Source organism: Massilia sp. Bi118 (assembly GCF_918697865.1).
In the GTDB taxonomy this organism is placed as follows: Bacteria; Pseudomonadota; Gammaproteobacteria; order Burkholderiales; family Burkholderiaceae_D; genus Telluria.
Genome location: NZ_CAKKMV010000004.1, coordinates 112,538 through 341,271 on the forward strand (window position 1 = coordinate 112,538; position 228,734 = coordinate 341,271).

A 228,734-nucleotide genomic window follows, 5' to 3' on the forward strand; every position below is an offset into this window, starting at 1 on the left:
GGGCGAGATCATCGTCGTTTCGGCAGCCGCCGACGAGCTGGCCGAGCACGATGCCGTGCTGGCCGCCCTCGACAAAGGCGTGAAAGGGGAATGTGTTTGGAGAAAATATTCTCCTCAGGGGTGACAAAACGCAAAACTCCCCCTATAATGCTCGTCATTGCAGCGACGCAATCGCAGCAAAAGCAGCAAGTAGAGTAGTAATAAGCAGGGAGGTTAGCTCAGGGGTAGAGCACTGCATTCACACTGCAGGGGTCGCAAGTTCGAAACTTGCACTTCCCACCAGGATTCATCGAAAAAGCCAGCAGATTTGCTGGCTTTTTTGTTTTTGCGCTCGCCGGTTGCGGCCCGGACTCTGCGTGTATGTGGGTGCGCTAACGTTGGACCGCCGGACGATCCGGTATCGTTCGAGCATCATGAAACCGAAAGCGCATCGGACGCAGGTCGCCGACTCCCAGCTCGAACTGCCGCTCGGCCGGTCCGGCGGGGCGCATGACCTGGCCTATTACATCGGCATCTGCAAGATCTATGCGGCCTACCACAAGCACTGGCCGACGCTGGACGCGAGCCGCGAGGAATTCCGCGCGGCGCGGGTGAAGGATGTCGATGGCCAGCGCATCCAGCGCGAGCTGCGCTATCCGGCGCCGGAACTCGAGGCCGATCCCGAATACCAGGCCCTGCGCGAGCGCTGCCTGCTGGACGGCATGCGCGAGGGCGTGAGCCTGGAAGCGCTGGATCCGCGCTATCGCACCGTCCTGTCCGAGAGCGGTATCGCCGGCCTGTTCGCGTCCATCGCGCTGCCGGTGAGGGCGGGACCGGATGCGGTGCGCTATGCGACCGGCCTGCCGGCGCATGCCCTTGAAGAGCTGACACTGCGTGTCGGGCAGGGCATCGCCATGCGCGCGCTCGCGGACGCCGGCGTCGATCCGCAGGACCCGCGTGTGCTCGCGCGCAGTTTCTCGGTGCGGGTACATGCCAACGACGAGCTGAAAAGCGTCATCGACCGCATCGGCATCCACCGTCCCTCGCTCGACGCGCGCCTGGCTGACCATTACCTGCTGGACGCCGGTGAGGATGGCCGCCTCACCGTCCGCTACCAGCTGCTGGCCGGCGGGCGCTACGCCGGCCGCTTCGAGGTCGGACAGCTGTGCGCGAAGCTCGCATCGGTCTACGCGCTCGACCCCGAACTGGCGCAGCTGCGCGGCGCCGAGGCCCTTGAGATGCCGGCCGTACCCGCCATCCCGGCCGCACCTGCCCCCGGCAGTATCGGGGAGCTGCGCGAGCAGCTGGCCATGCTTCGGGCGGACGGCCAGAGCCTGGTGCTGCCGATCCAGGCCCTGAGCCGCTCTGCCGACATCCGGCACCTGCTGGAGGAGGCTGGCGGCGATTACCGCGCGGCCGCACAGCGCTTCGACTTCGAGGCGGACATCGATCCCGCAGCCGTGGTCGCGCAACTGCTCAGGAACGGCGCGCTTTAGCCCGGCGCTTGCCCGGCGTGACGTCGGCGCCGCCAAAAAGGTCGGGCTGGACCGGCGCCGGCGCCGGTACGGGTGTCTGCACCGGCTCGGGCTCGGGCGGCGGCACGGTCCCGAAAGGATCGATCACCGCGGCCACGCCGTTCGTGTAGGCCAGCACATCGTCGAGCACCTGCTGCCTGGCCGGGTCGGCCGGCGTGCCTGGCGCTGCGAGCGTTTGCCGGCAGCGGGACACTGCCTCGCGCACCATGGCTACCGTGCGGCTGCCCCCGGCGCCTTCGATCAGCTTGCGGAAGCGATGTTCCTCCCACTTGTCTTCCTCGCGCTGCGTGAGGGTGCCCGGATAGTGGCGGGCCTTGTAGCGCAGGAACAGCTCGTCGAGCCTCGGATCGAGGAAGCCCGGCTTGAGTCCCGCAAAGGTGGCAGGGTCCATGCTCCGCAACTGGTCGAGCAGGCGCCGGTCGGCATTGCCGACGAAGCCGGCGTAGAGCGCTTCCTCGACGTCGGATTCGGCCGGCTCGCGGGCAAACACGACCTGCAGCAGCCGCGCGAGGTCGACGGTCTCCATGACGCCCCGCATGACCGGTACATTGGCCAGCGCCGCGCCAAGGTCGATCTCCAGTTCGGCGGCCCGTTCACGCGACAGTACGCCAGGGTTTTTGAAAACCACAGGCGATTTGTTCGCGGCGATGCAGCGGATCGGCATCGGCTCGAAATCGTCGGGCCGTTCCTCCGGCCTGGTGAAGAGCCGCCTGCGCATGGTTTCGGCATCGATGTCCAGCAGCTGGCGCGGATCCTTGGCCAGGTCCCAGGCGATGACTTCGTTGCGGTTGGTCGGGTGCGGGGCCAGCGGCATCATGATGCGGATGCCTGCCGCCTTCGCGCTGCCGCGGCCCACGTGGATAAAGGGGCTGTGCGAGGCCACGTCCATTTCCTGCAGCGCGAGGTTCTTGTCCAGCATCGAGAAGCAGTGCGCAAAGAGCTGGGGCTGGCGCTCGCGGATGCGCCGCGCCAAAGCCACCGTGGCCAGCACGTCGGACATGGCGTCGTGCGCCGTATCGTGGGGCAAGCCGTTCGCCGCACTGATGCGCTCCAGCGCGAACGAGACCTTGCCCCTTTCATCGCCTGGCCACTCCAGGGTTTCGGGGCGCAGCGTATAGGTGGCGCGCACGAGGCCGAGCAGATCCCAGCGCCCGCAGCCATCCTTCCATTCGCGGGCATACGGATCGATGAGGTTACGCCAGAACATGAAGCGTGTGACTTCCTCGTCGAAGGCGATCGAGTTGTAGCCGAAGGCAATCGTCCCCGGCGCAGCGAGCTCGCGATGGACCGCGTGGACAAACTGCAGCTCCGGCAATCCCAGCGCCTGGCAGCGCTGGGGCGTGATCCCGGTGACCAGGCAGGCCTGCGGATCGGGCAGGTGATCGGGCGCCGGCTGGCAATACAGCGTGGCCGGCCTGCCGATGACGTTCAGGTCCATGTCCAGGCGCAGGCACGCGAACTGGACGGGGCGGTCGCGGACCGGGTCCAGGCCGGTGGTCTCATAGTCGTAGGCCAGCAGACTGTTCATGGTGGCTTGGCAGGGCGAGGCACGCCGTCTCGATGATCTTGTCCGAAGAATAACGGTAACGGCGGCTGCGCGGCGCACATGAGCCCATCGATCGGGAACTAATCGGCAGGGCACGCTGCCTATGCTTTATGCATAGTCTGCAGGAGAGCTTGCGATGCCCAAAGTCAGCTTGCTGCACGAGTCCAGGCTACAGAGCGATCACTACGCTTCGACGATCATGTGGCTGCTGCGCGGCCTGGCCGGACTGGCGGTCGCGGCGGGGCATCTGCGGGCGCGGGTCTATCCCGGCTTCGGCAGCGTGGCGGAGCCGACCCCGGCCTTCCAGGTGTTCGCTTTCCTGACCGGCTTCGCCCACCTGGCGATCGTCGTGTTCTTCGTCCTCAGCGGCTGGCTGGCCGGCGGCGGCATGCTGGACCGCTACGGCCACCCGGGCGCGCTGCGGGAGTATGCGATCGAGCGCCTGACGCGGCTATGGATCGTGCTGATACCGGCTTTTGCCGCGATGCTGCTGTTCGCAGCGTACGCCGGCTGGGTCGATGCATCCTCGGCCGATTTTGGCGGCAGCGGCGAGTATTCCGCGGGCGCCTTCATCGGCAACCTGCTGGGCCTGCAGACCCTGGCCGTGCCCCGGTTTGGCGGCGACTACCCCTTGTGGACCCTGGCCAACGGGACCTGGTATTACCTGCTGTTCCCGCTGCTGCTGACGGTGTTCCGGGCGCGTGCAGTGCCGGCCCGCGTCGGCGCGGTGCTGGCGGTACTTGCCATCGCCCAGGTTCTGAACGAGGTCATGCTGCTGTACTTCCTGGTCTGGCTGCTCGGGGCGGCGTTCTCGCGCGTGCCGATGGACGCGGGCCCGCTGGCGCGCAGGCTGTTCCTGATGCTCTTCCTGGCGCTGGCGGTCTATTACCGTATGGCCGGCGGCAACAACCACATGAGCACCGGCACCATCGTCCAGGACCTCGCCTTCGGCACGTCGCTCGCCCTGTTCCTGTGCAGCATGCGCTACCGTCCCGCCAGGCCGTCGCCCATGCGCGAGCGCGCCGTGGCCGCCGGGCGCTTCTTCGCCGGCTTTTCCTTCACGCTCTACGTGATCCACGTGCCGCTGATCGACGCGATGCTGTATTTTTTCGGACTGCATCGTTTGTCGCCGGCGCAGCCTTTGCACTACCTGGTCTTCGCGGCGATGCTTGCCGGGATCGTGGCGCTGGCCTGGCTGTTTCATCTACCCTTCGAGGCGAACACGTATCGCCTGCGTGAATGGGTGAAAGGACGCCTGGCGGCGGACGGGGCGAGCCCCGTGCGCCGGACTGAGCCCTTGTAATTCTTTCTTGGCAGCCTTATATGCAGAGCGTGTTCGATTTCCATTCATCACGCTCGCCACCGCCATGACCCAGTCCAGCTTCGCCTCGCCCCTGCCAGCCTTCCCGCAATCGCCGCAGTTCCGCGATGCGAAGTTCCGCAACCCCGTCCCCATGCGCAAGCACAGCTTCGGGGAGACAGCGCGCCTGTGGTGGGCCTTCATGTTCAACAAGCCGGCCGGCACCGTGCCGCGCCAGCCGGTGCCGGTGCGTGTGCTCACGCGCGAAGCCCTGCTGGCGGCGCCGGACAACACCTTGTACCGGCTCGGCCATTCGACCATGCTGTTCAAGCTGGACGGCGAGTTCTACCTGACCGACCCGGTGTTTTCCGAACGCGCCTCGCCGGTGCAATGGGCCGGGCCGGCGCGCTTCCACCGGCCGCCGATCGGCATCGAGGACCTGCCGCCGATCAAGGCCGTGATCCTCTCGCACGACCACTACGACCACCTGGACCGTGCCGCCGTGCTGGCGCTGGCGCCGAAGACGGTGCTGTTCCTGACGCCGCTGGGCGTGGGCAACCGCCTGCTCGACTGGGGCATCGCCGCGGACAAGGTGCGCCAGTTCGACTGGTGGCAGGGGACGGAGGTGGACGGCGTGCGCTTCGTGGCGACGCCGGCCCAGCATTTTTCGGGCCGCAGCCTGAACGACGGCAATGCCACGCTGTGGGCATCGTGGGTGATCCTGCACCGCGAGCTGCGCCTGTTCTTCAGCGGCGACACCGGCTACTTTTCAGGCTTCAAGGAAATCGGCGCCAAGTACGGCCCCTTCGACCTCGCCTTGCTGGAGACCGGCGCCTACGACCAGCGCTGGCCGGACGTGCACATGCAGCCGGAACAGACCCTGCAGGCCTTCCTCGACCTGAAAGGAAAATGGCTGCTGCCCGTGCATAACGGTACCTTCGACCTCGGCCTGCACCGCTGGCAGGACCCGTTCGAACGGATCGCGGCGCTGGCGCAAGCGGAGGGCGTGGCGCTGGCGACGCCGGAAATGGGCGAGGCAATCGACCTGCTGCAGCCGCATACCGGGCGCGCCTGGTGGCGGGACCTGGCGTAGGCGCGCAGCTGAAGTCCGACAGGCGCCTGCGTCACCGCGGCGCCGCCTGGCCCGGTCCGAGCACCATGCGCCGGATTCGCTGCCAGTTGACCAGGAAGGCGTCCACCTCCGCGGCTTCGCTTTCGCGCCGCTGCAGCATGCCGGCCATGGCGCGCGTGGTGCCGCCGTTCAGGAACCAGCTCAGCGGCGGCTGCCTTCCCTCGGCGGTCCAGGGGTAGCGCAGCTCGATCACGCGGCCGGCGTTGCAGCCGCCCAGCAGGCGCGTGGTCTCCTCTTCGGCCGCCTGGGCGCGGGCGTTGCGGGTCTGGTAGAGGGCGAAGAAGGGCAGCGACAGCTCCGGTACCGGCGGCACGTACTTGTCGCCGGGGCGCAGGCGCGGCTGCCAGGGCAGGTGGATGCCGACCGTCAGCGGCGCGCGCGCCGGGCCGGCCACGGCATCGATCATCTGCGCGCGCGTCGGGCAGATCCACTGCGACTGCGAGGCCGGCTCGTTCTCGATCACCAGCACAACGATCTGCTCCGGCTTGACCACGCCGAGTTTCAGGATCTCGGCGATCATCGCATTGAGGGTGGCCGCGCCCGAGTTCTCGAAGTAGCCGCCGTCGACCAGGTAATCCCAGGGCTTGCCGTCCACGGTCGTGACCAGCGCGGCCGGGCTGATGTAGGGGAAGCGGGCGCTGTTATGGACCGCCTGCGCCAGGGTGATGCGGCTGGTGTCCAGCGGCGGGTCGCCGGGGCCGCCGGCGAACAGGTCGTAGGCTTGCGGCGGCAGGAAGGCCAGATTGGCCTGCACCACGCGCCGGCCCTCGCTGGCGGAGGTGGCGTTGAACAGCAGGCGCGGCAGGCCGGTTGCCTCGGGCCCCAGCGCCAGCAAGGGCCGCGCGAACCAGTCGGCGGCCTTCGAAGACCCGAAGCGCTGCGCCCAGCCGCGCCGCCAGGCGCCTTCCAGCGCCAGCGAGCGGTCGCAGCTGGGGCAGGGGAAGGGCGAGAAGCGCGCCAGCAGGTCCGGGTAGAGCAGGTAGCCGACCAGCGGCGCCAGGTAATCCTGGCCGAGGAAGGCGCCGACCTGCGCTGAAGTCGCCGCATAGTCCGGGCTGTCCACCGCCAGCGAGCCGGCGAAGGCGGCCAGGCCCAGGCTCCCGCCCGAGACGCCGCTCATCGCATAGATGTTCGGGGCGAAGCGCCGGCCCTGGCTGCGCGCCTGGCGTTCGAGTTCCAGCAGCAGGGTGCCGGCCCAGAACGCCGCCCTCGATGCGCCGCCGGCCGCCGCCACCAGGTAGACCGGCTCATCCCCATGCGCGCCGCGCGCCGCCTGCCAGGCGCGAAAATCCTCGGCGAGAAGCGGGCGCCGCACCGCCAGCGGCGGCCCCGCGTTGCGGGCCACGAAATGGTTTTCGTTCGAGATCGAGGCCAGCAGGGCCGCGAACAGCGGCAGCAGGGCCAGCGAGGGCCAGCCTGCATTCTTCGGCAGGTAGACCAGCACGATGCTGCCGAACACGGTCCAGGAACCGAAGGCGAATAGCAGCAGGGCAGGCGCGCCAAGCGCCCGGCTTGCCGCTTCCTGGCCGAACCAGACCGCCGCCAGCACCATCCCCGACACCGCGAACATCAGCAGCACCGCGGCGATGCTCACGCGCGACGTGCGGCGCGAGCGCGCCCAGGCCTGGGGCGCCACCGCCTGCTTCCCCAGCCAGCGATTGACCAGCCTGCGCCGCAGCACCGCCAGCAGCAGGAAGGCGCCGGTGTAGAGGGCCGGGGCCAGCCAGGCCCCGGGCGGGGCGCCGGGTAGCGCGAACCAGACCGTGATCGGCACGCAGGACAGCAGCCCCAGCGCGCGCGGCAGCCAGGTGTTGGTGGCGGCGGCGAAGCCGTGGTGGGCGCACATGCCGACGTTGTCGACCGCGAAGCGCCGGGCCAGCAGCAGGCGCGCGCAGTACCAGGCGGTCAGCGACCAGTAGCCCAGGGCCGCGATAAAGATCCAGTAGCTGGCATTGGCCCACAGGCTTTCCCTGGTCTCGGCAAAGTTGCGGAAGGCGCCCAGGGCTTCGCGCGCCTGGGGCACGCCGAGCAGGATGGCGTTGCCGGCGGCCACCGTCAGCACCGGGTAGAAGTTCAGCAGCAGGGTGCGGCGCAGGAAAGTGAACCGGGTGACCTGGCTGGTGTGCGACGGTTTACGTTGTGGGGGAGAGGAACGCGGAGGCTCCTCGGGTGGCCGCCCGTCCGCGGTTCCGCGCTCGTCGATCCCGGTTGGCTCCGGCATGCCCCGCTCCTTTCTCGCCCGTCCATCCGATCATAAAGGCAAGCCTGCCGCGGCGGAGCACGCCGCATGCAGTCTCTTGGGCGCGGATCAAGACACCGCAGCGTAAATGCTGTCAGGCGGAAATGCGGCGCCCGACTACTGGCGCGGCGCGTGCTCCGGCGCGACGAAGGCGAGCGCCTCTTCGAAGGAGCGCAGCACCATGTCGACCTGCTTCTCCACCAGCGAGGCGCTCGGCACCGGATCGATCAGCGGCAGCCGGATCGTCACCAGCATCGCTTCCGGCAGGCCGGCGCGCAGGTTGGCGACCGCGGTCAGCCACTGGTCCAGCATGGCCTCGGTCGGATAGTTGATGAAGACGGTCGAGACCAGGTCGGCCTTGTCCGGGCCCGGGTTTTCGCTGTCGCCGATGATCGAGAAGCTGCGCGCGTCGACCTGGTCCTCGCGCAGCGCGCGCACCAGCAGTTCGCTGAGCATGTCGTCGCGCATCGTGGCCAGGCCCACGCACAGCACCACCGAATGGGCCGGCACGTCGAGCGCGCCCTGCCAGCGGCCCAGGCGCGCCTCGCGCATCTGGCGCAGGTGGGCGCCGATGTTCGCATCGAGCAGGGACATGTTGCGGCGGCGGCTCTTCGGCGGCCCGCCCGATTCGGGCGTGAGGGTGGCGGCGACGTCGGCGATGGCGGTGCGGATCCGGTCTTCCTGCGGCTTTTCCATCTTGCCCGAGCGGGTGTCGTTGGCGGCCAGCACGATGCCCGGCAGCAGGATGTGGTCGCAATAGCGGGCGAAGCTGGAGCGTTCCAGGAAGTCCTGGGCGTCGTGGATGATGGCGGCGATGTCGCCGGCCAGGATGCGCTGGTAGAAGCGCTGGGCGCCCGACACGGCCGGGGCGTCGCCCAGCAGGATGGTGACGGGTTCCAGCGTGCGCACGTGGCGGCCGGCGACCACCAGGCACAGGGTCAGCGGGGTCGACAACAGCAGCCCGACCGGGCCCCACATCGCGCCCCAGAACAGGGCCGAGATGATCACCGCCAGCGGCGACAGCCCGGAACTGTGGCCGTACACCTTGGGTTCGACGATGTTGGCCACCAGCAGTTCGAGGGCAATAAATAAAACCATGCAGGACAGGGCCAGGGTCCAGCCCGGATCGATGGCGGCGACGAACATGGCGATCACGGCGCCGGCCGCCATGATGCCCAGGTAGGGCACGAAGCGCAGCAGCCCGCTCAGCGCGCCCCACAGGGCGGCGTGCGGCACGTCGGCCGCCCACAGCACCACGCCGATCAGGAGGCCGAAGGTCACGTTGACGACAAATTGCGAGAAGAAGAAGCGCGATACGCCCTGGGCAGCGTCGGCCAGGGCCTGGATTGTGCGGCTGACCTCGGTCTGCCCGCCCAGCCTGATCAAACGGTCGCGCAGGGATTCGTGCTCCAGCGACATGAATATCAGGAGCACCAGCACCAGGCCGGCCTCGCCGATCGGGCCCCAGGCCAGCGAGAACAGCCGGGTCAGGGCGCCGGTGGTGGTCAGGCGCGGGGCACGGATCTCGACCGGAATCGGCTGGGTCGGGCTGATGGTGATCGTGGTCATGCCGCGCCTGCCGGTGGCGGTGGTGCCGCTGCTCGGGGCCACCGCGCTCAGCTCGGCCTCGATGCGCTCGAAGGGACGCTCGGCGAGTTCGCGCACGGCCGCGACCTTGGTGCGCATCGCCGCGCGGTACTTCGGCAGGTCGCGCGTCACCGCGACCAGCTGGAAGGCCAGCACGATGCCGACGCCGACCAGGCAGGTGGTGGCCAGCAGCACCGACAGCATGGTGGCCGGCATCTGGGCCAGCCCGGCGCGGCGCATGCTGCGGATCAGAGGGGCGATGACCAGGCTCAGGATGGAGGCGAGGGCGATCGGCTCGAGGACATCGCGACCGAAATACAGGAGTCCCAGCCCGCAGGTCACGGTGACCAGCGAGCCGGCATTCAGGTGCTTGAACAGGGAAAGATCGCGCATTCGCGTGCTGCGGGCGGAATAGCAAGCTATCCCGTGGAAACGTAAAACCAGCAATGTAGCGCAAAAACGTGAATACGATCAATTTTATGCCGATTTCTTTCCGTTCGAGGTCTTTTGAGTAGGCCCAATGGTCCACAGGTAGATGGTTCGTCCGTTGACGTCGACCGTGCGCTCGGGCGGCCACTCGGGCCCCATGTCGAAGGCGTGCGAGACCACCCGCGATCCCGGCTTGAGCTGGAACCACAGGCGCGGCCGCAGCTTGACGTTGACGTCGGGCAGCAGGTAGAGACTGACCACCGAGGCCGGCGAGAGGTCGGTCTCGAACAGGTCGGCGACCTTGAAGCTGACCCGCTTCTCGACCCCGGCCTTTTTGGCGTTGGCCTCGGCTTCGACGATGCGCTCCGGATTCAGGTCGATGCCCACCCCGTGCGCGCCGAAGCGCCTGGCGGCCGTGACCACGATGCGGCCGTCGCCGCAGCCGAGGTCGTACAGGGTGTCGTTCTTGCCGACCCTGGCCAGGTCCAGCATGCGGTCGACCACCTCCTGGGGCGTCGGCACGAAAGGGACGTCCAGCCGGGGCGGCTCGGGCGCGTCCTGGGCCCAGGCCAGGCGCGGCGGCAGCAGGCCCAGTCCGGCGCCGGCAGCGGCCGACAGCAGCAGGGTGCGGCGGCGTGCTTGCGAATTCATCGTCGTGTCTCCTCGTCGTTGGCAGGGTCGTGGAAGGCTTCGTCCTGGTGCAGCAGGGCCAGCAGGAAGACGCCGGCAGCCAGCACCGCCACGCCTATCCAGGCGGCGTTCAGGCCGCCCAGGGTCTGGCTGCTCACATAGCTCAGGCTGGACCACAGCATGTAGGCGCAGCTGGCGCAGAACAGCAGGGGCAGCAGGGGGAATAGCGGCACGCGGTAGGGCCGCGCATGGCCGGGTTCGCGCCGTCGCAGCACGAACAGGGAGATGCCGCTCAGCAGGAAGAACAGCCAGAACACGGGCGCCGTGAATTCGACCATGGCGCGGAAGCCCCCGCCCAGCGCCGCGCCGAGGCCGACCAGCAGCAGGGCCGCGCCGCATTGCAGCAGCATGGCCAGGGTCGGCGTGGCGCGCTGCCCATCCCAGCGCGCGAGCCAGGCCAGCGGCCGCCAGTCGCGTCCCATCGCATAGCCGGTGCGGGCGCCGACGATCATGGTGGCGTTGATCGAGGTGAGCGCCGACACCGCCACCAGCAGGGCGATCAGCTGCTCGCCGCCGCGTCCGAAGGCGCGCAGCATCAGTTCGGCGGCGGGCGCCTGCGAGGAGGCCAGCGCGTGCATGCCGAGGCCGTGCCAGTAGCCCCAGGTGACCAGCAGGTAGAGGCCGGTGACGATCAGCACCGCCAGCACCAGCGAGCGGACCATGTTGACGGCGCCGTCGCGCACTTCGGCGCTGAGATAGGCGGCCTCGTTCCAGCCGCCGTAGGTGAGCAGGACGAAGACCATCGCCAGCCCGAAGGAACCGTGGACAGGCGCCGCCGCCGCGGCCGGGATGGCGGCGCCGGCCGGTAGCCGCAAAGCGGCCAGCGCCACCAGCAGCAGGCCGCCGACTTCCGCGACCGTCAGCCAGGTCTGGGCGGCGCTGCCCGCGCGCAGACCGTGCAGGTTGAGCAGGCCCAGCGCCAGCACGGCGGCGCCGGCGTACAGGGCGCCGCTGGCGGCCGGCGCCAGGCCCGGCAGCGGCGCCACCTGGGCCAGGTAGTCGCCGAAGACGAAGGCCAGCAGGGCGATGGAGCCGGTGGTGATCACGGCATAGCGGGCCCAGCCGAAAAGGAAGGCGACCGTGCGGCCGTAGGCGCGGTGCAGGAAGTGGTAATCGCCGCCCGCGTGGGCGTAGGCGGTGCTCAGCTCGGCATAGCACAGGGCCCCGGCCAAGGACACCGCGCCGCCCAGCACCCAGGCAAGGAACATGGCGCCGGCGCTGGCGCTCATGCCGGCCACCAGAGCGGGCGCCTTGAAGATGCCGGCGCCCACCACGATGCCGACGATCAGCGTGACAGCTTCGCGCAGCCCGAGCAGCGGGCGCGGCTGGGCATGGGTCTCATGGTCGGAGGTGGACGGGGTCGGCATGTCCAGTAGGACGAGCCGGCCGCCGTCAAGTTCCTCCGCAGGCGCCGCGTGTGAGCCGGATCAAGTCCGGCGCGGGTTCAGCTGCCTTGCTCGACTGCCGCCACCTGCAGCGGCGCCAGGGCCGGGCCCTCCAGTACCCGTCCGTCCGGGGCGAAGCGGCTGCCATGGCAATCGCAGTCCCAGCTGGTCTCGGCGCCGTTCCACTTGATCTCGCAACCCATGTGCGAGCATTTGCCCGCCACTGCCTGCAGCGCGCCGTCCTTGTCGCGGTAGACCGCCACCGGCTGGCCGCCGACATCGATCTTGCGGCTCTGGCAGGGCGGCAGATCGTCCAGGGCCCTGACTTCGTCGGCGCCCAGCATCACCGCCGGGTCCGGGCTGGCCGGGCCGCTGCGTTCCTTCCCGAAGCCGTCCGGGCGCTTGCCTTGCGCCAGGCGGTCGACCGCATACAGGTCGCGCCAGGGCGTGCCGCGCCCGAGGATCTCGTCGGCCAGCATCATCCCCGCCAGGGTGCCGTAGGTCAGGCCGTCGCCCGAGAAGCCGGTGGCGATATAGGTATTCTTTGCGTCGACGTTGCGGCCGATGCAGGGCAGCTTGTCCCTGGCGCGGTAGCGCTGGGCCGACCAGCGGTATTCGACCGGGCCGATCGGCCAGTGGTCGCGGGCGAAGCCTTCCAGGTTCTGGAAGCGCTCCTCGCCGACTTCCTTGTCGCCCAGCTTGTGGGCGCTGCCGATCACGGCCAGCCAGGTCCGGCCGTGCGCCGTATAAGTGCGCACCGAATGGCGCTCCTGGCCGATGCACCAGTAGACGCCCGGCTCGGGAAAGCTGTCGTGCAGCGGCGCGGCGATGCCGTATTCGCGCACCACCTCCAGCTGCGACTGCACCAGGTGGATGCCGACCGGCGTGTGGGTGGCGACGATGATGTGCTGGCATTGCACCCTGGCGTGTTCGGTGTGGACCACGGCCGGATCGTCGTCGATGGCGGTGACGCGGGTGTTCTCGAAGATCAGGCAGTCCTCGCCGCCGATGCGCTGGGCCAGCTGGCGCACGTATTCGAGCGGCTGGAACTGGGCCTGTTCCTCGACCCGCAGCGTCTTCAGGGCGTCGAGCGGCAGGGGGGCGTCGTCGCGCAGGTCGGTGTGCAGGCGCGCGCGCATCGCGGCCAGCGCTTCCTTCTCGACTTCGCCGACGTGGGCGGCGTCGAGGGCCAGCAGGTTCCAGGGCACGCGCTGGAAGGCGCAATCCAGGTTCAGGCGGCCGACCGTGGCCTCGATCAGGTCGATGGCGGCCGCGCGCGATTCGACCACGCGGCGCATGGTTTCGAGACCGTGCTGCTCCTCGAGCGTGTGCAGGCCGAGGTCGACGGTCGCGTACAGGTTGCCGGTGGAATTGCCGGTGCTGGCGTCGCCGGCCTTGTGGGCGTCGAGCACGGCGACGCGCTTGCCGGCCTGGACCAGCAGCATGGCGGCGGTGAGGCCCGTGATGCCGGCGCCGACGATGGCGACGTCGACCTGCAGGTCGGTTTGCAGGGTCGGCAGGCAGGCCGTCCTGGCCGCCGTGCCTTTCCAGAGAGATGAGGTATCCATGGGAGTGCCTTTCATACGGTGTCGGATAGATGCATGGCAGCCGGCGCTCGACGCTGGCCGCGTTCGCTCCGATCATCCCAAGATCCGTCCTGCCGCGGCGCAGCGTTGACGGAGGATAACTGCGACCTGAATCCGGATCAGCGCGCCACGATCAGGCGCAGGCCGAGCGCGATGAAAATCGTGCCGGCGATCCGGTCCAGCCACATGCCGGCGCGCGGGCGGCGCGAGAGCCAGCCGCCCACCGCGCCGGAAAAATAGCCCAGCAGGCCGAACAGCACGGCCGCCTGCGCCGTGAACGCCAGGCCGAGCAGGGCGATCTGCAGGTTGGCGTCGCCGCGCTGGGCGGCCACGAACTGCGGCAGGAAAGACAGGAAGAACAGCACCACCTTGGGATTGATGGCGTTCGCGAACACGCCGCGGAAGAACAGGGTGCGCGCCGATTCGACCACATCTTCGGCGCGGCTGGCCGAGGCGCCGCCGCGGCTGCGGATGGCGTTGAAGCCCATCCACGCCAGGTACAATCCGCCGCAAATCTTCAGCGCCGTGAAGGCCAGCGGCGAGGCGGCAATCAGCGCGCTCACCCCGAGCGCCGCCAGCAGCGTGTGGCTCAGGCAGCCCAGCGCGCAGCCCAGACCGAAAGCCATGCCGCGCAGCCGGCCCTTGGCCATGCCGATACCCAACACCATCATGTTGTCGGGACCCGGCGACAGGGTCAGCAGGATGGCGGCGGCCAGGAAGGCGAGCAATTGTTCCGGTGTCAGCATGGAAGAGGGCGGTGGTTCGAAAGCTGCCGATGGTGCCCTAGAGTGGCAATTTATGCAAGCTGCTGTATAGTCACGCCGTATGAAACCTGGAAAGCAGCAGCGGCCATTTCGCAATCTCACCGAGCGGATGTTGAACTTCCTGCTGATGAAGGGATGGGTCGCGAACCTCAGCTGGCGCCTGGGCGGGCATGGCAGGCTGGAAGTCGCCCGCCACGAGGTGCAACTGGATCCGGAGCGGCGCCTGCCGCGGGCGCTGGTCATCGCCTTCGCTTCGGATTTCCATGCCGGGCCGACCACCGATCCGGCCATCTTCGATGCGCTGCTTGAAAAATTGCAGCGCGAGCGCCCCGACGTGCTGTTGCTGGGCGGCGATTACATCTCCTTCGACGCCGCGAATATCGGCTATCTGCGCAGCTTCCTCGAGCAGGCCAGGGCGCCGCTCGGTGTTTACGCGGTGCTGGGCAACCACGACGTCTGGAACGGCCGCGAAGAAATTGAAGCTGCCCTGGCGGCGGCCGGCGTCGAGCTGCTGGTGAACCGCAACGTCGCGCTGCCGGCGCCCTTCGGCGAGGTCAGCATCTGCGGCATCGACGACCCCTGGACCGGCAAGCCCGCCCCCGAGGCCACCTTCGCCGGCGCGGGCCCGGTGCGCATCTACCTGATGCATTCGCCGGACGGCCTGTGGCGGCTTGGCGATCAGCGCTTCGACCTCGGCCTGGCCGGCCATACCCACGGCGGGCAAATTGTGCTCGGCAACGGCAAGCCGCTCAAGCATCCCAGCGGACCCTACTCGCGTCAATACTGGCACGGCCGCTTCGCGATTCCCGGGAACGGCCCGCTGTTCGTCGGCCGCGGCATCGGCTGCGCGGGCATTCCGCTGCGTCTGCGCGCCGATCCCGAGCTCCTGATCTGCACTTTGCGGTAATTCCCTTCCCGGTTTGACCGTTTTATAGGCAACGGCGTACTCTGATGATTGATTTTTGAGTATTTCCTTTGATTCCAGATAACAGAATGGAGATAATGACATGCCGCAAGAATCATGCAGGCCGGCCCATGCCCCGCAGAGGAGACATGCAAACTATAAAAGGCATGGGTTCTATCTACTATCGATTGGAGAAACGCAGTGAGTCTTTTTAGAACCAAGAATCTCGACACCATGGTCGCCCATGCCAGTGCGCCAAGCGGGCTGAAGAAGGTGCTCGGTCCCTTCGACCTGATCCTGATGGGCATCGGCGCCATCGTCGGCACCGGTATCTTCGTCCTCACCGGCACCGGCGCCCTGACCGCCGGTCCGGCACTGACGGTTTCCTTCATCGTCGCGGCGATCGCCTGCGGTTTCGCGGCCATGTGCTACGCCGAGTTCGCGTCGACCGTGCCCATCGCCGGTTCGATCTACACCTACAGCTACGCCGTGCTGGGCGAACTCGTGGCCTGGATGATCGGCTGGGACCTGCTGCTCGAATACGGCCTGGCGACTTCCACCGTCGCGGTCGGCTGGTCGGGCTATTTCCAGTCGCTGCTGCATGGCGTCGGTATCGACCTGCCGGCGGCATTGACCGCCGCACCGGGCGCGCGCCCGGGCGTCGACACAATCATGAACTTGCCGGCGCTGGTCATCATGCTGCTGCTGACCTGGATGCTGTCGCTGGGCGTGCGCGAATCGGCCCGTGTCAACAACGTCATGGTGGTCATCAAGATCTCGGTCGTCATTCTGTTCATCCTGTTCGGCTTCAGCCATATCAACACCGACAACTGGGCGCCGTACGCACCCTTCGGCGCTTCGGGCATCATGAGCGCCGCCGCACTGGTGTTCTTCGCCTTCATCGGCTTCGACGCCGTCACCTCGGCTGCCGAGGAAGTCAAGAACCCGAAGCGCGACCTGCCGATCGGCATCATCGGTTCCCTCGCCGTCTGCACCATCCTGTACGTGATCGTGTCGGCCATCATGACCGGTATCGTGCCCTTCCCGAAGTTCGAAGGCGTCGACCATCCGGTTTCGCTGGCCCTGCAGTATGCCGGTGTGAACTGGCTGTCCAAGCTGGTCGACCTCGGCGCCATCCTCGGCATGACCACCGTGATGCTGGTGATGGCCTACGGCCAGACCCGCATCCTGTTCGCCATGTCGCGCGACGGCCTGCTGCCGGCCAAGCTGTCCACCGTGCACCCGAAATACGGCACGCCTTACTTCGCCACCTGGATGGTCGGCATCGTGTTCGGCGTGATCGCCGCCTTCGTGCCGCTGAACGTGCTGGCTGAGCTGGTCAACATCGGCACCCTGGCCGCCTTCTGCCTGGTCTCGGTGGCCGTGGTGGTGCTGCGCAAGAAGCGTCCGGACCTGAAGCGCGCCTTCCGCTGCCCGGGCGTGCCGATCGTCCCGGCCATCGCCGTGATCTTCTGCCTGGCCCTGATGAGCTTCCTGAGCGCCATCACCTGGATCGCCTTCGTGATCTGGCTGGTCATCGGCTTGCTGGTCTACTTCGGCTACGCGCGCAGCCGTTCGCTGCTGCACGGCGTGACGCAGTCGTAATCCTCACGTTTTAGCTTCAAGCCCATCGGGGCGCCCCGGCTCAGGCCGCGGCGCCCCGATGTCTTTCCAGAAAACATTCCATTTTTGTAAGTCCTGTCCGACACTCAGGTGAGACAGGGGCCGCTTACGTGCGCCATACGCGGAACGGATAATCTCGGTAGAACATTTACTAAAAGATTGTCTATGACTACCACGTTCGCTATGGACACGCCTGAGCTGGAGACCGCGCCACAAGCGCAAGCGGGCCAGGCTGTTGCAAGCTCGAAAGCACTATATTTCCAACTGTTCGACAGGCCGCAGGAGGCCGCCGCGGCCTCGCGCGACTACCTGCTGGCGCAGATCGAAGCCGCGCGCCAGGAACCCTGCGAGCTGCCGGAATCCGTTTGGGAACTGCCCGGCTGGATCCAGGACCGCGCCGAGGCCGTCGGCATCGCCTACCGTGAATACCTGGGCGCCCGCAAGAACGGCGCCCCGCGCCGCTACTTCGGCAGCAAATCGCATGCCCTTTACTTCCTGAAGGGCGCCGCGCCGACCAAGCTGGCCGACGGCGCCTGGCTGTACGGCACCCTGGGACGCTGGGAAAACCCGGACTTCCATCCCCTCATCAAGACCTATCTCGAAGAGCTGGGCGACGGCGTGCCGGACAAGAACCACGTGACCCTGTACCGGCGCCTGCTGGCGGCCCACGGCTGCGAGCACTGGGAAAGCCTGTCGGAAGCGCACTTCGTGCAGGGCGCGATCCAGCTGGCGCTGGCATACAATGCCGACCAGTTCCTGCCCGAAGTGATCGGCTACAACCTCGGCTACGAGCAGCTGCCGCTGCACCTCCTGATCACGTCCTACGAGCTGAACGAACTGGGCATCGACCCGTATTACTTCACCCTGCACGTTACCGTCGACAATGCCGGCAGCGGCCACGCGCACAAGGCCGTGCAGGCGCTGCGCAACCTGATGGCGCAATCGGGCGACCCGGCCGCCTTCTTCCAGCGCGTACTGGACGGTTACCGCCTGAACGAGCTGGGCGCCTGCACCACTTCCATCATCGCCGCGTTCGACCTGGAGGCCGAACTGGTCGAGATCTTCACGGCCAAGGCCGCCGTCGGCCGCAACATGCACTCGGATTACTGCCGCGTGGCGGGCCGCTCGATCAACGACTGGCTGGGCGAGCCGAAGCAGATCCCGGGCTTCCTGGCGGCGATGGAAAACGCCGGCTGGATCCAGCGCGGCCAGGAAGTGGAGCACAGCCGCTTCTGGCGCCTGATCCAGGGCGAGCGCGCCGAGATGTTCGGCGTCTTCTCCAGCTACGAGCAGCAGGTGCTGCGCGACTGGATCCAGACCCCGCGCGATGCGGATTCGAGCCAGCGCAGCGCGCGGGTGCTGAGCCACCGCGCGCGCCAGCGCACCCTCGACACGCTGAACCAGCATGCGGGCCGCAGCGGCTACCCGGAGCGCGGCCTGATCCGCCGGCACGCGGCCGGCGCACTGCAGGGCGACGCCGAGCTGCGCGAGCTGGAAGAGAAGGTGGCCGGCGCGGCCGGCAAGACCGAAGCGATGGCGATGCTGGCGCGCCTGATGTCGCCGTCGGTGCACCATACGGCCATTGGCTTGATGGCGACGCGCCTGTATTCGCAGCTGCTCGACGCATAACGGTAACAGCGGCACATAACAAAATTTACGGCGCAATATTCACGGCGCGGACGGGTTCATTCCCCTCCGCGCCTTTCCACGACTGAGGACCATCCCGTGCAAATTCTCGAACAACGATTCCTGCGTGGCCCGAACATCCACGCGGATACGCCCTGCCTGCTGTCCGTGGTCGACCTCGGCGACCTGTACGGCGTCTCGACCCGCGAGCTCCCGCAATTCAACGAAGCCTTGCTGAACCTGCTGCCCTCGCTGGCGGACTACCTGGTGCCGACCGGGCAGCCGGGCGGCTTCGCCCAGCGCCTGCGTGAAGGCACCTACCTCGCGCGGGTGATCGAGCACGTCTGCTTGGCCCTGCAATGCCTGGCCGGCGCCCCGGCCAGCTTTGGCCGCACGCGTCCGGTGGCCGGCACGCCGGGCCAGTATCGCATCGTCTGCGCCTACCAGATCGAGAAGGTGGCGCAGCCGGCCTTCGAACTGGCGGTGGAGATCGTCGACGCGCTCGCGCATGGCGCGGCATCCTTCGACCTGGCGCCGCGCCTGCAGGAACTGCGCGAACTGGCCGAGCACTACGCCATCGGCACCAGCACGGCGGCGGTGCTGGCCGCGGCCCATGAGCGCGGTATCCCGGTGCAGCGCATTACCGAGGACGCGAACCTGTTCCAGCTCGGCTGGGGCGTGAAGCAGAAGCGCATCCAGGCCACCATCACCGGCGAGACCAGCAATATCGCGGTGCGTATCGCCAGCGACAAGCAGCTTACCAAGCAGCTGCTGCGCGAAGCCGGCGTGCCGGTGCCGGAAGGCGAAACCGTCACCACGATCGAAGATGCGCTGCGCGTGGCGCGCCGTCTTGCCGTACCGGTCACCGTCAAGCCACTCGACGCCAACCAGGGCAAGGGCGTGACGGTGGATTGCCGCACCCCGGAAGAAGTCGAGCAGGCCTATGCCTTCGCCCGCAAGCACGGGCGCAGGATCATCGTCGAACGCACCATCCAGGGGCGCGACTACCGCGTGTTCGTGGCCGCCGGCCGCGTTGCCGCGGCGTCCTGCCGGCGCCCGGCCCACATCCTGGGGGACGGCCGCCATTCGGTGCGCGAGCTGGTCGCGATCGAGAACCGCAACCCGGCGCGCGGCGCCGGCCACGCCAACATCCTGACCCAGATCGCGCTCGACGCCCACGCCGAGGACATCCTGCGCAAGCAGGGCTATGCGCCGGATTCGGTGCCGGCGGAAGGCGTGGTTGTGGAATTGCGCGGCAACGCCAACCTGTCGACCGGCGGCACCGCCGAAGACGTGACCGACCTGCTGCCTGAAAGCACGCGCCAGATCTGCGTGCGCGCGGCCGCCAAGATCGGCCTGGACGTGGCCGGCATCGACATCGTCTGCCGCGACATCGGCCTGCCGCTCGCAAGTCAGGGCGGCGCGATCATCGAAGTGAACGCGGCGCCCGGCATCCGCATGCACCAGTACCCGAGCAGCGGCGAGCCGCGCGACGCCGGCGATGCCATCGTCGAAGGCCTGATGGGCAACTCGGACGGCCGCATTCCCATCATCGCCTGCACCGGCACCAACGGCAAGACCACCACAACGCTGCTGATGGCGCACACGGTGCGGCTGGCCGGCCGCGTGACCGGTGCGACGACCACCCACGGCGTCTACGTCGACGGCAAGCAGATCACCAAGGGCGACTGCACCGGCTACTGGTCCGCGCGCACCGTGCTGGCATCGCCCGACGTCGAGATCGCGGTGCTGGAGACGGCGCGCGGCGGCATTCTCAAGCGCGGCCTGGCCTTCGACCGCTGCGACGTCGGCATCTGCCTGAACGTCTCGCCCGACCACCTGGGCCTGGACGGCATCGAGACCATCGAAGACCTGGCCCAGGTCAAGGCGGTGGTGCCGCTGTCCGCCAGCCGCGCCGCCGTGCTGAACGCGGAAGATCCGCTGTGCGTGGCGATGGCGCGCCGCGTGCGCCCGGACGTCGAACTGGTCTACTTCTCGATGAATCCGGACGAACCGGTGCTGCTGCGCCACCTGGAAGAGGGCGGCCGCGCCGCCTACCTGCAGGACAACGCGATCGTGCTCGCCGACGGCAATGTGCACCAGGAGCTGCTGCGCGTGGAAAGCATGCCGATCGCTATGGGCGGGCGGGCGCGCTACAACATCGCCAACGGCCTGGCCGCCAGCGCGGCCCTGATGGCAGCCGGCTTCTCGAACCTGCAGATCGCCACCGGCCTCTCGACTTTCGTCAGCGACGGCAAGACCAACCCGCTGCGCACGAATGTGTTCGAGGTGCGCGGCGTGACCGTGGTCGTCGACTACGCGCACAACCCGGCGGCGTATAAAGCGCTGGCCGAGATGGCGCGCTCGCTGCTGCCGGGCCAGCTGGTCGGCATCGTCACCGCGCCGGGGGACCGCCGCGACCAGGACCTGCTCGAGGTGGGGCGCGTTTGTGCTTCCCGTTTCGACGAGCTGGTGGTGTACGAGTCGTCGAGCCGCGGACGGACTTATGGCGGGGCGGTGGACCTGATCCTGCAGGGAGCGGAGGAGGTGGTCGGCAAGACCGATACGCTGCACCGCGAGCTGGAGGTGGGGGAGGCGATCCGCCTGGGCCTGTCCTTGTGCGCGCGTGGGGATGTGCTGGTGTTTGCCTGCGGGTCGTCGCTGGACGTGTTCGTGGAGGCGATCCGGGAGATGGATCCGGAGAGTGCGGAGCGGATTGCGGCGCAGGCGGGGTGAGTTTTTGTCTGCGCTGGAATGACAACGGGCCTGCGAGGCCCGTTTTCTTTTGTTGGCTTGTAAACGTCATTCCCGCGAAGGCGGGAATCCAAGGCTCGTATGCATAGTGAGGCTGAAGGCAGTACTATGAACTTGGATTCCCGCCTTCGCGGGAATGACGGCTTGTGCTTACGCCGCCTCAGTCTCGATCCGCCTCGCCACATCCGGCGAAGTCGGCCGGATCGCCTCCAGCAGCTCGCTGATATCCGACCCACAGCCGAACACCAGCAAGTCTCCCGGCACGCAACGCGCCAGACCCGCACGGATCGCCTTGTGCACATCCAGCTCGACCTGCAGGCGGTCTTCCTCGAACTTCGCCAAACGGATGCCTTCGACCAGCTGCGCAGCCACCGAACCCGCTGCACGCCCGCGGTTCTCGGTTTCGTACACGACCAGTTCATCGAAGCCCGAGGCGCAGGTGGCGCCGATGTCGACCAGGTCCGCATCGCGGCGGTCGCCCGGCGCGGCCACCACGCCGACCAGGCGGCCCGGCGTCATTGCGCGCGCGGTTTCGGCTAGGGCGGCGTAGGCGGCGCTGTTGTGGGCGTAGTCGACGATCACGGTCACGCCGTCGACGTCGAACAGGTTGGTACGCAGCGGGTTGCTCTTCCAGTCGGAGACGAAGCTGCGCAGGCCGTCCTCGATCTCGGCGTTGCTGAAGCCGCTGGCGACCAGCGCGGCCGCTGCGGCCAGGCTGTTGGCGATGTTATAGCGCGCGGCGCCCTTCAGTGTTACCGGCATCTGGCGCACGTCGGCGATCGCTTCGTGGCAGCTGGAGTCGGCCAGCACGATGGCGTTGTCTTCGAAATAGACCGCGCGGCCGCCTTTTTCCAGGTGGCGCAGCAGGACCGGGTTGTCGGCGTCCAGCGAGAAGTAGAGCACCTCGACCTTGTTTTCCACGTCAGCCGCCAGTTCGGACGCCATCGCCACGCAGTGGTCGTCCTCGGCGTTCAGCACGACGGCGCGCGAGGCGCGCCGGGCCACCACTGCCTTGACCTTCGCCAGCTCCTCGACGGTGTCGACGCCGTCCAGGCCCAGGTGGTCGCCCGCGACGTTCAGCACCACGGAGACGTCGCAGCGGTCGTAGGCCAGGCCGCGCTTGAGGATGCCGCCGCGCGCCGTTTCCAGCACTGCGAAGTCGACGTCCGGCGAGGTCAGCACGCTGCGCGCCGAGCGGTAGCCGGTGCAGTCGCCTTTGGCGATCTGCTGGCCGTCGATGAACACGCCCTCGGTGGTGGTGACGCCGGTGCGCATGCCCGTCATGCGGGCGGCATGGGCGATCAGCAGGGTGGTGGTGGTCTTGCCGTTGGTGCCGGTCACGCCGATCACCGGGATGCGGCCATTGTCTTCGCCGAACAGGGCGTCGACGATGGCGCCGCCGGCGTCGCGCGGGGTGCCGCGGCTCGGGTACTGGTGCATGCGGATGCCCGGCGCGGCATTCACTTCGATGATGCCGCCGCGCTGCTCGCGCAGCGGCTGCGAGATATCCTGGCACACGATGTCGATGCCGGCCACGTCCAGCCCGATGGTGCGGGCGGCGCGGATGCAGATCTCGCGGGTTTCCTCCGGCAGCAGGTCGGTCACGTCTTCCGCGGTGCCGCCGGTGGACAGGTTGGCGTTGCCGCGCAGGTCGACCGATTCGCCTTCGGGCGGCACGGAATCGAAGTCATAGCCGGCTTTCGCCAGCACCTGGGCCGCGATCTCGTCGAGCGGGATCTTCGTAAGGATGTTGGTATGGCCGTCGCCACGCGCCGGATTGCGGTTTTCGGTTTCGACCAGTTCGCGGATCGTGTGGATCCCGTCGCCGGTCACGTGCGGCGGACGGCGCCAGGAAGCGGCGGCGATCTTGCGGCCGGTGACCAGCACGCGGTAGTCGCGGCCGCGCAGGAATTCTTCGACGATCACGTGGCGGCCGTATTTGCGCGCGAATTCGAAGGCGCGCTCGACTTCGTCCGGCGTCGAGCAGGCGGTGGTCACGCCCTTGCCCTGGTTGGCGTCGAGCGGCTTGATGGTGACGGTGCCAATGCGGCGTGCGATGCGCTGGGCCGCGGCCAGGGTGGTGACGGTCTCGCCGGCCGGGACCGGACAGCCGGCCTGGTCGAGCAGAGTCTTGGTCAGCTGCTTGTCGCTGGCGATGCCGACTGCGATGTTGTTGGTGGCGCCGGTGATGGTGGCCTGCAGGCGCTTCTGCTTGCTGCCCCAGCCCAGCTGGAACAGGTTGGCGTGATCGGTCAGGCGCAGGCTCGGGATGCCGCGCTTGTGGGCGGCGTTGACCACCGCGCCCGTGCTGGTGCCGATCGCGTAATCCTGGGCGATCTCCTTCAGCTCAGCAAGCGCGGTGTCGAGATCGAAGTCCTCGTGCGCAGCAATGGCGCGGACCAGGTCCTGGGCGGTGCGCAGGGCGGCGCCGGCCGCCTGTTCGATCGCATAGCCGCAGACCACCCGCAGCAGCGCGGGATTGCCGCTTACGGCCAGGCTCTGGCTGAAGCTGCCGGCGGCGCCGGCGAGGCGCTGCAATTCCATCGTGACCGGCTCCAGCGCCTCGGCAGGGGAGCTGCAGTCGGACAGGCGCGCCGACGCTTCGGGCGGCATGCCGGGGAGTTTCTCGAGCAGCCGCGCGCCGAGGCCGGCCACGCTGATCTCTTCATTATCGATGACGGCCGTCAGGCAGGGCGTTGCGGCGTACAGGTTGGGGCCGCGCAGGAAGCGTTGTTCGGTGATTCTCATGAGAGCGGGTTCCGTTTCGTTACGTTTTCTAAAAATTCGAGCAGCGATTGCGGGATGCGGTGTTCGACGGCGACATCGTCGCCGTCCGGCAGGCGGTACTTGCTGCCTGCCGGCAGCAGGTGCAGGCGGACGTCGATCAGTTCCGGGGTCTCGCGGTCGGAGATCTCGGCGATATTGGTGCTCATATGGCGGCCGTCGACGATGGTGACGGCGCCTTCGCCCAGCACCTCGATGCCGACGCCGCGCTCGACGATCAGCGCGGTGTCCTCGTCGATGCCGATGCCCTGCAAATACGGGTTCTGTGCTACCACCGACAGCAGGCGCGAAAGCCGCTGGCGCTCCGAGAAGTGCTGGTCGATCACGACCTTGTGCAGGAAGCCGAGGCCGGCGCCCAGGCTGACCGAACCCTTTTCGGGATGCAGCTCGACGCGCCCGGTGGCCAGCATGTGGCCCGACATGGCCGAGGCGCCGGCGCTGGTGCCGCCGATGCAGGCGCCGCGCAGCTTGAGGGCGGTGTGCATCGCGCTGTCGAGGGCGGTGCCGCCGATGATGGCCAGCAGGCGCTTCTGGTCGCCGCCGGTCATGAAGATGCCGGTGGCATCGACGATGTCCTTGATGTGCTCCCGGTCGTTGGCGCACTGGCGGCTGGCCAGGTGCAGGTGGACGCGCTCGCGCACGCCCAATTCGCCGAAGGCCTTGTCGTACATCTCCCACATCTGGTCGGCGACCGAACTGGCGGCCGAGATCACGACGATCCTGGCGTCCTTGCCGCCAGAGAGTTCGACGAAGCGGCTGAGGATCTCCATGTCGTGCTTGCGGTCTTCATGGCCGCCGATGATCACCAGGTGGCCGTTGCTTTCGCGCACCCGGCGTTCCTGTTCCTGCTGTTCTTGCGTCTGTGCTCGTGCATTCATGGGATGTGCTGTCAGTCCTTGATGAGTTTTGCCAATGGCATGTCGCGGTTGCCCCAGGCGCCGGCCTCGGTGCGGCTGACCGCGACCAGGCCGACGTCGATGTCCTTGTCGAACAGGGCGATGCCGCGCTTGAGCGCCTGTTCGAGCGGCATGCCGTCCTCGATCCAGCTGTAGACGCGGTGGGCCAGCAGGTGGCGCACGATGTGTTCGCCGATGCCGGTGGCCGCCACCGCGCCGTGCGGGCCGGCGTAGAAGCCGCTGCCGATGATGGGCGTGTCGCCGACCCGGCCCATCAGGCAGGGCGCGGAGCCGCCGGTGGAGACGGCCACGCCGAAGTGGCCGTCCGGTGCGCGCACCACGGCGCCGACGGTGTCGCAGGCGGCGCTGGCCGGCAGCGTCAGCGGCGCCTGGTAATTCCAGAAACGCATGAAGGCCTTGTTGTCGACGCCGGGCATGGCCGGGGCCGAACCCGCGAGTTCCTTCAGGATCTTGCGGTGGTCTTCGCGCTGGTGTTCGGAGATCTTGTTCCAGGTCGGGTGGCGGATCGCAGCCGCGAAGCGGTTGGCGCCTTCGCCGGCCAGGAACCAGTGCGGCGTGTCGCACACCGCACGCGCCAGCAGCACCGGGTTCTCGATGCCCTGTACGCAGGCCACGGCGCCCAGACGGCCGCGCGTGTCCATCACCGAGGCGTCCATCTCGACCGTGGCGCCATCCAAGCCCAGCGCGGCGCCGCGGCCGGCGTTGAAGCGGCCGTCGTCTTCGAGGACGGTGACGGCGGCAATCGCCGCTTCCAGTGCGTCGCCGCTGATGCCGTATTCTTCGAACCCGCGGCGGGCCGCGAGCTCGCAGCCGTCCTTGTAATCGGTCGGGCTGCCGACGCCGCCGTGCACGACAATCGCAAAGTCCCCATGCGTATTGCTCATTCTTCTTCTCCAAAATGATGCATGCCGCGCCTAATTGCCGGCGCGGCATTGATAGTTCCACATTATGCAAATGATGCAGAAATTGAAACATCGGTACCCTGGCCGTGTGTATGTAAGACGGCGCTGACACGAGGCTTCAGTGCATCACGGAGATCTGGCGCAGGGCCAGTCTGAGTTCGCGCGCTACCTGGCGGCGCCGGGCGTCGTTGACGAAGCGGCCGATGTCGACCCGCACCCCGCGCGATTCCAGCGTGACCAGGGCCCGGCGCGGACGGCCAGGCGCCGCGGCGGCGTCGGTGAGCACCCGGGTCCAGAGCGGATCGAGGCGCGACTGGCTGCGGACATTCGCCTGCACGCATTCGACCAGCAGGCAGTCGCTTGACAAGGAGATGCGTTCGCGGTCGAGCGCGTGGCGGGCATACAGCAGCAGGGCCAGGCCGACGCAGCCAAGCTCCAGCAGCGAAAAGGCCAGCACCATCCAGAAGCCCTGCAGCAAAAAGGCGAGGGCGACCGACAGCGACAGGATGCACAGCACGGCATAGGCGCGCGCCACCTGGCGCGGCGTCATCGAGCAGTTGCGCTGCAATGTGCACTCGTAGAGCATCCTTGCCTTTCTGGTCAGTAGCAATAATATAAGCCCGTCACCTGCGCGCACGATTGCCGGCACGCGGGGCCGCGACATGGCCCGGGCTGGCGGGACAGGCCCGACTTCTGGTAACATCTCGCCCCTTTCCCTTTCCCTTCTTCTGGTCAGGCATCCATGGCGAACGCTTGCGGCGTCGATTTCGGCACTTCCAATTCCACCGTCGGCTGGGTTCGTCCCGGCCACACCAGCCTGCTCGCGCTCGAGGACGGCAAGGCGACCCTGCCGTCGGTCGTGTTCTTCAATGCCGACGACGAGCAGGTGCGCTACGGGCGCGCGGCCCTGGCGGACTACCTGGAGGGCTATGAAGGCCGCCTGATGCGCTCGCTGAAAAGCCTGCTCGGCACCAGCCTGATGGATGGCCAGACCGAAGTGGCCGGCCGCGCGCTGCCTTTCCGCCAGCTGCTGTCGCACTTCATCGGCGAACTGCGGCGCCGCGCCCAGCAGCAGGCCGGGCGCGAATTTTCAAGCGCCGTGTTCGGCCGCCCGGTGTATTTCGTCGACGACGATCCCGCCGCCGACCGCCTGGCCGAGGACACCCTGGCCGAGATCGCGCGCGCCGCCGGTTTCAAGGAGATCGGCTTCCAGTACGAACCGATCGCCGCGGCTTTCGACTACGAGTCGCGCATCGAAAAGGAAGAACTGGTCCTGATCGCCGACATCGGCGGCGGTACCTCGGACTTCTCGCTGGTGCGGCTGGGCCCGGACCGCGCCGGCCGCATCGAACGGCGCGAGGACATCCTCGCCACCGGCGGCGTGCACATCGGCGGCACCGACTTCGACAAGTATCTGAGCCTTGCATCGGTGATGCCGCTGCTGGGTTACGGCAGTGCGCTGGTCTCGGGCGCACCGGTGCCGTCCAGCTATTATTTCAACCTGGCGACCTGGCACACGATCAACCAGGCCTACACCCGCAAGAGCACCGCCCAGCTGGAAGATCTGGCGCGCGATGCCGCCGAACCGGCCAAGCTGGCGCGCCTGCGCAACTTGATCGACGAGCGCGCCGGCCACTGGCTGGCAATGCGGGTCGAGGAAGCCAAGATCGGCCTGTCCGGCACGCCGCTGGTCGAGCTCGACCTGGACCGGCTGTCGCAGCCAGAGCGCCTGCAGGTCGAACGCGCCGTGTTCGAAACGGCGATCGCGGGCCTGGTCGACCAGGTCGGCGCCACCGTGCAGCGCCTCCTGGGCGAGGCCGGGGTCGCGGCCGACAAGGTCGATACCGTGTTTTTCACCGGCGGCTCGAGCGGGGTCGCTTCCCTGCGCGAACGGATCGCCGCCATCGTGCCGCAGGCGCGCCGCGTCGAGGGCGACCTGTTCGGCAGCATCGGATCCGGTCTCGCCATCGACGCCGCGCGCAAGTTTGGATAATTGAAAGACTGCCATGTTTGAACGTCCCATCGTCATGCTCGACTTCGAGACCACCGGCCTCTCGCCGGAGTCCGGCGACCGCATCACCGAAGTCGCCGCGCTGCGCATCGCCGGCGGCGAGATCGTCGAGCGCTATGTCTCGCTGGTCAATTGCGGCGTGCGCATTCCGCCCTTCATCACTTCGCTGACCGGCATCACCCAGCAGATGGTCGATACGGCGCCGCTGGCCGAGGACGTGGTGCCGGAGCTGATCGAGTTCATCGGCGGCGACACTCTGGCCGCGCACAACGCCAGCTTCGACGAAAAGTTCCTGAAGGCCGAGGGCGCCCGTCTGGGCCATGCCTGCCGCCATGCCGGCCTGGTCTGTTCGGTCAAGCTGTCGCGCCGCGTGCTGCCTGGCCTGCCCAGCTACCGGCTCGGCGAACTGGCGCGCTCGCTCGGCATCGCCTTCCGCGGCACCGCCCACCGCGCCGAGGCCGACGCCGAGGTCGCCGCGCATCTGCTGTTGCATATCGGCCGCCATCTTGGCCAGTCCTATGGGCTGGGACCGGTGCCGCCGGACTTGCTGGTGGCGATCAACCGCGTGGCTGCCGCCAAGGTGTCGGGGTTCATGGACACCTACGTCACCAGGCACTGCCGCTAGCCTGTGCGCGAAGCCCACAGTTTGTGGGATCACAACGGCGGCTCCGGCTGCCACGCGAGATTTTCGCGACAGTTGCGCTGGCTCTGCATCGCCGCGAGTTTTCCGCGATTTTTTTCCGCGCTGAAGCTTTGCCTCTCTGTGACAGATCAAGCCCGTCGGATTCCTCCTAGTTAGACTTTTGACAATTCTTGCGGCGCCGCGATTAGGCGGTTCCGCCGTCAATTTGTCCGATTTTTCCTGGAGCGATCATGCAGCACTCTGACGTGTCACCGGAAAATTCCGTGCTGGTGTGGTTCGCCCGCGCGGCCGAGCGTGGCGACGCCTATGCGCAGTTCAACCTCGGCCTCATGTACAAGAACGGCGACGGCGTGGCCCGCGACGATGCCCGTGCCGCCGAATGGCTGCGCCGCGCGGCCGAGCGCGGCCTGGCCTTCGCCCAGAACCATTACGGCACCCTGGTCTACCAGGGGCGCGGCGTGGCGCAGTCGGACGCCCAGGCGGTGGGCTGGTTCGCGCTGGCCGCGGAGCAGGGCGATCCCTCGGCCCAGCAGAACCTGGGCGACATGCTGCGCGCCGGACGCGGGGTGGCGCGCAGTCCGGAGCAGGCGCTGGGCTGGTACCAGCGCGCGGCAAGCCAGAACCTGCCCAGCGCCCAGCACCTGCTCGGCGAATGCTATCTGCGCGGCGAGGGCGCCCCGGTCAACCATGCACTGGCGGCGGCCTGGCTGCGCAAGGCGGCGCTGGGCAAATACGCGCCGGCCGAAGTGGCGCTGGGCCTGATGCTGCGGCGCGGGCAGGGCATGGCCGCCAACGATCTCGAGGCCGCCTACTGGTTCCGGCGCGCGGCCGGCCGCGGCGATCCGGCCGCGCAGCGCCTGCTGGGCCTGTGCTATCTGGACGGCGTCGGCGTGCCGCGCGACGACAAGGCGGCGCTGCCCTGGCTCCACTGCGCCGCCGGCCAGGGCGATGCCGAAGCCCAGTTCAGCCTCGCGCTGCTGCTGGCAAGCGGCCGCGGCGGCCCGCGCGACGAAGCCGAAGCCCTGGCCCTGACGACCCGCGCCGCCAAGCAGGGCCACATGCTGGCCCAGTACAACCTGGGCAATATGTACGCGCACGGGCGCGGCGTGCCGGCCGACGTGCGCCAGGCCTTCTACTGGTACCGCCTGGCCGCCGCCCAGGGCGCCGCCAACGCCCAGTTCACCCTGGGCGTGATGTACGCGAACGGCCAGGGCGTGCACCGCGACGAGGCCACGGCCGTCGAATGGTACCGGCGCGCCGCCGAGCAGGGCGATGCCAGCGCCCAGAACAACCTTGGCGTCATGTACGCCACCGGGCAGGGCGTGGACCAGGACGACGCGGAAGCGGTGCGCTGGTACGTCCTGGCCGCCGAGCAGGGCCACGCGCTGGCCCAGTACAACCTGGGCGGCATGTACAACAGCGGCCGCGGCGTGCCGCGCGACAGTGTGCGTTCCTACATGTGGATGCTGCTGGCGGCCGACGCCGGCGACCCGGCCGCGAGCGCCAACAAGGCCATCGTCGCGCGCCGCCTGTCGGCCCGCGAGATCGAGGATGCCCGCGACCTCAGCCGCCAGTGGCGGGCCCGTGCCCCGGCACGCGAGGAGCGGCGCACGGCGTGAGCGCCGGTGTGGCATGTTGCTTGAAGAATACTTGTCGGTGGAGCAATTCGCACGCTATCATGCTTGAAGGCATGAGCCACTTCGTTTACCGACAGAGAGAACAATCACCATGCGCATGAGACACGCCACCCTCGCCGCCGCCGTCGCGGCCGCTTTCCTCAGCTTCGGCAGCACCGCTGCGGTCGCCCAGTCTTGCTCCGGCACGCCGCTGGCTTACCCGGTCGCGAAAAAGGTCGACCAGACCGACGATTACCATGGCACGAAGGTCGCCGATCCCTACCGCTGGCTGGAAGACGCCAACAGCGCCGAGACCAAGGAATGGGTCGACGCGGAAAACAAGGTGACCCAGTCCTGGCTGGCGCAGATCCCCGAGCGCGAAGCGATCCGCCAGCGCCTGACCCAGCTCTGGAACTACGAGCGCTACAGCGTGCCGTACAAGGAAGGCGGCCGCTACTTCTTCAGCCGCAACGACGGCCTGCAGAACCAGTCCGTGCTGTACACGATGAAAACCCTGTCCGACACGCCGCGCCTGCTGCTCGACCCGAACACCCTGGCTGCCGACGGTACCGTCGCCCTGGCCGGGCTGGCGGTGAGCCCGGACGGCAAGCTGCTGGCGTATTCGACCGCCGCCTCGGGTTCCGACTGGAACGAAATCCGCGTGCGCAACGTCGACACCGGCAAGGACCTCGAAGACCACATCCAGTGGGTGAAATTCTCCAGCACCGCCTGGACCCGCGACGGCAAGGGCTTCTTCTACAGCCGCTACGACGCGCCGAAGGAAGCGACCAAGCTGGCTGACGTCAACTACTTCCAGAAGCTGTACTACCACAAGCTGGGTACCCCGCAAGAAGCGGACGTGCTGGTCTACGACCGCCCGGACCAGAAAGAATGGGGCTTCGGCGGCAACACCACCGACGACGGCCGCTACCTCCTGATCACGGCGACCAAGGGCACGGCGCACAAGTACCGCGTGTTCTACAAGGACCTGTCCAAGCCGGATAGCAAGGTCCTCCCGCTGATCGACAACTTCGATGCAGGCTACGATTTCATCGACAACGTCGGCAGCGTGTTCTACTTCGCCACCGACCGCAATGCGCCGCGCAAGCGCATCGTCGCCATCGACGTCAACAAGCCCCAGGAAGCCAACTGGAAGACCGTGGTGCCGGAAAGCCAGCAGACGCTGGTCTCCAGCCACATGGTCAACAAGCAGCTGATCAACGAATACCTGGCCGACGCGCGCAGCGTGGTCAAGGTCACCGACCTCAAAGGCAAGCAGGTGCGCGAGATCGCGCTGCCGGGCATCGGCTCGGTGTCGGGCTTCGGCGGCAAGCAGGGCGACAGCGAGACCTTCTTCTCCTTCACCGGCTTCACCACCCCGACCACGATCTACCGCCTCGACATGAAGAGCGGCGCCACCTCGGTCTTCCGCAAGCCGGACGTGAAGTTCAACCCGGCCGACTACGAGACCCGCCAGCAGTTCTACACCAGCCGCGACTCTACCCGCGTCCCGATGTTCATCGTCTCGAAGAAAGGCCTGAAGCTGGACGGCTCGAACCCGACCTACCTGTACGGCTACGGCGGCTTCAACATCTCGATGACCCCGGGCTTCTCGCCGGCCAACCTGGCCTGGATGGAGATGGGCGGCGTCTACGTGGTCGCCAACCTGCGCGGCGGCGGCGAGTACGGCGAAGCCTGGCACGAAGCCGGCACCAAGCTGAAAAAGCAGAACGTCTTCGACGACTTCATCGGCGCGGCCGAGTGGCTGGTGAATAACAAGGTGACCTCGCCCTCGAAACTGGCGATCGGCGGCGGCTCCAACGGCGGCCTGCTGGTGGGCGCGGCCATGACGCAGCGTCCGGACCTGTTCGGCGCGGCGATCCCGATGGTGGGCGTGATGGACATGCTGCGCTTCCACAAGTTCACGATCGGCTGGGCCTGGACCTCGGACTACGGCTCGTCGGAGAACGCGGACGAGTTCAAGGCGCTGGTGAAGTATTCGCCGCTGCACAACCTGAAGCCGGGCACCTGCTATCCGGCCACCATGATCACCACCGCCGACCATGACGACCGTGTGGTGCCAGCGCACAGCTTCAAGTTCGCCGCCACCGCCCAGGCGGCGCAGGCCGGCGGCAATCCGGTGATCATCCGCATCGACACCAAGGCCGGCCATGGCGCCGGCAAGCCGACCGGCAAGCAGATCGAGGAAGTGGCGGACCGCTGGGGCTTCCTGAGCAAGGCGCTGAAGATGAACGAAGCGCCGCAGGCGATGGGCGGCGCGCAGTAATTCGCTGGAGTCGTCAGTAGAGAATGGCGCACCCGGGCGGTGCGCCATTTTTTATGCCCTGGCCTTATCCGTGCGGGCCGCCAGGCGCGCGATCAGCTGCTCGAGCGGCATCGGCCGGTGGAACAGATAGCCTTGCATATAGGGGCTGCCGTGGCCGGCCAGGAAGCGCGCCTGGTCGTCGGACTCGATCCCTTCCGCGACGACGCGCAGGCCGAGGTGGCCGGCCATCGCCAGGATCGATTGCACGATGGCGGTGCCGTTGGCGTCGTGCGGCGTGTCGCGCATGAAGCTCTTGTCGATCTTGAGCTCGTACAGCGGCATCTTCTTCAGGTAGGCCAGGTTCGAGTAGCCGGTGCCGAAATCGTCGATCGAGAAGCGGATCCCGAGCGCCGCCAGTTCGCGCATGCGGGCGATGGTCTTGCCGATGTCCTCGATCAGCAGGCCTTCGGTGACTTCGAAGATCAGTTGCTGCGGCGGCGCGCCGGTTTCCTGCAGTACCGCGCGTACCTGGGCCACGAAGTCCGGCTGGCGGAACTGCAGCGGGCTGACGTTGATCGACAGCGGCAGCGGGTGGCCGGCCGCGTCCAGCGCCAGCCAGGCCTGGCAGGCCTGGCGCAGCACCCAGCGCCCCAGCGGGACGATCAGGCCGCTGGCTTCGGCCAATGGAATGAACACATCCGGCGGCACGAAGCTGCCGTCGGCGCGGCGCCAGCGTGTCAAGAGTTCCGCGCCGGCAGGCAGCCCGTCCTGGCCGACCTGCAGCTGCAGGTGCATGGCCAGCTCGCCGTTCTCCAGCGCCAGCGCGAGGTCGCGTTCCAGCGACAGGCGGCGCTGGGCATCGGCCAGCATGTCCGTTTCGAACAGGGCGACGCCGTTGCGGCCGCCGGCCTTGGCGTGGTACATCGCGGTGTCGGCTTCGCGCAGCAGGTCGTGTGCGGTTTCGGCATGCAGCGGCAGGGCCACGCCGATGCTGGCCGAGGTATGGTGGGCCTGGCCGTCGATCTCGATCGGCTCGGCCAGCGCGGCGCGGATCTTGTCGGCCACCGCCAGCGCCGCGCGGGTCGCCTGCGCGGGGTCCGGCTCCAGGCCATCCAGCAGCACCACGAATTCGTCGCCGCCGAGGCGCGCCACGGTATCGCGCTGGCGCACCGCGCGGCCCAGGCGCTCCGCGGCCTGCACCAGCAGGGTATCGCCGGTGGCGTGGCCGCGGGCGTCGTTGATGTTCTTGAAGTTGTCGAGGTCGATGTACAGCAGCGCGCCCAGGCCGCGTCCATCGCGCGTGTGGCCGAGCAGGGCGTCCAGGCGGTCCATCAGCAGGCGTCGGTTCGGCAGGCCTGTCAGCACATCGTAGAAGGCCAGGCGGTGGATCGCGTCGGCGGCGTCGCGGCGCTCGGTGATGTCGCGGCCGACCACCACCCAGTGGGTCGCGTGTTCGCCGGCGCGGGCGAAGGGCATCATCTCCATCTCGACCCAATAGGGTTCGCCATCCTTCGTGTAGTTCACGATCTCGGCCCGCACCGGCTGGCTGCGCGCCATGCCGTCGAGGATGCGGCGGACTGTGGCCTTGTCGGTCTCGGGACCATGCAGCACGCGCATGCTCCGGCCGATGATCTCGCCGCGGGTGTAGCCGGTACGGCGCAGGAAGGCGTCGTTGGCGAACATGACCGGCTGCGAGACGTCCGGACCATCGACCGCGCGGGCGATCAGCACCATGTCGTTCAGGCGCGCCACCGCGGCCGAGGTCAGCTGCAGCTCGTCGTTCAGGGCCCGCACCCGCTCTTCGTCGCCGCGCACCTTGGCGAGCGTGTGCGAGAGGCCTTTCAGCAGGGTGCCGCTGGTCAGGACGATCATCGCGCCGACGCAGGTGAAATTCAGGGTCACTGCCAGCGCCGCGCTGAGGGCATTGCCTTCCATGCCGGGCACCGCCAGGGCGACGTGGCCGCCGCCGGCAAGCGCGACGATGCAGGCGGCGCTGAGCGCCAGCGCGCCCATCGCTGGCCGCAAGCCCAGCAGGATCACGGCCATGACCGGCGGTCCCAGCAGGTAGTTGAGGCTGGCCGGGCCGATGGCCAGCATCAGCGCAATCGCCACCGCATACAGAACTGCCAGGAAATTCAGGACGCGCAGGCGGTAGGGCAAGCGCTCCAGGCGCCAGATCGCGAAGATCCAGGCCAGGGCGACGGTATCCATGAGCGCTACCGGCCACAGGCCCTGGTGGATCAATAGTGGGATGCTGGGGGCGGCCGCAATCGCGCCCAGCGCGAGGACGACGGAGAGCAGGGAAGAGAAGATGCGGATACGCCACGCGGCGATATCGTTGACGCTGACCATGTGTACATACGATTATTGCATGGCAGCATTTTAAATTGCCGCAGGCCAAGTGTCACGATTGTTGGCGCCGGCCGTCTATATAAAACGACAGCCGCACCAGCCAGGCACTCAGCGGTGCACGACCACCATCAAGGCCTTGGACTCGAGCTTGCCGGTATTCCGGATGATGTGCGCCTGGTCGGCCGGGTAGCGCGCCGTGGCGCCGTGCTTGACGCGCTTCTTCTCGGCGCCGACTTCCAGCTCGACCGCGCCGGTCAGCACGGTAAGGTGCTCGCTGGTGCCCGGATCGTGGCCCTGCGACGCCAGCTCGCCGCCCGGCGCCAGGGTCAATTCGTACCATTCATACTTGCCGGCCAGGTCCATCGGGCCGAGGATGCGCAGCGAGTAGCCGGCATGGGCGCCGGGCAGGGTAGGGATCTCGTGGGCGTCGACCACGCGGATCACATCGCTGCTGCGGACCTCGGAGGACAGCAGTTCGCCGATCTGCACGCCGAGGGCGTTGGCCAGGCGCCAGGTGATGGCGATGGTCGGATTCGCCTTTTCGCGCTCTATCTGCGACAGCATCGACTTGGACACGCCGGCGATGCGCGATAGGTCCTCGAGCGTGAGGCCGCGCGCCAGGCGCAGGCGCTGCAGGGTGGCGCCGACTTCGGGCGGTGCGCCGGCGGGCGGGCTGGGGGCGAGGGCTGTTACTACTTTATTCATCTAAGCTTATTTGGCAATCGCTTGCCAAGTTCAATGGCCGGGGGTAATATTCAATATATTGAATTTCTGTTCGAGATAAAGAACTCGGTGCACTACATCGAACGGATCAACGGTACAACATCCGATAACCACCGGTCAAGCCGGAAAATACAAGGACGAGGAAGACATGAGCGACCAGGCATTCTATAGCGCCCTCCAGACCAAACTCGACACGCTCCAGACCGAGGGCCTGTTCAAGCCCGAACGCGTGCTCGCATCGCGCCAGGGCGCGGAAGTGGTCGCATCGGATGGCCGCACCCTGATCAATATGTGCGCCAACAACTACCTCGGCCTGTCCGGCGATCCGGAAACCCAGAAAGCGGCCGAAGCGGCGCTGCAGAAGTACGGCTACGGCCTGTCCTCGGTGCGCTTCATCTGCGGCACCCAGACCGTGCACAAGGAACTGGAGCAGAAGCTGTCCGACTTCCTCGGCACCGAAGACACCATCCTGTACGCGGCCGCCTTCGACGCCAACGGCGGCGTGTTCGAGCCGCTGTTCGACGAGAACGACGCGATCATCTCGGACGCCCTGAACCACGCTTCGATCATCGACGGCATCCGCCTGTGCAAGGCCGCGCGCTACCGCTACGCCAACAACGACATGGCCGACCTGGAAAAGCAGCTGATCGCCGCCACCGACGCCGGCAAGCGCCACAAGATCATCGTCACCGACGGCGCCTTCTCGATGGACGGCACCATCGCCCAGCTGGACAAGATCGTCGAGCTGGCCGAAAAGTACGGCGCCCTGACCATGATCGACGAATCGCACGCCTCCGGCTTCATGGGCAAGACGGGCCGCGGCACCCACGAGCACTTCAACATGATGGGCAAGATCGACATCATCACCGGCACCCTCGGCAAGGCCCTGGGCGGCGCGATGGGCGGCTTCACCTCGGGCCGCAAGGAAGTCATCGAGACCCTGCGCCAGAAATCGCGTCCCTACCTGTTCTCGAACACCCTGGCGCCGATGATCGCCGGCGCCTCGATCGCCGTGCTGGACCGCATCAGCAAGTCTACCTCCCTGCGCGACCGCCTGCACGAGAACACCGCCTACTTCCGCAAGGAGATCGAGCGCATCGGCTTCACCATCAAGCCGGGCACCCACCCGGTGGTGCCGGTGATGCTGTTCGACGCGCCGGTGGCGCAGAAATTCGCGGCCCGCATGTTCGAACTGGGCGTGCTGCTGTCGGGCTTCTTCTACCCGGTGGTGCCGATGGGCCAGGCGCGCGTGCGCGTCCAGCTGTCGGCGGCGCATACCCGCGAACAGCTCGACACCGTCTTGACAGCATTCGAGCAGGCCGGCCGCGAGCTGGGCATCATTAAAAGCAACTGAGAACAGGTAGGTAAAGCATGGAACGCATCCTCATCATCGGCGCCAACGGCCAGATCGGCAGCGAACTCGTGACCGCGCTCGCGCAGCAGCACGGCGCGCAAAACGTCATCGCGTCGGACATCGGCGAAACCAACGTCTACGGCGCCGAGCGCTACACCCGCCTCGACGTCATGGACCGTGACGCCGTGGCCCGCCTGATCCTCGAAGAAGGCGTGACCCAGGTCTACCAGCTGGCCGCGCTGCTGTCGGCCACCGGCGAAAAAGCCCCGCTGAAGGCCTGGAGCCTGAACATGGACGGCCTGCTGAACATCCTGGAAATCGCCCGCGAACGCGTTGAGGCCGGCAAGCCGCTGAAGGTGTTCTGGCCGTCGTCGATCGCCGCCTTCGGCCCGAACACGCCGGCCGAGAGCACCCCGCAGTACACGGTGATGGACCCGACCTCGATCTACGGCATCAGCAAGCTGGCCGGCGAGCGCCTGTGCGAGTACTACCACGCCAAGTACGGCGTCGACGTGCGCAGCATCCGCTATCCGGGCATCATCAGCTTCAAGTCGCCTCCGGGCGGCGGCACCACCGACTACGCGATTGCGATCTTCCACTCGGCGCTGAAGGGCGACACGTATGAATGCTTCCTCGGCCCGGAAACCACGCTGCCGATGATCTACATGCCGGACGCGATCCGCGCCACCATCGAGCTGATGGATGCGCCGGCCGAGAAGGTCGTGATCCGTTCCTCGTACAACGTGGCGGGCGTATCCTTCAACCCGCGCGAACTGGCGGCGGCGATCCAGGCGAAGCTGCCGGCCTTCGAGATCGCGTACAAGCCGGATAGCCGCCAGGCGATTGCGGATTCGTGGCCGAAGAGCCTGGACGATGCGCGTGCTACGTCCGATTGGGGCTGGAAGGCGAAGATTGGTGTCGAGGAGATGGTTGACTCGATGCTCGAGAACGTGGACGTTGGCCAGACTGCCTAAATAGCCACGTCATTCCCGCGCAGGCGGGAATCCAAGTTCGCGGCATATCGCCAAACTTGGGTTCCCGCCTTCGCGGGAACGACGTTTACACGGCCCTTGCCGTGGCATGCTTCGCCCACAAATAATAAAGAAGATTTTTCAGGAGACAGCTCATGGACATGAGCGTATTTGACTTATTCAAGATCGGCATCGGCCCCTCCAGCTCCCACACGGTCGGCCCGATGGTCGCGGCCCGCCGCTTCCTGCTCGAATGCGGGGACCTGTCGCAGGCGGTGGGCGTCGAAGCCCACCTCTATGGCTCGCTGGCCCTGACCGGCGTCGGCCACGCCACCGACAAGGCAGTGATCCTGGGCCTGATGGGCGAGACCCCGCAGGGCGTGGATCCGGACAGCGTCGAGGACAAGCTGGCCGAGGCCGAGCTGGACGGCGTCCTGAAGCTGCTGGGCGCCAGGGAAGTGCCTTTCCAGTACCGCACCGGCCTGGTGTGGCACAAGCAGTCCTCGCTGCCGGAACACCCGAACGGCATGAAGTTCGTGCTCCAGCTGGCCGACGGCAGCGTCATCGAACGCATCTACTATTCGGTGGGCGGCGGCTTCATCACCGCGGCGGGCGAGAGCCAGAGCCGCGCGCTGGACGCCGATGGCGCCGCCTCCACGGTGCCGTTCCCGTTCAGTACCATGAGCGACCTGCTGGCCCATGGCCGCGAGCACGGATTGTCGATCCCGCACATGCTGCGCGCGAACGAGCTGTCGCGCATCAGCGAGGCCGAGCTGGACGCAGGCCTGGACCGCATCTGGGACGTGATGCGCGACTGTATCGCCCACGGCCTGGTCACCGAAGGCCAGCTGCCCGGGGGCCTGAACGTCAAGCGCCGCGCGGCCAAGCTGTGGAAGCAGGCGCACTGCGACGCCGGCAACCGCCGCAACGAACTGCCGCACGATGCGACCCACCAGGTGACCCTGTACGCGATGGCCGTCAACGAAGAGAACGCGGCCGGCGGCCGGGTCGTGACGGCGCCGACCAATGGCGCGGCCGGCATCATCCCGGCGGTGCTGCGCTACTACGCCGAGGACTGCCGCCCCAGCGATCCGGCCAAGGGCATCCGCGACTTCCTGCTGACCTCCGCGGCGATCGGCATGCTGTGCAAGAAGAACGCCTCGATCTCGGGCGCGGAAATCGGCTGCCAGGGCGAGGTCGGCGTGGCCTGCGCGATGGCGGCGGCGGGCCTGGTGGCGGCGCTCGGCGGCTCCAACGAGCGTATCGAGAACGCGGCGGAAATCGGCATCGAGCACCACCTCGGCATGACCTGCGACCCGATCGGCGGCCTGGTGCAGATCCCCTGCATCGAACGCAACGGCATGGGCGCGATCAAGGCGATCACCGCGGCCTCGCTGGCCATGAAAGGCGATGGCACCCACTTCGTCAGTCTCGACAATGTGATCGAGACCATGCGGCAGACGGGGTACGACATGCAGGCGAAGTACAAGGAGACTTCCTTGGGTGGCCTCGCTATCCACGTGGTGACGGTGAATCACGCTGCTTGCTGATGTGCTGACGTGGACTCGCATTTCAGGCCACTGGCCTGAAATGCCCCACCCTACGAGTTGCGATAAACGTAGGGTGGGCTCCCCGAGCCCACGGGCCGAAACCTGAACAAAATTCGGTAAAAAGACAAGTTTGCTGCGCGCGCACTATAATTGAATAGTCAACGCCTTCCAACTTCGATCCCGCTTACCGTATGCACTATGTCTCCACCCGCGCGACCAGCGCGTCCGCAGCACGCAATCCCCAAGGTTTTTCCGACATCCTCCTGGGCGGCCTCGCGCCGGACGGCGGACTGTACCTGCCGGCCGAGTATCCGCAGGTAACGGGCGCCGAGCTCGATGCCTGGCGCAGCCTGTCGTATGCCGACCTGGCCTATGAAATCCTGCGCAAGTTCGCCACCGACATCCCCGACGCAGACCTGAAGGCGCTGACGAGCAAGACCTACACGCCCGAGGTCTACCGCAACGCCCGCGCCGACGAATCGAGCTTTGATATCACGCCGCTGCGCGTGCTGGAAGAGGGCGCGGACGGCAGGCTGATCCTGCAGGGCCTGTCGAACGGTCCGACCCTGGCCTTCAAGGACATGGCGATGCAGCTGCTGGGGAATCTGTTCGAGCATGCGCTGGCGAAGAACGGCGATGAGCTGAACATCTTCGGCGCCACCTCCGGCGACACCGGCAGCGCCGCCGAGTATGCGATGCGCGGCAAGCGCGGCATCCGCGTCTTCATGCTGTCCCCGCACGCCAAGATGAGCGCCTTCCAGACCGCGCAGATGTTCAGCCTGCAGGACCCGAACATCTTCAACATCGCGGTCGAAGGCGTGTTCGACGATTGCCAGGACATGGTGAAGGCGGTCTCGAACGACCTCGAATTCAAGGCCCGCCACAAGATCGGCACGGTCAACTCGATCAACTGGGCGCGCGTGGTGGCGCAGGTGGTCTACTACTTCCGCGGCTACCTGAAGGCCACGACTTCGAACGAGCAGAAGGTTTCGTTCACGGTCCCGTCGGGGAACTTCGGCAATATCTGCGCCGGCCACATCGCCCGCATGATGGGCCTGCCGATCGCCAAGCTGGTGGTCGCGACCAACGAGAACAATGTGCTGGACGAGTTCTTCCGCACCGGCGTCTACCGCGTGCGCAAGCCGGCCGAGACCTTCCACACCAGCAGCCCGTCGATGGACATCTCGAAGGCCTCGAACTTCGAGCGCTTCGTCTACGACCTGGTGGGCCGCGACGCCGAGCGCACGCACGCGCTGTTCCGCAAGGTCGAGACCCAAGGCGGCTTCGACCTGTCGGGCGCGCCGGGCAGCGACGGCGACGAATTCAGGCGCGTGGCCGAATACGGCTTCGTCTCGGGCTGCTCGACGCACGAGGACCGCCTGAACACGATCCGCGAAGTCGCCGACGACTACGGCATCACCATCGACACCCACACCGCCGACGGCATCAAGGTCGCGCGCGCCCACCGCGAGCCGGGCATCCCGATGATCGTGCTGGAGACCGCGCTGGCCGCCAAGTTCAACGAGACCATCCTCGAAGCCCTGGGTACGGATGCCGAGCGTCCGGCCGGCTTCGAGAACATCGAGACCCTGCCGCAGCGCTTCGTCGTGATGAAGGCGGACGTGGCGCAGATGAAGGCCTACATCGCCGAGAGGACCGGGCAATGAGCGCTCCAACGCCAGCCGCGGCGCCTGCGCGCAAGCCGCTGATGCCGGTGAAGGAGGCATTCGATTTCCTGCTGGCCGCGGCCCGTCCGGTGGCGGAGGTCGAACTGGTCGACACGCTCGAAGCCAACGGCCGCGTCCTGGCCGAGGACCAGGCCTCGAAACTGGACGTGCCCAGCGCCGACAATACCCAGATGGACGGTTACGCGGTGCGCGCCGCCGATTGCGCGAGCGGCGCGGCGCAGCTGAAGGTGGCCCAGCGCATCCCGGCCGGCCAGGTGGGCAGCTACCTGGAACCGGGCACCGCGGCGCGCATCTTCACCGGCGCATTGATTCCCGCAGGCGCGGACGCCGTGGTGATGCAGGAGCAGTGCGAACTGAATGGCGATGTGGTCACCGTGAAGCATGCGCCGCAATCGGGCGAATGGATCCGCCGTGCGGGCGAGGACGTGCGCGCAGGCGCGGTGATCCTCCCAGGCGGCACCCGCCTGCGCAGCCAGGAGCTGGGTCTGGCCGCTTCGGTCGGCCTGGCGCAGCTGCCGGTGCGCCGGCGCCTGCGCGTGGCGGTGTTCTTCACCGGCGACGAGCTGGCGATGCCGGGCGAAGCCCTGAAACCGGGCGCGATCTACAACTCGAACCGCTTCACCCTGCGCGGCCTGCTGGAAAACTTCGGCTGCGAATTCACCGACTACGGCATCGTGCCGGACTCGCTGCAGGCGACCCGCGACACCTTGCGCGAAGCGGCGCGCAATCACGACCTGATCATCACCTCCGGCGGCGTCTCGGTGGGCGAGGAAGACCACATCAAGCCGGCCGTGGAAGCGGAAGGCCGGCTGAACATGTGGCAGATCGCGGTCAAGCCGGGCAAGCCGCTGGCCTTCGGCGAGGTGGGCTCCGCGTTCTTTCTCGGCCTGCCGGGCAACCCGGTATCGAGCTTCGTCACCTTCCTGCTGTTCGTGCGGCCCTTCCTGCTGCGCCTGCAGGGCGTGAGCGGCGATGTCAGCCCGCGCGCGCTGCAGATGCGCGCCGATTTCGACTGGGCCAAGCCCGACCGCCGCAACGAATTCCTGCGCGCCCGCATCAACGAGCAGGGCGGTCTGGAGCTGTTCCCGAACCAGGGCTCGGGCGTGCTGACTTCGACTGTCTGGGCCGACGGCCTGATCGATTGCCCGCCGGGCCAGGCGATCGCGCGGGGCGACCTGGTGCGCTTCATTCCCTTCGCTTCACTTCAACACTGACATGAACATCAATCTGCGATTTTTTGCCAGCGTGCGCGAGGCTGTCGGTACGGCCGGGGAGGCGGTGACGCTGCCCGAGGGCGTGGCGACGGTGGGCGCGGTGCGCGACTTCCTGATCGCGCGCGGCGGCGCGTGGGCCGAGGCGCTGGGGTGCGACCGGGCGCTGCGCATGGCTTTCAACCATGTGATGTGCGAGCCGGAGACGGCGGTGCGTGAGGGTGGGGAGGTAGCGTTTTTCCCGCCGGTCACGGGCGGTTGAATCGGCCCGGAACGTTTGAATCGTCGTCCCCGCGGAGGCGGGGACCCAAGTTCGGCGAGTAGCCGACTACGACATGGCTAGTGGCTGACTGTAAAAATTGGATTCCCGCCTGCGCGGGAATGACGGCGCTAATTAAGCCAGCGTCTTCTCCGCCAGCGCCAGCAACTTCGCACAATTTTCGTTACGCGACCCGTAATCCTTCCACGCCGTCGCCCGCGCCAGTTCCTGCCACTTGCGCAGCGTCTCGCCGTTCAGGTCGACCGTCTTCCCGCCCTTGCCCTGGAACAGGGCCGCCACCGCGGCATCGTCGGTCTGCGCCGACTTGCGCGCGAAGGCTTCGAGTTCGGCGCCCACCGACATCAGAATGCCTTGCTGCTCCCTGCTAAGGCGGTCGAAAGCGGCCTTCGAGATCAGCAGCGGCTCCAGCATGAACCAGTAGGCGCCGCCACGCGCGGTGGTCACGTACTTCGAGACTTCGTCCAGGCGGAACGAGATCAGCGAAGACGAAGAGGTCATGGCCGCATCCAGCTGGCCCTTTTCCATGGCGGCGCGGATTTCGTTCGAAGGCATGCTGACGACGCTGGCGCCGGCTTCCTTGAGCATCAGGTCCATCTCGTGCGAGCCGCCGCGCACCTTCAGGCCGGCCGCATCCTCGGGGTTGACGACGGGCTTGCCGCGCGAGGCGACGCCACCCGCCTGCCAGATCCAGCTCAGGATGATGATGCCCTTGTCGGCCAGCATGCGGCTGAATTCCTTGCCGATCTCGGCGTCCTTCCAGGCGTAGCCCTGCTCGTAGGAGGTCACCAGGCCGGGCATCAGGCCGATGTTCACTTCCGGCAGTTCGGCGCCGGCATAGGTCAGCGGCACCAGCGCCATATCGAGCTGGCCTTTGGAGACGGCGGGAATCTGGTCTTCGCTCTTCATGAGCGAGGATTGCGGGTAGATCGAAAACTTCAGCCTGCCCTTGCTGCGGCGTTCGACCCCGGCCGCGAACATGCGGCACAGACGGTCGCGGAAATCGCCTTCGGCGACGCTGCCGCCGGGGAACTGATGGGAAATCTTGAGATTCGTGGGCTGGGCCCATGCAGCTTGAAGCCAGAGCGGGCTGGTCGCGATTGCGCCCAGCAATGTCCTACGGGTCATTGCCGACATTTACATCCTCCAAGAATGTGATACGGACTACCAGTCGATCTTCAAAGATCTTGTTGTACGCATAAGAATATGCTCAGCAGAATACAAGTCAAGATAATTGTTGTGCTTCTGCTCATCAATAAATGCTGCACTGCATAGGGAAAAAGCACGATGCGGCGTGAGTATTACCCATGTGTTTCGGCGATTCCTTGCGCTGGCGCTGGGGAGCGCGCGAAAAGCGGCGCGCCAAAAGAAAACGCCGCGGCATGCTGCGCCGCGGCGTAAGTTGTCGCAGGTTTTTCCCGCTCAGTGCTGGACGATCAGCGCATCGGCAGCGGATAGGTCGCCGGGCTGACGTTGCCGTCCTTGTCCACGGCCTGCACGCCGTACAGCACGTTATCCTTGGACATGTCGATGCGCGCGGTGGTCGCGTTGCCGACGAAGCGCGAGCCCTGCCACAGCGGCGAGGTCGTTTCGCGCCAGACCACGCGGTAGCCTGCCACGTCCGGTTCCGCATTTGCCTTCCAGACCAGGTCGGTGCCGTTGTCGAGGGCCGCGGTCTTCACCTTCACCTCCTGCGGTGCGGCCGGGGCCAGCGCCAGCGACGCCAGCGAGGCGGCGTTCACGCGCGTCACCTGGGCCACGTACTCGGGGTCGACGAATTCGGGGTAGTCGCCGATCTTCACGCCCTTTTCGACGCGCAGGTCCTGGTGCTGGTGATTGAAGTCCTCGTTCGGCTCCGTGAAGCGCACCGCGGCGTAGCCGGCGTCGAGGAAGGGGCTGTGGTCGCCGCCGCGCAGGTAGCGGTCGCGCCGGTAAATGATGTCGACCTTGAAGTTGGGAACGTAGCGCTCGCCGGTTTCCTTGACGTGGCGCGCCAGCTGGCGCGTGATCGAATCGTTTTCGCCGCCGGTCACCAGCAGGGTGCGCAGCTCGGGCGAGGGCGCTTCGCGCAGCGGTGGCACGCCTTCCGCGAACAGGCGCACGTGGCTGTTGTCCAGCTTGCCCTTTTCGTCGTGGGAGCTGCCGATGATGTCGTTGTTCAGCATGCCGGCGATGTTCATCTTGTTCGCCTTGGCCTTTTTGGCGAAGTCGCCGGAACCGTACAGACCCTGTTCCTCGGCCGCCACCGTCATGAAGACCAGGCTGGCGTCGAACTTGTGGCGCGCCATCACGCAGGCCATTTCGATCACGGCCGCGGTGCCGGAGGCGTCGTCGTTGGCGCCCGGCGCGTCGGCGGTGGCGTTCATCACGTCGGTGACGCGTGAGTCGTAGTGCCCGCTGACCACGTAGTAGCGGTCCTTCGAGGCTGCCTGGGTGCCGGGCAGGGTGGCGACCACGTTGACGATCTCGGTCGGCTTGTCGATGCGATTGTCGACCGGGTGCAGGTGGCCGTCGAAGCGCACCTCCAGGCGGCCGGCGCCGCAGCGCTCCATCTCCGACTTGATCCAGCGCCGCGCGGCGCCGATGCCGCGGGTTTCGGAGGTGGTGTCCGACATCGTGTGGCGGGTGCCGAAGCCGACCAGTTTATTCACGTAAGCCTGGATGCGCTGCGGCGAGATCTCCTTGACGATGGCGTCGATCTCGGCCTGGCGTGCAGGCAGGGGGCGGTCGGCTGCGGACTCCGCGGCTTGTGCGGACGCGGCGCCTGCGAGCAGCAGGGCCAGGGATAGCTTGGTAAGACGGGGCATTGAAACTCCTTGCGAATGAAACAAAAGCATATATCACTTCCAGGCGTAGGTCGCGCTCACATACACGTAGCGGCCGCGCGGATCGCCGTAGCTCACGTCGTAGCCGCCCAGGAAGTTCGAGGTCAGGTTGGTGTAGGGCGGATCGCGGTCCGTCAGGTTCTTCACGCCCAGCGCCAGGCGGGTCGACTTGATGCCGTTGTAGCCGAGCTGCAGGTCGAAGGTCTGGTAGGCGCCGACCTTGCGCACCGGGGTGCCGGCCGGGGCGCGGTTGGCGGCAACGTCGGTATAAGCCTTCTGGTAGTTCTGCGACAGCGTGGCCTCGAAGGATCCGGCTTGCCAGGTGGCGCTGGCGTTGTGCTTCCAGCGCAGCACCACGCCGCCGGATGCGTTCAGGGCCTGGTCGAGCGAGGAGGTGTAGCTGCCGTCCGGACCCTGGACGTCGTACTTGCCCAGATAGGTGCCGGACACGCGGAAGCTGAGGCGGTTGGCGCCGTTCAGCCGGAGCGCGTAGCGGCCGTCGAGGTCGACGCCGGCGACCTTGGTGCGGAACAGGTTGGCGTTGGTCTGGATGATGCCGGTGATCGGTCCCGCGCCGCTGGCGTTGCCGTCCGGTGCGCCGCGCACGATGAAGGCGGCGTACTGTTTCGCGCGGTCGGCGTTGGCCAGGAAGTAGGTCGACGACAGGCCCCCGACCACGATCGCATCCTTCAATTGCAGGCTGAAGGCGTCGAGGCTGAGCGAGAGGTCGCGGGTCGGCTCGAACATGACGCCGAAGGTGTAGGACACCGATTTCTCGGGCTTCAGGTTCGGATTGCCGCCGGTGATGGTGGTGAACTGGAAGTTGCAGTCGCCCGGCGCGCCGGTGGCGATGTTCGGGCAGCGGATCGGGTCGCGGGTGCCGTTCGCGGTCACGCTGGTGGCTTGCGGCGTGTACAGGTCCGTCAGCGAGGGCGCGCGGAAGCCGGTGCCGGCGGCGGTGCGCACCAGCCAGGAAGCGCTCGGCTGCCAGCGCAGCGAGGCCTTCGGATTCACGGTCGAGCCCACGCCCTGGTAACGGTCGTAGCGCACGGCGACGTCGCCATCCAGCGTCTTCACGATCGGGATGCTGGCCTCGGCATAGGCCGAGCTGACGTTGCGCTGGCCGAGCACCGGGAAGGCATTGCCGCCCAGGCCCGCGATGTCGCCGGTCTGGATCGCCACCGAGGGGTTGTACTCGAACTTCTCGCGGCGCAGCTCGGCGCCCACCGCCACCGCCAGCATGCCGGCCGGGAGCGCGAACAGTTCGCGCGAGGCCTTGGCGTCGATCGAGGTGGTCGAGGTTTTGGTGTCGTAGCTGGTGCCGCGGAATTCGGCGGCGCGCACGGCTTCCAGCGCGGCTTTGTCGGTTGTGTCGCCGAAGGGGTTGATCGCGCCGCTGTTCAGGATGGGCAGCACTTTCGAGTATTGCGCATAGCCGCCCAACAGGTTTTCCGTCACCCTGCTCTGGCTGAACAGGAAGGCCGAGTCCAGGTCCCAGCCCGCCACGCTGCCGCGCGCGCCCGCCAGGAAGCGCGAGTTCTGCGAAATGTCCTGGGTGCTGCGCACGCCGTTGGCGACGTCGCGGTAGTTCAGCAGCAGCGGCAGGCCGGTCAGGCCGTTGGCGGCAGCGAAGTCCTTCGGATAGTAGGGGCTCGACGGGATCAGCACGAAGCCGCCGATGCCGACGTTGTACCTGGCCGTGCCCGGGTACTGCGCCATCAGCGCCTTGTAGGCCGGGACGTAGGGATTGGTGGCGGTGGTGATGGCGTTCCAGGCCATCGGCACCGACTGCGTCTGCGAGGTTATTTCGTTGCGCGTGTAGCCGCCCTCGAAATACAGCTCGGCGTCGCCGTCCAGCTTCTTGCGGCCGTTGAGCATCAGGTTGGCGCGCCGCATGTCCGGCTGCAGCGAGACCGAGGGGCTGTTGTCGAAGCTGCAGCGGGTGGCCGCGAACGGCGATACCACCGACACCGGGCCGCAGTTCGGCAGCACCGGGTTCTTCAGCACGCCGGTGCCGTACATCGAGACGTTGGCCGGGAAGGCGATCGAGGACAGGTAGTCGTTGTTCTCCGCCACGTTCAGGCGGCTGGCGAAGGCGCGTTCGTAGCCGTAGATGGCGTCCGTGGTCTGCAGGTTCAGGCCGGCCGTGAGGTTGTAGCCGTCCACGGCGTAGTCGCCGATGCCGCCGAACAGGGTCGCCTTGGTGTCCTTGCCGGAGGCGCCCCTGGCCGGCTGGCCGTAAGTGCCCGATACTTCGAGGCCCTTGTAGTCGCGGCGCAGGATGAAGTTGACGACGCCGGCGATGGCGTCGCTGCCGTAGACCGCCGAGGCGCCGTCCTTCAGCACCTCGACCCGCTCGATCGCGGACAAGGGGATGCTGTTCACGTCCACCGAGGAGCCGGCCGAACCGGCCGAGCCGCCGCCATACACGGACACCCTGCGCCCGTTGACCAGCACCAGCGTGCGTCCGCCGCCCAGGCCGCGCAGCGAGACGGTGGCGATATTGCCGCCGCCGTAGCCGGTGGCATTGGCCACCGTGGTCGAGCTGCCGGCGCTGCTGAGGGAGCTCAGTTGCTTGACCAGTTCCTCGGTCGAGGTGGCGCCGATGCGCTCGATGTCGGCGCGCTTCAGCACCTGCACCGGCAGCGCGGTCTCGCCTTCGATGCGCTTGATCGAAGAGCCGGTGATGACGACGCGGTTCTTGACGGCGTCGGCGTCCTGCTCCTGGGCGTGAACGGGCGACCAGAAGGCAGGCGCCAGGGCGGCGCCGACGAGGAGGACGGAGGGTTTGAGACGCAGGGTGGAACGGATCATGGGGACTGCTCCTGTGCGATGGGGTTCTTGGGTTCTGTTGTAATTATGTGAAGGGCACAAAAAGTATAGAGCTTACAAATCGGCAAGATTTGCTATAGTTGACCCATGTCGCCCCCATTCGGCGCAATGAACGTTTCGCCTGGAGATCCATTTCGCAATGAACATGCCCCAACTCGACCGCATCGACCGCCGTATCCTGGAAGAACTGCAATGGAATGCGCGCCTGTCGAGCGCCGACCTGGCGGAGCGCGTGTCGCTCTCGACTTCGCCGTGCTGGCGGCGCGTCAAGCGGCTCGAGGAAGAAGGGATCATCCGCGCCTACCAGGCCAGGGTCGATCCGGCCAGGCTGGGCTACCAGGTGACGGCCTTCGTCCACATCTCGCTGGACAAGAAGGACACACGCCACCTGCAGGCTTTCGAGCGCGCGGCCCAGGCGATCCCGCAGGTGCTGTCCTGCCACCGGATTTCAGGACGCTACGATTACCAGTTGATGGCGGTGGCGGAGGATCTGCAGGCCTACGGCGTGTTTGCCGAGACCCGCATCAACGGGCTGCCGAGCGTGAAGGAGGTGTACACCTCGTTCGTGATGCGCGAGGTGAAAGCGCCCGGCACGGTGCCAATGCCGGGCTAGCCTTGACTTACAGGGTGCCGAGGAACTTCCGGATCGCCTCGTTGACCTGCTGCGGTTCGTCGATCATCGCGAAGTGGCGCGCCGGCGAAACCGTCACCACCTCGACCTTGGGCGCGCCCTGCAGCAGCGCGCGGTAGTAGTCGGCCTTGGCCTGGGCGGTCAGGCCCTGCTGGGCGCCGTCGGCGTCGAAGAAGGGCGAGAGCATCAGCACCGGCGCCTGGATGTTCTTCAGGCCCGGGCGCAGGTCGAGTTCGACCACGTCGGCCGCGTACTGGCCGGTCGACGCGGGATCGCTGCGGCCGGTCAGCAGGGCGAGGTCGTCGGCCTTGCCCATGTCCATGACGCCGATGGTGCGCATATAGCCCTGCTGCTGGGCGGCGAAGGCGGCCGGCTGCAGGCCGCCCATGCGTGCCTTCATCATCTGCGCGTAGCGGCCGCGCTCGGCCGGCGGCAGGCCTTCGGTGCCGGGCATGACCGGCAGGCCGTCGATGGCGACCACGCCGCCCACCAGCGCCGGCCTGTCTTCGGCCACCGCGAAGGCCATGGTCGCGCCCAGGCTGTGGCCGACGATCACCGGCTTGTCCAGGCGGCGCTGTTCGATCAGCTTTTCCACCGCGGCGCGCGCCGAGGCGAAGGCATTCGCCGGGGCCGCCGGGCGGCCGTCGAAGCCCGGCAGGGTCAGCACATACACCGCATGAGCGGCGCTGAAGGCGCGCACCGTCTCGTTCCACACCCAGCCGCCGGTGGCCAGGCCCGGGATCAGGATCAGCGGACGTCCTTTGCTGCCCGCATTTTTTCCATGAAGCTCGACCAGCACGCCGTCCACTTCAAAACGCTCGGCGGGAGCGATGGTGGCGGCGAAGCGGTTGGCTTGCGGCGCGGCGGCGGCCTCAAGCGCGTGGCCCGGGTTGGAGGCCATCAGCGCAACCAGAACGGCGACGACGACGGGGAAGTGGGTAAAGGGTTTCTTGCAGTTGAAGGCGTTCATGCTGGCTCCTGGTCTGGGAAGAAGATGGCTTCGATCGGTTGTGCAAAGAGTTTCGAAATCGTGAAGGCGAGCGGCAGGCTGGGGTCGTAGCGTCCGGTCTCGATGGCGATCACGGTCTGGCGCGAGACGTTCAGCAGGTCGGCCAGGTGGGCCTGGCTCCATCCGCGTTCGCCGCGCAGGTCGCGGATCAGGTTCTTCATCGGGTCCACAAGTTGCGCATGCAGGACACGGCGCCCCAGGACGCGCCCATGATGATCCATACCGTAAACATGGACAGGCGCGGAAAGCCGGCGGTCTCGAGGAAGCCATAGGTGAAAGTGACGCCGCCGGTGATGGCGAACGCGAGCGCGAGCGATTCGAGCAGGCGCTGGCGCTGGTATTCGTCGATGCGGGCGACATGGCGGGCAATGGCGCGGATCATCAGGCCGAAGCCGATCATCGGGATTACCATGACCACGGTGCGCAGCACGCCTTCGTCCATCCGGCGTCCGGCATAAATCGAGCCGAACAGCAGGACCACATACACTGCGACCGCAGTCCACAGCTCTGTCTTGTAGGCGCGGGCGACTTGTTTCTCGTGCATTTGGACACCTCCCTTATGTAAAGTCTGCTTAACATGTAAAGCATGCTTGACATCCTAGTTCGCGATGTTTGACGTGTCAAGTCCCCTTTACACATATTTTTGAGCACCCACATCGACTACAATGCCGCCCCATGAGCTCCCACCCTGAATCGCGACTTTCCGGTCGCCGCGCCATCGTCGTCGGCGGCGGCCCCGCTGGCCTGATGGCGGCCGAAGTGCTGTCCGCAGGCGGCGTGCAGGTCGACCTGTACGACGCCATGCCTTCCGTAGGGCGCAAGTTCCTTTTGGCCGGCAAGGGCGGCATGAACATCACGCATTCGGAAGAGCTGGACGCCTTCGCCGGCCGCTACGGCAAGCGCCGCGCCGAGGTCGAAGCCTGGCTGGCCGGCTTCACGCCGCAGCAGGTGCGCGAGTGGATCCACGGCCTTGGCGTCGATACCTTCGTCGGCAGCTCGGGCCGCGTGTTCCCGACCGACATGAAGGCGGCGCCGCTGCTGCGCGCCTGGCTGCACCGCCTGCGGGAAAGCGGCGTGCGTTTCCACATGCGGCACCGCTGGCTGGGCTGGCGCGACGGCGAACTCCTGTTTTCGACGCCGGAGGGAGAGCGGCAGGAAGCGGCGGACGCCGTGGTGCTGGCGCTGGGCGGCGCGAGCTGGGCGCGCCTCGGTTCCGATGGCGCCTGGGTGCCGCTGTTGAAGGAAAGAGGCGTGGAGGTGGCGCCGCTGCTGCCCATGAACTGCGGCTTCGACGCCGCCTGGAGCGAGCATTTCAGCAGCCGCCACGCCGGCGCGCCGCTCACGACCGTCGGCCTGGCGGTCGAGGATATCGATGGCCAGCGGGTGTACCGCAAAGGCCAGTTCGTGGTCACCGCGACCGGCATCGAGGGCAGCCTGGTGTACGCGCTGTCCGCCCGGATCCGCGACCGCATCCTGCACGACGGCGAAGCCACGGTCTGGATCGACCTGCTGCCGGACCACGATGCCCGGCGCGTGCTCGACGAGGTCCTGCGCCCGCGCGGCGCGCGTTCGATGTCCAGCCACCTGCAAAGCCGGCTCGGGATCAAGGGCGTGAAGTCGGGCCTGCTGCATGAGGCCCTGAGCAAGGAGGACTATGCGGACCCGGTCAAACTGGCGCATGCCATCAAGGCGCTGCCCGTGAGGCTGCTGCGTCCGCGCCCGATCGATGAGGCGATCAGCAGCGGCGGCGGGGTGAAGTTCGCATCGCTTGACGGCAGCGCGGGCATGCTGCGCGCGCTACCCGGCGTGTTCGTGGCGGGCGAGATGGTGGACTGGGAAGCGCCGACCGGCGGCTACCTGCTCACGGCCTGCTTCGGCAGCGGGCGCGCCGCGGGGCAGGGCGCGCTTGCGTGGTTAGGTCACGCCAGCTGATCAATCCTGAAAGCTCACGCTTCCGGAACCGTTGCGGCTTACTGCACGGTTATCCGGGTTACCGTAGACCGTGACATTGCCGCTGCCCGTCATCTCGACCTGCACGCGCTTGCTGGCATACACGGCATTGCTGCCCGAGCCCTGGTGGTTCAGTTCGACCTGCTCGGCGCGCAGGTGGCGGGCGTCCAGTTCGCCCGAGCCGGCGATCTCGGCGTTCAGTTCGCGCGCGCCGCCGACCAGGGTCATGTGGCCGGCGCCCTGGACGTCGGCGCTCACGCGGTCGGCATTGCCGCCGGTGAGTTCGACCTCGCCGGTGCCGTGCAGGGCGGCCTCGATCTCGCGGTAGCGGCCGTGGAAGCGCAGGCCGGCGGAACCCTCGACGTTGACGTCGACGCTGTCGCCCGAGAAGCCGCTGACGCTGTGCTGGCCGCTGCCGCCGACGTGCAGGCGTTCCAGCCTGGGCAGCACCAGCGTGACTTCGATCGGCTGGCGGTGGCGCAGCAGGATGCCGCGCGGGCCGATGTGCAGGGTATTGCCCTCGACGGTGGTGTCGACGTTGGCCAGCAGGCGCTGCTCGCCGCGTACCTCGAGCGAGGCCGAGCTGCCCTGGCGCAGGGTCAGGTTGATCGGGCCGCTCAGCTCGACCTCGCTGACGCTGGCGCCGAGCGTGCGCTTTTCGGTGGCCAGCAGGCGGCTGCCCGGGCTGGCGGCGCCGCTGGTGTCCTGGGCCCGCAGCATGCTGTAGGAAGCGCCGATCAGCAGCAGCGCCAGCACCAGCAGGCCGAATCCGACTTTGAACAGTCCGCGCATGGGATCCTCAGTGTCCCTTCAGCAGGGAAAAATTCATCTGGATGTAGCGCTTGATGCCGAGCGCCGTGTAGCGCGTCACCACCAGCGACAGCAGGAACATCGCGATACCGCCCAGCACCATGCCGAAGCCGACCAGGGTCTGCGTGGTGCGCGAATCGGCGTCCATGTCGGTCGTGACGTGCAGTGAGTTGCCGGCCACGACTTCGGCGCCGCGGCGCAGGCGCGAAGCCGGGCGCCCTTCGTCGCCGGTGTCCTCGGCGTCGCCTTCCTCGTGCACGTGGATGCCGGTGTCGTCGATCTGCACGCGGATCTGGCGGCGGGCAGAGGGATCGTCGGCGTCGATCTGCACGTAGCGGGTCGGCAGGTCGAGCAGCAGGTCGCTGTTGCCGGCCAGGCCGCTGGCGGTGATCGCAATGCCGCTCAGGTAGAAGGCCAGCGCCGCCGCGTAGAGCGCGAACAGCAGGGCCGAAAACACCATCGCCGGCACGATCATGAAGAGATTGAAGATGGTGAGGCCGGCGCCGGATACCAGCACCCGCAGCACGCGCGCCGGGTTGCGTTTTTCGGAGACGTTGAACTGCGGCGCCGCCACCTGCGGGCCGCCGGCGGTGGCGGTGGCCGCGGCGGTAGCCGTGTGGGCGCCGAAGCTGCCGCCCAGCTGGGCGCTGTAGCTGTTGGCGCGCAGGGTCATCGCGATCTTTTTCGGGTCGTCGAGTTCCTGCGCCACGTCCTGCTCGCTGCGGCCGGCGTTCAGGCCGTCGACGAAGCGCTGCTCGTAGTAGCCCAGGGTCCGCGCCTGCACATCGGGCGACAGGCCCAGCATGGCGCGCTTGAGCTGATCGAGGTATTCCAGCTTTCCCATCGGCTGCCCCATTCAGTGACGCGCGAACATCAGCATGGTGTTGGCGGCCGGATCGCCGGAGGCGCCGAGGCCGGGATGCATCAGCACTGCCGTCGCGGCGGCCACGAAGGCGAGCAGGAGCAGGGTACGCAGGGCCAGGAGGCTGTTCATTTGCAAATCCGATAACACTTGTTTCGATGATGCTACTGTACCCGTGCCGCCCGGGCGCCGCCACGCATGTGCGACAAAATGCAAATTTCGCGGGGCAGGCTGCGCCTGGGGCCGACGGCCGAGGATCCTCATCGTGCGCCCAGGACAAGGCGGGCGGCTGCCGCGCCGCTGCGCACCGCCATCTCCAGGGTCGCCGGATAGTCGCCTGCGGTGTAGTCGCCGGCCAGGAACAGGCCGTCCAGGCCGGTGGTATTGCCGGGGCGGGCCAGCCCCGGGGTGCAGGCGAAGGTGGCGCGCTTTTCCGTCAATACGCGGCTCCAGCGCGGCTGGGCCAGTGCCGGCTGGCGGAACGCGGCCGCCAGCTGGGCGGCCACGCGCAGCGCCAGCTCGTCCTGCGCGAGATTTGCCGCATCGAGGGCGGCGCTGATGACGACCGCCAGCAGTCCGTCCTGCCCTGCATCGAGCTGGCCGCGGTCGAACACGAACTGGCCCCAGGCGCCGTGGGCCGGGTCGTCCAGCAGCGCGCAGAAGGGCAGCGGCAGGCGCAGGCCGGGCTCGTACTGCAGGTAGACCGTCGATATCGGCTCGTAGTCGAAGGCGTCCAGCTGCACGCTCAGCGCCTCGAGGCCGGCCAGCGGCCGGACCAGGGCGGCGCTCTGCCAGGCCGGCGTCGCCAGCACCACGGCATCGAAGCCTGTGGTGTCGAGGCAGGTGCCGACCTGCCAGCCGCCGTCCCGCGGCGCGATGCTGTCGACGCGCGCGCCGCACGCTACCCGCCCGCCGCGCTCTTCGATGAAGCGCCGGGCCGCTTCCGGGAACAGGGCGTCCAGCAGCACGCGCGGCAGCAGCATGTCGGATGCCTTGCGGCTGGCGCCCAGGCTGTCGCGCAGCACTGCCAGGAATACGTTGGCGGAGGCGCGTTCGATCGGCGTGTTCAGGGCCGCCAGGCACAGCGGGCGCCACATCAGGCGGGTCAGGCGCGGGGTCTGGTCGAAGCGGGCCAGCAGTTCAGCCACGCTGCAATCCGTGTCGAGGCCCCACTTCATCCAGCGCGCGGAGGTAGAGAAGCGGGCCAGCGCCAGCTTGTCTTCGCGTTCGAGACCTGTGGCGCGCAGCAAGGCGACCAGCATGTGCAGGGGCGCCGGCAGGCGCGGGGCGACGAAGTCCATCAACCCGCTGCCGGCTGGATAGCGCATCTGCAGGGGCAGGCGCAGCAGGGCGTCGCGCTCCGCCACGCCGACGCGGCGCAGCAGCGCCAGCGTTTCCGCGTAGGCGCCCAACATGATGTGCTGGCCGTTGTCGAGCAGGGCCTCTTTCGCCTGCACGGCGCGCGCGCGCCCACCCAGCATGCGCGCAGCTTCGAACAGGGTCACGCGTGCGCCCTTCGAGGCCAGCTCGACGCCGGCGGCGCAGCCCGCCCAGCCGCCGCCGATCACGGCCACTTTCACAGCCTGCTTAGCCACGGATATAGGTTTTCCACGCCAGCCACAGCTTGCGCAGCGGCGTGAGGGAGATGCGCTGGTTCAGGACCTTGAAGTCGTCGCGCTCGATCTCGTCGAGCACGGTGCGGTAGATCGCCGCCATCATCAGGCCGGGACGCTGGGCGCGCCGGTCTTCTTTCGGCAGCAGGGCAAAGGCTTCGTCATACATGGCGCGCGCGCGGTCGGCCTGGAATTTCATGAGCGCCTCGAACTTGTCGCTGTGGCGGAAATTCATGATGTCGCTTGCTGTCACGCCAAACTGCTGCAACTCGTTGACGGGCAGGTAGATGCGGCCCTTGCGCGCATCGTCGCCGACGTCGCGGATGATGTTCGTCAGCTGGAACGCCAGCCCGAGCTTCTCGGCGTACTGCAGGGTCTGCGGATTGCTGGCGCCAAAGATGCTGGCCGAGAGGATGCCGACCACGCCGGCCACGTGCCAGCAGTATTTGCGCAGCCCGGCGTAATCGAGGTAGCGCGACTGGTCGAGGTCCATCTCCATGCCGTCGACGATGGCCTGCAGGTGCTGCTCCTGCAAGTTGTACGCCGACAGGTGCGGCTGCAGGGCCTGGGTGACGGGATGGGTCGGCGCGCCCTTGTACATGGCGGACAATTCGGTGCGCCACCAGGCCAGCTTGATGCGCGCCACCGACTGGTCGCTGGTCTCGTCGACGGTGTCGTCGACCTCGCGGCAGAAGGCATACAGCGCGGTGATCGCCCGGCGCCGTTCGGGCGGCAGGAACAGGAAGCTGTAATAGAAGCTGGAGCCGCTCTGGACGGTCTTTTGTTGGCAGTAGTCGTCGGGAGACATATTAAAAAAGCAAGTTCGCGCGATGCAAGTCCGCTATCTTAGCCGATGCGGCCCGGGTTGGCCTAACCGCGCAGGTAATTCGCGGCGCTCCTCAGGCTGGCCAGCCCGATCACGCTGAACAGCAGGACGCCGAAGCAGGCCATGTAGAACAGGCCGTCATGCGGCATCTCGCCGATGTGCCGGCCCGCGCCCCAGACCGCCCAGGCGCACAGGCCGAAAATGCCGGCATCCTTCAGGCAGCCGCCGAAGCTGCCCTTGTTCCTGGCTGGCTTGCGCCGTCTTGCTTCCTTGCGCGCAGGGGCTGCGGAGGCGGCCTGGGTGGCGGGCGGCGGGCTCGCCCTGGACAGCCCCGGCGCCGGATCGGCGCTGCCCAGCGGGCGGCCGTCGCGCGCCGCGCCGCGCAGCGCCAGCGCGCGCCGGCCCATCTGCCAGGCGCGCTCCCATTCCGCTTCGCCGATGTCGCGCTTGCGCCCGGCCAGGCCGGCCTGGTCTTCGGTCAGCAGGTCGGCGATCAGCGGCCAGACATTGCCCCATCGGCCGCAATCTTCCGGGCCCGGCTCCAGGTCCGGCGCGATGCCTTCGTCGCGGCCGAAATACGCGTTCACGGCGAGCAGCCTCGCGCCGTCCTGCCAGCCATGCGCCTGGGCCAGCGCCGGGTCGAACTTCAGCAGCACCGCGCAATCGAGTTCGTCGGTGTAGGAAGCGACGATGCCCCTGGCGGCATCGAGGACCACCGCGGCCCGGCTGTCGCCGCGCGCCAGCGTCTTGCGGATGCGCTCCTTCCAGCTGTCGCGCGCTGCCTGGCCGGATGCCGGCGTGAGGTCGAACAGCTGGGGCTGGAGCCGGCGCAGGCGCTCTTCCGACAGCGCCAGCATGGCCGGATTCCCGGCAAGCGCCTGCTGGAGCGGCTGCACCAACTGTGCGGAGGGCCGGATCGGCATGCCGGGCGGGGGCGCGCGGCGCAGCAGGTGGGCGCCTTCCACCACGCTCAGCTTGCCCGAGGCGTCGATCGTGAAGATCAGGCCGGACAGGGCGCCGGCGCCGGACTCGGCCCAGGTCTCGCCGGCGATGTCCGACATCATGGTGAAGGCCAGTTCGTCGCCGGCGCTGCAGTAAAGGCAGGTCTGCGCGTTCGGCACCGCGATCTGCAATGGACCATCGAGCGATTCCGCGACCGTTTTCCAGATCGGCCACAGCAGGAGGCAGGCGGCTTCGTGGCTTTCGCCGGCTTCGATGTAATGGAAATAGCGCGCGCCGACGCTGCCGTCGCCGCGCTCGTTCACCATCTGCTGGAAGCGCAGGCGCGGTTGCAGGCGCGTGTAGAGGTTCCAGAGCGCGATCTCGTACAGCCTTTCCACGCTCATCATCGATGCCTCGAGCCTGGCGCGGCTGACGATGGCTTTGTCCGGCCCGGTCTGGAAAATGATGTCGAGGTCGCCTGCGAAAGGCTGGACGACGGCGGGATCGGTCACGGGCTGGTGCGGCGCCGCGCGCCGCAGCACCGGCAGCACCGACATCAGTTGCTCCTGGTCGAGCGGGGCCGCGGACTCCGGCTCGGCCGCGCACACGCAGCCACAGCGCTCCAGCGCCTGCGCATACTTGCGCGCCTCGTCCTCGCGCAAGCCTTTCTTGACCGTGACCGGCTTGTCGGCCAGCACTGGCGTAATGCGTTCCTTGTCGCACTTGAACAGGGCGGCCAGCTGGGTCTCGGCCAGCTCGGCGGGGTAGCCGGGCTGGAGTCCCCGGCTTACGACGCGAAAAGTGGTGGATGTCATCGGTATTGCCTTGCCTGCACGCGGCGGTGTCGAATGTGTTTCTATTCTGACACATATTTAATTGCTATTGTGCAAGAAAATGAGGGCGCCGCCCCTACATCCGCAGGCCGCGCCATAGCAATACCAGCCAGTCCAGGCGCTTGAGCTGGGGCCGGCGCCGGAACACGTCGTAGTCGGCGCGTTCGATCGCTTCCAGGATCCGCAGGCCGCCCTGGACGACCAGGCGCAGCTCCCAGCCGATGCGTCCCGGCAGGCGGACGGCCAGCGGCGCGCCTTCCAGCATCAGGCCGCGCGCCCGTTCGACTTCGAAGCGCATCAGCGCGCGCCAGGCCGGCGTGGCGCGGGCCTGGAAGATGTCGTCCTCGCCGACGCCGAAGCGCGCCAGGTCTTCCTGCGGCAGGTAGATGCGGCCCTTGCCGATGTCGATGCCGACGTCCTGCCAAAAGTTAATCAGCTGAAGCGCCGAGCAGACGGCGTCGGATTCGCGCAGGCTGGCCGCGTCGGCCCTGCCGTAGAGGCCCAGCATCAGGCGCCCGACCGGGTTGGCGGAGCGGCGGCAGTAATCCAGCAGCGATGAAAAATCGGTGTAGCGGGTGGTAACCACGTCCTGCCGGAAGGCGCTCAGCAGGTCGCGCAGCGGCTGGGTGGGCAGCGCATGGCGGCGCAGGGCTTCGGCCAGGCGTGCGAACATGGGCTCCCGCGGCGTATCGCCGGCGTCGATGGCGTCCAGCGCGGCGTCATAGGCGTCAAGCTGGGCGAAGCGCTCGGCGGGCAGGGCATCGCCCTCGTCGGCGATGTCGTCGGCGCTGCGGGCGAAGGCATAGATCGCCTCGACGGCCGGCGCCAGGCGGCGCGGCAGCAGGATCGAAGCGACGGGGAAGTTCTCGTAGTGGTCGACGGACATGGAAAACTGACTCTAACGTCATTTACTGGCTGTGTTTGCATGATTATAATTGCTGGGCTTTCGTAAAAGAACATCGCCGCCGCCGCCGCGGCCTCCCTCCAAGAGGACAACACCGTGCACGTACCCCCCATTCCGCTCCCGCGCAAGCTGATTAGCGCGGCCCTGACGCTATCCCTGCTGGGCGCCTGCTCAAAGGACGCACCGCCGCCCGAGGACGTGCGCCCGGTACGGGCGATCACCCTGGCCGCCGTCGGCGTGCGCGCCAGCACCGAGTTTTCCGGCGACGTGCGCCCGCGCTACGAATCGCGCCTCGGCTTCCGGGTGGGCGGCAAGATCAGCGCGCGCAAGGTGGACGTCGGCAGCAGGGTGTCGAAAGGCACCTTGCTGATGCAGCTCGATCCGCAGGACCTGCGCCTCGGCCAGGCCCAGGCCCAGGCCAGCCTGCGCGCCGCCCAGACCAATGCCGACCTGGCGCGCGCGGAGCTGAAGCGCTATCAGGATCTGCGCTCCCAGAACTTCGTCAGCCAGGCGGTGCTCGACCAGAAAGTGGCGGCGGCGCGCTCCAGCCAGTCCAGCGTGGAGGCGGCGCGCGCCCAGTTGCGCGAGCAGGCCAACCAGACCGGCTATGCCAGCCTGGTGTCCGACACCGATGGCGTGGTGACCGGCATCGACGCCGAAGTCGGCCAGGTGGTCCAGGCCGGCACGCCGGTGGTGCGGGTCGCGCGCACCGACGAGAAGGAAGTGGTGATCGGCGTGCCCGAAGACCAGGTCGACGAGCTGCGCGAGGCGGCCGAGGTGAAGGTGCGCCTGTGGGCCGACCCGAACCGCAGCATCGCCGGCAAGATCCGCGAAGTCTCGCCGGTGGCCGATCCCGCCACCCGCACCTATACCGTCAAGGTCTCGATCCCGGCCAGCGAAGACGTGCGCCTGGGGATGACCGCCGTGGTCGACATCGTGCACAAGAGCGGCGATGCGGCCGGCGCCCAGCTGCGCGCGCCGCTATCGAGCCTGGTGCAGAACAAGGGCGGCAGCAGTGTGTGGGTGATCGAGAATAACGCGGTCAAGCTGCAGCCGGTGCAGGTGGGCGGCGTGGCCGGCAACGACGTGCTGCTGACCGGCGGCGTGCGTCCCGGCCAGACCATCGTCACGGCCGGCGTCAACCTGCTCAAGCCAGGCCAGAAAGTCAGGATCCTGACCGCCGACGTGGCGCGCAGGGGCGATGCCGAAGTCGACGCCGCCGGTGGGGCCGCTAAATGAGGGGTTTCAACCTGTCGCGCTGGGCGCTGGAAAACATCCCGCTGACCCGCTACCTGATCGCCGTCCTGCTGCTTGCCGGTATCTTCAGCTACCAGCAGCTGGGCCAGGACGAGGATCCGCCGTTTACCTTCCGCGCCATGGTCCTGGTCGCGAAGTGGCCGGGCGCCACCGCCGTGCAGATGGCCCAGCAGGTCACCGACCCGCTGGAGCGCAAGCTGCAGGAGACGCCGTATATCGACAAGATCCGCAGCTTCTCCAAGCCGGGCGAGACCACCATCATCCTCGAGCTGCGCGAATCGACGCCGCCGAAGGACGTGCCGCCGACCTGGTACCAGGTGCGCAAGAAGATCGGCGACCTGGCCGGCACCCTGCCGACCGGGGTGATCGGCCCCTTCTTCAACGATGAATTCGGCGACACCTACGGCTCCATCTTCGCGCTGTCCGGCGACGGCTTTACCTATGCCGAGATGCGCGACTACGCCGACTTCGTGCGGCAGCAGCTGCTGAACGTGCCGCTGGTGGCCAAAGTCGAACAGTTCGGCGTGCAGCAGGAGAAGATCAACATCCTGTTCTCGCAGCAGAAGTTCGCCCAGCTGGGGATCCCTTTCGACGCCATCGTCAACCAGATCGCGACCCAGAACGGGGTCGAGTCGGCCGGCGTGCTGGTGACGCCGAACGAGAACCTGCAGGTGCGGGTGAGCGGCGCCCTGAAGAGCATCCAGCAGCTGGAGAACCTCAGCCTGCGCGCCGGCAGCACGACATTCCGGCTCGGCGACTTCGCCACCGTGCAGCGCGCCTACGAAGACCCGCCGTCCGAAAAGATGCGCTTCAACGGCAAGGAAGTGATCGGCCTGGGCGTGTCGATGGAAAAGGGTGGCAACATCATCCAGCTGGGTAAAGGGCTGGAAGAGACGGTCGCGCGCATCCGCGCCCAGCTCCCGGTCGGCATCGAACTGGAACGGGTGTCGAACCAGCCGGCCGCCGTCACCGCCTCGGTCAGCGAATTCATTCACACCCTGGCCGAGGCGGTGGTGATCGTGCTGGGCGTGTCCTTCCTGGCGCTGGGCCTGCACAGCAAGCCGCGCTGGCGCATCGACGTGCGTCCGGGCCTGGTGGTGGCGCTGACGATTCCGCTGGTGCTGGCGATCACCTTCCTCTTCATGCACATCTTCGATATCTCCCTGCACAAGATTTCGCTGGGCGCGCTGATCATCGCCCTCGGCCTGCTGGTCGACGATGCCATCATCGCGGTCGAGATGATGGTGCGGAAGATGGAGGAGGGCATGTCGCGCTTCGAGGCGGCCACCTTCGCCTACACCTCCACCGCCTTCCCGATGCTGACCGGTACCCTGATCACGGCGGCGGGCTTCCTGCCGATCGGCCTGGCCAAGTCGGCGGCCGGCGAATACACCTTCACGATGTTCTCGGTGAACGCGATCGCGCTGGTGGTGTCGTGGGTGGTGGCGGTGACCTTCACGCCCTACATCGGCTTCATCCTGCTGAAGGTGCAGCCGCATCCGCCGGGCGAGCATGGCGGCCATGACGTCTTCGACACCCCGGGCTACACGCGCTTCCGCCGCCTGGTCGATTGGTGCGTGACCTTCCGCTATACCACCATCGCGCTGTCGCTGGCGGTGTTCGGCCTGGGCGTGTTCGGCTTCAAGTTCATCGAGAAGCAGTTCTTCCCGGATTCCAGCCGCCCGGAGCTGATGGTCGAGATGTGGCTGCCGGAAGGGACCAGTTTCAGCGCCAACGAGGCGCTGGTCAAGAAGTTCGAGACCTGGGTCCGCCGCCAGCCGGAGCTGGAAAGCGTGACCAGCTATGTCGGCACCGGCAGCCCGCGCTTCTACCTGCCGCTGGACCAGATCTTCCCGCAGTCGAACGTGTCGCAGATGGTGGTGCTGCCCAAGGATGCGCACATGCGCGAAAGCCTGATGCGCAAGATCGAGACGGTGCTGAAGAACGATTATCCCGAGGTGCGCGGGCGGGTAAAACTGCTGCCGAACGGGCCGCCGGTGCCGTATCCGGTGCAGTTCCAGGTGTCCGGGCCGGACATCGCCGTGGTGCGCGGCGTGGCCGACCAGGTCAAGGACATCGTGCGCGCGAATCCGAATGCGTTCGGCGTCAACGACAACTGGAACGAGTCGGTCAAGGTACTGCGCCTGGACCTCGACCAGGACAAGCTGCGCGCGCTGGGCGTCACCAGCCAGGCCGTGCGCCGCACCATCGCCACCGTGCTGTCCGGGACGACCATCGGCCAGTTCCGCGAAAGTAACCGCCTGATCGACATTGCCGTGCGCCAGCCGATCGAGGAGCGCTCGACCATGTCGGTGCTGGCGAATACGAATATCGCGACGCCGTCCGGCAAGCCGGTGCCGCTGTCGCAACTGGCGCGCATCGGCTTCGTGTGGGAGCCGGGCGTGGTCTGGCGCGAGGGGCGCGAGTGGGCGATCATGGTGCAGTCGGACGTGATCGAGGGCATCCAGGGCCCGACCGTGTCCATGCAGGTGGGCGAGAAGCTCGATGCGCTGCGCGCCAAACTGCCGGCCGGCTACCGCATCAAGCTGGAGGGCGCGGCCGCCGACAGCTCGCAGGCGGAAGCCTCGATCACGGCCAACGTGCCGCTGGTGCTGTTCATCGTGTTCACCCTGCTGATGCTCCAGCTGCACAGCTTCTCGCGCGCGCTGCTGGTGTTCCTGACCGGCCCGCTGGGCGTGGCCGGCGCGGCGATGGCCCTGCTGCTGCTGGGCCGGCCCTTCGGCTTCGTCGCCAACCTGGGCGTGATCGCGCTGTTCGGCATGATCATCCGTAATTCCGTGATCCTGGTCGACCAGATCGAAAAGGACATCGCGGAAGGGCGCCCGGCCTGGGATGCGATCGTCGAAGCGGCGGTGCGGCGTTGCCGCCCGATCCTGCTGACGGCGGCGGCGGCGGCACTGGCCATGATTCCGCTGTCGCGCTCGGTATTCTGGGGGCCGATGGCGGTGGCGATCATGGGCGGCCTGCTGGTGGCGACCGCATTGACGCTGCTATTCCTACCGGCTTTGTATGCGGCCTGGTTCAGGGTAAAGAAGCCGCAATGAGCTCATCCATTGCGCACGTTTCAAAAAAACCCAATGGTGTCAGAAAATCCAGTAAAATAACTGGTTGAAGTTGTAGCCCCTAAACAGTGGAGTGCAGGGCGGCCGGTTTCTCTCACGGGCGCCCTTTGTTTTTGCGGCAAGAATGCAATCCTGCGCGAGGATGGCGAAATTGGTAGACGCACCAGGTTTAGGTCCTGACGCCAGCAATGGTGTGGGGGTTCGAGTCCCCCTCCTCGCACCACGAATAATTATTTTTTTGGACGATTTTTACAATGGCAACTGCAGTCGAAAACCTGGGTAAACTCGAGCGTCGCTTGACTCTTACTTTTCCGCTGAGCGACGTACGTACGGAAGTTGAAAAGCGCCTCAAGGTGCAGGCCAAGACCGCGCGTGCTCCGGGCTTCCGTCCGGGCAAAGTTCCCCTGAAAATGGTTGCGGCACAGTACGGCTATCAGATCGAATCTGACGTGCTGAACGACAAGGTTGGCCAGGCTTTCGGCCAGGCTGCCGAAGAAAACCAGCTGCGCGTTGCCGGCATGCCGAAAATCGAGCCGAAGGAAGATGCGCCGGAAGGCATGCTGGCCTTCGACGCCACTTTCGAAGTCTACCCGGAAGTGAGCATCCCCGACCTGGCCGGCATCGAAGTCGAGACCGTCAAGGCCGACGTCACCGACGCCGAAATCGACAAGACCATCGACATCCTGCGCAAGCAGCGCGTGCACTTCCACACCAAGGGTGAGGCAGGCGAGCACGGCGACGGCGGCGAGCCGGTCGCAGCCAATGGCGACCGCGTGACCGTCGACTTCGTCGGCGTCATCGACGGCGTCGAATTCGCCGGCGGCAAGGCCGACAACTATGCATTCGTGCTGGGCGAAGGCCGCATGCTGCCGGAATTCGAAGCCGCCACCGTCGGCCTCAAAGTCGGCGAGAGCAAGACCTTCCCGCTGGCCTTCCCTGAGGATTACCACGGCAAGGACGTGGCCGGCAAGACCGCCGAGTTCACCATCACCCTGAAGGGTCTGGAGTGGGCGCACATGCCGGAAGTCGACGGCGAATTCGCCAAGTCGCTGGGCATCGAAGACGGCAGCGTCGAGAAAATGCGCGAAGACATCAAGGTCAACCTGGAGCGTGAAGTCAACGCCCGCATCAAGGCCCGCAACAAGGAGGCCGTGATGGACGCCCTGGTGAAAGCCACCGAGATGGACGTGCCGAAGGTCATGATCGAGCAGGATTCGCAGCGCCTGGCCGAGCAGACCCGCCAGGACATGGCCCAGCGCGGCATGGACGTGAAGAGCCTGCCGTTCCCGGCCGACCTGTTCGCCACCAAGGCCGAGCGCCGCGTGCGCCTGGGCCTGATCCTGTCGCAAGTTGTTGGCGACAACAACCTGCAGGCGACCCAGGAACAGGTCAAAGCGCAGATCGAAGACTTTGCGCAAAGCTACGAAGACCCGAAAGAAGTCCTGAAGTACTACTATAGCGATCGTCGTCGCCTGGGTGAGATCGAAGCTCTTGTATTGGAAGAAAACGTCGTTAACTATGTGCTTGGCAAGGCAAAGGTGACGGCCAAGGACATCGCCTTTGACGAACTGATGGGCAGCGCGCCGCAAGCCTGAGCTTCGGTGTAAGCTTGAGGCGTTGAGCCTAGTCAACCGGCGCCTTTGTGCGCCGGTTGGCGTCTCTGAACATCTTTTTTAAGGAAAGTGACAGGTATGAATCGTAATCCTGCGTTGGATACCCAAGCCCTCGGCCTGGTGCCGATGGTGATCGAGCAGAGCGGCCGCGGCGAGCGCGCCTACGACATCTACTCGCGCCTGCTCAAAGAGCGCGTGATTTTCCTGGTCGGTCCTGTCAACGACCAGATGGCCAACCTCATCGTGGCCCAGCTGCTGTTCCTGGAAAGCGAAAATCCCGACAAGGATATTTCGCTCTACATCAACTCGCCGGGTGGTTCGGTGTCGGCCGGTCTGGCGATCTTCGACACGATGAACTTCATCAAACCGGACGTCTCGACCCTGTGCACCGGCCTGGCGGCCTCGATGGGCGCCTTCCTGCTGGCGGCCGGCGCCAAGGGCAAGCGTTTCTCGCTGCCGAACTCGCGCGTCATGATCCACCAGCCGTCCGGCGGTTCGCAGGGCATGGCTTCGGACATCGAAATCCAGGCCAAGGAAATCCTCTACCTGCGCGAGCGCCTGGCCCGCATCATGGCCGACAACACCGGCCAGACCATCGAACAGATCCACAAGGACACCGACCGCGACCGCTTCATGTCGAGCGAGGAAGCCGTGGAATATGGTCTCATCGATCGGGTCTTGACCAACCGCGCATAAGCACCCATATAAGGTGTTGCTGAAAGACGCCCGAGCGCAACAGCGGATCGGGCGTTCTTTTTTTATTTCGGGTAGCATGGAGACGTGCGCACTTGTTGCGCCCCCGTATTAGCGTTATATTCATAGCAATTCAACAGAAACTTGCCCCATGTCTGACAAAAAATCCTCCAGCGGTGAAAAACTCCTGTACTGCTCCTTCTGCGGCAAGAGCCAGCACGAGGTGAAGAAGCTCATCGCGGGACCGTCGGTCTTCATCTGCGACGAGTGCATCGATCTGTGCAACGACATCATCCGCGACGAGACCTCCAATGTGGAATCGGTGGCCGGCGCCAAGTCCGACCTGCCGACCCCGCACGAGATCGCCGAGCTGCTCGACCAGTATGTGATCGGCCAGATGACGGCCAAGCGCATCCTGTCGGTGGCGGTGTACAACCACTACAAGCGCCTCAAGCACCTGGGCAAGAAGGACGACATCGAGCTGTCCAAGAGCAATATCCTGCTGGTGGGCCCGACCGGTTCCGGCAAGACGCTGCTGGCCCAGACCCTGGCGCGTACCCTGAACGTCCCCTTCGTGATCGCCGACGCGACCACGCTGACCGAAGCCGGCTACGTGGGCGAGGACGTCGAGAACATCATCCAGAAGCTGCTGCAGAGCTGCAATTACGAAGTCGAGAAGGCCCAGCGCGGCATCGTCTACATCGACGAGATCGACAAGATTTCGCGCAAGTCGGACAATCCTTCGATCACCCGCGACGTCTCGGGCGAGGGCGTCCAGCAGGCGCTGCTGAAGCTGATCGAGGGCACGATGGCTTCCGTGCCGCCGCAGGGCGGGCGCAAGCATCCGAACCAGGACTTCGTCCAGATCGACACGACCAACATCCTGTTCATCTGCGGCGGCGCCTTCGACGGCCTCGACAAGATCATCCAGAACCGTTCGGAAAAGTCGGGCATCGGCTTCGGCGCCACGGTCAAGAGCCAGACCTCGCGTTCGGTCAGCGACGTGCTGATGGAAGCGGAACCGGAAGACCTGGTCAAGTTCGGCCTGATTCCGGAACTGGTGGGCCGCCTGCCGGTCGTCGCCACCCTGAGCGAACTGACCGAAGACGCGTTGATCCAGATCCTGGTTGAGCCGAAGAACGCGCTGATCAAGCAGTACTCGAAACTGCTGGACATGGAAGGCGCGGAACTCGAAATCCGCCCGGCGGCCCTGCATGCGATTGCCAAGAAAGCACTCGCGCGCAAGACCGGCGCACGCGGCCTGCGTTCGATCCTCGAACACGCTCTGCTGGATGTCATGTATGAACTGCCAAGCCAGCAAAATGTGGTGAAAGTCGTGATTGATGAAAATACGATCACGAATGGCGCGAAACCTTTACTGATTTATAGCGAATCGCCGAAAGCTGCTGGGGAAAATTAAAAATTTCCTCGCGCACACACAACAAAAGGTCTTGAAACGCTGATTCTTGGCGGTACAATTTAACTCAACAAAAGACCCAGGCTTCATACGGAAAGCCACTCGTGATTTCGGTCGCGCAGTGGCTTTTTTATTTTCAAAAAGGTCTTTTGTCAGAACGGCTCAGTATTAATAAGTATTGCGATAGAAAATTATTTTTCGGCCGCTCTTGTGAAGTGACGGTGGACTCCCAACATCGTCAACACGCTTTTTATAAGGTATGCCATGACGACTACTAAATTTACTGAACAGATGACCTTGCCGCTGCTGCCGCTGCGCGACGTGGTCGTGTTTCCGCATATGGTGATACCGCTGTTCGTCGGCCGCCCGAAATCGATCAAGGCGCTGGAAGCTGCGATGGAACAGGGTAAGAGCATCATGCTCGCTGCCCAGAAGGCAGCTGCCAAGGACGAACCTTCCGCCGCAGACATCTACGAGATCGGCTGCGTGGCCAATATTCTGCAAATGCTGAAGCTGCCGGACGGTACCGTGAAGGTGCTGGTCGAAGGCGCGCAGCGTGCCCGTATCAATCACATTACCGACGCGCCCAGCCATTTCGTCGCTGATTTGACCCCGATCAATTCCGAAACCGGCGACGATTCGGAAGTCGAGGCAATGCGCCGCGCGATCGTTCAGCAGTTCGACCAGTACGTCAAACTCAACAAGAAGATTCCGCCCGAGATCCTGGCTTCGCTGGCAGGCATCGACGACGCCGGCCGCCTGGCCGACACCGTTGCCGCCCACCTGCCGCTCAAGCTCGAGCAGAAGCAGGTCATCCTCGAGATCTTCAACGTCTCCAAGCGCCTCGAGCACCTGCTCGGCCAGCTGGAAGGCGAACTCGACATCCTGCAAGTGGAAAAGCGCATCCGCGGCCGCGTCAAGCGCCAGATGGAAAAGTCGCAGCGCGAGTACTACCTGAACGAGCAGGTCAAGGCGATCCAGAAAGAGCTGGGTGAGGGCGAAGACGGCGCCGACATCGAAGAGCTCGAGAAGAAAGTGATCGCGGCCAAGATGCCGAAAGAGGCCATGGAAAAAGCCCAGGCCGAGATCAAGAAGCTGAAGATGATGTCGCCGATGTCGGCCGAAGCCACCGTCGTGCGCAACTACATCGACACTCTGGTCGGCCTGCCGTGGAAAAAGAAATCCAAGGTCACCATCGACCTCGAAAAGGCCCAGCAGGTGCTGGAATCCGACCACTACGGCCTCGACAAGATCAAGGAACGCATCCTCGAGTACCTCGCGGTGCAGCAGCGCGTCGACAAGCTGAAGGCGCCGATCCTGTGCTTCGTCGGTCCTCCGGGCGTGGGCAAGACCTCGCTGGGCGAGTCGATCGCCCGCGCGACCGGCCGCAAGTACGTGCGCATGGCCCTGGGCGGCGTGCGTGACGAAGCCGAGATCCGCGGCCACCGCCGTACCTACATCGGTTCGATGCCGGGCAAGGTGCTGCAGTCGCTGTCGAAAGTCGGCGTGCGCAACCCGCTGTTCCTGCTCGACGAGATCGATAAAATGGGCGCGGACTTCCGCGGCGACCCGTCCTCGGCCCTGCTCGAGGTGCTGGACCCGGCGCAGAACCACACCTTCAGCGACCACTACGTCGAAGTCGACTTCGACCTGTCGGACGTGATGTTCGTGGCGACCTCGAACTCCTTCAACATCCCGCCGGCGCTGCTGGACCGGATGGAAGTGATCCGCCTGTCGGGTTACACCGAGGACGAGAAGACCTCGATCGCGCAGCGTTACCTGATGCCCAAGCAGATCAAGAACAATGGTCTGAAGGAAGAAGAGATCAAGGTCGAGGAATCGGCGATCCGCGACATCATCCGCTACTACACCCGCGAAGCCGGCGTGCGTTCGCTCGAGCGCGAAATCTCGAAGATCTGCCGCAAGGTCGTCAAGATGCTGCTGCTGAAGAAAGATGGCAAGCGCGTCATCGTGAACGGCAAGAACCTGGACAAGTTCCTGGGCGTGCGCCGCTATGACTTCGGCGTGGCCGAGAAGGAAAACCAGGTGGGCCAGGTGGCCGGCCTGGCATGGACCGAAGTGGGCGGCGACCTGCTGACCATCGAAGCCGTGCAGGTGCCGGGCAAGGGCGCCGTGATCCGCACCGGTACGCTGGGCGACGTGATGAAGGAATCGATCGAAGCGGCCCGCACCGTGGTGCGTTCGCGTGCGAATCGCCTGGGCATCAAGAACGAGGTGTTCGAGAAAGCCGACATCCACATCCACTTGCCCGAAGGCGCGACGCCTAAGGACGGTCCGTCGGCCGGTATCGGCCTGACGACGGCCCTGGTGTCGGTGTTCACGGGCATCCCGGTGCGTGCCGACGTGGCGATGACCGGCGAGATCACGCTGCGCGGCGAAGTCCTGCCGATCGGCGGCCTGAAGGAAAAGCTGCTGGCAGCCCAGCGCGGCGGCATCAAGACCGTTTTGATTCCCGAGCAGAACGTGAAGGACCTGGCCGAGATCCCGGACAACGTCAAGAACAAGCTCGAGATCGTGCCGGTGCGCTGGATCGAGAAGGTGCTGGAAGTGGCGCTGGAACGCCAGCCCGAAGCGATCGTCGACGTGCCGGCCGTGGCTGCGGCTTCGCCGGTGGCGGCGACGGCTGAAGGGCAGGGCGGCGTGGTCAAGCACTAAGCGTCAGCAGTCGCATCGTCGTCACCGCGTGTCATACCCGTCGTCCCCGCCTTCGCGGGGACGACGTTTTAAGGCCGCAGGAACTTCGTTTTTACGAGTTGTTGCCGCCCGGAAGTAACGTTGCTTGACACAAAGCATTCCCCCCTTGTCTAATACGCGCTTGCGGTTTTTTGCCGAATGTCTAACGAGGGAAAAGAAGTGAACAAAACTGAACTGATCGAAGAAATCGCGAAATCCGCGGACCTGACCAAAGCCTCTGCTGCGCGCGCCCTCGACGCGATGATCGACGCGGTGACCACCACCCTGAAGAACAAGGACAGCGTGACCCTGGTCGGCTTCGGCACCTTCACCGTCGGCGAACGCGCTGCCCGCACCGGCCGCGACCCGCGCACCAAGGAAGCCATCAAGATCAAGGCTGCCAATGTCCCGAAATTTAAGGCTGGTAAAGCCCTGAAAGATGCAGTAAACTAATGCCTTCGCTGCGCTGACCCGCAGCGGATAGTGTCGCCTTATTGCGTGGAGCGGTAGTTCAGTTGGTTAGAATACCGGCCTGTCACGCCGGGGGTCGCGGGTTCGAGCCCCGTCCGCTCCGCCACCGATAAGCGCAAGGCACAAGCAGTACAGAATCTGGAGCGGTAGTTCAGTTGGTTAGAATACCGGCCTGTCACGCCGGGGGTCGCGGGTTCGAGCCCCGTCCGCTCCGCCAGAATCAGGTGTGAAAAAAAGGCGAACCGAGGTTCGCCTTTTTTTTCGGCTTTTTGTAATCGCATTTTCAACCTTGATTGGCTGACCATGTTTGAATTTATCCGTACTCACCAGCGGCTGATGCAGTTCCTGCTGCTCCTGCTGATCCTGCCGTCTTTCGTGCTCGTCGGCGTCAGCCAGTATGAAAGCCGCGGCAGCAACGATGGCGTCGCCACCGTCGACGGCCGCACGATCACGCAGCAGGAATGGGAATCGGCGCAGCGCCGCCAGATCGAGCAGGCGCGCGCCATGATGGGCGCACAGTTCGACCAGAAGCTGTTCGACTCGCCGGAAGCGAAGCAGGAAGTCCTCGACGGCCTGGTGGCCGAGCGTGCGATCAGCGCCGAAGTGGCGCGCAACCACCTGACCGTCGGTAACGACACGCTGTACAAGGCGATCCAGGAACAGACCGGCATGAAGAAGCCCGACGGCAGCTTCGACCTCGACGCCTACAAGGCCTTCCTCAAGGCCCAGGGCATGAGCGCCGAAAGCTTCCAGGCACGCATCGGCTACCAGATGGCCGTGCAACAGCTGGCCGCCTCCGTGCAGAACACCGCCTTCGCGCCGCGCTCGGTGGCGGGCCGCCTGTCCGACCTGAACGACCAGCAGCGCGAAGTGCAGGAAATGCTGTTCCCGGCTTCGAACTACGCCGCCCAGGTCAAGGTCACCGACGAGATGGTCAAGGCCTACTACGACAAGAACGCCGCCCTGTTCCAGGTGCCGGAAACCATCAAGGCCGAGTACGTGGTCCTGAATCCCGAAGCCATCGAGAAGATGGTGACGGTAAGCGACGCCGAAATCGCCGACGCCTACAACAAGAACAAGGCGCGCTTCTCCACCCCGGAAAAGCGCAGCGCCAGCCACATCCTGATCACCGTCGCCAAGGACGCCAAGCCGGCCGACGACGCCGCCGCCAAGGCCAAGGCGCAAGCCATTCTGCTTGAGGTGCAGAAGGCGCCGAACGACTTCGCCAGGATCGCCAAGGCGCAGTCGCAGGATCCGGGTTCCGCCGAACTGGGCGGCGACCTCGGCGTGGTCGAGAAGGGCCTGTTCGACAAGCCGGTCGAAGACGCGATCTTCTCGCTCAAGGAAGGCGAGATCAGCGGCCTGGTGCGTTCGAGCTTCGGCTACCACATCGTCAAGGTGACCAAGGTGGTCCCGGCGACCCAAAAGCCGCTGGAAGAAGCCAGGCCGGAAATCGCGGCCGAGCTGAAGAAGACGAAGATGGCCAGCAAGTATTCGGAACTGGCCGAGACCTTCACCAACACCGTGTACGAGCAGTCGGACAGCCTGAAGCCGGTGGCCGACAAGATGGGCCTGACGATCGAAACCGTCGAGGGCCTGACCCGTACGCCGAACCCGGCGCTGGGCAAGCCGCTGCTCAACAACGACAAGTTCCTGAAAGCGATCTTCTCGCAGGACGCCATCGCCAACAAGCGCAACACCGAGGCGGTGGAAGTGGCGCCGAGCACCCTGGTGTCGGGCCGCGTGGTCGAGTTCAAGCCGGCCACCAAGCGTCCGCTGGCTGAAGTCGAGGCCGTGATCCGCCAGCGCGTGACCCAGGAAGAAGAGATGCGCCTTGCACGCCAGGCCGGCGAAGCGAAGATCGCCGCGGCCAAGGCCTCGGGCGACGCCACCGGCTTCGGCGATGTGAAGAACGTGTCGCGCACCATGCAGCAGCCGACCATCAACCCGGCCGCCGCGATGGCCGTCCTGAAGGCCGACGTCAGCAAGCTGCCGGCCTACGTCGGCGTCGAACTGCCGGGCCAGGGCTATGGCGTGTACCGCATCGGCAAGGTGACCCAGCCGGCCCAGCCCGACCAGGCGCGTCGCAAGCAGGAAGCCGAGGCCATCGCCCGCGCCATGGGCAACGCCGAGCTGTATGGCTACGTCGAGGCGCTGAAGAAGAAAGCCAAGGCCAAGCTGAACGTCAAGGCTGCGGACCTGGGCGCGAAAGCCGCCGAGTAATCCGGCGAGCCCGAACAGGAAGCCCGGTTTGCGCAAGCAGCCGGGCTTTTTTACTTTCCGAGACTGGAGAAGCGCATGGCTTCCATCTGGACCGACTCACTGGACGGGATCGACTGGCAGGAACTGTCCGATATGATCCGCGCCGCTAGGGCATAAGGAACCGGCGCTGCTGCGCACAGCCTTTACTAACAGCCTGTACCGCTGCTTCGTCTACGATGAAGGCAAGCTGCTGGAGCTGGCGCGCGGGCACAGGAAGATCATCCTGTATGCGGTGCCCGGCAAGGAAGACTTTTACAAGCGCTTCGGCTTTCGGCGCATGACGACGGCCATGGCCATCTTCGACGATCCGCAAGCCGCAGCCGCGCGCGGCTACATCGCGGACGACTGAAGGTCTCTCGCAGTGGCGAGGAAGTCTTCCTGGCCGATGTCGGCCAGCTCCACCACCCGGGCGTTTGGATACTGCACGAAATTGCGGTCGATCGAACGCAGGTAAGCCGGGTCGTAGTGCTCGACCAGCAGCTGGTCGACCAGCGCCGGCATCTGCCCGCCGTTGGCCATCGCGTGCCAGGCGTCGATCCTGGCGCGGCCGTGCAGCTGCACCAGGTGATCGAGCTGGGTGTTCAGGGCCGAGGGATCGGCGCAGAAGTGCTGGTAATCCTCCATCAGCAGGCGCACGCGGTTCGGCCGCGACAGGGTCAGGGCGATGCAGGGCGAGGCGCGCATGCGCTCCATCACCACTTCCGGCACGCGCAGGTTGCCGACCTTCTTGCTTTCGGATTCCACGAACACCGGCCTGGCGGGATCAAAGCGCCGCAGCCGGTCCCAGATGCGGGTCTCGAACATTTTCTGGCTCGGCTGCGGTTCGCCGGGCAGGTGGCCCAGCACGGAGCCGCGGTGGGCCGCAAGGCGCTCGAGGTCCAGTACCTGGGCGCCGATGCTGTCGAGGGTCTCCAGCAGCCGGCTCTTGCCGCTGCCGGTGGTGCCGCAGATGACGCGGAAGTCCAGCGCGGGCGGATTCTCCAGCGCCGTGTTGACGTAGCCGCGGAAGGCCTTGTAGCCGCCGTCCAGCTGCACCACCGGCCAGCCGACCTTGGCCAGGATGTGCGCCATCGAGCCGCTGCGGTTGCCGCCGCGCCAGCAATAGACCAGCGGTTTCCAGTCGCGCGGCTTGTCGGCGAACAGGGTCTCGATATAGCGCGCGATATTCTTCGACACCAGCGGCGCGCCGATCCGCTTCGCTTCGAAGGAGCCGACCTGCTTGTAGGTGGTGCCGACCAGGATGCGCTCCTCGTCGTTCAGCACCGGGCAGTTGATGGCGCCGGGGATGTGGTCGAGCGCGAACTCTGATTCGCTGCGCGCGTCGATGATGGTGTCGAAGGCGTCGAGTTGCGGGAGGACGTCGTTGAAGCTCAGGACAGCAGGGTATTTCATGCTTTAGTTTTTGATGAGCGGCGCCAGTTGCGGCCAGATGTTATTGAGGATGACGGGGTGGGCGGTCGCCAGCGGGTGCATGCGGTCGGCCTGGAAGTTGGTCGGCACCAGTTCCACGCCCTGCAGCATGTAGGGCACCAGCGGCACCTTCAGGTCGCTGGACAGCTCCTTGTACATGCCGGTGAAGCGTTCGGTATAGGCGCGGCCGTAGTTGGGCGGCATGTGGATGCCGACCAGCAGGACCTTGGCCTTGTTCTTCTGCGCCAGGGCGATCATGGCGCGCAGATTGTCTTCGGCCGACGGGATCGGCAGGCCGCGCAGGCCGTCGTTGGCGCCCAGTTCCAGCACCACCACGTTCGGCTTGTGCTGGGCCAGCAGGGCCGGCAGGCGCGAGCGGCCGCCGCTGGTGGTATCCCCGCTGATGCTGGCGTTGACGATGCGGGCGTCCAGCTTTTCCGCCTTCAGCTTCTGTTCGAGCAGGGCCACCCAGCCGCTGCCGCGCGCCAGGCCGTACTCGGCGGACAGGCTGTCGCCCACCACCAGCACCGTTTTTGGTGCAGAATAGGCGCTCCCCGACGCGGCCAGCGCGAAGGCCGCGACGGCGCCGACAGTCCACTTTCTGATATTGAGATGAGCAAGCATGCGTGATATTCCCGAGGCTTCCAAACGTGATGCTTCATTAGCTAATGCAACAGGCAGGCATCCGGCGATCGAAGTGGCCGGCCTGTCCAAGCGGGTGGCGGACGCCAGCGGCGAACTCACCATCCTGCACAGTGTCGATTTTACCGTGCAACCGGCCGAGACGCTCGCCCTCGTCGGCGCCTCCGGCTCCGGCAAGTCCACGCTGCTCGGCCTGCTGGCCGGCCTGGACACGCCCTCCAGCGGCACCGTCAAGCTCGACGGCACCGACATCTTCGCCCTCGACGAAGACGGCCGCGCCGCTTTCCGCAAGGCCAAGCTGGGCTTCGTGTTCCAGTCGTTCCAGTTATTACCGCACTTGAATGCCCTGGAAAACGTGATGCTGCCGCTGGAACTGCGCGGCGACGACGAGGCGCGCGACAAGGCCGCGGCGATGCTGGGCCGGGTCGGGCTCGAAAGCCGCTTGCGCCACTATCCAAAATACCTGTCCGGCGGCGAGCAGCAGCGCGTGGCGCTGGCGCGAGCTTTCGTCACCGAGCCGCCGCTGCTGTTCGCCGACGAACCGACCGGCAGCCTGGATGCCGCGACCGGCGAGGCGGTGATCCAGCTGATGTTCGAGCTGAACCGCGAGCGCGGGTCTACCCTGGTGCTGGTGACGCACGATCCGGCGATGGCGGCGCGTTGCGGCCGGACGCTTACCATTGCCGCGGGGCGTTTGCTCACCTAACCAGGGCATTGAACACCGCCCGTATCGCCTTCGGCAACTCCCCGGCCGTCAAGCCGATCGGCCCGCTCCCATCCTCGACCAGCCAGTCTGCTGCGGCCCCGTGCATCCAGACGGCCCCCAGCGCCGCCTCCCACGCCGGCCAGCCCTGAGCCAGCAGCGCCCCGCAAAAGCCCGCCAGCACGTCGCCGCTGCCGCCGGTCGCCAGTCCCGGATTGCCGCTGGTGTTCACCACGACGAAGCCGTCCGGCCGCGCGATCACGCTGCCGGCGCCCTTCAGCACCACCACGCAGTTGAAGCGCATCGCCAGTTCGCGGGCATTCTCCAGACGGTCGGCCTGCACGATGGGCGCGGTCACGCCCAGCAGGCGCGCGGCCTCCAGAGGGTGCGGCGTCAGCACCGACTGCCCGCCGTGCGCCGCCAGGGCTTCGTGCAGCGCCGGGCGCGCGGCCGTCAGGTTGAGCGCATCGGCATCGACCACCAGCGGCCCGCGCGCTTCCAGCACCTTGCCGAACAGGTGGATGGCGGCATCCGCCTTGCCCATGCCCGGGCCGGCTACCACGCAGCGGCCAGCGAACTCCATGCCGGCGGCCTCGCGGAACATGATCTCCGGCTGCAGCGGGTCGAGGGCCATGCCGGCATCGAGCATCGCGGCGAACACCCGGCCCGCGCCGCCGTGCAGGGCCGCGCGCGCGGCCAGCACCGCCGCTCCCGCCATGCCGCGGGCGCCGCCCAGCACCACCAGGTCGCCGAAGCTGCCCTTGTGCGAATTGCGCCGCCGCGGTGCCAGCCGTTCCGCGAACAGCGCGGGCCCGTTGAGCGCGGCCTGGGCGGCCTCCTGGTGCAGGCCGTCGGCGCCCAGCATGTCGACCCGCACCTCGCCGGCATGGTCACAGCCGTCGCCCGTGTGCAGGCCGGGCTTGTTGCCGAGGAAGGTGATCGTGTGCGTCGCCATGACCGCCACGCCGTCCCGCCCCAGCGTGGCGCCGGTATCCGCATCCAGCCCGCTCGGCACGTCGAGCGCCAGCACGGGGCAGTCGACGCCGGTCGTCCACGCGGCCAGTTCGAGCGCGCGTCCCGCCAGCGGACGCGCGAGGCCAATGCCGAACAGGGCGTCGACCACCAGGCGCCAGGGCCGGCCGGCAGGGATCTCGTCGACGAAGCGCACGCCGGCGTCCACGGCACGCTGCCGCGCTCGCCCGGCCTCGAAGCTGGGCGCAGCCTGGCTGGTCAGGTGCAGCGCTTCGACGTCGGCGCCGGCACGGGCAAGGTGGGCCGCCAGCTCGAGGCCGTCGCCGCCGTTGTTGCCGGGGCCGGCCAGCACCAGCACCGCGCCGGCGGCTTCGCCGTCGAGGAGCGTAAGCGCGTAATTGAAGGCGGCTTGGCCGGCGCGCTCCATCAGCGCGCCGGGCGCCAGCCGGGACTGGGCGGCGTGTTCGATGGCGCGGATCTGGTCGCAGCTGTAGAGCAGGTTGTCCATGATGGCTCCGGAAGAAGGCGATGAGCAGCATTGTCGCCAAAATCGCAAGGCCGCGCGAGTCGCGACTACAATAGACCTCGTTTCTTGAATGGCAAACGGAGAGCAAATGGACTGGCAGTTCTGGATCGACCGCGGCGGCACCTTCACCGACATCGTGGCGCGGCGCCCCGATGGCGCCCTTGTCACGCACAAGCTGCTGTCCGAGAATCCCGAGCAGTACCGCGACGCCGCCGTGGCCGGCATCCGCCATCTGCTGGGTCTATCTACCGGCGAGCCGGTGCCGCAAGGCGCCATCGAGGCCGTCAAGATGGGCACGACGGTGGCCACCAATGCGCTGCTGGAGCGCAAGGGCGAGCCGACCGTGCTGGCCATCACGCGCGGCTTCCGCGATGCCCTGCGCATCGCCTACCAGAACCGGCCGCGCCTGTTCGACCGCCATATCGTGCTGCCCGAGCTGCTGTATCGCCGCGTGATCGAAATCGACGAGCGCATGGGTGCGCATGGCGAGGTGGTGCTGGCGCTGGACGAGCAGGGCGCGCGACGCGGCCTGCAAGAGGCCTATGACGCCGGCCTGCGCAGCCTGGCCATCGTCTTCGTGCACGGCTACCGCCACAAGCGGCACGAGGCGGCGGTAGCGCGCATCGCGCGCGAGATCGGCTACACCCAAATCGCGGTATCGCACCAGGTCAGCCCGCTCATGAAGCTGGTGGCGCGCGGCGACACCACCGTGGTCGACGCCTACCTGTCGCCCATCCTGCGCCGCTACGTCGACCAGGTGGCGGGCGAGCTGCCGGGCGTGAACCTGCAGTTCATGCAGTCCAGCGGCGGCCTGACCGATGCGCGCAGCTTCCATGGCAAGGACAGCATCCTGTCCGGCCCCGCCGGCGGCATCGTCGGCATGGTGCGTTCGAGCCGACTGGCCGGCTTCGAGCGCGTGATCGGCTTCGACATGGGCGGCACTTCGACCGACGTCTCGCACTATGCGGGGGAATTCGAGCGGGTCTTCGAAACCCAGGTCGCGGGCGTGCGCATGCGCGCGCCCATGATGAGCATTCACACGGTGGCGGCGGGCGGCGGTTCGATCCTGCACTTCGACGGCAGCCGCTACCGCGTCGGCCCGGACAGCGCCGGCGCCAATCCCGGCCCGGCCAGCTACCGCCGTGGCGGACCGCTGACGGTCACCGACTGTAACGTCATGCTGGGCAAGATCCAGGCTGAGCACTTCCCGCATCTGTTCGGACCTGGCGGGGATCAGCCACTGGATGTCGACGCGGTGCGCGCTGGCTTCAGCGCGCTGGCCGACGAGATCGGCGCAGCCACCGGTGCGACGCCGGCGCCGGAAGCCGTAGCCGAGGGCTTCATCCAGATCGCGGTCGGGAACATGGCGAATGCGATCAAGCAGATCTCGGTGCAGCGCGGCCACGACGTGACCGGCTACACGCTCACCAGTTTCGGCGGCGCCGGCGGCCAGCATGCCTGCCTGGTGGCGGACGCGCTGGGCATGAAGACAGTGTTCATCCACTCGCTGGCCGGCGTGCTCTCGGCCTACGGCATGGGCCTGGCTGACCAGAGCGCGATGCGCGAGCGGGCCGTCGAGAAGCGCCTGAACGAGATCGCCGATCACCAGCTGGCGGCCGAGCTGGACGAACTCGGCGCCACCGCGCGGCATGAGCTGCTGGCACAGGGCGTGGCGGCCGAGCGGATCGAACTGCTGCGCCGCGTCCACCTGCGCTACGAAGGCACGGATTCGGCCATCGTCATCAAGCTCGGCACGCACGCGGCCATGCAGCAGGCTTTCGAGGACGCCTACCGGCGGCGCTTTTCCTTCCTCATGCCCGGCAAGGCGCTGGTGGTCGAAGCGCTGTCGGTGGAGGCGCTGGGCCGTTCCGACGCGCCGCCGGAGACGCCGCGCTCGCTGCCCGTTGGCAGTAGCGTCCCGGCTGTACACGAAACCGTGAAGATGTTCGCCGGCGGCGCGTGGCGCGACACCGCGGTCTATCTGCGTGCCGGCGTCAAGCCCGGCGCGGTGGTGAAAGGCCCGGCCATCATCGCCGAGGCAAATGCGACCACGGTGGTGGAAGCCGGCTGGCAGGCCGAAGTCACGGCGTATGACCATCTGGTGCTGCGCCGCGTGGAAGCGCTGCCGGAGCGCCATGCGATCGGCACCAGCGCCGACCCGGTCATGCTGGAAGTCTTCAACAACCTGTTCATGTCGATTGCCGAGCAGATGGGCCTGCGCCTGCAGAACACGGCGTATTCCGTGAACATCAAGGAGCGCCTCGACTTCAGCTGCGCAATCTTCGACCACGAGGGCAACCTGGTCGCCAACGCGCCGCACATGCCGGTGCACCTGGGCTCCATGGGCGAGAGTATCAAGGCGGTAATGCGCAAGAACGCCGGCCGGATGAAGGCCGGCGACGTGTATGTGCTGAACGATCCCTATAACGGCGGCACCCATTTGCCGGACGTGACGGTCATCTCGCCCGTGTTCGACGAGGCAGGCCAGGAGATTCTGTTCTACGTCGGCTCGCGCGGGCACCACGCCGACATCGGCGGCACCACGCCGGGCTCGATGCCGCCGGATTCCTGCCACATCGAGGAAGAGGGCGTCCTGATCGACAACTTCAAGCTGGTCGACGGCAGCGATGGCGTGCTGCGCGAAGAAGAAGCGCGCGCCATGCTGGCGGCCGCGCGCTGGCCGGCCCGCAATCCCGACCAGAACCTGGCCGACCTGCGCGCCCAGGTGGCGGCCAATCAGAAGGGCGTCGAAGAACTGCGCCGGATGGTGGTCTATTACGGCCTGGACGTCGTGCGCGCCTACATGGGCCATGTGCAGGACAACGCCGAGGAAGCGGTGCGGCGCGTGATCGCGGTGCTGAAGGATGGCGCCTACAGCTATGAACTGGACAACGGCGCGCGCATCGAAGTGGCGATCCGCGTCGATACGGCGAACCGCAGCGCGGAGATCGACTTCACCGGCACCTCGGGCCAGCTGCCGAACAATTTCAACGCGCCGTCCGCCGTGTGCATGGCGGCGGTGCTCTACGTGTTCCGCACCCTGGTCGACGACGAGATCCCGCTGAACGCCGGCTGCCTCAAGCCGCTGAAGGTGATCATCCCGCCGGGATCGATGCTGAATCCGCACTATCCGGCGTCTGTCGTGTCGGGCAATGTCGAGACCTCGACCTGCATCACCAATGCGCTGTACGGCGCATTGAAAGTGATGGCGGCCGCGCAGGGGACGATGAACAACTTCACCTTCGGGAACGCGCGCTACCAGTATTACGAAACGATTTCCGGCGGCTCGGGGGCGGGCGAGGGCTTCGATGGCACGGATGTGGTGCAGACCAACATGACCAATTCGCGGCTGACGGATCCGGAGATTCTGGAGTTCCGTTTTCCGGTGCGGCTGGAGAGCTATGAGATCCGTGCCGGATCTGGCGGGGCGGGGCGCTGGCATGGCGGGAACGGCGGCGTGCGCAAGCTGCGCTTCCTGGAGCCGATGACGGCGGCGATTTTGTCGAATAACCGCATTCACGCGCCCTTCGGGATGGCGGGCGGCGAGCCGGCGGAGAAGGGGCGCAACCTGGTCGTCCGCGCGGATGGAAGCGTTGAGGAACTGGGACATATCGGGAAGGTCGATATGCAAGTGGGCGACATGTTTGTGATCGAGACACCTGGAGGTGGTGGCTACGGGCGCTTGTAACGGCCGATTAATCAAACCTGGGTTCCCGCCTTGGCGGGAACGACGAATTCACCACCGTCATTCCCGCGAAGGCGGGAATCCAGGTTGCGCGCAGACCCGTAGTTTACGAAGAAATACCGTACTTCCGCTTGGCCGCCAAAAACTCCTCGTCCAGCGCCTTCAAACGCGGATGCTCGGGATCCAGCGCCCGGATATTCTCCAGCTGCTCGGCCGCCAACCCCGACAGCGGATGATCCCACCCCATCTCCATGATCTGCCGCAGGATCCCGCCAACCACCGCAATCATCACCGCCAGGTTCCCCGGCGCCATGTTGAGGGCCTCGAGCAGGGTCTGCACGGCCCCGCGCACGTCGCCCATGTTGCGCTTCTCGTCGGCCACGCCGAGCAGGATCTGGGCCTGGGCGCGCAGCTGCTTGCCCATGCCGTCGGCCAGGTCGGGGCGGCCGGCTTTCACGAACACGTTCATCGCCTGCCGAGCGGTGACGGCGCCGTCCTGTCCATTCATCGCGGTCAGCATGACCTCCGATGCTTCCTCGTCCATGCGGTGCTCGAGCAGCGAGCGCGTCAAACCGACCTTCAGGCCCGGCGACAAGGCGCTGCCGGCCCGCACCGCCGTCACCGCGCTGCGCAGGTCGGACACCGCGGCGGCCGCGTTGCCGTTGGCGTCCTGCAGCAGCGCGTTCGAGATCGCGATGCAGGCGTCGAGTTCGGGCGTGCCGCGCAGCGAGCGTTCGAGGTCCCGGATCACGCCGGCGGCCGACAGCGGATCGCCCTTGCGCACCAGCGCCTTGACCAGGTTGACGTGGTCTTCGGGATTGCGGAATTCGGAATAGCGCGAGCGCGTCACCACCTGCTTGAAGGACTTCTCGGCCGCGGCGACGTCGCCGGTCTCGAGCGCGACTTCACCGAGTTTGCGCAGGCGCCGCACCATATGGGGCGAGATGCCGACCGCTTCTTCCAGCGTCTTCTGGGCCAGCGCGTGCTCGCCGCGCTCCTCATGGCAGCGCGCCAGCAGGTCGTAGGCCGCCATCAGGCGCGGGTTGTCGCGCACGAGCTGTTCCAGCAGTTCGATCGCTTCCGCGATGCGGCCCTGGGCGAACAGGCTGCGCGCCAGTCCCAGCCTGGCCCAGCCCAGCGGGCGGGCCGCGATCAGCTGGCGGTACACGGCCTCGGCCTGTTCGTGTTCCTTCAGCGAGGCGTGCAGCTCGGCGCGCAGGCGCGCGAAGTCGACGGCGTGGCGCGCCTTGGCCGTGGCGGCATCAAGGCAGGTGCGGATCGCCGCCTGCGGATTGCCCTGCGCGATTTGCTGGTAGGCCGGCAGCATCGCGGTGCGGCGCGCCAGTGCGCGCTGGATGCGCTGGTTCAGGGCGTCGGCGGTGAAGGGCTTGAGGATGTATTCGGTGGGCTGCAGCTCGGCGGCGCTGATCACCTTGTCGTGCGCGGCCTCCGAGGTCAGCATGATGAAGATGGCCCAGGGCGGAATCAGCTTGTGGTGGCGCAGGTCTTCCAGCAGTTGCTGGCCGTCCTGGCCTTCGCTGCCGCTGCCACTGCCGCCGCCCAGATCGTATTCGCACAGGATGACGTCGTAGCCGCGCCGGGCCAGCTGCTTGACTGCCGTGCCGGCGTTCACGGCATACTCGACGCGCGAGATGCCCGACTGGTTGAGCATGTTCTGGAGGTTGGCGCGGATGCCTGGGTTCGGGTCGACCACCAGTACGCTCAATTGGCTGTTCTCTTGCATAACGCTAAGATACCCATTCCTTGACGCTCCGGCAACCATTCCAGAACGGTAAAGCGAGGGGTGTTGTGAGGCTGTATAATAGCGGGCTATCTTCCACCCGCAGCCACGCTGCATCAACCGACTTTCAAGCCATGTTGATTCTGCCGGGTTCCAACGCCCTCTCTGCATTCCGTAGCCAACGCCTCCTGACCCAACTGCAGTCCGTCGCGCCGACGATCGCTGCCGTGCAGGCCCGTTTCTACCATTTCATCGATACCAGCGCGCCCCTGTCTCTCGAGGACACCGGGCGCCTGACCGCCATGCTCACCTACGGCGAGCCTGTGCCGGAAACGCAGTACGAAGGCGTGACCGAGGAGTATTTCGTGATCCCGCGCCTGGGCACCATCTCGCCCTGGGCCTCGAAGGCGACCGACATCGCGCATAACTGCGGCATGGCGCACATCCACCGCATCGAACGCGGCGTCGCCTACACGGTGGTGCTGAAGAGCGGCATCCTGGGCACCGGCTTCGGCGCCCCGAAAAAGCTGGGCGCGGAAGAGGCCCAGGTCATCGCTGGCCTGCTGCACGACCGCATGACCGAAACCGTGCTGCGCAGCGCCGACGAAGCCCAGGCCCTGTTCACCGAACTCGAAGGCCGTCCGCTGGAAGCCGTCGACGTGCTGGCCAAGGGCCGCGCGGCGCTGGAAGAAGCCAACCGCGACATGGGCCTGGCCCTGGCGGAAGACGAGATCGACTACCTGCTCGATGCCTTCACCAAGGTGCAGCGCAACCCGACCGACGTCGAACTGATGATGTTCGCGCAGGCGAACAGCGAGCATTGCCGCCACAAGATCTTCAACGCCGAGTGGACCGTCGACGGCGTCAAGCAGGACAAGTCGCTGTTCCAGATGATCAAGAACACCCACCAGCTGCAGCCGAAAGGCACCGTGGTGGCTTACAGCGACAACTCGTCCATCATGGTTGGCGCTGAAGCGATGCGCTTCTTCCCGCAAGGCGAAAAGCATGAGTACGAGGCCACGACCCAGCTGACCCATACGCTGATGAAGGTCGAGACCCACAATCACCCGACCGCGATTTCGCCTTTCCCGGGCGCCTCCACCGGCGCCGGCGGCGAAATCCGTGACGAGGGCGCGACCGGCCGCGGCGCCAAGCCGAAGGCCGGCCTGACCGGCTTCACGGTGTCGAACCTGAACATGCCCGGCTTCGAGCAGCCGTGGGAAAGCCCGGCTTACGGCAAGCCGGAACGCATCGCCTCGCCGCTGCAGATCATGGTCGACGGCCCGCTGGGCGGCGCCGCCTTCTCGAACGAATTCGGCCGCCCGGTGCTGGCCGGTTACTTCCGCACTTACGAGCAGAACGTCGGCGCCACCGCCCTTGGCGAGAATACCGTGTTCGGCTACCACAAGCCGATCATGATCGCGGGCGGCATCGGCAACATCTCGGACGCGCACACGCACAAGAACGACATCCCGCCCGGCAGCCTGCTGATCCAGCTGGGCGGCCCCGGCATGCGCATCGGCATGGCCGGCGCGGCGGCATCGTCGATGGCGACCGGCACCAACACCGCCGACCTCGACTTCGACTCGGTCCAGCGCGGCAATCCGGAGATGGAACGGCGCGCGCAGGAAGTCATCAACTCCTGCTGGCAGCTGGGCGACGCCAACCCGATCATCTCGATCCACGACGTCGGCGCCGGCGGCATCTCGAACGCGTTCCCGGAAATTACGAACGACGCCAAGCGCGGCGCCACCTTCGACCTGCGCAAGGTGCCGCTGGAAGAAAGCGGCATGTCGCCGCGCGAAATCTGGTCCAACGAATCGCAGGAGCGCTACGTGCTGGCGATTTTGCCGGACGACCTGCCGCGCTTCGCCGCCATCTGCGAACGCGAACGCTGCCTGTTCGCCGCGGTCGGCGTCGCCACCGAAGAGCGCCAGCTGCGCCTGATCGACCCGCTGACGAACACCAGCCCGGTCGACATGCCGATGGACGTCCTGCTCGGCAAACCGCCGAAGATGCAGCGCGACGTGGTCCACGTGGAGAATGCATTCAAGCCGGTCGACGTGACCGGCCTGGAACTGGAAGAAGTGGCGCGCCGCGTGCTCCTGAACCCGACCGTGGCGGATAAATCCTTCCTGATCACCATCGGCGACCGCAGCGTCGGCGGCATGAGCGTGCGCGACCAGATGGTCGGCCCGTGGCAGGTACCGGTGGCCGACTGCGCCGTCACCACGCTGAGCTTCGAAGGCTACAAGGGCGAGGCGATGGCGATGGGCGAGCGAACCCCGGTGGCCGTGATCGACGCCGCCGCGTCGGGCCGCATGGCCGTCGGCGAGGCGATCACCAACATCGCCGCCGCACCGATCGCCAGTATCGAAGACATCAAGCTGTCGGCCAACTGGATGGCGGCCTGCGGCCAGCTGGGCCAGGACGCCGCGCTGTTCGACACCGTGAAGGCGGTCGGCATGGAGCTGTGCCCGGCGCTGGGCATCTCTATCCCGGTCGGCAAGGATTCGCTGTCGATGCGCACTACCTGGAACGACGGCGGCGAAGCGAAAGCCGTGATTTCGCCGGTGTCGCTGATCGTGTCGAGCTTCGCGCCGGTGACGGACGTGCGCAAGACCCTCACGCCGCAGTTGCGCACGGACCTCGGCGACAGCTCGCTGATCCTCATCGACCTGGGCCGCGGCAAGAACCGCCTCAGCGCCTCGGTGCTGGCGCAGGTGACGAACCAGGTCGGCAACGATACCCCGGACCTCGACAAGCCGCAAGACCTGAAAGCCTTCTTCGCCGCCATCCAGCAGCTGAACGCGGACGGCAAACTGCTGGCCTACCACGACCGTTCGGACGGCGGCCTGTACGCGGCCCTGTGCGAGATGGCCTTCGCCGGCCGCGCTGGCGTCTCGGTCAACCTCGACATCCTGACCATGGAAGGCGAACACGCCTCCGACCATGGCGACGCCAAGAACTGGACCGCGCAAGTGGGCGAGCGCCGCAACGAAATGACGCTGCGCGCGCTGTTCAACGAGGAGCTGGGCGCCGTGATCCAGGTCCGCCACGACGAACGCAGCGAAGTGATGAACGTGCTGCGCTCTTTCGACCTCGGCGCCTGCAGCCACATCATCGGCAAGGTCAACGAGCGCGGCGTGATCGAATTCACGCGCGACACCAAGGTCATCTACGCCAAGCGCCGCAGCGAACTGCACCGCCTGTGGAGCGAGACCAGCTGGCGCATCGCGCGCCTGCGCGACAATCCGGAATGCGTCGACCAGGAATACGAGCGCCTGCTGGACGAGCAGGACCCGGGCTTCACGCCCAAGCTGGTGCACGACACCAACGTGAACATCGCCGCACCCTTCATTGCGACCGGTGCGCGTCCGAGCGTGGCGATCCTGCGCGAGCAGGGCGTCAACTCGCACATCGAGACCGCATGGGCGATGGACCAGGCAGGCTTCAAGGCCGTCGACGTGCACATGAGCGACCTGATCGCCGGCCGTGTTTCGCTGGACCAGTTCAAAGGCCTGATCGCGGTGGGCGGCTTCTCCTACGGCGACGTGCTGGGCGCCGGCGAAGGCTGGGCCAAGACGATCCTGTTCAACGCCGCGCTGAAAGAGCAGTTCGCGGCCTTCTTCGGCCGCGGCGACACCTTCGGCATGGGCGTCTGCAACGGCTGCCAGATGATGAGCAACCTGAAGTCCATCATCCCGGGCGCCGAGGCATGGCCGAAGTTCACCCGCAACAAGTCGGAGCAGTTCGAAGCGCGCTTCGGCATGGTCGAGGTGCTGGATTCGCCGTCGATCTTCTTCAGCGACCTGGCCGGCACCCATTCCCCGCTGGCGATCGCGCACGGCGAGGGCTTTGCGGACTTCTCGCAGACCGGCGACCTGTCTACCGTCATTGGTGCGCTGCGCTATATCGACAACCGCGGCGCGGCGACCGAGCAGTATCCGTTCAACCCGAACGGTTCGCCGGGCGGCCTCACTGCGGTGACCACGCCGGACGGGCGCTTCACGGTGATGATGCCGCACGCGGAACGTGTGGCGCGTACCGTGACCATGTCCTGGCATCCGGATGGCTGGGGCGAGAACTCGCCCTGGGCGCGCATGTTCCAGAATGCGCGGAAGTGGGTGGGTTGATGCTTGCGTGATGCGTCACGAAAAAGCGCTCGGTTTGCCGGGCGTTTTTTTCGTCCTCAGGCGGTGACGGCGTCGGTCGAAATCGCGCGGATCGATGCCTCGACCTGGCTCAGCTCCGGGCCCTTGATCAGCGCATCCAGCCGATCCGCCGCCGCAAACACGAAGGGCATCCGCTCCGCCGGATCCCAGAGCTTCGCATACCGGGCCTGAGAAAACGTCGTCGTCGTCCCAGCCCTGGCCGGACACTGCGCCGACAGGTTCAATTTGATCTCCTCATAATCCCCGGACGGGAACTCGACCGCCCACGCCAGCTGGTTCCAGTCCAGCAGCAGCTGCATCACGGACGAGTCGTACATGATCTTCTGCAGCACGTTGACCTGCTCGTGCTGGGCCAGGGTGCGCACGCTCTCCGCGATCTGCCCGCGCTCGATCTGCGTGAAGCCCTGCGCCACTTCGGGGAAGGGCGCGGCGAAGGCGAGGGTGCTGCGCGCCACCTCCCAACGCACGGCATAGCGCGCCTTCTGGCGCTCCGGCAGGCAGACGATGAACTCGTCGTAGCCGCGCTCCATGTAGAAGCGGTGCAGGGGATAGATGTCGAGGAAGACGTGGGTGTTGCCGTGGCCGAGCCGGTGGGCCATGCTGGCGCCGCCCATCTCGGTGGCCAGTTGCTTCAGCGTGGCGCCGTACTGCACGCCGGGCGCCGAGCCGTGGCCCAGCGAGCGTTCGATCTGCTCGCGTTCCTGGCGGCGCGCGTCGACGATGTCGGCCGTGTGGAGCAGGCCGCAGCCGACCTGTTTCGAGGCGAAGGCGGCCAGGCCGGCCCACTGGAAGCGTCGGTCGGCCAGCCACAGGCGGGCGTAGGCGGCGTTGATGCGGCGGTTGCGTTCGCGGTCGTCGGCGATCCAGCGGCCGTCGATTTTCAGCAGGTCTTCGGCTTCGATCTGGAAGCTGGCCCAGAGGCGTTCGGCGTTCAGGGATTCGCCTTCGGGACCTTGGCCGCCGAGGGGGACACCATGGTATTTGCTGGGCGCGAAGGACGGTTTCACTGAGCCGGGCGTGTGCCTGTCGTTCATGTCTGCTCCTTGTCGAGGCCGCCTGACAATCTAGTCCGATCAGCCTCATCAACGATTTGATCTTGCTCAAACATCCGTGCTCGATTCAATTTGATGTAAGGACGGTTAAAGTAATAACGGCGCTCAGTTGTTTTCCCCCTTGCTCAATGAGTGAACGCCTAGCCGCAAATGTGCAAGGGAACCCGTCCTCGTATTTTCAGTCCAACTGAACGGTTCTCGCAAAACTTACTAACCATGATGCTTGCTCACCGCATTCGCCTCGCGCCAACCCCAGGGCAGTGTGCATATTTCGCACGCGCGGCGGGTACGATGAGACGGGTCTGGAACTGGGCGTTGGCAGAGTCGCTGCACCAAATCGCGGACCAACAGCACCCAAATATGATGGCATTGAAGAAACGGTTCAATGCGATCAAGTACACGCACCGAGATTGGCTCGACAACGAAGGGCAACCATGGCTGCGCACTATTCACCGCGATGCCCATGCTCAGCCGTTCGCCAATCTGGCGCGGGCGTGGAGTCGGTATTTCAAGGCCATGCGCGAAAGTCGGCCTGCCTATCGACGGGTTTTCAAGAAAAAAGGGCGTTGCCGAGACAGCTTTTATGTTGCTAACGATAAGCTGCGCCTTACTGGCAAAGTAGTCGTATTGCCGAAAGTCGGACAGGTAGTGCTACGTGAACCGCTCCGATGGCCTGGCAGAATTGTGAGTGCAACCGTTAGCCGAGAGGCTGATCATTGGTTTCTCGCGGTTCTGGTCGATGTGCCCGAGCGAGTCGCTCGTCTGCGACGTCGCGGAAACGGGATAACGGGTGTCGATTTGGGCGTGAGTGCAGCAGCGACTTTGTCCAACGGAGAAAAGATCGCTGGTCCGCGGCCCTTGAAAGCTGCTCTGCGGCGTCTCCGCATCCGCGACCGTCGGCAGTCGCGCAAGCTCAAGGCAGCGAAAGATATTGCTCGCATCTCAGGCTCGATTCCGAAAGGTGTGCGCTTGCCTGTCTCGGCAAACCGGACCAAAGGATCGCTTAGGCTCGCACGCTTGCACGCGCGCATTGCTCGTGTGCGGAGGGACTTTCTCCATAAGTTGACCACTCGCCTCTGTCGTGAAAACCAAATGGTGGTGATTGAGGATTTGAATGTGAAAGGCATGCTGGCGAACGCGAGATTCGCGCGTGCGATTGCTGATGTCGGATTCTATGAATTCCGCCGCCAGATCGCTTACAAGGCTCAGCGATACAGCAACATCCTAGCATTGGCGGATCGCTGGTACCCGTCCAGCAAGCTATGTTCAAGCTGTGGGAGGCGTCACGGTGAGTTGGGAATTAGTGAACGTAGTTGGACGTGCCTGCATTGCAATGCTCGGCATGACCGTGATGTGAACGCAGCGGTCAATCTTCAACGGCTCGCAACCAGCGCCCTTGCGGCGCAGTCTGCGCTACCCGTGGCGAGTCCGGCGACAACGCTGGGCACTGCCGTCGACATCATGTTGGAGGTAGGCGGGAAAGTTACGCTTGTCAGGTACGAATACGGTCAACAGGACGGTTCGGGACAAGAAAAAAATGCGCTTGCTTTGTTGCGTGTTTTTGAAAGCATTCGAAGTGAAGAACGATAGGCATTATTTGTTTGAAATTGGGGTTACCTATGCGTTAGGGCGGACTCACGCCCGCTCGCATATCACGGCGCGCAATTTTGCCGTCGACACTGCCCAGCAGAGCTATACGATGAAGTAGGCAGGGCCTTCCCGGGCCGTGACCGGCGGTCCAGGAATTGTCGAGAAAGTTGACATTCAATGTAACCGGCGGCGATACATCATTCTTAAGTCCTTGAATGCAAAGCAGATCGGGTAGCTGGCACTGAACTTGCTCAAGCTCGCTTGTCACGCAAGCCAACCAGACCACAAGGACAGACATGAAAACCACGTTCGTTCGCGCCCTGATCGCCGGCTGCATCGGTTTCGCCGCCATGGGCCAGGCCCAGGCGACCCCAATCACGTCCACCTCCTCGCTGACCGGCGGCGGCCTGGTGTTCGACAATTTCGGCTGCGTGATCAGCAAGGGCGGCTTCTCCGCCAAGCCGACCAACTGCAATCAGATCGACGTCGGCGCCGGCGCCGGCAGTCTGGATTTCACCAGCCAGTTCAAGGCGACGACGCTGAGCTTCGACAATGTGCTGCTGCGCTACCGCGTAAGCAGTGGCGGTCCGGGCATCAGCGCGGTCCAGCTTGCCTTTGACGGCAGCTTCTTCGGCATCTCGGTGGCCTCGGTGACGGAAACGATCCGCGATGCGAGCGGCAAGGTGGTCGGCCGCATGACCGTCAGCTGTTCGCCGCTCGGCTGCGACCAGGAGGATCCGGGCTACGGCTGGTTCGACATTCCGCTGGACGGCGTGTTCGACGAGCTGTACATCACAAAGGCGATCAATGTCTCGGCCGGCATCGGTTCGGCGACCATCACCCAGGTACGCCAGGGCTTCACCCTGGACGCGGATGTTCCCGAACCGGGTTCGCTGGCGCTGCTGGCGCTGGGCCTGCTTGGCGCCGGCGCCGCGTCCCGCCGGAGCCGCAAAGGCGTCTGACCGGACGCAAGCCGCAGGTCCGAACCGGGCTCGCGGGCGCGCTGTCCAAACCCGCATGGACAAGCGCGGAGGGCCACGGCATGGGGATGCGCATAGGCGAACTGGTTGAGCGTTTCGGCGGGCAACTGCAGGGCGACCCGGACACGGAAGTCAGGTCCATCGCGCCGCTCGAACGCGCTGGCCCGGCGGACATCAGTTTCCTCGGCACCGGCAAGCTGCGCGCCCAGGCCGCGCACAGCCGGGCGGGCGCGCTGATCCTGTCGCCGCTGGACGAGCCCGAGGTGGCGGGGAGTCATGAGGGCGCGCGCATCCTTACCGGCAATCCCTACGCCTACTTCGCCCGCACGGCGCAACTGCTGGCGCCGAAGGAAGCGCCGCGGGCCGGCATCCACCCGTCCGCCGCCGTCCACGAGAGCGCACGCGTGGATCCCTCGGCCTGGGTCGGTCCCCACGTCACCTTGGAGGCAGGCGCCGTTATCGAGGCCGGGGCCGTCGTCGATGCCGGCTGCTACATCGGCCGCGAGGCGCTGGTCGGCGAACACACACATTTCTTCGCCAACGTCAGCTTCCTGGCGCGCTGCGTCATTGGGGCGCGCGGCGTCGTCCATTCCGGCGCGGTGATCGGCGGCGACGGCTTCGGCTTCGCCGTGGACGAGGGCGTCTACATCAAGATCCCGCAGACCGGCCGGGTGCTGATCGGCGACGACGTCGACATCGGCGCCAGCACCACCATCGACCGCGGCGCCATGGACGACACCGTCATCGAGGATGGCGTCAAGCTCGACAACCAGATCCAGATCGGCCACAACTGCCATATCGGCGCGCACACGGCGATGGCCGGCTGCGTGGGCGTGGCGGGCAGCGCCGTCATCGGCAAGTACTGCACCTTCGGCGGCGCGGCCATGGTCAACGGCCATATCACGATTGCCGACCACGTGCACATCACCGCCGGCACCCTGGTCTCGAACTCGATCGCCGAGCCGGGGCGCTATACGGGCTTCTATCCGATCGCGCCGAATGCGGAGTGGGAGCGCAATGCGGCGCTGGTGCGCAATCTGTCTTCGCTGCGCGCCAGGATCCGGGCGCTGGAAAAAGAGCTCAAGGCGCTGGAGGGGCGCTAGCGGCGGCGGTCGGGGCCAGCGCGCGCAGCAGGTCCTCGAGCGAGGCCGGCTTGGTCAGGTGCAGGTCGAAGCCGGCCTTTACCGCGCGATCGAGGTCGGCCTGCTGGCCATAGCCGGACAGGGCCACCAGGCGCAGGCCGGCGCCGTACTGACGGCGCAGCAGGAGGGCGAGCGCATAGCCGTCCATGTCGGGCAGGCCGATGTCGAGGATGGCGACCCGCGGCAGTGCCGTGGGCAAGCCGGCGGGCAGGAAGCTGCGCGCGGTGGCCAGGGCCTGGGCCGCGGTGTGCGCGACCTCGACGGTGTGGCCGAGCTGGCGCAGCAGGCTGGCGGTGCCGGCTGCGGCATCTTCGTTGTCGTCCACCAGCAGGATGGCGCAGGGCTCTTGTTCCGCTGCCGGTGCGGCGTTCGGGACTTGCGCATGCGCGGCGGCGAGCGGCAGCGCGACCTCGAAGCGGCTGCCGTGGCCAGGGCCTTCGCTGGCGGCGTTGACGCTGCCGCCGTGCAGTTCGACGATCTTGCGCACGATCGCCAGCCCCAGGCCCAGGCCGCCGGTGCGGCGCGCCAGCGGCTGCGGCGCCTGGTAGAAAGGTTCGAAGACGCGCGACAGCAGGCCGGCATCCATGCCGATGCCGTTGTCCTGGACCGAGAGCCGGGCCAGGCCGGCGGCCTCGTCGGCGGCCAGTTCGATATGGGTGGCGCTGCTGCCGAAGCGGGCGGCATTGGACAGCAGGTTGTTCAGCACCTGCACCAGGCGGCTGTCGTCGCCCAGGATCCAGACGGCGTCCGGCGCGGCCAGCGTGATGGCGTGGCCGGGCAGGGCGGCGACGGCGTGGCGCACGGTTTCGGCGAGGTTGAGCGGGCGCAGTTCCAGCTGCAGCTTGCCGGAAGCGATGCGCGAGACGTCCAGCAAGTCGTCGACCAGGCGCTTCAGGTGGGTGACCTGGCGCCGCATGATGGCGCGTTCGCGGCGCGCGCCGGGCTCGTCGCGCATGTCCATCAGGTCGAGGGAGGCGACGATGGGGCTGAGCGGGTTGCGCAGTTCGTGGCCGAGCACGGCAAGGAATTCATCCTTGGCCTGGCCGGCTTCGCGCGCCTGGTCGAGCGCCTGTTCCAGTGAGCTTAGCAGTGTGGAGCGTTCCTGCTCGCGGCGGGCGCGCTGGCGGCCGGCGGCTTCGAGCGCCCGCCCCATGCGGCCGAGTTCGCGGATGCGCGCATGCGGCACGCTGACCGGGCGGCCGGCGCCCAGCGCTGCGGCGGCGCGCCGCAAGCCGTTGAAGGCGCCGACGATGCGGTTCGACAGCCAGTAGGCCAGGGCGATGCAGACTGCCAGCGAGATGGCGATGCCGGCGGCGTAGACGGCGATGCCTTCGAAGAAGCCGGCGCGCAGGGTGGCCATCGGGGTATTCGTGACCACCGTCCAGCCGTAGCGCGACATGCTGCTGTAGGCGGTGGCCACGAGGTCGCCTTCCTTGGTCAGCGTGGCGCCGGCGCCCTCCAGGCCGTTCTTGCGTATCAGCTCGCGCAGGGCCGGCGTGATCGGCTGGGTGACGAAGCGTTCCTGGTTTTTCGAGCGCGCCACGATATGGCCGGAAGCGTCGATCACGGCGATCAGGGAATCGGCGGGGGCCCGCTGGCGCTCGATGACGCGCAGGATGCGGTCCGGTTTGACGATGGCGCTGAGTACGAAGGCGTGGCCGTGGGTATCGGTGACAGGAATGCGCACCGGCACCGCGGCGCGCCCGGCCTTGCCGCGCACGATGCGGCCGACCACCGCGCGGTGCAGGCTGAGCGCCTGCTGCAGGCTGTCAGGATCGGCCAGGGCGGGCGCCTCGGCGCCGAAGGGCGCATTGGTGCGGAACACCGTTTTGCCCTCATGGTCGGCCAGGAATACGCCGAGCCACTCCGGCTGGGCCCTGGCTTGTGTGCTGGCCACCTCGTAGAAGGCGCGTACGTCGCCGGCCACCATCGCCGGGCTCTGCGCCATGGTCGACAGCGCCGCCACCGAGGAATCGAGTTCGGCGTCGACAGCGCTGGACAGGGCCCGCGCCATGTCCAGCAAGGCGCGCTCCTGCTCGCGCTGGCGGTACTCGCTGGCCACGTGGATGCTCCAGATGCCGAGCAGGGCGAGCGGCAGCAGGCCGATCGCCGTCAGCAGGACCAGCAGGTGGCGTAGCGGCAGCGTGCGGCTGCGGGGAGATGGCATGCGGAGCCCGGGCAAGAATCGGTAGAAATGCGGAAGAAAAAAAAGCGCTCCGGGCGTGGGAGCGCTTTCTGGGTCAGGCAGGGCAGATTACTGGATCTTTGCCTTGTTCATCAGCTGTTCGCGGTAGGCTGCCAGCTTGCGCTGCTGCAGCTGCTCCGCGACCTGCTGCTTGACTTCTTCCAGCGGCGGGATCTTGGCTGCGCGGGTGTCTTCCAGCTTGATCACGTGGTAGCCGTACTGGGTCTTGACCGGGGTTTCGGTGATCGCGCCTTTTTGCAGCGAGGTCATGGCCTTCGAGAACTCAGGCACGAAGGAAGCCGGGTTTGCCCAGTCCAGGTCGCCGCCGTTGTTGGCCGAGCCCGGGTCTTTCGACTGCTTGGCCAGATCTTCGAACTTGGCGCCGCCTTTCAGCTTGGCGATGATGGCCTTGGCTTCGTCTTCGGTGGCCACCAGGATGTGGCGGGCGTGGTATTCCTTGTCGCCGACCTGTGCCTTGAACTTGTTGTACTCGGCGGTGATGTCCGCGTCCTTGACCGGGTTCTTCTTGATGTAGTCAGCCAGCATCGCATTGATGATGATGCTCTGGCGGGCATTGTCGATCGCGTTCTTGACTTCCGGACGGGTGCCGATGCCTTGCTTGTCGGCTTCCTGGATCAGGACTTCACGGCCGATCAGGTCCTTCTTGATCGCATCGCGCAGTTGCGGCGAATCGGTGGCCTTGCCCTGGGCAACGACTTGCTTGACGACCTGGTCGACCTTGGCCGCGGGGATGGGCTTGCCATTGACGGTCGCGACGTTTTGTGCGAACGACGGCAGGGCTACCATCGCGGTCATGGCTAACAACAGGCGGGCTGGCTTCACAATCATTTATTCGATCCTATCTAAACACAAAAGTCGCAACGCGACGAAAACCGGCGGCGTGAAGGCCACCGGTGATGCACCATCTTACTGCACCTTTGCCTTTTTGACCATTTCCTCTTGGTACGAGGCCAGCTTACGCTGGGTCAGGGCGTCGGCGATCTGCGGTTTGACTTCATCCAGCGTCGGCAGTTTCGCGGCGCGGACGTCGTCCAGCTTGATGACGTGGTAGCCGACCTGGGTCTTGACCGGCTTCTCGGTCACCTGGCCTTTTTGCAGGCCGGTGAAGCCGGCTGCGAATTCAGGCGGGAAGGAGGACGGGCTGGCCCAGTCCAGGTCGCCGCCGTTGTTGGCGGTGCCGGTGTCCTTCGACTGCTTGGCCAGGTCTTCGAACTTGGCGCCGCCCTTGATCTTGGCGATGATGGCGTTGGCGTCGGCTTCGTTTTCCACCAGGATGTGGCGCACGTGGTATTCCTTGTCGCCGGTCTGCTTGGTGAAGCGGTCGTATTCGGCCTTGATGTCGGCGTCGCTGACCGGGTGCTTGGTGACGTAATCCTTGGCCAGGGCGTTGATCACGATGGTCTGGCGGGCGTTCTCCAGCGCCTGCTTGACTTCCGGATTCTTGTCGTAGCCCTGCTTGACGGCTTCCTGCATCATCACTTCACGTGCGATCAGGTCCTTCTTGATCGCTTCGCGCAGTTGCGGCGAATCGGTGGCCTGGCCCTGGGCCACGACCTGCTTGACCATCTGGTCGGCGCGCGAGGACGGGATGGCCTTGCCGTTGACGACGGCGAGGTTCTGGGCGAAGGACGACGAGCTTGCGAAAGACGCGGCGATAGCGATCAGGGCTAACAGCAGCCGTGCTGGCTTAAAAGTCATGGTGGTTCCTGTGAGGGGGTTGCTTGGACGAGATTTGATTAGTTCTTGTAATACGTAGCAGATTTTCGAACAGATTACTTAAGACTTCCTGAAGGCTGGCTTACGACAGTTCTGATGGTGCAATGGCGGTGATCGCAAGTGCGTGAATGTCGGTATGCATCATGCCTTGCACGGCATCATACACCAGCCGATGGCGCATGACGAGCCTCAGGCCTTCGAAGCGTTCCGAAACGATTTTCACGCTGTAATGGCCCCCGCCGGAGGCCGCGCCGGCATGGCCGGCGTGCAGGTGGGAGTCGTCGTTGACCTCGAGTTTCGATGGGCTCAGCGCGGCCTGCAGCAGCTCGCGGATGCGCTCGGGACGGGCCTGGCTCATGCGTCCCCCTGCTCGTGTTCCTGGATGTGCTTGGACAGCATCAGGGTCTGGATGACGATGAAGGCGAAGAAGATGCCGGTGACGCCGAACAGTTTGAAGCTGACCCAGGCGCTGAAGTTGTCCTTGAAGACCACGAAGGCCATGAACAGGTTCAGCACGCCGACCAGGGCGAAGAAGGCCATCCAGGCGACGTTGACCTTGGGCCAGACCGATTCCGGCAGCTTGATCTGGGCTTCCATCACCTTGCGGATCAGGTTGTTGCCGAAGCCCACTTGGCCGACGAACAGGGCCAGCGCAAAAGCCCAGTACAGGATGGTCGGCTTCCAGAGGATGAATTTCTCGTCGTGGAAGTAGATGGTGGCGCCGCCCATCACGGCGATCACGCCCAGCGAAAGCCACAGGGTGCCGTCGACCTTGCGGCCGCGCACGATCAGATAGGCGATCTGCAGGACGGTGGCGACGATGCCGACCGCGGTGGCCAGCATGATCGGCGATTGCGCCGGGGTCAGGGCGCCGCCCGCCACCAGCCAGCCCAGGGTCTGGACGGCGAGGGCGTGCGCGGCTTCCTGGTTGCCGTCGGCAATCTTGAAGACGGCGAAGAAGAGAATGACCGGGAACAGGTCGAACAGGAATTTCATGCGAGTGCGGTTCGTTGAAAATGCGTATTATGCCGCTTCGAAGCGCAGGGCGGCCGAATTGATGCAATAGCGCAGGCCAGTGGGCGGCGGACCGTCCGGGAACACGTGGCCCAGGTGGGCGTCGCAGACCGCGCAGATGATCTCGGTGCGCACCATGCCGTGGGTGCGGTCGACCTTTTCGATCACGTTGTCGGGATCGAGGGCGCGGAAGTAGCTGGGCCAGCCGCAACCGGACTCGAACTTGGCGTCCGACTCGAACAGCGGGGTGTCGCAGCACACGCAATGGTAGATGCCGTGCTCATGGTGGTCCCAGAATTTACCCGTGAAGGCGCGCTCGGTGGCCGCGTGGCGGGTCACCTGGTATTCCATCGGGTCCAGCTGGGCGCGCCATTCGGCGTCGGTCTTGCTCACTTTTTCGGTCATGGTCGTCGGTGTTGCTAATAAAGGGTCAGGAGGAGCAGCTCACTTCGAGGTGGGACGCCCAGTCCGGCGGCAGGGCCGCATAGGCTTCGTTCTCCGGCTGCTCGTCGAACGGCCGTTCCAGGATCGCAAGCAGTTTGGCGACTTCGGAAAAATCGCCATTCTGCGCTTTTTCGATCGCGGTCTGGGCCAGGTAGTTGCGCAGGATGTATTTGGGGTTGACCTGGTGCATCGCAAGCCGGCGGGCATCGTCCTGGCTGTGTTCCCGGCGCAGGCGGGCGCGATAATCGACTGCCCAGGCATCGAAGCCGGGGCGGTCGAGGAAGAGGTCGCGCAGCGGCGCGTCGGCCTCATTCCTGTCGCTGTCGAGCACGTCCATCCGCAATTCGCCCAGGCGGCGGAAGAACAGGGTGAAGTCGACGCGGTTCTCGTGCATCAGCTTGAACATGGCGTCGTACAGGGCGCGGTCCCCCTCCTGCGTGGTCTTGAGCCCCAGCTTGGCCTGCACCAGCGCGTCGAAGCAGTCGCCGTAGGCGTCGATATAGCCGTCCAGCGCGGCCTCGGCAGCTTCCTTATCCTCGATCAGGGGCAGCAGGGCATTCGCCAGCGCGTAGCAGTTCCAGTGGCCGACCGGCACCTGGTTCGAATAGGAATAGCGGCCGCCCTCGTCGGTGTGGTTGCAGATGTGGTCGACGTCGAAGGCTTCCATGAAGCCGAAGGGGCCGTAATCGAGGGTGATGCCCAGGATGGACATATTGTCCGTGTTCATCACGCCGTGCATGAAGCCGACCGCCTGCCAGTGCGCGATCATGCGCGCCGTGCGGCGGGTGACCTCAAGCAGCAGCGCCAGGTAGGGATTCTCCGCCGACTGCAGTTCCGGATAAAACTCGCGGATCACGTAGTCGGCCAGGGTGCGCAGCTCGTCCTGCCTGCCGCGGTAATGCCAGTGTTCGAAGGAGCCGAAACGGACGAAGGAGGGCGCCATGCGGGTGACGACGGCGGCGCTCTCGATGGTTTCACGCACCACCTGCTGGGGCGAGCCGGTCAGCATCAGGGCGCGTGTGGTCGGGATGCCGAGCGCGGCCATTGCTTCCGAGCACAGGAATTCGCGGATCGAGGAGCGCAGCACGGCGCGGCCGTCGCCCATGCGCGAGTAGGGCGTCATGCCGGCCCCTTTTAGCTGCAGCTCCATCGGGCCTTCGGGACCGTTCAGCTGGCCGAGAAGGATGGCACGGCCATCGCCCAGCTGCCCGGCCCAGTGGCCGAACTGGTGGCCCGAGTAGACGGCCGACAGGGGCTGCGCGCGCGGCGGCACCTGGTTGCCGCTGAAGACGGCGACGAAATCGTCCTGCTTCAATGCCGCCGGGGCTAGCCCGGCCAGGGCCGCGGCCTTGGCGCTGGCCGCAACGAAATAGGGCGCAGGCAGGGGCGTCGGCATCAGGCGCGTGTAGAACGCGGGCGGCAATTCGGCGAAGGAATTGTCGAAAGGGAGGTCGTCAGCGCGAATGGCGGTTCCTTCAGGACGTGGTGACATAGCTTGCCGGGATTCTAACCCAGACGAGCCGATTTTAAGTGCACGCTGGCGTGCGCACTACCCAGCTTACATCCCGTAACGATGGCGGCAAGCGGCTTGACGCATTGCAGCATCGAAATCCGTTGACGCTCTGCGCACGCCCGTTCCAAACTCGGCCGCAAATACTTCCGGGAGACAAGATGCAGTCCATTCCGCAGAGCCCCGTCCAGGGCCAGATGATGAGCCAGCCGCTGTCGATTTCCAGCATCATTCGCTTTGCCGCCCGGCACTATGGCAGCAGCGAGATCGTCTCGCGCCGCGTCGAGGCCGACATGACTGACCTGCACCGCTACACCTACCGCGACTGCGAAGCCAGAGCCCGGCGCCTGGCGCAGGCCCTGGCGGACCGCGGCGTGGCGATGGGCGAGCGGGTCGGCACCCTGGCCTGGAACGGCTACCGCCATCTGGAACTGTATTACGCGGTGTCCGGCTCGGGCGCGGTCCTGCACACCATCAACCCGCGCCTGCATCCGGAGCAGATCGCCTACATCGTCAACCATGCGGAGGATCAGGTGCTGTGCTTCGACCTGACCTTCCTGCCCTTGGTCGAAGCCATCGCCCCGCATTGCGCGACCGTGAAAGCCTTTGTGCTGATGAGCGACCGCGCCCACATGCCGGCCGCGTCGACCATCGCTAACCTGCTGTGCTACGAGGAACTGATCGAGGCTGCGGACGGCGGCTACGAATGGCCGCTGTTCGACGAGAACGCCGCGGCCTCGCTGTGCTACACCTCGGGCACGACCGGCAATCCGAAGGGCGCGCTGTACTCGCACCGCTCGACCGTGCTGCACGCCTACGCCTCCGCGCTGCCGAACGTCCTGAACGTCGGCGCCATCGACACCGTGCTGCCGGTGGTGCCCATGTTCCACGTGAACGCCTGGGGCCTGCCATATTCCGTGCTGCTGTCCGGCGCCAGGATGGTCTTCCCCGGGGCCGCGCTGGACGGCAAGTCGCTGTACGAACTGTTCGAGCAGGAGGGGGTGACTTTCTCGGCCGGCGTGCCGACCGTGTGGCTGGGCCTGATCAATTACGCGCTGCAGAACGACCTGAAATTCTCGACCTTCCGCCGCACCGTGATCGGCGGCTCGGCCTGCCCGCCGGCGATGATGGACACCCTGATCGACAAATTCGATGTACAGGTCATCCACGGCTGGGGCATGACGGAGATGTCCCCGCTCGGCACCACCGGCGGCCTGCTGGCCAGGCACCGCAAGCTGCCGGCGCCCGAGCAGCGCAAGATCCTGCAGAAGCAGGGCCACGCCATCTACGGCGTCGATATGAAGATCGTCGACGACGATGGCAAAGAGCTGCCCTGGGACGGTCACAGCTTCGGCCACCTGCTGGTCAAGGGTCCGTGGATCATCGCCAGCTACTTCCGCAACGAGGGCGCGGGTGAGTCCGGTACCGTGCTCCAGGACGGCTGGTTCCCGACCGGGGACGTGGCCACCATCGACGCCGACGGCTTCATGCAGATCACCGATCGCAGCAAGGACGTGATCAAGTCCGGCGGCGAGTGGATCGGTTCGATCGACCTGGAAAACATCGCGGCCGGCCATCCGGACGTGCTGCAGGCGGCCTGCATCGGCGTGGCCCATCCGAAATGGGACGAGCGGCCCTTGCTGCTGGTGGTGCGCCGGCCCGGCGTCGAGCTCACGCGCGAAGAGCTCTTGCGCTTTTTCGAAGGGAAGATCGCGCGCTTCTGGATGCCGGACGATGTGGTCTTCGTGGACAGCCTGCCGATCGGCGGCACCGGCAAGATCCAGAAGAACAGGCTGCGCGAGCAGTTCCGGGACTACCGGCTGCCGGGCGCCTGATCAATCGAGGGTGTCGGCCCAGATCTGCCGCGCCCAGGCCTCTGCGTCCATGCCTTCCTGTGCCGATGCATGCTCGGACAGGACGCCCTTGCCCTCGGCCTGCATGCCGCGCCTGGCCGGTTCGTAGCGGTAGAGCGTCGAGATGTGCATGGCCTGCCGGCCGTCGACGAAGCTGTAGCAGGTATTCGCAAAGGCCGGCGCCGCATCGGGCGCTTGGCCCAGCATCAAGGCCACCACGGCGCGCGCGCAGATCTTCGCCTGCGCGTTGGCCATGTGGGCGGACTTGGGCAGGCCGGCCTCGATCGCATCGCCAAGCACGTGCACGCGCGGCAGCAGCTTCGATTCATAGCTGAGGACATCGACTTCGCACCAGCGCCCGTCGATATTCGCCAGGCCGGCATCCTGGGCGATCCTTCCGGCCCGCTGCGGCGGAATGATGTTCAGCACGTCCGAGCGGAGCGTTTCGAAGGTCGTCTTGACGGTCTTCGTCGCCACATCGACCTCGCGCAGTTCGCTGCCCGGCACGTATTCGATCATGCCCGGGTACAGATCGTGGAATGCCCGTTCGAACAGCACGCGCTTCGAGGTGATCACGGGATTGGCGTCGAGGACCATCACCCTGGACCGGGGCTTGTGCGTCTTGAGGTAGAAGGCAACCTGGCAGGCGCGCTCGTAGGGTGCGGGCGGGCAGCGGTAGGGCTGGGGCGGGACCGCGATCGTGAAGACGCCGCCATCGCGCATCGCCAGCAGCTGGCGGTGGAGATTGCGGGTTTGCGGTCCGGCTTTCCATGCGTGGGGAATCTGCTCCTGCGCCCCGGCCAGCATGGGAAAGGCGTCGTAGATGAAGTCGATGCCGGGGGCGACGACCAGGCGGTCGTAGGCCAGTTTTTGGCCGGCCACCACGACCCGCGACTTCCCGGCGTCGATGGCCGTCACGCTGCCGCGCATGAATTTGACCCCGTGATGCCGCTGCAGCCGATCGTAGCCGAAGCTGAGCTGCTCCAGCGTTTTCTGGCCGCTCAGCACGCGATTGCTGACCGGGCAGGAGATGAATTGTGCGTTCTGGTCGATGAGGATGACTTCGACGCGGCCGCGGCTCAGGACGCGAATCTGCTTCGCTGCCGTCGCGCCGCCATAGCCGGCGCCGACGACGACGACGCGTCCCGCGCCGCCGCGGCGCGCATGGAGGTTTCGGTCGGCTGCCGAGGCCATCACCGGCCACATCAGCGCCCATTCGAGAAACTGGCGCCTGCGCATGTTCACTCCCATTCAAGGGCCGGGTAGAGAAGGTTGACGTTGCGCCGATTGACGGCGTCGAAGAGCCGCCAGCGCGGGCGTTCGGCAGCTGCGGCCGTCGCCATCGTGGCGCTCATGTCCTCGCCGCGGCGAATGCCGGCCCTTACGTCGCGCAGCAAGGTAGTCAGATAGCTGCGCTGCCGCTCCAGCGCCTGGTGCCTGTCGCGGGTGGGCGGCCCGTGTCCGGGAATCGTGAGGCGGGCCGGCGTCTTGTCGAGGGCATCCATGGCGGCGAGCCAGCCCGGGACATCGCCATCGACGGAGGGCGTGCGTTCGATGAAAAGCAGGTCCCCGGTCCACAAGGTGCCGGTTGCGGCGTCGAACACGCTCAGGTCATTGTTCGTGTGCGCGGGCGGCCAGGCTTTCAGGCGCAGCTTCCGGTTGCCGAGGTCGAGGGTGAGCTGGTCCTCCACGATGTCGGAGGCTGCGATCAGCCTGGAATTTTCAGCCGCGTCGCCCAACTGTGCTTTCAGATTGCGCAGATAGGCCTCGCCACGGCTATTCAGTATCCCGGGCAGCCTGGCGTGGCCGATGAAGCGCGGCGGCGCGGCGGCATCCATGAAAGCGGCGTTGCCGAACACATGGTCGGGATGCGCATGCGTATTGATCACATAGCGCACGGGCAGGCGGGTGAGGGTGCGCAGGGCCTCCTTCAGGGCCATGCCGACGCGCCAGGAGCCGCCCGTATCGATGACGGCGACCGCGTCGCTGCCGATCACGAAGCCGATATTCGCGATATCGCCGTCGTAGCCGTCCTCGAAATCCTGGTGCTGCCCGAAGTGGACATACACGCCTGGCGCCACCTGCTCGACGCGCAAGGGCGCCGCGCCGGCTGCGCCGGCCGTGGTGGCGGCCGCAAGGGCCAGCAGGAGCAGTCTGCGAAGCAGGCGCCGCACCTAGCCTCCGACGTCCAGCGTTTGGCGGAAGGTGCCACCTTCATTGTCGTGGGCGACGATCTGCAGGGCGCCCGGCTTGTCGGCGACGAAGCCGAAGCGGAAGGACGGATTCTCGCTGATGCCGATATTCGTGTCGGCCGTCAGCACCGGCTTGCCGTTGTAGGTGACGGCGATCCTGTCGATAAAATAGGCCGGCCGGAAACCATGCGAGAACAGCTCGCGCTGCATGCCCGTGGACATCGGGTGCCGGATCAGGAGCGCGGCCTTGTTCACGTCGCCGGCCTTGAAGGGTCCGTCGAGCGCGAGCTTCATTTTGCCGGCGCCGACCCTGGCTGCCGCTTCGTCGCCGGTCGCCGGCCCGCTGCAGCCGCCCGAGGCGCGCACGGTGACGGTATTCACGTAGAACCTGCCGTCGCTCGCTTCGGCCACCACGTGCACCGGCGAGTCCGATTCAAGACGGATGCGGGTGGCGATGTCGGGCTTGCCGCTCTGCGGGCCGAAGTGGAAGGCCGCGGTCAGCGGCACCGGATTGCCGTCGACGAAGACGCTGACCGACTTGATGTAGCGGACGTCCGTCATCGGGTGGTCGATGGTGAAGGCGAAGGGCACCTGGTCGCCGCTGGCCGCGCGCGTGGGCGCCGTCAGGCGAATGAAAGGGGCGGGTTCCAGCTTCTTGCCGGGGAAGTAGGCCTCTTGCAGCGCCTGCCAGGCCGGGGCCGGGGCCTGGGCGGCGGCCGGCAGGGGGCAGGCGAGGAAAGCCAGCGCCGCCAGGCAGGCGAAGCGTGGCGGGCAGAGCGGATTGCGTCGACGATCGTTCATCGCTACACCTCCATCCAGTCTCTTAACTATAGCGCAAAGCGGCGCAATAATTAAGCAGTTGACCACAGCCCGGTCCGGTGCTACTGTACTATCTGTCCTAGTACAGTGAGTCTAGCATGAATCGACGTGCTCCCCTGATGCTGCAGATCGTTACCGGCGATCCGCGGCCCATCATCCGCCAGATCGCCGACGGCATCAAACGCCTGGTTGCCGGCGGCGATCTGCAGCCCGGCGACGCGCTGCCCAGCGTGCGCGGCCTGGCCCAGCAGTTGTCCGTCAATCCGAACACGGTGGCCAAGGCCTATGCGGAATTGACCGCGGAAGGCTGGCTGCTGTCGCGCGCCGGCCTGGGCCTGTACGTGGCCGAGCAGCGCCAGCGCCTGTCGGACCCCGAGCGCGAGCGGCGCCTCGATGAGGCGGTCGACCGCTTCGTCGGCGACGTCATCGGCCTGGACTACCCCAGCGACACCATCCTCGACCGCGTCGCGGACGAGCTCTCCCACTACGCCACGAAGAAGACAGCATGAGCGCGAATCCGAGCGAATACGTCATCGAAACCGAGGGCCTGAGCCTGCGCTACAAAGGCAAGCTGGCCCTCGACCACCTGAGCCTGCGCCTGCCGCGCGGCGGCATCCACGCCTTCGTCGGCGCCAACGGGGCCGGCAAATCCTCGCTGTTCCGCGTGCTGCTCGGCTTCGAGCCGGCCGGCAGCGGCAGCGCGCGCGTGCTCGGCGAGGACTGCGCCCGTCTCTCGCCGGAACTGCGCGGACGCATCGGTTTCGTCAACGAAGAGCACACGCTGCCGGCCTGGATGCGGGTGCAGGACCTGATGCGCATGCAGCAGCGCCACTATGCGCTGCCGCGCTCGGGGTATGCCGGCACGCGCTGGAACCGCAGCCGCTACGACGAGGTGCTGTGCCATTTCAATGTGCTGCCCGGCCAGCGCGTGGGCCAGCTCTCGCGCGGCGAGCGCGCCGGCCTGAACCTGGCGCTGGCGCTGGCCCAGAGCCCGGAACTGCTGATCCTCGACGAGCCGACCCTGGGGCTGGACGTGGTGGCCAAGCGCGCCTTCCTCGAAGCGCTGCTACAGTCCAGCATCGACGACGGCTCCACCATCGTCTACTGCTCGCACCAGATGGACGAAATCGAGCGCGTTGCTGACAACCTGGTGATCCTTGAGCGCGGCAGGCTGCGCTACATGAGCGGCCCGGACGACTTCTGCGGGCGCGTGCAGCTGTGGGTGGCCGAATTCCCTTTCAAGGCGCCCGAGGTGCGCGAGCTGGACGGGGTGCTGCAGGTGCAGCAGTTCGACGGCCTGACCCACATCGTCACTTTCGACCAGCATGACGGCGCTGCTTTTGAAGCGCGCCTCAAGCTGCTGGGCGCCCGCCGGGTGCAGGCCATGCCGCTGGGCCTGGACCGCGCCGTCAACGCTTTTCTCTCGCATGGACATGCCGGCGCCCGCCGCGCCGCCTGAATACGATGATCGAACTCTTCCTTTCCGAATTGCGGCGCTTCCGTACGGCCGCCATCCTGTATGCGGCCGCCAGCCTGGTGCTGGTCACGGTGATGAACCAGATGAACGACCTCGCCACCGGCCCGCGCGAACTGCACGCGGTGATGACCTTGCTGTACGCGCTGTCCGGGCTGGGCTTCGCGCTGTACCAGTTCGGCACCTACCGCCAGCCGAGCCGCTGGATCTGGCTGCTGCACCGGCCACTGCACCGCGGGCCCATCCTGGCCGGCATCGCGCTTGCCTCCGTGGTGCTGATCGCGCTGGCGATGGCGCTGCCCCTGTTCGTCCTGCTGGGCGTGCAGGACCACTTCACCACGCGCGTGGTCGATGCCCGCCACTATGCGGGCATCGGCTTCATGGCGCTCACATGCGTCTCGTACTGGCTGAGCGGCGCCTATATCATGCTGCATCGCAGCCGCTGGGCCTTCGTGGTCCTGATGCTGCCGATCCTGCTGACCATGCACATGGCCAGCTACGGCACCATGCTGGCCCTGGCCCTGGCTTGCAACGCCGTGCTGCTGGTCCTGGTGTACACCGTGTTCCGCCCCAACCGCTACACAGGCGACGACACGGTGGCGACCGTCGCCTCGGCGGCCCCGCTCCAGCTCAGCTTTTACATCGCGCTGCTGTGGAGCGGCTCGACCCTGTTCCAGGTCGGCCAGATGATGGCGGGCGTGCATCCGCTGGAAGCCGACGAGGTCGTGGCCGGCGGCGGCGTGGAAGCGTCGCGCTTCGATCCCCGCGAAGCGCTGCTGGCGGGCCTGGCCGCCGTGAAGGATCCGCGCGCCGCCGGCTGGATCGCCGCCCTGGACCGCGACAACAGCGCCAGCCTCGGCCCCGGCCAGCGCCAGTACACCGTGCGCGACACGGTCTCGACCCGCAGCGGCCTCAAGCTGTCAGACAGCCAGCAGAACAACTGGACCTTCAGCCACGACCGCATGATGTACAGCGGCCAGACCCGCCACGCCCGTGGGGCCGGCTGGTTCGGCGCCGGCGGCAAGGGCAATGCCACCCCGTTCGACTCGCAGCCGGTGCCTTTGCGCGACAACCGCGCCAGGGGCTACCTGGCGAACGCCCACGACATGTACGAGTTCGAACAGGGCGGCCTGAAACTGCGGCATGTGTTGCATGTCGCGGGCGTGGAGCAGCTGGGCGCCGGCATCGCGGTGCTCGGTCCGCGCACGGCGCTGCTGACCAACCGCCGCGTCGCGCTGCTCGAGGAGCGCGGCGGCCAGCTCGCCCCGCTCGCCAGCATCCCGCTGCCGCTTCCCTTCGGCGACCTCGATCGGGCAGAAGTGGGACAGGTGGCGGATGGCACCCTGGTCAGCTTCATTGGCGGCCGGCGGCGCCTGGATGGCGTCATTCCGGCGCCCCAGGTGGTCTACCTGGTCGACGCCGGCGGGCAGGTGCGCGAACTGGGCCGCCGCGAAGTGGCGCACGATTTCCCCGTGCTGTTCGAACACAGGGACTGGTGGGTCTCGCCGGTCCTGCATGCCGCCGTCAGCCTGCCCACGATCCTGATCGAGAGGGGGGTGGTGCCGGACGATGGCGCCAGCCGCTTCGCGCCGCTTCTGCTGCCGCGCCCCGCCTCCGTGTGGACCGTGGCGGTCGCGCTGGCCTTGCTGTCGGCGCTGGCCGCGGCCTGGTGGACCCGGCGCGCCGCGCTCGGGCCGAGGGCGCGCCTGGCCTGGTGCCTGGCCTGCCTGCTGCTGGGCGTGCCGGCGCTGCTGTCGCTGATGGTGCTGCAGCCGCGCGTGGCGCGCGAAGCCGCGGCGGCGTCCGACGTGCCGGTGGCGGCGTCGGCTTGAGTACTCAGGCGGCCTGCGCCGCCGCCAGTTCGGCGTCCAGCGCCGTCACCCGCTGCGCCGCCGGGCGTGCATTGAAGCGTTCGATGTACTGAGCGATTTCAGGCAGCTCGGGCACCAGCTTGAAGGCGCTGGTCCAGGCCAGCGCATAGCCCCACAGGACGTCGACGGCCGTAAAACGCTCGCCGAGCAGCCAGGGGCCGCGGCGCAGCTGCGCCGTCAGCGTGGACAGCATGGTGTCGTAGTCGCCATAGGGGCAGGTCGAGGGCGGCGCCGGCTCGCGTTTCATGGCCAGGTCGACCACCGCCGGTTCGAAGCAATTGCCGTAGAAGGCCATCCAGCGCAGCCAGGGTCCGCGCAAGGGGTCGTCCAGGGCCGGCGCCAGGCCGGCCTGCGGGAACAGATCGGCCAGGTAGATCATGATGGCCGCCTGCTCCGTCACCAGGGCCTCGCCATCCAGAATGGCGGGCACCTTGCCCATCGGGTTGACTTCCAGGTAACGCGGGCTGTGGGTCTCGTTGGCTTTCAGGTTCACGGTCTCCAGAGCATAGGGCGCGCCTAGTTCCTCGAGCAGGATGCGGACAGCGCCGGAGCGCGAATGGGGAGCGTGGAAGAGGGTGATGTTGCGGTTCATGGCGTCCTCGTTGAGTTGGGACATCCAGCATAGGACGTCTGAAACTTGTCGTCTTGGAAAAACGCGAATGCTAGAATCATGGCCATCGACCCTGATGAGCACCCGATGAACGCACAGGCCACCGTCCAGGACCGCCCGAAAGGCGTGGTCGCACCCAGCCAGGCGCGCAAGATGTTCCGCATGGAGCGCTACCTGCCCGCGCCCGAACTTGCCCCCTTCATCGACCATTTCTGGATCGTCGAATGGGACCTGGGCGGCCAGCCGCCCTATGTCCAGCGCACCCTCCCGTATCCCTGCGTGCACCTGGTGTTCGACAGCACCGGCGCCAGCGGCATCTGGGGCGTGCCCACCGGTGCCTTCGACTACGAGCTGAAAGGCGCCGGCAAGGTCTGCGGCCTGCGTTTCAGGCCCGGCGCTTTCCGCGCAGTCCTGGGGCGGCCGCTGCACAGCATTACCGACCAGGTGCTGGCGCTGGCGGAGGTCTTCCCCTGGGATGAAGCCGAAGCCAGGCGCGCGGTGCTGGACACGCCGGACGACGCGGCGATGACGGCCGCCGCCACGCGCCTGCTGGCGCCCTTGCTGCCGGCGCCCGATCCGCAGGTCGAGCGCATCGCCGCCATTCTGCGCCGCGCCGAAACCACGCCGGGCCTGACCCAGGTCGAGCAGCTGGCGCTGGACGCCGGCATGGGCGTGCGCAGCCTGCAGCAGCTGTTCAGCGATTACGTCGGCGTCAGCCCGAAGTGGGTCATCCGGCGCTTCCGGCTGCACGAAGCCGCCGACCGCCTGGCCAACGGCGATGAACCCGACCTCGCCGCGCTGGCCCAGGAGCTGGGCTACTTCGACCAGGCGCATTTCAGCGCCGATTTCCGCAAGCTGGTGGGCGAATCGCCCTCGCAGTACCGCAAGCGCGCCCGCGCCTGACCCTCACCCGACATCGACGCCCATGCTATCCGCAATCGACTCTTTCCTGATGGACGACCGTCCGCGCTCCCTCGCCGGCCTCAAGCGCGGCCTCACGGAGTTCCTCTGGTTCGGCATCAAGGAGGCGCGCGCCTGCCTCTTCGTCGGCCTGTTTTTCGCCGCCATCTTCCTGATGCCGCGCGCCGGCCTGTTCGGCATTCCGCGCTATGACGTGCTGCTGGTGGTGGCTGTCGCGATCCAGCTGTGGATGGTGCGCGTCAAGCTGGAGACCTGGGACGAGCTGAAGGCCGTCTGCCTGTTCCACGCGGTCGGCTTCGCGCTGGAAGCCTTCAAGGTCTCGGGGAATATCCAGTCCTGGAGCTACCCGGACTTCGGCTACACCAAAATCTTCGGGGTGCCGCTGTTCTCGGGCTTCATGTATGCCGCCATCGGCAGCTACATCGTGCAGGCCTGGCGCCTGCTGGACATCCGCGTTCGCCACCATCCGCCTTACTGGATGGCGACCACGATCGCGGTCCTGATCTACGTGAACTTCTTCACCCACCATTACATCGGCGACTACCGCTGGTACCTGGCCGCCTGCGCGCTGGGCCTGTACTCGCGCACCACGGTGGTATTCCGGCCGCTCGACCGCGACCGCCGCATGCCGCTGATGCTGGGCTTCGTGCTGACCGGCTTCTTCATCTGGATGGCCGAGAACATCGGTACCTTCTGGGGCGTGTGGCGCTATCCGAACCAGCTGGGGGCATGGTCGGCCGTCCATATCAGCAAGTGGAGTTCATGGTCGCTGCTGGTGATCATGACCTTTACCATCGTGGCGAGCCTGAAGCATGTGAAGGCGAAGATCCATATTGCGCAGGACTGACCCGGGATTGAATAAACGTGACGGATAACGATAATGTGAGCGGCATCCGGGCCGGTGGAGGTGACGCCGCGGCCGCGCAGGAGACCTGGAGCGCCGGCGAAGCGCTGGTGCTGGAAGCGAGCCGCGCAAGGGAAGAAGGCCGTTACGAAGACGCGCTGCGCCATGTGCTGGCCGCCTTCGCGCGCGTGCTGTCCGTCGACAGGGAGCGCCACATAGGCGGCTTCATGGTGATGTTGGAATGGCACTTCCTGGCCGGGGAGTATGCGCCGGCCCGTGCGGCAATGGCCGACGCGCGCGACGCGCAGGTGCACCGCCTGCTGGCCGGCGAGTTGGGCTACGGGCTGGCCCGCAACGAATGGCTGGGGCCGCCGTCGCGTTTTTCGCTGATCGCCGAGATGAACGAGACGCTGCGCGATCCGCACTCGACCAGCGCGGTGTTCGCCCGGCTGGACGCGGACATGCCCGCACAGGCGCAGCGCGCCGCCTTCACGGCCTTGCCCGCCGTGGTGGAGGCGGGCGAGTTCGCGTTGGCCGAGCGCTATATGCCGGACCCGATGCGCGATGTGCCCCAACTGAACGCGACTGCCGAAAGCTGGCCGCTGTTCCCGCCGGCCGGCACCGCGCCGCGCCTGGCCGCCGAGCTGTCGAACTTCTCCAGGGAAGTGCGCCTGTGCGTCGCCATCCTGCGCGGGCTGGGTCGTGGGCCTGAGGCTGACGCCCTGGCCGACGCCGCACTGGCCGGCCTGCCGAACGACGAACTGCGCGACTGGATGCGCCGGGACATGCGGCACCCGGGCCTGATTCATCGCGCCATGGCCGACCACCAGATGGAGCGGGACCGCGCCGCCAACCCGCACACGGCCCCGAGGATGCCGGTGCAGCAGCCCATCGAAACCGGGCGCCTGATCCTGCGGCCCTTCGTCGAGGAAGACGCCGCGGCCTGGCTGCCATTGGTCTCGCTGCCCGAGATCATCCGCTACACCGGCGACACGCCGGCCCGATCGGTGGAAGAGGCACGCGCACTCCTGTGCAGCCGCCCGCTCAGGGACTACGCGCTGTACGGCTTCGGGCGCCTGGCGGTGATCGAAAAGGCGAGCGGGCGCCTGGTCGGCTTCTGCGGCTTCAAGTTTGTGATGGAGCTGGGCGAAACCGACATCGGCTACCGCTTCCTGCCGGACTGCTGGGGCAAGGGTTACGCGACCGAAAGCGCCGCCGCGCTGATGCAAGAAGGCCGGCGCGCACACGGCATCCGGCGCGTGGTCGGCACCGTCCACCCGGACAACCCGGCTTCCGGCAGGGTGCTGGAAAAGCTCGGGCTGCGCTTCGAGCGCCTGTTGGAGCCGGACGAGGAAGGCGTCCGCTTCCTGCTGTATACGACGGTCTAGCGTCAAATAACACGATCGTACTTTTTATCGGTTATAGTTGCCGCTGTCGTTTCAACACACCCATACAAAATCCAAGGGAGACCCATGAGCGCCGATTACCAGGTCCAGAACCATGTCGCCGTCATCACGCTGAACAACCCGCCGGTCAACGGCCTCGGACTGGCGACGCGCACCGCCGCCGTCGAGGCGCTGCAGCGCGCCGAGCTTGACCCCTCCGTCAAGGCGGTGGTGATTACCGGGGCTGGCAAGGCCTTTTCGGGCGGCGCCGACATCCGCGAATTCAATTCGCCGAAAGCCCTGACCGAGCCGACCCTGCACACCCTGATCCGCACCGCCGAGGGTTTATCGAAGCCGGTGGTCGCCGCGATCCACAGCGTCTGCATGGGCGGGGGCCTGGAGCTGGCGCTGGGCTGCGCCTACCGCGTGGCGGTGCCGGGCGCCCAGATCGCGCTGCCGGAAGTGAAGCTCGGCCTGCTGCCGGGCGCCGGCGGCACCCAGCGCCTGCCGCGTGTGATCGGGCTCGAAGCGGCGCTCGACATGATCGTCACCGGAAATCCGGTACCGTCGGAGAAGTTGGCCGGCACTTTATTCGATGAGGTGTTCCCGGCCGGGACCGACCTGGTGGCCGCCGCGGTCGGCTTCGCGAACAGGATCGCCGATGTCCGACCGCTGCCCAAGGTCCGCGAGCGCAAGGTGGAGCATGCCGATGCGCAAGCCTTCCTGGCCGCCGCGCGCGCGAAAGTGAAGGCTGCCGCCGGGGCCTTCCCGGCGCCGCTGGAGTGCGTCGAAACCATCGCCGCCGCGGTCGACATGCCTTTCGAGGAAGGCTGCAAGTTCGAGCGCTCGCGCTTCATCTACCTGACCCAGACCGTCGAATCGAAGGCGTTGCGCCATGCCTTCTTTGCCGAACGCGCCGCCAGCAAGATCCCCGACGTCCCGGCGGACACCCTGGTGCGCGAGATCAAATCGGCCGCCGTGGTTGGCGCCGGCACCATGGGCGGCGGCATCGCGATGAACTTCGCGAACGCCGGCATCCCCGTCACCATCCTCGAGATGAAGCAGGAGGCGCTGGACAAGGGCCTGGCCACGATCCGCAAGAATTACGAGAACACGGTCAGGAAGGGCAAGCTGACGCCCGAGAAGTGCGAACAGCGCATGGCGCTGGTCAAGGGCACGCTGGCCTATGAAGACATTGGCCAGGCCGACATCGTGATCGAAGCCGTGTTCGAAGACATGGGTGTCAAGGAGACCGTGTTCCGCCAGCTGGACACCGTGATGAAGCCGGGCGCGATCCTGGCCTCCAACACTTCGACGCTGGACCTGGACAAGATCGCCGCCTTCACGCAGCGCCCGCAGGACGTGATCGGCCTGCATTTCTTCAGCCCGGCCAATGTGATGAAGCTGCTGGAGATCGTGCGCGGCGCGCAAACCGGCAAGGACGTGCTGGCGACGGCGCTGGCGCTGTCGAAGAAGCTCAAGAAGACCGGTGTGGTCTCCGGCGTGTGCGACGGCTTCATCGGCAACCGCATGGTCGAGCAGTACATCCGCCAGGCCGGCTTCCTGCTGGATGAAGGCGCGCTGCCGCAGCAGGTCGACCAGGCCATCGAGAAGTTCGGCTTCGCCATGGGGCCTTTCCGCATGGGCGACCTGGCCGGCAACGACATCGGCTGGTATATCCGCAAGCGCCGCGCCGTCGAGATGCCCGAGGTGGCTTATTCGAAGACCGCCGACCTGCTGTGCGAGCAGGGCCGCTTCGGCCAGAAGACCGGCGCCGGCTGGTACGACTACCAGGCGGGCGACCGCACCCCGCATCCTTCGGCCGCCGTCGACGGGATGATCATCCAGCACTCGAAGGATCTGGGCGTCGAGCGCCGCGCGATTTCGGACGAAGAGATCGTCGAGCGCCTGGTCTACGCGCTGGTGAACGAGGGCGCGAAGATCCTGGAAGAGGGCATCGCGCTGCGGGCGTCCGATATCGATATGGTCTACCTGAGCGGCTACGGCTTCCCTTTGTTCCGCGGCGGGCCGATGTTCTATGCCGATACGGTGGGGCTGCCAAAGGTGCTGGCCGCGATCGAGAAGTATGCGCGCGGCTACCATGGCGAGGCCTGGAAGCCGGCGGGTTTGCTGCGCAAGCTGGCCGAAGAGGGACGCGGGTTTAACGCCTGATGTTGGCTCGTCGTTCCCGCGAAGGCGAAAAAAGCGCCAGTGGCGCTTTTTCCCCCAAGTTCTGGCGCCCAATATCCGCTCATGCAAACTTGGGCCCCCGCCTGCGCGGGGGCGACGGAGGTAGTTTGCGGGAACGACGGTAACAATATGTCCCTGATGCGGGCATGGAAAGTTGCATGTTAGGCTAGGTATCCCAGAAAATACCGAGCCCTACGTGAAAAATGCCCTCCTGATCGCGACCGCCTGCCTGCTCGGCCTGCTGTCGACGACCGGCGCCTCGCTGCCTTACCCTATCCTGCCGCCCCTGTTCGTGAACGGGGCGGCTGACGGACTCACCAACTTCCTCGGCCTGCCGCCCAAGCTGCTGTTCGCCGTCGCCCTGATGGTCAACCCGATCGGGCTGCTGATCGGCACCGCCGTCCTCGGTTCGCTGTCGGACCGCTTCGGCCGTCGTCCGCTGCTGCTGTGGACCGCGGCCGGCGCCGCCATCGGCCACGTGCTGACGGCCTGGGCGCTGTCGGTCCACTCCTATCCGCTTTTCCTGGCGGCGCGCTTCGCCACCGGCCTGCTGGAGGGCCAGGGCGCCATCGTCCGTGCGATGCTGGCCGATCATCTGCAGGGGCCGCTGCGTAACCACGCGATGTCCTGGCTGAACGGCTGCTTCACCCTGGGCTGGCTGTTCGGGCCGTTGCTGGCCGGGCTCACGATCGGTTTCGGCATCACGGTCCCGTTCTACATCGCCGCCGCCGCGCTGCTGCTGGGCACAGTGCTGGTGGCGATCACGCTGCGGCGCGAAGAAGTCGCCCACGGTCCGGGCTGGTGGGCGGTGGCGCGCGAGCGGCATGCCTTCAACCTGCTGCGCCACGACGGCCTGCGCATGCTCTTCATCGTGCAGCTGGCCTACACCTGCGGCGTGACCGCCTTCTATGAGTTCTATCCGCTGTGGCTGGTCGAGGTCGGCCGCTACGATACCCGCGCAATCTCGCTGGTCAATGTCGGCATGTGCGGGCTGATGAGTTTCACGGCAGTTTTTGCGGGGCGGCAGAATCGCGACGATCCCTTGCGCCGCGCGGCCTTCCTGGCGACGGGCGTGGCGCTGGCGATCGCTTCGCTGGGCACGGGCCAGCTGTGGATCGGCCTGGCGGGCATCATGCTGTTCGGCCTGCCGCATGCCTGCTACAACGCCGTGATCCAGGTGTGGGCGGCGGACCGCTTCGGCGGCCATGGCCAGGGCGCGGTGATGGGGCTGCTGTCGACGACCTTCTGCCTGGCGAATATCCTGATGGCGGCGGCGGGAGCGGTGCTGACTTTGTTCGATACGCGGCTGGTTCTGGTGGCTGGGGCGATGCTGACAGCCTGGGCCGCGTTCCGGATGCGGGCCTGGAGCCGGGTGCCGGGTGTCGGTGGCGAGGCTTTCTGAAATAACTTGCAAAAAATACAAATCGCACAGTAGCATCTTGCAGAGTTAAATTTGCCGAGAGACAGCTATGTGGCTTGAACGCCTGCCTGATCGTGCCAGCTGCGCGTGTACCCCCTCCAGGAACCGTCTGGAGAAGTCCCTTATCGGGAAAATTTCGCCAGTCCTCGTGATTGTTTTTGCCTTGATAAATGCGAGTGGGTGCAGCTCAATGAATAATGGATCGCAAAATACCAGCCAGATCGAAGCCGAGGTCAATGATGCATTCAGAGGATTGGTTGACGCCTCCAGGGCGTTGGACGCGCGCCGCTACCTTGACTATGTCGACAAAGAGAAATTTACCGGATCAAATGCAGAGGGGAAGGTGTGGCACTCGTTCGACAATCTGGAAGCGCTGATTTCTTCAGGATTCCCGATGGTCGAGGAGATCGTTTCTCTTGAATTCTCGAATGTTAAAGTGACCGTTATTAATCCATCGACGGCGATTCTGGTGAATGAATACAAGCAGACCATCCTCCTCAAAAACAAGGATCTGGTTAAACAAGCCGGCGGCGGCACGCAAGTCTGGTCCAAATCCGGAAAGGGATGGAAGCTGGTCAGTATCTCCGACAGTCACGCGAAATAGAAAAAGCCGCCCGCAGGCGGCTTTCGTTCATGGGCAGCGCGGATTCAATCGGCCGCGTAGATATTGTTGTCCTTGGTCTCACGCAGGAACAAGGCCCCGATCACGACGGTAATCGCCGCAAACACGATCGGATACCACAGGCCGTAGTAGATGTCGCCCTTGGCCGCCACCAGCGCGAAGGAGATCGTCGGCAGCAGGCCGCCGAACCAGCCGTTGCCGATGTGGTAGGGCAGGGACATCGAGGTGTAGCGGATGCGGGTCGGGAACATTTCGACCAGCATGGCCGCGATCGGGCCGTAGACCATGGTCACGTACAGCATCAGCACGAACAGCAGCAGCACCACCATCGGCTTGTTGATGGCGGCCGGATCGGCTTTTGCCGGGTAGCCCGCGGTCTTCACCGCTTCGCCCAGGTCTTTTTTCAGTGCCGCTTCCCGGTCCTTGCTGGCCTTGTCGAAGTCGCGGCCGCTGGCGTTCATGGTGGCGTTGAAGGACGGGTAGACCTTGTCGCCGACGTGCACGCTGGCGATAGTGCCTGCCGGCGCCGGCTGGACCGTGTAGCTGACGGAAGCGGCGGTCAGCTGGGCCGTCGCGATGTCGCAGGACGAGGGGAACTTCTCGGTGCCGGTCAGCTTGACCTGGAAGTTACAGGAGGCCGGGTCGGCCACGACCACCACCGGCGAGTTCGCCAGGGCGTTGGCCAGGGCCGGGTTGCCGTAGGTGGTCAGGCCCTTGAACAGCGGGAAGTAGGTCAGCGCCGCCAGCAGGCAGCCGGCCAGGATGATGGGCTTGCGGCCGATGCGGTCGGACATCGAGCCGAAGAAGATGAAGAAGGGCGTGGCGAGGGCGAGCGCGATCGCCAGCAGGATGTAGGCCGTGGCCGCTTCGATCTTCAGGGTCTGGGTCAGGTAGAACAGGGCGTAGAACTGGCCGGTGTACCAGACCACGGCCTGGCCCATCACGATGCCGAGCGCCAGCAGCGCGATCTTGGCGTTACCCCATGCCAGGAAGGCTTCCGACAGCGGCGCCTTCGAGGTCTTGCCCTCGGACTTCATCTTGGCGAAGGCCGGCGACTCGTTCATCGACAGGCGGATCCACACCGAGATGCCGAGCAGCAGGACCGACACCAGGAAGGGAATGCGCCAGCCCCAGGCATCGAAGGCGGCGGGTTCCATCGCGGTGCGCACGCCCAGGATCACCAGCAGCGACAGGAACAGGCCCAGCGTGGCGGTGGTCTGTATCCAGGCGGTGAAGTAGCCGCGGCGGCCTTCAGGCGCGTGCTCGGCCACGTAGGTGGCGGCGCCGCCGTACTCGCCGCCCAGGGCCAGGCCCTGCAGGATGCGCAGCGAGACGAGGATGATGGGCGCGGCGATACCGATCGAGGCATAGCCCGGCAGCAGGCCGACCACGAAGGTCGAGCCGCCCATGATGAGGATGGTGACCAGGAAGGTGTACTTCCGCCCGATCATGTCGCCGAGGCGGCCGAAGACCAGTGCGCCGAACGGACGCACGATGAAGCCGGCGGCGAAGGCCAGCAGGGCGAAGATGAAGCCGGTGGTGGGGTCGCCGACGCCCGCGAAGAACTGCTTGGCGATGACGGCGGCGAGCGAGCCGTAGAGGTAGAAGTCATACCATTCGAAAATGGTGCCGAGGGAAGAAGCGAAGATGACCTTGCGTTCTTCCTTCGTCAGCCCGCGGGCGGTAGGCGACGCCTTCCCGCCGGCGGTCATGCCGGGTGTGATAGCCATTGTTAGTCTCCGTAATGAGTTGTAATGTTCAATGGATAGCCGATATTTACGCCAGCTACGGCAGCGACTCTGCGCCGCGAAACTTACGCGATGCTTGCTCCAAGCTTACACGAAACTTACGGATGAGCCGTCTCGCGGCGACCCCATGCACAGGGGGTGAGATCAGGCGTCCTTGGCTGTTGGACCGGCGTCCGCTTCTGGAGTTTCCTCGTTTACTTTGGCGTACTTATAAGCTTCGGCGGAACGTTCCAGCGCGAGGCCCAGGGTGGTGGTCAGTTCGCTCTGCGGCGTGCCCTGGCGCAGTTGCTGCGAGGCGAAAGTATTGCGCAGCGTGCGCCCGCCGGCGCGCGGCACGGCCAGCTCGGCGCGCTCGAAAGTCGCCTTGACCTGGCGGTAGACGGTGGCCTTGTGCAGCGGCTCGCCCTCCAGGTTGGCGGGGAACACCAGCGCGCCGGGAATCTTCAATTCTGCGCGCTCGGCCAGCCAGGCCGTCAGCTCGGCCACGCCTTCCTTCGGCAGCGTGGTCGTGTGTTCGTAGCTGGTGGGGTGCTTGTGCTCGGGCGTGATATTCAGCGTGAGACCGCCTTCGACGTCGCGCTGGCGGCCGATCTCGTCCACCAGCAGGCCGATCGCCTCGGCCACGCGCAGGCCGGCCAGCGCCATCGTCACCTGCATCGCACGGTCGCGGCGGCGCTTCCAGCCCGAAGCCTTGCCTTCGTCGTCGGCCGGCTGGCCGGGCAGGGCGGCGAGGAAGCGCTGCAGCTCGTCGGCGTTCAGGGCCGTCATCGGCGCGTCGCGGGTGATCTGGGCGCGGTCGATGCCGACGATGGCGTCGCGCGCCGGGTTGGGCGCACGCTCCAGGTACTCGTAGCAGCGCTCCAGCAGGCGCAGGTAGCGGTAGGCGATCTTGCTGTTCAGGTCGCGATGGCCGTCGTGGGCCAGCTGGACGAAGCGGTGCAGGTCACGCGCGGTGACGGTCGAGATCTTCAGGCCTTCCTCCAGCATCCAGGCGGCGAACTTGCCGAACATGAAGCGGTAGATGGCCGCGGACTCGGGCGAGACCGGCTTCGGGATCAGGTCGCGCTGCCGGCTCGAGGTCAGCACGAAGTCGGGCGAGGCCACGAAGGCGGCGAAGTTTTTGACGGGATTGGCGTCCCAGGCGGCGAGTTTGCTCATGCCTCATTCTGCAACTAACCGAGAAGTCATGCAAATGGCTACAGTGCGCGGCCAGGGGCATCCGTCCGCGCTGTCCACGTCGCCGCTGTCGAAAGAATTCTGCAACTAACCCACTTGCGACGCAAAACAAATAAAAAACCGGCCGCCAGCCAGAGCGGGGCGGCGAATCCGCCCACACTCGCCATCCCGGCAGCGAAGCGTTATGCTCTTTGTTATCCGTTCGTTGACTCAAAAAGGGAAAAGAAACCATGCTCAAGCACATCGTCATGTGGAAACTGAAGGAACATGCCGAAGGCGCGGACCGCGCCGCCAACGCGCGCGAGATGAAGCGGCGGCTCGACGAATGCGCGCACATCGTGCCCGGCATCCTCAAGTTCGAAGTGACGCTGGCCCAGCCGGGACTGGAAGCGACCTACGACGTGGTGCTGTACTCGGAATTCGAGAACAAGGCCGCGCTCGAATCCTACGCCAAACACCCGACCCACCACGCGCTGGTGCCCTTCATCGGCGCCATTCGCGAAGCCCGCCAATGCATGGACTACGAAGTCCAGGAAGGCTGAGCATGCGGACGGTACAAGCGCTGTTTTCCCTGGCGGGGCGGACCGCCATCGTCACCGGCGGCTCGCGCGGACTTGGCCTGCAGATGGCCGAGGCGCTGGGCGAGCAGGGCGCGCGCCTGGTCATCGCCTCGCGCAAGCAGGGCGAACTCGACGAAGCCTGCGCCCATTTGAAAGCGCGCGGCATCGACGCAAGCGGCATCGCGGCCGACCTGTCCACCGAAGCCGGGGTCCAGGCCTTCGCCGATGCCGCGCTGGCGCACCTGGGCCAGGCCGACATCCTGGTCAACAACGCGGGGGCCACCTGGGGCGCCCCGGCCGAGGACTATCCGCTCGAGGCCTGGGACAAGGTCATGAACCTGAACGTGCGCAGCATCTTCCTGCTGAGCCAGGCCATCGGCCGGCAATCGATGATCCCGCGCGGGCGCGGACGCATCGTCAACATCGCCTCGATCGCCGGGCTGGCCGGGAATCCGCCGGGCGCCATGCAGACCATCGCCTACAACACCTCGAAGGCGGCGCTGATCAATTTCACCCGCACCCTGGCCGGCGAATGGGGCCGCCATGGCATCAACGTGAACGCGATCGCCCCGGGTTTCTTCCCCTCGAAGATGACCAGGGGCATACTGAATGCGATCGGCGCGGAGACGCTGGCGCAGCAGGCGCCCCTGAACCGTCTCGGCGACGAGGAAGACCTGAAGGGCGCGGTGCTGCTGTTCGCGTCCGATGCGGGCAAGCACATCACGGGACAGGTACTGGCGGTGGACGGCGGGGTATCGAGCGTCTGAACGTCCGGCACGAGGAGAAAGCATGAAGCAGTTCGAGGGACGGGTCGCCGTCATCACCGGCGCGGCGAGCGGCCTGGGGCGCGAGTTCGCGAATACCGCGGCGTCGCTGGGCATGAAGCTGGTATTGGCTGACGTCGACGCCAGGGGTCTGGAGCGCGCGACCGATGAATTGCAGGCCGGCGGCGCCGAGGTGATCTCGATGGTCGTCGACGTCAGCAAGCGCGAGCACGTCGAGGAGCTGGCGGATGCGGCGATGATCCGCTTCCACGGCGTGCACCTGGTTTTCAATAACGCCGGCGTCGCCGCGGGCGGGCTGATCTGGGAGAACAGCGAGGCCGACTGGGAATGGGTGCTGGGCGTGAACCTGTGGGGCGTGATCCACGGCGTGCGCGTGTTCACGCCCATCATGCTCGAGTGCGCGCGCCGCGACCCGCACTACGAGGGCCACATCGTCAACACGGCGTCGATGGCCGGCCTGCTGAATCCGCCGGCGATGGGCGTCTACAACGTCAGCAAGCATGCGGTGGTGTCCTTGAGCGAGACCCTGTACCACGACCTGCGCCTGGTTGATGCGCCGGTCCAGGCCTCGGTGCTGTGCCCGTACTTCGTGCCGACCGGGATCACCCAGTCGGAGGCGCACCGTCCGCACGATCTGGAAAACGACGATGGGCCGACCGCCAGCCAGCAGGCGGCGCATACCCTGGTGAGCAAGGCGGTCGAGTCGGGCAAGGTGTCGGCGGCGGATGTGGCGCGCATCACCTTCGAGGCGGTGCGCGAGGGACGCTTCTATATCTATTCGCATCCGCAGCTGCTGCGCGGCGTGGCCGAGCGCATGGACGCGATCGTGCAGGGACAGCCGCCGGCCGATGCCTATGCGGCGACGCCGCAGCTTACACAGGTGCTGAAGGCCGGGCTGAAGAAGGGCTGAGCGCGAGCAGCAGGCCGCGCAGCCAGGCATGCGCCTGGTCGGCGTCCATGCGCGGATGCCACAGCATCGATACCGCGATGCCGGGCAGTTCGAAGGGCAGGGCGAAGCTGTGCAGGCCTTCGCGCAGGCGTCCCGTATGCCGCTCCGGCACGGTGGCGACGAGATCGGAGCCGCGCGCTAGCGCGAGGGCGTCCGCGAAGCCGCCGACGGTGGCCGCGATGCGGCGTTGCAGGCCCAGTCCCGCCAGGACATCGTCGACGGCATTCCGCTCGCGTCCGCGGCGCGAGACCAGAACATGCGCCGCCGCCGCATAGCGGGCCGGCGTCATCGCGCCCTCGACCAGGGCGTGGTCCATCCTCGTCACGCCGACGAAGCGGTCCTGGAACAGGATGCGGGTGCGCAGCTCGGGACTGGCGTCGGCGCCGACGACACCGGTTTCGAGGTCGACGCTGCCGTCGCGCAGCGGGGCGCTGTCCTTGTCCAGCTTCTGGATGAAACGCAGGCGCACGCCCGGCGCCTCGGCCGCGACACGCGCGACCAGCGGCGGACCGAAGTTCTCGACGAAGCCGTCGCTGGTGCGGAGCGTGAAGCTGCGCTTGAGTTTACCAAGATCGAGCGGGATGGCGGGGCTGAGCATGGCTTTCGCTTCCTCGACCACAGGACCGGTACGAAGACGCAATTCCAGCGCCCTGGGCGTCGGCACCAGGCCGCGTCCGGCGCGCACCAGCAGTGGATCGCCGCAGGTCTCGCGCAGGCGCGCCAGTGCGCGGCTCATGGCGGAGGCACTGAGCCCAAGGCGGCGTGCGGCGCGTGCGACATTGCCTTCGGCAAGCAGGACGTCCAGCGTGACGAGCAGGTTGAGATCGGGTGTCGGCATGGCTGAACGATAGCACGCCTGGGTACGATACATGGCGTCGCATGCATGTATATGCTGCAAATGCTGCGTCTTCCGCCATCCATCCGCGCAGGCTAGGCTCCTTTCATACGTCAGGGAGCCGAACATGAGCACGAAACCGCATTCCGCCATCCTCGCCAGCCTGTCGCTGGCCACCTTGCTGTCCTCGCTGGGGACCAGTATCAGCAACGTCGCCCTGCCGTCGCTGGCGCGGGCCTTCGGCGCGCCGCTGCCCGCGGTCCAGTGGGTGGTGCTGGCCTATTTGCTGGGGCTGTCTTCGCTGGTGGTCGCCGCCGGCCGGGCAGGCGACGTGCTTGGGAGGAAGCGCCTGCTCCAGGCGGGTCTTGTCCTGTTCAGCGCGTCCGCCGGCTTGTGCGCGCTGGCGCCGTCGCTGCAGGTACTGGTCGGTGCGCGCGCCCTGCAGGGCGCCGGCGCCGCTGCGATCATGGCACTGACGATCGCGGCCGTCAGGGATGCCTTGCCGGGTGAGGCGACCGGCCGCGCGATGGGGCTGCTGGGCACGGTCTCGGCGACGGGAACGGCGCTCGGGCCGCCGCTGGGCGGCGCGCTCGTCGGCGTCTGGGGCTGGCCATCCGTCTTCATCGTCCAGGCCGTGCTCGGCTTGGCAGCACTGTATGGTGTGTCGCGCTTCCTCGCGCCCGACGCCGCCGATCGCAGCCAGCCCCGCTTCGACCACCCGGGCACGCTGCTGCTGGGCGCGACGCTGACCGCCTACGCCCTGGCGCTGACGCCCGGCGCCGGCGCGCGGCCCCTGTTCCTGCTGCTTGCACTCGGCGGCGCGCTTCTGTTCGTTCATGTCGAGCGGCGCAGCGCAGCGCCGCTCGTCGAGCTGGGCCTGTTTCGGGACCGCGCGCTGGCGGCGGGATCTGTGACCGGCATGGTGGCGACGGCCGTGGTCATGGCGACGCTGGTGGTGGGACCCTTCTACCTGTCCGGCACGCTGGGCCTCGGCGCCGGCCGGATGGGGCTGACGATGGCTGCCGGCCCCGTGGTCGCCGCGCTCGCCGGCTGGCCTGCCGGCCGCCTGGTCGACCGCTACGGCGCAGCGGCGTGCGCGCTGGCGGGGCTTGCCGGGATGGCGCTCGGCGCCTGCATTCTCTCGGTGGCCCTGCCGGCGACGGCGGGCGGCTACGCAGCCTCGCTGGCCGTGCTCACCACCGGCTATGCGCTGTTCCAGGCGGCGAACAACACGGCAGTGATGAACGGGGCGGCCGCCGGACGGCGCGGTTTGATTTCCGGTTTACTCGGGCTGTCGCGCAACCTCGGCCTGGTGAACGGCGCCGCGCTGATGGGCGCCGTGTTCGTGCACATGGCCGGCAATACGGCCGCGCCGGCGGCGATCGCGCAGGGCTTCCAGGCCTGCTTCGGGCTGTCGACCGTATTACTGTTGCTGGCGATGGCCGGGCTTGCGGCCTTCGCCGTCCGCAAACCCGTTCATCGCCGTCCCGCATGACGCCGCCACGCCCGGCTCGCGCCAAGGACCAGCAGCAGCCAGAATGCCGCCGACAGTGCGAGCGGTCCCCATAGCAGATCGTCCTGGCCGATCAACAAGGACAAGGGGTCCCGCGCAACCGAGCCTGTGGGGGAAGTTGCCTGGCTGTCGGCAAGAAAGGGCAGCGGAAAACCATACGCGAGCACGGGACAGTAAACCGGGACGCCCAGGTTGCCGCAGACCGCAATGACTTGGCCCGGCACCAGCAAGGACAGGTAAGTCAGGCTGCCGGCGGCCGCAGAAAAGAACACCGCCCGCTTCAGGACTGCCGCCACTCCTACACGCATTCAGCTTTCCTTCCTATTCGTGTTTCGCTCAGGGGCCTTAGCATTGAGCCATCGGAATCAGTAAGGAGATTATCATGGCTGACAAGAAAGACAAGGCGCAGCAAGACAAGCAGGACGTGTCCCGCCAGGGCGGCAACGCGGACGAAGGCGAAGCCCACAACAGCCGCTTCCTGCACAGCTCGCCGGAAGCGAATGTGTTCTCGAAAGGTTCCTCGCAGGCCGACAACAGCGCGCGTTCGCGCGGCGGCGATTCGGCTGCCGGCACCCCGGACGAGGGCAGGCTGGGCGGCTCGGGCGGCACCTCGGCGCCGGGCACGACGGGTAACGACCCCGACCGCTAACCCGCAGCGCTCAGGAATCGGGTTCGGCCGGGCGCGCTCTGCGTCCGGCCGCTGCGCGCTTGACGCGCCGACTTTTCGGGTCTAATATGATGACCATCATATAGAGAGTCAACGCCATGTCCGCCGCCCGCAGCCTCCGTCACCAGCAGTCCCACGAACGCATCCTCGATGCGGCGGCCCGCGCCGTCCGGCGTTCCGGGGTCGCCGGCGTCGGTGTCGCCGAGGTGATGAAGGAGGCGGGCCTGACCCATGGCGGCTTCTACGCCCATTTCGAATCGCGCGACGCGCTGCTGGCCGAAGCCCTCGAGCATGCGGGCAGCCGGAGCAACGCCAATGTGCGCGAGCGCATGCGGGCGCGCATGGAGGCCGGTGAGAGCCCGCTGCGCGCCCTGGTCAGCGAATACCTGTCCGGATTGCACATGGAGGCGCTGGAACTCGGCTGCCCGGTCGCCGCCGTCGGTTCCGACATGCAGCGCGCCGGCGACGGTTTGCGCGAGGTATCGCAGAGCCGCGTGCGCGGGCTGGCCAGGCTGGTCGAGGAGACGCTTGCGCCTGACACCGCGCCCGGCAGCGCCTGGGCAATCGCGGCCAGCCTGGTGGGCGCCATCCAGCTGGCCAGGGTGCTCGGTGCCGAGGAAGGAACCAAGGTAATGCAGGCATGCCGCGAGGCCTTGCTTGCCCAGTACGACCGCCCAGCGACGCAAGCCTGAGGCGGAAGACGCCGTGCCCTCGGGGCCGGCATTTTTTTGCGCAGTAATATGATGTTCATCATATCGAAAGGGATCACCATGAAACTCGACAACGCAGTCGTCCTCGTCACCGGCGCCAACCGCGGCCTCGGCCTGGAATTCGCCCGCCAGGCGCTGGCCCGCGGCGCGCGCAAGGTCTACGCCGCCGCGCGCGACCCCGGCAAGATCACGCTGCCCGGCGTGGTGCCGGTGCGGCTGGACGTCACCGATCCGGCCCAGGTGGCGGAACTGGCCGCGGCCTGCGCCGACGTCACGCTGGTGATCAACAATGCCGGTATCGCGACGGACGGCAGCCTGCTCGACGAAGGCAGCATCGAAGCCATGCGGCGCATGATGGAGACCAATGTCTACGGCATGCTGCGCGTCAGCCAGGCCTTCGCGCCGGTGCTCGCGGCGAACCGCGGCGGCGCCTTCCTGAACGTGCTGTCGGTGGCCAGCTGGATCAGCACCACGGGCCTGGCCGCCTATGCCGCCACCAAGTCGGCCGCCTGGAGCGTGAACAATGGCTTGCGCATCGCGCTGAAGGACCAGGGCACGCAGGTGCTGGGCCTGCACGTGGGCTTCGTCGATACTGACCTGACGCGCGGGATCGACCTGCCGAAACTGGCCCCGGCCGAGGTGGTCGAGCGCGCCTACGCGGCGCTGGAAGCCGGCAAGAGCGAGGTGCTGATCGACGAGTTGTCGCAGCAGGTCAAGGCGGGATTGTCGATGGATCCGGGCGTCTACCTCGACGCGGTGCAGCGCCCCGCCTGAGCGGCCCGTGGTAGCATCGTTCGATGGAACGACGCAACGACTACAAGCAGGCCCTGCTGATCGAGGCCGTGATTCACGAGGCCGATGCGCTCGGCCGCTCGACGGCGGCGCGGCGGCTGGCGGAGATTGGGGTGCCGCTGGAGGTGGCGGTGCGGGTGTTGACGCGGCCGGTGGAGAGAAGGCAGCAGTTCGAGTCGCCGTTCATGAGGCGAGAGTCGTGAACGGAATTAGTACCCGCACGCGTAAACGTCATCCCCGCGAAGGCGGGGATCCAAGTTTTGCATGCGTATCGTTAGCTTACACAGAACTTGGATCCCCGCCTGCGCGGGGATGACGTGCGACTGCCGCGGGAATGACGTTCGACTGCCGCGGGGACGACAATCAATCACCGGCTAGCACAAAACCCCGCATCCTCATTCGTCGCCCCAGGCGCCAGATCCCTGTTCCAGTCCGGCGGCGACAAATGCATGGTCGTCCCATCCATCGTATAGCTGCCGTTCCACATCCCGCTCAGGGTGCCGGTCACATTCGGCACATCGACCTTCCAGCCCAGCACCTTGACGGTACTGGTATTGGTCACCGCAATCTTCGCGCAATAGCCCGAACCCCAGTCGCCGGTGACGATCAGCCTGGCCTGCAGCGCACCTGCCGGCGGCGGCGGCGGCGGTTCGACGGGCTTGGCCGGACGTGTCGCGCACAAGCCGACCTGGGTCGATTCGCCCGGATGCAGCTTGCGCTTGTAGGCGGGACCTTCCATCGTCAGCTTGCCGTCGGCCAGCGTGTAACTGGCGTTCCACAGCGAGGTGATGCTGTCCTTGAACGGGATCTCGGCCTTCCACCAGCCGGCGCGGTCGCCCACGTTCTTGACGGTGATGGTGCCGCAGTAGCCGCCGCCCCAGTCGTTCGGCGTGTCGAGCGTCGTCGTCAGGTTCAGCGGCGCCGGCGGCGGCAGCGGGTTCGGGTAGGGGCCGGCCTGGGTCGCGCCGGGGTCGAGGAAGGCTTGCGCGGTGGCGGTCAGCAGCGGGTTGTCGACGCCATCCAGGGTGCCGTAGTTGACCAGCCAGATGACGGCGCCGCCGACGCCTTCGCCTTCCCGGGTCGACGTCGCCCAGGCGCCCTTGGCGGCGATGGTCGCCGGTTCTTCATAGCTGATGTAGCCGCTGGTGGTGTCCGGGCGCTCGGCCGGGGTGTAGCCGCCCGGGTAGACGCGGTAGCTGGTCTGGGTCGGCGCGTCCCAGGCGTAGATGCCTTGCTTCAGGTAGCCCAGCTTGTTCAGCAGCGTCCAGCTCCATTTGTAGTCGGTCACCGACCATTTGCTCAGGTCGCCGTCGGTGTCCTGGTCCGGACCGGTGAAGGGCGGCGCGTAGCTCTCGCCGTAGAAGCCCAGGCCCAGGCCCAGCTTCTCGCGCGGCACGCCCTTGTCCACGAACATCTGGATCGTGCTGGCGATCGACACCGGGCGATGGCCGGTCGCCCCGGTCAGCGGCGAGAAGGTATTGCTGTGCCAGCCCTGGCCGAACCAGCCCACCCCATAGCTCATGATGTTGTACTGGTCGACCATGGCTGCCACGCGCAGGTCGTGCTCGGTGACGGTGTCGGTGTTGATGTTCTTGTTCCCGCCCGGGAAGGTGATGATCACCGGATTCGCCTGGTAGCGCTCGCGCGAATTCGCTTCCTCGCGCAGGTCCAGGATCAGCTTCTCGAGGCGTTCCTGTTCGACGGTCGCCTTGTCGCCGATGCCTTCCCAGTCGACGTCGATGCCGTCGTAGTCCTTGGCGACCATGTAGTCGACCAGGTTCTTCACGAAGGCCGGGCGCACCGCGTCCGTGGTCGAGGCCAGGAAGCCGGCGTTGTCGCCTTCGCCGCCGAGCATGATCAGGGCCTTGATGTTGGCCTGGTGGGCGCGCTTGACGAGGAATTCCTCGACCGTCCAGTCGTAGGCGGCGCCGGGGCCGCGGTCGCGGTCGGTGTGGGCGTTGCCGCCGCCGAGCACGATCTCGCCGGCCGGCTTGCCGTTGCTGCCGCTGCCCGGGCCGATGCGGGCGAACACGAAGTGGGTCATGTGCCTCATGTCCACGTGCTCGGGCGCCTGGTACAGGGCGTTGTCCCAGAAGTAGCCGGCGTAGTAGCCGCCGACCCATTTACCGGTGAGATTGGCGGCCTGGGCCGGCGCCAGGCTGCCGGCTGCCACGCCGGCGGCCAGCAGGGTCAGTGCCGCGATTTTTTTCAGTCTGGTCTGCATGTGCATCCTCCTTGTTGGTTGCTGTACGGAAATAATCGTAGCAGCGGAGGATTGCAAACACCTGTCACTAAAGTGTAATGACCCCACCGGAGGGGGCGTCAGGCAGCGGCCACGCCTTCGGGGCGCAGGATGCGTTCGCGCAGCTCCGGCTCGTCGTCCTGGTACAGGCGCATGACGGTGGACGTGCGGGTGCCGTAGCCGGGGATCTCGATGCAGACCGGCGACAGTTCGCGCTCGACCTCGATCGGCATGCCGGTGTCGGGCAGGCGCAGGTCGGGGGCGCGGGTGGTATCGGCCAGCATTTCGAAGTAAGCCTCTTCCGGCGCGCCTTGCAGCAGCAGGCTGGCGAAGGTGGCCTTGGTCCGCAGCACCTTCGGCCAGGGCGCGTCCAGCAGGCCGTTCGAGACGCCGTAGATGCCCGGTTCCAGGGCCTTGCCGTTGCGCGGGTCGGCCCCGGCGCGGTTCGAGAACCAGTACAGGCCCTCGCGGTCGCCCAGGATCAGGTTGAAGCCGTTGTATTCGGCGGCGCGCCCGGCGATGCGGTCCAGGTAGGCCGGTGCATCGAGGTCGCCCTGGAGGAAGTCGGCCACCAGCGCGCCACGGGTCGGCGCATCGCCGCGGCGCTCGTCGGGCGCGCGGATATTCGTCAGCGCGGCGAATTTCGGGCCGTTCGGACCGGTGCGCGTCACGCCCATCCAGCTGCCGCCGCCCCGCAAATCGCGGCCGGCGATGATGTCCGGGTTCTCCGGCCAGGGGCCGGCCGGGGTGGCGGGACGGTCATAGAATTCGTCGCGGTTGGCGCAGGCGATCACGGGCACGCCGGGAATCACGCGCCAGGCAAATACGATCAGGCACATGGAGTCAGCTCCGGTTTCAGGTCGACGAAGATCTCGGTACGGCGCGGGCCGTCGGGCAGTGCGTCCAGGCCGGCGTCAAGCGCCGCCTGCGCCAGCACACCATCAAAGCCGTCGGGCGCACCCGGATAGACTTCCATCCAGGTTTGCAGGCCATCCTTGCTGCCGGGACGGCGCTTCAATTGCACGGCGACGCCGTGGCCGGCCGCCAGCGCCGTTTGCATCGCGCGCACGCGCGGCGCCAGCGAGGCCGCATCGAGCTCGCGCACCTTGTAGTAGACGTACAGGTCGATCATCGGATCACGAACTCAGTCCGCCAGCGCGTCGAGCGGATAGGGCATCGGCAGGAAGGACAGCGTCGTGCCGCCGGCCGAGCCGTGGCGCACTTCGTGGTCCAGCGCGGCCAGCTTGATCTCGACCAGCGCGTCGGCGCCGCCCAGGCCATTCGGCGCGGCGTTGACGATCATGCCGGACGGCTGGTCCGGGTCCTCGCTGGAGAAGACCTCGTCGCCGGCGCGCGCGGCCGCATTCGGCAGCGTGGCCAGGGTCATGCGGCGTTTCAGCTTGCCCAGGTACTGGCTGCGGGCGACGATTTCCTGGCCCGGATAGCAGCCCTTCTTGAAATTGACGCCGCCGAGCAGCTCGAAGTTGACCATCTGCGGCACGAACTGTTCCTGGGTCGGCTGGGTCACCTGCGGCACGCCGGCATGGATCTCGGCCAGGCGCCAGGCCGCATTGCCGCCCAGCGCCAGCGTCTCGCGCAGCTGCGGCAGGGCGGCAATCGCGGTCTCGGCAGAGGTGATCCACAGGTAGCGCGGTGCACCCAGCGCATCGGCCAGGCGCAGCACGGAGCCGAACTCGCCATCGACCTTGCCGTAGGGCGCGGCCGGGAGGGCGGACACTTGGCGGCGCAATGCGGCTTCCGCCTTGGCGCCGGCCAGGCCGAGCACGGCGGCGCTGGCCGCTTCCTCGGTGGCGTCGCGCAGTTTGGCTTTCGAGCGCAGCACGAACATCGTCAGGCGCTTTTGCAGCGGCGGCTGGATGGCGCGCGGCAGCGCCAGGAAGATGTCCTGGCCGGTACGCCACATCAGGAAGGTGGCCTGCAGGCGGCCCTTCGGCGTGCAATAGCCGGCCAGCCGGGCCTCGTTCGTGCCGAGGTGTTCGACGTCGTTGGTCAGCTGGTTGTGCAGGAAACTGGCGGCGTCTTCACCGGTCACGGCGATCAGGCCGAGGTCGGTTACCGGGGCCACGACGCCCTCGGCGAGGGCGCCTGCGGACAGGGTCGTGCCGAAGTCTTCGATCTGCGTGGCCTCCTCCTGGTGGAAGCGCGCGCCCAGGGAAGCGAGATGTTCGATCCAGTTGCTCATAAATTCAGAATAATTTCCTGTTTAGGCTTTATCATTACGGCCTCATTATAGAGTTGTCGTCAAATTCGCGCCGGGCACGGCGCAAAACCAGATTTCTATGGCACTAATAAGAAAACTCATCATTACGGGCGTGATCGTGTCAGTCGCGGCCGTCGGCGGCTTCCAGTGGTGGTCGGGACAGCCGATCACCCCGGCGGACAGCCCCGTCATTCCCTTCGCGATTGCCCAGGGCAGCCATGTGGGCGGCGCGGCCCAGCAGATGGCCACCGCCGGCGTGCCGGTCAACGGCTTCCTGTTCGGCGTCCTCGCGCGCGTGACCGGCAAGGCCAGCCAACTGAAGGCCGGCAGCTACGAGCTCAAGCCGGGCACCACGCCGCGCCGCCTGATCGCCCAGCTGGTGCGCGGCGAATTCGCCCAGGAGTCGCTGACCATCATCGAAGGCTGGACCTTCCGCCAGATGCGCCAGGCGGTCGACGCCGCGCCCAACCTGAAGCACGAGACGGCCAAGCTCTCGGACAAGGAACTGCTGGAGAAGATCGTCCCCGAGGCGAACGGTAAATACGCGACGCCCGAAGGCCTGTTCTTCCCGGACACCTATCTGTTCGCGAAAAACTCGAGCGACCTGCAGATCTACAAGCAGGCCCACGAGATGATGATGAAGCGCCTGAAGGCGGCCTGGGAAAAGCGCGAGCCGAACCTGCCGTACACCGATCCCTACCAGGCCCTGATCATGGCTTCGCTGGTCGAGAAGGAAACCGGCCAGAAGAGCGAGCGCGCGATGATCGCCGGCGTGTTCGTCAACCGCCTCAAGACCGGCATGCTGCTGCAGACCGACCCGACCGTCATCTACGGCATGGGCGAGAAGTACGACGGCAAGATCCGCAAGAAGGATCTCGAGACCGACACCCCGTACAACACCTACACGCGCGCCGGCCTGCCGCCGACGCCGATCGCGCTGCCGGGCGTGCAGTCGCTGGCCGCGGCCCTCATGCCCGCCAAGACCGACGCCCTGTACTTCGTGTCGCGCGGCGACGGCACCAGCCACTTCTCGGTCAACCTGAACGAGCATAACAAGGCAGTCAACCAATACCAGCGCCAGGGATCGAAATGAATGGACAAACTTCGGCCCGCGGCCGCTTCATCACCTTCGAAGGCATCGACGGGGCCGGCAAGTCTACCCACATCGGCTTCGTCGCCGATCTGCTGAAAGAGGCCGGCAAGACCGTGGTCTCGAGCCGCGAACCGGGCGGAACAAAGCTGGGCGAAAAGCTGCGTGAGCTGCTGCTGCACGAGAAGATGGACGTCGGCACCGAGGCTTTACTTGCCTTTGCCAGCCGCCGCGAGCACCTGGCCCAGGTCATCGGGCCGGCGCTGGGTCGTGGAGACTGGGTGCTGTCGGACCGCTTCACCGACGCCAGCTTCGCCTACCAGGGCGGCGGCCGCGGCCTGCCGCTGCCCAAGCTCGAGGCGCTGGAACAGTGGGTGCATCCGGGCCTGCAGCCCGACCTTACCCTGTTGTTCGACGTGCCTTTGGCCGTGGCGCGCGAGCGCCTCGACGCCACCCGCAATCTCGACAAGTTCGAATCTGAAGAGGCGGCCTTCTTCGAGCGCTGCCGCAATGAATACCTGCGTCGCGCCGCACAAAGCAACGGCCGTATCGTGGTGATCGACTCGACCCGCTCGATCGATGAAGTCCGCGCCCAGCTGCGCGCGGCATTGGAGAAGTTCTTGTGACAAGTAGTACCCCGATCTACCCCTGGCAGGCGCAGGCCTGGGCGCAGCTGCAGCAGATGCGCGTCCGCCTGCCGCACGCCATCCTGTTCCACGGCCCGGCCGGCATCGGCAAGGCCGGCTTCATCGAAGCCTTTGCCCAGTCCCTGCTGTGCGAAAACGTGCGCCCAGATGGCCATGCCTGCGGCGCGTGCGCCTCCTGCGGCTGGTTCAGCCAGGGCAACCACCCGGACTACCGCCGTGTGCGCCCGGAAGCGATGGAAGACGAAGCCCCGGCCGCCGAGGGCGACGAAGCTGCGGAATCCGACAAGAAATCCAAATCCTCGAAGACGGCCTCGAAGGACATCAAGATCGAGCAGATCCGCGCGCTGTCCGACTTCATGAACATCTCGACCCACCGCCAGGGCTTGCGCGTGGTGGTGCTGTACCCGGCCGAGGCGCTCAACATGCCGTCCTCGAATGCGCTGCTGAAGACCCTGGAAGAGCCGCCGCCGGGCACCGTGTTCCTGCTGGCCTCGAACGGCCTGGATCGCCTGCTGCCGACGATCCTGTCGCGCTGCCGCAAGTTCGCGTTGCCGATGCCCGGCCACGCCGAGGCGCTGGCCTGGCTCGAAGCCCAGGGCGTGCAGGATGCCGACGGCTGGCTGCGCGAGCAGGGCGGGGCGCCGCTGGCGGCCCTGGTGCAGGCCGAAACCGGCAGCCGCGAGGAACTCGATTCCCTGCTGCAAATCCTGGCCCAGCCCAGCGTCGATGCCGCGTTGCGCGCCGCAGACAAATTGAGCAAAGCGCCGCTGGCATCCCTCGTCGCGTGGCAGCAGCGCTGGTTGTATGATGTTTTCTCATACAAGCTGTCCGGCACGATCCGCTATTATCCGCGGTATCGCCAGCAGCTTGCGAACCTGGCCGGGCGCGTACACACGGCCAGGTTGATGCAGGCGATCAAGTCGACCAACGAGCGGCGCGCAGTGGCGGACCATCCGCTGTCGCCGAAACTGTTTGTCGAAGATATGTTGCTTGATTACACTGCCTGCTGCGCCGCCTGAGGCGCGACGAAGGAACACCGATGAACAGCTTGCCCACCGATCCGAACGCCCCGCTCGCGCCCCAGGCGCCGCGGCCGTCCGTGCTCTCGCTTGCGATCAAGGAAAAAGCGGCGCTGTACGCGGCCTATATGCCTTTCCTGAAGAACGGCGGCATGTTCGTGCCGACCAACAAGCCCTATAAAATCGGCGACGAGATCTACCTGATCCTGTCGCTGATGGACGACCCGAACAAATACCCGATCGCCGGCAAGGTGGCCTGGATCACCCCCGCCGGCGCCAACAACAACAAGGCGCAAGGCATCGGCGTGCATTTCCCGGCCGACGAAACCGGCCAGCGCGCTAAATTGCGCATCGAAGAAATCCTGGGCGCGGCGCTGCGGTCTTCGCGCGCCACCCACACGCTTTAATCCTCTCGTTTATGCCGTCTTATACCCATCGTATTGCCCGCATCGAAGACCTGCCCGTCATCGTCGATATCTACAATTCCACCATCGCCTCCCGCGAAGTCACTGCAGACACCGAACCGGTCACGGTCCAGTCGCGCGAACAATGGTTTGCCGACCATACGCCGGAACGCCGTCCGCTGTGGGTGATTCATGATGCCGCAGACAAGTCAGAAAATCCGGTCGTGATCGGCTGGTGCTCCTACTCGAATTTCTACGGCCGTCCGGCATACTCGGGCACGGCCGAAGTCTCGATCTACATTGCCGAACAATGGCGCGGCAAGGGCATCGGCCGTTATTGCCTGGAGCAGGCGATCGCTTTCGCGCCGAACATCAAGGTGCACACGCTGCTGGGCTTCATCTTCGGCCACAACGTACCGAGCCTGGCCCTGTTCCGCAAATACGGTTTCGAGACCTGGGCGAATTTCCCGCGCGTGGCCAACCTGGATGGGATCGAGCGCGATCTGATTATCCTTGGCAAGCGGGTGGTCGACTGACACGCCACGCGGCCGGCGCTTAGCGCGCCGCCGAGCGTAAGCCGCTGTCGGCCTGCTTCCAGTTGCGCTCCAACTCGCTCTCGGTGGCTTTTGCCTCGGCCTGCTTGCCCTGCGCCGACAGCGCCTGGCGCAAGCCCTGCAAGGCCCAGTCGTTGCCCGGATGTTCCGCCAGGTGCTCGCGGAAGCTCTGTTCGGCCGCTGCGTAGCGCCGCGCCGCCAATTGCATGGCGCCCAGGCGCAAACGCGGACCGGCGGCCAGCGTCGGCGGCTCGGTGGCTTCGGCGTCGGACGAGGCCGTGACCGCCAATTGTTGTTGGGTCAGGGCCTCGTCGACCTGTTCGCCATACCAGGCGATTTCGGCGCGCCATTGCGCCTGCGCGGTGCGCGCCATACTGCGCATCAGTTTGTTCACATAGCCCTCGCCGGGGTTTTCCTTCACGAGTTGATCCGCCGCCGGGTCCAGCCGCGCCAGCGCCGCCTGTGCCGCGCTGCGCTGGCCCGCGTGCGCCAGGGCGATGCCGCTCGCCATTTGCCCCATCACGGTCGCGACGCCCTTGTCGCCCGACGGCAGCGGCTCCTGGCGCAAGGCGTCCCAGCGCTGCAGGCGGAGCAGGGTCAGCATCGGCAGGCTGCGCAGGTATTCGTGGTAGGTGTTGTCGCCCTTGCCGCGCAAGGCGAGCGTGCGCGCGGTGGCCAACGCCAGGTCGCCGCGCCCCTCCATCAGCGCGGCATGCCATTGAAAGTGCAGATTGTGGCCGCGCCAGTCCTTGCTCACCGAGAAATTCTGGCGCTTCAATTCCGCTTCCATGACCTCGTCCGCAGCGACGGCCGCCTGGTTGACGCGGGTGGCGTCGGCATAGCGGCCCAGGTGGGCGTAAGTGTGGGACGGCATGTGCAGCAGATGCGGCGACCTGGGCGCCAGCGCGCCAAGCCGGTCGGCCGCCGCCTCGGCACGCCGCGCCACCGGCACCGCATCGACCGTATGGATCATGTAGTGGATCAGGCCGATGTGCTGGGGATGCCGCGCCAGGCCTTGTTCGAGCATGTCGGCCAGCTCGCCGACGCGGCCGGCCGGCTTGCCGGTGACCCGGTCCCACCAGTCTTCGCGCGTGGCCACCAGCTCGGCTTCGGCGTAGATGGACAGGATGTCCGGGTCGCCGGGGAAACGCGCGACCAGCTCGCGCACGCGCCCGGCATACGCGATGTCGAGCGGGTCGGCCCGTTTCGTCCCGGACGCGCCGCAGATGTCCGCCTGCATCACGGCGGTGGCGCGGGCGCCAGGGGCCGTACCGTAGCGCAGGGCGAGCGCATCGATCAGCGCGCGCTCGCGTTCCGGGCTGCCGGCGCTGTGCTTGACGGCGTAATCCACGTAATGGATCGCCTCGCGCAGATCGTGGCGGTCGGTATCGTTGATGTTCGGCCCCATTTGATACGCCACGCCCCAGGCGCACAGCGCGCAATCCGGATCCTGCGCCAGCGCGGCCTTGAAGGATCGAATGGCCTCGATCTCGTTGAAGGCGTAGACCTGCGCCATGCCCTGCGCGAACAGGCGGCGCGCGGCTGCGTTCGCCCGGGAGGGCTGCATGGCCTCCGCGCCGAAACCGTCGATAACCGGCGCGGTGGCCTTGCTGTCGGGCCGCCACTGGAGCGTCGAACAGGCCGCTGTCACGGACAACGCAAGAACCACGGTGGACCAGCGGCGCATGGTGGCGCCGGTGCGGACGGAACGGCGGGCGGAGAGCAGGCGCATGGAGGCTTCTTCCGAAAATGGCGGGGTTGCCATAAAGATATGTTACACGTATCCTTGGCTTGCCAGTCAGGAAATTTTCTCGGGACCATTCAACCGGAGCGTGATATGACCATCCCCACTATCGGCGCGTTTGCCATCGTGCCGAGCAACGATTTGGCGGCTGCCCGGCCGTTCTGGGAGCGCCTGGGTTTCGAGTGCACCGGCGACTTCGGGCACTACCTCATCATGACCGGCTGGGCATGCGAAGTCCACCTGACGCAGGCGGGCAGCGGCCCCTGGCGCGTGCCGGAAGAGCACAATCCCTTCGGGGTTTTTATCCGCACACCGGACGTGGATGCCATTGCCGCGCGGGTCGACGATCTCATCATCCGGCCTGGCGGTGTCTTGCGTCACCGCGAGTGGGGTATGTATGAGTTCAGTGTTTGCGGACCGGACGGCCTGCCGGTTCGCATTGGCTGGCCCTCCCACCTCATGCAGGGGGCAGCGGAATCCCCAGGTCCTGCAACCTGAGGCGCAAGTCCCCGGCGCTTTGAAAGTGGATGCCGTGCAGGCCTTCCACGACGGCTGCCTCGACATTGCGCATGCTGTCATCGATGAACACGGTGGACGCCGGATCAAGCTGGTAGCGATCGATTAAAAGCTTGAAGATCGCCGGATCCGGCTTCACGAGCAGTTCTCGGCCGGACACGACAATCCCCTCGAACCATTCGAGAAACGAAAAGCGCCGCAGGGCGATGGGGAAGGTTTCGTGCGACCAGTTGGTGAGGGCGAGCAGCCGGATGCCGAGCGCGCGTAGTTGCGCAAGAATTTCGACAGTTTCGTCGATGGCGCCGGGAATCATTTCCTCCCAGCGCTCATGATAGGCCCGGATGTTCGCCTCATGCGATGGATGCTGCTTGATTGCCAGTGCAATCCCATCTTTCCATGGTCGTCCACAATCCTGCCGTTCGTTCCATTCGGCGTTACACACTTCGGTCAGAAAATGTTCCATCGCCGCGTTATCGTCGGCGAATATCTTCCTGTAGAGGGCCCGTGGGTCCCATTTGATCAGAACGTTACCGAGGTCGAAAACGACAGTGTGGACTTTCGCTTGCGTGTTGGATCGCATGCCTGGTTCAGTCGCCGGGTCCTTCGCCGGGCATCGTGTCCGCCATCAGCCGGAGCTCTTCCGGCGTCAGTTCTTCCGGTTTCTTCTTCGCCAGGGCATCGAAGTCTGGATGCTTGTCCACTTGCGCGTGCTGCTGGGACTGCCCGGACTGGTCGTCGTCTTGCTGGTTTTCGTTTTGCTGATCGTCGGTTTGGGGCTGCGTTGTGCTCATGATAAGGCTCCATGCTGAAAGGTCATTGCGGCCAAGTTTCGCATGGAGCCGTTTACGGTGTCGCTCTACTTGACGACCAGGCGCGCCACGACCGGGTGATGGTCCGAGGGATAGCGCCGGTCCAGCGAATCGCTCAGCACCGCATACTTCAGCACCTCGACATGGCGGTCGACGAAGATATAGTCGATGCGCTCGCTCATCGGCGCATCCAGGTGAAAGTTGTTGAATGTCCCGACCGGGCCATAGGGCGGCGCTTTACTCACCTTGAAGGCGTCGCGCAGGGCGGCCGACATGGTCTGTATCTGAACCGTTTCCGGGGTCGAATTGAAATCGCCCACGCAGATGACTGGTTCGCCGTGGGTGATCTCGGCAATCTTCCGCAACATCAGTTTGGCCGACTCCCGGCGCGCCACTTCGCCCTCGTGGTCGAAATGGACCGAAAACATATACAGCGCGCGTCCGCTGGCCCGGTCGCGCAGGCGCGCCCAGGAGGCCAGGCGATGGCAGCATTTGGCATCCCAGCCGAAAGAAGGGCGTTCGGGCGTTTCGCTGAGCCAGAAATCGCCCTTGTCCAGCAAGGCAAAGCGGCTCTTGCGGAAAAAGATGGCCGAATGCTCGCCGGCGTCCTTGCCGTCGTCGCGGCCGACGCCGACGTGCCCGAATTCCTCCATCTGCGCCAGGTCGGCGATTTGATCGGGCAGCCCTTCCTGCGTACCGAAGACGTCGAACTCGTGATAGCGGATCAGCGCCTTCACCATCTCCTTGCGCGCTGGCCAGGCATTCGGGCCGTCGCCGGGATTGTTCATGCGCAGGTTATAGGTGGCGACATTCATGGGCGCCGGCGAATGCTGTGTTGCGGACCAGGCGGGCGCGCACATCAGGCCGATCAGGAGGAAAAATAGGGTTCTCATCCCTGGAGTTAATCATATTCCGCTGTCCAGGTGGTGCGGAGAGGGGAAAAGTGCCGGGCAGTTTATTTGTATCCGCTAAACGGGACCATATGCCGGCCATTCCTGCAAACGCCCCGTTTGGCGCTCTCGCGTACAATGTGGGGATGTACATCGATTCACACTGCCATATCAATTTCCCGGAGCTGGCCGCCCGCATGCCCGAGATTCTCGCCAAAATGGCCGAGAACAAGGTCGACAAGGCGCTGTGCGTGTCCGTCAACCTGCCGGAGTTCCCCAGCGTGCTCGCCCTGGCGGAGCAATATCCGCATATTTACGCGTCGGTCGGCGTCCACCCGGACTACGAAGACACGCCCGAGCCCAGCGTCGAGGAGCTGGTGCGCCTGGCCGATCATCCGAAGATCGTCGCCATCGGCGAGACCGGTCTCGACTACTACCGCCTCGAGGGTGATCTCGAATGGCAGCGCGCGCGCTTCCGCACTCACATCCGCGCCTCGCGCGAGACGCGCAAACCCCTGATCATCCACACCCGCTCGGCCAGTCTTGATACCATCCGCATCCTGCAGGAAGAGGGCGCGGCGGTCGACAAGGGCGGCGTGGCCGGCGTGATGCACTGCTTCACGGAGTCGCTGGAGGTCGCGCTGGCCGCGATCGAGATGGGTTTTTACATCTCTTTCTCCGGGATCGTGACCTTCAAGAGCGCAAAAGACCTGCAGGCGGTGGCCCAAGCACTTCCGCTGGATCGCATCTTGATCGAAACCGACTCGCCCTATCTCGCGCCCGTGCCCTACCGTGGGAAAATGAACGAACCGGGCTTCGTGCCCCATGTGGCCGAGTTCATCGCCACGCTTAAGGACGTGCCGCTGCGCGAAGTGGCGGAGCGCACCACCGACAATTTTTATAAGCTGTTCAAGGTACCGAAGGAGTGAACATGATGCAGCGTCGCGGTTTTCTTCGTTTGACCGGCCGGGCGATCCTTGCAGGGATCGTGCTGGCCGCCTTCCCTGGAACCGCGGTGCTGGCCGCCACGCCCGAGCAGACCACGAATTTCTTCCGCGCCGTGTCCATGGACGATGCCGCCACCGTCAAGTCCCTGCTGGCGGCGGGCGTGGACCCGAACCAGCAGAATCCCCTTGGCGGCGAGCCGGCGCTGGTGATCGCGGCCCGCGAAGGGTCGATGCGGGTACTGCGCACGCTGCTCGACCAGCCCGGCATCCAGCTCGACGCCACCGCCATGAACGGCAACACGGCCCTGATGATGGCTGCCTTCAAGCGCAACCGGCAGGCCGCCGAAGCCCTGATCGCGCGCGGCGCGGCCGTCAACCGTCCCGGCTGGACCCCGCTGCACTATGCGGCCGCCAGCGGCGACGAGGATGTCGCGCGCCTGCTGATCAAGCGCGGCGCCAAGCTGGACGCCGTCTCGCCGCCGGCCAGCGGCAGCTACACCCCGCTGATGATGGCGGCCCGGGAAGGGCATCCGGACATGGTCGCCTTCCTCACGGAACAGGGCGCGAACCCGAAGCTGACCAATAGCGAAGGCCTGACCGCAGCTCAGCTCGCAGCCCGCCGGTAGGGCGGGCTGCGGCGCCGTCCACGCGTAAGGTCTGACCCGCCAGCGGCCCTCAAGCGCCAAACTGGCGCGGAAAACCCCATCACCTCCGCGCATCAAAATCTTTCCTCGTTGCAGATAATGCTTCCATGCAATCAACCGTGCAAGGAACAACATGCTGAACGAACGCGAAATCGAGAGCTGCTACCTGGGGCAGTTCATCCCGGTCCATTACCACCACAACATGCTGATGGACCACAATCGCATGCACAGCTTCAAGTCGGCCATCTTCCACGCCGTCAAGCCGGGCGCCAAGGTCCTCGAACTGGGCGGCGGCACCGGCGTGCTGTCGTTCTTTGCCGCGCAGAATGCGGACAAGGTCTATTGCGTCGAGTTCAATCCGGACATGGTGCGTGAAGCCCGCAAATTCCTGGCCATGAACCAGAACGGCCACAAGGTCGAAGTGGTCCACGCCGACGCCTTCGAATACCTGCCGCCGGAGCCGGTCGACGTCGTGATCTGCGAGATGATCCATGTCGCCATGCTGCGCGAGAAGCAGGTCGAGATGATGGAATCCTTCAAGCGCCGTTATCTGGCGCGCTTTGGCGGCCCGCTGCCGGTGTTCCTGCCGGAAGCCGTGATCATGGCGGCCCAGCCGCTGCAGCAGGAATACGATTTCGAAGGCTTCCACGCGCCGATCGTGCAGTTCCAGCCGACCAACGTCATCTACCCGGGCACGGTCGAACTGGCGCAGCCGGGCGTCTACAGCATCATGGACTTCAGCCAGCCGACCGACATGAACGTCGCCTGGGAAGGCCGCTTCCTGATCGAAAAGGCCGGCCGCCTGAACGCGCTGCGCTTCATCACCAAGAACGTGCTGTCGATCGTCGAAGAGCAGGGCACCACCATCGACTGGCTGAACCATTACATGATGCTGCCGCTGGCGCAGCCGATGGACGTGCAGGCCGGCGACGTCGTGCAAGTCAGCTTTGCCTACCGCTGCGGCGGCTCGCTGCCGTCGCTGGAAGCGTCGCTCCGCGCCGAGGTCGTGGCGCGCTTCGAAGATCAGGCGGTCGTGGAACACGCGGGCGCCGCGGAATACGCGTAATCCGCAGCGGATACCTTACTGGGCGGGGTCGAGTAGGCGGTCCCGCCTGATCCAGCCCTTGAATACCTGTCCGCTCTTCGGATTTCGGTATTCGATCTCCACGAAGGCGCCGGTCTCGCGGCTGGCGTTGACCCGGTCGCCCGGCACCAGGAACACCTTGGCGGTGCGGCAGGCTTCCAGCGGCGCCGAATGGAAATAGGCGCGGCCGGCCCCGGCTACCGTCTTGTTCGCTTCGTCCGGCGTCAGCGCGACGGCAGTGCTGGCCGCCGCCAGCGCGCTGGCTTCGCACTGATCCAGCACGCCTGGCAACTCGCTCAGCTGGCCACCGGCAAAGGCGAACTCATGGATCCGCGGCGTTCCCTGGGCCCCGGCCGGCGCTGCCGCCAGCTGCACCACCGCATTCCCATCCTGCAGGCGCGCACCGAACAGCGTCATGCAATTGCCGAAGGGCGCCGATAGCGCCGGCCCACCTTCCGCACCCACTTCCACCAGGACGAATTCGTGCCGGCAGTTCAGGCCCGGCAGGGTGGCGTCCGCCAGCACATAGTCGCGCTCGGCGCGCAGCGCCAGCCTGGAGAGGCCGGCATCGCCGCGCATGCGGGCAATCGGCTTGCCCTGGAACAGGAGTGCGCTGCGCTCCTCGCTGGCTGGAATCGCGCTGACCGTACCGTAACGGGTGGCCACGCTGTTGCGCTCCTGCGCATGGAGGCAGGCACTGCCCATCGACAGCAGGATGGCTGGAATGAAGGGGAGGATACGCATCGGGCTTTCTCGTTCGACAACAGACGAAGATTACCACCCCAACGCCATTCAACCCCGCTTTTCCCCCGTCCATCCCTCTCTGTTACCATTTATCGCATCGCGATTGCCGGCGGGCCGGCTTGTCATTACAGTCACAGCATCGACGTCCATCTCCCGAAGGAGCGCACAATGTTCGGTTTCCTCGTCTGGTTGGTCCTGCTGTTCCTGTGCTGGCCCATCGCCCTGATGGCGCTGTTCCTGTATCCGCTGGTATGGCTGATCCTGCTGCCCTTCCGCCTGGTGGGCATCGGCGTGGAAGCCGTATTCGAGCTGCTGAGGGCCATCGTGATGCTGCCGGCGCGTGTGCTGGGCGCTTCTCCGGGCCGTTGAAACGGCGACGTGTGCGTCGGATAACAGACCGTGCTCCGCGCTTCGCCTATCGTAGGCATACTGATGGCTTGAATCCATCAGCCATGCTTTGAAAGGAAACGACTATGCGCCTGGATATTTACCGCAGAGCCGAGCAGGACGGAAAATTCTCCTACCTGGCGGTACCCGAAACCCGCAACATCCCCGAGGAAGCCACGAATACCGACTGGGAAGTCGAAGCCCGCGCAGTCGAGGTGGACGACGACGCCCAGCAGATCGACGATTACGACATCCGGAACCTGACCGGCCAGCTGGCCGAAAAGGGGTATGCCGTGACCTCGACCATGCACTGACGCTGTAGTACGTCCACGACAAATTGTCGGCGTCCTTCAACCATCTCGCCTCCGGCGAGCGGGTTGAGGGACGCCTCGCCATGCCTATGGTATCCTTGCGCTCCTTTTAGTCAGGTGCACGTGGAGGCGTAATGAAGTGGGCAGTCGTGGGTTTTCTCATCCTTTCGGTCCTGCATATCCATTTCCGCGGCAAGGTCCGTCTGCCGTTCGGCCGCCAGCTGTTCGACCATTCGTCGTTCATGGCCCCGATTAATATCTTCATGCACCTGTTTTCCCGGGTGCCGAGCACGCCCTACATCCCGGTCCGCGAATTCCCCGAACTCGACGTCCTCCAGCAGAACTGGGAAACGATCCGCGAGGAAGCCCTGCACCTGGTCTCGCTGCAGAAGATCAAGGCCTCCGAAGAGAACAACGACGCCGGCTTCAATTCCTTCTTCAAGACCGGCTGGAAGCGCTTTTACCTGAAGTGGTACGACGCCAGCCACCCCTCGGCCGAGCGCCTCTGCCCCAAGACCTATGCGCTGCTGCAGGGCATCCCCTCGGTGAAGGCGGCGATGTTCGCCGAGCTGCCGCCGGGCGCGAAGCTGAACCCGCACCGCGACCCCTTCGCCGGCTCGATGCGTTACCACCTGGGCCTGGCCACGCCGAACGACGACCGCTGCTTCATCGAAGTCGACGGCCAGCGCTACAGCTGGCGCGACGGCCAGGGCGTGATCTTCGACGAAACCTTCATCCACTGGGCCGAGAACACCAGCGGCCAGGACCGCGTGATCCTGTTCTGCGACGTCGAGCGCCCGCTGCGCTTCGGGATGGGCGCGGTCAACCGCTGGCTCGGCCGCACCATGATGACGGCCGCCGCTTCGCCCAACGAATCCGGCGACCAGACCGGCCTGGTGAGCAAGCTGTTCCGCATCTCGCACGTGATGGGCCAGTACCGCCGCCGTTACAAGGCGTGGAACAAGAACGCTTATAAGGCCACCAAGGTGCTGCTGGTGGTGGGTTTGGCTGCCCTGATTTACTATATTTAAGCGCCCGCCGGCATAAAAAACGGCGCGCCAGCCCGGGAGGGCGGCGCGCCGTTGTCGTTCCTGGAGCGTTCAGAACGAAAATGGCATCCGGACCATCAGCGTGACGTCCGGCGTATCGCGTGTCAAACCGGCACCCACGGACACGTTCAAGGTGCGCTGGTTGTTGAGGCGGTAGGAATAGCCCAGCAGCAGGGTGCCCAGCTGCATGCGCACCGAGCCCGGCACCACTTGGCCGCCCTGCTTGGTGCGGCCCACCGAGTTGTGGTCGTAGCCGATGCTGAACGAGGCCTTTTCGTTCAGCGCCAGGCCCATGCCGAAATTGAAGCCGAACACATCGCCCGGTTTCACATCGCCCAGGAATTCCTTTTCGCCGTTCAGCACGGTGCGGTAGACGTTGCCGCGCTTGAAGTTGTGGGTGTAGCTGAAGCTGCCGAAGAAGATCGCCGGGTCGGAGGGCATCAGCCAGGTCAGGCTCGGCTGTACCGAATAGAAGCCGGAGCCGGTCGGCAGGTCCAGCGGCAGGCCGGTGCCGGTCACGTTTTCGCCCACACAGCGGGTCTGGCAGTCCGTGACAACCTGGAACGGATCGCGGCCGGTGCGCGACTTGAAGCGGAAGCCGCCGATGAAATAGGGCTTGTCGACGCCGCCTTCGTTCAGCTGGTAGCGCCAGCCGAGTTCGACGTCGCCGATGCCCTGGCCGCTGGTGTTGAAGGCGCGTTCGGTGGCGGTGCCGGTGAACAGTTCGCGGCTGACGGTGGCGTCGCTGCGGTAGGTGTACGGGATCTTGGCTTCGAGCTCGAGACGGTTGTCGAAGCCGTAGCGGAAGGTGGCGGCGCCGGTGGTCGTGTTGCGTTTTACTTCGCGCACGTCCAGCAGGCCGATCAGCAGCGCCGGGATCACCGTGTAGCCGATCAGCGCCACCCGGTTGCTGGACGAGTAGCCGTACTGGATCGAGGGCTCGAACACCAGCTTGCCGCGCGGCGTCAGCACGCCCGGGCTTTCGAAGATCGGCGCCACCTGCGGCGCGCGGCTTTCGGCGCTGGGCGGACGGCCGACCGTGGGGCTGTTGTTGATCGGCTGCGGCGACGGCGGCGGCGCGCTGCCGTTGTCCTGCTGCTGGCCGGCGGCGGCCACCGGGGCCGATCCGAGGCCGCGCAGCAGGTCGAGCGAGGAATGTGGTGCGGCGGCAGGGTACTGGGCGGGCGCCGCCGCTTGCCCGTTTACTGGTGCGGTGATCGGCGAGGGCAGCAGCGCCGTCGCCGTGGCCGGCTGCTGCGGATTGCCGGTCCCGCGAAGATTGTCGAGCTGGGACGGCGCCGCGACGCCGCTTGCGCGCAGCTGGCGCTCCAGTTCGTCGACCCGTGCACGTTGTTCTTCCAGCTGTTGTCGCATGATCTTCAGCTGTTCCATTAGATCGGGCGACTGCGCGCCGGCGGGGAATGCCGCCAGGACAAGGCTAACGCCAATCGCAAAGGACAGCGCTGGAATCTTAGGCATATTTTTCTTCTCCGGTTGCGCCATCACCTTCCTGTGATGGCAGTGTTTAAGGCGTTATTGAGCGTGGACTGGAAATTCATGTTCTGCAGCATTCCACGCGCATTCACGCTGGCGTTGATGATGGTCTGGTTGTTGATCAGCTGGTCGTTCAGGCTGTTCTGGATGATGGTCCCGCCCAGCACGTCGCGGCCGAGCTCGAGGTTGGCGGTGCCGAGGCCGTTCTGGATCAGGCGGACCTGATTCGCGGTATCGGCGGACACCTTCGACATGCCGCTGGTCAGATTGCCGAGGTCGCCCAGGTTGAGCTGGCTGCGTTCGACTACGTTGCCGTTGATGGTGACGATGCGGTCGATGCCCAGCGAGACGACCAGCCCGCCGGGGACTTCGAAGCCGCCGCGCATCGCGTCGAGGGCGTCCGGTTCGACCGCCTCCGCGGCGTCGAAGCCGGCGACAGGGGCATCCGCCCACCCATGGCTCGCCGCTGCGGCGCTGGCCAGGAGGAAGCAGATCTTGAGGGTGAGGCGCATGGTATCTCCTCTAGAAATCGGTGGGCCCGAACTTCGGCAGGCCCATGTAGTCGATGCCGGTCCGGTTCACCGCTTCGCCCAGCGGCGCGCGTGGTGCGGCACGCCAGTCGGCGGTGAGATTGAACTGGGGCTTGTTCGGCGCTTCGTGGATGACGAACAGCAGCCGGGTCGGCCAGATGGATTCGAAATGTTCGCGCGTGATCGCGCGCGTGCCGCTGGACGGATCGCCCAGCAGGATGCGGCCGTTTTCCGCGCCCTTGACGACGACGAAGTGGTTGTAGCCCTTCTCGGAGATCAGGACGATGGCCGGCACGCCGGCGCTGACCAGCTTCTCGATCGGCTGGCGGAAACCGTCGGCCTTGAAGCCGATGGAGGCCAGGTAGCGCTGCATGTCGAGCAGCGAAAAACCTTCGCGGCGGATCTTGTCCTGGTCGCCCTGGTCCCACATGGCCTTGAAGGCGACCGTTTCGCTGATCGGATAGCCGTAATGGTGGGTCAGCAGGGTGGCCAGCGCGGCTGAGCCGCAGCTGAAATCGTATTGCTGGCGGGTGGTGGAAACGAACTTCAGTTCCTTGAGACTGTGAACCGGAACGTTAAAGCGGGCGCCACCCGCGATCGGCAGGTCGGCTGCGTTCGCGCAGGTGGCGCCCATCAGTGCGCACAGAAGGGGCAGGGCACTACGGTTCATTTGAATTGCACATTGATGATGGTGGCACTCTGGATCAGCACGTTTGCACCGCTGTTCTGGATGACCACCGGAATCCCCGACATATTCGAAAACGCACCGGAATCGATGGAATTGGCTCCGGTGACGACGTTGGTGGCGCTGTTGCCCGTCACGACACCGTCCAGCTTCATGTCGTTCTTGGTTTCCGCGGCGCCGCCGCGTGACTGTTCGAGCTTGCCGAGGTCGGCCGCCGGCCCGAAGTCGAGGCTGAGGCCGGCTTTGGCCGGGACTGCCGCCTGCACTTCCTGCTTGGCAGGCTGCTGGGCGGCCCCGGACTGGCTGGCCTGCGCCTCGGCCGGTCCGGCCCAGGCCGGAGACGCCATCAGCGCAAGCACAGCGATGCTGCACAAGCGCCTGGCGACTCCCTGGTTGAATGGATGCTGCATTCTTTACCCCCGTTTGCTCTACTGCGATGAACGTCAGGCCCACTTCCGCCCCGCCGGGGCGCGGCGGAAGTGGAGCTCAAGCCGCGATTACTGGCCGCCGACGTTCATGTTGCTCTGGACGTTGACGCTCTGCTGCACCAGAGAGGAGATGCCGGTGTTCTGGCTGATCACCATGATGCCTGCCGCGTTCTGGCCGGCGCCGCTCATGTTGTTCGACATGTTGAAGGTGCCGGCATTGACGCTGTTCGAGCCGCCGTTGCCGCCTGCACCCGCACCGCCCATGCCGCCGGTACCGTTACCGGTGGTGATCGCTGCCAGGTCGCCGCCACGGCCGGCAGTGCTGGTACCGCCTGCACCGCCCGCGCCGCCTGCACCGCCCGAGGAGCCGCCGTTCGAGGCCGCGCCGCTGGATGCCGCACCGGTGGCCGACGAGCCGCCCGCACCACCGGTGCCTGCGGTATTCGAAGCCGAACCGCTTGCCGCGCCTGCGCCACCGGAGGCGCCTGCACCGCCAGCTGCACCGTTGCCGCCGGTACCGGCAGTCGAGGTGCCCGAAGCGCCAGCACCGCCGGCACCCGAAGCGCCTGCAGTGTTGCCGGCGCCTGCGCCGCCGGTGCTGGTGTGGCCCGAACCTGCGCCGCCGGTGCCGGCAGTGGCTTCGCCGCCTGCTGCGCCTGCGCCTGCCGTGTTGGTGGCCGACGAACCTGCGCCGCCCATTGCACCGGCACCGCCTGCTGCGCCTGCGCCGCCTGCGCCGCCTGCTGCGCCGTTACCGCCGGTGCCTGCTGCGCCGCCGGTGGTGGTGCCGGCGGTCGAGCTGTTGGCGCCCGAGCTCACAGTGCCGCCGGTCGCGCTGTTCGAGCCAGCGGTAGCCGTGCCGCTTGCGCCGCCGGTGCCCGGGTTGGTGTCCGAGCCGCCCGACATCCCGCCTGCGCCGCTCGTTGCGTTGCCGCCGGCAACGCGGGTTGCGCCGTTCGAAGCGCCGTTGTCGCCGGTCGAGGCGCCGGCATTGCCAGCCGAACCGCCTGCGCCGGCCATGCCGCCTGCACCGCCGGTGCCGGCCATGCCGCCTGCGCCGCCCGATGCCCCCGAACCGCCAGCGCCGCCGGCGCCGCCGGTTGCCATGCCGGTACGGCCGCCGTTACCGCCGTCACCGGCCGTTGCGCCGCCGGCGTAGCCGCCGTTGCCGCCCATATTGCCGCCGGCGTAGCCGCCGTTGCCGCCCGAAGCCGCGCCGCCTGCACCGCTGGCGCCGCCGTAGCCGCCGTTGGCCGACGAGCCGCCGCCTGCCGCGCCCGAACCGCCGGCACCGCCTGCACCACCCGAGGCGCCCGAACCGCCTGCGCCGGTGGTCGAAGCAGCGCTGGAGCCGCCTGCGCCGCCCATGCCCGAGGTCGAGCCGCCCGAGGTGGCCGAGCCCGAGGTTGCCGAGCCGTTCGAAGCCATGCCGCCTGCTGCGCCTGCGGCGCCGTTGGCGTTGCCCGAGGTGGCGCCCGCGCCGCTGGAAGCGGTCACGCCGCCGGCGCTGCCTGCCGCGCCCGCACCGCCGTCACCGCCGGCGCCGTTGGCGTTGCCGGTGTTGTTGGCGACGTTGCCGATGTTCGACACGTTGTTGCCGGACACCGAACCGTTCAGGCGCGAGATTGCCTGGGCGGTCGAGGTGTTGTAGGCGTTCGACAGGTTCGAGGTCGCGTTGCCGGTGTTCGAAGCAGCTGCGCCGACGCCCGAAGCGCGCGACGCGCCGTTCTTGCCGGTGCTCTGGTCGCGGTTGTCGCTGTTGTCCGAATTGTCGGACATGTCGCGGTTGTCGTTATTCGAATTACGGGTGCTCTGGTCACGCGAGTCGCTCGTGTTGTTCGAGTTGTTCATGCTCTGGTTGCGCGAATCGCTCGTGTTGTTCGAGTTGTTCGTGCTCTGGTTGCGCGAGTCGTTGTTCGAATCGCGGGTGGTGGTGTTGCCGGAGTTGCGGTTGGTGGTGTTGGTGGTGGTGTTGGTGCGGGTGGTGCTGTTGTCGTTGTTCGACGAGTTCATGCTGTTGTTGCTGCGGTCGCTGCTGTCGGCATTCGTGGTGTTGCCGCTGTTGTTGGTGCTGTTGTTGCTGCTGTCCGAGGTGTTGGTGCTGCGGTTGCTGTTGTCGGTGCTGGTACGGGTGCTGGTACGGGTGGTGCTGTTGTCGTTTTGCGACGAGTTCATGCTGCTGTTGCTGCGGTTGCTGTTGTCGTTCGCGTTGCTGGTGTTGGTGCTGTTGTTGCTGTTGTCGTGCGTGCTGTTGTTGCTGCTGTCGTGCGTGCTGTTGTTGCTGCTGTCGTTGTTCGACGAATTCATGCTGCTGTTGGTGCGGGTGCTGTTGTCGTTCGCGTTGCTGGTGTTCGTGCTGCTGTTGCTGTTGTCGTTGTTCGACGAGTTCATGCTGCTGTTACTGCGGTCGCTGCTGTCGGTAGAGGTGTTGGTAGTCGTCATATTGCGGTTCGACGTGACGGTGCTACCGCCGCGGGCCGTGATGTCATCGGCGGCCGAAGCGCTCAGCGAGAAAGCGAGCGAGATGGCGGTTACGAGCAAAGTCTTGTTCATTCGATTTCCCCTCTGGGTCTGATTGGTTGGATAGATCGGCTGTAGCGCCGACACTTTTGTCTATTGCACAACCAATGCCAGCTACATGGATGAGTTCGCTAAGTATTTGTTTTTGTTGACTTTGTCCGTATCGTCCTACGGGCCTGTCAGTCATATTCCGGCACGAATTGTCGAATTTGCCGAAGAACTGTTTCAACTCCGGTACAGGTGTGTCCACTTGAGTCTGGCAACGCACAAATGTATCTGGACACAGTGTCACACCTTGTTACAGCTGTTAAGGGCTTAGGGACGCATGTTGTGTTTGCTCAGAAGCCGGTACATCGTGGTCCGCGAAACGCCCAGGTCGCGCGCGGCGCGGCTGACGTTCTGGCCGCTGCGTTCGAGGCAGTCACGCAGCGCACTGCGCTCCGAACGGGCCCGCGTGTCTTCCAGCGCGGCGGAGATCGGCGCCGGTATGCCTCGCGTCAGGCCGAGGTCTTCGGGCGCGATCAGGCGTCCGTCGGACATCACCATCGCGCGCCGTACCCGGTTGATCAGTTCGCGCACATTGCCGGGCCAGTCGTGGTCGAGGATGGCGGCGATCGCGCGGTCGGAGAAACCCTTCAGGCGCGGCGCCTTCTCGCTCGCATACAGCTGGAAGAAGTGCTCGGCCAGCGCCACGATGTCCTCGCGGCGGTCGCGCAGCGGCGGCACCGTGACCGGCAGCACCGCCAGGCGGTAGTACAGGTCTTCGCGGAAGTCGCCCTTGTTGACGGCCTGCTGCAGCTGTACGTGGGAGGCGGCGATCACGCGCACGTCGACGCGGATCTGGCGCGTGCTGCCGACCCTGCAGATGGTTTTCTCCTGCAGGAAGCGCAGCAGGTTGGCCTGGAGGTCCTTCGGCAGGTCGCCGATCTCGTCCAGGAACAGGGTGCCGCCGTCGGCCGATTCGATCAGGCCGGCCTTGCCGCGGGTGGCACCGGTGAAGGCGCCGCGTTCGTAGCCGAACAGCTCGGACTGGATCAGGGTGGGAGAGATGGCGCCGCAGTTGATCGGCACGAAGGGCCCGGCCGCGCGCTCTGAACCGGCATGGATGGCCTGCGCCGTCAGCTCCTTGCCGCTGCCGCTCTCGCCCCAGATCAGCACCGGGGCCGCGACCTTGGCGACGCGCTCGATCTGGGCCCGCAGGCGTACGATCGCGTCGCAGTGGCCGATCAGGGGCGAGTCGGCGTTGTCGTGGTCGATCAGCTGCTGGCGGCGACGCTTCAGCATGGCCCAGCCATGCGCATGGCCCAGGGTGTGCGAGAGGCGGACCGGATCAGGCGGCGCGGTATGGTAGTCGCACAGGTGCTCGACCACCAGGTCGCGGTAGAGCGTCGAATCGAGATCGCGCGGGCTGAACACGCCCACCCATTGCATATTGCTGTGACGGCGCAGGAAGGCGTCGATATCGCCTGGGCGCTGTTGTTCGCGGTCGTGCATGAGCAGACCGACAAGGTAGTGGCTGTTACGTAGTTCGCGCGCGGCCTCGGCCAGGCTCGTGACGCTGCAGATCTCCCAATCCGGCATGGTGTCGCACAAGAGTGCGTCCGTATCCACATGCGCGGGGGCGATGCACAACAAGCGTTTGTGTGCCATCTATCCTCCATGAAAAACGAGTGCGCCAGTCCCGCGGACGAGGCTTACATCCATGAAGATCGGCGCAACAATGCATAAAAATTGTAACTTCTTGTAGGACTACATGCCGTTCAATAGCCAAGAGGAAATAAACATTCGTCAATTGGCGTTTATGCAATATTATGCCGCGCGTTTCTGAACAGTGGCGGACGATACGAACCGCGTCCTCAGAGGGAGAAAGCATGAATTTCCCCTGCCGGACCCGGCTATTCTGCTACCCGAAAGTTACAAGCACGTAACGGGGCGGCGCGTCGAAGCCAGCGCAAAGAGAGAGGCGGTGTGATGGGGAAGATACTGAACGATGTAGTCCTGTTCGGACTACGAAGGCCACACCGGAGGGACCGGTGTGGCCTGAGAATGCGTCTGCGCTCAGGCGCGCGGGCGGGTGCGGTGGAAGACCAGGGGGCTGTAGGGGATGGCCGAAGGCGGCGGCGAATTCAGGATATGCGGCTTCATCGCGCCGATGATGTGCATTTCGCAGGGCTTGCAGTCGAACTTCAGGGTATAGCGCTCGTCGCCGCTGACCAGGGTCATCGGTTCCGCACGGACCTGGCCCTGCACACCCTGCACGCCCTTGGCCTGCTTCGGGCACAGGTTGAAGGAGAAGCGCAGGCAGTGCTTGGTAATCATCAGCGAGACTTCGCCCGGCTCCTCGTGCGCCTCGTAGGCTGCGGCGATCAGCTGCACGCCGTGCTTGTGGTAGAAGGCGCGCGCCTTTTCGTTGTAGACGTTGGCCAGGTAGCTGAGCTGGGCTTCCGGATAGCTTGCCGGCGGCTCCGCGGCCGGTGCGCGCTCCGGGCGCTCCCAGCTCGCCAGGCGCGCAGCCTCATGGGCGGCAACGGCGTCGCGCCGCAGCGCGTTGATGGCGCTGGAGGGCACGAACCAGGGCTGCGAGAGCTGCAGTTCGATGCTGCGCGCCTCGAACATGGTGTTACCGAGCTTGCCCAGGCTGGTGCGCAGGCCGGCTTCGGCCTGTTCCGCCTGCTGGGCCGGCTGCAGGGCCAGGGACGCATCGGCGTGGCTGGCGATGCCGTCTTCGTCCGTGATACTCAGGCGCAGTCCGTTCGGCAATTCCGACAATTGCAGATCGACAGCGACGCGGCGTTCCGAGGATTTCTTGGTCAGCGCCGATTCCCACTGGTGGTCGCGGTTGCGGCTGAGCGCCGTGCCGACCTTCAGTCCCACCAGGCTGGACACCGGCTCGTTCGGGAATACGCGCCAGCGCTGGCCTTCGGCATCTTCGCCCAGCTTCTGCACGGTATTCGCCTGGATGCCGACCGTTTCACGCTTGTGCATGTAGTTCAGGCCGTCGCCGTTGGCCATGGCCGCATTGGTGAGCAGGTCGAAATTGTCGCCGCCGATGCGCGTGACGGTCCCCAGTTCGACGCCTACGTACTTGGGCGAATCGAAGGCGCCGATGGTCTCCTTGCGGCCGGTAGCGAAATAATCGGTGTGGCCGCGGTGGAAGTTCTTGTCGACGTCCGGCGTGAACATGATGCTGGTGCGGCCGCTGGAGGCAGCCGCCAGTTCCGGGCGGCGTTCCAGGATCTCGTCCAGCAACAGCCGGTAATGGGCGGTGATGTTCTTCACATAGCCCATGTCCTTGTAGCGGCCCTCGATCTTGAAGGAGCGGATGCCGGCATCGACCAGCGCTTCCAGGTTGCGGCTCTGGTCGTTGTCCTTCATCGACAGCAGATGTTTCTCGAAGGCGACCACGCGCCCCTGGCCGTCCGACAGCGTGTAGGGAAGGCGGCAAGCCTGCGAGCAGTCGCCGCGGTTGGCGCTGCGGCCGTTGTCCGCGTGCGAGATATAGCACTGGCCCGAGAAGGCCACGCACAGCGCGCCATGGATGAAGTATTCGAGCGGCGTCTCGACCTGGGCGCGGACCGCCTTGATCTGCTCGATGGTCAGCTCGCGCGCCAGCACCAGCTGCGAGAAGCCGACCTGCGAAAGAAATTTCGCCTTCTCGACCGTGCGGATGTCGCACTGGGTCGAGGCGTGCATCTGGATCGGCGGCAGGTCCATCTCCAGCAGGCCCATGTCCTGGATGATCAGGGCGTCGACGCCGGCGTTGTACAGGTCCCAGATCTGCTGGCGCGCGGTCTCCAGCTCGGCGTCGTGCATGATCGTGTTCATGGTCACGAAGATGCGCGAGCGGTAGCGGTGCGCGAACTCGACCAGCGCCGCGATGTCCTCGAGCGGATTGCTGGCATTGTGGCGGGCGCCGAAGGCCGGGCCGCCGATGTACACCGCGTCCGCGCCATGCAGGATGGCTTCGCGGCCGATCTCGGCGGTTTTGGCGGGGGACAGCAGTTCGAGCTGGTGGGCGAGCAGGGACATGGCGGCTTTTGTGCGGATGGTGCGAAAGGCGGAAATTATAGTCGGATCAAGGGTTTATGTCATTGTGTGAGCCTGTAAAATACAGCTTTGCAACCGCACGTACAGAACATTCGCATGGAAACCAATGATCAGCGCTACCTCGTCCAGCAAAACAAAGTTGCCGACGACGCCAAAGCCGCACCCGTATTCGCCAAGGTAATGCGCAGCAAGGAAGGCAAGTTCGAAGGCGTTTCCTTTATCAGGAACAAGGAAAAGGCGACCGTGATGACGGTCGCCGAAGCCCAGGAGGCCGTCGATTGGGCGACGAAAAAGAAGGGCAACGCCAAGGACTACGTGACCAAGATCATTTGCGTCGGACAGTAGTGCAGCTTAAATCAGCGATGGTGGGCACATGGTGCCCACCCTACCGTCAGTGCGCCGCCTCGATCCGCACCGCAATCGACTTCGCCGCCGGCACATAGCTCTCCTTCGCGTAATGCCACAGCGGCAGCAGCGGGTTGCACTCCGGGTAGTAGCCGGCGATGCACCCCGGCGGCACCGGGTACTCCATCACCGTCAGCCCGTCCACGCGCCGCTCGACGCCGTCATCGGTGGCGGTCAGCGCGCTGACCTTGGCGCCGTCCCGCAGCCCGCGCGCCTCCATGTCCGCCTTCGACATGAAGATGACCATGCGGTCGCCGGTCACGCCGCGGAAACGGTCGTCCAGGCTGTAGATCGTGGTGTTGAACTGGCCGTCGCTGCGTACCGTGAACAGACGCAGGGTATCCGGACGGTCCTTCATGTCCGGGTCGACCGTCAGGCCGTCCGGCACCGTGAAATTCGCCTTGCCGTTCGGGGTCTTCCATTCGCGGTGAGCGGCCGCGATCGGCTTGCGGAAGCCGCCGGGCGTCCACATCCGCGCGTTGAAGTCGTGGAAGATCTCCGGGTAGGTCTCGGCGATGGCGTCGCGGATCTTGCTGTAGTCGGCCACCCAGCCATCCCAGTCGACTTTCGGGTTCGGCGCCAGCGTTGCCTTGGCCAGTCCGGCGACGATGGCCGGTTCCGACAGCAGCGTGCTTGCTGCCGGCTCGGCCATGCCCTTCGAGCCGTGCATGCAGCCCGTCGAATCCTCGACCGACACCGCCTGCTCGACGCCGCCCTGGACGTCTTTTTCGATCCGGCCCAGGCAAGGGAGAATGTAGGCGGCCTGGCCGTGCACCAGGTGGCTGCGGTTGAGCTTGGTCGAGATCTGCACCGTCAGTGGCAGCGCGCGCCAGGCTTCTTCCATCTTTCCGTGGTCGGGGACAGCGCGCACGAGGTTGCCGCCCAGGCTGACCAGCGCCTTCACTTTCCCGCTCTGGATGCCTTCGCAGGTCTCGATCGTGTTCAGGCCTTTCTCGCGCGGCGGCTCGAAGCCGTACTGTTCCTTCAGCTTGTCGAGCGGCGCCAGCTCCGGCTTTTCAGTGATGCCGACCGTGCGCTGGCCCTGCACATTGGAGTGGCCGCGCACCGGGCAGATGCCGGCGCCCGGCTTTCCGATGTTCCCGCGCAGCAGCAGCAGGTTGACCAGCATCTGCACGTTTTCCACGCCGTTGCGGTGCTGGGTCAGGCCCATGCCATAGACGCCGATGACGGCGTTCGAGGCCATGTAGACGCGGGCGGCGTCGCGGATGTCCGCGCGGTCCAGCCCGGCCTCTTGCTCGATCTCGCTCCAGGTGGTTGCGCGTACCTTGTCCACGAAGGGACCGAAGCCCTGGGTGTGCTCGGCAATGAAAGCGGTGTCGACGGCCGGCGGATCGCCGCGCTTCTGCGCTGCGTCTTCCTCTTCCAGCACGGCTTTACACAGTCCCATCAAGGCAGCGATGTCGCCGCCCGCCTTGAGCTGGTGGTACTGGGTGCTGATCGGGGTCTCGGCGCCGCTCAGCATCTCCAGCGGCGACTGCGGATTGGTGAAGCTGACCAGGCCGCGCTCGCGCAGCGGGTTGAAGGTGATGATGGGCACGCCGCGTTTGCGCGCTTCCTGCAGTTGGTGCAGCATGCGCGGGCTGTTCACGCCGACGTTCTGGCCGAAGAACAGGATGCAGTCGGTCTTTTCGAAATCGTCCAGGACCACGGTGCCGACGCCGACGCCGATGCTCTTGGGCAGCGCCACCGAGGTGCTTTCGTGGCACATGTTCGAGCTGTCCGGCAGATTATTGTTGCCGTACATGCGCGCCAGCAGCTGGTACATGTAGGAAGTTTCCAGCGAGGCGCGGCCTGAACTGTAGAACACCACGCTCTTCGGCTCCAGTTTGCGCAAATGGGCGCCGATCTCGCTGAAGGCCTGCTCCCAGCCTATCTCCAGGTAGCGGTCGGACGCGGCATCGTAGCGCAGCGGGACGGTGATGCGGCCGGCGGCTTCGAGGTCGTGGTCGTGCCAGCGCTCGAGTTCGCGTACCGTGTGCTTGTCGAAGAAATCCTTGCCGATGTGCTTGCTGGTGACTTCCCAGGCCGTGGCCTTGGCGCCGCTCTCGCAGAACTCGGCCGGATGCGGGTGCGCGGGCTTGGCCCAGGCGCAGCTGACACAGGCGTAGCCGTCCGGCTTGTTCTGCTTGAGCAGCAGTGCTGCGCGCTGCGGCGGCACTTTTTCCTCGAGGAGAATGCTGCTGACTTCCTTCAGCGATCCCCAGCCGCCGGCCGGGATCTTCGGTTCATGGCTGCTGCCTTCCTTTTCCATAGCTGTCCATCCTCAAAGCTGCCGCCGGTGGGCGCGAAGTCGCCAGCATGAAGGAAGGCAAGGCGCCCGTCTGTTCGTGAGCGCACATGCATTGGGACAAGGATTTCGTTCGTCACGTTTTGGTGCGTCGAAGCACAGAGCCATCGTCTTGCGCCTGTCAGGATCGAAGGCCGATCACACACCAGGCCCATACCATGAGCGCACCTGCCGAAATCCACCCGATCCCGTATTCCCCGGCCGTAGAAGTGCCCGAAGAAAAAGAAGTCGAGACGACGTTCGACTTGAAGGACACGATGCACAGCATCTCCGTGAAGACCTACGAGGATTCCGGGCATGCCATTCGCAGCGTGCATGCCAAGACCCACGGGCTGCTGGTCGGCGAATTGAGCGTGCTCGAAGGCTTGCCGCCGGCGTACGCGCAAGGGCTGTTCGCCGTGCCGGGCAGCTATCCGGTCGTGCTGCGCCTCTCGACCACACCGGGCGACATCCTCAGCGACGACGTCTCGACCCCGCGTGGCATGGCGCTGAAGGTGGTCGGCGTGCCGGGCGAGCGGGTCGACGGCAGCGAGGGCGATGCGACCCAGGACTTCGTGCTGGTGAACGGTCCCGTGTTCACCGCGCCGACAGCCAGGAAATTCGCCGGCAACGCGAAGCTGCTGGCGTCGACCACCGACAAGGCCCCGAACCTGAAGCGTTTGTTCTCGGCGGTGGCGCGCGGGGCCGAGAAGGCGGTTGAAGCGGTCGGCGGCGAAAGCGCCACGCTGAAGTCCCTGGGCGGCCATCCGGAGACCAATCCGCTGGGCGAAACCTATTTCAGCCAGGTGCCGATCCTGTACGGCGACTACATGGCCAAGGTGTCGGTGGCGCCGGTATCGCCGTCCTTGACTGCGTTGAAGGATGCGCCGGTCGACCTGAAGGACAAGCCGGACGGCCTGCGCGATGCCGTCGTTGATTATTTTGCGGCACAGGGCGGCGAGTGGGAGCTTCGAATCCAGCTGTGCACGGACCTCGAGAAGATGCCGATCGAGGACGCCTCGGTCGAGTGGCCGCAGGAACTCAGCCCTTACGTCGCCGTCGCCCGCCTGCGCCTCGAACCGCAGCAGGCGTGGAGCGAGGAACGCGCGCGCCGCATCGACGAGGGCATGCAGTTCAATCCCTGGCATGCGCTTGCGGCGCACCGGCCACTCGGTTCTGTCATGCGCGTGCGCAAGGACGTATATGCGATGTCGAAGCGCTTCCGCGCCGAGCGTAATGGCGTGGAAATCAGCGAGCCGCGCGACCTGGACGATCTGCGCAGCGTTTAGACGGTGACCAGCGCCAGCAGTTCGCTGCGGTCGTCCGCGCGCTGGCACTGGGCGGTGGTGCGGTCCCAGAGCAGGAACATGCCGTAGGCCCAGTTGGCCACCAGTTCGCTCTCGGAGGCCGGCTTGGCCGCCGCGCCATCCGTCAGGCGCAGGATCTCGGCGCGCGTGAGAGCCGTTAGTTGCTCGTAGTTCCAGTCGTCCTTCGGCATCATCTTCTGGCGCGCGCGGTAGCGGCGGGCGCGTTCCGCATCGCTGAGCTTGTCGGCCTTGGGCGGACGCCCGCGCTTGCGGGCTGCTGCTGCGTCGAGGGCGAGTTCGATGGTGCGTTGGTCTTCCGGCTGTTTCATTGCGATGGCGCTGGTTGGCAAGTTCACCACATTATTCGTGATGAGTTACATTAAGGCAAGCTCAGATTGTGTGACGCGTCACGGATTTGTGACGCCGGGTCACAAATCGTTCAGCGCGGTGCGATGGCGCCGCGGTACAGCGCATCGGTGATGCGTTCCTGGAAGCGCGCTTCGGACGAGAATGTACCGGGCTGCTTGTCCGGATCGGCGCCGACGCCGGTGCTCACGTAGATCATGCCGTCCCTGCTGGCCGGATCGAACACGAACAGCGCGTTCAGGCCCCAGGACCAGCCGAGGTGGCCGACGCCCTTGAAGCCGCCGCCTTCGACCAGGCGGTCGCCGCTGGCGTGGCCCTCCTTGACGATGCTGGTATCCGTGAACTGCTGGTTGCCCAGCCCCCAGGCGTGATACAGGCCGCGATAGCTGCTGCCGTCGCCGTTGGCGCTGCCGTTCGCGCCGGCTGGATGCAGGGTCCACTGGCGGCTGAACATGGTGCTGATGGTCTGTGGCGCGAGGATCTGTTTACCATTGCTCTGGCCTCCATTCATTAGCATGAGCATGATTTGCGCGAGATCGGCCGTGGAGATGCGCAGGCTGCCCTGCGGGCCGAAGATCGTGCCGTTGGCGCCCGGCTTGTATTCCGGGAGCCAGGCCGGCGCGGTCGGCGCCACGACGTCGAAATCGTCGGTCTGGGCGACCCAGGGACCTTGCGGATCCCACGCTTCGGCGCCGTCCCTCTCGCGTTTCCGGTACAGGGTGGCGACGTCCTCTACCCGTGTCGGCCCGAAATCCCCCAGATAGAAGCCGGCCTTCGATCCCATGGGATCGAAGATCAGGCGGCGCATCAGGCGGTCGAAGCGCTCACCGGTGGCTGCTTCCATGAGCGTGGCGATCACGCCCCAGTTGAAATTCACGTATTCGAACCAGGCGCCCGGCGCATGGTCCGCGCTCCACATCGCGCCTTTGCCGTAATGGCTTCCGCCCGGCAGAAGCACCTCCTTCAGGCTGACCTCGGGTTCGAACTTGAAGCCCCCTTCGTCGCGCAGTGACGAGGTGTGCGTGAGCAGCATGCGCAGCGTGATCAAGCGGTCGGGAAAATGCGGATTGCGCAGTCGATAGCCGAGCACATCGCTGATGTCGGCATCGAGCGACAGCTTGCCTTGTTCGACCAGCTTCATGGCGCCCAACGTGGTTACGAATTTCGAGACCGAGGCCACCTTGAACAGCGTGTCGTCGTCAATCGGCTGCGCCGGCGCGCCGGCGATGGCGAGGCGCTTGTCGCCGAAGTGCCTGCGGTAGACGATTTCGCCGCGGCGGATTGCGACGACGGAGAGACCAGGCAGCGGCATCGCGGGGTCGCTCACGATCGCCTGCAGCTGGCGGGTGAGGGCCGCGGCCTGCGGTTGCGGCAGCGGGCTGGCCGGCGCATTGCCTGCGGCGATCGTCAGGGCGGCGGTGGCAAGCATCATGGCGATTTTCTTGTGACGCATCACGATATTCAAGAGTCCAGTGGAATGATCTCGTCGCTCGGCCCCGGCGTGCAGCCCGGCCCCAGCGCGTCCCAGCCGCGGTGCACGACGATATGCCGTGTGTCGTGGCACAGTTCCACGCGGCGCGCCTGCGGCGAGCGGCGATGCACGAATTCTTCGATGGATGCCGGCACGCTGACGCGCAGCGCCATCGCGTAGATGTCGTCGACCGGGTGATCGTCCACGTGCACCAGCGGGACGAACTGGCCGGCGAACATCAGCCAGCGCGAGCGCAGCCTGACCGGGCCGGCCGCGTAGCCCTGCTCGCGCAGCCAGGCCTGGGCCTGTTCACGCGGCTTTTCCTGGCCGGCGATTGCGCCCCAGGCGCTGGCCAGGATCTCGGCTACCCACTGGTTGCAGTTCTGGTAGCGGGTCCCGAAGGCATAGGCGTTGGCGCTGTAGCGGCCGGCCAGGAGCGCCAGCGCCAGCGGCTTGTTGCGCGCGGCCTGCTCCAGCCGGCCGGCATTGTCGGCATCGAAGAAGACCAGCGAGACGTGCCCCTGGCCCGGCGCATCCGCGCCCAGCGCGAATCCCGGCACGCCCTGGTCGAACAGGCGCGGACGCGATTCGTCGCAGGCGTAGTAGAGCTGGCGCACGGTCCAGGCGCTGTCCTCGTCCTTGAGGGCGATGCCGGCGTGCGAATACAGCAGATTGAAGCGGCTCAGGTCCAGGCCCGCGCGCGAAATCAGCGCCACGCTTTGCTGCGAGGCTTCGAGTTCGCGCTTGACCGCGCCGGCAAAGCGCAGCACGCGGTCCTGCTCGGCGGCAGTGACTTCCTTGCTGCGCTCGCAAAACGCCGGTATCCCCGCCGACGCCGCGGCGCTGGCGCCGAGGCAGATCGCGGCCAGCGCGGCGGCCGCGAGGCGGGACAGCATCAGATGGCGACCTTGCGCGAACCCAGTTCGCGGTACCAGTCATCCTGCAGGGCCAGGAAGAAAGGCTGCTTCGTGTCCGCATAGGCGAATTCATAGCCGTACACACGCTCGTTCACGTGCACGATGGCGCCGCTGCCCATGGTGCGCGCGGCCAGGGCGCGGTTCGGCACGTCCAGCGTGAATGCCTGGGCGGCCGTACCGGCAACCGGACGCAGCGTCAGGCGCGTGGTATCCAGCTTGGCCGGGGCTTGGGCGATGTCGATCACCTGATAGTCGCCGGCGGTGACGCGGCGGTCGTTGTTGGAGCTGTTGCTGGAGCCGCCGATCGAGTCGGAGATGCTGCCGGAGGAGGCGGAGCCGGCGCTGGAGGCGCTGGAGGCGACGCTGTCACCCCAGGCCGGGGCTGCGCATGCAGTGGCCAGGGCGCTCAGAATCAGGATGCGGCGGAGGGAGGCAATGGACATGATGGTCTTTCGTAGTCGTGCTGAACGGCGCTAATGGTACATTGCCGCGGCGCCGCTGCCCAGTTCCGCTGAAGTTCACGCAACAGAAATGACCAGTTTGCCCTCCGCCTTGCCGTCGACGAGGCGCTGATGGGCAGCGCCGACGTCCGCCAGCGTGTATTCCGTCGGGTCGAGGCGCACCCTCAGCGCGCCTGCCTCGGCCAGGCGGGTGGCCTCGCGCATGATGGCGCCATGGGCTTCCCGCCCTATGCCACGGATCAGTGGCAGCAGGGTAAATACGCCGGAGTAGCTCGCTGCCCGGAAAGACAAGGGGGCCAGCGAGTGCGTGCCCCAGCCGAGGGAGCTCACCACATGCCCACCGTTAATGCGTGCAGCGCGGAAAGACGCGTCCAGGGTTGGCCCGCCAACGGTATCGAACACGACGTCGAACCCCTCGCCGCCGGTAAAGCGGGTGACATAGTCCTCGACCGGTGTCGCACGGAAGTCGATCGCAGTGGCGCCATACCCCTCGATGATCGCGCGCTGGCTGGCTTCGCCGGTCGCATGGACTTCCGCCCCGAGTGCACGCGCGATCTGCACCGCGATGTGGCCGACGCCGCCGGCGCCCCCATGCACCAGTACCTTTGCGCCCGCTTTCAGGCCGGCGCGGTCGACCAGGCCTTCCCAGGCGGTGATGAAAACCAGCGGCAAGGCTGCAGCTTCGCGCATCGACATGTTCTTCGGCTTGTGCGCCAGCAGCGCGGCGTCGACCGCGGCATACTGGGCCAGCGAGCCTTGCACACCGGCGATGCCCCCGGTCATGCCATACACCTCGTCCCCCGGGTGGAACGCAGTGACCCCGTCACCGACGGATTCGACAACGCCGGCCATGTCGATGCCAAGGATCGCCGGCAGGACCGTATGGGCGTGGTCGGCCTTGCCTGCGACAATCTTGGTGTCGAGGGGATTCACGCCGCTTGCCGCGATCCGTACCAGCACCTGGCCTGGGCCCGCCACGGGCCGGGCCGTCTCGGCCAGGACAGGTGCTTTGCCAAAGGCCTCGAGGACGACTGCTTTCATGCTTGCCTGGATATTCATGATGACTCCTTTCGATTGACAGGCTTCAGTCTAGGACGGGATCGCGCCGGGAAAAACGGTGTCGTCATCAATGCAGTATTTATGAATCATGAACAATCGGAACGCTACAATAGAGGCCCGCTGTCGAACCTGGTGTGAAGGAAAAGCATGGACCGCCTGGATGCCTTGAAGGTCTTCTGCCGTGTCGTCGAAGCGGGAGGCTTCAGGCCTGCCGCCGACCGGCTCGGCATTTCCACGGCATCGGTGACCAAGCAGGTCGCCGCGCTGGAAGTGCATTTCAGGGTCAAGCTGCTGCACCGCACCACCCGCAGGATGTCGCTGACCGACGAGGGCCGACAGTGCTACGAGAACGCCGTGCGGCTGTTGGCGGATATGGGCGAACTCGAAGACTCCCTGCGCCGTTCCGGCGCATCACCCAGCGGCGTGCTGCGGGTCGATCTGCCGGCAATCGTCGCCAGCCGGATCGTGGCGCCGGCCCTGCCGTCCTTCCAGCTGGCCTATCCGGAGATCACGGTGCGCATGAGCGCCAACGACCGCTTGGTGGACATGGTGGAGGAAGGGATCGATGTGATGGTTCGGATCGGTAACCTGAACGATTCCCGGCTGGTGGCGCAAACCCTGACCGGGACGCAGTACGTCTGCTGCGCAGCGCCCGATTATCTCGCCCGGCGTGGGAGTCCGAGCACGCCCGAGGAGCTCGACGGCTTCGACTGCCTGAATTTTTCCTATCCGAGGTCGCGCCGCGTGCGGCCGTGGTATTTCCAGCGGGACGGGCAGGACAGTTCGCTGGCGCCGCGGAGCGGCTTCGTGACCGACCATGTCGAAAGCCTGATCGAGGCGGCGACAGCACGCGGCGGCATCATCCAGGTGCTGTCGATATCGGTGCAGGACAAGCTCGACAGCGGGGAGCTCGTGCAGCTGCTGCCGGATTGGGCGGCGCCAGGTCCCGACGTCGCCGTGCTATTCCAGCAGCGGCAACTGCGCGCCGCGAAAGTTAAAGCATTCGTGGAATTCCTGCACCAGACCTTCGGGAACCGTGGCCACGGCCGGCCGCGCAACGAGGGATAGGGATTACTGGGCCGGCAGCACTGGCGGCACAAGCTTCGCACCCCACCACTTCCTGTAATTGGCCGCATACGCCCCAGACTTGATGTACTCCGCCACAAACCCATTCACAAACTTCAGCAGCGCCGGATCCCCCTTCGCCATCGCAATCCCGATCGGCGTATTGCCGTACATCGCCGGCAGGGTCTCCAGCTGCTCGTTCCTGCTCGCCAGGTAGTCCAGCAGCGAAGAATCCTCGATCCCGGCATCGACCCGCTTCTGCTGCAGCAGCAAAACCCCGTCCGGCGCAAAGTTGTCGGTGTAGACGATGACCGCTTGCGGCGCCGACTTCTTCAGAAAGGCGTCCGCCGTGGTGCCGCGGCCGACCACGACACGCTTGCCGTTCAGGTCCGCCAGCGTTTTGACGTGGGCGCTCTTTTGCGCGATCACGCGCAGGCCGGCCTGGTTGTAGGGAATCGAAAACTCGACCACGCGCGCGCGTTGCGGCGTGATCGAGACGTTGGCCACCACCAGGTCGAGCTGCTTCGACATCAGCATCGAGATGCGCGCATCGCTGGAGACGTCCGAAAATTTGACCGGCACGCCCAGCTTCGCGGCCAGCGCCCTGGCGACGTCGACGTCATAGCCGACCGGCTCGTTGGCGGCGTTGCGGAAGCCCACCGGCTCGCCGCCCAGCGAGACGCCGATGCGCACGTAGCCGCGCGCCTTGATGTCCTCGATGCGGCCGGCCCGGGCCGAGGCTGCGGCCAGGATCAAGGCTGCTGCGGCGGCATATTTAAAGCTTTGCATATTCGTCCTTTCAGGTTCCGATGGCGGCGGCGACGCGCAGTTCCGGCGCGGCCATGCGCTCGTCCCAGTACCAGTAGCGTATCTCTTCGTCGCAGCGGTAGTTGACCACCTGGTGATTGCCCTGGGCGTCCAAGGCGTGGATGACGACGCCGGCCAGGAAGCCGGTCTTCAGTTCGGCGAGTTCTTCCACCGCGAACTTGATCGCGTCTTCGAGCGTGTAACCGAGCCGCATCGCCAGCACGATGCTGCGCGAGGTCGAGCAGCGCATGGTCATCTCGCCGGTATGGGTGCAGGCGGCGGCGCCGTAGCGGCTGTCCGCGTAGAAGCCCGCCCCGGGGATCGGCGAATCGCCCAGGCGGCCCGGGTACTTCCATGCCCAGCCGGAGGTCGAGGTAACCACGCCGATATGGTCGCCGGCATCAACGCCCAGGAAGACGGTGGTATCGCGCACGCGTTCCGGGTCGGTGATGGTGTTGCTGAGCGGCGCCAGCGGAATGTCGGGAAAGGCCGCCCGCTGTTGCGGCGACATCTCCTTCTGCAGGCGCTCCCACCATACCCGCTTGCTGTCCGGGTGCAGCACCTCGTCGACGGCGAAACCGCGTTCGGTGGCGAAACGGCGTGCGCCGGCGCCGGTGAGCATCACGTGCGGCAGGTGCTTCATCACTTCGTGGGCCAGCGCGGAGACCGGCAGGGTGGCCGGCACCGCGCCGACCGCGCCGACTTCGCGGGTCGTGCCGTCCATGACGCCGGCGTCGAATTCCATCTCGCCCAGCATGTTCGGCCAGCCGCCGTAGCCGACGCTGCGCACTTTGGCTTCGCGTTCGACCCTGGCGATGCCGCTGACCATGGCGTCGATGGCCGGGCCGTCGTTCTTGAGGTGTTCGACTGTGGTGTCGAAGCCGGGCCAGGCCTCGGCATTCGCTAACAACATTCTCATGACTTGCTCATCTTCGATAAAAATTGGGCGATGCGTGGCTGCGCCACGCCGCCGCTAGCTGCAAAGAACTGCGCGGTCGGCAGGTCGGCCAGCAGGCGGCCCTGGTCGAGGAACACGATGCGGTTCGAGATCTGGCGGGCGAATTCGATTTCGTGGGTCACGAACAGCATCGTGGTGCCGCTCGCGGCCAGCTTCGCCAGTATATTCAGGACCTCGGCCGTCATCTCCGGATCGAGCGCGCTGGTGACTTCGTCCAGCAGCAGGTAGCGCGGTTTCATCGCCAGTGCGCGGCAAATGCCGACCCGCTGGCGCTGGCCGCCGGAGAGCTGGGCCGGCCAGGCATCCGCGCGATCAAGCAGGCCCACGGAGGCCAGCAGTTCGCGTGCTTCTTCCTCGGCCTGGCGCCGAGGGACTTTCAGTACTTCGACCGGCGCCAGCGTGAGGTTCTGCAGCGCAGTCATGTGCGGATACAGGTTAAACAGCTGGAACACGGTGCCGCAGCAGCGCCGCACGAGTTGCAGCTGCTTCGCGTCGTCGACCCGGTTACCGTCGACAGAAATCGCGCCGCCGTCGAGCTGTTCGAGGCCGTTGATGCAGCGGATCAGCGTCGATTTGCCGGAGCCGCTGGCGCCGAGGATGGACACCACTTCACCCGGCGCGATGCGCAGGTTCACTTCATCCAGTACGGTGTTGGCGCCGAAGCGTTTGACGACGCCTTCGATTGCGATCATTTACAAACCCTTCCATTGACCATGCGCGCGCAGGCGAAGTTCCGCGCGGGCGCAGGCCCCGGCGATCAGCCGGGCCATCAGGTAATACAGCAGGCCGATCACGGTCCAGACGATAAAAGGCTTCAAGGTGCGCAGGTTCAGGATCGCGCCCGCCTTGGTGAGATCGACCACGCCGATCACCGAGATCAGCGAAGTCACCTGCAACTGGTTGACCAGCAGCCCTGCCAGCGGCCCGAGGCTGAAGGCCGCGGCCTGCGGTGCGACGATGCGGCGCAGCGCCTGCCAGCGGCTCAAGCCGAACACGCGCGCCGTCTCCAGCTGCTCGCGCCCGACTGATTCGATGGCCGACACTGCGATCACATACATGAAGGCCGCCGTGTTCCCGGACAGCGTGATGAGCGCGGCCTGCACCGGGCTCAAGTCCGTCTCGAGCAGCACGGGCAGCCCGAAGAAGACCAGGAAGAGCTGCACCAGCACAGGGGAATTCTTCAGCAGCTCGGCGACAAACGCAGCCAAGGGCGCCAGCAGCGGCACACGGTAGTAGCGCAGCAACGCCCAGGCCAGGCCGATGACCAATCCGATCAGCGTGGTGGCGGCAAACAAGGCAGCCGAGACGCCCAGGCCCTGCAGCAGCAGGACCAGGTCGTGCGGCGTGAAATCGGTATAGCGCATCAAGACTGCGCCCTGTTCAGGCGACGGTGCAGCAGCCCGGCCGACAGCGACACCAGCCAGGTCAGCACGGCATACAGCAGCAGGAGCAGGGCGTAGACCTCGAAGGGCTGGAAGGTGTCGGCGGCGATGATCTTTGCGCTGCCGGTCAGTTCATTCAGCGTGATCGCCGACAGGATGGACGATGTCAGGATCAGGTTGACGAACACCGAACCCAGTGGCCGCAGAGAGCTGCGCAGCGCGATCGGCAGCACGATGCGGCGCGCGATGGCGAAGCGCGACAGGCCGCTGACCTGGGCCGCTTCCAGCACGCCCGGCTCGATCGCCAGGATGCCGGAACGGATCACGTCGGAACTGAAGGCGCCGCCGGCCAGCGACAAGGCCAGCACGCCGGTGCCGAAGGCGCTCAGCTCGACGCCGATTTCGGGCAAGCCGTAGAACAGGAAGAACAGCTGGACGATGAAGGGAACGTTGCGGAAGATGTCGACGTAGACCTCGGCCGCGCCCCGGGCCAGCGGCAGTGCCGCGGTGCGCATCAGGGCCACCGGCACGCCCAGGGCCAGGCCGCCGGCGAGAGCCAGCGCGCAGGCGAGGGCGCTCAGCCGGGCGCCGGCCGCCAGGTCGCCGGCATAGGGCGCAAGAGGTGCAAGATCGAAGCTCATCCGGTCGAGTGTCACACACGCCGCCTTGCATTTCAAGCAAAAGGCGGCGTCAGGCCCGCAGTTTAGCTTTCAGCGCGGCGACTTTAGCGCTGCTGGTCTGCCGGCGTGCTCCGCTATCGAAGCCGAAGGCCAATACCTGCGGCGACGCCTTTGGTACCGGCACCGAGCAGGATGCGTGGACATCGGTCAGCGGCAGATGCGCGCGCAGGAGGTCCACGTTGTCGGCGCTGATGCCGGCGCCTGGCATGATCCTTATGCGGCCGGCGGCGGCCTCGAAGCAGCACTGCAGTCCTTCGATGCCGTCCGGCGCACTCCTGGCGCCGCCGGAACTCAGGATGCGTTCGAAGCCCAGGTCGACCGCCAGGCGGGTCGCCTGCGCCAGGTCCGGGCACAGGTCGATGGCCCGGTGCAGCGTGCAGCGCAGCTGAAGATCGATCGCGCGGCGCACCAGCCGTTCCAGGGTCCCTGTATCCAGCTGGCCGTCCGGCGTCGATGCGCCCAGCACCACGCCTTGCAGGCCGGCGTCGGCAACCGCGGCGATTTCGTCCAGCATCAGCCGGGTCTCGCGCTCGTCGAAACAGAAGTCGCCGCCGCGCGGGCGGATCATCGCGACGACCGGCACCGGGCTGGAAGCCGCCGCGTGCAGGAGGCCGGGGCCCGGCGTCAGGCCGCCGATGTCTAGCGCGCTGCACAACTCGATGCGGCCGGCGCCGCCCTCGTGCGCCGCGGCCAGGCCGTGGACGTTGTCGACGCAGACTTCCAGCGTGATCGAATCAGGCATGCGCGCCGCCCAGCTTTTCGAGGCCCAGCCAGGCCGCGCCGATCAATCCTGGCTCCGCGCCGGACTGGCCGGGCACGACGATGGGCTGCTCGGTCTTGCGCAGGATCCGGGCGCGAACTGCCAGGTCGAGGCGCGCAATCAAGGGCGCGCTGTTGGCCAGGCCGCCGCCGACCGGCAGCATGGACGCGCCGACTGTATTGACCAGCATGGCCAGCGGGCCGCTGAGCAGATCGGTCCAGCAGGCGATGGTGCGCTCGGCAGCGGCGTCGCCGGCCTGCCATGCGGCGATGATCTCGCGGCTGTCTATTGAACGCCCGTTCAAGGATCGGTACAGACGCTCCAGGCCACGCGCGCCGCCGATCGTGTCCAGACATCCGCTCTGGCCGCAGCCGCATGGGAAGCGGGGACTACTTACTACCGGGCCGTGGCCCCATTCGCCGGCAAAGCCGCCGGGCCCGCCAATCAGCCGGCCGTCGAGCACCAGGCCGCCGCCGACGCCGGTGCCGAGGATCAGGCCGAATACATTGGCGTGGCCGCGCCCGGCGCCGGCCTGGGCTTCGGCGAGGGCGAAGCTGTCGGCGTCGTTGATGATCCAGACCGGCAGCCCGAAGGCCTCGCCCAGATCCGCGGCCAGCCTGCGGCCGTCGATGCAGGGAATGTTGGCGCACTTGATGCGCCCATCGAGCGGATCGATCACGCCGGCAATCGAGATGGCGACGCCGCGCGAAGGACCGCCGGCATCGATCTGTGCCTGCATGGCGGCGGTGAAGGCGGCGAAGTCGCGGGTGGGCGTCGGCACGCGGTGGGGGCTGCCGATGCGGCCGTCGGCGGTGGCGACGGCGGATTTGATGGCGCTGCCGCCGATATCGAAACAGGTAATCATGGCCGGAATGATAAAGCGAAAAGCGGCTGTGTTGTGTGCATCGTTGCCGGAGGGTATCGGGACGCCGCTTGCTGGGCTGGCGGTGAAGCGTAAGATTGGGCTTCGACCACTTCATTGAGGAGATCAAGATGGCGAAGAATCAAGGAAACGATCAGAACCGGAATGCGGCCAGCTCCAGGGACCAGCAAAGCCAGCAATCGGGGCAGCAAGGCAGCCAGCAGCAAGGCAACCAGCAACAAGGTAGCCAGCAACAAGGTAGCCAGCAACAAGGTAGCCAGCAACAAGGTAGCCAGCAGCATGGCGGCCAGCATGCGTCCGGCGGCACGCCGGCACTGGATGACCTCGGCGGCAAGCAGAAGGGTGAATCGGCACAGGATGCTGCGCAGGCCTTCGACCAGCAAAACTCTGACAGCAAGAAGCGCTAACGCTTGAACGCCGACGGCTGATCCCGGCCGGCCGGCAAGCAAAGCCGGTGCGCAGACTCAGCGCGCACCGGATTCTCTCGATCTCCGATTTTTCAAGCCCGCGTAGTTCACCAGTCCGGGCGCTATTCAAACTATCTATTCACGGCACGATTTGTCCATCAGCGGCGGTGGGACCGAAATCTAACGTATCGCGCATAATCTATATTCCATGCAATCAACACCGTGCGGAACCCGCATGGATGCTGCTTCGGCGTTGCCTGGTGTCAAAAATAAATTGACACCGCTAGCTACGAGGAGGCCCATCGCCGTTGCCGCCGTCCTCGCCATAAAAACTTCCCACAGGCTTTTTTGCCCGGTCTTCTCGGCCCGGTCGATGCATGCCGCGCCAATGATCTGTAGCGGGTCCACGCCCAGCTCCAGTGCGACCGCCAAGCACGTTTCGTCATCCATCACGCGCTTCCCGCTTTTGTATTGACTGATCGCGGGTGCTGTCAGGTTCAACAGTTTTGCGGTTGCTGCGTCGTTCAGTCCGCGACTGTTCTGCAACTCGACTAGAAATTTCACGCTTTTCATATTCTTTCTCCTTGACATCGTAACGGCTGTTAACGATAGTAACGCTTGTTAACGTTCACGGCTGTTAAGCAACCCCGATCCTATGTCGAATTCTGTAGCTGGTCAACTGTCGAATCTCTCCAATTGTCACCATCAGCCGTCGAAAATGTCGGCTGTTCAAGCGCAGGAGTACTGCGACCTGGTGATCGCCAAGGCGGATCAGTTGGGGCCCCACTACGTCGAGCGGCAGTTGACCTGGGGCGCGGCTGAACTCGACCGCCTCCAGTTGCAGCAGGTTCGCCCTGGTGGTGCCTTCGTCATTCAACCTGGTCTACTGCCAGAAGCGGCCCAAGAGGGCGACCACGTTGAGGATGAACGCTGCTACGAGTGCTCGGGGACTGGTGAGCGTGATGGTGAGGAGTGTCCGTTCTGTCGTGGTACGAAGTTCCCGGTTCCACGTTATGAGGTGCAAGGTTGACCGCCGTAGGCGGCAGCGCCGCACCGCGCGGAGCGAAGCGAGCACGGAGCGCCGGTGCCGCCGAAGGCGGTTCCCCCCGTACTGTAATACGGGGGGAAAGTCCGGAACAGACGCAAGGGCAGCGGATGGCGATCATAGATTGGCTTCGCTTTACCTTCCTGCCTTCGGTTCCTGCAACTGAGGCGCTTGACCAGCTGCGGCGCTACCTCGCGCTCTGGTTCCCGCTGCCGGTCAACTTCGTCCCGGCGGAAAAGGGCATGTTTGGGTACACGTCCAGCTTCGATTTGATGGTCTGGAAGGACGGCGAATTCATTCGCGTCGGCGTGGTTGCCCTGGGCGGCAACACGGCTGGCAACACGATGATGGTGGATCTCTCGGGTAAGGGCTGTTCCCTGGTGAGCGACTGGCAGGCGGTCTACGCGACGATGCAGGACCTGGACGCGAGGATTACTCGTGCCGATACCGCGTTGGACCTGATGGAAGGCTTCACGCTTGAGCAGTTCGATGATCTGTACCTGGCCGGTGAGTTCAACTGCGGCGGGCGCATTCCGTCGCGGCGGTACGTCGAGGGTGGTCACATGCAAGACCTGGGAGCACATGGGCGCACGCTCTATCTCGGCAAGAAGGCCAACGGCAAAGAGTTGTGCATCTATGAGAAGGGCAAGCAGCTCGGGAATCCTGAGAGCGAGTGGCTGCGTATCGAGATCAGGTTCGGCAACCGTGACCGGGTCATTCCACACGAGATCGTGCTCGATCCCACGCGGTTCTTCGCTGGCGGCTTCGTCGCACTGGAGACGCTGGTGGATAGCATCAAGGAGAAGATCAAGACCGAGCAACGGGACATCGTTGTCGAGGAACGCACGATTGTTTTGAAGCGCCTGACCCATTACCTGGTGGCGGCGTATGGCAAGACGATTTACCAGCTGGCGCACGAGCTGGAGATGGATTACAAGGCCCTGGTCGAGTTACTGATGGTGCAAGGAGTGCCGCGCCGACTAGAAAAATCCGTGGTGGCCGACGGCGTGAACCGGGTGCACGAGCCAGCCCGACCAATGGAGAAGTGAAATGCAGATGCAAGCTAAAGCGACCATTCGTGGCGCGAAGAAGTTCAAAGGCCAGATGGATGACGGTAAGCAGATCGACAGCGGCAAGCTGTTCGTCGAGGTGATCCTCAAGGAGAGCGACAACGCCTTCGGTATGTGCACTGAGCCGATGAAGTGCAAGGACTCCACCGTGGTCGACAGCATCAAGCATCTGACCTTCCCGTTCATCGCGGAACTCGATATCGAGATGGTCAGCGGCTCCAAGGGCATGGAACAGACGGTTCTGGCCGTGAAGCCTGTCCAGGCTATTCGCGAGCAGGCGCCCGCCAAGGGCTGATCATGCCTTACTGCTTCATGGCCGTGAATGGTGGTCCGAGCATGCCTATGGCTCGGTCGGACACCGTGTCTAGTACCGATCCGGCTACGGGCCTTGTCACCACGGTTCCTCGGACCGACTTCACGTCTTGCGATTACGTGATCTGGAGCGGTGCTGATTACGTGACCACGGTCGTGAAGTACAACCAGGTGATGGCAGAGCCGTTCGATCCTGCGGTGGCAGGTGAGTATTTTGTCTTCGCTTTTGCATCTACTGTCGGTCTCTGGTGGGTCGCTCATAGCGTCGGCAAGGTCGTCGGGATGCTTCGTTAAATTTTTTGTTGTACCACGCTGGGGGGTGTCCCAGTTTCCATAAATAGGTGATGTATGAATCTGAAGAAAATTGCTCGTCGTACCGGCGTCGCATTCCTGGCTATCTCGGCTGCTGCTCAAGCTTCGGCTGCTGGCACGCTGGCCGATCTGACCACCGGCGTTTCGTTCGCTGACGTCGCAACCGCAGTCATCGCAGTCGCTGGCACGCTGATCGCGCTGAACGTGACCGTCAAGGGCGCGAAACAGGTGATCCACTTCATCGGGAAGTAATCGCGCGATGCGTGGGCAGGAAAGGGGGCTGAGGCTCCCTTTTCTTTTTTGGAGGTCTTATGTCCGTTCAATGGTGGTATTTCGCTTTTTTCTGCTGGGGTGTCCTATGCGCCAATATCGTTACCCGGGCTTTGTCTCGGTCTTAGGTCTTTCCTGGGCGCTGATGTTTGCGCCAATTATCGAGGCTCGCGCTCAGGCGGCTGCGGTTGTCGCTCCGCTGAATCGGGCTATCTCGGCTATCGTCCTGGCTAAGCTTGCGGCCTGGGGGATATCTGCCGCTGATCCTCGGGCCGCGGCGACGATTCGAGGCATTCAGATAGGTTTGAATGTTCTCGCAACGGGTAGCGTTGCCGCGGGCGCTGCTATTTCTTGGCCTGCGTTGTTGGCTGCTGCGGGCATTGGTGCTGTCGCTGGCGGTGTCATTTACCTGGCGAAGAATTCTGATTTCAAGTGGACTTTTAACGCCGATGGCTCCCTGGTCGCTAGTGGCACGATTCCTACCAGCGTAAACACTTTCCCTGGTGCGGCTCTTGTGAAGGGCGGCGGCTTTTGTTCTGTGCCGTATTTCCAGAGGGATTCGTCTGGCAGTGGCAGCTATTACAACGTCTATTTCAGCAGTCCCGAGTCTTGCGCGCTCGGGTGGTTTGACTCAAATTACCCTACGGCTGGCTGTGCGCTGAACTATGTGGTCGTGAGTTCTTCCAATGTCATACAGGTCAGCTACAAGGGCTGTAATGTCGGTCCGGTGAATCTGACATGGAATTCGTCGGGCTCGCCTTATGCGTCTGCGAATGGCACGTACGATACTCGTCCTCCGCCTCCTCCAACGGACATTCCTCCGGTTACTTACGCGTCGGCGGACGCTGCTTCGAAGTCGGTTCCTGCTGGCGTGGCTGGTGCCTTGGCTTCCGGTACGCTGGCGGCCGCAGTGAATGCCGCTTGGAAGTCGGCCGCTCCTGCCAATGATACTGGTGGTATTCCCTGGGCCGCGTCCGACCCGGTGAGTGTTTCTGACGTCGATTCGTGGTCGGGGTCTAGTGGGGCTAGTGTTCCTACGGTCGGCGATTTCACTGGTAGTGCTGGGTCATCGGGTTCGGTGTCGTTGGGCGGCGCCGGATCTGGTACTGGCACGGGCACTGGAACTGGTACTGGAACCGGCACGGGGACCGGCACCGATACTGGCACTGAAGCTCCGACGACACCGGGCACGGGTACCGAGATCAACTGGGGTCCGAATCCTAACGTTGGCGCGCCGCCTCTTGAAGCTACGCCGTCGAAGGAGAGCATCCTTGATCCGATGTTCAATTTGATGCCTGAGCTTAAGTCGTTTGCGGTTCCGTCGCATCAGGCGGAGTGTCCAGTCGGTGTGTTTGCGTTGTATGGCAAGGAATATCGTCTCGACGCTCATTGCGGGTTGCTCGAGCAGAACCGAAGTGTGATCGCTGCGGCTATGGTGCTTGCGTTTACGTTGGCCGCTCTGTTCATTGTCCTGAGGGCTTAAGCATGTACGGAATTCTGTTATCGGCTCTCTTTACGGCTCTTACCTGGTTCGTAAGGTCGATCCTAGTGAAGTTTGTTGTTTTCTTCGCGTTGTATTTCATCGGTGCGGAATTTATGTCTTACCTGGCTCCGAAGCTGCCGGGTTCGTCGTCGCTTAGTCAAGCCTTCGGCGCTATTCCTCCGGGCATCTGGTACTTCTTCGATCTCTTCAAGGTCGGCACTGGCGTTCAGCTTTGCCTGTCGGCCTACGTTACTCGGTTCGCGATTCGTCGTATGCCGGTGGTGGGGTAAGCATGCCAATTAATGCTTTCGGTGGTGCGCCTGGTTCCGGCAAAACGTACGGGGTGATGCAGCATGTGATCCTGCCTGCTGTGGCGAAGGGTCGCTTCATCATCACCAACATTGACGGTTTGGACTGTGAGGCGATCTATGAGCATGTGGTGAAGGAGTTCTACGAGGGCAAGATCATCTGTGTAGGCCACATCCGGCACTGCGATCGGTCGGCGCCGGACAAGGTAACTTTTTTCCCTGGTGAGGATGCGCTCGATAAGGCGATGCCTGTGCCGGCGCCGGATGCTGGTGAGGTTTGCGGTGGCGACCTGGTTGTGGTGGATGAAGCGACTCGCTATTGGTCTACCGGCGAAAAGGTGAAGAGGGAGCACGCGTATTTCTTCCGCGAGCATCGTCACTTTGCGAACGAGATGGGTCACACCTGCGACATGGTTGTAATCGATCCTGACTTGACGATGCTGGCCAGGGCGCTCAAGGGCAAGGTTGAGATGTCGAGCCTGACGCACAAGCCGAAGGAGATCGGCTTGGAGCGCTATGTCGTCAGGATGTTTCGGGGCGTGAAGCTTACCGGGAAGCCGTATTCGACTCAGGGTCCGTATCCGTTTAAGCCGGAGGTCTATAGGCTCTATCGATCCTATGCGGTCGCGGGTGCAAAAGAGCAGGCGGTCGATAGTCGCCAGTCCCTGCGGGGCAAGATCATTGCGAAGTTCGTTGCCACCCTCGTTTTCTTTCTTGTTTGTGTTCTGGTCCTGGTGTTTGTGATCCGGCATAAGGTGAACAAGCTTGAGGAGGCGAACGGGAAGCCCTCAGACGCTTCGCAGCCTGCGGTTGGCACGAAGCCTCCTGGTGCGGCTCCGGTCGCCTCTGGAGGCCTTCCTGCTGCTCCTGTGGGGCGTTCCGCTGTGTCGGATCGGCTTAAGGTGGTTGGTGAGGTCGTGATACGCGGTGAGCGCTGGGTCGTTGTTAGTGATGGGTCGGCAATTCGCCTCGAAAATCGTGCTGCCTTCGTCGGCTCTGGTGTCCAGGTTGTCGGTGTTCTTGAGGGTGAGCGGGTTTCGGCGTGGTCCGGCGCGCGGCCAGTTGGGGGAGGGAAGTGATGAGGAATCTGTTTGCCTGGGGCGTTGGGCTGTTGATCGGTTGCAGTGTCGTTTGTTGCAGTCAGGCCGCTGAGAAGGATTCGGGTTTCGACTTGTCGATGGTGACGGTTGGCCAGGCCGTGTCGCTCTACTACAAGGAGGTATACATCCGGCCGTATGTGGTCTGTAACGATGTGCTTCAGGATGGGCGGATGGTCTCGGTTCGCGCTGGCGGTCGCGTGCTCGATGGGCCTGGTATTCAGGCGGTGTTGTCGGCAAACGGGTATGAGGCCGTCGAGAAGCAGGGCGTCATGGTTGTGTGCAAGCGTTCCGAGGCGGCGGCGGTTCGGGATCTCGGTGAGCCATTGCTGTATCGGGTTAGGCATCGCGATCCCGGCTACCTGGTGGATCTGCTGCAGCCGCTCGTCGTCGGGACGTTTGCGAATAGAAGGACCGCTGTTGCGATGGGCGTTGGTGGTCAGGCGGTAGGTACGGCTGCTGTTGGTGCGCAACCTGGTCAGGTTGTGGTCGGCGCTCCTGGTGGTGGTCCGCAAGCTTCCGCAGGGGTCGGGTCCGTGATGAATTCGGCGGTTGGTGATGACTTCATCGTTTTTTCTGGCGCACCTGGTGAAGTCCGTAAGGTTAAGTCTTTGCTTGAGCAGCTGGATACGCCTGTCGGTGAGGTGCTGGTGAAGGCGTACATGTACGAGGTAGGCAAATCCGCTTCGGATGCCTCGGCGCTCCAACTGGTGGCTGGCGTGCTTGGTGGGCGGTTGAATCTTTCGGTTGGCGCGGACCCGGTGTCGAACCTTGTGCGCATCCGCGCTGGCTCCGTGGACCTGGTTGCTTCGGCGCTCGCTTCGGATTCGAGGTTCAAGGTTGTTAGCGCTCCTTTTGTGCGCCTCCGGTCGGGTAAGACGGCGCGCTTTGTTTCTGGTGGCCAGCAGTCGATCCTAGGTGCGATCCTCACCAACAACAACGGCTCGACCCAGCAGAGTTTCGAGCGCGTCGATTCCGGCACAATCCTTGAGGTGTCGCCAGTCGTCCGGGGTGAGACGGTCGACGTTGACCTTTTTCAGCAGGTCAGCAACTTTGTCGCGGCACCTGGTGCATCGGCTGGCCAGCCGCCGATCCTCAACAAGCGGGAGTTGCGCACGTCGCTTTCGATGGTCGATGGTGAGGTCGTTGTGCTGGCCGGGCTGAACGACTCGAAGGACGAGGGTGGCTCGACCGGGCTGCGCTTCTTGCCTTTCAACCTGGGCAAGTCGTCCAGCTCGAGCTCGAGCGAGCTTGTCTTGGTGTTGGAGATGAAGCGGCTATAGTTCTGCCGATCGGTGATCGACAAAATTTAATTCGACCTGGTAGATCTGATTTTCGTGCCGGCCGGCGAAATCTGGCTCTACCAGGTCGAATTTTATTTGGCGTGACGTATCACGATAAGTGCCGGGGGTATGGGGCCGGTTAGGGCCCCATGTAGACATGCTGAGCCTGCGTCGACGGGTCGTTCGAATGCGGCCGCTTCAGTTTGCCGATTCGCAGCAGTGCACGCGCCATGCCAAACCGCCTTTCGCTAGAATTGCCGGAATGCAATTACAACTGTTCCCGTTCGATCAGCTTGGCCCGCAAGAGAGGTCACACATCTACGGCGAAATTCGTCGGCAATATTGGCACATCAGGAACCTGCGAACTGGACGCTTCGGTCAGGCCAGGTTGCGCAAACACTATCGGATGGTTGAGGGGCAAAAAAAACGCCTGCTCATGGCAGGCGTCTCAAAGCGTGAAATTCTCGACTTACTAGCTTGCTGTCGGTCGCAGTGCAGCCGCCATAAACATCCGTTCAAAAGGGCTCTTACCTAAAAGCTTTGACATTCCGCTCACCTAAGTCTTTGAATCTCTGAGGCTTATAAGAAGATGTCATAGCTTTTGGGTGCATTGGGCTCAAGGCGAATTAGCGTGTTTTACCTAAATGGGGTGACACGTTTAGTGTACTCGTGACTCGTACCTAAATACGTTGACGCCGCAATGGCGATCACAGCGCGACGCTCGTCGTCTAAACATTCGCCTGGTTGATGCTATAAACGGCATGAGAACGTCCGTATCGGGCTGAGCTAATGCAACGTTGCGACGGTCGGACGCTGGACCGTGGGGCTTAGACGTTTTACTTGCGTCGCGCATTAAAGCGTTGTATATGTTTCATTAGGCTTATTTTCAAATAAGTCATTTTCCCTTGTGTCCGGTTACAGAGTTCGCTACATGCCCGAACGTCATGACGGCTTTGGCCGTGAACTTTACGACATGCGATGCGCGAAAGGCGTCACGCAATTGGGAATTGCAGCTCGGGCCAACTTGGGCCGCGGCTACTACTCGCAACTGGAGAATTCGAAAAAGGGGCCGCCGTCTGCCGCTGTTTTGCTGCGAATTGTGCAGGCTCTAGAGTTGAACGACCTGGACGCGCAGCGGCTGTTGGCTGCAGCCGTCGCTGAAAGATGTGCTGCCGCGTGTGAAAGTACGTGGGCGTGCGCACCGATTGCGTTGCTCGTCAAAAATTTGATTCAATCCGCATCACATATTACACAGGCAAAAGCGGCACGTATCGAAGCCATCCTCAAGGAGGACTGATCATGTAAAAAAGCGACGAACCCCAATAACTGAGATCCGCCGCTTTCGGCCAAAGAAAAATATCTTCGAACCTGGACACTTCAAAGATATCGCTCTCCGACCGGACGGTCAACCTTTGTTTCCAAAAAAGCTGCATCCGTCTAGTAACGGAGGGTAGAGCAATGCTACGAGGCATCTCTTCCGCAACCCACGCGTGTGGGACGGGGCAAAGTACAGTCGCGCCACTCACGGCAATTCGAAAGCGCGCACAGAAGGTATCGAATCTCTGGATCTTCGATTCTCCGAAGAACAACCGGCGCCTGACGGTTTCGGGTGATGTCGCGTTCCTCCACTTGGTGTTACTTGAGAGCGATTGCGACGTTTTGGGATACGATCTCATCGATGATCCCTTCCGGATTACATCGAACTCGCAACACGGCTATGTGCGGCTGCGGCTGAAGGACGGCAGTCAGGCTTGGCTCACCTTTGGCAGGCAACGCACTCGAGACAGCGCCAGCGACGACCCAGCTTCTCGGGATAGCACGCTGCAGGTAAAAGCGAATGATGCTGGAGCCACGCTGATTCACCGCACTGATCTCGATCTGGCTGGTAGGGAAGTTTTCATCGACAACTGGCTGATGCTGTGTGCGGTTATGACGCGCGCGCGGCTGCATCCCTGCCACGTTGAAACTGAGCGCTTCTTGTCGTGCTTTGCACGACAAGACGCGCCAACAGTTTCGAGCATGTTGGCAATACCCGAGGTTGACCCTGGTGTCATGCTCGCTGTCATTGCCAAAGCGCTGCAGAGCGGGCGATACGGTGCTGACCTGGATAGAAGGCTGTTTGGGACGAGCACGCAGATTAGACGGGTGGCGCAATGAGTGCGACGCGCAATCGCTCGTTAATTCCCCAGTCGCTATCCGACTTGACGCTCTGGCCGGCGCCAGACGAGCGTGCGTTCGACGAGGAAAAAAGGGCCAATTACTTGCGCCGTAGGCTGGCCGTGCAGATGTACTCCGACGGTGTCCGGCACGAAGACATCACGAGGGAGACAGGCCTGCCGAGACAGACTGTATGTAATATGGTGCACCGATGCTTGATGGGCGCCGAGGACGGGACGATCGCCGGCTTTCGTGCTCTTGTGCCATGGAAGCGGCTGGCGGGCTACGATCGCAAGCTGCCAATCGTGCGTGAGCTAGGCGATGGTTCTGCAGGGTGTGCAGGCGCTTTAACGTTGTTGTTCTCACGGTTCCCGGAAGTGGAAAAGGCTGTACGAAGTAGCTTTTTGGGGCATCCGTCGGGACGGGTGCCAAACGGTAGAGTGAGCTATACCGCATTGCATGGTGAGTTCCTCGACGAGCTTCGGCAGTTGAATTTCACCGATCGGGATTGGCCCTTCAATACAAAGGATTGCGGCTACAAATCGTTGCGTGCGTATTGCCTGGCGCTGTTGAAGGAAGAGCCCGTCTTGTGGTTCGGTGCCCGAAGTGGCGAAGACGCGGTACGCCGTCACGGGGTCGGGTCGGGTTTTCGCAGTGTTTTCCCTAAGCTTCGCGGTTATGGTGCTTGCCAGTTGGACTTTCACAAAGTTGATGCGGCATCCGTAATCATCATTGAGACGGAGACAGGCGCGCGGTTGCCGGTACCTGTTGCTCGTTGGCATATCGGGTTCTTGATCGAAGAACGTTACAACCTCGTACTTGGCGCCTTCGCCGCGCTCGAAAGGACGCCTAGTGGCGATAGCGTCCTCGAAGTGATCGATGTGGCCCTGCGCCCTTGCGAAGGAAAAGGGGCAGTGTCTTGTCACCTGACTGAAGATGGAAAGGTCTTTCCTCTTCAGCTGATGCCCGAGCTTGCCTTTCAGGGATTCAGTGTCCTTAAGATGGACAATGCATGGTCGAATGCCGCAACTGGCGTGGTCGACAACATCATCAACACGGTCGGGTGCGCGGTCAACTTTGGTCCGGTAAAAGCGTGGTGGCGCCGGCATCCGATCGAACGCATTTTCGGCGAGCTTACGCAGCGCGGCCTCCAGCGTCTGCCGTCCACATTCGGCTCGGGTCCCGATGATACGAAGCGGTCCAACCCCTTGGAAAATGCTGTCAAGTTCGAGATCACGATCAAGGATCTTTTAGATGTCATTCACGGCTGTATTCGAGAGCATAACGACGACGCGAACGAGGGGATCGACTTCGCATCACCCATGACGGCTCTTCAGCATGACCTCGGTAATCCTGATGCCGGAGTATTCCTGCAACCGTTGCCACGCGCCGCACAAGCCGACTTCAGACTTTTGAGTCATACGGAGGTCGTGACGGTCTGTGGCAACCTTCATACCAATGTCAGGCCGCACGTCACTCTCGGGCGGTGGAAATATACCAATGCGGCACTTGCGAACTCGTACGACCTGATTGACCATCAGCTTATCGCCTATTGTGATTTACGAGATGTGCAAAACGTGAGGGCGACCGTCTTGGGTACAGGCGAGCAGCTTGGCGCGCTGCTGGCCCCTGCAGGGCGCCGGGGGCAGCATATTTCGTGGCGAACCCGTGCGTTGATCAACCAGGCGGGACTGTCCGAACGCAATCGGACCAACCACACGTCGGTCGCGTCCAATTGGCGCGAAACCAAAGAGGAAACGCTTCGAGAGACCCTGAAGGTGACGGGTAAGCGTAAGCGGAAGCGTGCTTCGAACGAAGCACTCGAAGTCGCCAAACTCGAGGCTGAAGAAAGTCGTGCAAATGCGCGGCGCGATACCGCGCTTGAAATTCCAGAAGAGCCTGAGAAGCCGATGCATGAGCCGGCTTCTACACAGCATGAGAAGCGTCGTGCGCCAACGTTCGCTGATCCGGCGGATGCGCCAATCTATCTCGGAGATTGAAATGACCTCTTTTGCCGAACGTCTCGGCGACCAGTTGACGATTGACCACCCTGCGTTCAGCTCGCAAACGGTACTACTAACGGAGCCAATTAAAGCGCTTTACCAGGTCGTCCGTTATGTCCTTCTTGTACGGGAAACTGGATGCTGTTTCACGGCTCCAAGCGGCGTTGGTAAAACACGCGCCTTGATGATGCTCGAGCACGTTCTGCGGGATCGCATGCCGAATCTTGTGGTTGTCCGCCACACCAGCTGGAATCATCAGGTGCCGTCAATCCGCGCTTTCTTCAAACACTTCCTCACTGCGGTCGACCATCCAGAACTGCGTGGCGAGACTTTCGATTTAAGGCGAAGGCTGGTTTGCCGTCTAATCGACTTGGCGCGCACGCACCAGTCTCCCTTTGTCGTGCTTTTGATCGACGAAGCAGGTGCGCTGCGTATTGACGACTTCCTCTTCCTCAAGGACATCTACAACGACCTTGATCGCGAAGGTGTCGGTCTAATCACGATCATGATTGGGCAGGACCCCGATTTTTCTGACGTAATCGCACTTTTACGGGAAAAGGGTCGGACAGATCTCGTGTCGCGATTCGCGAGACGACGCGAAGTGTTAAGGCCACTGTCTACGTCTAAAGACGTCGCTGGAATCTTTCGACAGTATGACACTAGCATCTGGCCGCAGGGTTCTGAGCAAACATGGACGAAGTTCTTCCTTCCCGAAGCCTGTGCTTCTGGCTTCACACTCGAGAGTCAAACGCCGCTGTTTTTCGAAGCGCTTCGGTCGTGCGTGGGGAAACCCCTTCCACGCGCCGGATTTCCTGCTCGGCAGTTCTTCGCCGCCGTCCGACATTTTCTCACTATGCAGCAGCATGAAGATCTGCCTGGCCGGTTGCCACCGCCTGAAGCATGGCAGGACGCAGTTGAATTTGCTCTGCTGGCAGATGCCGTCAACGATTTGAAGACCGAAGCGAAGCGCTTAAGGAGGTAGCAGAAATGATACTGCTCGACGTTCAGCGACAGCCATCGGCCACCAATGCGGCGCTCGATCTCAATTCATTACCTTGGGAGTCGATCACGTCCTCATTGTGGCGCTTTGCATGGCGGAACGGGTTGCGAGCGAAAGAGTTACTGCGGTTCTGTTCGCGGGGTGCATCGTACGAAAAAGAACACGCGAAAATGACGAGTGCTCCTGGGTTTGACGCTAAGCTCTTTGCAGGCTACAGCGGGTGGAGTAGGAGTTCGGCGGAGCCGAAATATATCGTTGCAAAACGGCTGCATCATCGCGGCATTTGGTGGTGCCGAACATTTCGGTACTGCCCGATTTGCCTGGAACACGCCTACCATAGCTTCTGGCATCAGAACCTGTTTATCACCCACTGTCCGCTGGATAACGCGCCGCTGTGTACGCAGTGCTATTGTTGTGGCTACGTACTGCCAGCGTACGGTTTCCATTATCGACTCTTGGACGAACCGTTCACGTGTGCGCAATGTGGCGGGCCTGTCGCCGGCGTCGAGCCGAGAGTGTCAGCCCGGCTGCAAATTCAGGAGCGCGCAATAGAGATCGGCAGGACTCTTGATGTGTTAGCCCTATGGTGGGAGATGACCACTACTGCACGAGAGGAATTCGAGTTCCTGTTTCAGGACAGCGAGCTTTATCACGCCGCGCGTTGGTTGCGAGTGGATACCTGTATCAGACAGTGGGTGCAAGACCGTGCACCCATCTGCTCCAGCCTTGCTTTGTCAAGGCGCACTATACCTGAACTGGTCATTCTGAAGTGGAGGGTACGACTTGCGCCACCTGTTCTGCAAGATCACTTTATTCGCACTCGAACACCCCGTCACGTGCAACTCGACCTCGCGAGGCAGGTATACCAGGCGACGCTACGCCGTCTTGCCCGAGCAATCCAGATGGTTTCGCCATTCGACGATGCCGAGCATAGGCGGTATCTTGCATTGCCCCCAAGTGATCTAGTGCGTCATCCAGGCGGTTGCAATGTATATCTCCTTGCATTGGTTGTGCTTCGTCGGTGCTACGAAACGTATTTTAGTGTCATGCAGGAGGACATCTCGAACGTACAATTCCAAATGGATTTAACCAGTTTTAGCAGAGATCTCGAATTTGGGAGTCGTATTCGGACATATTGGCGGCTGCGTTACCTTGCCAAGTTCGGTTCGATTTACTGGTGGCTCATCGCACTTCGCAAGCCTACTTCTGGCGTGAAAGAGACAAAGTTGAACCAACTGGTGTTACGAGCCACTACCGTCGATCCTTCATATCAACATGGCGACTTAATAGTAGGAAGTGTCGCTTTTCCGAGCGTCGACGGGCTAGATCTGCGCAAGCTCGCCCGACGTCAGGGCGAATAGAGTTAGTGCGGTTACAAAACTGAGCGACATACCGCAAACGGATAAGCGGGCATGGCTGACTGTCAGGTTGCTTGCAAGCCTCAGTCGAGCAGCGCTGTTGGTCGGTTGCTCAGCCTCTTACGTGGTGGCAAACGAACCGGATAAACTTATTGAATCATTACGAACGGATTGGGCTTTCCAGTGCGTTGTTCAATTGATTCGAACGATGCGTCGATCCTTGCGCCATCTGTTGAGGCGAAGACGGCAAAGCCGAAGCCGTGACCAAAGCGAGCCTGCAGTGCAAGCAAGTCCTGTCCCGCCGAGATGCTAATCTTGTATTCAAACTGATCATTGAGAAGCGACTTGGAGCGCACGAGCGCAGGTGCCAGTCCGTCAAGTTGCTGAAGGTGATCGAAAACTACGTAGCGCCCGCTGTTTGTAATAAGCTCGGCATTGGTGAACCATTTCAATGCGATTCTCCCTTCAGGCGGGAATACATTCTTCGTTTGCATGTAATAGATCGCTTTGGTCAGCTTTCCAGAAAAGATCTCGACGGCTCGATGCATTTCGCTGGTCACGCGCACTGGACCCGCCTCTTGATTCGTCATGCCGGGTGGTGGTGCGATCCCCAGCCGCCGGTTTAATGCTCGGGCTTCGACAGCCGACGGCATCATTTTGGCAATCAGTTCCGGGTGCTTCTGGTGTACTGACGTGATCAGTGCCGACATTCGGCCGTCGCGATTACCCGAGTCCGTAAATGGGTCGGTCCGTCCAAGCAAAGAAATGATGAGGTCATGGTCTGCGGTGCCGTGATTACAGCTCTCGCAGGCTGGGAACTCAAAGCCTTCTGGCCAGTCACGAAACTGGAACATCGCCCGAGGAGGGCAGTGCTCGATGGTTGTTGCCTTTTCGCCACCTCCGCAGAAGATACAAACTGGATGTGCAGAAAAAAATGCATTCTTTCTAACGCGCGACATTCCCACTCAGGCCTCTCCTTCTCGTTATTCCTAATTAATTCGATGTTCTCACCAGTTTGCGCGATGTTTATCTTCTGTATCGATGTGGCGCGCATCGTCTGGTGAGTGCAGATAGCCACTCGTCGTGCTGATGGACGCGTGTCCTAGATTGTCCCGGACATGCCGCAGATCGACGGCTTTGTTGGCCATATGCGACCCTGCCGTATGCCTGAGCCAGTGGGCGGATGCCTGGCCGATCATTGCGGCTCGGTGCGAATGCTCAGCTCCTTTCATCTTGACCCGTTCGGCCGTCATACTGAACACTGCCTTGACGATATCGTGAATGCCGCCACGACTTAAGTGCCTGGGCTTGCCGCCGATTGGTAAAAGCAGAGGTGTCGACTCACCACGGACAGGCAGGACTGGAAAGCCCAGTTCGCGCCTGTATTTGCCAAGCTCGGTCATAAGCTCTGTGGTGGCCGGAACGATACGCACTTTGCTGCCTTTGCCCAGGATTTCTAGCCACCAGCGCTCATTACCCTCCTGGTCGCGCCGACAGAAGAAATCACCCATCGTGCCCTCGGCGACTTCCGTGATGCGTAGCCCGCACACGTAGCACAGGGTCATCAGCCAACGTAGCCGGAAATGGTGTTCTCGTTCCCGCGGTGTTTCGCGTGGGAGTGAGTCGATCGTTATCTTGACTTCGTCCCAGAGCTCCTGGTCGAGATATCGCTCTACGCGAGGCGTCCGACTGGTCTTGCGTTGACGGGACAGCGACAGGGGATTGCCGGCAAGGTATCCGGCATTGACCAGCCAGGAAAACATCGAATTGAGGATTACTCCGGCCTGCCGCCGGCTAGACTGGGACAACGGGCCCGCGAATGGGCGCCATCTAGGGTCGTGACGCGGGTGTCGCCGATTCTGTTGTGCGATCCATCGGTCGCGCGGCTGAGGATTGGCCAGGAAGGCGTGGTACGAGAGCCAATCTTCATGGGTAATCGACGATAAGGCCTTGCCCCGTTCTACCACACACCACAGCAGCAAGCGTTCCGCCTCCTTGCGATATGCGTCGAATGTCGTTTGCGTCGGGGTGAAGTTCGCTAGCCAGGCCAGAACTGCCGCCACGTCCGTATCCGCACCAATCTGCCGCGGCATATCCCATTCTCGGTTCGAACCTGCAGAGCCATCGAGTTCGTGAGAAACCGTCCAGGTCTCGATCGGCGCCACGCGCGCGGGTTGTGTAACGGTTGAAGGTTGTTCTTGCATGGTTGCGGCAATCGAAAAATATTCTGCTGCGCCAGCATTGGCGATACGGCACGTGGATCAAGTGCCGTATCGCCGAACATGCGCCGATCAGGATCGGCCGTTGCCGGTTTTGATGCGCACCTCCTGGCGAACCTCGACAGGCTGCAGGGTCTGGTAGCGCTGTCGGATGTTATTGTAGACGCCGGGCGTGTCTTCAGCCGAAACCGTAACCACCATTGCGTACGGTAGGGGCGGCAGCGACTGGTTATCTACGCTCTGGCCATCTTCTCGGGCGCCGTAGGTAATGTCGAACATCGGGTCATCGAGGGTGTCGACGTTAAAGCGCTGCTCATGCTTGAGTGTGGTTTCCCACTTCTGTTCGTCAACCCGCGCCTCCAGTTCAGTGGTGTACATCTTGGAGGACGAGAAAAAGGTCGTCGTTTCCTTCTTACTCTTCTTCGGCCGCAGAAGTACAGTCAAGCCGGCGCGCGTGTAGTTGACAGCGTGCTCAGGGTCGGTGTGGCTGGCAAAGCACAACGTGGCCCGTAGCGTGACCCGACCATTGAGCGGCATCGTCGGGAACGGGATTAGGGCCCGCAGGTTCTGCCCAGCCTTGAGGGTGCCTTGATAGATGACGCGCACTTCATTATCGTCGCAGGTAAGCACTTCTTCGACACTTTGCGGGAACCGACCATGTCCCACGTGGCTCATCAGCATATGCTTTGGCCTGGTTGCATGGTGCGACATGAGTGCGCGGACAGCAAGGAGACTCAGTGGCGAATTGAGCGAGACCTTCACGCCGATGGCGGTGCGAAGGGTCGCTGGCGAGCTAAAGCTAGTTCCGGTTGTGTACGCATACTGGCCGGTCAACGCGTTGTACACCACGAACGGCTCGCTCTCCGAGCCCCCGAAGCCGACGCCGTCCGGTTTAATCATGCCTGGGCTGCGGCCTGGGCCGTGTGAACTGTACGGCGCACGCGTCCAGGTAGTGCCGGTGGTATCGCAGGCCCCCACCGCCAATGCGTTGACCATGTCTGAAGGAGGTTGCACCCTGCTGTCCGGCCATGCTTTTTCCCCGTCATTGCCGACTGCGACCGCCGCCAGGGTGGTGCCCGATGCCAGATGACTGTCGATCAGCGCGGTCCAAGGATGGACTTCATCGTCATCCATGGGCATGTATGGCCCGATGCTGAGATTGACGAAGTCGGGTTTTTCGGTCTTGAGCACGTTATCGATGTGCTTCAGCACGTCGTAGAGGTCTGCGTCGGGCACGCCGGCCGGCGCCTGCAGTGCTGGACTGATGCAGCGGTAGTGATGGACATTGGCGTAAGGCCGCGGAAATTCGGGTGCGGCTTCGTCAATCGGGCCAAATAGCACGGAGCTCGTGACACCGTTACCGTGATTCAGATAGGCGGCCGCGGTCGACTCAGCGCCAGGCATGATGGTCTCCTTGACCCAAGCGCTCAGATCGGTATGCCCAATTCCGCCATCGAAGACGGCGACTTTGAGAGAAGTATCGATTGCCGGCATCGTTGGCAGGATAGGCGCAGGAACGTTGGAGCTACGCATTTCCCTGCCACCGATGCGCAGCGACGGCATAACGCGCACGGCGCGAACAAAGTTGAACGCAGCAAGCTCGCGTGCCAAAGTGGCGGCGATCCGGACCGGAACGAAGGTCAACCCTGAAATCACGAGGGCGCGGTTCGATTCAGCTTCTCCGCCCAGCGATTTGACGTAGGAAGCGAACGCCTGGACGATATCGCCTTCTTCCGCCGACGCGTGCAGCACGACCTCCAGTAGCGATTGGTTCGATGCCGACTCGCTGACGTAGTCTTTGTCGACCGCCGCAAACGATTGCATCATCTCAAACCGACAAAAAGCTTTCTGATGGGTTTGCGGGATTTTTGGCGCGTACAGCATGTCCGCTAGACGTTCAAAAGCGTGTTCGTCGCCGGCGACGTACAGTGCTGCCGTGAACAGCGATTCCCCCGCTTTCTGGCGAAGATCGGTGAGCTTTCTGGGAACAACGAATGCCGACCGGCTTCCTACGCATCGCAGGCCGCTTGCCTTAAGCAGAGCATTCGGGTGGTGCGTTTTCGCCAGGAAGGCCGGGTGCAGCGTGAACTTCGCAACGGACTCACCATTTGGTTTCAGGCTTGCGTCCTGCGCACGCTGACTCTTCAAGATGTCGCCGAGCTGCTCGCCAAGCAAAGGCCGTTGCTCGCTGATCAGGTAGGGATATTTTTTCGGACCTGAACCGCGGTTGAGCTTATGAAGATGCGTGAGCGTTTCACCGTAACCCAAGATGATGTTCGTTGCTGCCATGCGTAATTACTCCCCGAGATAACGTTTGATGACGCGGCCGACGGTAGGATGCGTCTTGCCGAGGGTGGCGGCGATTTCACGCCGTGACTGGCCTGCCAGGTACATCAGTAGCATCGTTCCTTCGATCGGCTTGCCCATGGTTCCTTTGCTCATGCGTAAGCGCACGGCATGCTTTACGAGGGTTGGCAGCAAGTCCGCCTTTTCCAGCAGCGCGGCCTTGCGTGAAGAGAGAATCAATTGGCCAATCGTACTAAACGATTCGCCTTGGAGGAGGGCGGCGAGGTTCTGGCGTACTTCGCCATCCATGGGTATCTCCATGAGGTAGTCCTCGATTAAGTCTGCCGACGGCGGTTCGAATTGGATCACATGATCAAATCGTCTCCACACAGCGGGATCCAACAGCTCACCATGGTTGGTCGCGGCGATGAGCAAGGCGTTGGCCGGCCATTCGTCGAGCGCTTGAAGGAGGACGTTCACAAGCCGCTTGAGTTCGCCAACGTCGCTGTCGTCGTCTCTCCGCTTCGCAATCGCATCAAACTCGTCCAGCAGCAGAACACACGGGCGCGACATGGCATGATCGAATACAGCGCGAACGTTATTGCCTGTCTTTCCGAGATAGCTGCTCATCACCGTGGCTAGATTCAAGGTGAGCAATGGCAGTTTGAGTTCCTGGGCAAGCCAGTATGCAGCGAGCGTCTTGCCGACCCCTGGTTGGCCGCAGAACAGCAGCATTCGCGCCGGAGCCAGCCCTTCCTGGATAAGGAGATCGAGGCTGTTCCATTCGCGCAGCACGCCTTCCAAGACACCCTGAACCGCATCATTGAAGACAGGCTTCTTGGCCACGACTACTGGGTACACTGTCTCGACAAGTTCCATACGCGAATCCGCGTCGACTGGCGCCGGCACGAAGTCGCCTGCGCCACGCATGACATTTTCCGTAGATAGAAACTGTGCGAGTTCCTGGGCCAGTTGCAGGTCCAGGTCTTTTAGTTTTGTTGCGAACCGGCCGACAGCGAGTGCGAAAGCGCTGCGCGAACCAGTCATCCCCGACTGAACAACCTTAACCAGCTCTTTTCGAGGAAAATTTTCCACTGTGTTCCTTTATATTCAATGACTTGCGTGACGCGGTAAATCTTGATGAGTCCATTCTACAATATTTTTACCAAGTCAGCCATAGCTTATCCGTTGCGAGAATCCAGGAAAGTTGAACGGCGAACGTGCAGAAAAATTTGTTTGCGTTATACTGGCCGGCATCATGGTCCGACGCTTCATTTTCATCTTGCTTGCAGTGATGACTTTCCAGTTCACCTGGAACGTCGTTAGCGCCTATTGCATGCATGAGGCGGGGCGGGCGTCCAATCACTTCGGACATCACCAGCACAACAGCAGCACTGATGAATTGTCGCTGGCTGCCAAAGACAAATCCCCCTTCAGCAAGAAGGTCACCACCCACGACGCTCATTGCTCGTATGTGCACATTGCGCTTGCCGCCCCCGACCTTGCTGAATCCTGCTTCAAGCCTGACGACGTCAGCGGTGCTGTCGCCTTGACTGCTGTTTCGCCTGATTCCGTAGTCCTCTCTCCTCCAGAACGTCCTCAGTGGACCGGCCGCGCCTGATCCTGCGGCTGACCTTTTTGCGACTCTTCACTTGAAACGCATTTCCGCGCACCGTTGACGGTGCGTGGGGGCTGCCGCCGGCTATTTCCCTTTAATAGTCTTCGGAGTCATCATGCAATCCAAGCACTTCGTGCTGGGAGCGACGGTCTTTCTATTGCAGACCGCGTTTCCTGTTGCCCATGCTATCGGGCAGCAAAACCCATCTTCACCTGCCGTAATGGCGCCTCAGGCGACCAACTCGGCTTTGCCGCTCACGCTCAATCAAGCGATTGAGCTGGCCCTGTCGGCAAACCCGGCTCTGCGCTCCGCTACCCGATCGATCGGGATCGCCGACGGCGCGGTACAACAGGCGAGTGCCCGCCCGAACCCGGAGCTGTCTTTCCTTTCCGAAGGTACTGATCGCAACACCCGCACTGAGACCACCCAGGTCAACCAGCGCCTCGAATTGGGCGGCAAGCGCGCCGCGCGCATTGCTGCTGCCGAACAGGAGCGCAATGTCGCCATCGACGATGTAAATGCCAGACGCGCAGAGCTCCGCGCCGATGTGATCACCGCTTACATGGATGCCCTGACGGCGCAGGAGCGGCTGGCTCTGGCGCGGGCGTCGCTTGATCTCGCCCACAAATCCACCGAGGTCACCAGCCGGCGTGTCATCGCCGGGAAAATCTCGCCGGTCGAGCAAACCCGCTCCAGCGTCGCCGAGGCTGCCGCGCAGCTCGAGTTGACCCAGGCGGAGGCCGAACTGGCCTTGGCTCAGCGCCGGCTCACCGCGCTATGGGCCAGCCCACGCCCCCTCGACCAGCCCTTGCAGGCACCAGACACGTTCGACCGGGTACCTGCCTGGACTGATCTGGCGCAGCGGCTTGAGACCGCACCGCAGCTGCGGCGCGCTCAATCGAACGTGGCGGGACGGGATGCCCAGGTCAGGCTGGAACGTGCGCAGCGTATTCCTGACGTGACGGTGACGGTCGGCTCGCAACGAGAGCGCGAACAAGGCCGTACGCAAGGCGTGATCGGCCTTTCGGTACCGCTACCGCTCTTTAACCGCAACCAGGGCAATGTGCTGTCCGCACTTCGACGGGCCGACCAGGCGCGCGACGACCTCGAGGCGGAACGCCTGCGCTTGACGCAGGCACTCGCCGATGCCTACCAGCGCGCCGAAGTGGCGTCGACGCAAACCGTCACGCTGCGCGACCAGGTACTGCCCGCCGCGCAGAGCGCGTATGACGCCGCGGTTACCGGTTTCTCAATGGGCAAGTTCGCGTTCACCGACGTGCTCGACGCCCAGCGGACGCTGTTCCAGACCAAGACCCAGTATCTGCGCGCACTCGCCGACCGTTACCGCTCGATCGCGGATATCGAGCGTTACGTCCCCCTTGCCGGCGCCGGCGTAAATCCTATCGAAAGACAAGTCAAATGAAGTCCATCAATCAAAATAAATCGTTCAAGACCGTGGCGGTGATCGTCGTGGTCGGCGTGATCCTCGGCGCCGCCATCCTGCTGTGGAAGAAAGATTCCGGCACGCCTGCTGGTCCCGAAACCGGCAAGGAAGTCGCACAAGCACCCGCTGGCAAAGGCGGGACGAAAGAAGGTGCAGGCCATGGTGGTGAGGAGGGCCTCGTCAAGCTGACCTCCCAGCAAGTTCAGCAAGCGGGCATCAAGGTCGCACGGGCCGGCGCCGAGACGATCGAGTCGTCGGTCCAGCTGCCTGGCGAAGTGCGCTTCGACCAGGACCGCACAGCCCACATCGTGCCGCGTGTTCCTGGAATCGCCGAGTCGGTGCAAGCCGAACTCGGCCAGGTCGTGAAAATGGGCCAGGTGCTGGCTGTGATCTCCAGTCCGGAATTGGCTGAGATGCGGAGCACCCTTAACGCCGCAAGGACGCGCATGGACCTGGCCCGCAGCACTTATGAGCGTGAGAAGAAGCTGTGGGAAGACAAAATTTCTGCGGAGCAGGATTACCTGCAGGCGCGACAGGCTTACGAAGAGGCACGCATTGCGGCAAATAATGCCGAATCCAAGCTGCGCGCGCTCGGTGTCGCATCGGGTAAAGGCCAAGTGAATCGCTATGAGCTGCGTGCGCCTTTCGACGGCATCATCGTCGAAAAGCATATCAGCCTTGGCGAAGCGGTCAAGGAAGATTCGAACGTGTTTCTCCTGTCAGACTTGTCGCGCGTCTGGGTCGATGTCGTCGTCACGCCGAAGGATCTCGGCGTCGTCCGGGTCGGTGAAACCGCTACCGTCAAAGCTGCGGCGGCAGACCTGAGCGCCACCGGCAAGGTGACTTATGTGGGCGCACTGGTGGGTGAACAGACCCGCTCTGCAACCGCCCGCATCGAGCTCGTGAACCCGTCGCTCGCATGGCGACCCGGCCTCTTCGTTAATGTGTCGCTAGTTCAGAACGCCAAGCAAGTCGCCGTCGCCGTCCAGAGCGAGGCGCTTCAGACTGTCGAGGACAAGCCTGTCGTGTTCGTCCAGACGCCGGAGGGCTTCAAAGCGCAACCGGTGGTCGTCGGCGCAACCGGCAAGGATCACGTCGAGGTCCTGGAAGGGTTGCGTGTTGGGACGGTCTACGCCACGACTGGCAGCTTCGTCCTAAAGGCGGAGCAGGGCAAGAGCAGCGCCGAGCATGAGGACTGAGGAGCACAATTATGTTTGAACGCATCATACGCTCCGCCATCGAGCATCGATGGATCGTCATGCTGGCCGTCTTCGCGATGGCCGCCATTGGCGTCTACAACTACCAACGTCTGCCGATCGACGCGGTTCCCGACATCACCAACGTCCAGGTGCAGATTAACACCTCGGCGCAGGGCTATTCGCCGCTCGAGGTCGAGCAGCGCGTCACCTATCCGATTGAAACCGTGATGGCTGGCTTGCCGGGTCTGGAGCAGACTCGCTCGCTGTCGCGTTACGGACTGTCGCAGGTGACTGTCATCTTCAAGGATGGCACCGACGTCTATTTCGCGCGCCAGCTGGTCAACCAGCGCATCCAGGAAGCGAAAGAGGGCCTACCTGAAGGCGTCACGCCGAATATGGGGCCGATTTCGACGGGCTTGGGTGAGATCTACCTATGGACGGTTGAGAGCACGCCCGGCGCGAAAAAGCCGGATGGCACGCCCTACACACCGACCGACCTGCGGGAGGTGCAGGACTGGATCATCAAGCCGCAGCTGCGCCAGGTACCGGGCGTCACCGAGATCAATTCGATCGGCGGATTCTCGAAGGAATACCACGTCACGCCCGATCCGGCCAAGCTCAGTTCCTATGGCCTGACCCTGAACGCCGTGGTCGAGGCGATCGAACGCAACAACGGCAACGTCGGCGCTGGCTACGTCGAGCGCCGCGGCGAGCAGTTCCTGGTGCGTGCGCCCGGCCAGGTCCGCACGCTGGACGACATCCGCAATACCATCGTCAGCAACGTGCGCGGCGTGCCAATCCGCGTGCGCGACGTTGCCTTGGTGGGCCTGGGGCGCGAGCTGCGCACCGGTGCGGCAACCGCCAACGGCAAGGAAGTGGTGCTGGGCACGGTGTTCATGCTGATCGGCGAAAACAGTCGCGTGGTGGCACAGGCCGTCGCTGAGAAAATGGACCAGATTAACAAGACGCTGCCGGCCGGCGTCAAGGCGGTGCCCGTGTACGACCGCACGGTCCTGGTCGACAAGGCCATCGCCACCGTCAAGAAGAACCTGACCGAGGGCGCGATCCTGGTCATCGTGATCCTGTTCCTGTTCCTCGGGAATATTCGTGCGGCCGTCATCACGGCACTCGTGATCCCCCTGTCGATGCTGTTTACGTTCTCCGGAATGGTGACTTACAAGATCAGCGCGAACTTGATGAGCCTGGGGGCACTCGACTTCGGCATCATCATCGACGGCGCCGTCGTCATCGTCGAAAACTGTGTACGGCGCCTGGCGCATGCGCAGGAACACCACAAACGCGAATTGACACTCAATGAACGCTTCCATGAAGTGTTCGCGGCCGCGCGTGAAGCCCGGCGCCCGCTGCTGTTCGGCCAGTTGATCATCATGGTCGTGTACCTGCCGATCTTCGCATTGGCCGGAGTGGAAGGGAAGATGTTCCATCCGATGGCCTTCGCCGTCGTGCTCGCACTGATCGGCGCGATGATCCTGTCGATGACCTTCGTGCCCGCCGCAGTCGCCTTGTTCATTGGCAAACGCGTCGCGGAAAAGGAAAACCGACTGATGACCAAGGCAAAGAACTGGTATGCGCCAGCGCTGGCCAAGGTGCTGCGTAACGGCCCCGCCGTGCTAGCGTCGAGCATCGTTCTCGTGATCCTGTCCGGCCTGCTCGCGGCGCGCCTCGGCAGTGAATTCATTCCGAACCTGAACGAGGGCGATATGGCGATCCAGGCCCTGCGCATTCCTGCGACCAGCCTGACCGAGTCGCTGGCGATGCAGGAGAAGCTGGAAAACGGTTTGAAAGCGAAATTCCCGGAAATCGACCGCATTTTTGCACGTACCGGTACGGCTGAAATTGCGTCCGACCCGATGCCGCAAAATATCTCGGACGGCTACATCATGCTCAAGCCGGAAGCGCAATGGCCGGCGCCAAAAAAGACCCATGCAGAGCTGGTGGACGCAATCCAGAAGGAGGCCGAGAAATATGTGGGCAATGCCTTCGAATTCTCGCAGCCCATTCAGCTGCGCTTCAACGAACTGATTTCCGGTGTGCGCAGCGACGTCGCAGTGAAGGTGTACGGCGACGACATGGACGTGCTGGCGAAGACCGGACAGCGGATCGCCGAGGTCCTGCAGAAGATCCCTGGCGCGTCCGAGGTCAAGGTCGAGCAAACCGGCGGCTTGCCAATGTTGTCCGTGAACATCGACCGTGAAAAGACCGCGCGCTACGGTCTGAACATCGCCGACGTGCAAGCGGCGCTCGCCACCGCAACCGGTGGACGGCAGGCTGGGACCATGTTCGAAGGCGACCGCCGCTTCGATATCCTCATCCGCCTGCCGGAAGAGTTGCGCAGCGACATCGACGCGCTTCGCCGCCTGCCGATCGCGTTACCACAGGGGGAGAACGCTGCCGCGTCGTATGTGCCGCTGGGCGAGGTTGCCGAGCTGGTGTTTGCACCTGGTCCAAACCAGGTCAGCCGCGAGAATGGCAAGCGCCGCATCGTCGTCAGCGCCAATGTGCGTGGACGCGACGTCGGCAGCTTTGTGCCCGAGGCCCAGGCAGCGATCGCTAAGTCCGTTGCGGTTCCAGCAGGCTACTGGACCAGCTGGGGTGGCACCTTTGAGCAGCTGCAGTCAGCCACCCAGCGGCTGAAGCTGGTCGTTCCACTGGCACTGTTCCTGGTGCTGACACTGCTGTTCGTCATGTTCGGAAACCTGAAGGATGGCCTGCTGGTGTTTACCGGCATCCCGTTTGCGCTCACTGGCGGCATTCTCGCCCTCACGCTGCGCGGCATCCCGATGTCGATCACCGCGGCGGTGGGATTCATCGCCCTGTCCGGCGTGGCGGTGCTCAACGGCCTGGTGATGATTTCCTTCATCCGATCCTTGCGGGAAGAGGGTATGCCGCTTAACGAGGCCATCGTCCAGGGTGCTCTCACTCGTTTGCGCCCGGTCCTGATGACAGCCCTGGTCGCGTCGCTCGGCTTCGTGCCGATGGCACTTGCGACCGGTACCGGCGCCGAGGTGCAACGACCTCTCGCTACTGTCGTCATCGGCGGCATTCTGTCCTCGACGGCACTGACGCTGTTGGTGTTGCCCCTGCTGTATCGGCTTGTGCATCGAAAGGACGAGGAAGAATTGGTCGTCGAGAAGACCACAGCCGAAGCCCATTAAGCCGTGCCAGCTACCAGTCCATATAGGCGCGGACTGGTAGCTGGCCGATTGTCGGCAACGCCTATTCAGGTTGGTAATTCAGGAGTTAGATCATGATGACCAGTCAGCAGGGCAAGGCGAGCGTAGCCGCACCGGCCGGAGAATTGCCGGCTGGTTTGGCTGGGCATGACGAAGCAGACATGACTGAAATGCTCAACGAGCTGCGGATCCTGCTTCCTGGGGCTCAGCTCTTAACTGGCTTTCTGATTGCGTTGCCTTTCAATTCGGGTTTTCAAGGCATCGTTCGGCTGGAGAAGTGGATTTTCATGGCGACCTTCTTGTGTTCGCTGTCGAGTCTCATTTTGTTCACCGCTCCAGCTGTACAGCACCGTGTATTGCGGCCACTCGACGACCGGATGCGGTTCAAGAACGTCGCAAGCAAACAAATGCTGGCCGGCGCATTTTTCCTATCGCTGTCTCTGGTCCTGTGCGCGAGTCTGGTCATAGCAGAGGTGGTTGGCCATTTGGTCGGCCTTGGCGTGGCTGCAATATTTGCTTCGCTGATCCTGGTGTTGTGGTGGTTGTATCCGTGGACCTGGAAGAAGCGACAAACAAATGCATCCTCATTACCGCCCTCACCGGGAGTTCGATTCGACGATATCCGAAAGGAAGAGCGATGAACGAAATCAAGAGTGGTATTCCCCGTCTGACGCAAACCGCGACGACGGACAAGGAAGAATTTTTCCAACGGGCGCTTCAGGTATCGGAGCGGCGGCTGAACGTGCTTGCTTCGAATATTGCCAATGCCGATACGCCGAACTACAAGGCGCGCGACATCGATTTTAAGGCTGCGCTGCAACAGGCGCTCCTGGCAACATCTCCTGCAACGGACCCTGTTGATAAATCGAAGTGTGCCACAAGCGTCGATGAGCTCGACGCATTCCTGATGTATCGGATTCCGACGCAGGGCGCAGTCGATGGGAATACCGTCGATTTGGATCAGGAACGAAGTGCTTTCGCTGAGCAGGCGGTCAGGCATCAGTTCCTGATACAGAAAGTGGCCGACGAGTATAAGGAGATGGATGAAATGCTCAAGAATCTTATCGGCTAACTGTTTCGTTGTGTTGATAGAGCTGATGTGAAGGACTTCTAAATGAAGGTCAGGTTGATTTGTTTCGCTGTAATGGTCTTGCCCAGTCTGGCCGCTTGCGTCACTTCCCGGCCGGATGATCTCGGGACGCAGACCGGATATGTTCGGAAAATTTATCTTCCGAATGAAACTCCTACCAATCATCCAGAATGCCTGCTGCTCGCAAATGATGAACGCTCCTCTGGACGGTATGTTGAAGTCCAGTTCGCGCATCTCCGTAGTAAAAGATACGTCAACGTTTTTGTCGGCAATGAGATCCAGTTGAAGTTGAGCGACAAGGTCCTCGTCGGTCCGCCTTATTGCGTTGGGTCCCATAAGCCAAAGATTATCGCGAAGCAGAATTAGTGCGTTTGTGCGGCCCGGTACTGACCGTGTCGATTGTGCTTTTCATACTAGCCGTTTCGAGAGAAAGGTAAGCAGATGGAAGAATTGAATCGAGTACGGCTTGAATTGCCGTTGGTCCTCCCGGATGTCGACGACCCACGCGACCCATGTGTTGATCGACTCATCGGTCTTTTGAAGGGGCGTCCTGGCGTGGAGCGTGTTCACGTGAAAATGCAGCAGGATTCTCCGCCCTTGCTTTGTTTGCACTACGATCCCGCTGTCATTTCAGTGGGGCGACTGCGCGAGCTGGTTAGTGCCGTCGGCGCCCAACTTACCGGCAAGTTTGCCCACTACGTTGGTAATACTCCGGCGCCACTGCACGCCCGGGGCGCGCGATTGTTTGCCGAGCGCTTGCGCCAAGTGCCAGGTGTCCTGGAGGCGGAAGTTTCTCCTTCAGGGCGGTTTCGGATCGAGTACGAACGTTCCGCGATGTCGCAGAAGCGGCTGGAAGACCTCGTGCGCGCTTCAGGTACAGAGTTGACGAACATGGGGCGGGAAGCCTCGGAATCCTCGGGTGACAAAGAGGGGGCTAGCGCGCACGGTAAGGAGGATGCGCACGCGCACGGTAAGGAGGAAGAGCACGCACACGTGCACGGGAAAGCAGATACGCATGCCGGCCATGAGCACGGGCACGGCGGCATTTTCGGCGAACATACGGAATTGATCTTCGCAGTGGCGGCCGGATTATTCGTATTAGCCGGGTGGCTTGTCGAACGGAACAGTGCTGCTGCCAGCTGGCTTCCAATGGCGCTTTACCTGGGCGCCTACCTGTGCGGTGGGGTATTTACTGCGAAAGAGGCGTTCGAAAACGTCCTTGCACGTCGCTTCGAGATCGACACGTTAATGCTCGTGGCCGCTATCGGCGCTGCGGCGCTTGGCAAGTGGGCAGAGGGCGGCTTGCTTCTGTTTCTCTTCAGCCTCGGACACTCGCTGGAGCATTTTGCGATGGGACGCGCGCGGCGCGCGATCGAAGCGCTGGCCAAGCTTGCCCCTGAGACGGCGCTGCTGAGGAAGGGCGACGAGATTGAAGAGGTCCCGGTCGAGAAGCTGCAGCCTGGCGACATCGTGTTGGTGAAGCCGAACGAGCGCCTGCCAGCGGATGGTGTCGTCGTCAAAGGGACGTCGAGTGTCAATCAGGCGCCAGTCACGGGAGAAAGCGTCCCGGTCGACAAGTCGCCGGTCGAAGATGGCAAAGCCGCCATCGCTGCCTTTGAACGGGTGAAGGCCGTCAACCGGGTGTTCGCAGGCACCATCAACGGCACCGGGGCAATCGACGTCATGGTCGCCCGCCTGGCGTCGCAGTCGACCATGGCGCGCGTTGTGCAAATGGTCGCTGACGCCGAGGCCCAACGCTCGCCCACACAGCAATTTACCGACAGGTTCGAACGCATTTTCGTGCCCGTTATCCTGGGACTTGTCGCGCTGCTGATGTTGGCCTTCGTGGTTGTCGACGAAGCTTTTTCCGACAGCTTTTATCGCGCGATGGCAGTGCTGGTTGCGGCTAGCCCATGCGCGCTGGCGATTTCAGTGCCGTCTGCCGTCCTGTCAGGCGTGGCACGGGCGGGGCGTAGCGGGGTCCTGGTGAAGGGCGGCGGCCCCTTGGAAAATCTCGGTAGCCTCGATGCGATCGCGTTCGATAAAACTGGAACGTTGACCGAAGGGCGCCCGAATCTGACCGATGTCGTTACCGCTTCAGGCGTTAGCGAGACGGAGTTGCTCGCTGTTGTCGTGGCGGTCGAATCACATAGCGACCATCCGCTGGCATCCGCGCTGGTCCAGGGCGGACGCGAGCGGCTTCCTGCCGGGGTTCCGGCTGCGCGTGCAGACGACGTACGCGGCCTGACCGGCAGAGGCGTGCAGGCTGTGGTGGATGGCGAAACAACCTATATCGCCAAACCGGTATTGTTTGCGGAATCAAACGGCATGCCCCTGTCGAGCGAACTCGCGCGGGCGAACGACTCGCTAGTTCGTGCGGGACGGACGACGATGGTCGTGCGAAAGGGAAGCCGCTTCCTGGGCGTGATCGGCGTGATGGATACGCCGCGGGCCGTCGCGCCGGCCGTCATGCAGCAGCTGCGTGAACTCGGGATCACGCGTTTGGTCATGCTTTCGGGAGACAATCAGCAGGTCGCCGATGCCGTTGCCCGCACCGTCGGCCTGACCGAGGCAAAAGGCGACCTTTTGCCAGAACAAAAGGTCGAGACAGTCAAAAATTTACGCGAACGGCACGGCAAAGTTGCCATGGTCGGGGACGGCGTGAACGATGCGCCAGCGATGGCGAATGCCACAGTCGGCATCGCTATGGGAGCGGCGGGGTCGGACGTTGCACTTGAAGCGGCAGATGTCGCGCTGATGAGCGACGATCTTAGTCAGCTGCCTTTCGCGGTAGGCCTGTCGCGGCGCACCCGCCGTGTGATCAAGCAAAACCTGTGGGTGAGTCTCGGCGTTGTGGCGGTGCTCATCCCGGCAACCATCTTTGGCTTGAATATCGGAACCGCTGTCCTGTTCCACGAGGGCTCGACTTTGGTTGTGGTCATCAACGCGCTGCGCCTGCTGGCATATTCCGGTACGACTGGGGTTCCTGTCCCAGCTTCTCAGGGAGAACCCAAGCAGGAATCCGGTTCAGTGAAGGTGTCGTCATGAGCGCAACCCTCACGAAAGTACTGAGCTACGCCGCGATGCCTGCAGTCGCCGTTATCGCGGGAGCCTTGGTCTCGCTCGTCCGCCAACCGGGAGCAGGGCTACGAAGCGCTGTCCAACACTTCGCGGCAGGGACCGTTTTTAGCGTTCTTGCCGTGGAATTGCTCCCTGACCTAGTGCACCGACGCATGCCTTGGCCAACGTTCATCGGCTTTTCACTCGGTGTCGCGTTCATGCTTGCTTTGAAGTGGTTCGGCGACCGGCGAGAAGCCGCTGCAGGAGGACGCGATACGCGTAGCCTGCTCACCGCCCTGGGCGTCGACGTCGTTCTGGACGGCGCACTGATCGGGCTGTCGTTCGCTGCAGGCGAAAAGCAGGGTCTGCTGCTCACCGTGGGCCTGGTCCTTGAACTGTTCTTTCTGGGCGTGTCCTGCGCCACGTCACTACGGAGCCTGGGGCAGACCGCGCTCAAAGTAAGCGTTACCGCCGCAATTCTCGGCATCGGCTTGCTCGCCGGCGCTGGTGCGGGGGCAGGAGTGTTGAATGCTGTAACTCCAGTCTACATCGACGCGCTCCTGGCCTTCGGTGTAGCGGCGCTACTCTATCTGGTCACAGAGGAACTATTGGTGGAAGCCCATGAAGATCCTGAAACGCCGGTACAAACAGCGATGTTTTTCCTGGGTTTTATTCTCCTCTTCATGATCGACATGCTGGTTTGATACGAGGGATACACATCCATATATCTTCACAAGTTTACGGGAAAGTTGCGATGAGTAAGGAGCCTGCCCCGCCGAGCGAAGTTTTGTTCATTGTCTTCGGAGGCTCGCTTATAAGCATCATCCTCTTACTCGTCATTCTTAAGGTGATGCAGATTCGAGGGCAGCGAAAAAATCCGCATTTATATCGTCTGAAGAGGAAACCCGAACGGGGCCAGACTGCTCCAAAGAAGAAGCGTCGTCGCAGTAAATCGTAAAAACATTTTCGTTCTTTTAGTTGTTTTATTGTTCTGAGTTTGTATTAACAAATATGAAAAAAGTTCTTATCCTCGGTGTCAACGGCTTCATTGGCCACCACCTCTCCAAGCGCATCCTCGCCACCACCGAGTGGGAGGTCTACGGCATGGACATGAGCACGGACCGCATCAGCGACCTGCTCGGCCATCCGCGCATGCATTTCTTCGAAGGCGACATCACGGTCAACAAGGAATGGGTCGAGTACCACGTCAAGAAGTGCGACGTGATCCTGCCGCTGGTGGCGATTGCCACGCCATCGACCTACGTCCAGCAGCCGCTGCGCGTGTTCGAACTGGACTTCGAAGCCAACCTGCCGATCGTGCGCTCGGCCGCCAAGTACAGGAAGCACCTGGTGTTCCCGTCGACATCGGAAGTCTATGGCATGTGCCACGACGGCGAATTCGATCCGGAAAACTCGGAACTGGTCTATGGCCCGATCAAAAAGCCGCGCTGGATCTACGCCTGCTCCAAACAGCTGATGGACCGCGTGATCTGGGGCTACGGCATGGAAGGCCTGAATTTCACCCTGTTCCGCCCCTTCAACTGGATCGGCGCCGGCCTGGACTCGATCCACACCCCGAAGGAAGGATCTTCGCGCGTGCTGACCCAGTTCTTCGGCCATATCGTGCGCGGCGAAACCATCTCGCTGGTCGACGGCGGCCACCAGAAGCGCGCCTTCACCTACATTGATGACGGCATAGCCGCCCTCATGAAGATCATCGAGAACAAGGACGGCAAGGCGAGCGGCCAGATCTACAACATCGGCACGCCAGCCAACAATTACTCGATCCGCGAACTGGCTAACATGATGCTGGAACTGGCCGCCGAGTATCCGGAGTACGCCGGCAGCGCGCAGAAGGTGAACATCGTCGAGACCAGTTCGGGTGCCTACTACGGTGCCGGTTACCAGGACGTGCAGAACCGCGTACCTAAAATCCAGAACACGATGGATGATCTGAACTGGGCTCCGATCACGCCGATGCGTGAGGCCTTGCGCCACATTTTCGATGCCTATCGTGCCCAGGTTGCCGCGGCAAGCGCTCTCATGGATTGAAAGGCGTCTATTGCGCGTAGCACTTAGAGCGCCAGCGCTATCATCAACACTCAAGTCACCACGCGCTTCGCACGCGCATTCACATGATGATCAAGATTACTGAACGAATTGGTGTCGGAAACGAATCTCCACTGGTCATTTTTGGCGGCATCAATGTACTTGAATCGATGGAGCTCGCCCTTCGCACCTGTGAAGAATTCGTTCGCGTCACTGAAAAGCTTGCCTTGCCCTACGTCTTCAAGGCAAGTTTCGACAAGGCGAATCGCTCATCGATTCATTCCTTCCGCGGCCCCGGTCTCGAAGAAGGGATGCGCATGCTTGAAAGGGTGAAAACGACATTTGGCGTGCCCGTTCTAACCGATGTGCACGAGCCGTGGCAGGCGAACGTCGTCGCCGAAACAGTCGATGTATTGCAATTACCTGCGTTCTTGGCCAGGCAGACGGATATGGTCGTGGCGATGGCCAAGACAGGACGCGTCATCAATATCAAGAAGCCGCAGTTTTTGAGTCCAACGCAGGTTTCCTTCGTTGTTGAGAAATTCAAGGAAGCGGGGAACGAACAGCTCATCTTGTGTGATCGCGGCACATGTTTCGGATACGACAATCTGGTCGTGGACATGCTCGGTTTCGGCGTGATGAAAAAAGCTTGCCCAGGCGTGCCTGTGATCTTTGACGTTACCCATTCCCTGCAACAGCGAGACCCGATGAGCGCAACGTCGGGTGGGCGGCGGGATCAGATCCTTGAGCTGGCTCGTGCGGGCGTCGCAGTTGGCCTGGGTGGGATTTTCCTCGAGGTTCATCCGGATCCTGATACCGCGAAATGCGACGGACCGAGCGCGCTGCCAGTCAGCGTTCTCGAATCGTTTCTTTCTCAGCTAAAGGCATTGGATGATCTTGTGAAATCCCTGGCTCCCATTCAGATTAAGTAGCCCGGCGGTTCCGGCATCGTCCGCAATCAAACCCATCGCTCACCATTGGCAAATGTAATGATCGAATACGTTAAAAATAGCCTGTCCGACGCGCAGTCGGCACTTAATCGTTTCCTGGGCGACGAAACTAATCTGCGGAGCGTCGTGGATGCGGCAGGCTTGCTGGTATCGTCTTTTCGCAAATCTGGCAAAGCTTTTTCTTGTGGCAATGGCGGATCGATGTGCGATGCCATGCATTTTGCCGAAGAGTTCACGGGGAGATTCCGCAGTAATCGTCCTGGTATAGCAGCCATTGCCATCAGCGATCCAACACACATAACGTGTGTCGCAAACGACTATGGTTATGACCAGGTATTCGCGCGATACATCGAAGCGCACGGGCGTGATGGCGATGTTCTACTCGCCATTAGTACGAGTGGGAAGAGTGAGTCAATTCTCGTTGCTGCCCGGACAGCGCGCCAACTTGGTATGCAGGTGATTGGCTTGACAGGAACACCTGGCTCACCGCTGGAAGGATTATGTGACGTCTGTGTCTGTAGCCCAGGTGGCGCTTATGCTGACCGCGTGCAGGAAATGCACATCAAGATCATTCATATTCTGCTCGAGCTGGTCGAACGCGACCTCTTTCCTGAAAATTATATTTCTGTAAAAAGCACAGAATAATTTCAGGGGGGATTTTGTCTCGACATGAGCCGCAGATCCAATCTACCCCGCTTTGCACCGTAGTCGCACGCTTCATTCGAGGAAAGCCATGGCAACAAATAAACGCGCAAAAGTCCCCGCTCAGTCGCCTGATGATCCCAAGCGTCCTGAAAGCGAGGCCGATGTCGAAACTCCACGCAACATGAATGTCGATACTGATGTTGAACGCGTCGACAGCGATGCAGCTCCCGAAATTGGTAGCGTTGAAAGCGCCGAACGTGCCGCCTACCGCGTCGATATCGAAAATGGTGGTGAAACCGATGCAGGCGATGTCGAAAGAGGTCCTGCGTGATCGCGAGTGCCGAGGTACCATGTCCTCGTCAGCGGGTGATAATGACGAGTATCCGTCAAGTTTACTCACAGCGCACTGATATGCGTTGATTAATGCTCGACACGTGCGGGCGCGGTAACTGACTTGGCCGATCTAAGCCCCATACGTGTGCTCGAAGCTTCGCTTCACCAGTTTACTTTGTGTTTTTCTTCAATTTCAGCGTGTCGGGCGTCATCAGGCGCATGCACGCAGACTTGTTGTACTGAGAGAAGCATGACCTAGATTGCCGCGGACGTGCTTTAAACTGACAGCATTGTTCGCCATACGCGATCCTGCGGTACGCGTCGAACGTCGTTCGGGTCGCGGTAAAGTTCGCCAGCCAGGCAAGCACTGCCTCTACATCGCTGTTCGCGCTATTTGCGTAAGCGTGGTCCCAAGGCCGTCTTGAAGTCTATTTCTTTCCCCATCCGTTCGAGGCCATCCGTAACAAAGCTGCGTTGGCCGCACGCTTGTCAAACATGTTGGCATCGAAAGCACCGCCAGCCCAGTCGAGCATTTCGCGCGCCTCCTGGCTGCGGGGTCGGTGCTCGATAGTGTCGAGGAATTCGATATAGCCAGGCGGGCCGCCGACGTCTTCTGGCGGGCACGCGCCGGCGCCGTCGATCACGGTGGTATACCCGAGTTTTTCGGGTACTTCAGTGATGCTTTCGACGTGGATGGTGTGTGTCCACGAGTCGCCAAAGTCGTACAGATAGATGAAGCGCTGGCCCGCATAGACGAGACGCCCCAGCTTGGCCTTGCGGTCGTCCAGCGGGCCCTGGCCTGGCGCCTCAATCAGGTCAAGCACGTACTCGTTGTCGAGCATGGCATAGGTGTCGTCTTCGATATCAAATTGATGCATGTGCGACGAGGTCCAGCCGAATGATGCTTGGAGGATGTGGTGCAGGTGACGTAGCGTGATGTCGCCATCGACTTGAATGCGGCGCCAGACGGGTGGCGCAACATCATCGATGCTGACGTGGAGAGTGAGGATTTGAGCTGGTTTTGCCATGGGCGGAAGAAACGGTGATTGAGCCGCCCGGCGAAACGCGCGCGGCTCAGGTGACGGGAGTGGCCGCCAGTGTATCAGCCAGATTCCAGGGCAGGAAGTCGTGCACTTGGTTGACGGGATGCTCGGCGATGCGCTCCAGCACGTGGCGCAGCCATGCCTCGGGGTCGACGCCATTGAGCTTGGCCGTGCCAATCAAACCGTACATGGCGGCCGCGCGCTCGCCGCCGCTGTCGGCGCCGGCAAACAGGAAGTTGCGCCGGCCCAGTGCAACGCCGCGCAATGCCCGCTCGGCGGCCGAGTTGTCGATCTCAATGCGGCCGTCGTCGGCATACCGGGTCAGGGCCGGCCACAGCTTGAGCGCGTACAGGATCGCCGCTGCCGTATCGGATTTGCGCGACAGCGTGGCAAGTGTGGCGTGCAGCCAGCACTTCAGGTCGTCGAGCAATGGCTTGGCTCGCGCCTGCCGTACAGCGAGGCGCTCGTCTGGTGGCTTGCCGCGGATGGCTTCTTCGATGGCGTATAACTCGCCGACGCGGCGCAGCGCCTCGGCGGTCAAGGCCGACGGTCGCGCCACGTGCAGGTCATAAAATTTTCGGCGTGCGTGCGCCCAGCACGCTGCCTCGACGACGCGTCCGCTGTCGTAGATGGCGTTGAAGCCGGCATACGCATCGGCCTGCAGCACGCCGGTAAAGTCGGCCAAGTGCGCTTGCGGATGTTCTCCCTTGCGGTCGGGCGAGTACGCAAACCATACGGCGGGCGGCTCGGTGGCGCCGCTGGCGCGGTCGTCGCGCACATAGGTCCACAGGCGCGCCGTGCGCGTCTTGCCATTGCCCGGTGCCAGTACAGGCAACGGCGTGTCGTCGGCGTGCAGCTTGGTGGCAGCGAAGACGTGGCGGCGCAATGCCTCGGCCAGGGGCCGCAGCAGTGCGCTGGCCGCGCCCACCCAGCTGGCCAGCAGGGAGCGCTCCAGCTCCACGCCCTCGCGCCCGTAGATCACGCTCTGGCGATACAAGGGCACATGGTCGGCGTACTTCGCTACCAGCACGTGTGCGAGCAAGCCCGGGCCAGGCAGGCCACGTTCGATGGGACGGCTGGCAGCCGGTGCCTGCACGATTCGATCGCAGCAGGCGCAGGCCAGCTTCGGACGCACATGCCTGATGACGCGGAAGCTCGCCGGCACATACTCCAGCTGTTCCGACACGTCTTCGCCCAGCTCTTTCAGCTTGCCGCCGCAGTCCGGGCAGGCGTCGAGGTCCGGGTGCAGTAAGCGATCCTCGCGCGGCAGGTGCGACGGCAGCGGCTTGCGTTCGGCCTTCTTGCGCGGCGCCATCTCTACCGGCGCCTGTGCTTCGGCCACCGCTGCCTCGGCTTCCAGATCTTCGAGCTTGAGTTCCAGCTGTTCGATTTGCTGGTCGAGCTTCTCGGAGCGGCGGCCAAACTGCATGCGTCGCAGCTTGGCCAGCACCAGCTTCAGGTGCTCGATCTCGGCGGTGCGGGTGGATAGTTCAGCGGACAGGTGCGCCACGCGCGCTTCGCTGGCCTGTAACACCGCCTCGCGTGCCAGCAGCATGGCTTTCAAGGCGTCGATATCGTCGGGCAGGTGGGCGGCGTCAAGCATGTGGCCCAGTTTACGCGGGTCGTGCCACGTTTACAAGGCGGACTGTGGGCGCCAGGTGCGCTCGGGCCGGCGCCAGTCGATTCCTTCCAATAGCATCGAGAGCTGGGCCTGCGTCAGCGTCACCGTGCCCTCACTGGCCTGGGGCCAGACGAAGCGTCCGCGCTCGAGCCGTTTGCACAGCAGGCATAGGCCATCGCCAGTCCACCACAGCACCTTTACCAGGTCGCCGCGCCGACCGCGGAACACAAACACGTGGCCGCTGTACGGGTCTTCCTGCAGGGCCATCTCCACTTTTGCCGCCAGGCCGTTGAAGCCGGAGCGCATGTCGGTCACGCCGGCCGCCAGTCAGATGCGGGTGCCAGCGGGTAGGCCGATCACGGACGTAATCCCTGCAACACGAGCGCCAACGTGGCCGGATCGGGCGCGCCATGGATGCAGACTTTAGCTTGCCCCAACTGGATCTCGATCCTGCCGCCATCGGCCTCGACGCAGGCCCGTTCTTTCGGCCCCGCTTCCAGTGCTACCGGCAGAAACTGCGTGGCCGTGTCGAGCAAGCCGGCACGCAACTGGCGCCGCCAGCGAAACAGCATATTCGTGTTCAGCCCGTGCTGCAGCGCCAGCTGCGCTACCGACACCGACTCGTCGCACGCCTGCTGCGCCAGCTGCCGCTTGAACTCCCGCGGATAGTTCATGCTCCGTCGGCGCTTCTTTTGTTCCGCTTCACCTACCAAGATAGTCCCCACCAAAAATAGTGGGGACTACTTTGCGTCTGAAGCTGTCGCGTGTCTATACGGTGCTGAGACGACGCTTACCTATTTGCCGCGGCACTTTCCATTCACGGTTGCTGCCGGTGGTACCATCGAGCTCACTCAGAATCAGAAATGCCTCGAGGGGAAGCACTTCGTAAATTTCGTGTTGGTGCGGCAGCGAAAACGTCATAGCCTCTCTACGCATTCACATCTACGGTTTGATAGCGCGTAACTCCGGAACGACAGTTACTTTGGTCACAAAAAATGGGAAAGGACGGGCGACCATTGGCGCGGCCGCGCGTTGAGATGCAATGCGCACACCAGCCATCAAGTATCGATACACCGTATCGCCGGTGTCTTGGTCCTTGATAAGTTCTGACGCGAATGGAAACCAGGGCGGTAGGACTGCGAACCTTTTCGAAATCCGTTGCATCAATGCTTGTGCGCGGAATTCCAAGTCTGGCAAAGGTGCAGGATGGCGAAACAGCGGCTCGTACAAATACTCAACCAACTCGCGCACTACGCCAAGGGTTGCGCGTGATCCCATCATCCCGCGTATTACGCCCTCAATCACCTCCGTGCACGATAATGCGTCGCTACTTGCCGCCTGAAACACCGTACGCACTTTTTCAAGTCCCGTTTGAAGCGTCATGCCTCCTTGCCGGCACATCATTAAGATGTCTTCAGAATCAACTGCCACGAAACTACGGTTGCTCCGGAACAGCATCTGCACGGCAAATCGATAGCGATCGGCGGCTAGAATTCCTTTAATTCCTGCGCTCGCAAGAAGCGCTTGTGGCCAGACACCTTGGATGCCAATGGTATCGGCGGCAAACTGGCGCAACACTTGGTCCATGCTGATAAGCACTGCACCTAACTCCTTCGCAAGTAAGAGCGCCTCATATTCGTCGTCGCCCAGTAGCTCTTCGAGCTCGGTTAGGCTATCAGGGAGTTCTCCAGAACCGTACGTTGGTTGAACAATGCAGTGCTCTTCGACGGCCCGCTTGATCCGCTCGAGGTACCGAAGCTTGCTGCTTCGAAATTCTTCATCGTACTCCACGATCCGAAGTTGACCGTCGATATTTACAGCGCGGCCAAAGGATCGGTCGTCAACGGCACCCTCGATCAATCCCTCCAGAATTTGTACTGCTGCACTGGACACGTAGGGCTTACTTAATGCCGAGAGGGCCGGCGCACAATCAAGTGCTACGATTTCTCCAAGTGTTGCCAGATCTATTACGAACGGATTCTCGATCTTCTCCAGCAGCTGGAGTGCATTATTGCGTTCCTCATGGTCGCCTGCACAGACACGCAAAGGTGACGCATCTATCGGCCATCCCTGGACTAACTCGAGTACCGAAATGCCGAGTACCTTTGCACAGACGCCCAGGGTGATCGGGTTGCTTGCATAAGTATCGAAGACGTTGCGAGTCCGCTGCCCATTTCGGTCCAACATGGCCTGCATTTCGCTCAAATCAAGCTTACCGTCTTCTCTCTGTAGATTGACCGACCAAATCGATGGTAATCCTTCCGGAGAAGAATTAACCCGATCATGCAGAGCATGTAGCAACCTAAGAGCGACCGGAACAATCTCGACAATCGTATAGATACGGGTCGCGCCTAACTGACCAGGTATCTCAATCCTCTCACCAACATGCTTGCTGAGCAAACGATTGCTCAAGTAGCTGTTCGGTGCCTGGAAGTCTACGTGCGGCGGCAACTCTTCCATATCGTGCATGTCGATGTTGACGACGCTTTCTGCACCTGTATCGTCCCGTAATTTGACCGACGTACCAACGCCAACTTCGACAACCCCGTCGAGCTGTTTTGAGCTGGCAAGCATGTACATGCAAGTCATGTACGCACTTGCGGCGCTGGGGTCTTGCATGTTGGATCGCATCATGCGATACAAGCGTCGAACCCCCGCATCTGAGCGGCCGTGCTGCAACTCAAGAACCGCCAACTGTGCCTGTTGACGGACGGATCCTTTCAACTCTTCAGGCAGATCCGCGATCAGTGAGACGAAATTGTGTTTGGATCCTCCGTAGCGCTCAGCCAGAATCCTTAATAACCACGACCCTGTGCTCTTAGGGCGCATTCGCATTTGGTGATTAGCCAAATCCAGCAGTCGCTGCCAGTCTGCAGCCCGCTGGGCGAGCAGTATCGCAGTTTCGCGGGCGTCATCGTCGTCAACCCATTCAGCAGGAAACGATGCTTGTAGAGCACGCGCTTTTGCACGCTGACCTGACTCCATATATGATCTAAAGAGCCTGGAATGCAGAACCGAGTAATGTTCAGGAGCACAGTAGGGGGCGTAAAACTTCGCGGCCTCACGGTAGCGCTTTAAGAAGAAAAGGCAGTCTGCCGCCATTAGCTTAATCTCCGCACTAGTCTGCACGGAAATTGACGCCAGGACCTCTTCGAGTCGTGCGCTAGCCCGCTCCTTTTCCCCTGCTGCGAGTAATACACGTGCGGCGACGATAGTGGCACCTAGGTGCTTGCCATCTTCACAATGGATCTCGTCAACTACTTGAAGTGCCTCTTTCCGACGACCCGAATTTAGCTTTGCCAGAGCCGCGAAGGCAACAATTGTCTGCCTGTCGTACCCGTCGTCATCTTCGCCAACTCGCTCGGCTAGCTGGATTATCAAGTCATCGCGCCCTCGCCATGACGCAACCTCAGCAATAGGGGCGACTGCCGTGCGCTCGATCTGGCCTATATACCTGGGCACAAGCTCAAGAAGTTCGTCAATTCGATCCAGTGCTTTGAGCGTGACCAGTTTAAGCGAGATCATTCGGTCAGGGAGGGGAATGTGTGCAGCTGCTTCGGCACAAGTCGCTAGTACATCCTCATATCGGTCAAGCAAGTAGTAAGCGTAGGCAAGGTTAGAGGCATCACCTGGTAACGAGGCTAAGCTCTGATTTCGCCAAATGGTATCCGCTCGCGGCTCCAATCCGGCGATCGCGTTTGTCAAAGCGTCTTTCGCTTCGCGCTTGATAAAGCCATGGTCCCGCTCGAAAGGATTTTCTGTCGCCCAGAGGAGCGCCGCGGTGAAAGCAGCGGTCTTTTCCGGCAAAGTCGGATCAGGAAGCGCTAGCAATTTCTGTCCGTACTCAGCAGCAACGTCGTTTTGCTTGGCCTCGAGGGCCGACCAGCAGAGTAAGGAAAGTACCCGACGTTCGGAAGCCATCTCTGGTGGGACGTCGTCAGCCGAAATTTGCTGTCCACTTTCCACTTTGGCGAATGCCAACGCTGTCCAAACATCGACCGAAGCGGGCCAGTGCGCCACTGACTTTGTGCCGACTTCAATCGCTTTGTCATAGTTGTGCTGCAACGCCAGGCCGCGAATTCCGGCTGCAGCAATTTTTTCGTCTTGCGGAAATAGTCCGTACGCGGCTATAAAGTCCTCGGCGGCACCCTGTCCAGCGAACAAGTGGACACGGCATACCCCGCGCTGTACGTGCCATCTGGCTTTTTGGTGTGCGTCTAACAAATCAAAAGATCCGGCCAACATTTCGAGGCGGTCATTTGCCTCCCGATAGCGCGTCGCTTCCAGCAAATCCTTAACAGAGTCAATCTGGCGAGTGAAGACATTAGCAATAGACGAGGGGAGTGGCCCGGGGAGTGCCGTGTCAAATGCTGGACTCTTCAATGACTGAATGTCCTGTGAAATCAGCGCAACTGCTTTAGCTAGTCCATCTTGACCTGCCGCGACCTGATGGAAAAGGGCGCCTGGCGCGAACGGGTCGTACAGCCTCTGGAGCATGGGCGAACGTGCAATGCGAAGGCGAATGTCATCCCAAAAATCGACCTGAACAGTGAATTTGCCGGCGGCCTCTCGCTCATCAGAAAGCGCCATCACCTGGGCAGCCAGATTTGCATCATTCGCAGCGGTAGTTGCAACGATCAGCGTAATGATCTTCACAGGGTGCGCTTCAGCCTTGGTTATCTCATCCTCAATGTGCTTTAACTTGAGTGAGCCGTCCTTGTAGCGCTTTGATTGAACCCCGATGCGACCACCTGCAGACTTGATGTATGCATCGACACCGCCTTGGTTTTGACCGCGGCGACCGTTCAGCTTCGCTAAGGGATCACTGAACACGTCACCATAAACGATGACACACATGTCCTCAAACTCCGCCTCGGACTTGGGTTTCTGTAGTTCGCGTGAGTAAGTGATCATCAGTTCTTACAAAGAGGCCTGAGGCTAGACGTTGATAGCGTGTTTGGAGCAACGATGCCGGACAGGTATCGAGGCCCCGAGCGCCCGTTCATTGGTGGGCACGCCGGCAAGCGGAGAGGCTAACGGCCAAAAGGCCGACTCGGCGATAGAATACGACATTATAGAAATAATGTCAGAAATTCGGAGGAGGGCGCCTGTTTCACTACGTTTTACGTAATATTACATGATCGATGGGGAGAATAAAATGACTGATTTTGCTCCTGAAGGTGAAGCCCTGCGAGCTGACGTCGAGATGCTTCGACTTCGCTTTCCGAAGACGGTCGATCTCTATCGCGAGACGTGCGCTGTGATGTTCTTCAGGTATGGCATTACACCGACAACGAATTCTCTTTATCAGCTCGTACGCAAGGGGAGCATGTCAGTTCCGTCAGAAGTTCTTCGCGACTTCTGGACTGACCTCCGTAGGCAAACCCGGGTCGTGGTAGACAATGCGGGGCTGCCGGACGACCTTCGAGAATCCGCCGGCAAACTACTTGGCCAGTTGTGGTCAAATGCAAGGCGGGAGGCCGAGGATTCGGTTGCCCATCTGAAGGTTGGACTTACAAATGAACGGGATGCGTTACTTATTGCGCAAACGGAAGCGGCTGAGCAGACGGCCCGCCTCTCGTCAATGTTGGATCAGGCAAACCAAGCGAACGCTGCAAAGGATGAAGACCTGGTGAGGCTACGCGAACAGCTCAGTGCTGTGCGTGCAACGGTCGAGAATGTCGGATCCCAGCTTATTGAAGCACAATCCCGGGTAGATCAACTACAACAAGAGACGGTTACATCATCGCGAGAACACGCGGCAGAGATCGACAAGGTGACAGCACGTGTAGTTCAAGCCGAGCAGCGATATATTGAATTGGAGAAGCGTACACTTGTCGAACTGGACCGTGAGCGTACGATGGTAAGCAGGTTGCAAAAGCTGCTTGAAAGTGAGCGACACACGGCTGCGGTTAAACACGAAAAACTGCAGGCGGATGCTCAAGCAATGCAAATCCGATTAGCACATCAAGAACAAGCGCTGACGATACAGCACACCATAAGTGCTGCGCTCAAAGACGAACGCGATTCCGCAATGGCTCGCGCGGATGCGAATAAAGACACAGTAGCCGCCCTGACCGGCCAGCTTGCGGTCGAGCAGACACGCGTGCACGAACTGCGGGAGCAGATACGCTATTTCGTAGAACATGGGAATCCCGGCGCAGCACTTAAACAGCCGTCTTTGACTGCCCAAAGAGGTCGTCGGAGCAAAGCACGACGTGAAAGCTAGCCTCAACGGCAATCCGTTGCTGCTACATATCCGATGAAGACTCTAAGTTTCGACAGCTTGAGCTTTCGTCGTCCGTAAACTTTCTTCCGAAGCGGTGCTGAATCCACACGAACCGTTCTTCGTTCAGCATCGTCAGATCGAGCGAACGTGGTCCCGCTCGATTCAATTCAGCTACTTGCTCGACCGCTTGGTGCTCAAGCTTGCCGAACTCCTCATCGCTGACACCATATACCGCCCTCAAGTGAGTCTTGACCCGCTGGTACTGCAGCATGTTGGTACGGGCGAACCCGATGTGTTTGCCCACATGGCATAGATGACACAGTGCCTGCAGCCCGACCAGCTTCATCATGTGCCGGCCGACGCCATCAGCGCTTGGGACTGTCTGGTAATCCCAGACTTCATGAAACTCGAGCTGGTTGCTTGCGCCGCATTGTGCACATCGCATTCCATAGGCCTCGATGGTCATTTTGCGCAGTAGGCGCCAGATATCGACAGGCAAGACAGCGCGCACGCATTTGTGACGCATTGCATGCGGAATGGGTTCGAAGATCAACCTGTCAGCAGCGGGGATGTCCGGCGGGTCCCGGTTCTGATTCCGCGTCGCACCCAGACTGCGTTGCCGATTCCTGGTTGTCGACGCCTTAGCCGCTCGGTTTCGCGGCGTCGATCTGTTCAGTCCACTCATCGCACATGGCCTCCAAAGCTCGCACAGTTGAGGCGTGTCGCTTATGCCTTCGTGAGGCACGCGCTCCAGATACTCACGACGCATTTTTGCCCACGGAGTTGTGCGATCATTGATTTTGCGCAGACGAGTCAACCAAACGGCTGACTGGAATCATTACTGCACAAAAGCAGGCGCAATCGCCGGCAGCTAATCGGCGTCAATGTCACAGTCAGGCAGAGACCTAGCGGAGGGCCCGGTGTTGACGCGGCAATTGAACTTGGCTCAGGTTTATAGCCTGAAATGTTGACAAAAACCGTTAGCGGTTTCCGGTACCGTGTGAAGTTGGATCGGAGAGCGAGGGCCGGACGATAACCCGAAGATCTATCGACCCCTTCCCAAACTATGCCCGGAAGCGGGGGGCTCAGGATCCATGCCGAGCTCCCGCCGGCGGCGCAGCGAATTGATTAGTTCATATTTCAGGCCGCTTTCCGCCGCTAGGTCTCCAAGCCTTTTGTACGCACGTTCAAGACTCAATTCGGATTCCCCGACTGTTTGGACCACTACATAGTCTGGAAGATTTTCGAGATTTCCACTTGCCGCCCAGTCGAATGCCTCATCAAGACTTCCAAATACTGCATCGCGATTCGACAGGCAGGTTGCAAGAGCCGTTGCCAGCGCTTCGCCATTCGTTGTCCAGTCAACCGAAGCACCACCAGCGCCAGATTTTCTCATCTCGTAAGTGTACTGGCCAGTGCTTATCTGTGATGGCTCGAATGTGTTCTCAATAAGGATGGCCGGAACGCTGGACAGGCCGCCGCCATCGGGCTGAAGACTGGCGTAGATGCCGCGCCAGCGCTTGTTGGATGTCCAATATTTGCGTGCAAGTGCGTCATATTGTCTGCCGTTGCTTTGACTCAATGGGATAAGAGTCGAGCTCTCGGTGCCCCGTTTAAATTGTATCGACGCGACTCCACAGTACCGCTTTCCACCCTCTGCGACAGTCAGCATAATTAAAACATCGCCGCCCGATTCTGTTTCTGCCTTACTGTTCTCCAGCATGAACAGTGCGTTGCCGACTGAAGATTTGTTCAACCCAACGTTCGCGAGAGCAGCAATATCCCAGTTCTTGATTGCGTTCAGCCATCCAGTGCACCACCATGAGACCTTTGGCGGCTCAGTTACAGCCGTACCATCTGCACGGACGCTGTACTCGACCCCAGCTTTGGTCGCAGACCAGAAAACGAACCAGTCTGCGTACGAATAGAACTGTTGAGGCCACGTGCAAATTTTTAACTGATTGATGAGCGTCGACTGGTTGTGTGGACGCATCAGCGCATCTAAGGAAGCACGTGTCCGCGGTTCGAGATGACGGCTACCTTCCTTTCGCGTGGCTTCGTCAGAGTCGAGAACGAATTCAGCCAAAATCTTGTTGGCCGCTACTGCAGCGGCGCGAGTACGGCCGAAAGTATCGATAAACGAGTCGAGCCTGTCCTCAGCTTTTTTCAAAGCGAGCCCAGCGTGTTGCACGATCGCGGTGTTGGACGTTTCAGCTGGTATTTCGGAGAATGAAAAGCTTGCAGGTGCATGAGGGAACATGCTCTGGTAGTTTGCAAACTTCGTACGAAAAGACTCCGCCTGGCTACGAACCGCTCGCGCCATTTCATACCGAAGGCCTGCGGCGCTTGAGTTCGCGGCGGCGGTCTTCACCGCTCCAGTTTCCTTTTCCTCAGACTGGAACGATGCCCATGCAGCATCGAATGCACATTGTGCGACTCGTTCAGCCGCTTGCAGATGCGCGACATTTTGCCGCGCATCTGCAAGCGAAAGCTTAGTGCATATACGTCGCCACCAGGGTAGGCACTCAATCGAGGCTACTGTCGATTCGGCTCTTTCCAACTGTTCCTGAAGCGCCTCCAACTCATCACAAACATGACTGAACCGTTGCTTGAATTTCTCTTGCATGAGCTCCTGGAACGGTATTGCCAGTTTTGCCATAGTCTCCGTCGCGCGTCGCTCCTGTTCGCAAGCAAACGTCACGCGCTCAAGAAAAGCTGTGAGTATCATATCGTCAAGCCGGAATAATCAAGGCCTGCAGCTTATCATGCCCCAGGGAAACATTGGTTCTCGTTACAGCGTCGACGTCCTGGTATACGCGTCTCGGCACGCGAATCGGGCCATGTCTATAAAGTAGGGGACCAAGTTTTGGCGGGTAGCCACCGTGGCAGAAGTTCGTGGCGGCGCTCACATTCACATGTGTCCGCTCAATAGTTGCGCGAACTAAGCTATCGGGCGGGCCAGTGCCACGACCGTCCTAAGCAAGCCATGTGGCAGGTCGAGCACAGACAGCGTAGCTTCAAAATTTCGTGACGCGACCGGGAAATCATGGGCTGTCGATACGTGACCCGTGGGATCGGAAGAGCTGCACCAGGGACGATGAGAATGGCTAGCCTTCAATGTTGAATAAGTTCCTTGCACAGAACCCAGGCACAAGAAATCAAGCGGCCACATCCGACGCCAAATTGTCGAAAAGCATATAGGTGCTGTATCTGAGAAGGTGATGTAAACCCTGTGACGCCGTGAGCGACAAAGAAAAGATTACGTAACCATGATGACGCAGCTGTTAAAAATCGCCATTTCTGCGTCGTCATACGATTTAGGTCCAAGGTGTCATTAATTTTACGTACGAGCGCTACTGCACCATGGCGCAGTGAACGGCGACGGCGACGGGTCCGGCTCAATCGCGCATAATCTATATTATGTCAAATATGCTTTTCGTAAAGCCGCCCAACAAGGGGCAGCACAGCTCAAAGCACGCTCTTCCCGTTCACCGAACGGATGATCTCGTCATGCCGCTCATTATCGGTCTTGTGCAGATAAGCCGCGGTGGTCGCGATGTTTTCATGCCCCGCCGTGTCCTGCAGCGTCTTCAACTGCACCCCGTTGTTGGCGTGGTTGGTCAGCATGCTGTGGCGCAGCCAGTGCGCCGACGCCTGCCGCAGTGTCGCAGCCGTATCCTGATCGCCTTTCGCATCGGCGGCGCGCGCGGCGTCGGCGAAAACGGCCTTGATCGCTTCGGCCGCGGCTTCGTCGGTGATCCGCGCCGGTTCGCGCGAACGGCTGGAGAGGACCAGCGGCATGCGGTCCGTGCGGCTGGTTTGCGGCAGCAGTTCGAACGCGACGCGGTAGGACTGGAAAGCTTCCAGCATCTCGGGCGGGACCGGCAGGCGGCGCGGCTTGTTGCCTTTGCCGACGACGTCCAGCCACCAGCGGCCGTTGCCTTCGGTGTAGATCGAACCCATTGATGCGCTGACGATCTCGTTCAGGCGGGCGCCCGTGTGCGCAAAGGCGATCAGCAGGAAGCGGTCGCGCGCGCGGCGCCTGAAAGCCGCCGGCGTGTCGGCCGGACGGCTGGAAACCGTTTCCAGCGCGAGCGCGATCGCGCCCTGGGTCAGGTAGCGCGTAATCCGGCTCGCGGACGGCGCCTTCACGTTGCGAACCAGCGCGCCAGGGTTCCGGCGCAGATAGCCGGTCTGCTCGGCAAAGCCCATCAGGCCTTTCACCGCAATCATGGCCTGGCGCCGGCTCGGATCGGACAGCGGCCCGGTGAACGGCCGGTAGCGCGGATCGCTGCGCGGCCACTTGGTTTTCGAGACCCATTCCGGTGGCGGATTCTTCAGGAATTCCTTGTAGTTGTTGAGGTCAGCAACGTTCAGCTGGGCCAGGGTCTTTTTGGCTTCTTCGCGGCACCAGGTCAGGAAGCGGTAGAGTTCCTTCTGCGAGTTCTGGATCGACTTCGCGCTCAGCTCGCCGTGGGCGATGAATTCGCGGGCCAGTTCGATGTCGGTGGTGGCCTCGGTGATCGCATCTTCCGCAAGCCGGTACATCTTGACGTGCGCGCGGCCGCTTGGACCGGTCGTGATCTCTTCCGGTGCTGACGGACCCAGGTCGATTGGGGTAAAGTTCGGCATGGTGCGAGTGAAAAGGGCTGTATCTTTGTACAGTATAACACTTTGCCAATGTCGATATTGAACTCGACAATATATTTGGTAATGTCGAGTTAAAGAAATGGGTTCGCGATGCTCGGCCGGCAGCTTTTACAGCTGCGATCCCAGCAGTCCGGCGGCCCGGTCCAGTATCTCGTCCTGCCACGCCCGGTTTCGCCAGTCGTCCAGGCCTATCCTTTTGGCGCGCTCCAGGTCGGCCTCGAATACCGCCGTCTGGCGCCTGGCGAATCCTGCGTCGAAGACATCGAGATTCGCTTCGTCGTTGATGGCGAACGAGCGCGGATCGAAGTTGGTCGACCCCACCGTCACCCAGATGCCATCGACGATCATCATCTTCACGTGGTACATGGTTTGTTGGTATTCGTAGATCTCCGCCCCTGCTGCCAGCAATGGTCCCCAGCGTGACCGGGATGCACGCCGCACGACGTTCCAGTCGATATTCTCCCCTGGGACGATGATGCGCACGCGTACGCCGCGCCGCGCCGCGGCCGCAAGCTCGGCAATGGCCGCTTCGTCCGGCACGAAGTAAGAGGCGCTCAGGTCGATGGTTTTGGCGGCGGCCGCGATCGACATCAGGTAGAGCAGCTGCATGCTCTGCGCCCCGCCTCCTGGCGACGCGCTGAACATGTGCGCCCGCACGCCCTCCCCCTTCTGCTGTTCGGGAAAAAAGGCGTCGCCGTGCAGGGCTTCGCCGGTGGCTTCGATCCAGTTGTCCGCGAAAGTGGCTTGCATCTGCGCCACGACCGGGCCCGTCACCATGAAATGGGTGTCGCGCCACTCGTTGGGACCGCGCGCGTCGCCCCGCCATTTGTCGGCAATGCCGACGCCGCCGGTGAATCCTGTCAGGCCGTCGACCACCAGCAGCTTTCGGTGAGTCCGGTTGTTCAGCCTTTGCAGGTTGTACCAGCGCGGCGCATGGTAGCGCCGCACCTGGGCGCCACTCTCGCGCAAGCGTCGCAGCTGGGCGGCGTCGATCTGCCCGCCCACCCAGTCGAGCAGGACGAGCACCTTGACGCCCGCGCGGGCGCGCTCCGACAGAACGTCGACGAATTCGCGCGCAATGCTGCCCGAAAAGAAGATATAACTTTCGAGGGTGATGCTGCGGCGCGCGGACCGCATCGCGTCCAGCATGGCGGGAAAGATCCGGTCGCCGTTGATCAGTTCCTCCACCTTGTTCCCGCTGACCAGATCGGGGCCGAGCAAGACGCCCATCGTGCGCACGAACTGCGGGTCGTGGGTGGAATGGAAGCCCTGGATCGGCCGGTCAATCTGCTTGTCGCCCAGGCTGAGGTTGAACACCAGCAGCGCCACGAAGACCGTGCAGGCCGACACGAGCAACGCACGCAAGCACCGTTTGGCGCGCGGCTTCATGCACCGATCCATCCCGGTGCGGCGTCCTCGAAGCGCGGCAACGCCCCGTCTTCGCTCGGCGCCGGGTCGAACGCCACCCTGCCGCGGGCCGGCGTGTAGCGAAGAGCATTGTCGAACAGCTTACGCATCAGGATGCACGCACACGGGTCTCCGGCTTATGGCAGGTCTTCCTGGTATGGTAGCGTGAGTGGGCGGCTCGTGCGTTCAGGCGTGCGCTAGTCCCTCCTTCAAGCGTGCTGCACTCTTTTCTGGCGTGCGGGAGAATTGCTTCACCACGATCGTATTGAAAGGGCCAGGCATGAGCATCACCGTCAACAACACCACCCCGGACACCACCCGCATCACCCTGGTCGGCGAACTGCAGGATGGCAGCTTCAAGGCCAAGGTCATGCCGGAAACCGATGTCCCCTACACGCCCTACTGGGACCAGCAGCTCGAGCAGCGCATGATCTACATCCAGCCGGATCCCGAGCAGCTGGAGGCCATCGTCACTGCCCTCAACGAGCGGCGCCTGAGCCTGGACCAGTTGCAAAGCTTCGGCAGCGCGGGCGGCGGCACCTCGGATATCCCCGTCTGATCGGCGGCTCAGGGCGCAGCGGGCACCGGCTTTTCGTCATGCTCGACGTGGCCTGCGGCGATGCTCGCGTCCCCTTCCCCGCCGCGCGCCGCCAGCCGCTCCCGGGCAAATTCTCCTATCGTGTCGATGGCCGAGCGCGCGCTGGCCAGCTGCGCCCCCTGCAGCTGGAAAACGTGCCAGCGCTGCTCGAAGACCTCGAGCCCGCAATCGACGCCACATGCCTGCGCGTGCGCGGCCAGGCGCTGCGCATCGCCTAGCAGGATTTCGTCGCTGCCCACCTGGATCAGGAGCGGCGGGAAACCCGCCAGGTCGGCAGCAAGCGGCCTGTGTTCCGGCGCGTCCGGCGGGCAGGCATAGGCGCCGAAGGCTTGCCGCAGCCAGGCCGGGCGCAGCATCGGGTCTATCCCTGCCCTCGCCTCGATGCCGGGGTCTGACACGTCCATGTCGGCGCCCGGCGACAGCATGGCCGCCCCGGCCGGCAGTTCCCGCTGCCGCAGACGCAGGCGCAGCAACAAAGCCATCGCCAGCGCGGCGCCGGCCGAATCGCCCGCCACCACGATCTGGTTCGCCCGCAGGCCGCCGGCCAGCAGCGCGTCATAACAGGCGACGGCGTCGTCCAGGGCCGCGGGATATGGATGCTCTGGCGCGAGGCGGTAGTCCGGCGTCCACACTGGTACACCGGACGAACGCGCCAGCCGTGTCGTCAGGCCGCGATGGCTCCATGTCGAGCCCAGGCAGAACGCGCCGCCGTGCAGATACAGGATGGCGCCCGCGGACGCATGCCGCGGCAGCGCCAGGACTGCCGGCACGCCGCCCAGCATGCACCGTTCACGCCCGACCCTGAGCGCTGCCGGCATCAGTAGGCCGAGCACGTCGACCACCCGGCGCTGTGCATGCAGTCCAAGCGGCGGCCCCACGAGCGGCCGGAACACCGCGCGCAGCAGCAGCCGGTTCTGTGCCGCGAACACTTCCTCCAGGCGCGAGGGCGGCGGCAGCACCCTGGTTTCATAGGGGACGGCGCCGGGCCGCGTGAACTGGTAGGCGCTCAGGCGCGCATGCCTGGCCAGCCAGCGGTAGCTCAGCGTGAAGCCGGGCCAGTTGACGGTGTTGCGGCCATTCGCATCGAGATACCAGCTGTTGCAGCCGACCCAGGCGCTCTTCTCGAGCCGGGCCTGAATCGACGCATTGAACGCCCGGTGCGGCGCAGCCTGGACTTCGATCTCCGTCGCGCCGCTTACGCGCCGTGCTTCCAGCGCCCGCAGCACGTGGGCGAACTGGCTCTCCAGCATATAGATGATCGAGTTGTGCCCGAGGTTCGTGTTCGGTCCGTACAGCATGAAGAAGTTCGGGAAGCCCGGCACCGTCATGCCCAGATAGCTCGAGGCGCCGCCGGCCCATGCCGCGGTCAGATCGAGGCCGCCGCGGCCGGTGATGCGCATCGGCGCCAGGAAGCGCGTCGCCGCGAAGCCGGTGCCGTAGACGATGACATCGGCCGCGTGCCGCTTGCCGTCGGCGGTTTCGATGCCGTCCGGGGTGATGCGGACGATGCCCTCGGTGACCAGTTCGACGTTCGGGCGGCTGAAGGTTTCCAGGTAGTCGCTGGACAGCAGGACACGCTTGCAGCCGATCGGGTAGTCCGGGGTGAGCCTGGCGCGCAGCGAAGCGTCGGGCACCTGGCGCGCCAGCATGCGGCGGAACGGCATCCCGGCGGCCACCTGCAGGATCCACCGGGCGCGCGTAAACGCCAGGGCCCGCGATTCGTACTGGCTGTAGATGATGGCGCGGTGCAGGCGCATGGTCCAGGGCATCGCTTTGAATAGCGCCTTGCGCCAGGCCGGGTATGGCTTATCGGGACGCGGGATGATCCACGACGGCGAGCGCTGGAACACCGCCAGGCTCGCCACGGATGGCGCAATCGCCGGCACGAACTGGGTGCTCGACGCGCCGGTGCCGATCACGGCGACGCGTTTGCCGGCAAGCGAAACACCATGATCCCAGCGCGACGAATGGAAGGCCGGTCCGCGGAAGCTCTCGATGCCTTCGATCCGCGGAAGAATCGGATTGCTCAGCTGCCCGGTCGCCGTGATCAGCGTGCGTGCGGCCAGTTCCTCGCCATCGCGCAGGCGCACCCGCCATAAGCCCGCGGGCTCGTCGAAAGCCGCTTCGCTGACTTCCGCATGGCAGCGCAGGTGATCGGCCAGTCCATATTTGTCCGCGCAGTGGCGCAGGTAGGCGTGAATCTCGTCCTGGCTGGCGAAGCGGCGCGACCAGTCCGGATTCGGCTCGAAGGAAAAGGAGTACAGGTGGGACGGCACATCGCAGGCGGCGCCGGGATAGGTATTGTCGCGCCAGACCCCGCCGACACCCGCGCCGCGCTCGAGGATCAGGAAATCGCGGATGCCCGCACGCTTCAGCATGACGGCCATGCCGATGCCGCCAAAACCGCCGCCGACGATCAGGACCTCGTGGACCTGTGCTGGTATGGATGCGCCCATCTCTCCCCCCGCGATTGTTCGCTTTTTATTAACGAACATGCTAACGGTAGACCGGGATTTGCGCCAGCGTCCTACAGCACACCGCTGTCCGCGCCGACAGCATGCAAGCAGGCGCCGGGCGATAATCGCTCATCATGCAAATGGGAGAGCAACCATGAGCGCATCAGAGAGCAAGAACAGCGATTCCCCCGCACTGGGCATCGGCGGGGCCACCAGCGGCGAGGCTGGATCCACCCTCACCCACGAATCCATGGCCGAAACGGGCGGCAGCGGCGGCGACGCCCTGACCAAACCGCGTGACGAGGAAATCGCCGGCGCGGGGGTATCCGGCAAGACCCAGGGTGACAAGCTTCAGCACGCGGTCGATGCCGCAAGCGGACCGGAAGGCGCCGGCACCGCGGCTACCGCGACCGCACGTGGCGCCCAGGACACACGCAGCCAGCAGGCCGGCATCCAGGAGACCGGACTCGGCACGCCAGAGACCGGCGGCAACCAGTCGGAAGCCGACCTGGCGCCGCCGCATCATCCCTGATCAGGGCGCGCCGTCCATCGCGATGCAAGCCTCCGCGCAGCGGCGGCAGGCTTGCGCGCAGGCCTGGCAGTGGTCCATCTGGTGCTTGCTGCATTCATTGCTGCAGGCCGTGCAGATTTCTGCACACAGGCGGCACAGTCGGGCCGCGAAGTCGCTGCCGCGCGCCATGTAGCCGGCAGCTAGTCGGCAGATCGCGGCGCAGTCCATGTCCAGCGCGATGCAGCGCGCCATCATTTTCACGTCGTCTTCCTGCAGGCAGGCCGTCGAGCAGTTGTCGCAGGCCGCCGCGCAGGCGTTGCAGGCGTCGATACAGGCCTGGTATTCCGGGTGCTGAAAATCGGACATCTCATCCTCCGTCGAGTGATAGGCGTCCAGCCTAGCACGCGACAGAGAATGGATTCGTACGAATGAACTCCGGGCTCAGCGGCTTGCGGACGAGCCCTTGACGACTGCCCCGCCCTTCATCACGAACTTCACGCGGGTCAGCTCGGCCGGGTCCTTCAGCGGATCGCCGTCGACGGCAATCAGGTCGGCATATTTGCCGCTGCTGACCGAGCCGATGCGGTCCTTCCAGCCCAGCAGGTCGGCGGCGTTGATGGTCGCCGCCTGGATAGCCTGCATCGGGCTCATCCCGTACTGGACCATGTAGTGGAACTGCCGCGCGTTGTCGCCGTGCGGGTAGACGCCGGCGTCGGTGCCGAAAGCCATCTTGACGCCGGCCTTGAAGGCTTTGCGGAAGTTGTCGCGCTGGAGCTGGCCGAGCGCGCGTTCTTTGTCCAGCGATTCCTGCAGCATGCCGGCCTTGGCGCCTTCCTGCAGGATGTAGTCGTCGTTGTAGATGTCCATCACAAAATACGTGCCCTTTTCGCGCGCCAGGCGGATGCCTTCGTCGTCGACCAGGCTCGCATGCTCGACCGAATCGACGCCGGCCAGGATGGCGTCGCGGATGCTGCTGGCGCCGTGCGCATGCGCGGCCACGCGGCGGCCGAGCTTGTGCGCTTCCTCGACGATGGCCTTCATTTCCTCCAGCGTGAACTGCTGGGCGCCCGGTTCGTCGCCTTTCGACAGCACGCCGCCCGAGGCGCAGATCTTGATGGTGTCGGCGCCGTACTTGGCCATTTCGCGCACCTTGGCGCGCGCCGCCCACGGGCCGTCGGCCACGCCGTTTTCGGTGTAATGGAAATCGTGCGGCAGCAGGTTGTTGTCGCAATGGCCGCCCTGGATGCCCAGCGCGTAGCCGGCCACGCGCATGCGCGGCCCTTGCAGTTCGCCCTCGTTGATGGCGTCGCGCAGGGCGATATCGCCGAAACCGCTGGCGCCGACGTTACGCACGGTGGTGAAGCCGGCGTTCAGCGTCACCTGGGCCGAATGGGCGCCGTACATGGCGGCACGGATGTCGGACACGCCCAGCGAGGCGTAGCCATGCTGGTTCGGGTTGCCAGTCAGGTGGACGTGGGCGTCGACCAGGCCGGGCAGCACGGTGGCGCCCGACAGGTCGACCACTTCCGCGCCGGCCGGCACGCTCACGCTGGCACTCGGCCCCACGGCGGCGATGCGCTCGCCCTTGATCAGGATGGTCTGGTTCTCCAGTACCTTGCCGGCGACCACGTCGACCAGCTTGCCGGCGCGGACGACGACGACATGCTCGCCCGAGGCGGCGTGGACGGAAGCGGCAATGCCGAGGGCGGCCAGGGTGGCTGCGATTGCTTTCAGTTTCATGGGCGGATGTTCTCGAGGGATGGCGGCGCGGCCAGCTTGTGCCAGTTGCGCCAGGAAACCAGGGCGTTGATCCAGAAGCCGGCGTACAGGACGGCGGTCAGGTGCAGCCCGCGGCTGAAATACAGCGGTGTGGCGATCGTGTTCACCAGCAGCCAGAAGCCCCAGTTCTCCACGCGGCGCTGCATCATCAGCAGCTGACCGATGATGCTGAAAACCAGCACGGCGGAATCGATGAAAGGCGCGTAGGCGTTCGTGAAGTGGTGCAGTATGGCGCCGTAGGCGGCGGTTGCACCCAGGCCCAGCGGCAGGATCCACAGCAGGCTGTTGGCGCCGGCGTGGGTGACGGGCAGCGGTTCGCCATGCTGGCCGCGCAGCCACTTCCACCAGCCGATGATGCCGGTGACGACGAAGAACACCTGCAGCGCGACGTCGGCGTACAGCCGGTTCTGTGCGAACAGGAGACCGAACAGCGCGGTGCCGGCGATGCCGGTCCACCAGGTGTGGACGTTATTCCGTCCGGCGAGGACGATGGCGACCGCCGTAAAGACGTTGGCCGCCAGCTCGAGCGGTGCGGTTGCGGCCAGCGCCGCATAAATGCTCGCCAGTCCCTGCCCTGCCTGGTTCATTCGCGCTCCTGTGAAGAGAAGCGTGTACTGTACGTCAGCAGACGGGACTATTGCAAGAGAGGAACGCTTTACTCCAGGCGGATCGTCTTGTGTTCGCTGTCGAGATCCGGCTTGTCGCCGGTGATGGCGGCCTTGGCCATGGCGAAGATCCGGACCATTTTGCTGTCGTTCGAATCCCAGTATTCGGCCGAGTGCGGATCGACGCGGATCAGGACCACGTGCTCGTCTTCGGGGCCGGCCGGGAACCAGGCCTGCACGGCGGAGTTCCACATGGCGCGGATGCGCTCGCGGTCGACCACGCGCTCGGCGGTGCCGCTGACGGAAACATAGAGGCTGTTGTCGTTGTCGGCAAAGCCGAGGTTGACCTGCGGGCGGTGGGCGATGCACTCCCATAGCGCGGTCAGGGTCGAGGTGTAGAACCAGATCCCGCCTTCGTCGTCGACCTGCTGCTGGGTCATCGGCTGGCTCAGCAGGTGGCCGTGGGGGTCCTGCCAGGTGAACATCGGGAAGCGTACGTGCTTGACTTTCTCGGCCAGCTTGGCCACTTCTGCGGCGTGGTGGGTGCTCATCGGATTGTCCTCATGGTGAAGTATTTTTACCCATCTTAGCGACCGCAAGAATCCGGGTCGGTGCGGCGGCGAACCATCGAAGCACAGCTTTTTTGAGACCCATCAACGATGCCAACAAGCGCGAAAAACGCACGATGGGCCGGAAATATAATTGCGGTTTAGCGCCGGAGTCCATGCCGAATGAACCGCATCCACCGCCATGCACAGTCGTTTCCGGACCTGGCCGGGATGGGTGGGCAGCATCCGCCGGCCGTGGACGACGCGGGGCTGGCCGAAGCAGCGAGCGGCAAAGCGCACACACGGACCAGGCTGGTGGTGCATCTGGTCGAATCGCTCGCCAGCGCCAAGCTGGACATGGATCTCCTGAACCTGATCCGCCACCTGCCGGACGAACGCTACCGGCATACCATCCTTTGCCTGCGCGACCAGGGCGACTACGAAGCCGGCCTGCGCGAGCATGGGGTGGACGTCCTCAACCTGCACCAGCGCGATGAAGGCCAGCTGCCCTGGCGGCAGCTCTACCGCGTGCTGCGCACCCTGCGGCCCGACCTGATCCACACCCGCAATTGTTCCGGCCTTCCCGCCCAGCTGGTGGCGGCGCTGGCCGGCGTGCGGCTGCGCGTGCATGCCGAGCACGGGCGCGGACTGGCCGGCCGCGGGCGCATCGGCGTGCGCGACCGGCTGCTGCGGCGCCTGCTGTGTCCGCTGGTCGACCACTTCATCGCCGACAGCAGCGATCTCGAACACTGGCTGGTCGATGCCATCGGCGCCGAACCGATGCGCGTCTCGCAGATACCGAATGGGGTCGACAGCGTGCAGTTTCATCCGCGCCTGGGGCCGGCCGCCGCCGTCGGCCCGGCCGGCTTCATGCATGACGGCGTATTCGTCATCGGCAGCGTCGCCCGCATGGATGACAGCGCCGGCCACGCAAGCCTGGTCGAGGCCTTCCTGCGCCTGATCGCCTCACCCCATCCCGCCCACCAGCGCCTGCGCCTGATGATCATCGGCGACGGTCCGGCCCGCGCCGAATGCCAGGCAATGCTGAACCGCGCCGGCGCCGGCGCACGCGCCTGGTTGCCTGGCGCCCGCGGCGACACCGCCCAGCTGCTGCGCGCGATGGACCTGTTCGTGCTGCCGGCTTTGCAGGAGGACCGCTCGAACGCGATCCTGGAAGCGATGGCCAGCGGCCTGCCGGTGGTGGCGACGGCGGTCGGCTGCAATAGCGAGCTGGTGCATGCGGGCTTTACCGGCATCCTGGTGCCGCCGCTATCGGTGGAGCTGCTGGCGGCGGCGGTGTCGGACTATTGCAGGATTCCGGAAATGGCGGCGCGGCATGGCGCACGTGCCCGCAGCCAGGTGATCGCCAGGCACAGCATGCCGGCGATGGCGCGCGACTATCTTGCCGTCTACGATGGGCTGACCGGCGCCGAAACGCCGGAATCTCCCAGGCGCGAGGCTTGAGCGGGCCCTTGCATGCGCGTTCTGCACCTGCTCGACCATTCCGCGCCGCGGTGCAGCGACTATAGCCGGCGTACGCAAGCGCTGCTGCAGGGTTTGCGCATGCAGGGCGTGCAGACCGTGCACCTGACCGGGCCGGGGCATGCCGCCGGGGAAGCTGCCGGTGAGGGCTGGCATTTCTACCGTACGCCTGTGTTGCGCCGGCTGCCTTTGGTTGGCCGCGCCGAGCCCGGTTCGCGTCTTGGCGCGGCGATGTCGACGGCGGCGCTGGCGCTGCGTCTGCGGCAGGTGGCAAAGCTGACCCGGCCGGACCTGATCCACGTCCATCTGCCGAGTGCGAATGCGGTCGCGGCATGGCCAGTGGCGCGGCTGGCGAAGATTCCCCTGGTGGTGGAGGCCGAGCGGCGCGGACAGGCAGCGCCAGCTTTTCCGTTTGCGCGGGCGGAGCGCTGGGCGCTTGGGTCTGCCCATGCGATTGCGGCAGGCACTGCGCAGGTCCGTGCCGCCCTGCGGGCCGATGGGCTGGTCGGGCGGACCATCGCGGTGATTCCGCCGGCGCCCGACCTTCCTCCCGGACGGCTGGCCAGCGCCAGGATGCCGGACCTGCTCGGCGCGCCCTTGCTGGCGTATGCCGGCGGACTGATGCCGGATGATGGTCTCGATCTGTTGCTGGCGGCATTGGCTCAATTGCGCCGGCAGCATCCATCGCTGCGGCTGCTGGTTGCTGCCGGCGGCCCCGAGGAGGCGCGCTTCGAACGGCGGCTGGGCCAGTCCTCCCTGCGCGGGCATGTCGTGTTCGCGGGGCCACTGTCGTACCGGCGGGCGGCCGACGTCCTGCCACGGGCGGATATCGCGGTGTTCCCGGGGCTGGAGCGCCGGCCATTCTTCGAACCGTCCCGTCACTTGCTCAATGCGATGGCCCAGGGTTGCGCGGTGGTCGCATCGGACCTGGCCTGTCATCGCGAGTTGCTGGTGCACGGTCACAGCGGCATCCTGTTCGAAGCGGGCAAGCGGGACGGACTGGTGAAGGCGATCCAGGCGCTGCTTGCCGAGCCTTGGCGTATCGATGCGTTGGGCAGGGCGGCTTGCGAGTTCATGCGTACGCGGCGCAGCTGGGAGTTGATGGCCACACGCTACCGGCAAGTGTATGAGAAGGTGCTGAGTAAATCGTGATGCATCACGTTAATTGACGGTCGATGGCACTCCAACAATCGAACCACAAATCGTCTATAGTGATGCCTCTTTACAAAATCAAAGCATTATGAAATTTGATGTTGCTATCGTCGGCAGCGGCCTGGCCGGCCTCTCCGTTGCCCTCCACCTGGCACAGACCCGCAAGGTCGCCATCATCTCCAAACGCGAACTGCTCGACGGCGCCAGCAACTGGGCGCAGGGCGGCATCGCCGCCGTCCTCGATTCCGGCGACAGCCACGACCAGCACATCGCCGACACCCTGGTGGCCGGCGCCGGCCTGTGCGACGAGGCGGCCACCCGTTTCATCGTCGAGCACGGACGCGAAGCCATCGAATGGCTGATCGAGCAAGGCGTGCCCTTTACCCGCGACGAAACCGCGGAACTCGGCTTTCACCTGACCCGCGAAGGTGGCCACAGCCAGCGCCGTATCATCCATGCCGCCGACGCCACCGGCCACGCGGTGCAGGTGACGCTGGAGCAGAAGGTGCGTGCGCACCCGAACATCGCGCTGTTCGAGCACCACTGCGCGATCGACGTCATTACTTCCGACAAGCTGGGGGCGACCGGCGTCCACAGCGGCGCCCCGAGCCTGGTCGGCCAGCCGCGCTGCTACGGCCTCTACGTGCAGGACGAGAAAAGCGGCAAGGTGCTGACCTTCGAAGCGGAGCATACGGTGCTGGCCACCGGCGGCGCCGGCAAGGTTTACCTGTACACGACCAACCCGGACACCGCCACCGGCGACGGCATCGCGATGGCCTGGCGCGCCGGCTGCCGGGTGTCGAACATGGAGTTCATCCAGTTTCATCCGACCTGCCTCTATCACCCGTATGCGAAGTCCTTCCTGATCAGCGAAGCGGTGCGCGGTGAAGGCGGCCTGCTGAAGCTGCCGCCGGAAGCCGGCACGGCCGCGGGCACGCGCTTCATGCCGGCCCACGACGAACGCGGCGAACTGGCGCCGCGCGACGTGGTGGCGCGCGCCATCGACTTCGAGATGAAGAAGCGCGGCCTGGATTACGTCCACCTGGACATTTCACACCAGCCGCCCGGATTCATCCAGGAACACTTCCCGACCATCTACGCGCGCTGCCTGGAGCTCGGCATCGACATCACGAAGCAGCCGATTCCGGTGGTGCCGGCCGTGCACTTCACCTGCGGCGGCGTCGTCACCGACCTGGCCGGCCGCACCGATATCCCGGGCCTGTACGCGGTCGGCGAAACGGCCTATACCGGCCTGCATGGTGCGAATCGTCTGGCGAGTAATTCGCTGCTGGAATGCCTGGTGGTCGGCCGCGCCTGCGCGCACCAGATCGCCGCGGCGCCGTCCGCCGCGTTGCCCGCGCTACCGGCCTGGGATGAAAGCCGGGTCACCAACGCCGACGAAGAGGTCGTTATTGCCCACAACTGGGACGAACTGCGCCGCTTCATGTGGAATTACGTCGGCATCGTGCGTACCACCAAGCGCCTGGAGCGTGCGCATCACCGCATCCGCCTGCTGAAAGAAGAGATCGACGAGTATTACCGCAATTTCCGCGTCACCAATGACTTGCTGGAGCTGCGGAACCTGGTCGAGGTGGCGGCGCTGATCGTCAAAAGCGCGCTGTCGCGGCATGAGAGCCGCGGGCTGCATTATTCGCGGGATTATCCGGATACTTTGCCGAAGGCGCTGCCTAGTGTGTTGACGCCCCGGCGCCGGTAATACGTCGTTCCCGCGCAGGCGGGAACCCAAGTTCGGCGCGGATTACCGGCCTAACTAACACCTATTCACGCAAACTTGGGTCCCCGCCTCCGCGGGGACGACGGCCGGGTAGATGAACCAAAAACTTTCCCCCTCCACCATCCTCCTCCTGACGGTCCCGCCCCTCCTCTGGGCCGGCAACGCCATCGTCGGCCGCCTGGTGCGCGAAGCCGTGCCGCCGATGACGCTGAACCTGCTGCGCTGGCTGATCGCCCTTGTCATCCTGCTGCCTTTGGCCCGCGCCGCCTTCCGTCCGGGCAGTGGCGCTCTGAGCAACTGGCGCCGCTACGCGCTGCTGGGCCTGGCCGGCATCGGTCTGTACAACTCCTTTCAGTATCTGGCGCTGCAGACATCTACCCCGATCAACGTGACCCTGGTCGCGTCCGGCATGCCGGTGTGGATGATGCTGGTAGGCAGGCTGTTCTTTGGCGTGCCGGTACGGCGCTGGCAGGTGGCCGGCGCGGTCCTGTCGATACTCGGGGTGCTGGTGGTGCTATGCCGCGGCGACGTGCACCAGCTGCTGGGCCTGCGCCTGGTGGCCGGCGACCTCTACATGATCCTGGCGACCATCGCCTGGTCCTTCTACAGCTGGATGCTGCTGCAGCCGAAAGACGAGCCGGCGCTGCGCGGCGACTGGGCGGCCTTCCTGGCGGTTCAGGTGGCCTATGGTCTGTTGTGGTCCGGCCTGTTCAGCGGCATCGAGTGGTCGATCGGTGCGCCGGCCATCGCCTGGAGCGGCAAGCTGGCGGCGGCGCTGCTGTTCGTCGCCGCCGGTCCGGCCGTGCTGGCCTATGCGCTGTGGGGCGCCGGCATCCGCCGCGCCGGGCCCGGCATCGGCGCCTTCTTCGTCAACCTGACGCCCTTGTTCGCGGCCTTGCTCTCATCGGCCTTCCTGGGCGACTTGCCGCATACCTATCACGGCCTGGCCTTCGCCCTGATCGTGGGCGGCATCGTCGTTTCCAGCCGGCGCTGAAATTCGGCTCCAGCTCACGGCTCTCCTGCGCGACCAGCCTGGAAGCAAGGTGTTACGATCTCAAGGGAAGAAGCCCAACGAGGAAACACCACAATGGCAGAAGGTTTTACCGTCCATGACCACGCTGCGCACGATCATGCGGCACAGCTGGCGGAATTCCTGGATCGCCACCCGCGCGCGCTGGTGCTGACGGGCGCCGGCCTGTCCACCGCCTCCGGCATTCCCGATTACCGCGACCGCGACGGCACCCGCCGCGGCCGCCCGCCCATCCACGGGCCGGATTTTCGCAAGTACGAGCATGTCCGGAAGCGCTACTGGGCGCGCAGCATGATCGGCTGGCCGGTGCTGTCGAAGGCGCGGCCGAACCCCGGCCACTTCGCCATCGCCGGCCTGGAAAAGATCGGCAACATCGGTTCGGTGCTGACCCAGAATGTCGACGGCCTGCATGGCCAGGCCGGCAGCCACGGCGTACTCGAGCTGCACGGCAATATCCACTCGGTGGTCTGCCTGGAATGCTCGGCGCTGTTCCCGCGCGCCTTCGTCCAGGGGCAATTGGCCGATGCCAACCCGCACATGCTGCACGCCGAGGCAACACCCTTGCCGGACGGCGACGCCTCGGTCGAGCCGGCCGAGCTGGCCGACTTCCGCCTGCCGCACTGCGTATGCTGCGCCGGTACCCTGATGCCGAACGTCGTCTTTTTCGGCGACAACGTGCCGGCGGCGCGCACCGCCATCGCCCTCGACCAGATGGAGCGCGCCGATGCGCTGCTGGTGGTCGGGTCCTCGCTGATGGTGTATTCGGGGTTCCGCTTCTGCCGCATGGCCCGGGCCAGCGGCAAGCCGATCGCTGCCATCAATCTCGGCCGCACGCGCGCCGACGATCTGCTCGACATCAAAATCGAAGAATCCAGTGAACAGCTCCTGCCCCTCGTGCTCGAGCTGCTCGAACGGACCCGCTCTGGAGACAAGAAGAACACACCATCCATTCAACTTGACGGGGGAACATTGTGACGAACAAGATCAAAGGCTGGCAAGCCGGTGCGCTGGCGGCCGGTTTGGGCCTGGCCGCATCATTTTTCTACGTGCGCGCGAAAACCAGGGAGGCCGAGGCCGAGAATCCGCCCCAAGGGCGCTTCGTAACGGTCGATGGCGTGCGCCTGCACTACCTGGAAAAGGGCGAAGGCCCGGTACTGGTCCTGCTGCACGGGAATGGCGTGCTGGCCAACGATTTCGAGCACAGCGGACTGCTGGACCGCGCCGCCGAGCACTACCGCGTGATCGCCTTCGACCGCCCGGGCTTCGGCTACAGCGAGCGTCCGCGTACCAAGGTCTGGACGCCGCAGGCCCAGGCGCGCCTGCTGCGTCATGCGCTGCAGGAGCTGGATGTCGAGTCCGCCATCATGCTGGGCCATTCCTGGGGCACGCTGGTGGCGCTCTCGATGGCCTTGGAGGCGCCCGATTTCGTGCGTGGCCTGGTGCTGCTGTCCGGCTATTACTATCCGAGTCTGCGCCTCGATGCGCCGCTGGGTTCCGGCCCCGCGATTCCGGTGATCGGCGACCTGATGCGCTACACAGTGTCCCCGCTGCTGACCCGCATGATGTGGCGGCCACTCACGAAACGGGTGTTTTCGCCGATGCCGGTGGCCGACGCCTTCCGCGCGATGCCGCCCTGGATGGCCCTGCGGCCGAGCCAGCTGCGCGCCAGCGCGGCCGAAAGTGCGCTGATGGTGCCGGCGGCGATGTCGCTCGCCAAGCGCTATCCCGAGCTCAAGGTGCCGGCGGTCATCGTCGCCGGAACCCAGGACAAGATCGTCGACTTCAGCCACAACGCGGAGCGCCTGAACGAACGGATTCCAGACAGTGAGCTGCAACTGCAGCCTGGCGTCGGGCACATGACGCATTATGCGCATCCGGACCAGGTCATGGCAGCGATCGAGTCGATCGCGTCAAAGGTCGGGGAGCATCTGTACCCGCGCACGCCGCAAGCAGAGGCGCTGGCGCGGGCCAGCGAGAGCGGGGTCTGAGGCTTAGCGCGCCGCCAGCCAGGCGCGGGCGGCGCGGATGATGGCGGCGTCGTTCGGATGCACCGCGATCTCCTCCAGGCGGCTTGCAGGCACCAGGTGCACGGCCTGGGTCTCCCAGCCCATGGCGGACGGACAGCCGGCAATACGCTTCGCGATGTAGTAGCGGGTGTAGGTCTTGGTGCGCGGGACGTCGATCAGGAAGGCGTCCAGGCGCACCAGCAGACCGGATTCCTCGTAGACCTCGCGGATGGCGGTCTGCTGCAGCGTGCCGCCCGGGTCGACGCGGCCTTTCGGGAAGGTGGTCGTGTAGCCGCCGTAGCCGTTGGTCGGCGAGACCAGCCAGACCCGGCCGTCATCTTCGATCACGACGGCGCCAGCCGCTGCGCGCATGCCCGGCGGCAGGGTGAACGGCGGTTCGTCGACGCCTTCGTCTGCATCGGGCATGCCGGGCGCAGGAGATAGGCTGAGGCCATTCAAGCTGGCCGGCATCTGGCAGACCGGCACGGCCGTTGCCAGCGCGCCCGGCTCCGCCCAGTGCGCCGAGGGCGTGGCCGAGCTGGGACGGTGGATGACGACGAG

200 protein-coding genes and 4 tRNA genes (2 of these 204 running past the window's edge) are annotated in these 228,734 nt (G+C 64.5%); 108 read left to right on the plus strand and 96 right to left on the minus strand.

Going from position 1 to position 228,734, the window contains the following annotated elements; all coding sequences use genetic code 11:
* The 3 genes from dnaQ to LQV39_RS07380 form a co-directional block, all read left to right on the plus strand.
* A protein-coding gene (gene dnaQ / locus LQV39_RS07370; protein ID WP_230022576.1) for a DNA polymerase III subunit epsilon crosses the window boundary here: on the plus strand, nt 1-124 show its 3' portion. Its footprint begins 584 nt before the window's first position; 124 of the gene's 708 nt are visible here — the last part of the coding sequence; its start codon lies off the left edge, out of view; its stop codon occupies nt 122-124.
* A gap of 83 nt (nt 125-207) precedes the next feature.
* A tRNA-Val gene (locus LQV39_RS07375) sits at nt 208-282 on the plus strand.
* A gap of 131 nt (nt 283-413) precedes the next feature.
* Nucleotides 414-1,475, plus strand: a complete 1,062-nt coding sequence (locus tag LQV39_RS07380; RefSeq protein WP_230022578.1) for a hypothetical protein — start codon at nt 414-416, stop codon at nt 1,473-1,475.
* Here the strand turns inward: LQV39_RS07380 and sbcB are convergent.
* On the minus strand, nt 1,456-3,042 hold the full coding sequence (sbcB, locus tag LQV39_RS07385) for an exodeoxyribonuclease I (RefSeq protein ID WP_230022580.1): 1,587 nt from the start codon (nt 3,040-3,042) through the stop codon (nt 1,456-1,458). The two genes, LQV39_RS07380 and sbcB, sit on opposite strands and share 20 nt — an antisense overlap.
* Before the next feature lie 154 nt (nt 3,043-3,196).
* Here sbcB and LQV39_RS07390 point away from each other — a divergent pair, with 154 nt between their 5' ends.
* Together LQV39_RS07390 and LQV39_RS07395 are read left to right on the plus strand one after the other, a co-directional pair.
* The gene (locus LQV39_RS07390; RefSeq protein WP_230022583.1) at nt 3,197-4,363 is read left to right on the plus strand and encodes an acyltransferase; all 1,167 of its coding nucleotides are present in this window, start codon (nt 3,197-3,199) and stop codon (nt 4,361-4,363) included.
* A gap of 64 nt (nt 4,364-4,427) precedes the next feature.
* Nucleotides 4,428-5,453 carry an MBL fold metallo-hydrolase gene (locus tag LQV39_RS07395; protein WP_230022585.1) on the plus strand — a complete coding sequence of 342 codons (1,026 nt, stop codon included), beginning with the start codon at nt 4,428-4,430 and terminating at the stop codon, nt 5,451-5,453.
* 31 nt (nt 5,454-5,484) lie between these two features.
* On the opposite strand, the gene LQV39_RS07400 is transcribed toward LQV39_RS07395, so the two are convergent.
* The 6 genes from LQV39_RS07400 to LQV39_RS07425 form a co-directional block, all read right to left on the minus strand.
* Entirely contained in the window at nt 5,485-7,713 is a 2,229-nt protein-coding gene (locus LQV39_RS07400) for a hypothetical protein (protein WP_230022588.1), read from the minus strand.
* Nucleotides 7,714-7,848: 135 nt separating this feature from the next.
* Entirely contained in the window at nt 7,849-9,711 is a 1,863-nt protein-coding gene (locus tag LQV39_RS07405; protein ID WP_230022592.1) for an AI-2E family transporter, read from the minus strand.
* Nucleotides 9,712-9,795: 84 nt separating this feature from the next.
* Entirely contained in the window at nt 9,796-10,398 is a 603-nt protein-coding gene (locus LQV39_RS07410; protein ID WP_230022595.1) for a cyclopropane-fatty-acyl-phospholipid synthase family protein, read from the minus strand.
* Nucleotides 10,395-11,804, minus strand: coding sequence for an APC family permease (locus LQV39_RS07415; protein ID WP_230022598.1), 1,410 nt, complete (start codon nt 11,802-11,804; stop codon nt 10,395-10,397). Before LQV39_RS07415 ends, LQV39_RS07410 begins: the two co-directional genes overlap by 4 nt.
* Nucleotides 11,805-11,881: 77 nt before the next feature.
* A complete protein-coding gene (locus tag LQV39_RS07420; protein ID WP_230022612.1) occupies nt 11,882-13,390 on the minus strand; it encodes an FAD-dependent oxidoreductase in 1,509 nt (502 codons plus the stop codon).
* 137 nt (nt 13,391-13,527) lie between these two features.
* Nucleotides 13,528-14,154, minus strand: coding sequence for a LysE family translocator (locus tag LQV39_RS07425; protein ID WP_230022618.1), 627 nt, complete (start codon nt 14,152-14,154; stop codon nt 13,528-13,530).
* Nucleotides 14,155-14,281: 127 nt separating this feature from the next.
* Here LQV39_RS07425 and LQV39_RS07430 point away from each other — a divergent pair, with 127 nt between their 5' ends.
* The 4 genes from LQV39_RS07430 to cphA (LQV39_RS07445) all read left to right on the plus strand — a co-directional run bounded on the left by LQV39_RS07430 (nt 14,282) and on the right by cphA (LQV39_RS07445) (nt 21,061).
* Nucleotides 14,282-15,079, plus strand: a complete 798-nt coding sequence (locus tag LQV39_RS07430; RefSeq protein ID WP_230022621.1) for a metallophosphoesterase — start codon at nt 14,282-14,284, stop codon at nt 15,077-15,079.
* 198 nt (nt 15,080-15,277) lie between these two features.
* A complete protein-coding gene (locus tag LQV39_RS07435) occupies nt 15,278-16,681 on the plus strand; it encodes an amino acid permease (RefSeq protein WP_290368558.1) in 1,404 nt (467 codons plus the stop codon).
* A gap of 183 nt (nt 16,682-16,864) precedes the next feature.
* Nucleotides 16,865-18,328, plus strand: coding sequence for an iron-containing redox enzyme family protein (locus LQV39_RS07440; protein ID WP_230022624.1), 1,464 nt, complete (start codon nt 16,865-16,867; stop codon nt 18,326-18,328).
* Between the two features lie 96 nt (nt 18,329-18,424).
* Nucleotides 18,425-21,061, plus strand: coding sequence for a cyanophycin synthetase (gene cphA, locus LQV39_RS07445; RefSeq protein ID WP_230022637.1), 2,637 nt, complete (start codon nt 18,425-18,427; stop codon nt 21,059-21,061).
* A gap of 168 nt (nt 21,062-21,229) precedes the next feature.
* Here cphA (LQV39_RS07445) and cphA (LQV39_RS07450) read toward each other — a convergent pair whose 3' ends face one another.
* The 4 genes from cphA (LQV39_RS07450) to LQV39_RS07465 form a co-directional block, all read right to left on the minus strand.
* Nucleotides 21,230-23,827, minus strand: coding sequence for a cyanophycin synthetase (gene cphA / locus LQV39_RS07450; RefSeq protein ID WP_230022640.1), 2,598 nt, complete (start codon nt 23,825-23,827; stop codon nt 21,230-21,232).
* Nucleotides 23,824-24,741 carry a cyanophycinase gene (locus LQV39_RS07455; protein ID WP_230022642.1) on the minus strand — a complete coding sequence of 306 codons (918 nt, stop codon included), beginning with the start codon at nt 24,739-24,741 and terminating at the stop codon, nt 23,824-23,826. The genes cphA (LQV39_RS07450) and LQV39_RS07455 overlap by 4 nt, the downstream gene beginning before the upstream one ends.
* A gap of 11 nt (nt 24,742-24,752) precedes the next feature.
* Entirely contained in the window at nt 24,753-25,664 is a 912-nt protein-coding gene (locus LQV39_RS07460; RefSeq protein WP_230022645.1) for an isoaspartyl peptidase/L-asparaginase, read from the minus strand.
* Nucleotides 25,665-25,800: 136 nt separating this feature from the next.
* Entirely contained in the window at nt 25,801-26,268 is a 468-nt protein-coding gene (locus tag LQV39_RS07465) for a DUF2244 domain-containing protein (protein ID WP_230022652.1), read from the minus strand.
* Nucleotides 26,269-26,424: 156 nt separating this feature from the next.
* On the opposite strand from LQV39_RS07465, the gene LQV39_RS07470 reads away from it, so the two are divergent.
* The 4 genes from LQV39_RS07470 (at nt 26,425) to LQV39_RS07490 (ending at nt 32,239) form a co-directional block, all read left to right on the plus strand.
* On the plus strand, nt 26,425-27,675 hold the full coding sequence (locus LQV39_RS07470; RefSeq protein ID WP_230022662.1) for an Hsp70 family protein: 1,251 nt from the start codon (nt 26,425-26,427) through the stop codon (nt 27,673-27,675).
* Between the two features lie 13 nt (nt 27,676-27,688).
* The gene (locus tag LQV39_RS07475) at nt 27,689-28,318 is read left to right on the plus strand and encodes a PolC-type DNA polymerase III (RefSeq protein ID WP_230022665.1); all 630 of its coding nucleotides are present in this window, start codon (nt 27,689-27,691) and stop codon (nt 28,316-28,318) included.
* A gap of 248 nt (nt 28,319-28,566) precedes the next feature.
* Nucleotides 28,567-29,955, plus strand: coding sequence for a tetratricopeptide repeat protein (locus LQV39_RS26350; protein ID WP_290368559.1), 1,389 nt, complete (start codon nt 28,567-28,569; stop codon nt 29,953-29,955).
* 115 nt (nt 29,956-30,070) lie between these two features.
* Entirely contained in the window at nt 30,071-32,239 is a 2,169-nt protein-coding gene (locus LQV39_RS07490) for a prolyl oligopeptidase family protein (RefSeq protein ID WP_230023478.1), read from the plus strand.
* 51 nt (nt 32,240-32,290) lie between these two features.
* Here the strand turns inward: LQV39_RS07490 and LQV39_RS07495 are convergent, their stop codons facing one another.
* Together LQV39_RS07495 and LQV39_RS07500 are read right to left on the minus strand one after the other, a co-directional pair.
* Entirely contained in the window at nt 32,291-34,570 is a 2,280-nt protein-coding gene (locus LQV39_RS07495) for a bifunctional diguanylate cyclase/phosphodiesterase (RefSeq protein WP_230022671.1), read from the minus strand.
* A gap of 108 nt (nt 34,571-34,678) precedes the next feature.
* The gene (locus LQV39_RS07500) at nt 34,679-35,275 is read right to left on the minus strand and encodes a helix-turn-helix domain-containing protein (protein ID WP_230022674.1); all 597 of its coding nucleotides are present in this window, start codon (nt 35,273-35,275) and stop codon (nt 34,679-34,681) included.
* 166 nt (nt 35,276-35,441) lie between these two features.
* Here LQV39_RS07500 and LQV39_RS07505 point away from each other — a divergent pair, with 166 nt between their 5' ends.
* The 6 genes from LQV39_RS07505 to moaD all read left to right on the plus strand — a co-directional run bounded on the left by LQV39_RS07505 (nt 35,442) and on the right by moaD (nt 42,329).
* Nucleotides 35,442-36,647: a glycine C-acetyltransferase gene (locus LQV39_RS07505; protein WP_230022675.1), complete on the plus strand. Its 1,206-nt coding sequence runs from the start codon at nt 35,442-35,444 to the stop codon at nt 36,645-36,647.
* Nucleotides 36,648-36,664: 17 nt separating this feature from the next.
* Complete coding sequence (locus LQV39_RS07510) at nt 36,665-37,621, plus strand: NAD-dependent epimerase/dehydratase family protein (RefSeq protein ID WP_230022684.1); 957 nt, start codon at nt 36,665-36,667, stop codon at nt 37,619-37,621.
* Between the two features lie 152 nt (nt 37,622-37,773).
* Entirely contained in the window at nt 37,774-39,168 is a 1,395-nt protein-coding gene (locus tag LQV39_RS07515) for an L-serine ammonia-lyase (protein WP_230022686.1), read from the plus strand.
* A 191-nt stretch (nt 39,169-39,359) separates the two neighbouring features.
* Nucleotides 39,360-40,835, plus strand: a complete 1,476-nt coding sequence (gene thrC, locus LQV39_RS07520) for a threonine synthase (protein WP_230022695.1) — start codon at nt 39,360-39,362, stop codon at nt 40,833-40,835.
* Nucleotides 40,832-42,070, plus strand: coding sequence for a gephyrin-like molybdotransferase Glp (gene glp, locus LQV39_RS07525; RefSeq protein ID WP_230022698.1), 1,239 nt, complete (start codon nt 40,832-40,834; stop codon nt 42,068-42,070). Before thrC ends, glp begins: the two co-directional genes overlap by 4 nt.
* Nucleotide 42,071: 1 nt before the next feature.
* Complete coding sequence (gene moaD / locus LQV39_RS07530) at nt 42,072-42,329, plus strand: molybdopterin converting factor subunit 1 (protein WP_230022701.1); 258 nt, start codon at nt 42,072-42,074, stop codon at nt 42,327-42,329.
* Between the two features lie 132 nt (nt 42,330-42,461).
* On the opposite strand, the gene dctP is transcribed toward moaD, so the two are convergent.
* The 3 genes from dctP to LQV39_RS07545 all read right to left on the minus strand — a co-directional run bounded on the left by dctP (nt 42,462) and on the right by LQV39_RS07545 (nt 47,983).
* Nucleotides 42,462-43,481: a TRAP transporter substrate-binding protein DctP gene (dctP, locus tag LQV39_RS07535; protein ID WP_230022711.1), complete on the minus strand. Its 1,020-nt coding sequence runs from the start codon at nt 43,479-43,481 to the stop codon at nt 42,462-42,464.
* Nucleotides 43,482-43,780: 299 nt separating this feature from the next.
* Complete coding sequence (locus tag LQV39_RS07540) at nt 43,781-45,151, minus strand: M28 family peptidase (protein ID WP_230022714.1); 1,371 nt, start codon at nt 45,149-45,151, stop codon at nt 43,781-43,783.
* Between the two features lie 33 nt (nt 45,152-45,184).
* Nucleotides 45,185-47,983: a TonB-dependent receptor gene (locus tag LQV39_RS07545; RefSeq protein ID WP_230022718.1), complete on the minus strand. Its 2,799-nt coding sequence runs from the start codon at nt 47,981-47,983 to the stop codon at nt 45,185-45,187.
* A 157-nt stretch (nt 47,984-48,140) separates the two neighbouring features.
* Between LQV39_RS07545 and LQV39_RS07550 the strand changes: the two genes are divergently transcribed.
* Nucleotides 48,141-48,614 carry an Lrp/AsnC family transcriptional regulator gene (locus LQV39_RS07550; RefSeq protein ID WP_230022721.1) on the plus strand — a complete coding sequence of 158 codons (474 nt, stop codon included), beginning with the start codon at nt 48,141-48,143 and terminating at the stop codon, nt 48,612-48,614.
* Between the two features lie 7 nt (nt 48,615-48,621).
* On the opposite strand, the gene LQV39_RS07555 is transcribed toward LQV39_RS07550, so the two are convergent.
* Genes LQV39_RS07555 through LQV39_RS07565 form a run of 3 tightly spaced genes read right to left on the minus strand, consistent with a single transcriptional unit; the run spans nt 48,622 to nt 50,185 of the window.
* Complete coding sequence (locus LQV39_RS07555) at nt 48,622-49,602, minus strand: alpha/beta fold hydrolase (RefSeq protein ID WP_230022724.1); 981 nt, start codon at nt 49,600-49,602, stop codon at nt 48,622-48,624.
* Entirely contained in the window at nt 49,599-49,802 is a 204-nt protein-coding gene (locus LQV39_RS07560) for a helix-turn-helix transcriptional regulator (RefSeq protein WP_230022726.1), read from the minus strand. Before LQV39_RS07560 ends, LQV39_RS07555 begins: the two co-directional genes overlap by 4 nt.
* Nucleotides 49,799-50,185 (minus strand): hypothetical protein, encoded by a 387-nt coding sequence (locus tag LQV39_RS07565; protein ID WP_230022729.1) that lies wholly within the window; start codon nt 50,183-50,185, stop codon nt 49,799-49,801. The genes LQV39_RS07560 and LQV39_RS07565 overlap by 4 nt, the downstream gene beginning before the upstream one ends.
* A 131-nt stretch (nt 50,186-50,316) precedes the next feature.
* On the opposite strand from LQV39_RS07565, the gene LQV39_RS07570 reads away from it, so the two are divergent.
* The gene (locus tag LQV39_RS07570; RefSeq protein ID WP_230022732.1) at nt 50,317-51,573 is read left to right on the plus strand and encodes a TIGR03862 family flavoprotein; all 1,257 of its coding nucleotides are present in this window, start codon (nt 50,317-50,319) and stop codon (nt 51,571-51,573) included.
* Here the strand turns inward: LQV39_RS07570 and LQV39_RS07575 are convergent, their stop codons facing one another.
* From LQV39_RS07575 to hpnC, 7 genes are all read right to left on the minus strand, one after another.
* On the minus strand, nt 51,574-52,383 hold the full coding sequence (locus LQV39_RS07575) for a head GIN domain-containing protein (RefSeq protein ID WP_230022735.1): 810 nt from the start codon (nt 52,381-52,383) through the stop codon (nt 51,574-51,576). It lies immediately after the preceding gene.
* A 7-nt stretch (nt 52,384-52,390) separates the two neighbouring features.
* Nucleotides 52,391-53,245: a DUF1700 domain-containing protein gene (locus LQV39_RS07580; protein WP_230022750.1), complete on the minus strand. Its 855-nt coding sequence runs from the start codon at nt 53,243-53,245 to the stop codon at nt 52,391-52,393.
* A 12-nt stretch (nt 53,246-53,257) separates the two neighbouring features.
* Nucleotides 53,258-53,395 carry a hypothetical protein gene (locus LQV39_RS07585; protein ID WP_230022753.1) on the minus strand — a complete coding sequence of 46 codons (138 nt, stop codon included), beginning with the start codon at nt 53,393-53,395 and terminating at the stop codon, nt 53,258-53,260.
* Between the two features lie 128 nt (nt 53,396-53,523).
* Complete coding sequence (hpnE, locus tag LQV39_RS07590; protein WP_230022764.1) at nt 53,524-54,858, minus strand: hydroxysqualene dehydroxylase HpnE; 1,335 nt, start codon at nt 54,856-54,858, stop codon at nt 53,524-53,526.
* The gene (hpnD, locus tag LQV39_RS07595) at nt 54,851-55,684 is read right to left on the minus strand and encodes a presqualene diphosphate synthase HpnD (protein WP_230022774.1); all 834 of its coding nucleotides are present in this window, start codon (nt 55,682-55,684) and stop codon (nt 54,851-54,853) included. The genes hpnE and hpnD overlap by 8 nt, the downstream gene beginning before the upstream one ends.
* Nucleotides 55,685-55,746: 62 nt before the next feature.
* Nucleotides 55,747-57,459, minus strand: coding sequence for a hypothetical protein (locus tag LQV39_RS07600; RefSeq protein WP_230022777.1), 1,713 nt, complete (start codon nt 57,457-57,459; stop codon nt 55,747-55,749).
* 94 nt (nt 57,460-57,553) lie between these two features.
* Nucleotides 57,554-58,363, minus strand: a complete 810-nt coding sequence (gene hpnC, locus LQV39_RS07605) for a squalene synthase HpnC (protein WP_230022780.1) — start codon at nt 58,361-58,363, stop codon at nt 57,554-57,556.
* Between the two features lie 114 nt (nt 58,364-58,477).
* Here hpnC and LQV39_RS07610 point away from each other — a divergent pair, with 114 nt between their 5' ends.
* The 11 genes from LQV39_RS07610 to LQV39_RS07660 all read left to right on the plus strand — a co-directional run bounded on the left by LQV39_RS07610 (nt 58,478) and on the right by LQV39_RS07660 (nt 71,832).
* Nucleotides 58,478-59,620, plus strand: a complete 1,143-nt coding sequence (locus tag LQV39_RS07610; RefSeq protein WP_230022782.1) for an efflux RND transporter periplasmic adaptor subunit — start codon at nt 58,478-58,480, stop codon at nt 59,618-59,620.
* Nucleotides 59,617-62,703 carry an efflux RND transporter permease subunit gene (locus tag LQV39_RS07615; RefSeq protein WP_230022793.1) on the plus strand — a complete coding sequence of 1,029 codons (3,087 nt, stop codon included), beginning with the start codon at nt 59,617-59,619 and terminating at the stop codon, nt 62,701-62,703. Before LQV39_RS07610 ends, LQV39_RS07615 begins: the two co-directional genes overlap by 4 nt.
* 154 nt (nt 62,704-62,857) lie before the next feature.
* Nucleotides 62,858-62,944, plus strand: a tRNA-Leu gene (locus LQV39_RS07620).
* A 31-nt stretch (nt 62,945-62,975) separates the two neighbouring features.
* Nucleotides 62,976-64,316 carry a trigger factor gene (gene tig, locus LQV39_RS07625; RefSeq protein WP_230022809.1) on the plus strand — a complete coding sequence of 447 codons (1,341 nt, stop codon included), beginning with the start codon at nt 62,976-62,978 and terminating at the stop codon, nt 64,314-64,316.
* A 96-nt stretch (nt 64,317-64,412) separates the two neighbouring features.
* Entirely contained in the window at nt 64,413-65,030 is a 618-nt protein-coding gene (gene clpP / locus LQV39_RS07630) for an ATP-dependent Clp endopeptidase proteolytic subunit ClpP (protein WP_197416444.1), read from the plus strand.
* A gap of 148 nt (nt 65,031-65,178) precedes the next feature.
* Nucleotides 65,179-66,447: an ATP-dependent Clp protease ATP-binding subunit ClpX gene (gene clpX, locus LQV39_RS07635; protein WP_230022813.1), complete on the plus strand. Its 1,269-nt coding sequence runs from the start codon at nt 65,179-65,181 to the stop codon at nt 66,445-66,447.
* A gap of 261 nt (nt 66,448-66,708) precedes the next feature.
* On the plus strand, nt 66,709-69,120 hold the full coding sequence (gene lon, locus LQV39_RS07640) for an endopeptidase La (RefSeq protein ID WP_230022815.1): 2,412 nt from the start codon (nt 66,709-66,711) through the stop codon (nt 69,118-69,120).
* 198 nt (nt 69,121-69,318) lie between these two features.
* Entirely contained in the window at nt 69,319-69,591 is a 273-nt protein-coding gene (locus tag LQV39_RS07645) for an HU family DNA-binding protein (protein ID WP_230022818.1), read from the plus strand.
* Nucleotides 69,592-69,638: 47 nt separating this feature from the next.
* Nucleotides 69,639-69,715 (plus strand) — tRNA-Asp (locus LQV39_RS07650).
* A 34-nt stretch (nt 69,716-69,749) separates the two neighbouring features.
* Nucleotides 69,750-69,826 (plus strand) — tRNA-Asp (locus LQV39_RS07655).
* A gap of 86 nt (nt 69,827-69,912) precedes the next feature.
* Nucleotides 69,913-71,832, plus strand: coding sequence for a SurA N-terminal domain-containing protein (locus LQV39_RS07660; protein ID WP_230022820.1), 1,920 nt, complete (start codon nt 69,913-69,915; stop codon nt 71,830-71,832).
* A 369-nt stretch (nt 71,833-72,201) separates the two neighbouring features.
* Here the strand turns inward: LQV39_RS07660 and mnmH are convergent, their stop codons facing one another.
* Together mnmH and LQV39_RS07675 are read right to left on the minus strand one after the other, a co-directional pair.
* Nucleotides 72,202-73,263 carry a tRNA 2-selenouridine(34) synthase MnmH gene (mnmH, locus tag LQV39_RS07670; RefSeq protein ID WP_230022822.1) on the minus strand — a complete coding sequence of 354 codons (1,062 nt, stop codon included), beginning with the start codon at nt 73,261-73,263 and terminating at the stop codon, nt 72,202-72,204.
* A gap of 3 nt (nt 73,264-73,266) precedes the next feature.
* On the minus strand, nt 73,267-73,905 hold the full coding sequence (locus tag LQV39_RS07675) for an arylesterase (RefSeq protein WP_230022823.1): 639 nt from the start codon (nt 73,903-73,905) through the stop codon (nt 73,267-73,269).
* Between LQV39_RS07675 and LQV39_RS07680 the strand changes: the two genes are divergently transcribed.
* Nucleotides 73,904-74,629: an ABC transporter ATP-binding protein gene (locus LQV39_RS07680; protein ID WP_230022825.1), complete on the plus strand. Its 726-nt coding sequence runs from the start codon at nt 73,904-73,906 to the stop codon at nt 74,627-74,629. The two genes, LQV39_RS07675 and LQV39_RS07680, sit on opposite strands and share 2 nt — an antisense overlap.
* On the opposite strand, the gene LQV39_RS07685 is transcribed toward LQV39_RS07680, so the two are convergent.
* Nucleotides 74,622-76,106, minus strand: coding sequence for an NAD(P)H-hydrate dehydratase (locus LQV39_RS07685; RefSeq protein WP_230022827.1), 1,485 nt, complete (start codon nt 76,104-76,106; stop codon nt 74,622-74,624). The two genes, LQV39_RS07680 and LQV39_RS07685, sit on opposite strands and share 8 nt — an antisense overlap.
* 106 nt (nt 76,107-76,212) lie before the next feature.
* Here LQV39_RS07685 and LQV39_RS07690 point away from each other — a divergent pair, with 106 nt between their 5' ends.
* A complete protein-coding gene (locus LQV39_RS07690) occupies nt 76,213-79,812 on the plus strand; it encodes a hydantoinase B/oxoprolinase family protein (RefSeq protein ID WP_230022829.1) in 3,600 nt (1,199 codons plus the stop codon).
* Nucleotides 79,813-79,915: 103 nt separating this feature from the next.
* Here LQV39_RS07690 and LQV39_RS07695 read toward each other — a convergent pair whose 3' ends face one another.
* On the minus strand, nt 79,916-81,535 hold the full coding sequence (locus LQV39_RS07695; protein WP_307727835.1) for a tetratricopeptide repeat protein: 1,620 nt from the start codon (nt 81,533-81,535) through the stop codon (nt 79,916-79,918).
* Nucleotides 81,536-81,684: 149 nt separating this feature from the next.
* On the opposite strand from LQV39_RS07695, the gene purL reads away from it, so the two are divergent.
* Entirely contained in the window at nt 81,685-85,686 is a 4,002-nt protein-coding gene (gene purL, locus LQV39_RS07700) for a phosphoribosylformylglycinamidine synthase (RefSeq protein WP_230022834.1), read from the plus strand.
* A 56-nt stretch (nt 85,687-85,742) separates the two neighbouring features.
* On the opposite strand, the gene LQV39_RS07705 is transcribed toward purL, so the two are convergent.
* The gene (locus LQV39_RS07705) at nt 85,743-86,759 is read right to left on the minus strand and encodes a DUF2515 family protein (RefSeq protein WP_230022837.1); all 1,017 of its coding nucleotides are present in this window, start codon (nt 86,757-86,759) and stop codon (nt 85,743-85,745) included.
* A 237-nt stretch (nt 86,760-86,996) separates the two neighbouring features.
* Between LQV39_RS07705 and LQV39_RS07710 the strand changes: the two genes are divergently transcribed.
* The 3 genes from LQV39_RS07710 (at nt 86,997) to lpxD (ending at nt 90,450) form a co-directional block, all read left to right on the plus strand.
* Nucleotides 86,997-88,367, plus strand: a complete 1,371-nt coding sequence (locus LQV39_RS07710) for a transposase (protein ID WP_230023484.1) — start codon at nt 86,997-86,999, stop codon at nt 88,365-88,367.
* Between the two features lie 296 nt (nt 88,368-88,663).
* Nucleotides 88,664-89,329 carry a PEP-CTERM sorting domain-containing protein gene (locus LQV39_RS07715; protein WP_230022839.1) on the plus strand — a complete coding sequence of 222 codons (666 nt, stop codon included), beginning with the start codon at nt 88,664-88,666 and terminating at the stop codon, nt 89,327-89,329.
* An 80-nt stretch (nt 89,330-89,409) separates the two neighbouring features.
* On the plus strand, nt 89,410-90,450 hold the full coding sequence (gene lpxD / locus LQV39_RS07720) for a UDP-3-O-(3-hydroxymyristoyl)glucosamine N-acyltransferase (protein ID WP_230022842.1): 1,041 nt from the start codon (nt 89,410-89,412) through the stop codon (nt 90,448-90,450).
* On the opposite strand, the gene LQV39_RS07725 is transcribed toward lpxD, so the two are convergent.
* From LQV39_RS07725 to LQV39_RS07755, 7 genes are all read right to left on the minus strand, one after another.
* Nucleotides 90,428-92,656 (minus strand): ATP-binding protein, encoded by a 2,229-nt coding sequence (locus tag LQV39_RS07725; RefSeq protein ID WP_230022845.1) that lies wholly within the window; start codon nt 92,654-92,656, stop codon nt 90,428-90,430. The genes lpxD and LQV39_RS07725 overlap by 23 nt on opposite strands.
* Before the next feature lie 87 nt (nt 92,657-92,743).
* Nucleotides 92,744-93,523 carry a peptidylprolyl isomerase gene (locus tag LQV39_RS07730; RefSeq protein ID WP_230022848.1) on the minus strand — a complete coding sequence of 260 codons (780 nt, stop codon included), beginning with the start codon at nt 93,521-93,523 and terminating at the stop codon, nt 92,744-92,746.
* Nucleotides 93,524-93,601: 78 nt separating this feature from the next.
* Nucleotides 93,602-94,393 carry a peptidyl-prolyl cis-trans isomerase gene (locus LQV39_RS07735; RefSeq protein WP_230022851.1) on the minus strand — a complete coding sequence of 264 codons (792 nt, stop codon included), beginning with the start codon at nt 94,391-94,393 and terminating at the stop codon, nt 93,602-93,604.
* A 100-nt stretch (nt 94,394-94,493) separates the two neighbouring features.
* Nucleotides 94,494-94,769, minus strand: coding sequence for a BolA family transcriptional regulator (locus LQV39_RS07740; protein ID WP_230022853.1), 276 nt, complete (start codon nt 94,767-94,769; stop codon nt 94,494-94,496).
* Nucleotides 94,766-95,407, minus strand: a complete 642-nt coding sequence (locus tag LQV39_RS07745) for a septation protein A (RefSeq protein WP_230022856.1) — start codon at nt 95,405-95,407, stop codon at nt 94,766-94,768. The genes LQV39_RS07740 and LQV39_RS07745 overlap by 4 nt, the downstream gene beginning before the upstream one ends.
* 27 nt (nt 95,408-95,434) lie before the next feature.
* Nucleotides 95,435-95,830, minus strand: a complete 396-nt coding sequence (msrB, locus tag LQV39_RS07750; protein ID WP_230022859.1) for a peptide-methionine (R)-S-oxide reductase MsrB — start codon at nt 95,828-95,830, stop codon at nt 95,435-95,437.
* Between the two features lie 25 nt (nt 95,831-95,855).
* Complete coding sequence (locus LQV39_RS07755) at nt 95,856-97,361, minus strand: YdiU family protein (protein ID WP_230022862.1); 1,506 nt, start codon at nt 97,359-97,361, stop codon at nt 95,856-95,858.
* Between the two features lie 179 nt (nt 97,362-97,540).
* Here LQV39_RS07755 and LQV39_RS07760 point away from each other — a divergent pair, with 179 nt between their 5' ends.
* The gene (locus LQV39_RS07760; RefSeq protein WP_230022864.1) at nt 97,541-99,214 is read left to right on the plus strand and encodes a 3-(methylthio)propionyl-CoA ligase; all 1,674 of its coding nucleotides are present in this window, start codon (nt 97,541-97,543) and stop codon (nt 99,212-99,214) included.
* Here LQV39_RS07760 and LQV39_RS07765 read toward each other — a convergent pair whose 3' ends face one another.
* The 3 genes from LQV39_RS07765 to LQV39_RS07775 are packed head-to-tail and all read right to left on the minus strand — an operon-like array spanning nt 99,215 to nt 102,225.
* Complete coding sequence (locus LQV39_RS07765; RefSeq protein ID WP_230022870.1) at nt 99,215-100,471, minus strand: NAD(P)/FAD-dependent oxidoreductase; 1,257 nt, start codon at nt 100,469-100,471, stop codon at nt 99,215-99,217. It lies immediately after the preceding gene.
* Nucleotides 100,472-100,473: 2 nt separating this feature from the next.
* The gene (locus tag LQV39_RS07770) at nt 100,474-101,406 is read right to left on the minus strand and encodes a quinoprotein relay system zinc metallohydrolase 2 (protein ID WP_230022873.1); all 933 of its coding nucleotides are present in this window, start codon (nt 101,404-101,406) and stop codon (nt 100,474-100,476) included.
* Complete coding sequence (locus tag LQV39_RS07775; RefSeq protein ID WP_230022877.1) at nt 101,407-102,225, minus strand: quinoprotein dehydrogenase-associated SoxYZ-like carrier; 819 nt, start codon at nt 102,223-102,225, stop codon at nt 101,407-101,409.
* A 116-nt stretch (nt 102,226-102,341) separates the two neighbouring features.
* Between LQV39_RS07775 and LQV39_RS07780 the strand changes: the two genes are divergently transcribed.
* From LQV39_RS07780 to LQV39_RS07790, 3 genes are read left to right on the plus strand one after another with little or no spacing between them, the layout of a single operon-like run.
* Nucleotides 102,342-102,752, plus strand: a complete 411-nt coding sequence (locus tag LQV39_RS07780) for a GntR family transcriptional regulator (RefSeq protein ID WP_230022894.1) — start codon at nt 102,342-102,344, stop codon at nt 102,750-102,752.
* Nucleotides 102,749-103,702 (plus strand): ABC transporter ATP-binding protein, encoded by a 954-nt coding sequence (locus tag LQV39_RS07785; protein WP_230022897.1) that lies wholly within the window; start codon nt 102,749-102,751, stop codon nt 103,700-103,702. Before LQV39_RS07780 ends, LQV39_RS07785 begins: the two co-directional genes overlap by 4 nt.
* 5 nt (nt 103,703-103,707) lie before the next feature.
* On the plus strand, nt 103,708-105,549 hold the full coding sequence (locus LQV39_RS07790; RefSeq protein ID WP_230022900.1) for a hypothetical protein: 1,842 nt from the start codon (nt 103,708-103,710) through the stop codon (nt 105,547-105,549).
* 4 nt (nt 105,550-105,553) lie between these two features.
* Here LQV39_RS07790 and LQV39_RS07795 read toward each other — a convergent pair whose 3' ends face one another.
* Nucleotides 105,554-106,180 (minus strand): glutathione S-transferase family protein, encoded by a 627-nt coding sequence (locus tag LQV39_RS07795; RefSeq protein ID WP_230022902.1) that lies wholly within the window; start codon nt 106,178-106,180, stop codon nt 105,554-105,556.
* A gap of 78 nt (nt 106,181-106,258) precedes the next feature.
* Between LQV39_RS07795 and LQV39_RS07800 the strand changes: the two genes are divergently transcribed.
* The 6 genes from LQV39_RS07800 (at nt 106,259) to LQV39_RS07825 (ending at nt 113,562) form a co-directional block, all read left to right on the plus strand.
* The gene (locus LQV39_RS07800) at nt 106,259-107,101 is read left to right on the plus strand and encodes a helix-turn-helix domain-containing protein (protein ID WP_230022904.1); all 843 of its coding nucleotides are present in this window, start codon (nt 106,259-106,261) and stop codon (nt 107,099-107,101) included.
* A gap of 22 nt (nt 107,102-107,123) precedes the next feature.
* On the plus strand, nt 107,124-107,966 hold the full coding sequence (locus LQV39_RS07805; protein ID WP_230022906.1) for a DUF817 domain-containing protein: 843 nt from the start codon (nt 107,124-107,126) through the stop codon (nt 107,964-107,966).
* 17 nt (nt 107,967-107,983) lie between these two features.
* Entirely contained in the window at nt 107,984-109,351 is a 1,368-nt protein-coding gene (locus LQV39_RS07810; RefSeq protein ID WP_230022909.1) for a GNAT family N-acetyltransferase, read from the plus strand.
* A gap of 84 nt (nt 109,352-109,435) precedes the next feature.
* Nucleotides 109,436-111,520, plus strand: a complete 2,085-nt coding sequence (locus tag LQV39_RS07815; protein ID WP_230022912.1) for a 3-hydroxyacyl-CoA dehydrogenase NAD-binding domain-containing protein — start codon at nt 109,436-109,438, stop codon at nt 111,518-111,520.
* A 214-nt stretch (nt 111,521-111,734) separates the two neighbouring features.
* The gene (locus LQV39_RS07820; RefSeq protein WP_230022915.1) at nt 111,735-112,940 is read left to right on the plus strand and encodes an MFS transporter; all 1,206 of its coding nucleotides are present in this window, start codon (nt 111,735-111,737) and stop codon (nt 112,938-112,940) included.
* 67 nt (nt 112,941-113,007) lie between these two features.
* A complete protein-coding gene (locus tag LQV39_RS07825) occupies nt 113,008-113,562 on the plus strand; it encodes a nuclear transport factor 2 family protein (RefSeq protein ID WP_230022918.1) in 555 nt (184 codons plus the stop codon).
* Nucleotides 113,563-113,606: 44 nt separating this feature from the next.
* Here the strand turns inward: LQV39_RS07825 and LQV39_RS07830 are convergent, their stop codons facing one another.
* Entirely contained in the window at nt 113,607-115,310 is a 1,704-nt protein-coding gene (locus LQV39_RS07830; RefSeq protein WP_230022921.1) for an MFS transporter, read from the minus strand.
* A gap of 162 nt (nt 115,311-115,472) precedes the next feature.
* The gene (locus LQV39_RS07835; protein ID WP_230022924.1) at nt 115,473-116,486 is read right to left on the minus strand and encodes a tyrosine-type recombinase/integrase; all 1,014 of its coding nucleotides are present in this window, start codon (nt 116,484-116,486) and stop codon (nt 115,473-115,475) included.
* Between the two features lie 248 nt (nt 116,487-116,734).
* Here LQV39_RS07835 and LQV39_RS07840 point away from each other — a divergent pair, with 248 nt between their 5' ends.
* The 3 genes from LQV39_RS07840 to LQV39_RS07850 are packed head-to-tail and all read left to right on the plus strand — an operon-like array spanning nt 116,735 to nt 118,759.
* Nucleotides 116,735-117,046: a Dabb family protein gene (locus LQV39_RS07840; protein WP_230022927.1), complete on the plus strand. Its 312-nt coding sequence runs from the start codon at nt 116,735-116,737 to the stop codon at nt 117,044-117,046.
* A gap of 2 nt (nt 117,047-117,048) precedes the next feature.
* Nucleotides 117,049-117,831 carry an SDR family oxidoreductase gene (locus LQV39_RS07845; protein WP_230022930.1) on the plus strand — a complete coding sequence of 261 codons (783 nt, stop codon included), beginning with the start codon at nt 117,049-117,051 and terminating at the stop codon, nt 117,829-117,831.
* Nucleotides 117,832-117,853: 22 nt separating this feature from the next.
* Nucleotides 117,854-118,759, plus strand: coding sequence for an SDR family oxidoreductase (locus LQV39_RS07850; RefSeq protein ID WP_230022933.1), 906 nt, complete (start codon nt 117,854-117,856; stop codon nt 118,757-118,759).
* On the opposite strand, the gene LQV39_RS07855 is transcribed toward LQV39_RS07850, so the two are convergent.
* Nucleotides 118,722-119,636 (minus strand): LysR family transcriptional regulator, encoded by a 915-nt coding sequence (locus tag LQV39_RS07855; RefSeq protein WP_230022936.1) that lies wholly within the window; start codon nt 119,634-119,636, stop codon nt 118,722-118,724. The genes LQV39_RS07850 and LQV39_RS07855 overlap by 38 nt on opposite strands.
* A gap of 124 nt (nt 119,637-119,760) precedes the next feature.
* On the opposite strand from LQV39_RS07855, the gene LQV39_RS07860 reads away from it, so the two are divergent.
* Nucleotides 119,761-121,128 carry an MFS transporter gene (locus tag LQV39_RS07860; RefSeq protein ID WP_230022937.1) on the plus strand — a complete coding sequence of 456 codons (1,368 nt, stop codon included), beginning with the start codon at nt 119,761-119,763 and terminating at the stop codon, nt 121,126-121,128.
* Here LQV39_RS07860 and LQV39_RS07865 read toward each other — a convergent pair.
* Nucleotides 121,110-121,454, minus strand: a complete 345-nt coding sequence (locus LQV39_RS07865; RefSeq protein ID WP_230022947.1) for a hypothetical protein — start codon at nt 121,452-121,454, stop codon at nt 121,110-121,112. The two genes, LQV39_RS07860 and LQV39_RS07865, sit on opposite strands and share 19 nt — an antisense overlap.
* 74 nt (nt 121,455-121,528) lie before the next feature.
* Here LQV39_RS07865 and LQV39_RS07870 point away from each other — a divergent pair, with 74 nt between their 5' ends.
* The 4 genes from LQV39_RS07870 to LQV39_RS07885 all read left to right on the plus strand — a co-directional run bounded on the left by LQV39_RS07870 (nt 121,529) and on the right by LQV39_RS07885 (nt 123,518).
* Nucleotides 121,529-121,795, plus strand: coding sequence for a hypothetical protein (locus LQV39_RS07870; RefSeq protein WP_230022950.1), 267 nt, complete (start codon nt 121,529-121,531; stop codon nt 121,793-121,795).
* A gap of 116 nt (nt 121,796-121,911) precedes the next feature.
* Nucleotides 121,912-122,505, plus strand: coding sequence for a TetR/AcrR family transcriptional regulator (locus tag LQV39_RS07875; protein ID WP_230022953.1), 594 nt, complete (start codon nt 121,912-121,914; stop codon nt 122,503-122,505).
* A gap of 78 nt (nt 122,506-122,583) precedes the next feature.
* A complete protein-coding gene (locus LQV39_RS07880; RefSeq protein WP_230022956.1) occupies nt 122,584-123,297 on the plus strand; it encodes an SDR family oxidoreductase in 714 nt (237 codons plus the stop codon).
* Between the two features lie 23 nt (nt 123,298-123,320).
* The gene (locus LQV39_RS07885; protein WP_230022959.1) at nt 123,321-123,518 is read left to right on the plus strand and encodes a hypothetical protein; all 198 of its coding nucleotides are present in this window, start codon (nt 123,321-123,323) and stop codon (nt 123,516-123,518) included.
* 164 nt (nt 123,519-123,682) lie between these two features.
* On the opposite strand, the gene LQV39_RS07890 is transcribed toward LQV39_RS07885, so the two are convergent.
* From LQV39_RS07890 to LQV39_RS07905, 4 genes are all read right to left on the minus strand, one after another.
* On the minus strand, nt 123,683-125,539 hold the full coding sequence (locus LQV39_RS07890) for a glycosyl hydrolase family 18 protein (RefSeq protein ID WP_230022962.1): 1,857 nt from the start codon (nt 125,537-125,539) through the stop codon (nt 123,683-123,685).
* Between the two features lie 98 nt (nt 125,540-125,637).
* The gene (locus LQV39_RS07895) at nt 125,638-126,396 is read right to left on the minus strand and encodes an NRDE family protein (RefSeq protein WP_230022965.1); all 759 of its coding nucleotides are present in this window, start codon (nt 126,394-126,396) and stop codon (nt 125,638-125,640) included.
* On the minus strand, nt 126,387-126,689 hold the full coding sequence (locus tag LQV39_RS07900) for a DUF4936 family protein (RefSeq protein WP_230022967.1): 303 nt from the start codon (nt 126,687-126,689) through the stop codon (nt 126,387-126,389). The genes LQV39_RS07895 and LQV39_RS07900 overlap by 10 nt, the downstream gene beginning before the upstream one ends.
* Nucleotides 126,690-126,701: 12 nt before the next feature.
* On the minus strand, nt 126,702-127,760 hold the full coding sequence (locus LQV39_RS07905) for a folate-binding protein YgfZ (protein WP_230022970.1): 1,059 nt from the start codon (nt 127,758-127,760) through the stop codon (nt 126,702-126,704).
* Nucleotides 127,761-127,857: 97 nt separating this feature from the next.
* On the opposite strand from LQV39_RS07905, the gene mltG reads away from it, so the two are divergent.
* From mltG to LQV39_RS07930, 5 genes are read left to right on the plus strand one after another with little or no spacing between them, the layout of a single operon-like run.
* A complete protein-coding gene (gene mltG / locus LQV39_RS07910; RefSeq protein ID WP_230022973.1) occupies nt 127,858-128,871 on the plus strand; it encodes an endolytic transglycosylase MltG in 1,014 nt (337 codons plus the stop codon).
* On the plus strand, nt 128,868-129,494 hold the full coding sequence (gene tmk, locus LQV39_RS07915) for a dTMP kinase (RefSeq protein WP_230022988.1): 627 nt from the start codon (nt 128,868-128,870) through the stop codon (nt 129,492-129,494). The genes mltG and tmk overlap by 4 nt, the downstream gene beginning before the upstream one ends.
* Nucleotides 129,491-130,534 (plus strand): DNA polymerase III subunit delta', encoded by a 1,044-nt coding sequence (locus tag LQV39_RS07920; protein WP_290368560.1) that lies wholly within the window; start codon nt 129,491-129,493, stop codon nt 130,532-130,534. Before tmk ends, LQV39_RS07920 begins: the two co-directional genes overlap by 4 nt.
* 20 nt (nt 130,535-130,554) lie before the next feature.
* A complete protein-coding gene (locus LQV39_RS07925; protein WP_230023003.1) occupies nt 130,555-130,941 on the plus strand; it encodes a PilZ domain-containing protein in 387 nt (128 codons plus the stop codon).
* 11 nt (nt 130,942-130,952) lie between these two features.
* A complete protein-coding gene (locus LQV39_RS07930) occupies nt 130,953-131,474 on the plus strand; it encodes a GNAT family N-acetyltransferase (protein ID WP_230023006.1) in 522 nt (173 codons plus the stop codon).
* A gap of 19 nt (nt 131,475-131,493) precedes the next feature.
* On the opposite strand, the gene LQV39_RS07935 is transcribed toward LQV39_RS07930, so the two are convergent.
* Nucleotides 131,494-133,224, minus strand: coding sequence for a hypothetical protein (locus LQV39_RS07935; protein WP_230023009.1), 1,731 nt, complete (start codon nt 133,222-133,224; stop codon nt 131,494-131,496).
* A gap of 105 nt (nt 133,225-133,329) precedes the next feature.
* On the opposite strand from LQV39_RS07935, the gene LQV39_RS07940 reads away from it, so the two are divergent.
* Nucleotides 133,330-133,734 (plus strand): VOC family protein, encoded by a 405-nt coding sequence (locus tag LQV39_RS07940; RefSeq protein ID WP_230023012.1) that lies wholly within the window; start codon nt 133,330-133,332, stop codon nt 133,732-133,734.
* Here LQV39_RS07940 and LQV39_RS07945 read toward each other — a convergent pair.
* The 3 genes from LQV39_RS07945 to LQV39_RS07955 all read right to left on the minus strand — a co-directional run bounded on the left by LQV39_RS07945 (nt 133,694) and on the right by LQV39_RS07955 (nt 135,454).
* Nucleotides 133,694-134,332: an HAD family phosphatase gene (locus tag LQV39_RS07945; protein ID WP_230023015.1), complete on the minus strand. Its 639-nt coding sequence runs from the start codon at nt 134,330-134,332 to the stop codon at nt 133,694-133,696. The genes LQV39_RS07940 and LQV39_RS07945 overlap by 41 nt on opposite strands.
* A 7-nt stretch (nt 134,333-134,339) precedes the next feature.
* Nucleotides 134,340-134,543 (minus strand): hypothetical protein, encoded by a 204-nt coding sequence (locus LQV39_RS07950; RefSeq protein WP_230023018.1) that lies wholly within the window; start codon nt 134,541-134,543, stop codon nt 134,340-134,342.
* Between the two features lie 65 nt (nt 134,544-134,608).
* Entirely contained in the window at nt 134,609-135,454 is an 846-nt protein-coding gene (locus LQV39_RS07955) for an endonuclease/exonuclease/phosphatase family protein (RefSeq protein WP_230023020.1), read from the minus strand.
* 143 nt (nt 135,455-135,597) lie between these two features.
* On the opposite strand from LQV39_RS07955, the gene LQV39_RS07960 reads away from it, so the two are divergent.
* From LQV39_RS07960 to LQV39_RS07970, 3 genes are all read left to right on the plus strand, one after another.
* Nucleotides 135,598-136,380, plus strand: coding sequence for a TatD family hydrolase (locus LQV39_RS07960; protein ID WP_230023023.1), 783 nt, complete (start codon nt 135,598-135,600; stop codon nt 136,378-136,380).
* Nucleotides 136,381-136,382: 2 nt separating this feature from the next.
* Nucleotides 136,383-137,024, plus strand: coding sequence for an ankyrin repeat domain-containing protein (locus LQV39_RS07965; protein ID WP_230023026.1), 642 nt, complete (start codon nt 136,383-136,385; stop codon nt 137,022-137,024).
* Nucleotides 137,025-137,175: 151 nt separating this feature from the next.
* Entirely contained in the window at nt 137,176-138,108 is a 933-nt protein-coding gene (locus LQV39_RS07970) for a methyltransferase domain-containing protein (protein WP_230023028.1), read from the plus strand.
* A gap of 15 nt (nt 138,109-138,123) precedes the next feature.
* On the opposite strand, the gene LQV39_RS07975 is transcribed toward LQV39_RS07970, so the two are convergent.
* Nucleotides 138,124-138,870 (minus strand): hypothetical protein, encoded by a 747-nt coding sequence (locus LQV39_RS07975; protein WP_230023031.1) that lies wholly within the window; start codon nt 138,868-138,870, stop codon nt 138,124-138,126.
* Between the two features lie 168 nt (nt 138,871-139,038).
* Between LQV39_RS07975 and LQV39_RS07980 the strand changes: the two genes are divergently transcribed.
* The 3 genes from LQV39_RS07980 (at nt 139,039) to lpxO (ending at nt 140,599) form a co-directional block, all read left to right on the plus strand.
* On the plus strand, nt 139,039-139,239 hold the full coding sequence (locus tag LQV39_RS07980) for a hypothetical protein (RefSeq protein ID WP_230023034.1): 201 nt from the start codon (nt 139,039-139,041) through the stop codon (nt 139,237-139,239).
* Between the two features lie 104 nt (nt 139,240-139,343).
* The gene (locus tag LQV39_RS07985) at nt 139,344-139,571 is read left to right on the plus strand and encodes a DUF6139 family protein (protein ID WP_230023037.1); all 228 of its coding nucleotides are present in this window, start codon (nt 139,344-139,346) and stop codon (nt 139,569-139,571) included.
* A gap of 131 nt (nt 139,572-139,702) precedes the next feature.
* Nucleotides 139,703-140,599 carry a lipid A hydroxylase LpxO gene (gene lpxO / locus LQV39_RS07990; RefSeq protein WP_230023052.1) on the plus strand — a complete coding sequence of 299 codons (897 nt, stop codon included), beginning with the start codon at nt 139,703-139,705 and terminating at the stop codon, nt 140,597-140,599.
* 69 nt (nt 140,600-140,668) lie between these two features.
* Here the strand turns inward: lpxO and LQV39_RS07995 are convergent, their stop codons facing one another.
* The 5 genes from LQV39_RS07995 to LQV39_RS08015 form a co-directional block, all read right to left on the minus strand.
* On the minus strand, nt 140,669-142,096 hold the full coding sequence (locus tag LQV39_RS07995; protein WP_230023056.1) for an acetate kinase: 1,428 nt from the start codon (nt 142,094-142,096) through the stop codon (nt 140,669-140,671).
* Nucleotides 142,097-142,119: 23 nt separating this feature from the next.
* On the minus strand, nt 142,120-142,623 hold the full coding sequence (locus LQV39_RS08000; protein ID WP_230023060.1) for a hypothetical protein: 504 nt from the start codon (nt 142,621-142,623) through the stop codon (nt 142,120-142,122).
* A gap of 10 nt (nt 142,624-142,633) precedes the next feature.
* The gene (locus LQV39_RS08005; protein ID WP_230023063.1) at nt 142,634-143,311 is read right to left on the minus strand and encodes a C39 family peptidase; all 678 of its coding nucleotides are present in this window, start codon (nt 143,309-143,311) and stop codon (nt 142,634-142,636) included.
* Complete coding sequence (locus tag LQV39_RS08010; protein WP_230023066.1) at nt 143,308-143,736, minus strand: hypothetical protein; 429 nt, start codon at nt 143,734-143,736, stop codon at nt 143,308-143,310. The genes LQV39_RS08005 and LQV39_RS08010 overlap by 4 nt, the downstream gene beginning before the upstream one ends.
* 87 nt (nt 143,737-143,823) lie before the next feature.
* Nucleotides 143,824-145,929 carry a hypothetical protein gene (locus LQV39_RS08015; protein WP_230023072.1) on the minus strand — a complete coding sequence of 702 codons (2,106 nt, stop codon included), beginning with the start codon at nt 145,927-145,929 and terminating at the stop codon, nt 143,824-143,826.
* Here LQV39_RS08015 and LQV39_RS08020 point away from each other — a divergent pair.
* Nucleotides 145,928-146,329: a hypothetical protein gene (locus LQV39_RS08020; protein ID WP_230023075.1), complete on the plus strand. Its 402-nt coding sequence runs from the start codon at nt 145,928-145,930 to the stop codon at nt 146,327-146,329. The genes LQV39_RS08015 and LQV39_RS08020 overlap by 2 nt on opposite strands.
* Nucleotides 146,330-146,589: 260 nt before the next feature.
* Here the strand turns inward: LQV39_RS08020 and LQV39_RS08025 are convergent, their stop codons facing one another.
* The gene (locus tag LQV39_RS08025; protein WP_230023078.1) at nt 146,590-147,924 is read right to left on the minus strand and encodes a sigma-54 dependent transcriptional regulator; all 1,335 of its coding nucleotides are present in this window, start codon (nt 147,922-147,924) and stop codon (nt 146,590-146,592) included.
* A gap of 408 nt (nt 147,925-148,332) precedes the next feature.
* Nucleotides 148,333-150,303, minus strand: a complete 1,971-nt coding sequence (locus tag LQV39_RS08030) for a U32 family peptidase (RefSeq protein ID WP_230023081.1) — start codon at nt 150,301-150,303, stop codon at nt 148,333-148,335.
* Between the two features lie 114 nt (nt 150,304-150,417).
* Here LQV39_RS08030 and LQV39_RS08035 point away from each other — a divergent pair, with 114 nt between their 5' ends.
* Nucleotides 150,418-150,666, plus strand: coding sequence for a hypothetical protein (locus tag LQV39_RS08035; protein ID WP_230023084.1), 249 nt, complete (start codon nt 150,418-150,420; stop codon nt 150,664-150,666).
* Nucleotides 150,667-150,712: 46 nt separating this feature from the next.
* Here the strand turns inward: LQV39_RS08035 and LQV39_RS08040 are convergent, their stop codons facing one another.
* Nucleotides 150,713-152,998, minus strand: coding sequence for an FdhF/YdeP family oxidoreductase (locus tag LQV39_RS08040; protein ID WP_230023098.1), 2,286 nt, complete (start codon nt 152,996-152,998; stop codon nt 150,713-150,715).
* Nucleotides 152,999-153,192: 194 nt separating this feature from the next.
* Between LQV39_RS08040 and LQV39_RS08045 the strand changes: the two genes are divergently transcribed.
* Complete coding sequence (locus tag LQV39_RS08045; protein ID WP_230023102.1) at nt 153,193-154,302, plus strand: catalase family protein; 1,110 nt, start codon at nt 153,193-153,195, stop codon at nt 154,300-154,302.
* On the opposite strand, the gene LQV39_RS08050 is transcribed toward LQV39_RS08045, so the two are convergent.
* The 5 genes from LQV39_RS08050 to LQV39_RS08070 all read right to left on the minus strand — a co-directional run bounded on the left by LQV39_RS08050 (nt 154,299) and on the right by LQV39_RS08070 (nt 158,594).
* On the minus strand, nt 154,299-154,676 hold the full coding sequence (locus LQV39_RS08050; protein ID WP_230023105.1) for a hypothetical protein: 378 nt from the start codon (nt 154,674-154,676) through the stop codon (nt 154,299-154,301). The genes LQV39_RS08045 and LQV39_RS08050 overlap by 4 nt on opposite strands.
* A gap of 83 nt (nt 154,677-154,759) precedes the next feature.
* The gene (locus tag LQV39_RS08055; protein WP_230023108.1) at nt 154,760-156,139 is read right to left on the minus strand and encodes a serine hydrolase; all 1,380 of its coding nucleotides are present in this window, start codon (nt 156,137-156,139) and stop codon (nt 154,760-154,762) included.
* 8 nt (nt 156,140-156,147) lie between these two features.
* The gene (locus tag LQV39_RS08060; protein ID WP_230023111.1) at nt 156,148-157,053 is read right to left on the minus strand and encodes a DUF2145 domain-containing protein; all 906 of its coding nucleotides are present in this window, start codon (nt 157,051-157,053) and stop codon (nt 156,148-156,150) included.
* On the minus strand, nt 157,053-157,517 hold the full coding sequence (locus tag LQV39_RS08065; protein WP_230023113.1) for a hypothetical protein: 465 nt from the start codon (nt 157,515-157,517) through the stop codon (nt 157,053-157,055). The genes LQV39_RS08060 and LQV39_RS08065 overlap by 1 nt, the downstream gene beginning before the upstream one ends.
* A 75-nt stretch (nt 157,518-157,592) precedes the next feature.
* Nucleotides 157,593-158,594, minus strand: a complete 1,002-nt coding sequence (locus LQV39_RS08070) for a zinc-dependent alcohol dehydrogenase family protein (protein WP_230023115.1) — start codon at nt 158,592-158,594, stop codon at nt 157,593-157,595.
* 147 nt (nt 158,595-158,741) lie between these two features.
* Between LQV39_RS08070 and LQV39_RS08075 the strand changes: the two genes are divergently transcribed.
* Nucleotides 158,742-159,662, plus strand: coding sequence for a LysR family transcriptional regulator (locus tag LQV39_RS08075; protein ID WP_230023116.1), 921 nt, complete (start codon nt 158,742-158,744; stop codon nt 159,660-159,662).
* Nucleotides 159,663-159,665: 3 nt separating this feature from the next.
* On the opposite strand, the gene LQV39_RS08080 is transcribed toward LQV39_RS08075, so the two are convergent.
* The 7 genes from LQV39_RS08080 to LQV39_RS08110 are packed head-to-tail and all read right to left on the minus strand — an operon-like array spanning nt 159,666 to nt 165,111.
* Nucleotides 159,666-160,448 (minus strand): transporter substrate-binding domain-containing protein, encoded by a 783-nt coding sequence (locus LQV39_RS08080; RefSeq protein ID WP_230023119.1) that lies wholly within the window; start codon nt 160,446-160,448, stop codon nt 159,666-159,668.
* Nucleotides 160,449-160,458: 10 nt separating this feature from the next.
* Nucleotides 160,459-161,385: a N(4)-(beta-N-acetylglucosaminyl)-L-asparaginase gene (locus LQV39_RS08085; RefSeq protein WP_230023121.1), complete on the minus strand. Its 927-nt coding sequence runs from the start codon at nt 161,383-161,385 to the stop codon at nt 160,459-160,461.
* Nucleotides 161,382-162,116 (minus strand): amino acid ABC transporter ATP-binding protein, encoded by a 735-nt coding sequence (locus tag LQV39_RS08090; RefSeq protein ID WP_230023123.1) that lies wholly within the window; start codon nt 162,114-162,116, stop codon nt 161,382-161,384. The genes LQV39_RS08085 and LQV39_RS08090 overlap by 4 nt, the downstream gene beginning before the upstream one ends.
* Nucleotides 162,117-162,788 (minus strand): amino acid ABC transporter permease, encoded by a 672-nt coding sequence (locus LQV39_RS08095; RefSeq protein WP_230023126.1) that lies wholly within the window; start codon nt 162,786-162,788, stop codon nt 162,117-162,119.
* On the minus strand, nt 162,788-163,462 hold the full coding sequence (locus LQV39_RS08100) for an amino acid ABC transporter permease (protein ID WP_230023129.1): 675 nt from the start codon (nt 163,460-163,462) through the stop codon (nt 162,788-162,790). The genes LQV39_RS08095 and LQV39_RS08100 overlap by 1 nt, the downstream gene beginning before the upstream one ends.
* Nucleotides 163,463-163,496: 34 nt before the next feature.
* Complete coding sequence (locus LQV39_RS08105) at nt 163,497-164,228, minus strand: copper homeostasis protein CutC (protein ID WP_230023131.1); 732 nt, start codon at nt 164,226-164,228, stop codon at nt 163,497-163,499.
* Nucleotides 164,221-165,111, minus strand: coding sequence for an ROK family protein (locus LQV39_RS08110; protein WP_230023133.1), 891 nt, complete (start codon nt 165,109-165,111; stop codon nt 164,221-164,223). The genes LQV39_RS08105 and LQV39_RS08110 overlap by 8 nt, the downstream gene beginning before the upstream one ends.
* Nucleotides 165,112-165,206: 95 nt before the next feature.
* On the opposite strand from LQV39_RS08110, the gene LQV39_RS08115 reads away from it, so the two are divergent.
* Complete coding sequence (locus tag LQV39_RS08115) at nt 165,207-165,536, plus strand: hypothetical protein (RefSeq protein ID WP_230023135.1); 330 nt, start codon at nt 165,207-165,209, stop codon at nt 165,534-165,536.
* Nucleotides 165,537-165,716: 180 nt separating this feature from the next.
* On the opposite strand, the gene LQV39_RS08120 is transcribed toward LQV39_RS08115, so the two are convergent.
* Entirely contained in the window at nt 165,717-166,109 is a 393-nt protein-coding gene (locus LQV39_RS08120; protein ID WP_230023138.1) for a Cro/Cl family transcriptional regulator, read from the minus strand.
* A gap of 82 nt (nt 166,110-166,191) precedes the next feature.
* Between LQV39_RS08120 and LQV39_RS08125 the strand changes: the two genes are divergently transcribed.
* The 14 genes from LQV39_RS08125 to LQV39_RS08190 all read left to right on the plus strand — a co-directional run bounded on the left by LQV39_RS08125 (nt 166,192) and on the right by LQV39_RS08190 (nt 179,237).
* Nucleotides 166,192-166,566 (plus strand): hypothetical protein, encoded by a 375-nt coding sequence (locus LQV39_RS08125; RefSeq protein ID WP_230023140.1) that lies wholly within the window; start codon nt 166,192-166,194, stop codon nt 166,564-166,566.
* 125 nt (nt 166,567-166,691) lie between these two features.
* Nucleotides 166,692-167,630: a replication initiation factor domain-containing protein gene (locus tag LQV39_RS08130; protein ID WP_230023142.1), complete on the plus strand. Its 939-nt coding sequence runs from the start codon at nt 166,692-166,694 to the stop codon at nt 167,628-167,630.
* A 1-nt stretch (nt 167,631) separates the two neighbouring features.
* A complete protein-coding gene (locus LQV39_RS08135) occupies nt 167,632-167,946 on the plus strand; it encodes a hypothetical protein (protein ID WP_230023144.1) in 315 nt (104 codons plus the stop codon).
* Nucleotides 167,947-168,011: 65 nt separating this feature from the next.
* Nucleotides 168,012-168,257 carry a hypothetical protein gene (locus tag LQV39_RS08140; RefSeq protein ID WP_230023146.1) on the plus strand — a complete coding sequence of 82 codons (246 nt, stop codon included), beginning with the start codon at nt 168,012-168,014 and terminating at the stop codon, nt 168,255-168,257.
* Nucleotides 168,258-168,311: 54 nt separating this feature from the next.
* The gene (locus LQV39_RS08145; protein WP_230023147.1) at nt 168,312-168,527 is read left to right on the plus strand and encodes a hypothetical protein; all 216 of its coding nucleotides are present in this window, start codon (nt 168,312-168,314) and stop codon (nt 168,525-168,527) included.
* Between the two features lie 106 nt (nt 168,528-168,633).
* Nucleotides 168,634-170,028 carry a hypothetical protein gene (locus LQV39_RS08150; protein WP_230023148.1) on the plus strand — a complete coding sequence of 465 codons (1,395 nt, stop codon included), beginning with the start codon at nt 168,634-168,636 and terminating at the stop codon, nt 170,026-170,028.
* Between the two features lie 2 nt (nt 170,029-170,030).
* Nucleotides 170,031-170,318, plus strand: a complete 288-nt coding sequence (locus tag LQV39_RS08155) for a DUF2523 family protein (RefSeq protein ID WP_230023151.1) — start codon at nt 170,031-170,033, stop codon at nt 170,316-170,318.
* A gap of 2 nt (nt 170,319-170,320) precedes the next feature.
* A complete protein-coding gene (locus LQV39_RS08160) occupies nt 170,321-171,415 on the plus strand; it encodes a zonular occludens toxin domain-containing protein (protein ID WP_230023154.1) in 1,095 nt (364 codons plus the stop codon).
* Nucleotides 171,415-172,716: a type II secretion system protein GspD gene (locus LQV39_RS08165; protein ID WP_230023157.1), complete on the plus strand. Its 1,302-nt coding sequence runs from the start codon at nt 171,415-171,417 to the stop codon at nt 172,714-172,716. Before LQV39_RS08160 ends, LQV39_RS08165 begins: the two co-directional genes overlap by 1 nt.
* Nucleotides 172,717-173,647: 931 nt before the next feature.
* Entirely contained in the window at nt 173,648-174,013 is a 366-nt protein-coding gene (locus LQV39_RS08170) for a helix-turn-helix domain-containing protein (RefSeq protein WP_230023160.1), read from the plus strand.
* Nucleotides 174,014-174,174: 161 nt separating this feature from the next.
* Entirely contained in the window at nt 174,175-174,873 is a 699-nt protein-coding gene (locus tag LQV39_RS08175; protein WP_230023162.1) for a hypothetical protein, read from the plus strand.
* Nucleotides 174,874-175,091: 218 nt separating this feature from the next.
* A complete protein-coding gene (locus LQV39_RS08180) occupies nt 175,092-176,873 on the plus strand; it encodes a hypothetical protein (protein ID WP_230023165.1) in 1,782 nt (593 codons plus the stop codon).
* Between the two features lies 1 nt (nt 176,874).
* Nucleotides 176,875-177,858, plus strand: coding sequence for an ATP-binding protein (locus tag LQV39_RS08185; RefSeq protein WP_230023170.1), 984 nt, complete (start codon nt 176,875-176,877; stop codon nt 177,856-177,858).
* Between the two features lie 5 nt (nt 177,859-177,863).
* A complete protein-coding gene (locus tag LQV39_RS08190; RefSeq protein WP_230023176.1) occupies nt 177,864-179,237 on the plus strand; it encodes a hypothetical protein in 1,374 nt (457 codons plus the stop codon).
* A 146-nt stretch (nt 179,238-179,383) separates the two neighbouring features.
* On the opposite strand, the gene LQV39_RS08195 is transcribed toward LQV39_RS08190, so the two are convergent.
* The 4 genes from LQV39_RS08195 to LQV39_RS08210 form a co-directional block, all read right to left on the minus strand.
* Entirely contained in the window at nt 179,384-180,199 is an 816-nt protein-coding gene (locus tag LQV39_RS08195; RefSeq protein WP_230023183.1) for a hypothetical protein, read from the minus strand.
* A gap of 42 nt (nt 180,200-180,241) precedes the next feature.
* A complete protein-coding gene (locus LQV39_RS08200; protein WP_230023187.1) occupies nt 180,242-181,438 on the minus strand; it encodes a tyrosine-type recombinase/integrase in 1,197 nt (398 codons plus the stop codon).
* 87 nt (nt 181,439-181,525) lie between these two features.
* Nucleotides 181,526-183,742 carry a S8 family peptidase gene (locus LQV39_RS08205; RefSeq protein WP_230023193.1) on the minus strand — a complete coding sequence of 739 codons (2,217 nt, stop codon included), beginning with the start codon at nt 183,740-183,742 and terminating at the stop codon, nt 181,526-181,528.
* 6 nt (nt 183,743-183,748) lie between these two features.
* Nucleotides 183,749-184,834 (minus strand): AAA family ATPase, encoded by a 1,086-nt coding sequence (locus LQV39_RS08210; protein ID WP_230023197.1) that lies wholly within the window; start codon nt 184,832-184,834, stop codon nt 183,749-183,751.
* A 112-nt stretch (nt 184,835-184,946) separates the two neighbouring features.
* On the opposite strand from LQV39_RS08210, the gene LQV39_RS08215 reads away from it, so the two are divergent.
* The 12 genes from LQV39_RS08215 to LQV39_RS08270 all read left to right on the plus strand — a co-directional run bounded on the left by LQV39_RS08215 (nt 184,947) and on the right by LQV39_RS08270 (nt 199,319).
* Nucleotides 184,947-185,360, plus strand: coding sequence for a hypothetical protein (locus LQV39_RS08215; RefSeq protein ID WP_230023202.1), 414 nt, complete (start codon nt 184,947-184,949; stop codon nt 185,358-185,360).
* A gap of 112 nt (nt 185,361-185,472) precedes the next feature.
* Nucleotides 185,473-186,780: a TolC family protein gene (locus LQV39_RS08220; protein ID WP_230023205.1), complete on the plus strand. Its 1,308-nt coding sequence runs from the start codon at nt 185,473-185,475 to the stop codon at nt 186,778-186,780.
* The gene (locus LQV39_RS08225; RefSeq protein WP_230023208.1) at nt 186,777-188,000 is read left to right on the plus strand and encodes an efflux RND transporter periplasmic adaptor subunit; all 1,224 of its coding nucleotides are present in this window, start codon (nt 186,777-186,779) and stop codon (nt 187,998-188,000) included. The genes LQV39_RS08220 and LQV39_RS08225 overlap by 4 nt, the downstream gene beginning before the upstream one ends.
* A gap of 11 nt (nt 188,001-188,011) precedes the next feature.
* Nucleotides 188,012-191,176 carry a CusA/CzcA family heavy metal efflux RND transporter gene (locus LQV39_RS08230; RefSeq protein WP_230023211.1) on the plus strand — a complete coding sequence of 1,055 codons (3,165 nt, stop codon included), beginning with the start codon at nt 188,012-188,014 and terminating at the stop codon, nt 191,174-191,176.
* Nucleotides 191,177-191,268: 92 nt separating this feature from the next.
* Nucleotides 191,269-191,835, plus strand: a complete 567-nt coding sequence (locus LQV39_RS08235) for a DUF6328 family protein (RefSeq protein ID WP_230023214.1) — start codon at nt 191,269-191,271, stop codon at nt 191,833-191,835.
* Nucleotides 191,832-192,266: a flagellar basal body rod protein FlgB gene (flgB, locus tag LQV39_RS08240; protein WP_230023219.1), complete on the plus strand. Its 435-nt coding sequence runs from the start codon at nt 191,832-191,834 to the stop codon at nt 192,264-192,266. Before LQV39_RS08235 ends, flgB begins: the two co-directional genes overlap by 4 nt.
* 459 nt (nt 192,267-192,725) lie before the next feature.
* Entirely contained in the window at nt 192,726-195,332 is a 2,607-nt protein-coding gene (locus tag LQV39_RS08245; protein ID WP_230023225.1) for a heavy metal translocating P-type ATPase, read from the plus strand.
* Nucleotides 195,329-196,048, plus strand: coding sequence for a ZIP family metal transporter (locus LQV39_RS08250; protein ID WP_230023228.1), 720 nt, complete (start codon nt 195,329-195,331; stop codon nt 196,046-196,048). Before LQV39_RS08245 ends, LQV39_RS08250 begins: the two co-directional genes overlap by 4 nt.
* A 307-nt stretch (nt 196,049-196,355) precedes the next feature.
* A complete protein-coding gene (locus tag LQV39_RS08255; RefSeq protein ID WP_230023232.1) occupies nt 196,356-197,396 on the plus strand; it encodes a bifunctional UDP-4-keto-pentose/UDP-xylose synthase in 1,041 nt (346 codons plus the stop codon).
* 86 nt (nt 197,397-197,482) lie between these two features.
* A complete protein-coding gene (gene kdsA, locus LQV39_RS08260) occupies nt 197,483-198,325 on the plus strand; it encodes a 3-deoxy-8-phosphooctulonate synthase (RefSeq protein ID WP_374199417.1) in 843 nt (280 codons plus the stop codon).
* A gap of 57 nt (nt 198,326-198,382) precedes the next feature.
* Nucleotides 198,383-198,988: an SIS domain-containing protein gene (locus LQV39_RS08265; RefSeq protein ID WP_230023239.1), complete on the plus strand. Its 606-nt coding sequence runs from the start codon at nt 198,383-198,385 to the stop codon at nt 198,986-198,988.
* Nucleotides 198,989-199,076: 88 nt separating this feature from the next.
* A complete protein-coding gene (locus LQV39_RS08270; protein ID WP_230023242.1) occupies nt 199,077-199,319 on the plus strand; it encodes a hypothetical protein in 243 nt (80 codons plus the stop codon).
* Nucleotides 199,320-199,749: 430 nt separating this feature from the next.
* Here LQV39_RS08270 and LQV39_RS08280 read toward each other — a convergent pair whose 3' ends face one another.
* The 5 genes from LQV39_RS08280 to LQV39_RS08300 all read right to left on the minus strand — a co-directional run bounded on the left by LQV39_RS08280 (nt 199,750) and on the right by LQV39_RS08300 (nt 206,899).
* Nucleotides 199,750-200,349 (minus strand): plasmid pRiA4b ORF-3 family protein, encoded by a 600-nt coding sequence (locus tag LQV39_RS08280; protein WP_230023245.1) that lies wholly within the window; start codon nt 200,347-200,349, stop codon nt 199,750-199,752.
* Between the two features lie 46 nt (nt 200,350-200,395).
* Nucleotides 200,396-201,967: an IS66 family transposase gene (locus LQV39_RS08285; protein WP_230023260.1), complete on the minus strand. Its 1,572-nt coding sequence runs from the start codon at nt 201,965-201,967 to the stop codon at nt 200,396-200,398.
* 30 nt (nt 201,968-201,997) lie between these two features.
* Nucleotides 201,998-202,300, minus strand: a complete 303-nt coding sequence (gene tnpB, locus LQV39_RS08290; RefSeq protein WP_374199414.1) for an IS66 family insertion sequence element accessory protein TnpB — start codon at nt 202,298-202,300, stop codon at nt 201,998-202,000.
* A gap of 41 nt (nt 202,301-202,341) precedes the next feature.
* Complete coding sequence (locus LQV39_RS08295) at nt 202,342-202,659, minus strand: transposase (protein WP_230023263.1); 318 nt, start codon at nt 202,657-202,659, stop codon at nt 202,342-202,344.
* A gap of 268 nt (nt 202,660-202,927) precedes the next feature.
* Nucleotides 202,928-206,899 carry a hypothetical protein gene (locus LQV39_RS08300; protein ID WP_230023266.1) on the minus strand — a complete coding sequence of 1,324 codons (3,972 nt, stop codon included), beginning with the start codon at nt 206,897-206,899 and terminating at the stop codon, nt 202,928-202,930.
* 244 nt (nt 206,900-207,143) lie between these two features.
* On the opposite strand from LQV39_RS08300, the gene LQV39_RS08305 reads away from it, so the two are divergent.
* Complete coding sequence (locus LQV39_RS08305; RefSeq protein WP_230023269.1) at nt 207,144-208,214, plus strand: DNA-binding protein; 1,071 nt, start codon at nt 207,144-207,146, stop codon at nt 208,212-208,214.
* Nucleotides 208,215-208,236: 22 nt separating this feature from the next.
* Here the strand turns inward: LQV39_RS08305 and LQV39_RS08310 are convergent, their stop codons facing one another.
* The 5 genes from LQV39_RS08310 to LQV39_RS26355 form a co-directional block, all read right to left on the minus strand.
* Nucleotides 208,237-208,680 carry a hypothetical protein gene (locus tag LQV39_RS08310; protein WP_230023272.1) on the minus strand — a complete coding sequence of 148 codons (444 nt, stop codon included), beginning with the start codon at nt 208,678-208,680 and terminating at the stop codon, nt 208,237-208,239.
* A gap of 579 nt (nt 208,681-209,259) precedes the next feature.
* Entirely contained in the window at nt 209,260-210,873 is a 1,614-nt protein-coding gene (locus tag LQV39_RS08315) for a hypothetical protein (RefSeq protein ID WP_230023275.1), read from the minus strand.
* 809 nt (nt 210,874-211,682) lie between these two features.
* A complete protein-coding gene (locus LQV39_RS08320; protein WP_230023278.1) occupies nt 211,683-212,846 on the minus strand; it encodes a site-specific integrase in 1,164 nt (387 codons plus the stop codon).
* Nucleotides 212,847-212,972: 126 nt separating this feature from the next.
* A complete protein-coding gene (locus LQV39_RS08325) occupies nt 212,973-214,253 on the minus strand; it encodes a phosphatidylserine/phosphatidylglycerophosphate/cardiolipin synthase family protein (RefSeq protein ID WP_230023281.1) in 1,281 nt (426 codons plus the stop codon).
* The gene (locus tag LQV39_RS26355) at nt 214,250-214,381 is read right to left on the minus strand and encodes a hypothetical protein (protein ID WP_290368561.1); all 132 of its coding nucleotides are present in this window, start codon (nt 214,379-214,381) and stop codon (nt 214,250-214,252) included. Before LQV39_RS26355 ends, LQV39_RS08325 begins: the two co-directional genes overlap by 4 nt.
* Before the next feature lie 170 nt (nt 214,382-214,551).
* Between LQV39_RS26355 and LQV39_RS08330 the strand changes: the two genes are divergently transcribed.
* Nucleotides 214,552-214,830, plus strand: a complete 279-nt coding sequence (locus tag LQV39_RS08330) for a hypothetical protein (protein WP_230023284.1) — start codon at nt 214,552-214,554, stop codon at nt 214,828-214,830.
* Between the two features lie 8 nt (nt 214,831-214,838).
* Here the strand turns inward: LQV39_RS08330 and LQV39_RS08335 are convergent, their stop codons facing one another.
* Nucleotides 214,839-217,325 carry an alpha/beta hydrolase fold domain-containing protein gene (locus LQV39_RS08335; RefSeq protein ID WP_230023287.1) on the minus strand — a complete coding sequence of 829 codons (2,487 nt, stop codon included), beginning with the start codon at nt 217,323-217,325 and terminating at the stop codon, nt 214,839-214,841.
* Nucleotides 217,326-217,479: 154 nt separating this feature from the next.
* Between LQV39_RS08335 and LQV39_RS08340 the strand changes: the two genes are divergently transcribed.
* Nucleotides 217,480-217,857 carry a hypothetical protein gene (locus tag LQV39_RS08340; RefSeq protein WP_230023289.1) on the plus strand — a complete coding sequence of 126 codons (378 nt, stop codon included), beginning with the start codon at nt 217,480-217,482 and terminating at the stop codon, nt 217,855-217,857.
* Here the strand turns inward: LQV39_RS08340 and LQV39_RS08345 are convergent, their stop codons facing one another.
* The 4 genes from LQV39_RS08345 to LQV39_RS08360 form a co-directional block, all read right to left on the minus strand.
* Nucleotides 217,858-218,202, minus strand: a complete 345-nt coding sequence (locus LQV39_RS08345; protein ID WP_230023290.1) for a four-helix bundle copper-binding protein — start codon at nt 218,200-218,202, stop codon at nt 217,858-217,860. It abuts the gene before it with no gap.
* Between the two features lie 75 nt (nt 218,203-218,277).
* Nucleotides 218,278-219,576 carry an amidohydrolase family protein gene (locus tag LQV39_RS08350; protein ID WP_230023292.1) on the minus strand — a complete coding sequence of 433 codons (1,299 nt, stop codon included), beginning with the start codon at nt 219,574-219,576 and terminating at the stop codon, nt 218,278-218,280.
* Nucleotides 219,573-220,202 carry a nicotinamide riboside transporter PnuC gene (pnuC, locus tag LQV39_RS08355; RefSeq protein ID WP_230023294.1) on the minus strand — a complete coding sequence of 210 codons (630 nt, stop codon included), beginning with the start codon at nt 220,200-220,202 and terminating at the stop codon, nt 219,573-219,575. Before pnuC ends, LQV39_RS08350 begins: the two co-directional genes overlap by 4 nt.
* Nucleotides 220,203-220,270: 68 nt before the next feature.
* Complete coding sequence (locus LQV39_RS08360; protein WP_230023296.1) at nt 220,271-220,771, minus strand: pyridoxamine 5'-phosphate oxidase family protein; 501 nt, start codon at nt 220,769-220,771, stop codon at nt 220,271-220,273.
* A 180-nt stretch (nt 220,772-220,951) separates the two neighbouring features.
* Here LQV39_RS08360 and LQV39_RS08365 point away from each other — a divergent pair, with 180 nt between their 5' ends.
* The 6 genes from LQV39_RS08365 to LQV39_RS08390 all read left to right on the plus strand — a co-directional run bounded on the left by LQV39_RS08365 (nt 220,952) and on the right by LQV39_RS08390 (nt 228,155).
* The gene (locus tag LQV39_RS08365) at nt 220,952-222,232 is read left to right on the plus strand and encodes a glycosyltransferase (RefSeq protein ID WP_230023297.1); all 1,281 of its coding nucleotides are present in this window, start codon (nt 220,952-220,954) and stop codon (nt 222,230-222,232) included.
* Nucleotides 222,233-222,244: 12 nt separating this feature from the next.
* Nucleotides 222,245-223,402 (plus strand): glycosyltransferase family 4 protein, encoded by a 1,158-nt coding sequence (locus LQV39_RS08370; RefSeq protein ID WP_230023299.1) that lies wholly within the window; start codon nt 222,245-222,247, stop codon nt 223,400-223,402.
* An 88-nt stretch (nt 223,403-223,490) separates the two neighbouring features.
* Nucleotides 223,491-225,119: an L-aspartate oxidase gene (nadB, locus tag LQV39_RS08375; protein WP_230023301.1), complete on the plus strand. Its 1,629-nt coding sequence runs from the start codon at nt 223,491-223,493 to the stop codon at nt 225,117-225,119.
* A gap of 112 nt (nt 225,120-225,231) precedes the next feature.
* The gene (locus LQV39_RS08380; protein ID WP_230023303.1) at nt 225,232-226,131 is read left to right on the plus strand and encodes a DMT family transporter; all 900 of its coding nucleotides are present in this window, start codon (nt 225,232-225,234) and stop codon (nt 226,129-226,131) included.
* 93 nt (nt 226,132-226,224) lie between these two features.
* Nucleotides 226,225-227,142: an NAD-dependent protein deacetylase gene (locus tag LQV39_RS08385; protein ID WP_230023305.1), complete on the plus strand. Its 918-nt coding sequence runs from the start codon at nt 226,225-226,227 to the stop codon at nt 227,140-227,142.
* Complete coding sequence (locus LQV39_RS08390) at nt 227,139-228,155, plus strand: alpha/beta fold hydrolase (RefSeq protein ID WP_230023306.1); 1,017 nt, start codon at nt 227,139-227,141, stop codon at nt 228,153-228,155. Before LQV39_RS08385 ends, LQV39_RS08390 begins: the two co-directional genes overlap by 4 nt.
* Nucleotides 228,156-228,158: 3 nt before the next feature.
* Here the strand turns inward: LQV39_RS08390 and LQV39_RS08395 are convergent, their stop codons facing one another.
* Nucleotides 228,159-228,734 carry the 3' portion of an NUDIX hydrolase gene (locus LQV39_RS08395; protein ID WP_230023510.1) on the minus strand. The gene runs 33 nt beyond the window's last position, so only the last 576 of its 609 coding nucleotides appear in the window; the start codon falls outside the window, past its right edge; the stop codon is at nt 228,159-228,161.

Coding starts and splice junctions, on each gene's coding strand:
- LQV39_RS07380 (WP_230022578.1), top strand. CDS start 414: ATGAAACCGAAAGCGCATCGGACGCAGGTCGCCGACTCCCAGCTCGAA.
- sbcB (WP_230022580.1), bottom strand. CDS start 3,042: ATGAACAGTCTGCTGGCCTACGACTATGAGACCACCGGCCTGGACCCG.
- LQV39_RS07390 (WP_230022583.1), top strand. CDS start 3,197: ATGCCCAAAGTCAGCTTGCTGCACGAGTCCAGGCTACAGAGCGATCAC.
- LQV39_RS07395 (WP_230022585.1), top strand. CDS start 4,428: ATGACCCAGTCCAGCTTCGCCTCGCCCCTGCCAGCCTTCCCGCAATCG.
- LQV39_RS07400 (WP_230022588.1), bottom strand. CDS start 7,713: ATGCCGGAGCCAACCGGGATCGACGAGCGCGGAACCGCGGACGGGCGG.
- LQV39_RS07405 (WP_230022592.1), bottom strand. CDS start 9,711: ATGCGCGATCTTTCCCTGTTCAAGCACCTGAATGCCGGCTCGCTGGTC.
- LQV39_RS07410 (WP_230022595.1), bottom strand. CDS start 10,398: ATGAATTCGCAAGCACGCCGCCGCACCCTGCTGCTGTCGGCCGCTGCC.
- LQV39_RS07415 (WP_230022598.1), bottom strand. CDS start 11,804: ATGCCGACCCCGTCCACCTCCGACCATGAGACCCATGCCCAGCCGCGC.
- LQV39_RS07420 (WP_230022612.1), bottom strand. CDS start 13,390: ATGGATACCTCATCTCTCTGGAAAGGCACGGCGGCCAGGACGGCCTGC.
- LQV39_RS07425 (WP_230022618.1), bottom strand. CDS start 14,154: ATGCTGACACCGGAACAATTGCTCGCCTTCCTGGCCGCCGCCATCCTG.
- LQV39_RS07430 (WP_230022621.1), top strand. CDS start 14,282: ATGTTGAACTTCCTGCTGATGAAGGGATGGGTCGCGAACCTCAGCTGG.
- LQV39_RS07440 (WP_230022624.1), top strand. CDS start 16,865: ATGACTACCACGTTCGCTATGGACACGCCTGAGCTGGAGACCGCGCCA.
- cphA (WP_230022640.1), bottom strand. CDS start 23,827: ATGAGAATCACCGAACAACGCTTCCTGCGCGGCCCCAACCTGTACGCC.
- LQV39_RS07455 (WP_230022642.1), bottom strand. CDS start 24,741: ATGAATGCACGAGCACAGACGCAAGAACAGCAGGAACAGGAACGCCGG.
- LQV39_RS07460 (WP_230022645.1), bottom strand. CDS start 25,664: ATGAGCAATACGCATGGGGACTTTGCGATTGTCGTGCACGGCGGCGTC.
- LQV39_RS07465 (WP_230022652.1), bottom strand. CDS start 26,268: ATGCTCTACGAGTGCACATTGCAGCGCAACTGCTCGATGACGCCGCGC.
- LQV39_RS07470 (WP_230022662.1), top strand. CDS start 26,425: ATGGCGAACGCTTGCGGCGTCGATTTCGGCACTTCCAATTCCACCGTC.
- LQV39_RS07475 (WP_230022665.1), top strand. CDS start 27,689: ATGTTTGAACGTCCCATCGTCATGCTCGACTTCGAGACCACCGGCCTC.
- LQV39_RS26350 (WP_290368559.1), top strand. CDS start 28,567: ATGCAGCACTCTGACGTGTCACCGGAAAATTCCGTGCTGGTGTGGTTC.
- LQV39_RS07490 (WP_230023478.1), top strand. CDS start 30,071: ATGAGACACGCCACCCTCGCCGCCGCCGTCGCGGCCGCTTTCCTCAGC.
- LQV39_RS07495 (WP_230022671.1), bottom strand. CDS start 34,570: ATGGTCAGCGTCAACGATATCGCCGCGTGGCGTATCCGCATCTTCTCT.
- LQV39_RS07500 (WP_230022674.1), bottom strand. CDS start 35,275: ATGAATAAAGTAGTAACAGCCCTCGCCCCCAGCCCGCCCGCCGGCGCA.
- LQV39_RS07505 (WP_230022675.1), top strand. CDS start 35,442: ATGAGCGACCAGGCATTCTATAGCGCCCTCCAGACCAAACTCGACACG.
- LQV39_RS07510 (WP_230022684.1), top strand. CDS start 36,665: ATGGAACGCATCCTCATCATCGGCGCCAACGGCCAGATCGGCAGCGAA.
- LQV39_RS07515 (WP_230022686.1), top strand. CDS start 37,774: ATGGACATGAGCGTATTTGACTTATTCAAGATCGGCATCGGCCCCTCC.
- thrC (WP_230022695.1), top strand. CDS start 39,360: ATGCACTATGTCTCCACCCGCGCGACCAGCGCGTCCGCAGCACGCAAT.
- glp (WP_230022698.1), top strand. CDS start 40,832: ATGAGCGCTCCAACGCCAGCCGCGGCGCCTGCGCGCAAGCCGCTGATG.
- moaD (WP_230022701.1), top strand. CDS start 42,072: ATGAACATCAATCTGCGATTTTTTGCCAGCGTGCGCGAGGCTGTCGGT.
- dctP (WP_230022711.1), bottom strand. CDS start 43,481: ATGTCGGCAATGACCCGTAGGACATTGCTGGGCGCAATCGCGACCAGC.
- LQV39_RS07540 (WP_230022714.1), bottom strand. CDS start 45,151: ATGCCCCGTCTTACCAAGCTATCCCTGGCCCTGCTGCTCGCAGGCGCC.
- LQV39_RS07545 (WP_230022718.1), bottom strand. CDS start 47,983: ATGATCCGTTCCACCCTGCGTCTCAAACCCTCCGTCCTCCTCGTCGGC.
- LQV39_RS07550 (WP_230022721.1), top strand. CDS start 48,141: ATGAACATGCCCCAACTCGACCGCATCGACCGCCGTATCCTGGAAGAA.
- LQV39_RS07555 (WP_230022724.1), bottom strand. CDS start 49,602: ATGAACGCCTTCAACTGCAAGAAACCCTTTACCCACTTCCCCGTCGTC.
- LQV39_RS07560 (WP_230022726.1), bottom strand. CDS start 49,802: ATGAAGAACCTGATCCGCGACCTGCGCGGCGAACGCGGATGGAGCCAG.
- LQV39_RS07565 (WP_230022729.1), bottom strand. CDS start 50,185: ATGCACGAGAAACAAGTCGCCCGCGCCTACAAGACAGAGCTGTGGACT.
- LQV39_RS07570 (WP_230022732.1), top strand. CDS start 50,317: ATGAGCTCCCACCCTGAATCGCGACTTTCCGGTCGCCGCGCCATCGTC.
- LQV39_RS07575 (WP_230022735.1), bottom strand. CDS start 52,383: ATGCGCGGACTGTTCAAAGTCGGATTCGGCCTGCTGGTGCTGGCGCTG.
- LQV39_RS07580 (WP_230022750.1), bottom strand. CDS start 53,245: ATGGGAAAGCTGGAATACCTCGATCAGCTCAAGCGCGCCATGCTGGGC.
- LQV39_RS07585 (WP_230022753.1), bottom strand. CDS start 53,395: ATGAACAGCCTCCTGGCCCTGCGTACCCTGCTCCTGCTCGCCTTCGTG.
- hpnD (WP_230022774.1), bottom strand. CDS start 55,684: ATGTCTCCCGACGACTACTGCCAACAAAAGACCGTCCAGAGCGGCTCC.
- LQV39_RS07600 (WP_230022777.1), bottom strand. CDS start 57,459: ATGACATCCACCACTTTTCGCGTCGTAAGCCGGGGACTCCAGCCCGGC.
- hpnC (WP_230022780.1), bottom strand. CDS start 58,363: ATGTCCGTCGACCACTACGAGAACTTCCCCGTCGCTTCGATCCTGCTG.
- LQV39_RS07615 (WP_230022793.1), top strand. CDS start 59,617: ATGAGGGGTTTCAACCTGTCGCGCTGGGCGCTGGAAAACATCCCGCTG.
- tig (WP_230022809.1), top strand. CDS start 62,976: ATGGCAACTGCAGTCGAAAACCTGGGTAAACTCGAGCGTCGCTTGACT.
- clpP (WP_197416444.1), top strand. CDS start 64,413: ATGAATCGTAATCCTGCGTTGGATACCCAAGCCCTCGGCCTGGTGCCG.
- clpX (WP_230022813.1), top strand. CDS start 65,179: ATGTCTGACAAAAAATCCTCCAGCGGTGAAAAACTCCTGTACTGCTCC.
- lon (WP_230022815.1), top strand. CDS start 66,709: ATGACGACTACTAAATTTACTGAACAGATGACCTTGCCGCTGCTGCCG.
- LQV39_RS07660 (WP_230022820.1), top strand. CDS start 69,913: ATGTTTGAATTTATCCGTACTCACCAGCGGCTGATGCAGTTCCTGCTG.
- mnmH (WP_230022822.1), bottom strand. CDS start 73,263: ATGAAATACCCTGCTGTCCTGAGCTTCAACGACGTCCTCCCGCAACTC.
- LQV39_RS07680 (WP_230022825.1), top strand. CDS start 73,904: ATGCGTGATATTCCCGAGGCTTCCAAACGTGATGCTTCATTAGCTAAT.
- LQV39_RS07675 (WP_230022823.1), bottom strand. CDS start 73,905: ATGCTTGCTCATCTCAATATCAGAAAGTGGACTGTCGGCGCCGTCGCG.
- LQV39_RS07685 (WP_230022827.1), bottom strand. CDS start 76,106: ATGGACAACCTGCTCTACAGCTGCGACCAGATCCGCGCCATCGAACAC.
- LQV39_RS07690 (WP_230022829.1), top strand. CDS start 76,213: ATGGACTGGCAGTTCTGGATCGACCGCGGCGGCACCTTCACCGACATC.
- purL (WP_230022834.1), top strand. CDS start 81,685: ATGTTGATTCTGCCGGGTTCCAACGCCCTCTCTGCATTCCGTAGCCAA.
- LQV39_RS07705 (WP_230022837.1), bottom strand. CDS start 86,759: ATGAACGACAGGCACACGCCCGGCTCAGTGAAACCGTCCTTCGCGCCC.
- LQV39_RS07710 (WP_230023484.1), top strand. CDS start 86,997: ATGCTTGCTCACCGCATTCGCCTCGCGCCAACCCCAGGGCAGTGTGCA.
- LQV39_RS07715 (WP_230022839.1), top strand. CDS start 88,664: ATGAAAACCACGTTCGTTCGCGCCCTGATCGCCGGCTGCATCGGTTTC.
- lpxD (WP_230022842.1), top strand. CDS start 89,410: ATGGGGATGCGCATAGGCGAACTGGTTGAGCGTTTCGGCGGGCAACTG.
- LQV39_RS07725 (WP_230022845.1), bottom strand. CDS start 92,656: ATGCCATCTCCCCGCAGCCGCACGCTGCCGCTACGCCACCTGCTGGTC.
- LQV39_RS07730 (WP_230022848.1), bottom strand. CDS start 93,523: ATGATTGTGAAGCCAGCCCGCCTGTTGTTAGCCATGACCGCGATGGTA.
- LQV39_RS07735 (WP_230022851.1), bottom strand. CDS start 94,393: ATGACTTTTAAGCCAGCACGGCTGCTGTTAGCCCTGATCGCTATCGCC.
- LQV39_RS07740 (WP_230022853.1), bottom strand. CDS start 94,769: ATGAGCCAGGCCCGTCCCGAGCGCATCCGCGAGCTGCTGCAGGCCGCG.
- LQV39_RS07745 (WP_230022856.1), bottom strand. CDS start 95,407: ATGAAATTCCTGTTCGACCTGTTCCCGGTCATTCTCTTCTTCGCCGTC.
- msrB (WP_230022859.1), bottom strand. CDS start 95,830: ATGACCGAAAAAGTGAGCAAGACCGACGCCGAATGGCGCGCCCAGCTG.
- LQV39_RS07755 (WP_230022862.1), bottom strand. CDS start 97,361: ATGTCACCACGTCCTGAAGGAACCGCCATTCGCGCTGACGACCTCCCT.
- LQV39_RS07760 (WP_230022864.1), top strand. CDS start 97,541: ATGCAGTCCATTCCGCAGAGCCCCGTCCAGGGCCAGATGATGAGCCAG.
- LQV39_RS07765 (WP_230022870.1), bottom strand. CDS start 100,471: ATGCGCAGGCGCCAGTTTCTCGAATGGGCGCTGATGTGGCCGGTGATG.
- LQV39_RS07775 (WP_230022877.1), bottom strand. CDS start 102,225: ATGAACGATCGTCGACGCAATCCGCTCTGCCCGCCACGCTTCGCCTGC.
- LQV39_RS07780 (WP_230022894.1), top strand. CDS start 102,342: ATGAATCGACGTGCTCCCCTGATGCTGCAGATCGTTACCGGCGATCCG.
- LQV39_RS07785 (WP_230022897.1), top strand. CDS start 102,749: ATGAGCGCGAATCCGAGCGAATACGTCATCGAAACCGAGGGCCTGAGC.
- LQV39_RS07790 (WP_230022900.1), top strand. CDS start 103,708: ATGATCGAACTCTTCCTTTCCGAATTGCGGCGCTTCCGTACGGCCGCC.
- LQV39_RS07795 (WP_230022902.1), bottom strand. CDS start 106,180: ATGAACCGCAACATCACCCTCTTCCACGCTCCCCATTCGCGCTCCGGC.
- LQV39_RS07800 (WP_230022904.1), top strand. CDS start 106,259: ATGGCCATCGACCCTGATGAGCACCCGATGAACGCACAGGCCACCGTC.
- LQV39_RS07805 (WP_230022906.1), top strand. CDS start 107,124: ATGCTATCCGCAATCGACTCTTTCCTGATGGACGACCGTCCGCGCTCC.
- LQV39_RS07815 (WP_230022912.1), top strand. CDS start 109,436: ATGAGCGCCGATTACCAGGTCCAGAACCATGTCGCCGTCATCACGCTG.
- LQV39_RS07825 (WP_230022918.1), top strand. CDS start 113,008: ATGTGGCTTGAACGCCTGCCTGATCGTGCCAGCTGCGCGTGTACCCCC.
- LQV39_RS07830 (WP_230022921.1), bottom strand. CDS start 115,310: ATGGCTATCACACCCGGCATGACCGCCGGCGGGAAGGCGTCGCCTACC.
- LQV39_RS07835 (WP_230022924.1), bottom strand. CDS start 116,486: ATGAGCAAACTCGCCGCCTGGGACGCCAATCCCGTCAAAAACTTCGCC.
- LQV39_RS07840 (WP_230022927.1), top strand. CDS start 116,735: ATGCTCAAGCACATCGTCATGTGGAAACTGAAGGAACATGCCGAAGGC.
- LQV39_RS07845 (WP_230022930.1), top strand. CDS start 117,049: ATGCGGACGGTACAAGCGCTGTTTTCCCTGGCGGGGCGGACCGCCATC.
- LQV39_RS07850 (WP_230022933.1), top strand. CDS start 117,854: ATGAAGCAGTTCGAGGGACGGGTCGCCGTCATCACCGGCGCGGCGAGC.
- LQV39_RS07855 (WP_230022936.1), bottom strand. CDS start 119,636: ATGCCGACACCCGATCTCAACCTGCTCGTCACGCTGGACGTCCTGCTT.
- LQV39_RS07860 (WP_230022937.1), top strand. CDS start 119,761: ATGAGCACGAAACCGCATTCCGCCATCCTCGCCAGCCTGTCGCTGGCC.
- LQV39_RS07865 (WP_230022947.1), bottom strand. CDS start 121,454: ATGCGTGTAGGAGTGGCGGCAGTCCTGAAGCGGGCGGTGTTCTTTTCT.
- LQV39_RS07870 (WP_230022950.1), top strand. CDS start 121,529: ATGGCTGACAAGAAAGACAAGGCGCAGCAAGACAAGCAGGACGTGTCC.
- LQV39_RS07875 (WP_230022953.1), top strand. CDS start 121,912: ATGTCCGCCGCCCGCAGCCTCCGTCACCAGCAGTCCCACGAACGCATC.
- LQV39_RS07880 (WP_230022956.1), top strand. CDS start 122,584: ATGAAACTCGACAACGCAGTCGTCCTCGTCACCGGCGCCAACCGCGGC.
- LQV39_RS07885 (WP_230022959.1), top strand. CDS start 123,321: ATGGAACGACGCAACGACTACAAGCAGGCCCTGCTGATCGAGGCCGTG.
- LQV39_RS07890 (WP_230022962.1), bottom strand. CDS start 125,539: ATGCAGACCAGACTGAAAAAAATCGCGGCACTGACCCTGCTGGCCGCC.
- LQV39_RS07895 (WP_230022965.1), bottom strand. CDS start 126,396: ATGTGCCTGATCGTATTTGCCTGGCGCGTGATTCCCGGCGTGCCCGTG.
- LQV39_RS07900 (WP_230022967.1), bottom strand. CDS start 126,689: ATGATCGACCTGTACGTCTACTACAAGGTGCGCGAGCTCGATGCGGCC.
- LQV39_RS07905 (WP_230022970.1), bottom strand. CDS start 127,760: ATGAGCAACTGGATCGAACATCTCGCTTCCCTGGGCGCGCGCTTCCAC.
- mltG (WP_230022973.1), top strand. CDS start 127,858: ATGGCACTAATAAGAAAACTCATCATTACGGGCGTGATCGTGTCAGTC.
- tmk (WP_230022988.1), top strand. CDS start 128,868: ATGAATGGACAAACTTCGGCCCGCGGCCGCTTCATCACCTTCGAAGGC.
- LQV39_RS07925 (WP_230023003.1), top strand. CDS start 130,555: ATGAACAGCTTGCCCACCGATCCGAACGCCCCGCTCGCGCCCCAGGCG.
- LQV39_RS07930 (WP_230023006.1), top strand. CDS start 130,953: ATGCCGTCTTATACCCATCGTATTGCCCGCATCGAAGACCTGCCCGTC.
- LQV39_RS07935 (WP_230023009.1), bottom strand. CDS start 133,224: ATGCGCCTGCTCTCCGCCCGCCGTTCCGTCCGCACCGGCGCCACCATG.
- LQV39_RS07940 (WP_230023012.1), top strand. CDS start 133,330: ATGACCATCCCCACTATCGGCGCGTTTGCCATCGTGCCGAGCAACGAT.
- LQV39_RS07945 (WP_230023015.1), bottom strand. CDS start 134,332: ATGCGATCCAACACGCAAGCGAAAGTCCACACTGTCGTTTTCGACCTC.
- LQV39_RS07950 (WP_230023018.1), bottom strand. CDS start 134,543: ATGAGCACAACGCAGCCCCAAACCGACGATCAGCAAAACGAAAACCAG.
- LQV39_RS07955 (WP_230023020.1), bottom strand. CDS start 135,454: ATGAGAACCCTATTTTTCCTCCTGATCGGCCTGATGTGCGCGCCCGCC.
- LQV39_RS07960 (WP_230023023.1), top strand. CDS start 135,598: ATGTACATCGATTCACACTGCCATATCAATTTCCCGGAGCTGGCCGCC.
- LQV39_RS07965 (WP_230023026.1), top strand. CDS start 136,383: ATGATGCAGCGTCGCGGTTTTCTTCGTTTGACCGGCCGGGCGATCCTT.
- LQV39_RS07970 (WP_230023028.1), top strand. CDS start 137,176: ATGCTGAACGAACGCGAAATCGAGAGCTGCTACCTGGGGCAGTTCATC.
- LQV39_RS07975 (WP_230023031.1), bottom strand. CDS start 138,870: ATGCGTATCCTCCCCTTCATTCCAGCCATCCTGCTGTCGATGGGCAGT.
- LQV39_RS07980 (WP_230023034.1), top strand. CDS start 139,039: ATGTTCGGTTTCCTCGTCTGGTTGGTCCTGCTGTTCCTGTGCTGGCCC.
- LQV39_RS07985 (WP_230023037.1), top strand. CDS start 139,344: ATGCGCCTGGATATTTACCGCAGAGCCGAGCAGGACGGAAAATTCTCC.
- lpxO (WP_230023052.1), top strand. CDS start 139,703: ATGAAGTGGGCAGTCGTGGGTTTTCTCATCCTTTCGGTCCTGCATATC.
- LQV39_RS07995 (WP_230023056.1), bottom strand. CDS start 142,096: ATGCCTAAGATTCCAGCGCTGTCCTTTGCGATTGGCGTTAGCCTTGTC.
- LQV39_RS08000 (WP_230023060.1), bottom strand. CDS start 142,623: ATGCGCCTCACCCTCAAGATCTGCTTCCTCCTGGCCAGCGCCGCAGCG.
- LQV39_RS08005 (WP_230023063.1), bottom strand. CDS start 143,311: ATGAACCGTAGTGCCCTGCCCCTTCTGTGCGCACTGATGGGCGCCACC.
- LQV39_RS08010 (WP_230023066.1), bottom strand. CDS start 143,736: ATGCAGCATCCATTCAACCAGGGAGTCGCCAGGCGCTTGTGCAGCATC.
- LQV39_RS08020 (WP_230023075.1), top strand. CDS start 145,928: ATGCTGCTGTTGCTGCGGTTGCTGTTGTCGTTCGCGTTGCTGGTGTTG.
- LQV39_RS08015 (WP_230023072.1), bottom strand. CDS start 145,929: ATGAACTCGTCGCAAAACGACAACAGCACCACCCGTACCAGCACCCGT.
- LQV39_RS08025 (WP_230023078.1), bottom strand. CDS start 147,924: ATGGCACACAAACGCTTGTTGTGCATCGCCCCCGCGCATGTGGATACG.
- LQV39_RS08030 (WP_230023081.1), bottom strand. CDS start 150,303: ATGTCCCTGCTCGCCCACCAGCTCGAACTGCTGTCCCCCGCCAAAACC.
- LQV39_RS08035 (WP_230023084.1), top strand. CDS start 150,418: ATGGAAACCAATGATCAGCGCTACCTCGTCCAGCAAAACAAAGTTGCC.
- LQV39_RS08040 (WP_230023098.1), bottom strand. CDS start 152,998: ATGGAAAAGGAAGGCAGCAGCCATGAACCGAAGATCCCGGCCGGCGGC.
- LQV39_RS08045 (WP_230023102.1), top strand. CDS start 153,193: ATGAGCGCACCTGCCGAAATCCACCCGATCCCGTATTCCCCGGCCGTA.
- LQV39_RS08055 (WP_230023108.1), bottom strand. CDS start 156,139: ATGCGTCACAAGAAAATCGCCATGATGCTTGCCACCGCCGCCCTGACG.
- LQV39_RS08060 (WP_230023111.1), bottom strand. CDS start 157,053: ATGCTGTCCCGCCTCGCGGCCGCCGCGCTGGCCGCGATCTGCCTCGGC.
- LQV39_RS08065 (WP_230023113.1), bottom strand. CDS start 157,517: ATGTCCATTGCCTCCCTCCGCCGCATCCTGATTCTGAGCGCCCTGGCC.
- LQV39_RS08070 (WP_230023115.1), bottom strand. CDS start 158,594: ATGAATATCCAGGCAAGCATGAAAGCAGTCGTCCTCGAGGCCTTTGGC.
- LQV39_RS08075 (WP_230023116.1), top strand. CDS start 158,742: ATGGACCGCCTGGATGCCTTGAAGGTCTTCTGCCGTGTCGTCGAAGCG.
- LQV39_RS08080 (WP_230023119.1), bottom strand. CDS start 160,448: ATGCAAAGCTTTAAATATGCCGCCGCAGCAGCCTTGATCCTGGCCGCA.
- LQV39_RS08085 (WP_230023121.1), bottom strand. CDS start 161,385: ATGAGAATGTTGTTAGCGAATGCCGAGGCCTGGCCCGGCTTCGACACC.
- LQV39_RS08090 (WP_230023123.1), bottom strand. CDS start 162,116: ATGATCGCAATCGAAGGCGTCGTCAAACGCTTCGGCGCCAACACCGTA.
- LQV39_RS08095 (WP_230023126.1), bottom strand. CDS start 162,788: ATGCGCTATACCGATTTCACGCCGCACGACCTGGTCCTGCTGCTGCAG.
- LQV39_RS08105 (WP_230023131.1), bottom strand. CDS start 164,228: ATGCCTGATTCGATCACGCTGGAAGTCTGCGTCGACAACGTCCACGGC.
- LQV39_RS08110 (WP_230023133.1), bottom strand. CDS start 165,111: ATGATTACCTGTTTCGATATCGGCGGCAGCGCCATCAAATCCGCCGTC.
- LQV39_RS08120 (WP_230023138.1), bottom strand. CDS start 166,109: ATGAAAAGCGTGAAATTTCTAGTCGAGTTGCAGAACAGTCGCGGACTG.
- LQV39_RS08125 (WP_230023140.1), top strand. CDS start 166,192: ATGTCGAATTCTGTAGCTGGTCAACTGTCGAATCTCTCCAATTGTCAC.
- LQV39_RS08130 (WP_230023142.1), top strand. CDS start 166,692: ATGGCGATCATAGATTGGCTTCGCTTTACCTTCCTGCCTTCGGTTCCT.
- LQV39_RS08135 (WP_230023144.1), top strand. CDS start 167,632: ATGCAGATGCAAGCTAAAGCGACCATTCGTGGCGCGAAGAAGTTCAAA.
- LQV39_RS08145 (WP_230023147.1), top strand. CDS start 168,312: ATGAATCTGAAGAAAATTGCTCGTCGTACCGGCGTCGCATTCCTGGCT.
- LQV39_RS08150 (WP_230023148.1), top strand. CDS start 168,634: ATGCGCCAATATCGTTACCCGGGCTTTGTCTCGGTCTTAGGTCTTTCC.
- LQV39_RS08155 (WP_230023151.1), top strand. CDS start 170,031: ATGTACGGAATTCTGTTATCGGCTCTCTTTACGGCTCTTACCTGGTTC.
- LQV39_RS08160 (WP_230023154.1), top strand. CDS start 170,321: ATGCCAATTAATGCTTTCGGTGGTGCGCCTGGTTCCGGCAAAACGTAC.
- LQV39_RS08165 (WP_230023157.1), top strand. CDS start 171,415: ATGAGGAATCTGTTTGCCTGGGGCGTTGGGCTGTTGATCGGTTGCAGT.
- LQV39_RS08170 (WP_230023160.1), top strand. CDS start 173,648: ATGCCCGAACGTCATGACGGCTTTGGCCGTGAACTTTACGACATGCGA.
- LQV39_RS08175 (WP_230023162.1), top strand. CDS start 174,175: ATGCTACGAGGCATCTCTTCCGCAACCCACGCGTGTGGGACGGGGCAA.
- LQV39_RS08180 (WP_230023165.1), top strand. CDS start 175,092: ATGGGCGCCGAGGACGGGACGATCGCCGGCTTTCGTGCTCTTGTGCCA.
- LQV39_RS08185 (WP_230023170.1), top strand. CDS start 176,875: ATGACCTCTTTTGCCGAACGTCTCGGCGACCAGTTGACGATTGACCAC.
- LQV39_RS08190 (WP_230023176.1), top strand. CDS start 177,864: ATGATACTGCTCGACGTTCAGCGACAGCCATCGGCCACCAATGCGGCG.
- LQV39_RS08200 (WP_230023187.1), bottom strand. CDS start 181,438: ATGCAAGAACAACCTTCAACCGTTACACAACCCGCGCGCGTGGCGCCG.
- LQV39_RS08205 (WP_230023193.1), bottom strand. CDS start 183,742: ATGGCAGCAACGAACATCATCTTGGGTTACGGTGAAACGCTCACGCAT.
- LQV39_RS08220 (WP_230023205.1), top strand. CDS start 185,473: ATGCAATCCAAGCACTTCGTGCTGGGAGCGACGGTCTTTCTATTGCAG.
- LQV39_RS08225 (WP_230023208.1), top strand. CDS start 186,777: ATGAAGTCCATCAATCAAAATAAATCGTTCAAGACCGTGGCGGTGATC.
- LQV39_RS08230 (WP_230023211.1), top strand. CDS start 188,012: ATGTTTGAACGCATCATACGCTCCGCCATCGAGCATCGATGGATCGTC.
- LQV39_RS08235 (WP_230023214.1), top strand. CDS start 191,269: ATGATGACCAGTCAGCAGGGCAAGGCGAGCGTAGCCGCACCGGCCGGA.
- flgB (WP_230023219.1), top strand. CDS start 191,832: ATGAACGAAATCAAGAGTGGTATTCCCCGTCTGACGCAAACCGCGACG.
- LQV39_RS08245 (WP_230023225.1), top strand. CDS start 192,726: ATGGAAGAATTGAATCGAGTACGGCTTGAATTGCCGTTGGTCCTCCCG.
- LQV39_RS08250 (WP_230023228.1), top strand. CDS start 195,329: ATGAGCGCAACCCTCACGAAAGTACTGAGCTACGCCGCGATGCCTGCA.
- LQV39_RS08255 (WP_230023232.1), top strand. CDS start 196,356: ATGAAAAAAGTTCTTATCCTCGGTGTCAACGGCTTCATTGGCCACCAC.
- kdsA (WP_374199417.1), top strand. CDS start 197,483: ATGATCAAGATTACTGAACGAATTGGTGTCGGAAACGAATCTCCACTG.
- LQV39_RS08265 (WP_230023239.1), top strand. CDS start 198,383: ATGATCGAATACGTTAAAAATAGCCTGTCCGACGCGCAGTCGGCACTT.
- LQV39_RS08270 (WP_230023242.1), top strand. CDS start 199,077: ATGGCAACAAATAAACGCGCAAAAGTCCCCGCTCAGTCGCCTGATGAT.
- LQV39_RS08280 (WP_230023245.1), bottom strand. CDS start 200,349: ATGGCAAAACCAGCTCAAATCCTCACTCTCCACGTCAGCATCGATGAT.
- LQV39_RS08285 (WP_230023260.1), bottom strand. CDS start 201,967: ATGCTTGACGCCGCCCACCTGCCCGACGATATCGACGCCTTGAAAGCC.
- LQV39_RS08295 (WP_230023263.1), bottom strand. CDS start 202,659: ATGAACTATCCGCGGGAGTTCAAGCGGCAGCTGGCGCAGCAGGCGTGC.
- LQV39_RS08300 (WP_230023266.1), bottom strand. CDS start 206,899: ATGATCACTTACTCACGCGAACTACAGAAACCCAAGTCCGAGGCGGAG.
- LQV39_RS08305 (WP_230023269.1), top strand. CDS start 207,144: ATGACTGATTTTGCTCCTGAAGGTGAAGCCCTGCGAGCTGACGTCGAG.
- LQV39_RS08310 (WP_230023272.1), bottom strand. CDS start 208,680: ATGACCATCGAGGCCTATGGAATGCGATGTGCACAATGCGGCGCAAGC.
- LQV39_RS08315 (WP_230023275.1), bottom strand. CDS start 210,873: ATGGCAAAACTGGCAATACCGTTCCAGGAGCTCATGCAAGAGAAATTC.
- LQV39_RS08320 (WP_230023278.1), bottom strand. CDS start 212,846: ATGCCGAACTTTACCCCAATCGACCTGGGTCCGTCAGCACCGGAAGAG.
- LQV39_RS08325 (WP_230023281.1), bottom strand. CDS start 214,253: ATGAAGCCGCGCGCCAAACGGTGCTTGCGTGCGTTGCTCGTGTCGGCC.
- LQV39_RS26355 (WP_290368561.1), bottom strand. CDS start 214,381: ATGCGTAAGCTGTTCGACAATGCTCTTCGCTACACGCCGGCCCGCGGC.
- LQV39_RS08330 (WP_230023284.1), top strand. CDS start 214,552: ATGAGCATCACCGTCAACAACACCACCCCGGACACCACCCGCATCACC.
- LQV39_RS08335 (WP_230023287.1), bottom strand. CDS start 217,325: ATGGGCGCATCCATACCAGCACAGGTCCACGAGGTCCTGATCGTCGGC.
- LQV39_RS08340 (WP_230023289.1), top strand. CDS start 217,480: ATGAGCGCATCAGAGAGCAAGAACAGCGATTCCCCCGCACTGGGCATC.
- LQV39_RS08345 (WP_230023290.1), bottom strand. CDS start 218,202: ATGTCCGATTTTCAGCACCCGGAATACCAGGCCTGTATCGACGCCTGC.
- LQV39_RS08350 (WP_230023292.1), bottom strand. CDS start 219,576: ATGAAACTGAAAGCAATCGCAGCCACCCTGGCCGCCCTCGGCATTGCC.
- pnuC (WP_230023294.1), bottom strand. CDS start 220,202: ATGAACCAGGCAGGGCAGGGACTGGCGAGCATTTATGCGGCGCTGGCC.
- LQV39_RS08360 (WP_230023296.1), bottom strand. CDS start 220,771: ATGAGCACCCACCACGCCGCAGAAGTGGCCAAGCTGGCCGAGAAAGTC.
- LQV39_RS08365 (WP_230023297.1), top strand. CDS start 220,952: ATGAACCGCATCCACCGCCATGCACAGTCGTTTCCGGACCTGGCCGGG.
- LQV39_RS08370 (WP_230023299.1), top strand. CDS start 222,245: ATGCGCGTTCTGCACCTGCTCGACCATTCCGCGCCGCGGTGCAGCGAC.
- nadB (WP_230023301.1), top strand. CDS start 223,491: ATGAAATTTGATGTTGCTATCGTCGGCAGCGGCCTGGCCGGCCTCTCC.
- LQV39_RS08380 (WP_230023303.1), top strand. CDS start 225,232: ATGAACCAAAAACTTTCCCCCTCCACCATCCTCCTCCTGACGGTCCCG.
- LQV39_RS08385 (WP_230023305.1), top strand. CDS start 226,225: ATGGCAGAAGGTTTTACCGTCCATGACCACGCTGCGCACGATCATGCG.